This window comes from Puia sp. P3 (assembly GCF_050632245.1).
Taxonomy (GTDB): Bacteria; Bacteroidota; Bacteroidia; order Chitinophagales; family Chitinophagaceae; genus Puia.
Genome location: NZ_CP192583.1, coordinates 1,729,521 through 1,952,502 on the forward strand (window position 1 = coordinate 1,729,521; position 222,982 = coordinate 1,952,502).

252 protein-coding genes, 1 tRNA gene and 30 pseudogenes (1 of these 283 running past the window's edge) are annotated in these 222,982 nt (G+C 52.6%); 176 read left to right on the top strand and 107 right to left on the bottom strand.

The genetic code is table 11. The features are described from left to right. From ACQ86N_RS10415 to ACQ86N_RS10450, 8 genes are all read left to right on the top strand, one after another. A protein-coding gene (locus tag ACQ86N_RS10415; RefSeq protein ID WP_431215098.1) for a rhomboid family intramembrane serine protease crosses the window boundary here: on the top strand, positions 1–238 show its 3' portion. It extends 170 nt beyond the left edge of the window; only the last 238 of its 408 coding nucleotides appear in the window; its start codon lies off the left edge, out of view; it ends in the stop codon at positions 236–238. After that, positions 235–1,134 carry a helix-turn-helix transcriptional regulator gene (locus tag ACQ86N_RS10420; RefSeq protein ID WP_431215099.1) on the top strand — a complete coding sequence of 300 codons (900 nt, stop codon included), beginning with the start codon at positions 235–237 and terminating at the stop codon, positions 1,132–1,134. Before ACQ86N_RS10415 ends, ACQ86N_RS10420 begins: the two co-directional genes overlap by 4 nt. Positions 1,135–1,158: 24 nt before the next feature. Then, positions 1,159–1,461 (top strand): hypothetical protein, encoded by a 303-nt coding sequence (locus tag ACQ86N_RS10425; RefSeq protein ID WP_431215100.1) that lies wholly within the window; start codon positions 1,159–1,161, stop codon positions 1,459–1,461. Between the two features lie 258 nt (positions 1,462–1,719). Then, positions 1,720–2,775, top strand: coding sequence for a serine hydrolase domain-containing protein (locus ACQ86N_RS10430; protein ID WP_431217350.1), 1,056 nt, complete (start codon positions 1,720–1,722; stop codon positions 2,773–2,775). A 223-nt stretch (positions 2,776–2,998) separates the two neighbouring features. Next, positions 2,999–3,484 (top strand): Type 1 glutamine amidotransferase-like domain-containing protein, encoded by a 486-nt coding sequence (locus ACQ86N_RS10435; RefSeq protein WP_431217351.1) that lies wholly within the window; start codon positions 2,999–3,001, stop codon positions 3,482–3,484. Between the two features lie 198 nt (positions 3,485–3,682). Continuing rightward, positions 3,683–3,913: a hypothetical protein gene (locus tag ACQ86N_RS10440; RefSeq protein WP_431215101.1), complete on the top strand. Its 231-nt coding sequence runs from the start codon at positions 3,683–3,685 to the stop codon at positions 3,911–3,913. A gap of 61 nt (positions 3,914–3,974) precedes the next feature. Then, entirely contained in the window at positions 3,975–4,217 is a 243-nt protein-coding gene (locus ACQ86N_RS10445) for a short-chain dehydrogenase (protein ID WP_431215102.1), read from the top strand. A 7-nt stretch (positions 4,218–4,224) separates the two neighbouring features. Continuing rightward, complete coding sequence (locus ACQ86N_RS10450; RefSeq protein WP_431215103.1) at positions 4,225–4,473, top strand: RNA recognition motif domain-containing protein; 249 nt, start codon at positions 4,225–4,227, stop codon at positions 4,471–4,473. Positions 4,474–4,651: 178 nt separating this feature from the next. Here the strand turns inward: ACQ86N_RS10450 and ACQ86N_RS10455 are convergent, their stop codons facing one another. Further along, on the bottom strand, positions 4,652–4,801 hold the full coding sequence (locus ACQ86N_RS10455) for a hypothetical protein (protein ID WP_431215104.1): 150 nt from the start codon (positions 4,799–4,801) through the stop codon (positions 4,652–4,654). A gap of 375 nt (positions 4,802–5,176) precedes the next feature. On the opposite strand from ACQ86N_RS10455, the gene ACQ86N_RS10460 reads away from it, so the two are divergent. From ACQ86N_RS10460 to ACQ86N_RS10480, 5 genes and pseudogenes are all read left to right on the top strand, one after another. Next, a complete protein-coding gene (locus ACQ86N_RS10460) occupies positions 5,177–5,449 on the top strand; it encodes a hypothetical protein (protein WP_431215105.1) in 273 nt (90 codons plus the stop codon). 192 nt (positions 5,450–5,641) lie between these two features. Next, positions 5,642–5,818 (top strand): annotated as a pseudogene (locus ACQ86N_RS10465) (hypothetical protein); the annotation flags it as partial. 118 nt (positions 5,819–5,936) lie between these two features. Then, positions 5,937–6,212 carry a transglutaminase N-terminal domain-containing protein gene (locus ACQ86N_RS10470; RefSeq protein WP_431215106.1) on the top strand — a complete coding sequence of 92 codons (276 nt, stop codon included), beginning with the start codon at positions 5,937–5,939 and terminating at the stop codon, positions 6,210–6,212. Next, positions 6,193–8,646, top strand: a complete 2,454-nt coding sequence (locus tag ACQ86N_RS10475) for a transglutaminase family protein (RefSeq protein WP_431215107.1) — start codon at positions 6,193–6,195, stop codon at positions 8,644–8,646. The genes ACQ86N_RS10470 and ACQ86N_RS10475 overlap by 20 nt, the downstream gene beginning before the upstream one ends. Further along, positions 8,612–9,298, top strand: coding sequence for a transglutaminase family protein (locus ACQ86N_RS10480; RefSeq protein WP_431215108.1), 687 nt, complete (start codon positions 8,612–8,614; stop codon positions 9,296–9,298). The genes ACQ86N_RS10475 and ACQ86N_RS10480 overlap by 35 nt, the downstream gene beginning before the upstream one ends. Here the strand turns inward: ACQ86N_RS10480 and ACQ86N_RS10485 are convergent. From ACQ86N_RS10485 to ACQ86N_RS10500, 4 genes are read right to left on the bottom strand one after another with little or no spacing between them, the layout of a single operon-like run. Continuing rightward, a complete protein-coding gene (locus tag ACQ86N_RS10485) occupies positions 9,273–10,289 on the bottom strand; it encodes a zinc-binding metallopeptidase family protein (protein WP_431215109.1) in 1,017 nt (338 codons plus the stop codon). The genes ACQ86N_RS10480 and ACQ86N_RS10485 overlap by 26 nt on opposite strands. Positions 10,290–10,340: 51 nt before the next feature. Beyond that, positions 10,341–10,649: a transglutaminase-like domain-containing protein gene (locus tag ACQ86N_RS10490; protein WP_431217352.1), complete on the bottom strand. Its 309-nt coding sequence runs from the start codon at positions 10,647–10,649 to the stop codon at positions 10,341–10,343. Next, complete coding sequence (locus tag ACQ86N_RS10495; RefSeq protein WP_431215110.1) at positions 10,546–11,166, bottom strand: transglutaminase N-terminal domain-containing protein; 621 nt, start codon at positions 11,164–11,166, stop codon at positions 10,546–10,548. The genes ACQ86N_RS10490 and ACQ86N_RS10495 overlap by 104 nt, the downstream gene beginning before the upstream one ends. Continuing rightward, positions 11,123–12,316, bottom strand: a complete 1,194-nt coding sequence (locus ACQ86N_RS10500) for an alpha-E domain-containing protein (RefSeq protein WP_431215111.1) — start codon at positions 12,314–12,316, stop codon at positions 11,123–11,125. Before ACQ86N_RS10500 ends, ACQ86N_RS10495 begins: the two co-directional genes overlap by 44 nt. A 73-nt stretch (positions 12,317–12,389) precedes the next feature. On the opposite strand from ACQ86N_RS10500, the gene ACQ86N_RS10505 reads away from it, so the two are divergent. After that, positions 12,390–12,515: a hypothetical protein gene (locus ACQ86N_RS10505; RefSeq protein WP_431215112.1), complete on the top strand. Its 126-nt coding sequence runs from the start codon at positions 12,390–12,392 to the stop codon at positions 12,513–12,515. Here ACQ86N_RS10505 and ACQ86N_RS10510 read toward each other — a convergent pair. Both ACQ86N_RS10510 and ACQ86N_RS10515 read right to left on the bottom strand, forming a co-directional pair. Further along, positions 12,498–12,989 (bottom strand): annotated as a pseudogene (locus ACQ86N_RS10510) (circularly permuted type 2 ATP-grasp protein); the annotation flags it as partial. The gene ACQ86N_RS10505 and the pseudogene ACQ86N_RS10510 overlap by 18 nt on opposite strands. After that, entirely contained in the window at positions 12,977–13,609 is a 633-nt protein-coding gene (locus ACQ86N_RS10515; RefSeq protein ID WP_431215113.1) for a circularly permuted type 2 ATP-grasp protein, read from the bottom strand. The pseudogene ACQ86N_RS10510 and the gene ACQ86N_RS10515, both read right to left, overlap by 13 nt. Before the next feature lie 168 nt (positions 13,610–13,777). On the opposite strand from ACQ86N_RS10515, the gene ACQ86N_RS10520 reads away from it, so the two are divergent. Both ACQ86N_RS10520 and ACQ86N_RS10525 read left to right on the top strand, forming a co-directional pair. Beyond that, positions 13,778–16,222: a TonB-dependent receptor domain-containing protein gene (locus ACQ86N_RS10520; protein WP_431215114.1), complete on the top strand. Its 2,445-nt coding sequence runs from the start codon at positions 13,778–13,780 to the stop codon at positions 16,220–16,222. Between the two features lie 228 nt (positions 16,223–16,450). Beyond that, positions 16,451–16,771, top strand: a complete 321-nt coding sequence (locus tag ACQ86N_RS10525; RefSeq protein ID WP_431215115.1) for a carboxypeptidase-like regulatory domain-containing protein — start codon at positions 16,451–16,453, stop codon at positions 16,769–16,771. A 210-nt stretch (positions 16,772–16,981) separates the two neighbouring features. On the opposite strand, the pseudogene ACQ86N_RS10530 reads toward ACQ86N_RS10525, so the two are convergent. The 4 genes and pseudogenes from ACQ86N_RS10530 to ACQ86N_RS10545 form a co-directional block, all read right to left on the bottom strand. Beyond that, a pseudogene (locus ACQ86N_RS10530) lies at positions 16,982–18,921 on the bottom strand (GH36-type glycosyl hydrolase domain-containing protein). Continuing rightward, the gene (locus tag ACQ86N_RS10535) at positions 18,827–19,405 is read right to left on the bottom strand and encodes a hypothetical protein (protein WP_431215116.1); all 579 of its coding nucleotides are present in this window, start codon (positions 19,403–19,405) and stop codon (positions 18,827–18,829) included. The pseudogene ACQ86N_RS10530 and the gene ACQ86N_RS10535 overlap by 95 nt, the downstream one beginning before the upstream one ends. Next, entirely contained in the window at positions 19,338–24,377 is a 5,040-nt protein-coding gene (locus ACQ86N_RS10540; protein WP_431215117.1) for a glucoamylase family protein, read from the bottom strand. The genes ACQ86N_RS10535 and ACQ86N_RS10540 overlap by 68 nt, the downstream gene beginning before the upstream one ends. A gap of 156 nt (positions 24,378–24,533) precedes the next feature. Further along, entirely contained in the window at positions 24,534–25,601 is a 1,068-nt protein-coding gene (locus tag ACQ86N_RS10545; RefSeq protein ID WP_431215118.1) for a hypothetical protein, read from the bottom strand. Positions 25,602–25,979: 378 nt separating this feature from the next. On the opposite strand from ACQ86N_RS10545, the gene ACQ86N_RS10550 reads away from it, so the two are divergent. The 5 genes and pseudogenes from ACQ86N_RS10550 to ACQ86N_RS10570 all read left to right on the top strand — a co-directional run bounded on the left by ACQ86N_RS10550 (position 25,980) and on the right by ACQ86N_RS10570 (position 28,552). After that, a complete protein-coding gene (locus ACQ86N_RS10550) occupies positions 25,980–26,588 on the top strand; it encodes a hypothetical protein (protein WP_431215119.1) in 609 nt (202 codons plus the stop codon). A 32-nt stretch (positions 26,589–26,620) separates the two neighbouring features. After that, positions 26,621–26,827 (top strand): annotated as a pseudogene (locus ACQ86N_RS10555) (helix-turn-helix domain-containing protein); the annotation flags it as partial. A gap of 117 nt (positions 26,828–26,944) precedes the next feature. After that, positions 26,945–27,241, top strand: a complete 297-nt coding sequence (locus ACQ86N_RS10560; RefSeq protein WP_431217353.1) for a hypothetical protein — start codon at positions 26,945–26,947, stop codon at positions 27,239–27,241. Then, the gene (locus tag ACQ86N_RS10565) at positions 27,241–28,026 is read left to right on the top strand and encodes an alkene reductase (RefSeq protein ID WP_431217354.1); all 786 of its coding nucleotides are present in this window, start codon (positions 27,241–27,243) and stop codon (positions 28,024–28,026) included. Before ACQ86N_RS10560 ends, ACQ86N_RS10565 begins: the two co-directional genes overlap by 1 nt. Before the next feature lie 34 nt (positions 28,027–28,060). Next, entirely contained in the window at positions 28,061–28,552 is a 492-nt protein-coding gene (locus ACQ86N_RS10570) for a cupin domain-containing protein (RefSeq protein WP_431215120.1), read from the top strand. A gap of 69 nt (positions 28,553–28,621) precedes the next feature. Here the strand turns inward: ACQ86N_RS10570 and ACQ86N_RS10575 are convergent, their stop codons facing one another. The 4 genes and pseudogenes from ACQ86N_RS10575 to ACQ86N_RS10590 form a co-directional block, all read right to left on the bottom strand. Beyond that, positions 28,622–28,867, bottom strand: a complete 246-nt coding sequence (locus ACQ86N_RS10575; protein ID WP_431215121.1) for a hypothetical protein — start codon at positions 28,865–28,867, stop codon at positions 28,622–28,624. 597 nt (positions 28,868–29,464) lie between these two features. Continuing rightward, the gene (locus ACQ86N_RS10580; RefSeq protein ID WP_431215122.1) at positions 29,465–30,079 is read right to left on the bottom strand and encodes a hypothetical protein; all 615 of its coding nucleotides are present in this window, start codon (positions 30,077–30,079) and stop codon (positions 29,465–29,467) included. Next, a pseudogene (locus ACQ86N_RS10585) lies at positions 30,079–30,839 on the bottom strand (sterol desaturase family protein). The gene ACQ86N_RS10580 and the pseudogene ACQ86N_RS10585 overlap by 1 nt, the downstream one beginning before the upstream one ends. 327 nt (positions 30,840–31,166) lie before the next feature. Then, positions 31,167–31,394, bottom strand: coding sequence for a hypothetical protein (locus ACQ86N_RS10590; RefSeq protein WP_431215123.1), 228 nt, complete (start codon positions 31,392–31,394; stop codon positions 31,167–31,169). Between ACQ86N_RS10590 and ACQ86N_RS10595 the strand changes: the two genes are divergently transcribed. The 11 genes and pseudogenes from ACQ86N_RS10595 (at position 31,388) to ACQ86N_RS10645 (ending at position 38,720) form a co-directional block, all read left to right on the top strand. Next, a complete protein-coding gene (locus ACQ86N_RS10595) occupies positions 31,388–31,831 on the top strand; it encodes a Gfo/Idh/MocA family protein (protein WP_431215124.1) in 444 nt (147 codons plus the stop codon). The genes ACQ86N_RS10590 and ACQ86N_RS10595 overlap by 7 nt on opposite strands. Further along, entirely contained in the window at positions 31,789–32,253 is a 465-nt protein-coding gene (locus tag ACQ86N_RS10600) for a Gfo/Idh/MocA family oxidoreductase (protein WP_431215125.1), read from the top strand. Before ACQ86N_RS10595 ends, ACQ86N_RS10600 begins: the two co-directional genes overlap by 43 nt. Positions 32,254–32,738: 485 nt before the next feature. After that, positions 32,739–33,110 (top strand): hypothetical protein, encoded by a 372-nt coding sequence (locus tag ACQ86N_RS10605; protein WP_431215126.1) that lies wholly within the window; start codon positions 32,739–32,741, stop codon positions 33,108–33,110. Beyond that, complete coding sequence (locus ACQ86N_RS10610; RefSeq protein WP_431215127.1) at positions 33,094–33,420, top strand: phosphoribosyltransferase family protein; 327 nt, start codon at positions 33,094–33,096, stop codon at positions 33,418–33,420. Before ACQ86N_RS10605 ends, ACQ86N_RS10610 begins: the two co-directional genes overlap by 17 nt. Continuing rightward, a pseudogene (gene groL / locus ACQ86N_RS10615) lies at positions 33,398–35,019 on the top strand (chaperonin GroEL). Before ACQ86N_RS10610 ends, groL begins: the two are co-directional and overlap by 23 nt. Positions 35,020–35,046: 27 nt before the next feature. After that, positions 35,047–35,235 carry a hypothetical protein gene (locus ACQ86N_RS10620; RefSeq protein ID WP_431215128.1) on the top strand — a complete coding sequence of 63 codons (189 nt, stop codon included), beginning with the start codon at positions 35,047–35,049 and terminating at the stop codon, positions 35,233–35,235. Positions 35,236–35,425: 190 nt separating this feature from the next. After that, positions 35,426–36,106, top strand: a pseudogene (locus tag ACQ86N_RS10625) (erythromycin esterase family protein); the annotation flags it as partial. Positions 36,107–36,206: 100 nt separating this feature from the next. Beyond that, positions 36,207–36,584, top strand: coding sequence for an erythromycin esterase family protein (locus ACQ86N_RS10630; protein WP_431215129.1), 378 nt, complete (start codon positions 36,207–36,209; stop codon positions 36,582–36,584). Between the two features lie 38 nt (positions 36,585–36,622). Next, positions 36,623–36,829 carry a hypothetical protein gene (locus ACQ86N_RS10635; RefSeq protein ID WP_431215130.1) on the top strand — a complete coding sequence of 69 codons (207 nt, stop codon included), beginning with the start codon at positions 36,623–36,625 and terminating at the stop codon, positions 36,827–36,829. A gap of 122 nt (positions 36,830–36,951) precedes the next feature. Continuing rightward, positions 36,952–37,671, top strand: a complete 720-nt coding sequence (locus tag ACQ86N_RS10640) for a hypothetical protein (RefSeq protein ID WP_431215131.1) — start codon at positions 36,952–36,954, stop codon at positions 37,669–37,671. Between the two features lie 224 nt (positions 37,672–37,895). After that, positions 37,896–38,720 carry a phosphatidate cytidylyltransferase gene (locus ACQ86N_RS10645; RefSeq protein ID WP_431215132.1) on the top strand — a complete coding sequence of 275 codons (825 nt, stop codon included), beginning with the start codon at positions 37,896–37,898 and terminating at the stop codon, positions 38,718–38,720. Here ACQ86N_RS10645 and ACQ86N_RS10650 read toward each other — a convergent pair. Next, the gene (locus tag ACQ86N_RS10650; protein ID WP_431215133.1) at positions 38,706–39,128 is read right to left on the bottom strand and encodes a hypothetical protein; all 423 of its coding nucleotides are present in this window, start codon (positions 39,126–39,128) and stop codon (positions 38,706–38,708) included. The genes ACQ86N_RS10645 and ACQ86N_RS10650 overlap by 15 nt on opposite strands. Beyond that, positions 39,076–39,543, bottom strand: a complete 468-nt coding sequence (locus tag ACQ86N_RS10655) for a universal stress protein (protein ID WP_431215134.1) — start codon at positions 39,541–39,543, stop codon at positions 39,076–39,078. Before ACQ86N_RS10655 ends, ACQ86N_RS10650 begins: the two co-directional genes overlap by 53 nt. A 510-nt stretch (positions 39,544–40,053) precedes the next feature. Between ACQ86N_RS10655 and ACQ86N_RS10660 the strand changes: the two are divergent. Next, positions 40,054–40,391: pseudogene (locus ACQ86N_RS10660) on the top strand (universal stress protein). A gap of 164 nt (positions 40,392–40,555) precedes the next feature. After that, positions 40,556–40,816 carry a universal stress protein gene (locus ACQ86N_RS10665; RefSeq protein WP_431215135.1) on the top strand — a complete coding sequence of 87 codons (261 nt, stop codon included), beginning with the start codon at positions 40,556–40,558 and terminating at the stop codon, positions 40,814–40,816. A gap of 142 nt (positions 40,817–40,958) precedes the next feature. Here ACQ86N_RS10665 and ACQ86N_RS10670 read toward each other — a convergent pair whose 3' ends face one another. The 5 genes from ACQ86N_RS10670 to ACQ86N_RS10690 form a co-directional block, all read right to left on the bottom strand. Continuing rightward, the gene (locus tag ACQ86N_RS10670) at positions 40,959–41,360 is read right to left on the bottom strand and encodes an SDR family oxidoreductase (RefSeq protein ID WP_431215136.1); all 402 of its coding nucleotides are present in this window, start codon (positions 41,358–41,360) and stop codon (positions 40,959–40,961) included. Continuing rightward, positions 41,350–41,727, bottom strand: a complete 378-nt coding sequence (locus tag ACQ86N_RS10675) for an SDR family oxidoreductase (protein ID WP_431217355.1) — start codon at positions 41,725–41,727, stop codon at positions 41,350–41,352. The genes ACQ86N_RS10670 and ACQ86N_RS10675 overlap by 11 nt, the downstream gene beginning before the upstream one ends. Further along, a complete protein-coding gene (locus ACQ86N_RS10680; RefSeq protein ID WP_431215137.1) occupies positions 41,619–42,173 on the bottom strand; it encodes a nitroreductase family protein in 555 nt (184 codons plus the stop codon). The genes ACQ86N_RS10675 and ACQ86N_RS10680 overlap by 109 nt, the downstream gene beginning before the upstream one ends. Positions 42,174–42,189: 16 nt before the next feature. Continuing rightward, the gene (locus ACQ86N_RS10685; RefSeq protein ID WP_431215138.1) at positions 42,190–42,477 is read right to left on the bottom strand and encodes a nitroreductase family protein; all 288 of its coding nucleotides are present in this window, start codon (positions 42,475–42,477) and stop codon (positions 42,190–42,192) included. A 70-nt stretch (positions 42,478–42,547) separates the two neighbouring features. After that, positions 42,548–42,844 carry a hypothetical protein gene (locus tag ACQ86N_RS10690; RefSeq protein ID WP_431215139.1) on the bottom strand — a complete coding sequence of 99 codons (297 nt, stop codon included), beginning with the start codon at positions 42,842–42,844 and terminating at the stop codon, positions 42,548–42,550. A 151-nt stretch (positions 42,845–42,995) separates the two neighbouring features. Between ACQ86N_RS10690 and ACQ86N_RS10695 the strand changes: the two genes are divergently transcribed. Beyond that, on the top strand, positions 42,996–43,565 hold the full coding sequence (locus ACQ86N_RS10695) for a CDP-alcohol phosphatidyltransferase family protein (protein WP_431215140.1): 570 nt from the start codon (positions 42,996–42,998) through the stop codon (positions 43,563–43,565). Positions 43,566–44,107: 542 nt separating this feature from the next. On the opposite strand, the gene ACQ86N_RS10700 is transcribed toward ACQ86N_RS10695, so the two are convergent. Further along, positions 44,108–44,311 (bottom strand): hypothetical protein, encoded by a 204-nt coding sequence (locus ACQ86N_RS10700; protein WP_431215141.1) that lies wholly within the window; start codon positions 44,309–44,311, stop codon positions 44,108–44,110. A gap of 399 nt (positions 44,312–44,710) precedes the next feature. Here ACQ86N_RS10700 and ACQ86N_RS10705 point away from each other — a divergent pair, with 399 nt between their 5' ends. The 6 genes from ACQ86N_RS10705 to ACQ86N_RS10730 all read left to right on the top strand — a co-directional run bounded on the left by ACQ86N_RS10705 (position 44,711) and on the right by ACQ86N_RS10730 (position 48,511). Continuing rightward, the gene (locus ACQ86N_RS10705; RefSeq protein ID WP_431215142.1) at positions 44,711–44,923 is read left to right on the top strand and encodes a hypothetical protein; all 213 of its coding nucleotides are present in this window, start codon (positions 44,711–44,713) and stop codon (positions 44,921–44,923) included. Positions 44,924–45,118: 195 nt separating this feature from the next. Continuing rightward, positions 45,119–45,307, top strand: coding sequence for a PIN domain-containing protein (locus ACQ86N_RS10710; protein WP_431215143.1), 189 nt, complete (start codon positions 45,119–45,121; stop codon positions 45,305–45,307). 15 nt (positions 45,308–45,322) lie between these two features. After that, positions 45,323–45,778 (top strand): adenylate kinase family protein, encoded by a 456-nt coding sequence (locus ACQ86N_RS10715; RefSeq protein WP_431215144.1) that lies wholly within the window; start codon positions 45,323–45,325, stop codon positions 45,776–45,778. 1,088 nt (positions 45,779–46,866) lie between these two features. Continuing rightward, positions 46,867–47,319, top strand: coding sequence for a toprim domain-containing protein (locus ACQ86N_RS10720; RefSeq protein WP_431215145.1), 453 nt, complete (start codon positions 46,867–46,869; stop codon positions 47,317–47,319). A 208-nt stretch (positions 47,320–47,527) separates the two neighbouring features. Continuing rightward, a complete protein-coding gene (locus ACQ86N_RS10725) occupies positions 47,528–47,818 on the top strand; it encodes a plasmid mobilization protein (RefSeq protein WP_431215146.1) in 291 nt (96 codons plus the stop codon). A gap of 81 nt (positions 47,819–47,899) precedes the next feature. Continuing rightward, a complete protein-coding gene (locus ACQ86N_RS10730) occupies positions 47,900–48,511 on the top strand; it encodes a relaxase/mobilization nuclease domain-containing protein (protein WP_431215147.1) in 612 nt (203 codons plus the stop codon). Positions 48,512–48,736: 225 nt separating this feature from the next. Here ACQ86N_RS10730 and istB read toward each other — a convergent pair whose 3' ends face one another. From istB to ACQ86N_RS10745, 3 genes are all read right to left on the bottom strand, one after another. After that, positions 48,737–49,468 (bottom strand): IS21-like element helper ATPase IstB, encoded by a 732-nt coding sequence (gene istB / locus ACQ86N_RS10735; RefSeq protein ID WP_431213381.1) that lies wholly within the window; start codon positions 49,466–49,468, stop codon positions 48,737–48,739. A gap of 62 nt (positions 49,469–49,530) precedes the next feature. Beyond that, positions 49,531–50,535, bottom strand: a complete 1,005-nt coding sequence (locus tag ACQ86N_RS10740; protein WP_431215148.1) for a Mu transposase domain-containing protein — start codon at positions 50,533–50,535, stop codon at positions 49,531–49,533. Beyond that, the gene (locus tag ACQ86N_RS10745; protein WP_431215149.1) at positions 50,450–51,103 is read right to left on the bottom strand and encodes a hypothetical protein; all 654 of its coding nucleotides are present in this window, start codon (positions 51,101–51,103) and stop codon (positions 50,450–50,452) included. Before ACQ86N_RS10745 ends, ACQ86N_RS10740 begins: the two co-directional genes overlap by 86 nt. Before the next feature lie 435 nt (positions 51,104–51,538). On the opposite strand from ACQ86N_RS10745, the gene ACQ86N_RS10750 reads away from it, so the two are divergent. From ACQ86N_RS10750 to ACQ86N_RS10805, 12 genes are all read left to right on the top strand, one after another. Then, a complete protein-coding gene (locus ACQ86N_RS10750) occupies positions 51,539–52,063 on the top strand; it encodes a hypothetical protein (RefSeq protein WP_431215150.1) in 525 nt (174 codons plus the stop codon). Positions 52,064–52,220: 157 nt separating this feature from the next. Next, a complete protein-coding gene (locus ACQ86N_RS10755; RefSeq protein WP_431215151.1) occupies positions 52,221–52,523 on the top strand; it encodes a helix-turn-helix domain-containing protein in 303 nt (100 codons plus the stop codon). 3 nt (positions 52,524–52,526) lie between these two features. Then, the gene (locus ACQ86N_RS10760) at positions 52,527–53,765 is read left to right on the top strand and encodes a DEAD/DEAH box helicase (protein ID WP_431215152.1); all 1,239 of its coding nucleotides are present in this window, start codon (positions 52,527–52,529) and stop codon (positions 53,763–53,765) included. A 124-nt stretch (positions 53,766–53,889) separates the two neighbouring features. Then, positions 53,890–54,759: a helicase-related protein gene (locus ACQ86N_RS10765; RefSeq protein WP_431215153.1), complete on the top strand. Its 870-nt coding sequence runs from the start codon at positions 53,890–53,892 to the stop codon at positions 54,757–54,759. Continuing rightward, positions 54,692–55,954 carry a DUF3883 domain-containing protein gene (locus ACQ86N_RS10770; protein WP_431215154.1) on the top strand — a complete coding sequence of 421 codons (1,263 nt, stop codon included), beginning with the start codon at positions 54,692–54,694 and terminating at the stop codon, positions 55,952–55,954. The genes ACQ86N_RS10765 and ACQ86N_RS10770 overlap by 68 nt, the downstream gene beginning before the upstream one ends. Beyond that, on the top strand, positions 55,955–57,034 hold the full coding sequence (locus ACQ86N_RS10775) for a DUF262 domain-containing protein (RefSeq protein WP_431215155.1): 1,080 nt from the start codon (positions 55,955–55,957) through the stop codon (positions 57,032–57,034). It abuts the gene before it with no gap. A gap of 16 nt (positions 57,035–57,050) precedes the next feature. Continuing rightward, entirely contained in the window at positions 57,051–57,623 is a 573-nt protein-coding gene (locus tag ACQ86N_RS10780; protein WP_431215156.1) for a GmrSD restriction endonuclease domain-containing protein, read from the top strand. A 32-nt stretch (positions 57,624–57,655) separates the two neighbouring features. Then, on the top strand, positions 57,656–57,883 hold the full coding sequence (locus ACQ86N_RS10785; protein ID WP_431217356.1) for a DUF1156 domain-containing protein: 228 nt from the start codon (positions 57,656–57,658) through the stop codon (positions 57,881–57,883). 40 nt (positions 57,884–57,923) lie between these two features. After that, positions 57,924–59,129, top strand: coding sequence for a hypothetical protein (locus tag ACQ86N_RS10790; RefSeq protein ID WP_431215157.1), 1,206 nt, complete (start codon positions 57,924–57,926; stop codon positions 59,127–59,129). Between the two features lie 209 nt (positions 59,130–59,338). Further along, entirely contained in the window at positions 59,339–59,896 is a 558-nt protein-coding gene (locus ACQ86N_RS10795) for a hypothetical protein (protein ID WP_431215158.1), read from the top strand. A 236-nt stretch (positions 59,897–60,132) separates the two neighbouring features. After that, positions 60,133–60,681, top strand: coding sequence for a hypothetical protein (locus ACQ86N_RS10800; protein ID WP_431215159.1), 549 nt, complete (start codon positions 60,133–60,135; stop codon positions 60,679–60,681). Between the two features lie 216 nt (positions 60,682–60,897). Beyond that, positions 60,898–63,477 carry an ATP-binding protein gene (locus tag ACQ86N_RS10805; protein ID WP_431215160.1) on the top strand — a complete coding sequence of 860 codons (2,580 nt, stop codon included), beginning with the start codon at positions 60,898–60,900 and terminating at the stop codon, positions 63,475–63,477. Between the two features lie 191 nt (positions 63,478–63,668). Here ACQ86N_RS10805 and ACQ86N_RS10810 read toward each other — a convergent pair whose 3' ends face one another. The 5 genes from ACQ86N_RS10810 to ACQ86N_RS10830 form a co-directional block, all read right to left on the bottom strand. Continuing rightward, positions 63,669–64,706, bottom strand: a complete 1,038-nt coding sequence (locus ACQ86N_RS10810; protein ID WP_431215161.1) for a S8 family serine peptidase — start codon at positions 64,704–64,706, stop codon at positions 63,669–63,671. Further along, on the bottom strand, positions 64,648–65,370 hold the full coding sequence (locus ACQ86N_RS10815; protein WP_431215162.1) for a S8 family serine peptidase: 723 nt from the start codon (positions 65,368–65,370) through the stop codon (positions 64,648–64,650). The genes ACQ86N_RS10810 and ACQ86N_RS10815 overlap by 59 nt, the downstream gene beginning before the upstream one ends. A 193-nt stretch (positions 65,371–65,563) precedes the next feature. Then, positions 65,564–66,025, bottom strand: coding sequence for a hypothetical protein (locus ACQ86N_RS10820; RefSeq protein WP_431215163.1), 462 nt, complete (start codon positions 66,023–66,025; stop codon positions 65,564–65,566). Between the two features lie 12 nt (positions 66,026–66,037). Beyond that, positions 66,038–66,592 (bottom strand): AAA family ATPase, encoded by a 555-nt coding sequence (locus ACQ86N_RS10825; RefSeq protein WP_431215164.1) that lies wholly within the window; start codon positions 66,590–66,592, stop codon positions 66,038–66,040. 487 nt (positions 66,593–67,079) lie between these two features. Then, positions 67,080–67,478 carry an XRE family transcriptional regulator gene (locus ACQ86N_RS10830; RefSeq protein ID WP_431215165.1) on the bottom strand — a complete coding sequence of 133 codons (399 nt, stop codon included), beginning with the start codon at positions 67,476–67,478 and terminating at the stop codon, positions 67,080–67,082. A 129-nt stretch (positions 67,479–67,607) separates the two neighbouring features. Here ACQ86N_RS10830 and ACQ86N_RS10835 point away from each other — a divergent pair, with 129 nt between their 5' ends. Both ACQ86N_RS10835 and ACQ86N_RS10840 read left to right on the top strand, forming a co-directional pair. Then, entirely contained in the window at positions 67,608–68,075 is a 468-nt protein-coding gene (locus ACQ86N_RS10835; RefSeq protein WP_431215166.1) for a hypothetical protein, read from the top strand. Positions 68,076–68,603: 528 nt separating this feature from the next. Continuing rightward, on the top strand, positions 68,604–68,762 hold the full coding sequence (locus ACQ86N_RS10840; RefSeq protein WP_431215167.1) for a hypothetical protein: 159 nt from the start codon (positions 68,604–68,606) through the stop codon (positions 68,760–68,762). On the opposite strand, the gene ACQ86N_RS10845 is transcribed toward ACQ86N_RS10840, so the two are convergent. Both ACQ86N_RS10845 and ACQ86N_RS10850 read right to left on the bottom strand, forming a co-directional pair. Next, entirely contained in the window at positions 68,756–69,028 is a 273-nt protein-coding gene (locus ACQ86N_RS10845) for a hypothetical protein (protein ID WP_431215168.1), read from the bottom strand. The genes ACQ86N_RS10840 and ACQ86N_RS10845 overlap by 7 nt on opposite strands. A gap of 13 nt (positions 69,029–69,041) precedes the next feature. Then, a complete protein-coding gene (locus ACQ86N_RS10850; protein WP_431215169.1) occupies positions 69,042–69,479 on the bottom strand; it encodes a hypothetical protein in 438 nt (145 codons plus the stop codon). A 252-nt stretch (positions 69,480–69,731) separates the two neighbouring features. Between ACQ86N_RS10850 and ACQ86N_RS10855 the strand changes: the two genes are divergently transcribed. The 3 genes from ACQ86N_RS10855 to ACQ86N_RS10865 are packed head-to-tail and all read left to right on the top strand — an operon-like array spanning position 69,732 to position 71,431. After that, on the top strand, positions 69,732–69,923 hold the full coding sequence (locus ACQ86N_RS10855) for a hypothetical protein (RefSeq protein WP_431215170.1): 192 nt from the start codon (positions 69,732–69,734) through the stop codon (positions 69,921–69,923). A 9-nt stretch (positions 69,924–69,932) separates the two neighbouring features. Then, entirely contained in the window at positions 69,933–70,541 is a 609-nt protein-coding gene (locus tag ACQ86N_RS10860; RefSeq protein WP_431215171.1) for a recombinase family protein, read from the top strand. After that, complete coding sequence (locus ACQ86N_RS10865; protein ID WP_431215172.1) at positions 70,538–71,431, top strand: recombinase family protein; 894 nt, start codon at positions 70,538–70,540, stop codon at positions 71,429–71,431. The genes ACQ86N_RS10860 and ACQ86N_RS10865 overlap by 4 nt, the downstream gene beginning before the upstream one ends. A 14-nt stretch (positions 71,432–71,445) precedes the next feature. Here the strand turns inward: ACQ86N_RS10865 and ACQ86N_RS10870 are convergent. Beyond that, positions 71,446–71,532 (bottom strand) — tRNA-Ser (locus ACQ86N_RS10870). Positions 71,533–71,687: 155 nt separating this feature from the next. Here ACQ86N_RS10870 and ACQ86N_RS10875 point away from each other — a divergent pair. The 14 genes and pseudogenes from ACQ86N_RS10875 (at position 71,688) to ACQ86N_RS10940 (ending at position 83,015) form a co-directional block, all read left to right on the top strand. Further along, complete coding sequence (locus ACQ86N_RS10875; RefSeq protein ID WP_431215173.1) at positions 71,688–71,822, top strand: hypothetical protein; 135 nt, start codon at positions 71,688–71,690, stop codon at positions 71,820–71,822. Then, positions 71,806–72,435: pseudogene (locus tag ACQ86N_RS10880) on the top strand (sigma-54-dependent transcriptional regulator); the annotation flags it as partial. The gene ACQ86N_RS10875 and the pseudogene ACQ86N_RS10880, both read left to right, overlap by 17 nt. 187 nt (positions 72,436–72,622) lie before the next feature. Continuing rightward, positions 72,623–73,045: a helix-turn-helix domain-containing protein gene (locus tag ACQ86N_RS10885; protein WP_431215174.1), complete on the top strand. Its 423-nt coding sequence runs from the start codon at positions 72,623–72,625 to the stop codon at positions 73,043–73,045. 282 nt (positions 73,046–73,327) lie between these two features. Next, entirely contained in the window at positions 73,328–73,405 is a 78-nt protein-coding gene (gene kdpF / locus ACQ86N_RS10890; RefSeq protein WP_431217357.1) for a K(+)-transporting ATPase subunit F, read from the top strand. A 48-nt stretch (positions 73,406–73,453) separates the two neighbouring features. Next, a pseudogene (gene kdpA, locus ACQ86N_RS10895) lies at positions 73,454–75,121 on the top strand (potassium-transporting ATPase subunit KdpA). A gap of 22 nt (positions 75,122–75,143) precedes the next feature. Then, entirely contained in the window at positions 75,144–77,228 is a 2,085-nt protein-coding gene (gene kdpB, locus ACQ86N_RS10900; protein ID WP_431215175.1) for a potassium-transporting ATPase subunit KdpB, read from the top strand. Between the two features lie 115 nt (positions 77,229–77,343). Continuing rightward, positions 77,344–77,807, top strand: a pseudogene (kdpC, locus tag ACQ86N_RS10905) (potassium-transporting ATPase subunit KdpC). A gap of 102 nt (positions 77,808–77,909) precedes the next feature. After that, positions 77,910–78,697, top strand: a pseudogene (locus ACQ86N_RS10910) (hypothetical protein). 59 nt (positions 78,698–78,756) lie between these two features. Next, entirely contained in the window at positions 78,757–78,921 is a 165-nt protein-coding gene (locus ACQ86N_RS10915) for a hypothetical protein (RefSeq protein WP_431215176.1), read from the top strand. 16 nt (positions 78,922–78,937) lie between these two features. Beyond that, entirely contained in the window at positions 78,938–79,252 is a 315-nt protein-coding gene (locus ACQ86N_RS10920) for a hypothetical protein (protein ID WP_431215177.1), read from the top strand. Further along, a complete protein-coding gene (locus tag ACQ86N_RS10925; RefSeq protein WP_431215178.1) occupies positions 79,245–79,790 on the top strand; it encodes a HAMP domain-containing protein in 546 nt (181 codons plus the stop codon). The genes ACQ86N_RS10920 and ACQ86N_RS10925 overlap by 8 nt, the downstream gene beginning before the upstream one ends. Then, complete coding sequence (locus tag ACQ86N_RS10930; RefSeq protein ID WP_431215179.1) at positions 79,708–80,637, top strand: sensor histidine kinase; 930 nt, start codon at positions 79,708–79,710, stop codon at positions 80,635–80,637. Before ACQ86N_RS10925 ends, ACQ86N_RS10930 begins: the two co-directional genes overlap by 83 nt. Before the next feature lie 535 nt (positions 80,638–81,172). After that, complete coding sequence (locus tag ACQ86N_RS10935; RefSeq protein WP_431215180.1) at positions 81,173–81,829, top strand: response regulator; 657 nt, start codon at positions 81,173–81,175, stop codon at positions 81,827–81,829. Next, on the top strand, positions 81,801–83,015 hold the full coding sequence (locus ACQ86N_RS10940) for a PAS domain-containing sensor histidine kinase (RefSeq protein WP_431215181.1): 1,215 nt from the start codon (positions 81,801–81,803) through the stop codon (positions 83,013–83,015). Before ACQ86N_RS10935 ends, ACQ86N_RS10940 begins: the two co-directional genes overlap by 29 nt. Positions 83,016–83,600: 585 nt before the next feature. Here the strand turns inward: ACQ86N_RS10940 and ACQ86N_RS10945 are convergent. Further along, positions 83,601–83,807, bottom strand: a complete 207-nt coding sequence (locus ACQ86N_RS10945; protein WP_431215182.1) for a hypothetical protein — start codon at positions 83,805–83,807, stop codon at positions 83,601–83,603. A 33-nt stretch (positions 83,808–83,840) separates the two neighbouring features. Continuing rightward, the gene (locus ACQ86N_RS10950) at positions 83,841–84,542 is read right to left on the bottom strand and encodes a hypothetical protein (protein WP_431215183.1); all 702 of its coding nucleotides are present in this window, start codon (positions 84,540–84,542) and stop codon (positions 83,841–83,843) included. Positions 84,543–84,808: 266 nt separating this feature from the next. Here ACQ86N_RS10950 and ACQ86N_RS10955 point away from each other — a divergent pair, with 266 nt between their 5' ends. The 10 genes and pseudogenes from ACQ86N_RS10955 to ACQ86N_RS11000 all read left to right on the top strand — a co-directional run bounded on the left by ACQ86N_RS10955 (position 84,809) and on the right by ACQ86N_RS11000 (position 90,408). After that, positions 84,809–85,372 (top strand): LacI family DNA-binding transcriptional regulator, encoded by a 564-nt coding sequence (locus ACQ86N_RS10955; protein WP_431215184.1) that lies wholly within the window; start codon positions 84,809–84,811, stop codon positions 85,370–85,372. A 26-nt stretch (positions 85,373–85,398) separates the two neighbouring features. Continuing rightward, complete coding sequence (locus ACQ86N_RS10960; protein WP_431215185.1) at positions 85,399–85,551, top strand: hypothetical protein; 153 nt, start codon at positions 85,399–85,401, stop codon at positions 85,549–85,551. A gap of 713 nt (positions 85,552–86,264) precedes the next feature. After that, positions 86,265–86,372 (top strand): annotated as a pseudogene (locus ACQ86N_RS10965) (ATP-grasp domain-containing protein); the annotation flags it as partial. A 37-nt stretch (positions 86,373–86,409) separates the two neighbouring features. Continuing rightward, complete coding sequence (locus ACQ86N_RS10970; protein WP_431215186.1) at positions 86,410–86,805, top strand: ATP-grasp domain-containing protein; 396 nt, start codon at positions 86,410–86,412, stop codon at positions 86,803–86,805. A 37-nt stretch (positions 86,806–86,842) separates the two neighbouring features. Then, the gene (locus ACQ86N_RS10975) at positions 86,843–87,163 is read left to right on the top strand and encodes a hypothetical protein (protein ID WP_431215187.1); all 321 of its coding nucleotides are present in this window, start codon (positions 86,843–86,845) and stop codon (positions 87,161–87,163) included. Next, entirely contained in the window at positions 87,160–87,318 is a 159-nt protein-coding gene (locus ACQ86N_RS10980; RefSeq protein WP_431215188.1) for a hypothetical protein, read from the top strand. The genes ACQ86N_RS10975 and ACQ86N_RS10980 overlap by 4 nt, the downstream gene beginning before the upstream one ends. Continuing rightward, positions 87,315–87,485 carry a hypothetical protein gene (locus ACQ86N_RS10985; RefSeq protein WP_431215189.1) on the top strand — a complete coding sequence of 57 codons (171 nt, stop codon included), beginning with the start codon at positions 87,315–87,317 and terminating at the stop codon, positions 87,483–87,485. Before ACQ86N_RS10980 ends, ACQ86N_RS10985 begins: the two co-directional genes overlap by 4 nt. Before the next feature lie 4 nt (positions 87,486–87,489). Further along, entirely contained in the window at positions 87,490–87,771 is a 282-nt protein-coding gene (locus ACQ86N_RS10990; protein WP_431215190.1) for a hypothetical protein, read from the top strand. Positions 87,772–87,845: 74 nt separating this feature from the next. Next, positions 87,846–88,316: a purine-nucleoside phosphorylase gene (locus ACQ86N_RS10995; protein WP_431215191.1), complete on the top strand. Its 471-nt coding sequence runs from the start codon at positions 87,846–87,848 to the stop codon at positions 88,314–88,316. 259 nt (positions 88,317–88,575) lie between these two features. Next, the gene (locus tag ACQ86N_RS11000) at positions 88,576–90,408 is read left to right on the top strand and encodes a putative porin (protein ID WP_431215192.1); all 1,833 of its coding nucleotides are present in this window, start codon (positions 88,576–88,578) and stop codon (positions 90,406–90,408) included. A gap of 181 nt (positions 90,409–90,589) precedes the next feature. On the opposite strand, the gene ACQ86N_RS11005 is transcribed toward ACQ86N_RS11000, so the two are convergent. Both ACQ86N_RS11005 and ACQ86N_RS11010 read right to left on the bottom strand, forming a co-directional pair. Beyond that, the gene (locus ACQ86N_RS11005; RefSeq protein ID WP_431215193.1) at positions 90,590–91,465 is read right to left on the bottom strand and encodes a cation diffusion facilitator family transporter; all 876 of its coding nucleotides are present in this window, start codon (positions 91,463–91,465) and stop codon (positions 90,590–90,592) included. A 5-nt stretch (positions 91,466–91,470) separates the two neighbouring features. After that, entirely contained in the window at positions 91,471–91,785 is a 315-nt protein-coding gene (locus ACQ86N_RS11010; protein ID WP_431215194.1) for a cupin domain-containing protein, read from the bottom strand. A 186-nt stretch (positions 91,786–91,971) separates the two neighbouring features. On the opposite strand from ACQ86N_RS11010, the gene ACQ86N_RS11015 reads away from it, so the two are divergent. Continuing rightward, a complete protein-coding gene (locus tag ACQ86N_RS11015) occupies positions 91,972–92,544 on the top strand; it encodes a hypothetical protein (protein WP_431215195.1) in 573 nt (190 codons plus the stop codon). Here ACQ86N_RS11015 and ACQ86N_RS11020 read toward each other — a convergent pair. The 9 genes and pseudogenes from ACQ86N_RS11020 to ACQ86N_RS11060 form a co-directional block, all read right to left on the bottom strand. Beyond that, positions 92,538–93,062: an SDR family oxidoreductase gene (locus ACQ86N_RS11020; RefSeq protein ID WP_431215196.1), complete on the bottom strand. Its 525-nt coding sequence runs from the start codon at positions 93,060–93,062 to the stop codon at positions 92,538–92,540. The two genes, ACQ86N_RS11015 and ACQ86N_RS11020, sit on opposite strands and share 7 nt — an antisense overlap. After that, positions 93,058–93,255: pseudogene (locus ACQ86N_RS11025) on the bottom strand (SDR family NAD(P)-dependent oxidoreductase); the annotation flags it as partial. The pseudogene ACQ86N_RS11025 and the gene ACQ86N_RS11020, both read right to left, overlap by 5 nt. 94 nt (positions 93,256–93,349) lie before the next feature. Then, complete coding sequence (locus tag ACQ86N_RS11030) at positions 93,350–94,210, bottom strand: hypothetical protein (RefSeq protein WP_431215197.1); 861 nt, start codon at positions 94,208–94,210, stop codon at positions 93,350–93,352. 368 nt (positions 94,211–94,578) lie between these two features. Then, on the bottom strand, positions 94,579–95,427 hold the full coding sequence (locus ACQ86N_RS11035; protein ID WP_431215198.1) for a type 1 glutamine amidotransferase: 849 nt from the start codon (positions 95,425–95,427) through the stop codon (positions 94,579–94,581). An 86-nt stretch (positions 95,428–95,513) separates the two neighbouring features. Further along, positions 95,514–96,269: a LytR/AlgR family response regulator transcription factor gene (locus ACQ86N_RS11040; RefSeq protein WP_431215199.1), complete on the bottom strand. Its 756-nt coding sequence runs from the start codon at positions 96,267–96,269 to the stop codon at positions 95,514–95,516. Continuing rightward, a complete protein-coding gene (locus tag ACQ86N_RS11045) occupies positions 96,262–96,444 on the bottom strand; it encodes a hypothetical protein (RefSeq protein WP_431215200.1) in 183 nt (60 codons plus the stop codon). Before ACQ86N_RS11045 ends, ACQ86N_RS11040 begins: the two co-directional genes overlap by 8 nt. 124 nt (positions 96,445–96,568) lie before the next feature. Further along, the gene (locus tag ACQ86N_RS11050) at positions 96,569–97,525 is read right to left on the bottom strand and encodes a hypothetical protein (protein ID WP_431215201.1); all 957 of its coding nucleotides are present in this window, start codon (positions 97,523–97,525) and stop codon (positions 96,569–96,571) included. A 20-nt stretch (positions 97,526–97,545) separates the two neighbouring features. Then, complete coding sequence (locus ACQ86N_RS11055) at positions 97,546–97,911, bottom strand: hypothetical protein (protein WP_431215202.1); 366 nt, start codon at positions 97,909–97,911, stop codon at positions 97,546–97,548. Between the two features lie 53 nt (positions 97,912–97,964). Further along, a complete protein-coding gene (locus tag ACQ86N_RS11060; protein WP_431215203.1) occupies positions 97,965–98,945 on the bottom strand; it encodes a DUF4270 family protein in 981 nt (326 codons plus the stop codon). A 383-nt stretch (positions 98,946–99,328) separates the two neighbouring features. Between ACQ86N_RS11060 and ACQ86N_RS11065 the strand changes: the two genes are divergently transcribed. From ACQ86N_RS11065 to ACQ86N_RS11095, 7 genes are all read left to right on the top strand, one after another. Next, the gene (locus tag ACQ86N_RS11065; protein WP_431215204.1) at positions 99,329–100,468 is read left to right on the top strand and encodes a Kelch repeat-containing protein; all 1,140 of its coding nucleotides are present in this window, start codon (positions 99,329–99,331) and stop codon (positions 100,466–100,468) included. Next, complete coding sequence (locus ACQ86N_RS11070; protein ID WP_431215205.1) at positions 100,462–100,767, top strand: DUF4907 domain-containing protein; 306 nt, start codon at positions 100,462–100,464, stop codon at positions 100,765–100,767. Before ACQ86N_RS11065 ends, ACQ86N_RS11070 begins: the two co-directional genes overlap by 7 nt. Before the next feature lie 122 nt (positions 100,768–100,889). Further along, positions 100,890–101,279: a hypothetical protein gene (locus ACQ86N_RS11075; protein WP_431215206.1), complete on the top strand. Its 390-nt coding sequence runs from the start codon at positions 100,890–100,892 to the stop codon at positions 101,277–101,279. Beyond that, the gene (locus ACQ86N_RS11080) at positions 101,276–101,473 is read left to right on the top strand and encodes a hypothetical protein (RefSeq protein ID WP_431215207.1); all 198 of its coding nucleotides are present in this window, start codon (positions 101,276–101,278) and stop codon (positions 101,471–101,473) included. Before ACQ86N_RS11075 ends, ACQ86N_RS11080 begins: the two co-directional genes overlap by 4 nt. 22 nt (positions 101,474–101,495) lie before the next feature. Next, positions 101,496–101,789 (top strand): hypothetical protein, encoded by a 294-nt coding sequence (locus ACQ86N_RS11085; protein WP_431215208.1) that lies wholly within the window; start codon positions 101,496–101,498, stop codon positions 101,787–101,789. A 47-nt stretch (positions 101,790–101,836) separates the two neighbouring features. Next, positions 101,837–102,490, top strand: coding sequence for a hypothetical protein (locus ACQ86N_RS11090; protein WP_431215209.1), 654 nt, complete (start codon positions 101,837–101,839; stop codon positions 102,488–102,490). Then, positions 102,453–102,842, top strand: coding sequence for a hypothetical protein (locus ACQ86N_RS11095; RefSeq protein WP_431215210.1), 390 nt, complete (start codon positions 102,453–102,455; stop codon positions 102,840–102,842). The genes ACQ86N_RS11090 and ACQ86N_RS11095 overlap by 38 nt, the downstream gene beginning before the upstream one ends. 70 nt (positions 102,843–102,912) lie before the next feature. Here ACQ86N_RS11095 and ACQ86N_RS11100 read toward each other — a convergent pair whose 3' ends face one another. From ACQ86N_RS11100 to ACQ86N_RS11120, 5 genes are read right to left on the bottom strand one after another with little or no spacing between them, the layout of a single operon-like run. Then, complete coding sequence (locus ACQ86N_RS11100) at positions 102,913–103,425, bottom strand: glutamate-cysteine ligase family protein (protein WP_431217358.1); 513 nt, start codon at positions 103,423–103,425, stop codon at positions 102,913–102,915. Continuing rightward, positions 103,329–103,949 (bottom strand): YbdK family carboxylate-amine ligase, encoded by a 621-nt coding sequence (locus ACQ86N_RS11105; RefSeq protein ID WP_431215211.1) that lies wholly within the window; start codon positions 103,947–103,949, stop codon positions 103,329–103,331. The genes ACQ86N_RS11100 and ACQ86N_RS11105 overlap by 97 nt, the downstream gene beginning before the upstream one ends. A 51-nt stretch (positions 103,950–104,000) precedes the next feature. Continuing rightward, the gene (locus tag ACQ86N_RS11110) at positions 104,001–104,270 is read right to left on the bottom strand and encodes a hypothetical protein (protein ID WP_431215212.1); all 270 of its coding nucleotides are present in this window, start codon (positions 104,268–104,270) and stop codon (positions 104,001–104,003) included. Then, positions 104,258–104,956 (bottom strand): ATP-grasp domain-containing protein, encoded by a 699-nt coding sequence (locus ACQ86N_RS11115; RefSeq protein WP_431215213.1) that lies wholly within the window; start codon positions 104,954–104,956, stop codon positions 104,258–104,260. Before ACQ86N_RS11115 ends, ACQ86N_RS11110 begins: the two co-directional genes overlap by 13 nt. A gap of 40 nt (positions 104,957–104,996) precedes the next feature. Continuing rightward, positions 104,997–105,710 carry an esterase family protein gene (locus ACQ86N_RS11120; RefSeq protein WP_431215214.1) on the bottom strand — a complete coding sequence of 238 codons (714 nt, stop codon included), beginning with the start codon at positions 105,708–105,710 and terminating at the stop codon, positions 104,997–104,999. Positions 105,711–105,850: 140 nt separating this feature from the next. Between ACQ86N_RS11120 and ACQ86N_RS11125 the strand changes: the two genes are divergently transcribed. Beyond that, positions 105,851–106,471, top strand: a complete 621-nt coding sequence (locus tag ACQ86N_RS11125) for an alpha/beta hydrolase (protein ID WP_431215215.1) — start codon at positions 105,851–105,853, stop codon at positions 106,469–106,471. Between the two features lie 128 nt (positions 106,472–106,599). On the opposite strand, the gene ACQ86N_RS11130 is transcribed toward ACQ86N_RS11125, so the two are convergent. The 6 genes and pseudogenes from ACQ86N_RS11130 to ACQ86N_RS11155 all read right to left on the bottom strand — a co-directional run. After that, the gene (locus ACQ86N_RS11130) at positions 106,600–106,743 is read right to left on the bottom strand and encodes a hypothetical protein (protein ID WP_431215216.1); all 144 of its coding nucleotides are present in this window, start codon (positions 106,741–106,743) and stop codon (positions 106,600–106,602) included. A gap of 4 nt (positions 106,744–106,747) precedes the next feature. Continuing rightward, a complete protein-coding gene (locus ACQ86N_RS11135) occupies positions 106,748–107,488 on the bottom strand; it encodes a hypothetical protein (RefSeq protein ID WP_431215217.1) in 741 nt (246 codons plus the stop codon). A gap of 394 nt (positions 107,489–107,882) precedes the next feature. Continuing rightward, entirely contained in the window at positions 107,883–109,115 is a 1,233-nt protein-coding gene (locus ACQ86N_RS11140) for a hypothetical protein (RefSeq protein ID WP_431215218.1), read from the bottom strand. 157 nt (positions 109,116–109,272) lie between these two features. Next, positions 109,273–109,902 carry a carboxypeptidase regulatory-like domain-containing protein gene (locus ACQ86N_RS11145; protein WP_431215219.1) on the bottom strand — a complete coding sequence of 210 codons (630 nt, stop codon included), beginning with the start codon at positions 109,900–109,902 and terminating at the stop codon, positions 109,273–109,275. A gap of 204 nt (positions 109,903–110,106) precedes the next feature. Then, complete coding sequence (locus ACQ86N_RS11150; RefSeq protein WP_431215220.1) at positions 110,107–112,833, bottom strand: TonB-dependent receptor plug domain-containing protein; 2,727 nt, start codon at positions 112,831–112,833, stop codon at positions 110,107–110,109. Then, a pseudogene (locus tag ACQ86N_RS11155) lies at positions 112,808–113,242 on the bottom strand (carboxypeptidase-like regulatory domain-containing protein); the annotation flags it as partial. The gene ACQ86N_RS11150 and the pseudogene ACQ86N_RS11155, both read right to left, overlap by 26 nt. A 498-nt stretch (positions 113,243–113,740) precedes the next feature. Here ACQ86N_RS11155 and ribB point away from each other — a divergent pair. Then, positions 113,741–114,276 (top strand): annotated as a pseudogene (gene ribB / locus ACQ86N_RS11160) (3,4-dihydroxy-2-butanone-4-phosphate synthase); the annotation flags it as partial. Continuing rightward, positions 114,253–114,939 carry a GTP cyclohydrolase II gene (ribA, locus tag ACQ86N_RS11165; protein ID WP_431217359.1) on the top strand — a complete coding sequence of 229 codons (687 nt, stop codon included), beginning with the start codon at positions 114,253–114,255 and terminating at the stop codon, positions 114,937–114,939. The pseudogene ribB and the gene ribA, both read left to right, overlap by 24 nt. A gap of 1 nt (position 114,940) precedes the next feature. Here ribA and ACQ86N_RS11170 read toward each other — a convergent pair whose 3' ends face one another. The 5 genes from ACQ86N_RS11170 to ggt form a co-directional block, all read right to left on the bottom strand. Further along, positions 114,941–116,131 (bottom strand): translocation/assembly module TamB domain-containing protein, encoded by a 1,191-nt coding sequence (locus tag ACQ86N_RS11170; protein ID WP_431215221.1) that lies wholly within the window; start codon positions 116,129–116,131, stop codon positions 114,941–114,943. Further along, complete coding sequence (locus ACQ86N_RS11175; RefSeq protein ID WP_431215222.1) at positions 116,128–118,800, bottom strand: translocation/assembly module TamB domain-containing protein; 2,673 nt, start codon at positions 118,798–118,800, stop codon at positions 116,128–116,130. The genes ACQ86N_RS11170 and ACQ86N_RS11175 overlap by 4 nt, the downstream gene beginning before the upstream one ends. After that, complete coding sequence (locus ACQ86N_RS11180) at positions 118,703–119,638, bottom strand: hypothetical protein (protein WP_431215223.1); 936 nt, start codon at positions 119,636–119,638, stop codon at positions 118,703–118,705. The genes ACQ86N_RS11175 and ACQ86N_RS11180 overlap by 98 nt, the downstream gene beginning before the upstream one ends. 217 nt (positions 119,639–119,855) lie before the next feature. Further along, positions 119,856–120,299 (bottom strand): DUF1572 family protein, encoded by a 444-nt coding sequence (locus ACQ86N_RS11185; RefSeq protein ID WP_431215224.1) that lies wholly within the window; start codon positions 120,297–120,299, stop codon positions 119,856–119,858. A gap of 142 nt (positions 120,300–120,441) precedes the next feature. After that, complete coding sequence (gene ggt, locus ACQ86N_RS11190; protein WP_431215225.1) at positions 120,442–122,022, bottom strand: gamma-glutamyltransferase; 1,581 nt, start codon at positions 122,020–122,022, stop codon at positions 120,442–120,444. A 177-nt stretch (positions 122,023–122,199) separates the two neighbouring features. On the opposite strand from ggt, the gene ACQ86N_RS11195 reads away from it, so the two are divergent. From ACQ86N_RS11195 to ACQ86N_RS11250, 12 genes are all read left to right on the top strand, one after another. Beyond that, positions 122,200–124,365, top strand: a complete 2,166-nt coding sequence (locus ACQ86N_RS11195) for a M14 family metallopeptidase (protein ID WP_431215226.1) — start codon at positions 122,200–122,202, stop codon at positions 124,363–124,365. After that, a complete protein-coding gene (locus tag ACQ86N_RS11200; RefSeq protein WP_431215227.1) occupies positions 124,352–124,729 on the top strand; it encodes a hypothetical protein in 378 nt (125 codons plus the stop codon). The genes ACQ86N_RS11195 and ACQ86N_RS11200 overlap by 14 nt, the downstream gene beginning before the upstream one ends. 46 nt (positions 124,730–124,775) lie before the next feature. After that, the gene (locus tag ACQ86N_RS11205) at positions 124,776–125,027 is read left to right on the top strand and encodes a hypothetical protein (protein WP_431215228.1); all 252 of its coding nucleotides are present in this window, start codon (positions 124,776–124,778) and stop codon (positions 125,025–125,027) included. A gap of 32 nt (positions 125,028–125,059) precedes the next feature. After that, positions 125,060–125,644, top strand: coding sequence for a PIG-L family deacetylase (locus ACQ86N_RS11210; protein WP_431217360.1), 585 nt, complete (start codon positions 125,060–125,062; stop codon positions 125,642–125,644). Between the two features lie 23 nt (positions 125,645–125,667). Continuing rightward, positions 125,668–126,510, top strand: coding sequence for a hypothetical protein (locus ACQ86N_RS11215; RefSeq protein WP_431215229.1), 843 nt, complete (start codon positions 125,668–125,670; stop codon positions 126,508–126,510). Continuing rightward, a complete protein-coding gene (locus ACQ86N_RS11220; protein ID WP_431215230.1) occupies positions 126,507–126,671 on the top strand; it encodes a hypothetical protein in 165 nt (54 codons plus the stop codon). Before ACQ86N_RS11215 ends, ACQ86N_RS11220 begins: the two co-directional genes overlap by 4 nt. Further along, entirely contained in the window at positions 126,656–127,231 is a 576-nt protein-coding gene (locus ACQ86N_RS11225; RefSeq protein WP_431215231.1) for a hypothetical protein, read from the top strand. Before ACQ86N_RS11220 ends, ACQ86N_RS11225 begins: the two co-directional genes overlap by 16 nt. Further along, positions 127,231–127,383: a hypothetical protein gene (locus ACQ86N_RS11230; RefSeq protein WP_431215232.1), complete on the top strand. Its 153-nt coding sequence runs from the start codon at positions 127,231–127,233 to the stop codon at positions 127,381–127,383. The genes ACQ86N_RS11225 and ACQ86N_RS11230 overlap by 1 nt, the downstream gene beginning before the upstream one ends. A gap of 172 nt (positions 127,384–127,555) precedes the next feature. After that, entirely contained in the window at positions 127,556–127,816 is a 261-nt protein-coding gene (locus tag ACQ86N_RS11235; protein ID WP_431215233.1) for a hypothetical protein, read from the top strand. Then, positions 127,752–128,303 carry a sodium:solute symporter family transporter gene (locus ACQ86N_RS11240; protein ID WP_431215234.1) on the top strand — a complete coding sequence of 184 codons (552 nt, stop codon included), beginning with the start codon at positions 127,752–127,754 and terminating at the stop codon, positions 128,301–128,303. Before ACQ86N_RS11235 ends, ACQ86N_RS11240 begins: the two co-directional genes overlap by 65 nt. A 32-nt stretch (positions 128,304–128,335) precedes the next feature. Then, positions 128,336–128,896: a hypothetical protein gene (locus tag ACQ86N_RS11245; RefSeq protein ID WP_431215235.1), complete on the top strand. Its 561-nt coding sequence runs from the start codon at positions 128,336–128,338 to the stop codon at positions 128,894–128,896. A 12-nt stretch (positions 128,897–128,908) separates the two neighbouring features. Next, entirely contained in the window at positions 128,909–129,181 is a 273-nt protein-coding gene (locus tag ACQ86N_RS11250) for a hypothetical protein (RefSeq protein WP_431215236.1), read from the top strand. A 49-nt stretch (positions 129,182–129,230) separates the two neighbouring features. On the opposite strand, the gene ACQ86N_RS11255 is transcribed toward ACQ86N_RS11250, so the two are convergent. The 14 genes and pseudogenes from ACQ86N_RS11255 to ACQ86N_RS11320 form a co-directional block, all read right to left on the bottom strand. Continuing rightward, complete coding sequence (locus tag ACQ86N_RS11255) at positions 129,231–129,725, bottom strand: DUF2911 domain-containing protein (RefSeq protein ID WP_431217361.1); 495 nt, start codon at positions 129,723–129,725, stop codon at positions 129,231–129,233. After that, a complete protein-coding gene (locus tag ACQ86N_RS11260; RefSeq protein WP_431215237.1) occupies positions 129,655–129,924 on the bottom strand; it encodes a DUF2911 domain-containing protein in 270 nt (89 codons plus the stop codon). The genes ACQ86N_RS11255 and ACQ86N_RS11260 overlap by 71 nt, the downstream gene beginning before the upstream one ends. Continuing rightward, positions 129,902–130,069, bottom strand: coding sequence for a hypothetical protein (locus ACQ86N_RS11265; RefSeq protein WP_431215238.1), 168 nt, complete (start codon positions 130,067–130,069; stop codon positions 129,902–129,904). The genes ACQ86N_RS11260 and ACQ86N_RS11265 overlap by 23 nt, the downstream gene beginning before the upstream one ends. A 134-nt stretch (positions 130,070–130,203) precedes the next feature. Next, entirely contained in the window at positions 130,204–130,881 is a 678-nt protein-coding gene (locus ACQ86N_RS11270; protein ID WP_431215239.1) for a carboxypeptidase-like regulatory domain-containing protein, read from the bottom strand. A gap of 35 nt (positions 130,882–130,916) precedes the next feature. Continuing rightward, the gene (locus ACQ86N_RS11275) at positions 130,917–131,486 is read right to left on the bottom strand and encodes a hypothetical protein (RefSeq protein ID WP_431215240.1); all 570 of its coding nucleotides are present in this window, start codon (positions 131,484–131,486) and stop codon (positions 130,917–130,919) included. A gap of 8 nt (positions 131,487–131,494) precedes the next feature. Next, positions 131,495–132,076 carry an RNA polymerase sigma factor gene (locus tag ACQ86N_RS11280; protein ID WP_431215241.1) on the bottom strand — a complete coding sequence of 194 codons (582 nt, stop codon included), beginning with the start codon at positions 132,074–132,076 and terminating at the stop codon, positions 131,495–131,497. 25 nt (positions 132,077–132,101) lie between these two features. Continuing rightward, on the bottom strand, positions 132,102–132,350 hold the full coding sequence (locus ACQ86N_RS11285) for a tyrosine-type recombinase/integrase (RefSeq protein WP_431215242.1): 249 nt from the start codon (positions 132,348–132,350) through the stop codon (positions 132,102–132,104). A 73-nt stretch (positions 132,351–132,423) separates the two neighbouring features. After that, positions 132,424–132,870 (bottom strand): annotated as a pseudogene (locus ACQ86N_RS11290) (tyrosine-type recombinase/integrase); the annotation flags it as partial. A 4-nt stretch (positions 132,871–132,874) separates the two neighbouring features. After that, the gene (locus tag ACQ86N_RS11295; protein ID WP_431217362.1) at positions 132,875–133,030 is read right to left on the bottom strand and encodes a site-specific integrase; all 156 of its coding nucleotides are present in this window, start codon (positions 133,028–133,030) and stop codon (positions 132,875–132,877) included. Between the two features lie 66 nt (positions 133,031–133,096). Beyond that, positions 133,097–134,535 (bottom strand): annotated as a pseudogene (locus ACQ86N_RS11300) (SusD/RagB family nutrient-binding outer membrane lipoprotein). 19 nt (positions 134,536–134,554) lie between these two features. Continuing rightward, complete coding sequence (locus ACQ86N_RS11305) at positions 134,555–134,854, bottom strand: hypothetical protein (RefSeq protein WP_431215243.1); 300 nt, start codon at positions 134,852–134,854, stop codon at positions 134,555–134,557. Between the two features lie 288 nt (positions 134,855–135,142). Then, positions 135,143–135,532 carry a TonB-dependent receptor domain-containing protein gene (locus ACQ86N_RS11310; protein ID WP_431215244.1) on the bottom strand — a complete coding sequence of 130 codons (390 nt, stop codon included), beginning with the start codon at positions 135,530–135,532 and terminating at the stop codon, positions 135,143–135,145. 579 nt (positions 135,533–136,111) lie between these two features. Next, complete coding sequence (locus ACQ86N_RS11315; protein ID WP_431215245.1) at positions 136,112–137,479, bottom strand: TonB-dependent receptor plug domain-containing protein; 1,368 nt, start codon at positions 137,477–137,479, stop codon at positions 136,112–136,114. Next, the gene (locus ACQ86N_RS11320) at positions 137,367–137,750 is read right to left on the bottom strand and encodes a carboxypeptidase-like regulatory domain-containing protein (protein ID WP_431215246.1); all 384 of its coding nucleotides are present in this window, start codon (positions 137,748–137,750) and stop codon (positions 137,367–137,369) included. Before ACQ86N_RS11320 ends, ACQ86N_RS11315 begins: the two co-directional genes overlap by 113 nt. Positions 137,751–138,234: 484 nt before the next feature. On the opposite strand from ACQ86N_RS11320, the gene ACQ86N_RS11325 reads away from it, so the two are divergent. After that, a complete protein-coding gene (locus ACQ86N_RS11325) occupies positions 138,235–138,744 on the top strand; it encodes a YkgJ family cysteine cluster protein (protein WP_431215247.1) in 510 nt (169 codons plus the stop codon). On the opposite strand, the gene ACQ86N_RS11330 is transcribed toward ACQ86N_RS11325, so the two are convergent. After that, complete coding sequence (locus ACQ86N_RS11330; RefSeq protein WP_431215248.1) at positions 138,713–139,093, bottom strand: YraN family protein; 381 nt, start codon at positions 139,091–139,093, stop codon at positions 138,713–138,715. The two genes, ACQ86N_RS11325 and ACQ86N_RS11330, sit on opposite strands and share 32 nt — an antisense overlap. A 48-nt stretch (positions 139,094–139,141) precedes the next feature. Between ACQ86N_RS11330 and manA the strand changes: the two genes are divergently transcribed. Both manA and ACQ86N_RS11340 read left to right on the top strand, forming a co-directional pair. Then, entirely contained in the window at positions 139,142–139,804 is a 663-nt protein-coding gene (manA, locus tag ACQ86N_RS11335; RefSeq protein WP_431215249.1) for a mannose-6-phosphate isomerase, class I, read from the top strand. 224 nt (positions 139,805–140,028) lie between these two features. Beyond that, positions 140,029–140,364, top strand: coding sequence for a hypothetical protein (locus ACQ86N_RS11340; protein ID WP_431215250.1), 336 nt, complete (start codon positions 140,029–140,031; stop codon positions 140,362–140,364). A 4-nt stretch (positions 140,365–140,368) separates the two neighbouring features. On the opposite strand, the gene rnhA is transcribed toward ACQ86N_RS11340, so the two are convergent. Both rnhA and ACQ86N_RS11350 read right to left on the bottom strand, forming a co-directional pair. Beyond that, the gene (gene rnhA / locus ACQ86N_RS11345) at positions 140,369–140,839 is read right to left on the bottom strand and encodes a ribonuclease HI (protein ID WP_431217363.1); all 471 of its coding nucleotides are present in this window, start codon (positions 140,837–140,839) and stop codon (positions 140,369–140,371) included. Between the two features lie 143 nt (positions 140,840–140,982). Continuing rightward, positions 140,983–142,509: pseudogene (locus tag ACQ86N_RS11350) on the bottom strand (acyl-CoA carboxylase subunit beta). 87 nt (positions 142,510–142,596) lie between these two features. Between ACQ86N_RS11350 and ACQ86N_RS11355 the strand changes: the two are divergent. Beyond that, positions 142,597–143,679, top strand: a complete 1,083-nt coding sequence (locus tag ACQ86N_RS11355) for a DUF3810 domain-containing protein (RefSeq protein WP_431215251.1) — start codon at positions 142,597–142,599, stop codon at positions 143,677–143,679. Here the strand turns inward: ACQ86N_RS11355 and dcd are convergent. Next, positions 143,676–144,213 (bottom strand): annotated as a pseudogene (gene dcd / locus ACQ86N_RS11360) (dCTP deaminase). The gene ACQ86N_RS11355 and the pseudogene dcd sit on opposite strands and share 4 nt — an antisense overlap. Positions 144,214–144,257: 44 nt before the next feature. Between dcd and ACQ86N_RS11365 the strand changes: the two are divergent. Together ACQ86N_RS11365 and ACQ86N_RS11370 are read left to right on the top strand one after the other, a co-directional pair. Continuing rightward, complete coding sequence (locus ACQ86N_RS11365; RefSeq protein WP_431218070.1) at positions 144,258–144,773, top strand: 4'-phosphopantetheinyl transferase family protein; 516 nt, start codon at positions 144,258–144,260, stop codon at positions 144,771–144,773. Continuing rightward, positions 144,691–144,924 (top strand): 4'-phosphopantetheinyl transferase family protein, encoded by a 234-nt coding sequence (locus ACQ86N_RS11370; protein WP_431215252.1) that lies wholly within the window; start codon positions 144,691–144,693, stop codon positions 144,922–144,924. Before ACQ86N_RS11365 ends, ACQ86N_RS11370 begins: the two co-directional genes overlap by 83 nt. 45 nt (positions 144,925–144,969) lie before the next feature. Here the strand turns inward: ACQ86N_RS11370 and ACQ86N_RS11375 are convergent, their stop codons facing one another. Further along, positions 144,970–146,295 (bottom strand): DUF2130 domain-containing protein, encoded by a 1,326-nt coding sequence (locus ACQ86N_RS11375; RefSeq protein WP_431215253.1) that lies wholly within the window; start codon positions 146,293–146,295, stop codon positions 144,970–144,972. Between the two features lie 288 nt (positions 146,296–146,583). On the opposite strand from ACQ86N_RS11375, the pseudogene ACQ86N_RS11380 reads away from it, so the two are divergent. The 7 genes and pseudogenes from ACQ86N_RS11380 to ACQ86N_RS11410 form a co-directional block, all read left to right on the top strand. After that, positions 146,584–146,847, top strand: a pseudogene (locus ACQ86N_RS11380) (carboxypeptidase-like regulatory domain-containing protein); the annotation flags it as partial. A 260-nt stretch (positions 146,848–147,107) separates the two neighbouring features. Next, a complete protein-coding gene (locus ACQ86N_RS11385; RefSeq protein WP_431217364.1) occupies positions 147,108–147,263 on the top strand; it encodes a hypothetical protein in 156 nt (51 codons plus the stop codon). Further along, positions 147,212–148,906, top strand: coding sequence for a TonB-dependent receptor plug domain-containing protein (locus tag ACQ86N_RS11390; protein ID WP_431215254.1), 1,695 nt, complete (start codon positions 147,212–147,214; stop codon positions 148,904–148,906). Before ACQ86N_RS11385 ends, ACQ86N_RS11390 begins: the two co-directional genes overlap by 52 nt. Before the next feature lie 74 nt (positions 148,907–148,980). Then, positions 148,981–149,298 carry a DUF4249 family protein gene (locus ACQ86N_RS11395; RefSeq protein ID WP_431215255.1) on the top strand — a complete coding sequence of 106 codons (318 nt, stop codon included), beginning with the start codon at positions 148,981–148,983 and terminating at the stop codon, positions 149,296–149,298. Further along, on the top strand, positions 149,276–149,719 hold the full coding sequence (locus ACQ86N_RS11400) for a DUF4249 family protein (RefSeq protein WP_431215256.1): 444 nt from the start codon (positions 149,276–149,278) through the stop codon (positions 149,717–149,719). Before ACQ86N_RS11395 ends, ACQ86N_RS11400 begins: the two co-directional genes overlap by 23 nt. 235 nt (positions 149,720–149,954) lie before the next feature. Continuing rightward, positions 149,955–150,638, top strand: coding sequence for a carboxypeptidase regulatory-like domain-containing protein (locus ACQ86N_RS11405; RefSeq protein ID WP_431215257.1), 684 nt, complete (start codon positions 149,955–149,957; stop codon positions 150,636–150,638). A 329-nt stretch (positions 150,639–150,967) separates the two neighbouring features. After that, positions 150,968–152,370: pseudogene (locus ACQ86N_RS11410) on the top strand (outer membrane beta-barrel family protein). Between the two features lie 22 nt (positions 152,371–152,392). Here the strand turns inward: ACQ86N_RS11410 and ACQ86N_RS11415 are convergent. Then, entirely contained in the window at positions 152,393–153,256 is an 864-nt protein-coding gene (locus ACQ86N_RS11415; protein WP_431215258.1) for an AraC family transcriptional regulator, read from the bottom strand. A gap of 81 nt (positions 153,257–153,337) precedes the next feature. On the opposite strand from ACQ86N_RS11415, the gene ACQ86N_RS11420 reads away from it, so the two are divergent. Beyond that, positions 153,338–154,150, top strand: coding sequence for a M48 family metallopeptidase (locus tag ACQ86N_RS11420; RefSeq protein WP_431215259.1), 813 nt, complete (start codon positions 153,338–153,340; stop codon positions 154,148–154,150). 3 nt (positions 154,151–154,153) lie between these two features. Here ACQ86N_RS11420 and ACQ86N_RS11425 read toward each other — a convergent pair whose 3' ends face one another. From ACQ86N_RS11425 to ACQ86N_RS11440, 4 genes and pseudogenes are all read right to left on the bottom strand, one after another. Beyond that, on the bottom strand, positions 154,154–155,140 hold the full coding sequence (locus ACQ86N_RS11425; protein ID WP_431215260.1) for a cupin domain-containing protein: 987 nt from the start codon (positions 155,138–155,140) through the stop codon (positions 154,154–154,156). A gap of 206 nt (positions 155,141–155,346) precedes the next feature. Then, positions 155,347–155,484: pseudogene (locus ACQ86N_RS11430) on the bottom strand (alpha/beta hydrolase-fold protein); the annotation flags it as partial. Between the two features lie 153 nt (positions 155,485–155,637). After that, entirely contained in the window at positions 155,638–155,835 is a 198-nt protein-coding gene (locus tag ACQ86N_RS11435; RefSeq protein ID WP_431215261.1) for a hypothetical protein, read from the bottom strand. Between the two features lie 77 nt (positions 155,836–155,912). Next, positions 155,913–157,220: a Gfo/Idh/MocA family protein gene (locus tag ACQ86N_RS11440; RefSeq protein ID WP_431215262.1), complete on the bottom strand. Its 1,308-nt coding sequence runs from the start codon at positions 157,218–157,220 to the stop codon at positions 155,913–155,915. A gap of 341 nt (positions 157,221–157,561) precedes the next feature. Here ACQ86N_RS11440 and ACQ86N_RS11445 point away from each other — a divergent pair, with 341 nt between their 5' ends. The 8 genes from ACQ86N_RS11445 to ACQ86N_RS11480 all read left to right on the top strand — a co-directional run bounded on the left by ACQ86N_RS11445 (position 157,562) and on the right by ACQ86N_RS11480 (position 166,952). Beyond that, positions 157,562–158,326, top strand: coding sequence for a hypothetical protein (locus ACQ86N_RS11445; protein ID WP_431215263.1), 765 nt, complete (start codon positions 157,562–157,564; stop codon positions 158,324–158,326). A gap of 107 nt (positions 158,327–158,433) precedes the next feature. Beyond that, positions 158,434–159,219 (top strand): ABC transporter ATP-binding protein, encoded by a 786-nt coding sequence (locus ACQ86N_RS11450; protein WP_431215264.1) that lies wholly within the window; start codon positions 158,434–158,436, stop codon positions 159,217–159,219. Between the two features lie 24 nt (positions 159,220–159,243). After that, positions 159,244–160,011: a response regulator transcription factor gene (locus ACQ86N_RS11455; protein WP_431215265.1), complete on the top strand. Its 768-nt coding sequence runs from the start codon at positions 159,244–159,246 to the stop codon at positions 160,009–160,011. Beyond that, positions 159,968–160,450, top strand: coding sequence for a hypothetical protein (locus tag ACQ86N_RS11460; protein WP_431215266.1), 483 nt, complete (start codon positions 159,968–159,970; stop codon positions 160,448–160,450). Before ACQ86N_RS11455 ends, ACQ86N_RS11460 begins: the two co-directional genes overlap by 44 nt. Before the next feature lie 19 nt (positions 160,451–160,469). Next, the gene (locus ACQ86N_RS11465) at positions 160,470–161,123 is read left to right on the top strand and encodes a sensor histidine kinase (RefSeq protein ID WP_431215267.1); all 654 of its coding nucleotides are present in this window, start codon (positions 160,470–160,472) and stop codon (positions 161,121–161,123) included. 180 nt (positions 161,124–161,303) lie between these two features. Continuing rightward, on the top strand, positions 161,304–162,695 hold the full coding sequence (locus tag ACQ86N_RS11470) for a TolC family protein (RefSeq protein WP_431215268.1): 1,392 nt from the start codon (positions 161,304–161,306) through the stop codon (positions 162,693–162,695). An 8-nt stretch (positions 162,696–162,703) separates the two neighbouring features. Then, a complete protein-coding gene (locus ACQ86N_RS11475; RefSeq protein ID WP_431215269.1) occupies positions 162,704–165,979 on the top strand; it encodes an efflux RND transporter permease subunit in 3,276 nt (1,091 codons plus the stop codon). Further along, complete coding sequence (locus ACQ86N_RS11480) at positions 165,969–166,952, top strand: efflux RND transporter periplasmic adaptor subunit (protein WP_431215270.1); 984 nt, start codon at positions 165,969–165,971, stop codon at positions 166,950–166,952. Before ACQ86N_RS11475 ends, ACQ86N_RS11480 begins: the two co-directional genes overlap by 11 nt. Before the next feature lie 208 nt (positions 166,953–167,160). Here the strand turns inward: ACQ86N_RS11480 and ACQ86N_RS11485 are convergent, their stop codons facing one another. Continuing rightward, entirely contained in the window at positions 167,161–168,483 is a 1,323-nt protein-coding gene (locus tag ACQ86N_RS11485; RefSeq protein WP_431215271.1) for a glycosyl hydrolase family 8, read from the bottom strand. A gap of 348 nt (positions 168,484–168,831) precedes the next feature. On the opposite strand from ACQ86N_RS11485, the gene ACQ86N_RS11490 reads away from it, so the two are divergent. Then, entirely contained in the window at positions 168,832–169,800 is a 969-nt protein-coding gene (locus ACQ86N_RS11490; protein ID WP_431215272.1) for a Kelch repeat-containing protein, read from the top strand. A 19-nt stretch (positions 169,801–169,819) separates the two neighbouring features. Here ACQ86N_RS11490 and ACQ86N_RS11495 read toward each other — a convergent pair whose 3' ends face one another. The 7 genes from ACQ86N_RS11495 to ACQ86N_RS11525 all read right to left on the bottom strand — a co-directional run bounded on the left by ACQ86N_RS11495 (position 169,820) and on the right by ACQ86N_RS11525 (position 175,309). After that, positions 169,820–171,325: a T9SS type A sorting domain-containing protein gene (locus tag ACQ86N_RS11495; RefSeq protein ID WP_431215273.1), complete on the bottom strand. Its 1,506-nt coding sequence runs from the start codon at positions 171,323–171,325 to the stop codon at positions 169,820–169,822. 133 nt (positions 171,326–171,458) lie between these two features. After that, positions 171,459–172,190 carry a penicillin-binding transpeptidase domain-containing protein gene (locus ACQ86N_RS11500; RefSeq protein ID WP_431215274.1) on the bottom strand — a complete coding sequence of 244 codons (732 nt, stop codon included), beginning with the start codon at positions 172,188–172,190 and terminating at the stop codon, positions 171,459–171,461. Continuing rightward, a complete protein-coding gene (locus ACQ86N_RS11505; protein WP_431215275.1) occupies positions 172,081–172,515 on the bottom strand; it encodes a hypothetical protein in 435 nt (144 codons plus the stop codon). The genes ACQ86N_RS11500 and ACQ86N_RS11505 overlap by 110 nt, the downstream gene beginning before the upstream one ends. Positions 172,516–172,638: 123 nt before the next feature. Next, positions 172,639–172,809 carry a hypothetical protein gene (locus tag ACQ86N_RS11510; protein ID WP_431215276.1) on the bottom strand — a complete coding sequence of 57 codons (171 nt, stop codon included), beginning with the start codon at positions 172,807–172,809 and terminating at the stop codon, positions 172,639–172,641. Between the two features lie 46 nt (positions 172,810–172,855). Beyond that, positions 172,856–173,740 (bottom strand): transglycosylase domain-containing protein, encoded by an 885-nt coding sequence (locus tag ACQ86N_RS11515; RefSeq protein WP_431215277.1) that lies wholly within the window; start codon positions 173,738–173,740, stop codon positions 172,856–172,858. A gap of 67 nt (positions 173,741–173,807) precedes the next feature. Next, complete coding sequence (locus ACQ86N_RS11520; protein ID WP_431215278.1) at positions 173,808–174,527, bottom strand: LytR/AlgR family response regulator transcription factor; 720 nt, start codon at positions 174,525–174,527, stop codon at positions 173,808–173,810. After that, the gene (locus ACQ86N_RS11525; protein WP_431215279.1) at positions 174,524–175,309 is read right to left on the bottom strand and encodes a sensor histidine kinase; all 786 of its coding nucleotides are present in this window, start codon (positions 175,307–175,309) and stop codon (positions 174,524–174,526) included. The genes ACQ86N_RS11520 and ACQ86N_RS11525 overlap by 4 nt, the downstream gene beginning before the upstream one ends. Before the next feature lie 37 nt (positions 175,310–175,346). Between ACQ86N_RS11525 and ACQ86N_RS11530 the strand changes: the two genes are divergently transcribed. From ACQ86N_RS11530 to ACQ86N_RS11550, 5 genes are all read left to right on the top strand, one after another. Further along, on the top strand, positions 175,347–175,559 hold the full coding sequence (locus tag ACQ86N_RS11530; RefSeq protein WP_431215280.1) for a hypothetical protein: 213 nt from the start codon (positions 175,347–175,349) through the stop codon (positions 175,557–175,559). 153 nt (positions 175,560–175,712) lie between these two features. Next, a complete protein-coding gene (locus tag ACQ86N_RS11535) occupies positions 175,713–176,507 on the top strand; it encodes a hypothetical protein (protein WP_431215281.1) in 795 nt (264 codons plus the stop codon). Positions 176,508–176,861: 354 nt separating this feature from the next. After that, the gene (locus ACQ86N_RS11540) at positions 176,862–178,337 is read left to right on the top strand and encodes an ammonium transporter (protein ID WP_431215282.1); all 1,476 of its coding nucleotides are present in this window, start codon (positions 176,862–176,864) and stop codon (positions 178,335–178,337) included. Beyond that, the gene (locus ACQ86N_RS11545) at positions 178,312–178,794 is read left to right on the top strand and encodes a YdcF family protein (RefSeq protein ID WP_431215283.1); all 483 of its coding nucleotides are present in this window, start codon (positions 178,312–178,314) and stop codon (positions 178,792–178,794) included. Before ACQ86N_RS11540 ends, ACQ86N_RS11545 begins: the two co-directional genes overlap by 26 nt. A 10-nt stretch (positions 178,795–178,804) precedes the next feature. Continuing rightward, positions 178,805–178,963 (top strand): hypothetical protein, encoded by a 159-nt coding sequence (locus ACQ86N_RS11550; protein WP_431215284.1) that lies wholly within the window; start codon positions 178,805–178,807, stop codon positions 178,961–178,963. A gap of 35 nt (positions 178,964–178,998) precedes the next feature. Here ACQ86N_RS11550 and ACQ86N_RS11555 read toward each other — a convergent pair whose 3' ends face one another. Both ACQ86N_RS11555 and ACQ86N_RS11560 read right to left on the bottom strand, forming a co-directional pair. After that, positions 178,999–179,652, bottom strand: coding sequence for a hypothetical protein (locus tag ACQ86N_RS11555; protein ID WP_431217365.1), 654 nt, complete (start codon positions 179,650–179,652; stop codon positions 178,999–179,001). Between the two features lie 15 nt (positions 179,653–179,667). Beyond that, a pseudogene (locus ACQ86N_RS11560) lies at positions 179,668–181,064 on the bottom strand (phospholipase D-like domain-containing protein); the annotation flags it as partial. A gap of 20 nt (positions 181,065–181,084) precedes the next feature. Between ACQ86N_RS11560 and ACQ86N_RS11565 the strand changes: the two are divergent. The 9 genes and pseudogenes from ACQ86N_RS11565 to ACQ86N_RS11605 all read left to right on the top strand — a co-directional run bounded on the left by ACQ86N_RS11565 (position 181,085) and on the right by ACQ86N_RS11605 (position 187,689). Next, positions 181,085–181,840, top strand: coding sequence for a hypothetical protein (locus ACQ86N_RS11565; protein ID WP_431215285.1), 756 nt, complete (start codon positions 181,085–181,087; stop codon positions 181,838–181,840). After that, a pseudogene (locus ACQ86N_RS11570) lies at positions 181,815–182,024 on the top strand (AAA family ATPase); the annotation flags it as partial. The gene ACQ86N_RS11565 and the pseudogene ACQ86N_RS11570, both read left to right, overlap by 26 nt. 88 nt (positions 182,025–182,112) lie before the next feature. Continuing rightward, positions 182,113–182,946 (top strand): AAA family ATPase, encoded by an 834-nt coding sequence (locus ACQ86N_RS11575; protein ID WP_431217366.1) that lies wholly within the window; start codon positions 182,113–182,115, stop codon positions 182,944–182,946. Continuing rightward, the gene (locus ACQ86N_RS11580; RefSeq protein ID WP_431215286.1) at positions 182,919–183,662 is read left to right on the top strand and encodes a hypothetical protein; all 744 of its coding nucleotides are present in this window, start codon (positions 182,919–182,921) and stop codon (positions 183,660–183,662) included. Before ACQ86N_RS11575 ends, ACQ86N_RS11580 begins: the two co-directional genes overlap by 28 nt. Continuing rightward, positions 183,659–184,855, top strand: a complete 1,197-nt coding sequence (locus ACQ86N_RS11585; RefSeq protein WP_431215287.1) for a hypothetical protein — start codon at positions 183,659–183,661, stop codon at positions 184,853–184,855. The genes ACQ86N_RS11580 and ACQ86N_RS11585 overlap by 4 nt, the downstream gene beginning before the upstream one ends. A gap of 14 nt (positions 184,856–184,869) precedes the next feature. Beyond that, positions 184,870–185,442 carry a hypothetical protein gene (locus tag ACQ86N_RS11590; protein ID WP_431215288.1) on the top strand — a complete coding sequence of 191 codons (573 nt, stop codon included), beginning with the start codon at positions 184,870–184,872 and terminating at the stop codon, positions 185,440–185,442. Next, positions 185,385–186,032 (top strand): hypothetical protein, encoded by a 648-nt coding sequence (locus ACQ86N_RS11595; protein WP_431215289.1) that lies wholly within the window; start codon positions 185,385–185,387, stop codon positions 186,030–186,032. Before ACQ86N_RS11590 ends, ACQ86N_RS11595 begins: the two co-directional genes overlap by 58 nt. Continuing rightward, entirely contained in the window at positions 186,023–187,402 is a 1,380-nt protein-coding gene (locus ACQ86N_RS11600; RefSeq protein ID WP_431215290.1) for a hypothetical protein, read from the top strand. The genes ACQ86N_RS11595 and ACQ86N_RS11600 overlap by 10 nt, the downstream gene beginning before the upstream one ends. Beyond that, positions 187,360–187,689, top strand: a complete 330-nt coding sequence (locus ACQ86N_RS11605) for a hypothetical protein (protein WP_431215291.1) — start codon at positions 187,360–187,362, stop codon at positions 187,687–187,689. The genes ACQ86N_RS11600 and ACQ86N_RS11605 overlap by 43 nt, the downstream gene beginning before the upstream one ends. A gap of 2 nt (positions 187,690–187,691) precedes the next feature. Here the strand turns inward: ACQ86N_RS11605 and ACQ86N_RS11610 are convergent, their stop codons facing one another. From ACQ86N_RS11610 to ACQ86N_RS11620, 3 genes and pseudogenes are all read right to left on the bottom strand, one after another. Next, positions 187,692–188,090 carry a helix-turn-helix domain-containing protein gene (locus tag ACQ86N_RS11610; RefSeq protein WP_431217367.1) on the bottom strand — a complete coding sequence of 133 codons (399 nt, stop codon included), beginning with the start codon at positions 188,088–188,090 and terminating at the stop codon, positions 187,692–187,694. 51 nt (positions 188,091–188,141) lie between these two features. Next, positions 188,142–188,390: pseudogene (locus ACQ86N_RS11615) on the bottom strand (AraC family ligand binding domain-containing protein); the annotation flags it as partial. 54 nt (positions 188,391–188,444) lie between these two features. After that, positions 188,445–188,600: a hypothetical protein gene (locus ACQ86N_RS11620; RefSeq protein ID WP_431215292.1), complete on the bottom strand. Its 156-nt coding sequence runs from the start codon at positions 188,598–188,600 to the stop codon at positions 188,445–188,447. A gap of 115 nt (positions 188,601–188,715) precedes the next feature. On the opposite strand from ACQ86N_RS11620, the gene ACQ86N_RS11625 reads away from it, so the two are divergent. From ACQ86N_RS11625 to ACQ86N_RS11695, 15 genes and pseudogenes are all read left to right on the top strand, one after another. Continuing rightward, the gene (locus ACQ86N_RS11625) at positions 188,716–189,426 is read left to right on the top strand and encodes a glycoside hydrolase family 97 N-terminal domain-containing protein (RefSeq protein ID WP_431215293.1); all 711 of its coding nucleotides are present in this window, start codon (positions 188,716–188,718) and stop codon (positions 189,424–189,426) included. Continuing rightward, positions 189,423–190,688: pseudogene (locus ACQ86N_RS11630) on the top strand (glycoside hydrolase family 97 catalytic domain-containing protein); the annotation flags it as partial. The gene ACQ86N_RS11625 and the pseudogene ACQ86N_RS11630, both read left to right, overlap by 4 nt. Continuing rightward, complete coding sequence (locus tag ACQ86N_RS11635) at positions 190,688–192,496, top strand: SusC/RagA family TonB-linked outer membrane protein (protein ID WP_431217368.1); 1,809 nt, start codon at positions 190,688–190,690, stop codon at positions 192,494–192,496. The pseudogene ACQ86N_RS11630 and the gene ACQ86N_RS11635, both read left to right, overlap by 1 nt. Beyond that, entirely contained in the window at positions 192,471–192,926 is a 456-nt protein-coding gene (locus tag ACQ86N_RS11640; RefSeq protein WP_431215294.1) for a TonB-dependent receptor domain-containing protein, read from the top strand. Before ACQ86N_RS11635 ends, ACQ86N_RS11640 begins: the two co-directional genes overlap by 26 nt. Beyond that, positions 192,916–193,110 carry a hypothetical protein gene (locus ACQ86N_RS11645; protein WP_431215295.1) on the top strand — a complete coding sequence of 65 codons (195 nt, stop codon included), beginning with the start codon at positions 192,916–192,918 and terminating at the stop codon, positions 193,108–193,110. Before ACQ86N_RS11640 ends, ACQ86N_RS11645 begins: the two co-directional genes overlap by 11 nt. Before the next feature lie 144 nt (positions 193,111–193,254). Beyond that, complete coding sequence (locus ACQ86N_RS11650) at positions 193,255–193,755, top strand: hypothetical protein (RefSeq protein WP_431215296.1); 501 nt, start codon at positions 193,255–193,257, stop codon at positions 193,753–193,755. A 12-nt stretch (positions 193,756–193,767) separates the two neighbouring features. Then, complete coding sequence (locus ACQ86N_RS11655; protein WP_431215297.1) at positions 193,768–194,721, top strand: RagB/SusD family nutrient uptake outer membrane protein; 954 nt, start codon at positions 193,768–193,770, stop codon at positions 194,719–194,721. Then, positions 194,660–195,319 carry a RagB/SusD family nutrient uptake outer membrane protein gene (locus ACQ86N_RS11660; protein WP_431215298.1) on the top strand — a complete coding sequence of 220 codons (660 nt, stop codon included), beginning with the start codon at positions 194,660–194,662 and terminating at the stop codon, positions 195,317–195,319. Before ACQ86N_RS11655 ends, ACQ86N_RS11660 begins: the two co-directional genes overlap by 62 nt. A 92-nt stretch (positions 195,320–195,411) precedes the next feature. Next, positions 195,412–196,651 (top strand): annotated as a pseudogene (locus ACQ86N_RS11665) (DUF5107 domain-containing protein). Further along, positions 196,614–198,635 (top strand): tetratricopeptide repeat protein, encoded by a 2,022-nt coding sequence (locus ACQ86N_RS11670; RefSeq protein ID WP_431215299.1) that lies wholly within the window; start codon positions 196,614–196,616, stop codon positions 198,633–198,635. Before ACQ86N_RS11665 ends, ACQ86N_RS11670 begins: the two are co-directional and overlap by 38 nt. Continuing rightward, positions 198,629–199,645: an aldose epimerase family protein gene (locus ACQ86N_RS11675; RefSeq protein WP_431215300.1), complete on the top strand. Its 1,017-nt coding sequence runs from the start codon at positions 198,629–198,631 to the stop codon at positions 199,643–199,645. Before ACQ86N_RS11670 ends, ACQ86N_RS11675 begins: the two co-directional genes overlap by 7 nt. A gap of 157 nt (positions 199,646–199,802) precedes the next feature. Next, positions 199,803–200,360, top strand: coding sequence for an MFS transporter (locus tag ACQ86N_RS11680; protein WP_431215301.1), 558 nt, complete (start codon positions 199,803–199,805; stop codon positions 200,358–200,360). An 11-nt stretch (positions 200,361–200,371) separates the two neighbouring features. Beyond that, positions 200,372–200,989: an MFS transporter gene (locus ACQ86N_RS11685; RefSeq protein WP_431215302.1), complete on the top strand. Its 618-nt coding sequence runs from the start codon at positions 200,372–200,374 to the stop codon at positions 200,987–200,989. A 2-nt stretch (positions 200,990–200,991) separates the two neighbouring features. Beyond that, a pseudogene (locus tag ACQ86N_RS11690) lies at positions 200,992–201,414 on the top strand (GH92 family glycosyl hydrolase); the annotation flags it as partial. A gap of 40 nt (positions 201,415–201,454) precedes the next feature. Beyond that, positions 201,455–203,247: pseudogene (locus ACQ86N_RS11695) on the top strand (GH92 family glycosyl hydrolase). Between the two features lie 43 nt (positions 203,248–203,290). On the opposite strand, the gene ACQ86N_RS11700 reads toward ACQ86N_RS11695, so the two are convergent. From ACQ86N_RS11700 to ACQ86N_RS11715, 4 genes are read right to left on the bottom strand one after another with little or no spacing between them, the layout of a single operon-like run. Then, the gene (locus tag ACQ86N_RS11700; protein WP_431215303.1) at positions 203,291–203,662 is read right to left on the bottom strand and encodes a DsbA family protein; all 372 of its coding nucleotides are present in this window, start codon (positions 203,660–203,662) and stop codon (positions 203,291–203,293) included. Continuing rightward, positions 203,650–203,925 (bottom strand): hypothetical protein, encoded by a 276-nt coding sequence (locus ACQ86N_RS11705; RefSeq protein WP_431215304.1) that lies wholly within the window; start codon positions 203,923–203,925, stop codon positions 203,650–203,652. The genes ACQ86N_RS11700 and ACQ86N_RS11705 overlap by 13 nt, the downstream gene beginning before the upstream one ends. Positions 203,926–203,944: 19 nt before the next feature. Then, positions 203,945–204,229 carry a helix-turn-helix domain-containing protein gene (locus tag ACQ86N_RS11710; protein ID WP_431215305.1) on the bottom strand — a complete coding sequence of 95 codons (285 nt, stop codon included), beginning with the start codon at positions 204,227–204,229 and terminating at the stop codon, positions 203,945–203,947. Beyond that, positions 204,211–204,912 (bottom strand): AraC family ligand binding domain-containing protein, encoded by a 702-nt coding sequence (locus tag ACQ86N_RS11715; protein WP_431215306.1) that lies wholly within the window; start codon positions 204,910–204,912, stop codon positions 204,211–204,213. The genes ACQ86N_RS11710 and ACQ86N_RS11715 overlap by 19 nt, the downstream gene beginning before the upstream one ends. Positions 204,913–205,209: 297 nt before the next feature. On the opposite strand from ACQ86N_RS11715, the gene ACQ86N_RS11720 reads away from it, so the two are divergent. The 7 genes from ACQ86N_RS11720 (at position 205,210) to ACQ86N_RS11750 (ending at position 208,539) form a co-directional block, all read left to right on the top strand. Next, positions 205,210–205,896 carry an NUDIX hydrolase gene (locus ACQ86N_RS11720; protein ID WP_431215307.1) on the top strand — a complete coding sequence of 229 codons (687 nt, stop codon included), beginning with the start codon at positions 205,210–205,212 and terminating at the stop codon, positions 205,894–205,896. Positions 205,897–205,974: 78 nt separating this feature from the next. Beyond that, entirely contained in the window at positions 205,975–206,145 is a 171-nt protein-coding gene (locus tag ACQ86N_RS11725; RefSeq protein ID WP_431215308.1) for a hypothetical protein, read from the top strand. A 45-nt stretch (positions 206,146–206,190) separates the two neighbouring features. After that, positions 206,191–206,415 carry a hypothetical protein gene (locus tag ACQ86N_RS11730; RefSeq protein WP_431215309.1) on the top strand — a complete coding sequence of 75 codons (225 nt, stop codon included), beginning with the start codon at positions 206,191–206,193 and terminating at the stop codon, positions 206,413–206,415. Between the two features lie 13 nt (positions 206,416–206,428). After that, a complete protein-coding gene (locus ACQ86N_RS11735) occupies positions 206,429–206,659 on the top strand; it encodes an NADAR domain-containing protein (protein WP_431215310.1) in 231 nt (76 codons plus the stop codon). A gap of 52 nt (positions 206,660–206,711) precedes the next feature. Then, positions 206,712–206,957 (top strand): NADAR family protein, encoded by a 246-nt coding sequence (locus ACQ86N_RS11740; protein WP_431217369.1) that lies wholly within the window; start codon positions 206,712–206,714, stop codon positions 206,955–206,957. 1 nt (position 206,958) lies between these two features. Next, positions 206,959–207,684 (top strand): metallophosphoesterase family protein, encoded by a 726-nt coding sequence (locus ACQ86N_RS11745; protein ID WP_431215311.1) that lies wholly within the window; start codon positions 206,959–206,961, stop codon positions 207,682–207,684. A 15-nt stretch (positions 207,685–207,699) separates the two neighbouring features. Beyond that, entirely contained in the window at positions 207,700–208,539 is an 840-nt protein-coding gene (locus ACQ86N_RS11750) for a phosphoribosyltransferase family protein (protein WP_431215312.1), read from the top strand. A 98-nt stretch (positions 208,540–208,637) separates the two neighbouring features. Here the strand turns inward: ACQ86N_RS11750 and ACQ86N_RS11755 are convergent, their stop codons facing one another. The 3 genes from ACQ86N_RS11755 to ACQ86N_RS11765 all read right to left on the bottom strand — a co-directional run bounded on the left by ACQ86N_RS11755 (position 208,638) and on the right by ACQ86N_RS11765 (position 212,007). Continuing rightward, on the bottom strand, positions 208,638–210,419 hold the full coding sequence (locus ACQ86N_RS11755) for a TIM-barrel domain-containing protein (RefSeq protein ID WP_431215313.1): 1,782 nt from the start codon (positions 210,417–210,419) through the stop codon (positions 208,638–208,640). Further along, positions 210,365–210,889, bottom strand: coding sequence for a hypothetical protein (locus ACQ86N_RS11760; RefSeq protein WP_431215314.1), 525 nt, complete (start codon positions 210,887–210,889; stop codon positions 210,365–210,367). The genes ACQ86N_RS11755 and ACQ86N_RS11760 overlap by 55 nt, the downstream gene beginning before the upstream one ends. Before the next feature lie 131 nt (positions 210,890–211,020). Continuing rightward, complete coding sequence (locus ACQ86N_RS11765) at positions 211,021–212,007, bottom strand: aldo/keto reductase (RefSeq protein ID WP_431215315.1); 987 nt, start codon at positions 212,005–212,007, stop codon at positions 211,021–211,023. A gap of 85 nt (positions 212,008–212,092) precedes the next feature. Between ACQ86N_RS11765 and ACQ86N_RS11770 the strand changes: the two genes are divergently transcribed. The 12 genes from ACQ86N_RS11770 to ACQ86N_RS11825 all read left to right on the top strand — a co-directional run bounded on the left by ACQ86N_RS11770 (position 212,093) and on the right by ACQ86N_RS11825 (position 222,965). Further along, positions 212,093–212,317: a hypothetical protein gene (locus ACQ86N_RS11770; RefSeq protein ID WP_431215316.1), complete on the top strand. Its 225-nt coding sequence runs from the start codon at positions 212,093–212,095 to the stop codon at positions 212,315–212,317. A 285-nt stretch (positions 212,318–212,602) separates the two neighbouring features. Continuing rightward, a complete protein-coding gene (locus tag ACQ86N_RS11775) occupies positions 212,603–213,886 on the top strand; it encodes an IS4 family transposase (RefSeq protein WP_431217370.1) in 1,284 nt (427 codons plus the stop codon). A gap of 125 nt (positions 213,887–214,011) precedes the next feature. Then, positions 214,012–214,623, top strand: a complete 612-nt coding sequence (locus ACQ86N_RS11780) for an RNA polymerase sigma factor (RefSeq protein ID WP_431215317.1) — start codon at positions 214,012–214,014, stop codon at positions 214,621–214,623. Between the two features lie 65 nt (positions 214,624–214,688). Beyond that, the gene (locus ACQ86N_RS11785; protein ID WP_431215318.1) at positions 214,689–215,342 is read left to right on the top strand and encodes a hypothetical protein; all 654 of its coding nucleotides are present in this window, start codon (positions 214,689–214,691) and stop codon (positions 215,340–215,342) included. Continuing rightward, positions 215,312–215,911 (top strand): FecR family protein, encoded by a 600-nt coding sequence (locus ACQ86N_RS11790; protein WP_431215319.1) that lies wholly within the window; start codon positions 215,312–215,314, stop codon positions 215,909–215,911. Before ACQ86N_RS11785 ends, ACQ86N_RS11790 begins: the two co-directional genes overlap by 31 nt. A gap of 95 nt (positions 215,912–216,006) precedes the next feature. After that, the gene (locus tag ACQ86N_RS11795; RefSeq protein ID WP_431215320.1) at positions 216,007–217,419 is read left to right on the top strand and encodes a carboxypeptidase-like regulatory domain-containing protein; all 1,413 of its coding nucleotides are present in this window, start codon (positions 216,007–216,009) and stop codon (positions 217,417–217,419) included. Positions 217,420–217,514: 95 nt separating this feature from the next. Beyond that, a complete protein-coding gene (locus ACQ86N_RS11800) occupies positions 217,515–218,102 on the top strand; it encodes a hypothetical protein (protein WP_431215321.1) in 588 nt (195 codons plus the stop codon). Next, positions 218,099–218,269, top strand: coding sequence for a hypothetical protein (locus tag ACQ86N_RS11805; protein ID WP_431215322.1), 171 nt, complete (start codon positions 218,099–218,101; stop codon positions 218,267–218,269). The genes ACQ86N_RS11800 and ACQ86N_RS11805 overlap by 4 nt, the downstream gene beginning before the upstream one ends. Before the next feature lie 50 nt (positions 218,270–218,319). Continuing rightward, positions 218,320–219,375, top strand: a complete 1,056-nt coding sequence (locus ACQ86N_RS11810) for a hypothetical protein (RefSeq protein ID WP_431215323.1) — start codon at positions 218,320–218,322, stop codon at positions 219,373–219,375. 11 nt (positions 219,376–219,386) lie between these two features. Further along, positions 219,387–220,838, top strand: a complete 1,452-nt coding sequence (locus tag ACQ86N_RS11815; RefSeq protein WP_431215324.1) for a RagB/SusD family nutrient uptake outer membrane protein — start codon at positions 219,387–219,389, stop codon at positions 220,836–220,838. Between the two features lie 278 nt (positions 220,839–221,116). Continuing rightward, a complete protein-coding gene (locus ACQ86N_RS11820; RefSeq protein WP_431215325.1) occupies positions 221,117–221,704 on the top strand; it encodes a DUF4843 domain-containing protein in 588 nt (195 codons plus the stop codon). A gap of 13 nt (positions 221,705–221,717) precedes the next feature. After that, the gene (locus tag ACQ86N_RS11825) at positions 221,718–222,965 is read left to right on the top strand and encodes a PKD-like family lipoprotein (RefSeq protein WP_431215326.1); all 1,248 of its coding nucleotides are present in this window, start codon (positions 221,718–221,720) and stop codon (positions 222,963–222,965) included. The last annotated feature ends 17 nt before the right edge of the window (positions 222,966–222,982 follow it).

Sequence of the window (222,982 nt, forward strand, 5' to 3'; positions counted from 1 at the left end):
CTTTGGGCTTTATGGCGCATTCCTTGCGTTACTTTTGATGAAGGTCTTCCCTAAGGATTTCAGTAAGGTTTTTCTTGGGAGCACGTTGATTTTTGTCGGTTTTAATCTTGTGATGGGATTTACGGGAAGTATAGATAATGCAGCGCATCTCGGTGGGTTGGTGAGCGGGTTTGTGATTGGGTTGATTTTGTCTCCGGGATCGAAATTTCGTACGGAAAGTCCTAAATTTCCTCTATGAAACGTTCGCAGCGCGGCTTCTTTTATGGTGACACGACGGACCTGATCCGGTTGGACGGCGTGACCCTGACGGACACGGTGTATGGCCAGGGTAGGGTAGACTGGCATTTTCACGAGGACGATTATTTTACCTTTCTTCTGGAGGGCGGAGTGTGTGAAGGAAACCGCAAAGAAGTTTACGAATGCGTGGCCGGGGACCTTCTCTTCCATAACTGGCAGGATCGTCACTACAATATCGGATCGAAGCGATACACCCGCGGATTTCACGTCGAGTTAACCGATCATTGGTATGAGCGGCTGGGTATCCCCGCCAATCTGACGGAGGGCAGTATGCAGCTCGCTGATCCGTTGATCAAGAGTCAGATGTATTCCATTTTTAGGGAGGCCAAGCTTTCGGGACAAGGGGCGCAGCTGGGCGTGGATGCTGCGCTGGCACAGCTGTTCGGCATCCTGGGAAAAATGCGCGAGGCGCGGGGTGGGGCGCGGAAACCGGACTGGGTGGGCAGGATCAGGGAAATGTTTAGGGACGGGTCGGAGGATTGGTCGCTGGTGAGACTGGCAAATGAGGTGAATGTCCACCCGGCGCACCTTTCAAGGGAATTTTCCCGATATTTTCATACCGGTCTCGGGGATTATCTGCGGCTGGTGAAGGTGAATCGCGCCATGCGCTTGCTGTGCGACCCGGAGCGGTTGCTGACGGAGATTGCGTTTGAGTGCGGGTTTGCGGATCAAAGCCATTTTATCCGGTCGTTCCGGAATTATTACGGGGTGACGCCATTGGAATACAGGCGGTTGATGGGAGTTGGCGGCCCGCGCGCCCATTTTGGCGGGGTGGGCGGTGACGGCTCTGGCCTGGACGTTAAGAATATTCTATTTTTCTTCCCGGTGCGGGTATAAATTTGGGTCCTAACCTGTTATACTATGCGTTTCCTTCTATTCCTCGTTTTCGTACAACTATGGACCGTCCGGCTTTTTGCTCAGGCTCAGCCGCCCAAGGGACAGATCATTTTTTCCGATCGCGCTATTCCTTCGAATCAGCTGCGACCCAGGGATTATTTGCAGCATTATACCCTCACCAACAATAGCGACCTTTTTCTTACCGCCAATATGGGGCGCTCCCTGCTGGATGACCTTCACCGCGTTGCGCCGGGCCTGCCGAACGACAGCCTGTTCAAACGTAATTCCGCGGGCTATCAGTTCTCTCTTTTGTCGACCACCGCCTGATCTATAGAAGTGATTGCTGGACACCTGTCGAGACCGTGAGGGACCGGGCGACCATTCTTAAGCAACCACTGCTAGACTATCCGCATGAAGGTGCGAGCTGGAGTCAGTGGTTCTGGCTCCGGTTCGCGCGTAATGGCGGCGATTCCGTGCTGACAGAAGGCTCGCATCTGCTGCGGCTCGAGATCCGTTCCTCGGGTCCGGGTTGGGAGAGACACCCTGCATGGAGCTGTTCTTGCTTCCGGAGACCTGCGATTGCACGTGCAACGGAAGGTGGTAGTCGATGTGTCGAAGGTTCGACTGAGCGCGATCATGCCGTACGATGGGTTCGGGTTGTCGACGGAAGGGTACGATAGCGCAAGGATCAAAGAAATGAAAGGGCTGATCGATGCCGGGATTTTCAAGCATATCAGTAGCGTCGTGGTGATCAGGAACGGGAAGATCCTGATCGAGGAATATTTCAACGGTGAGACGCGCGAGACCCTGCATGACCCGAGGTCGGTCGGAAAATCCTTCGCTTCAACGATGATGGGGATGGCCATCCGGGACGGCTATGTGAAGAGCGAAGATCAGCCACTATCAGACTATTATGCTGTCAAAGACTACGCAAATTATTCACCGGAAAAGGAGAAGGTGGCCATCCGGGACCTGCTGACGATGTGCTCCGCGTTTGACGGGGATGATGACGACGGTAACTCGCCGGGGAATGAAGATATTATGTACGACAAGGATAATTGGGTGAAATGGACGCTCGATCTGCCATTGAGCGCGACGCGGCCAAGGGATCGCTGGCATTATTTTACGGCCGGGGCGATGCTGACCGGTGATATTCTGAATAGCCATGTTCGCGGCGGCCTCGAGGCTTACGCCGATCTAAAATTATTCAGCCCGCTGGGGATACGCGACTATCAATGGCAGTATACTCCCCAGCATGTGGCGAATACAGCCGGCGGCATCCGGCTGAAGGCGCTGGATTTTGCGAAGTATGGTCAGCTCTACAAGAATGGCGGGGTATGGCAGGGCCAGCAGGTGCTCCCCGCGGAATGGGTGCGGAAGACCTTTACCAAATATCACCCATTACCCTACGGACCCGATCAGTTCTATGGGTATTTTTTCTGGAACAAGGCATACCGCGTCAGCGGGAAAGACTATGAGACCTGGTATTGCACGGGCAATGGGGGCAATAAGATCTTCGTCTTCGCCGACCAGCCGTTGGTCATTGTGGTGACCGCGACGGCTTACGGGATGCCTTACGCGCACCCGCAGGTGGATAGGATGATGGCGGAATATGTTTTACCGGCGGTTGTGGGGAAATGATTTTTGAAATTTATAATGGCACAAGTAAGGCGAATTTTGGCTTGTGCAGGGAGAAAGTCGGTGGCATCTTTCGAATCTATTCGTGGGTGTTTTGGGGATTTTGTTGTCTATTGACTAGTTTTGTTGAAAATTGACAATGAGCAAGTTGTTGTCAACAACTGAACCCTAACAGTAATGGGTAATTACTCTGGAACTCACTGCGCTGCCCAGTATCGACAGAAAGATTTGGGTCGCGGCGGTAGAGGAAGCTGACGCGCTGTTGGTGTGGGGCGGCGACGTTCTGTACCTTTCGTACTGGATGCGGCAGTCCGGACTCGCGGATCTTTTGCAGTCGCTACAGCTGGTCTATGTGGGCGTGAGCGCCGGTAGCATGGCCGTATCCTCCGTCTTCGCAGAAACCTATCGCAACCCGCCCTGTGGCAGCCATAGTGCGCTCACATCGGAAGATATTGTATTCGATACGCCTCAGGGAGAGATCAGGCGGATAATTGCTACGGCGCAGGGAGCTGGGTTGGTTGACTTTGCTTTGATCCCGCATTATAATAACGAGAATTTTCCGGATGCTTCTGAGGTTAATGCAGAAAAATGGGCTGCCAGGCTGACTTCTGATGTGTATGCGATAGATGACCAGAGTGCGATTAAAGTAGTGGATGGTGCAATCGGGATTGTGTCTGAGGGACGCTGGAGGTTGTTTGACCGTCGCACGTGAATATGATCCAAGGGCTCTTTCTCTTGCACCTGAATACTGACCATGTCATTAACGATAAACATTTCAAACAAAAGTAATATTTGCTGGAACCAACATTAAGTGGTACCTTCCGCAAATTATCGGCTCCTTATAGTCTGATCTGCTTGTTTGCCCTATCGTCAGTTCGCACGTATAAGTTCCCTCATTAAATTTTGTTTTATGCAGATCTATATTGGTAATTTGAGCGAAATGACGACGGCTCATCAGCTTGCCTGCTTGTTCCTGCCATTCGGCGCCGTGCAACTTTCTCATATCGAATGCGACGGGAAGACGGGACGTTCACTTCGCTATGGTTATATTGAAATGGATACACTGAATGCAAAAAGTGCGATCAGGAAATTGAATAATATTCTTTTTATGAACACTTATGTGGATGTTGCAGCAGTGTGACATTGAATATATGTTCTGCAATTGAGCCCGGCGTTTTGCCCTTATAATAAAAAATCTCATTATGACCGTTGATCAAATCGAGCGTAGTATTGGTGCCCAATCGGATAACTTCTCCAGGATCGTTCTGAAAGCAAGAACCGTGGAAGGTATATTTATAAAAGCGCCTGACTTTGCAGAGTTGAAGAAAAAGAATTTTTGGCGTATCGTAACCGTAAACAAGATGGAGGAATATGGCCAATCAAAAGATTTAAATCTATCGCGGATTTTTAATGGTCAGGAATTTGTCAAGATCGCTTCCAAATAAGATGTTCATGAATATCAGAATTTTCAATATCAGTTTGAATACCACCGACACCGAATTAAGAAAACTGTTCTTTCAATACGGCAGTGTCGACTATGCGATTGTGAATAGAAATTCCCTGAATGGCCGGTCGCTAAGGAGCGGAGAAATCTGCATGCCGGTATCGGCGCAGGCCAGGCAAGCGATAGTTTCCCTTGACAAGACAGTCTTTGATGGAAAGATCATTTCTGTGAGCGAACTTCCAGCGGAGTTGTATTAAGGCTCACGGCATTTTATTTCTCTCTTATCAAAACAATACTTATTTCATTGCCCTTGCCGGCAGAAGTATGCCCAGCCCTGTCTCCCCAGGGGTGTAAGTTTTATCTACAATAGTCGTCCGTCTGATCCAAATAAAAATGCCCCCGCCAAAGGCGAGGGCACATGAATCGGTGCTACGCTCAGTTCAGCAGGTTATCGAGAGGTATGGCGTCCAAATAGGGCCCCAAAAAGTCGATGTTGTCAAACACCCAATACTCTTCGATGGCCTTATTCTCAGGATTGCAATACGCTTCCACATAATAACTGCCGAGCTGAAACAAAAATACCATAGATTCGAAGCTGCTTCTCTTGGCGAGAAGGACACCTCTGTGAAGGACAGTCGATTTTTTCTCTTGCTCATTCAATAAAATAAACTCAGAAAGTCTCATAGTTAACATTTTAAAAAGTGAACATTTTAAACTATTTACTAAAAACCTTATGCTGAAAAGAAATCGTCGCCGCTAAGGAGTGGTGATGGATGTAATGTAGCCCTATTAAATGAATATCGCTGCTTTATTTTGAAGTTCGTATCTTCAAGCTTCTTTAATTCCGTTTTGACTTTCTCAATATAAAAACTTCAACCATCACAGTTCTGAACATCTTTTGGTATCGGCACGTCCTGCTGTCGGAGAATATGAGCGGCGGAACTGATGTTAATTTAAATTATGACAAAATACACAGGTATCGAACTCTTGAAGAGAAATCTCGAACAGGTCGACGCAAAATTTATTAGCTTTTTTGAAAAGGAACAACCGCGGTGGCCTTCGGAACAGCGCGACTATTTACGAAATCATTATAAAAACCTCGATCAATTGTCGCCCGCTGCTATTTCATGGGATAAGCTGAAGATGGAAAGGCTGCCGGATGATATTTTGCAGGAGGCCCGCGCGGCATTTGCGGCATTCGAGCGAGGCGAAGAGTATCAGGCGCCGGAATGACCCGGCACACAAGTATTATTTGCCGGTGTCGGCATTTATTGATATATTACAGTAGCCTTCGGTGTTTTATTGTCTGATCTGCCAGTTTCCCTATCGTCAGCTCGCACATATAAGCTCCTCCATAAAAATTTTATCTTATGCAGATCTATATTGGCAATTTAAGCGAAATGACGACGAGCTCATCAACTTGCCCGTTTGTTCCTGCCTTTCGGCGCCGTGCAGCTTTCACATATTGAGCGGGACGAGAAGACCGGACGGTCTCTTTGCCGTGGATTTGTTGAAATGGACATGCTGCACGCGAAAAGCGCGATCAGAAAATTGAATCATATTCTTTTCATGAACGCTTACGTTGAGGTATTGGCAGTTTGATATAAAACATCTTCCGGTATAGTGGAGATTTGTTGTTGTTGAGAGAGTTCCGGTTTTCCTGATTTTTGACTATCTTCAGAAATGATTGCTTGCTATTCATTCAAAATAGCTCCGATCTATGTCTATACGGATAGCCATCAATCACAAGACCACCTACACCTACGACCGGCTTGTTGCCTTATCACCCCATGTGTTCCGCCTGCGGCCGGCAGTCCATTCCCGCACTCCGATCGAGGCGTATTCGTTCAAGGTTTCGCCAAAAGATCATTTCATCAACTGGCAGCAGGATCCCTTCGGGAATTTCCAGGCCAGAGTGGTATTTCCCGAAAAAGACCAGGGAACTCGACATCGAGGTAGCGGTCATCGCCGATCTGGTGGTCATCAATCCCTTTGATTTCTTCGTCGAGGACTATGCCGAAAAATATCCTTTCGCCTACAAAGAACACCTGGCAAACGAACTCGTTCCCTATATGGAGATGGAAGAGGGCGGACCGCTGCTCGACCAGTGGCTACACAAGGTCGACCGAACGCCAAAACCCATCATCGACTTCCTCGTCTATCTGAATCGACAACTAAACAAAGATATCGCCTACACCGTCCGCATGGAGGCTGGGGTCCAAACCTGTGAAGAGACATTGACCAGGGCGCTGGGTTCCTGCCGCGACTCCGCCTGGTTGCTGGTGCAAGTCCTGCGGCGGCTGGGGCTGGCTGCGAGATTTGTCTCAGGCTACCTCGTCCAGTTGACGGCCGATGTTAAATCACTGGATGGTCCGTCGGGAACGGAGAACGATTTTACGGATCTTCATGCCTGGACGGAAGTGTATCTTCCCGGCGCCGGCTGGGTAGGGATGGACCCCACGTCGGGCTTGTTTGCCGGGGAAGGCCATATCCCGCTGGCCTGCACCCCGCACTATGTCAGCGCCGCGCCCGTAGTAGGCGCCACCGAAGAATGCGAAACCCGCTTCTCCTTTTCCAATACCGTCACGCGCCTCCACGAAGACCCCCGCGTAACAAAACCCTATACCCCGGAACAATGGGCCACCATCGATGCCACCGGCTACAAGGTCGACGAAGATCTGCTGGCCGGCGATCTGCGGCTGACCATGGGCGGGGAACCCACCTTTGTGTCCATCGACGATATGGAGTCGCCGCAATGGAACACCGATGCCGACGGCAAAGAGAAACGACTCCTGGCCCATGACCTGCTCTTCCGGCTTCGCGAGCAATTCGGGCCGGCGGGGATGGTCCACTATGGACAAGGAAAATGGTATCCCGGTGAACCGCTCCCCCGCTGGCAATACGGCCTTTTCTGGAGGAAAGATCATGTCCCGCTGTGGAAGAACCACCGGCTGATCGCCCATGAAAGAACATGCCGGGGATATACTCAGGCGGATGCGGGCCGGTTCATCCAGGCCCTGGCCGATCACCTCGGCGTGAGCGAAGAAAATAGCAGTCCCGCATACGAAGACCCCTTTTACCTCTTATGGACGGAAGGGAAAATGCCCGTCAACATCGATCCTGCCCGGGTCAACTGGAAAGACCCGCTCGAACGCCGGACGCTCTACCGGCTGCTGGACACCAACCCGGGTGCTCCTGCGGGTTATACGCTGCCGCTGAAATGGGATTATGATCGCGGTAAATGGAAAAGCGCAAAATGGATCCTCCACCGGGAGGCGCTTTTTCTGGTGCCGGGCAACTCGCCCATCGGCTTGCGGCTGCCGTTGGATTCTCTTCCCCTTGTCGCCAAAGAGTACGCCGCGCAACGAGTCGAGCGTAGCCTTTTTGAAGAGCTGGCGCCGCTGGGGGATTACCGAACGGCTGTAAATGCCCGCTATGGCGGGCCGGCCGAGCCTTTCCAGCAAACGATCGGCCGGCAATCGACGATGCAATTCACGGAGACGATCATCACGGCCCTTTGCGCGGAAGTCCGGGACGGCATCCTATATATCTTCCTCCCGCCGATGGATTACCTCGAACATTATCTCGATGCCCTCGCATCGGTCGAGGCCACGTCGGAAAAACTGAATCTCCCGGTCCGCATCGAAGGGTATGAGCCACCAAGAGACTACCGCATCGAACGGCTCGTAGTCTCCCCCGACCCCGGTGTCATCGAGGTAAATATCCATCCTGCCAACAACTGGAAGGAGTTGACGCACAACATCGGCACCCTCTACGAGCAGGCTTTTTATCCCGTCTCGGCACCGAAAAATTCATGCTGGATGGCCGGCATACCGGGCACCGGCGGTGGCAACCATATCACCATCGGCGGCTCGAAGCCCGCGGACAGTCCGCTGCTGCGCAGACCCGATCTGCTGCGAAGTCTCATCACCTACTGGCAGCATCACCCGGGCCTCTCGTATCTTTTCTCCAGCGCCTTTATCGGCGCCACCAGCCAGGCGCCCCGGGTGGACGAGGGGCTGAGCGAGAAGCTGTACGAGATGGAGATCGCCTTCAGCCAGGTGCCCGAGTGCGACTTTATCCCGTTCTATCTCGTCGATCGCATCTTCCGGCATTTGCTGACGGATATCACCGGCAATACGCACCGAAGCGAGTTTTGTATCGATAAACTTTATTCGCCCGATACCGCTTCCGGGCGGCTGGGCATCCTCGAGTTCCGCGCATTCGACATGCCGCCGCATAAGGAGATGAGCCTGGTGCAGATGCTCCTCATCCGGGCGCTGATCGCCAAATTCTGGCGGAAGCCCTACAAACATGGTCTGGTGCGCTGGGGAACCAAACTTCACGATAAATTCCTGCTTCCGCAATTTGTCCGGGCGGACCTGCAGGAAGCTGGTGGCCGATTGCAACGAAGCCGGTTATCCTTTTGACATCGGCTGGTTCGATCCCTTCCTTGAGTTTCGTTTCCCCCGGTATGGCACTGTCAGCCTGCAGGGCATTACGATGGAGATCCGGATGGGGATCGAGCCCTGGAACGTGTTGGGGGAAGAGATGTCCGGCTCGGGAACAGCGCGATATGTGGACTCCTCATTAGAAAAGCTGCAGGTAAAGGTCAGCGGCTGGAATGGCGACCGCTACGTCTTGTTGTGCAATGGGCGCCGCGTCCCGCTGACAGCTACGGGTGTAAAAGAAGAATATGTTTGTGGGATCCGCTATCGGGCATGGCAGCCTTCTTCGGCACTTCATCCGACTATCGGGATCGATACACCGATAACTTTCGACATCGTGGATACCTGGAACGGCCGGGCCATCGGTGGCTGTACGTATTATGTGTCGCATCCCGGCGGCCGCAGCTATGACGCCTTTCCCGTGAACGCTTACGAGGCCGAGTCCAGAAGGAGTAATCGCTTCGACACCACCTCTTTTCAGCAGGACGTGCTCCGGCCTTCACCCGACCTGTCCGCGCTGCGGCGATATATTCAACAGGACCGGCTGCCCTTTCCCTGTGATCCCCCGCCGGAAGAGATCAATAAAGAATATCCGCATACGCTGGACCTCAGGCGTTTCCGAGGCCGTGGATAAACCGGAGTTTTTCTATCACCGGGCTGGAAAGAATAAATGGATAAAAATCGGGATGCCCCATGCTCCGGTTCATGCTGTTGACGGCAAAACAGAGCGGCAGCCACCGTCGGATCAGCCGGTTAAAGTCTTTCATCTTATAGGGATCTTTCGGGATGCTGGCGCTGATCCCCGCCGATTCGTCCAATTCCACTGGGTCGACGGAGATGCCGAAGGACCAGGCAGTTTCCAGCGTATCCATCATATGTAAATAGTGTGCCCAGGTTTCCGCCCAGTCTTCCCAGGGATGTGACGTCGCATAGGGGCTCACAAAGCGCTGGTCCCAATCGGCCGGCGCCCCATTCGAATAATAGGTGGCCAGAGCGGCGGAATAGTCCTTGCGTTCGTCGCCGAACAATTGGCGGTATTTGTCAATGACGGGCCTGTCCCTGATCAGCACATCCCAATAGAAATGGCCGATCTCATGGCGAAAATGCCCCAGCAGGGTCCGGTACCGTTCGCCGAGGTCTTGTTTGTTCCGCGTCCGCTGCGCCTCGTCGGCCTCGGCAATATTGATAGTAATGATCCCGTTGTCATGACCCGTCATGACGTGTTCGCCATTGGGGGAATCGGCCATAAAATCGAAGATGATGGATTCGGTTTTTCCGGGACAGGTTACCTCGAAAGGCAAATGTAACCGCAGCAGAGAATAGATTAGCCGGTGTTTGGCCACTTCCATATTCTTCCACCGGAGCCGGTTTGCATTGTCTTCCAGCGAAGGGATCACCCGGTTCAACGTGCAGGCAATACAAAAACCAGATTCTGAAGTGGCGGGAATCAGCCAGTTGCAGACCGCGTATTCCGCATTCCTGCAGTATTTGTACCCGGATTCCGGTTCGAGCGTAAGCATTGTCAACGCGGTGGGGTCGAAACCCACGGCATATCCGCAATTCAGGCAGATGCTATTCTCGAAATACAGGGGGTTATGACAGTTGTTGCAGGTGTATACTTTCATGATGAGGTTATGGAACCTGGGAGGAGCAACAATTGTACCACGGGGATTGCCTTACTCCACTCTTCTCATATCCACCGACACGGACAATCCGTGTGTCCCGCTGCTGAGGAGGATTCCCCGCATCGGTGCGATGTCCGCGTAGTCCCGGCCCCAGCCAATGGTGACATGCTGCTCCGCCGGCAGCAGATTGTTGGTAGGGTCGAAGTCCACCCAACCCAGATTGGGGATATAGACGCTGAACCAGGCATGCGAGGCGTCAACGCCGATGAGCTTTTCGACCCCGGGCGGCGGGAGCGTTTCGATGTAGCCGCTGACGTACCGAGCCGGCAGACCGGCCGATCGGCAACAGGCAATCGCCAGGTGCGCAAAATCCTGGCATACCCCTTGCGTTCGCGCATGACCATCGCCAGCGGCGTAGAGACGGTAGTGAAGCCGGGGTGAACCGGAAGTCCGTATAGATGCGGTGCATGAGATCACCCGCGGCCTCAAGCACGGGTCTCCCGGGCAGGAAGGATCCCCGCGCATAGGCGGCGATATCGTCGTTGGCGGCCGTCATCGGGGTTTCGAAGAGATAGCCACCGATATCGGCATCCTGTTCCAATGAAGGATCTCCCGCGGCCTCCATCCGCTGCTCGATTTCGGAAGACACTCTCACCGACAGTTTCGCATGCTCTTTTTCGATGGAGAAATAGATGACTTTGTTGCCGAAGAAGTCTTCGTATTCGTGGAAGGTATCGGGTTCGGGATGGATCTCTACTGCCACCGAAGTACAAGATTGCCGGTGAGTATTCCGCGGCACCAGCCGTAGCAGGTTGTAGCATACGCTCACCGGCTCATGATAGGTGTACGTCGTTTGATGGGAAATGAGGTACTTCATGTTTGAAATAGGTTTTTGAGATCACATCCGGGATCGTGGCCAGCAACAGACTCATGCGGGACAGGAAATCGTCAAGCAGATGATAGTTGTTCCCATCGGCGGTCAAAGTCGTGAGCTGATCCTTATCAGATGATTTCAGGAGGGCGTTGGCTTCTACGATGATCCGCTCGTATTCCGCCAGGGCATGACCCGTCCGGGCTTCGGGCAGATTTTTACGATGTGCATTTAGCCGGTCCACCTGATAGGTGAGGCTCCGGGGATTGTTGGGATCGAACAACAGGAAGTCCAGCACCAGCCGCAGATCGATCGGACGACGATATTTGTATCTGTAATTGACAAGACTCTCCTGACTCATCAGCACACTCTGTTGCAGATTGTAGTCGACGAGATCGCTGTTTCGGACCACCAGCGTGGTTTTCAGCATCGAAAGCAATAACAGGCTTTGCTCTATCTTTCGGCCGATGTCGAGTACGATCCATCCCTGTTCGCGGGAAATGCTCTCTCGGTTGAGGCCGATAAAGGCTACGATGAAGGTGATAAGATTATCCAGCGTATGGAGCATGCGGAGGTGGCCCTGATGTGAAAGGGGATGTCCTGGGCCAGCTTCCTCTTCCATGGTACGGAGGACTCGCCAGGTATCGGTCGACCAGTGTTCACGAACTTCGTGGATGACCCGCTGCAACTGCAGGAAATTAAACTTCAGGCTTCCGTTCCTTCTTTCATTCAGCAGTACCTCTTTCAGTTCCGTCCAGGGATTGGCGAATTTAGCCTGGCTTTGCGGCCCTGTAAATCCGGGATACGTGTAGGTATATTGGGTGAGGGCCACGAGCAGGCTTTTCTCCGTGTGTTGGTTGTTTTCGGTGTTCAGCTTGTTGCCTTCGGCGAGGAATTGCATGACGGTTCGCAGGAAGCGGGCGTTGCCCAGCACCCGTTCGGTATAACGGCCTACCCAGAACAGGTTTTCGGCGGCGTGGCTGGGTAGCATTTCCTCTTCCGTTTCTGCGATTCGGTCGGGGGGTACCTTCAGCGCAGTGAGGGTACGGTCCGGCTCCGGGGAGAGGATCCAGGTGTCCTTGCTGATGCCGCCGGATTGGTTGGAGATGATAAAACTCCCCGACTCCGAACCGGTGCGGCACAGCCCGCCGGCCATCGCCACATAGCCGTCTCCGCTGCTGACGAGAAAGCTGCGGAAAAGGACTTTCCGGGTCTCGATCTTTCCGCCGATGAGGGCGGGCGTCGAAGATATATCTACCTTCTCCTGGCCGACGAAGCTGGGCCGGGTTTGCGAGGATCCGCGCCTTCAGATCCTGCAACTGCGCGGCGGAGAGTGCGGCGCCGTCGATGGATGAGCTGCCTGCGGGATTGCGGGCGATCTTTTTTATGACGAGGGCGGGCAGGTGGTTCAGCACATACTGCATCTCTTTGGGCTGCCCGCACCACCAGGTGGCGATGGTTGGGATAAGGAGGTCTTCGGACAGAAGATAACGGGCCATTCGCTGTAGGAAGGGCATCATTCCCGGGTTCTCGAGCACGCCGCTGCCGATGGGGTTGGCGATGCTGACATGGCCGTCGCGGACGGCCTGCAGGAGTCCGGGGACGCCGAGGCGCGAGTCTTCTTTCAGTTCGAGGGGATCGCAATAGATATCGTCCACGCGGCGAAGGATAACGTCCACCCGTTCGAGGCCGCCCATCGTTTTCAACCAGACGTAGCTGTCCTTTACGATGAGGTCGTTGCCCTGTACGAGCGTGAAGCCGAGGTAGGAGGAAAGGTAGGCGTGTTCGAAATAGGTTTCGTTGCTGGAACCGGGGGTTAAAATGACGATCCGTGGAGCGGCTGGCTGCCTCGATTGGGTGGGCTGACGGGGGCGAGCCCGTTCAGGCCGTCCCGCAGGGCGTTGAAATACGGGGCCAGATGCCGCACTTTTTGGCCGTCGAAGAGTTCGGGTACGACACGCGTCATCGCCGTGCGGTTCTCGAGGGCGTAGCCGGACCCCGAGGGCGCCCGGGTACGGTCGTTCACTACCCATAGGCGGCCGTCGCGGCTTCGGGCAAGGTCGGCAGAGTACATCACGAGGTGCTGGCGGCCGGGGAGTCGGATGCCGCAGCACTGGCGGAGGAATCCGGGGTGGTTGTAAAGAAGCTCGAAGGGCAGTATTCCATTGCGGATCAGCCGCCGGTCGCCATAGATGTCTTCGAGGATGAGGTTTAGCAGGCGCGCCCGTTGCAGCAATCCTGCTTCCATGTAGGGCCATTCGTCCTTGCTGATCAGGAAAGGGATGATATCCAGTTGCCAGGGCCGGTTAAGGCCCGAGGGATCACCGTAAATATTATAAGTGACACCGTTCTCCCGTAGCAGCCGGGTGAGGTCTTCGTTGCGGCCGGCGATCTCTGCGCTGCCCAGCCGACCATAGGACTGAAAAAACTCCGCCCAGTGCGGAGGCATCCCGCCGCTCGCGGTCCCCCTATTCCCTCATGCAGTCCAGCCTGGTCAGCGAAATGGTCCATGAGGCTAAAAATAGGGATTTTGGGGAAGAAACCGTTATGAACGAATAGTCAAAAAACGCCAGTTTGTTCGGGCATCGTTATATATTTGTAAATATAACGAACAGGAATGAAAGCACTTGTTAGTAAACCAAACCTATTCTATTCGATTCTTCTGTTATTCTGCTTAGTGGAAAATGCAAATTCTCAGTCGCCAGGCAGTATTAAGGGCAGCGTTACCGACTATGGAAGAACGAGTTTGGCTCATGTGAATATTGTCCTTGATAAAACAAATTTCCACACGACCACAAACGACAAGGGTGAATACAGCATCGGTAACATCGCGCCCGGCAGCTACCGTATTGTTATTTCGCACATAGGCTATCAAACTATTGAACGGGATATTTATGTAAAACAAAATGAGACTGTCGAATATTCTTATGCGCTTCAGGTCAGCGCTTTTGAAATTCCATCGGTTGAGGTGTATGGAGAAGGCAGATTTACGAATATTGCCCGATTACCTGAAATCGTTGGAACAACTATTTATTCGGGTAAGAAGAATGAAGTGCTGCTTCCTGACAGCATGAATGCAGATCTTGCTCAGAATAAAGCCAGAGATGTGTTTGCCAGAGTACCGGGTATCACTTCCTGGGAGTTGGACGGTTCGGGTACCCAAACGAGTGTGGCTGCAAGAGGGTTAAGTCCTCACAGATCCTGGGAATTCAATGTGAATCAGAATGGCTACAATGTTAATAATGATTTATACGGTTATCCTGAAGCAATGTACAATCCTCCACTGGAGGCTGTGCAGGAGATCCAAATTATCAGGGGATCTGCCGCTCTTCAATATGGACCTCAGTTTGGCGGCATGCTTAATTATGTAATTAGAAAACCCGACACTGCTAAAGTATTGCAGTTTGAAACTCAGCAAACTTTCGCATCGTTCAATACGTTCAATTCATTCAATGCATTGGGAGGGAGAAAGGGAAAATTTACTTACTACGGGTACTTTAATTATCGCAGCAGCGACGGATGGCGTCCCAATTCCAACTATAATTTCCTGAATGGTTATGGAAGTTTGCATTATAATCCGACGGACAAAATGGATATTGCTGTCGAATATTCAAGGGAAAGCTATGTGCAGAAATTTGCTGGTGGGCTTACCGATTCAATGTTCGCCGCCAACCCGCGTCAGGCAACAAGAAGCAGGAATTATTTTAATCCCATAATTAATTTACTTTCCTTGAAATTGGATTATTCCATAAATTCCAGGACGCAGTTGAATGTTAAAGCGTATAGTTTGTTTGGACAAAGAAATATGGTGATCGCCAATCCCAATCTGGCGACAAACGCGGACACTATTATAAAGACATTGGGTTCCTACGCGCAGAGGCAGATCAACCGGGATTACTATCAGAGCTATACTGTTGATGTTCGGGTGATAAGAAAATACAACCTGTTCGGTAACGAAAGCGCATTGTCGGGCGGAGTGAAATATTCAAACATCTCAACAGACAGAAGACAAAGCGGAGTGGGAACCACGGGAACTGATTTTGATCTTACTATGACTGGTGATTACGGTATTAACCTTCTTTTTAGAACGGTTAACTATGCTGCATTTCTGGAAAATATTTTCAGGATTACCAATAGGCTGTCCGTCACCCCTGGTATCAGGTATGATTATCTTAATACAACGCAAAACGGAACCCTATACAGCGTTTATAACGATTTTCGTCCCGTTTCACTTTCAACTTCCAGAAATATTTTGCTTGGTGGAATAGGGGCGCAATACAAAATTGCCAGGAGTGCGGAATTTTATGCGAATTATTCCCAGGCCTATCGGCCGATCCTTTTTTCGAACCTTATAATCGGCTCAACCACGGCAGTGATAGACCCGAATTTGAAGGATGCAAAAGGGCACAATGCAGATATTGGAATAAGGGGAAAGATCGGGAATATATTGAACTTTGATGTGAGTGCCTTTGAATTATATTATAGGAACAGAATAGGAAATATAACACTATCAGATAATGCCGGGAATCCCTATTCGTATACAACCAATGCGGGAAATGCGCGAACCAGAGGAGTGGAGGCCTATTTGGAAATTCATTTGCTTAATCTCAAAGATGAGAACTTCAACTCCGACCTTTCGATATTTTCATCCTACGCCTATAACGATGCAAAGTATTTGAGCGGGACGTCCGGAAAAGTTAATCTGAGCGGGAGAACTCTGGAAGATGCTCCGAAATATGTTAGCCGATCCGGAATAAACGGCACGGTCAGGAATATATCTGCCACAGTTTATTATTCCTTTGTGGGCGGATTGTGGTCAGATGCCAACAATACGCCTGGCTCCGAAAAGAATCCAAGTGTGGGATATGTGCCGTCCTATAAGGTGATGGACTTCGCCATGAGCTATAAATTTCTTGACCATTGCAATATTAGAATTGGCATAAATAATTTGACTGATAATAGATACTTCACCCGAAGGACCGAAACGCTGGTTTATCTTGGTAAGGGTGTATTACCGGGTGATGGGAGGTCTGTCTATTTTACGTTGGGTGCGAAATTCTGATCAACGGCAGAAGATCTGGCTCTCTGAAATGCCAACTTTGCTGAACCCCCCGGGAGAAATAGGTATAGGTAGCGCAAAATGTGCATTAAAAACCCCACACCACTCCTGGTTAGTGCTGCAAAAAACATTTATACTGGCTGGTGGCATAGTTATTGAATTTCGTAAAAATAAGCGGCTGGCCAAACGCTCAATTAGTCAGCTTAATTCACTCACGTTTAAAATTTTTATATGAAAACGAATAAAATAACGGTCCTTGCATCAGGCTTAGCGATGGCATTTACTCTATTTGCTTTTACTACTTTTAAAAATGGCTCCATCAAGGGAACAGTGAGCCCGTCGGCCGCAGCAACTTCGGCGTACGTTGTTTCGGGAATGGACACGATGAGAACGAATATTCGAAACGGTGCTTTTGAAATTGGTGAAGTAAAACCCGGCACTTACAAACTTGTGATAGAAGCCGTCTCTCCATATAAGAATTTTGAAAAGGAAGGAGTAGTTGTCAATGAAAAGAAGGCTACTGATGTAGGAGAAATTACCTTGCAGCAATAATCCGTTTTTCAGACCGGGGCATCGTCGATTATTCACTACGTAACGACCGAACGGGGTTCATCAGTGCAGACCTTACCGACTGGAACCCCACCGTCAAGGCCGTAATGACAAGCGCAATCGCGGCTGCCAGAACAAATACGAACGGGTCAATGGCGATCCGATAGTAATATCCCGCCAGCCACTGATGAAGAAAATAATACGTTGTACCTACTACCAGGGTTCCTTGCGAATATGCATTTCCACCGAGTGAGTTTTTCCGTCATCGGTGAGTTTTATCGTATTCCCGGAGCCTTTCAGGCCGTCCACTTCCCATCCCGATGCAGAGTCGTCGGCTAACTGGAAAACAGTAATCCGATACTCGGATCTACCATAGCGATACGTCAGTTGGATCGAGGGCCAGCCCGTAGGAAAGCATGGCCGGAATGACAACGAATCCGACTGGCGGTCCATCCCGATCAAAGAATCCAGAATAAATTGATACATCCAGCCGGCGGAACCCGTATACCATGTCCAACCACCCATACCCTTATGTGACGAATTTGCGTATACATCAGCCGCCATCACATAGGGTTCTACCTTGTAGACGTTGATCGACTCCTCATCGTTTGCATGGTTGATGGGATGGATCAAATCCAGCAGTTCGCTTACTTTTTCCCGCTGGCCCAGTTTTGCAAATGCCATCAAGGTCCATATCGCCGCGTGTGTATACTGGCCACCATTCTCCCGGACTCCGGGTACATAGCCTTTGATATATCCGGGGTTCAGTTCCTTTGAATTGAAAGGAGGGTCAAGGAGCTGGATCAATTTCAGGTCTTTCCTGACGAGCTTTTCTTCGAGGGAAGCCATGGCCATGCCGGCCCTTTTATCGCCGGCCGCTCCGGATAGTACGGCCCAGCTTTGGGAAACGGCGTCGATGCGGCATTCTTTATTTTCCCGGGAGCCTAAAGGCGTACCGTCATCGAAATAAGCGCGCTTATACCATTCGCCGTCCCAGCCCGTCGATTCGATCCTGGCCTGCAGGCTGTCCGCTTCCGTTCTGCACATCTCGGCAAAGAGGTGATCTCCGTAGGAATCTGCCGTATCGGTAAACCGGCGCAGTACATCGTAGAGGAAAAAAGCGAGCCAGACGCTTTCGCCCATGCCTTTGCTGCCTACCTTGTCCATTCCGTCGTTCCAGTCGCCGGTACCAATGAGCGGCAGACCGTGTACACCAAAGCGCAGACCGTGTCTGATGGCTTTTACGCAGTGTTCAAAAAGCGTCCCGCCGATGTTGCCGCTCGCCGGCAGGTCATAGAGGGATTCTTCTTCCGGATGAAGGAGCCTGCTTTCCAGGTAGCCTACGCTGGTGTTAAGCACGGCCGTGTCGCCAGTGACCTTGATATAACGGGCTACCACATAAGGCAGCCAAAGCATATCATCGGAACAACGGGTTCTGACACCCCTCCCTTCGGGCGGATGCCACCAATGTTGTACATCGCCCTCCACGAATTGCCTGGATGCATGTAGGAGGATCTGTTCCCGGGCCAGATCGGGCTGGCGTAAAGCAGGGCCAGCACATCCTGCAACTGATCCCTGAACCCAAAAGCGCCGCCTGATTGATAAAATCCGCTCCGGCCGAATAGCCTGGCGGAAATGGTTTGATAAAGGAGCCAGCCATTGCCGTAAATATTCAGGGCGGCATCGGGAGTCGTGATCTGTGTTGATCCCAGGATATCCTTCCAGTATTCTTCAACCCGGACGAGCGAGAATTGGGCAGCGCGTGGGCCTGAAAGTTTCCTGATGAGCCCGGCCGCTTCGTCGGCATTCGGCGCGCTCCCAAGGACAAACACCAGGTCTTTTTCGGCACCTTCCGACAGATCGAATACTACCTGAAGGGCAGCGCAGGGGTCCATGCCTGCCCCTTTTCTGCCGGAAAGCCTTTTGCGGTACATCGCTTGCGGATCCTGCAGATTTCTATTCCTGCCGATAAATTCGAGGCGGTCCGTGGTGAACGCCACGGGGCCTGCTTCGTCGACCTTGAAAAAGTTAACCCGTTCTGCAAACGCCGTGTTGTATCTATTCATAAAAAGCAGCGCTCCGCTTTCGGTATCCTGTTCGGATACAATATGCATGGCCGTTCTGCTTGCGACGTCGCCAAGGATAATTTCCAGGTAGCCTGTGGCGGAGAGCTTGCGTCGACGGCCCGACTGATTTCTTATTTTTAACAGCATCCAGCTTAACGGGCAGGTTGCTGTCTACAAACACGAACATTTCTGTCGAAATGCCTTGTTCGTCATGTTGAAAGCTGCTATAGCCGAATCCGTGCGTAGCTATATAGGGGCTCGCACTGCCAACGGGGAAAGGCGTGGGAGACCAAAAATGCCCCGATTCTTCGTCCCGCAGATAGAATGCTTCTCCGCCGGCGTCCGTCACCGGATCGTTGCTCCATGGTGTAAGGCGATATTCATGTGCGTTAATGCACCAGGTGTAGGCGGAGCCGCTTTCCGATATTACGGTTCCCATATCCCGGTTGGCGATGACATTGACCCAGGGTGCGGGTGTCGTTCTGTTCTTTCCCGTAACTATCTTATATTCTTTGCCATCGGTGGTGAAACCGCCGGTACCATTGTAAAAAAGAAGGTCTTTCGGCAGCATGAGGTTGCCCAGGGGGCTCTTCTGCTTGCCGGGAGGTCGTCTGAACGAATTGCAAAGGCGTTTTTCCCAGGTAGATCTGGTTCACCTGTTCCGAAAGCGTTCCTTTATGATCATAGATGACGACTCTGGCGACACTTTCAAAAAGGATACGGTCTTCGGGAGAGATCTGGTCCGCAGACCGGACGAATATTTTGCCGGGTTTTTGGTAGAGCTGATTCCCGGCATCCGTATTGACAAGGCCCTGTATCTGGTCCTGCAGGAGGTGTCGGTACGATCCATGATCTTCGTTCCAGATCACGAGGTCTACGGACAGACCTTTCAGGCGCCAGTAGGCATGCGCCTGTATCATTTGCTGTGCGAGCACGAGGTTTTCCTGTTCCGTCATATGAAGCAATACGATCGGGAGGTCCCCGGACACGCTATGGCTCCAAAGGCCGGACTGCCCTCTGAAATTATTGATGATCATGGCTTCTTCACCACGAAATGCCGGGTTGGGATAGATCAGGGAGGACGCAAGCTCCTCGTAAAGCTGCGCATTGGCTTCCGTCGCATTGATCTGGCGCAGCAGGACCTGGTTATGGGTCCACGAGAGCTCGAAGGCCCGGCTTTTCAGATTCTCGTCGCGGTATTTGTTCATCAATGCCTCACAGGCTTCCCTCGTTTCACTGATCCCGTAGATAAGATCGATGGTTGCGGTATGATTTGGCTTTATCAGGATGCGATAGCGAATGGCCATGATCGGATCGAGCACGGCGCCTTGGCTGCCGGAGAGTTCCTCTATGTCCATGGCCTGTGGGTAGACCAGCGACCTGCCCCGTCCTATAAAGGGCAGCCGCGCGGTCTCATAGGACGTGGCCTCTATGACGGCCCCACGGACATTCATCAGGTGAAACATCCGGGGTGGCGTCTCCTCTTCGGAGCGCGGGCGGCGGGTACAGACAACCGCTGTAAGTTCAGGAAGGATCTCTGTTTCCACAAACAGGTTGCTGAAAGCGGGATGCGCCTCATCCGCGGCCTGGGTCGCCATGACCACTTCTGCATAGCTCGTTATCTCCAGCACTCTTGAAAATACAGATGTATTGGTGATTTTTACCCTCCTCATTTCCATATCATCCTCCGGCGAGACCACTATTTCCGTTTTAGTATCGATCCCGTGATCGACCCTGCGGAATTCAACATGCGACTGTGAAAATATTACCTCGTACTTTTTGGCGGTGTGCAACGTAGGTTCATAGGTATTCGACCAAAAATTGCCGGTGCTCACGTCCTTAATATAGCAAAAGATACCCCGGTCGTCCCTGGTAGGATCTTCTCTCCAGCGGGTAACCGCGAGGCCTTTCCAGCGGCTGTATCCGGCTCCGGAATTGGCGATCATGACCTGGTAGCGACCATTGCTCAGCAGCTGTATTTCCGGTATCCTTGTATGAGGAGTATTGATGATCCGGACTTGAGCGGCAGCCTGCGATGAATGCGATTCAGCCATGTCCTCCGTATGCGCATAGAACAAGGTGGTGCGCGGGATGCGTTCCTGTAAAAGCAGCAGGGTCGCCTGAAAACGGAGTTCAGATACAAACCTTTGCTGCATCGGCCGGTTCAACAAGACATAGGCCAGCGATAGCAGCCCCATTCCCTGGTGGTGGACCATATAAGATTGGATGATTGCCGAAGTCTTGCCCCTGGGCAGCCGGGAAGCAGTGTAGTCCACCGCCTCACGAAAACCGTATTCACCTTCCAGTCCTTTCTCCGATAAGATCTGCAGATTGGCTACGGCCTTTTCCGGCATAATCATCAATGCCAGCATGCAGGCATAAGGTGCAATAACGAGATTCTCTTCCAGTCCTCGGGTGAGCCCGAGTCCTGGAACGCCGAACGCCCGGTACTGATAGTTCAGACCGGCGTCTAAAAGATTGTAAGCGGATTCCGAGATGCCCCAGGGTTTGCCTTGCTGGCCCGCATACCCGATCTGCCGTCGGACCATCGCTTTATTGGTTTGTGCAAGCAGCGTATTTTCATACGTTGGCATCACCAGCTGGGGCATCAAATATTCAAACATCGATCCGCTCCAGGAAAGTAAGATAGGGTCTTCACCGGAGTCGGCGAGCAAACGCCCGAGTGCGAACCAGCTTTCCTGCAGGAGCTTTCCCTGGGCGATACCTACAAAAATTCCCAGCCTTGCTTCGGAGGCCAATAGATCGTAGAAGCCATTGTCTTTTCTCTGTTCATCGATATTGAAGCCGATCCGTAGAAGACCGGTAGACGGGTCCAGCAGGAAATCATATTCAATTTCGCTCAGCTGTTCGCAATGTTCCGCCAATTGCTCCAGGTGGTCGATCCCGGCTGCCGCCGTGCTTTCGGCCTCGAAAAGGGCGGTGCGCATCCGGGCGAGCCAACTCTTGTCTTCCGCAGTCGGGGCTTGTTCTTCATATTGCGTCAATGCGGCCAGGCATGTCTCCCGCATGGCCTCGAGCGATCGCAGTGTCGGTGTCTGTTCCGTGGGCGCCAGGCGCGCGAAACGTTCGGGGATGGGTAACAGGTCCATCCAGGGGATCAATTGCAGCAGCTGGCTTTGGTGATCGTTGACCTGGTGGGAGAACCTGCCGGCCCATCTCGATAGCCCGGTATCGCCCTCTTCTTCCGGAATGCGTAGTTGATCTACCAGGCCGCGCAGCTGGTCAAGCAGTTTTTTTATGGAGATCAGGGATAATTTTTCCTGCCGTTCTTGTTGCAACAGCGTATTTATTTGGCCAATGACCAGGACGAAACGTCCTTTTGACTCGGCAGAGACAATCGCGGCAGTCGTTCGGAAACCTTCCAGCACCTCCCTGGGGAATATGGGTTGTTCGGGCAGGCCCAACAGCCCCTGACGCAAAGTGAGAAGATGTCCGACAAGGTTCCCGCTGTCGACGGTCGACACATACCTTGGGAACAGGGTAGTCAGAGATTGTGTATCGTACCAGTTGCAAAAATGCCCTTTATAGCGCTCCAGCTTGTTCATGTTCCCGAGCGTGAGAGCGCATCGGTCCGCGAGCTCAGCACCCGAAATGTAGCCAAAATCGTATGCGGCAAGATTGGAAAGTAGCGCCAGCCCCATGTTGGTAGGTGAGGTCCGGTGAGCGATGACGGGTCCATCGTGTTCCTGGAAGTTGTCGGGTGGTAACCAATTGTCATCCGCTGTTACGAATTGTTCGAAATAAGCCCAGGTCTTACGGGCGGTCATGTGCAGGAACGACCATTCCTGCATGGACAATTCCGGAGGGGTATCCTTCTTGGGTTTACTCAGGCGCCACACCACGGCTGGTGAGAGAAGCCACAGTAAAAGGATGGGGGCGGCTACCAGCAGATGTTGCGGATCCGTCGGCAGTAATGCGCCACAGACAATGGCCAGGATCGGCGGTACCGGCATAAGGCGGTAGGTAGACGCCAAAGAGTTGCGGCGCTTTCCGGACTCGCTCGCAGAAGGCGTCCATTCCATTAGCCTCCGGCGGGAAAAATTCATTCGCCAGAGTGTTCGTAGAACCGCGTCTGCGTACCGGAGCGCTTCGAATGGAAGTATGCAGAGGCCGAACACGAACCGGATCAGCATAGTTTTCACATTTCCTGTGATTTCCTTTAGGTGAGATCTGACCGTCATATCCTCCGGCTGGTGCAAAAGTTGCCAGCCCGTTGCGAAGATGGGTTGAAGCAGGAAGATCGTATAGACTGCCACGGTCCAGAACCAGGGAGAAGGGAGAACGAACCACCCTGTCAAAAGAAGACACAATAGCGATATGGGAACAAGGCTTCGTCTCAGGTTGTCGACTATCTTCCACCTCGACAATGCGGAAAGCCTGTTCATGGCCACTTTTCCTGCTCCGGTAGTAATAAAGGGTAAGATCCAGCCAGCGATCTGCCAGTCCCCACGGATCCACCGGTGATGACGTCGAAGGTCCGATTCATACCGGGAGGGATTTTCTTCATACAGGAACACATCGCTTACCAAACCGGATCGTACATAACAGCCTTCCAGCAAATCGTGGCTAAGGATCCGGTTTTCCTGAAAAAGGTCCTTGAAGGTCAATTCAAAAATGTCAACGTCATAGATCCCCTTTCCGATAAAAGATCCTTCGTCAAAAAGATCCTGGTATACGTCAGAGGAGACGCGGGTATAGGGGTCGATGCCCGATTCGCTGCCCTGCATATTTAGATACAGGGAGGTCGTAGTTATGGGCATGGACGATTCCACTCTTGGCTGCAACACGCCGTATCCCGCCGTAACGCGCTTTTTCCGCGCATTGTATACGGGATGGTTCAGGGGATGTGCCATGGTCGCTACGAGCTTCCAGGCGGATTCTCTCGGGAGCTGGGTGTCGGAATCGAGGGTGATCACGTATTTGACATCATAAAGAATGCGATAGTCTCCCCTGATAAGTGAAAAATCATGTTGTCCCTTATGCCTCAGCAAGGCATTAAGCGCCGATATTTTTCCCCGTTTGCGTTCGTAGCCCATCCATTTTCTCTCCCCTGCATTCCAGACCCTCGAACGATGAAAAAGAAAGAATATATCGTTCTCCGTTCGCCGGTATTTGCGATTCAAAGCGTCGATCCCGTCGCTTGCCAGATCGGTCAACGACCGGTCTTCCTCGAGCCTTTCCACATTGGCATCCACGTGGTCGGTAAGCAACCCAAAATGCAGGTTATCCCCTTTGTTAGCGAGGAAGCGAATTTCCAGTGCCTCCAGCAGCGTTTCGATATATGCCGGACTGGTGAGCAGGGTCGGCACTACCACAAGGGTGCGATATTCGGGAGGAACTCCCTGTGAAAAATCCATACGCGGCAATAAGTGCGGCTTGACCAGCAACGTGGATATCCAGTTGACGAGGGCAATGGCCAGTTGCACGGATGCAGGGAGCGCCAGCAGGACGACCACCGGCAGCAGCCATCTGTTGGGAACGCCGTCACTGGCCGGAAGATAGTACAATGCAGCGCTGATCAACAAGGTTAGTACTGCAATGGAAGACAGGTAAAGAAAGAGCGGGATCCTTCTGAACGTCCGGAGCAATTTACGGAGTGCGCTATAGTGGGGCCTCGCTGCCAGTAAGGTCTCCTTTACTCCTTTGTCGATCAGGTAGTAACCTACGTGTTGCTCCCTTTAGCGGAGGGATTGGTGTCTTTGTGTTTTCCGGCGAGGGTAAGTACCTTTTTGTGCAACGTCCGTCTCGGGCAGGCTGGAGTCTTTTGCGATGGATTCCACAACGTGGCGGTACCGGTCCCGGGTAGCGAAATCCATGGACGAATATATGCCTGCGGGGTCTTTGACCAATAGCTGCTCTACGATGCTGAGTGTCTCGACAAACTCCCGCCAGTCCGTTCTTCCGATAAACCGCAAGGTTCCGATGCTGTTACGGACAGAGACCTGGTCGGCAGCCTGTTTTTGGTTTTCCTGTCGGACAATCGTATTGGTGTTGGTGCCCATGCCTTCCAATTGCTGCTCGAGCCAGCTAAGCGGCAAAGCCAGTGCGGGTCCTTTTCCTTGCAGGCTCCGGGTAAATTCGGCTACGAAAGGGCTGCTCAGGGGAGGTTTTGAGCGTACCATGTCTGCGATCGTCAGGATCAGATCTTCCGTCTCGCTTTTTATCGTGTCGATCATTTTGTCGGTCCAGTAATCGGCCAGGTTGTGATCGACCATATCCAGCGCTATCTTTCCGCAGACCCTTCGCAGGTTTTCGATAACGGCCAGTCGCAGCATGATGGGTATGGCCCACAGCTCACCGAGCGTTAGTACAGAGGTTGTCTGATAGGCGGCAACAAAACTGCCGAGGTTCTGGGCATCCACCCTGCCGTCGCTATGCGAAATGATCTCCAGCACGATATCGTAAACCCGGGGCATACCCGCGGAAGTGCCGGTGGCCAATGTGGGGAGTCCTTCGCTGTAGCCCTTGGGAAGATGTTTCCTGGCGAGAACTACCTGCTCCTCGATGAGGTAAAAATTGTCAAGTAGCCATTCTGCGCCGGGGGTGATGGCTTTCCCCGTTTGGATGTTCCCGACCAGCAGATCACGCACTTCCAGTAACATGTTTTCGTTGTCGGCCAGCCTTTTCAGCAAGTGAGCTGCAGGACGGTTGGTCTCCAACCGGTGCGATCCGGCAACTGTCGTGGCATGGCTGTTCAGTTGATCCGAGGCTGTACAGTCCGGAGCGAAAGGGCTCCTCATTGTCATAGGCCAGGGCTTTTCCGGCACCCTGGAAATAAACGCGTAAACGGGACAATATGTCAAAAACCGTACTGGCTGTGACTTTCATAATTGAAACTGGCTGAGTACTGCGATCCTTTCGAAATAATGGCCGGAATGACGCAAAACTGTGTAGGGAGAAAAGGGAGAGTCGGTGAATTTACGCCTTTTTGGCGACTATTGGTAATAAGAGTTACGTCGGACCATTCTTAAAAGATGAGCAAGTATTGTATCTTAGGCTTCATAATCGCGTCTCTTAATGACTTTCCGAATTTACCGTCCATCCTGGTTTTAATTTCGTAAAAAAGTTTTGGTGAAAGATTTAATATCCCCGTCTATAGGGATGGCCTCAAGATCCCCGGGACTATGGGCAAAGGGTTCATCAAGTTCAGAGATATAGAACCGGGCATCCGATTCGCCATGCACCACTACACCCTGAAACAAGACCTTCATTTGAAGCGAAAAGGCCCGGCGGAGAATTATGATCTGGTCTCGATCGTATTTAACAGTAATGAGATACCGCTGGAGATCACGCCCGACCGTAAGACCGCCATCCAATTCCTAAAAACCAACGGATCGTCGATCCAGATCGCCTCCAGCGCTTTTAGTACCGAAACGATCTTCCCAGCCAATATCGAAGTGCATTTTGGAGCTATAGGCCTGTCGCGTGAGGTACTTTGCGGCATGGTGGGACTTGAAAAAGTAAGCGGGCCTTTGGCGACGATACTGCGCGGAGATGAGTTGTTCTTTTATCACGAGAAAATGCATCCGGAAGTGCAGCGAACGCTCAGGCAGATATCGGAGACGGATGATAGGGACGAATTGAGCTCGTTGTATTATAAGATCAAAATTCGTGAGCTGATCTATCTGCTGTTCGCCAAACTACTGGAGAGGGGAGCGACAAACAAAGGCCGGTTAACAAGGCCGACCTCGATAAGCTGTCTGTCATTCGTACGACGATCCTGGCCGATCTAAGCCAGCCGCCGGAATTGCATGTCCTGGCGAGAATGGCGGGGATGAGCGAAACGAAAATGAAGCAATTGTTCAAACAGACTTACGGCGATACGATCTACAACTATTTTCAAAACGAGCGGATGAGGGAGGCCGGCTTTCTATTGAAACATGCCGGTTATTCTGTGTCGCAGGCCGGATATTACCTTGGTTTTTCGAACCTGAGTCATTTTTCCCGACTATTCGAAAAACACTACGGCATCACTCCAAAAAATATGCCTCCGCCGGATAGGACTAATTTTCCGTCGCCTTGTGCTATTTCTTTCCCGGGGCCTGATCTAGCTTTGTCCTGTCGGATAAAAAATTCCGACAGCAATAAAATGAACATCTTACTGACAGAATACAGAAAGGGGGGCCTTGTCTTAAAGAACCACATCGTTATGGCGCCCATGACCCGGAGCCGGGCCGTCAATAATCTTCCCAACGATTTGATGGCAACCTATTATGGACAACGTACCGGGGCGGGACTGATAGTCACGGAAGGCACTTCACCGATGCCCGGGGGTCTGGGTTATCCGCGTATCCTCGGCATTTACAACGAGGCGCAGATAGCCGGTTGGAAGAAGATAACCGACAGAGTAACACCGGGGAGGCAGCAAGATATTCCTGCAGCGTGATGCATACGGGCCGTATTGGACATGTAGACAATTTACCCGAAGGTTGGGACCTTGCAGGAGTCTCCGCCATCAAAGCAGCGGGGCAGATCTATACTGACACAGCAGGCTTGCAGGATCATTCCGAACCGGTGCCTTTGACCAGGGAAAGCATCAACAAGGTGATCGAAGGTTTCGTTGTCGCAAGCGAAAATGCCATGAAGGCTGGTTTTGATGGAGTGGAATTGCATGGCGCCAATGGCTATTTGCTGGAGCAGTTCTTGAATCCAAATATCAACGATCGGGCCGATGAATACGGCGGAAGCATCGCCAACCGCGCCAGGCTCACGCTCGAAATCGCAGCAAGAACGGCTGCGGCTATCGGCCCTGACAAGCTAGGTATCCGGTTTTCCCCATTTGCCAGTCTCGGGGATCTGAAATCCTATGATGCGGAAGAGGTGCATGCTACCTATGTCTACCTGGCCGGGGAATTAGATAAGATCGGGTTAACCTATATTCATATTGCCGCTAATCCCCTCATTCCGCAGAAGACCTTTGACGGCATCCGTGCGAATTTTTCAAGAACGATCATTCTGTGCAATGGAATAACTCCGGAAAATGCAGAGACCGTTCTTGCCAATCAGTTCGCGGATATCGTTGCATTCGGCAGGTCTTTTTTGGCGAACCCGGATCTCGTTGATCGGATCGGGAACCGGGCACCGCTCAACGCCCTGGACCCCACCACTCTCTATACTCCCGGAGAAAAGGGATACATCGATTATCCGGCCCTGCAGGCTTCGTTAGCCTGATAATCCTTTTTTATATTGCAAAAACTCATTTTTTATGATAGACAATATCAAAGCCATCCATGAGGACCAGGGGCAAACCCTATCTGTGGTCGGGGACAATTACCGGATCATTATTTCAGGGGAGCAGACCCAGGGCGCGTACGCCGTCATCGACATGCTCGTTCCGCCGGGCGGAGGCCCCGGTCCTCATTCTCACGCCAATATCCAGGAGTTATTTTATGTAGTCGATGGGGAGCTCGAGTTCAAAACTGAGGCGGGAAAATATACCGCCAAGAAAGGGGCGTTCATCAACATTCCCAAGGGCGGCGAGGCGCATTGTTTCAAGAATACCGGTAATGGCATGGCGCATTTGTTGTGTACGGTGATCCCTGCGGGGCTGGATGCGTTCTTTCAGGAGATCGGCAGGCCAACCAGTCCTGGAAAATTCTTAGCGCCACCGGTTTTGAATGTGGAAGAGGTGGCCAGGCTACAGGCTGCTGCGGACAGACATGGACAGAAAGTATATCCTCCCGATTATTTAGGTTGAACGGATGTCCGGCTATCATGAATCACTTGACAAAGATGCTATTTGCGCCTGCATTGAAGGTCCCATCGGTCAACGCGACGGAAGTCCCATTTTTCCAGTCATTTGAGACGCTCGTCGTGGTCCCATTCTGCCCGTATCAGCGTTATGTGCCGCACCATGGATAAGTACACCCTGACCGGCTTGCACCTCTGCCAGATCTATTACTTCCGGTCCGCCGAATTCATCGATCCCAATTGCTTTCATTATTGTTCTTTTTACAAAGGTCTGCATCAGCGGCGGCGTAGACTTAACCAAAATGCCCTTTGATTTAACCAAAGCGGCGAAATACTGGTTTTTTAAGCGCGTTTGCTGTCTATCGATCGGGCCGGCGACCCCGACTGGGCGGGCTGGGCCGATTGAGCATTTGCGGATGAGGCTGAAGCCAGGAGACTCAGGATCAAAAACACGATCGAAAATGAGATTTTTCTATTGACTGATCTTGTTGACATTTTTTTGAATCTTGCTTGTTTGGAATAATGGAATTGGTCTTCCGGATTATCTGTAGACAATGACAGGGCGCACTGGTCCTACGAACGTAACGACCGGGGGCCGTCTTATCACTACGACCGGAGGGCGGAAAGCGGGTCGCACTACAACAGCCGGACAAACGACTGGCCTTACTACCATAGGCGGCCGTACTATTACTGCCTGCCTTACCAGGGGATGGACGGGGACCGCGGTCCGGATAATTACCTGGGCATTGGTTCTCAATGTGACTACGCTGAGTAGTATCCCTATGACCAGTACGGAGAAAAGCATTTTTTTCATGACGAGTATTTTTATTGTTTTCGAATACAGATTTGACGATAGCCAAAGAACGAAATCTATTAAAAGGACATAAAACGGGCAGATAGCCTGCCGAAACGGGCATTTCTAGAATTTTACCGAAAGACCGCTGTTCAGGATATATCTTCCGTAACCTGCTTCGACGAACAGCCCCGCCCGCTGAGATAATCTGAACCTCACCCCAAGCGCGAGCTGGCGCGCCAGATCGGGCAGGTCAGGGGCTGTGACGGCTACCTTGTTGCCAGTAGGGTCTGTATACTCCTGTTGCCAGCTATTAATGCCAATGGCAGTCCTGATATAAGGGGCCGCCATAGCACTTATGGGAAAATATCTTACGAGGCTGATCATGAAGCTCCAGGCTTCCAGCCGCCCGATAAAGGCGGGATCGACGGAATAATAATCGTAATAAGACGCACTGACTGCGCCATGGGCCACCATCGCCCCGATACTCATCTTCCTGCTGAACTGATAATTCACGGAACCCGTAATGACCCCCGATTGTGAACGACTTCCCCTGCTCATCCCGTAAAAATCGGGGAGATATTTTCTGTCGAGATCGGGAAACCCATAACCTACAGAGACATTAACGCACGGTACGAATGGTTGCCCGTCCCTGCGTGGCCGGGACTGCGCGTCGGCGCATCCCGTAGTTAGCAGGGCGGATATAAGGGCGAGGAGAGGGATCATTTTTGTCTTATACATTATCCTTTTGAGTTTAATTTACCGGTGAAGAGATCTATAAAACCTTTGAATACGAGCCTAAACGGATTGTTACCAATGAAACCGGTGCTGATACCGTAATCGGATCTTTCAGTTTCCGGTTGATAAGTTTTGAACAGCCTGTCCCAGATCATTATGACACCACCAAAGTTCTTGTCGATATAGAGGGGGTTTTTCCCATGGTGTACGCGATGCGCAGATGGACTGTCGATAATTCCTTCCAGCCTGCCCCATTTTCCGATGGCCTCCGTATGCATAAAGAACTGATACAACAGGTTGAGCCCATAACTAAGGGCAATAAAGGAAGCAGGAAAACCTGTGACGGCCGGGGGATAAAGAAGAGAGGGCTGATCACTGCGCTCAGCCAGTTGAGACGATAGGAAGTGGTGAGATTTATATAGGGACTCGAATGGTGGATAAGATGAAAAGCCCAGAGAGGCTGCCAATTATGGGAAAGCCGGTGAAACCAATAGTAAGTGAAATCGGCCAGGACAAAACAGACTGCAAAGGTCCGGGCCGAAGCGGGCAGGTGTACCGGTGCGATTCGGGAAGCTCCCTGTAATATAAATAACTGGTAACCTGCAAACAGGTATTTGGATAGTTGAAAGCCTGCAAGGATAACGAGATTGGCAAGGGTATCTTTCAGACCATAGGCCTTCTTGTCCCGACGCCAGCTCCAGATGATCTCTGCCGTGATCAGCAAGGCCAGGGAAAATGATGATCGCGATGGTATGTTTTCCATTTCTCATGATAGTTTCTGTTTTAAAATAGTATCCTGTAAAAATGGAGTATCGCGGTAAGCGGCGCGGGCCAAAACCGGGTCAGACGGGCAAAGAGACCATTAAAGCGGACATGTGGTTACCGGCCGGTATTGAGCCGGGCCGCAGGTTCAGGACCAGGGGCTTTAATTCGTTAGACTCACCGAATGGAAGGACCATAACGCCTTGAGCGAACCATTGCCCGTTTTTTTCAACCGATTGAAAAGTTGGATATTTTTTACTAAATTCGGTAAAGCATTGTTGCTCCCATTTTTGTCTCAACCTCAAATTGCTGTCATATGAACACCATCTCAAGGAGGCGTGCCATTAAAACGATTGCTACCGGCAGTGGCATCCTCCTGCTTTTTCCAGGAAAGATCTTCTCCGCCCGGATAGGCTCCAAAGACAAACTGGGAGTAGCGCTTGTCGGCCTGGGCTACTATAGCACCGACCTGCTGGCGCCGGCCCTGCAACAAACCAGACACTGTTATCTCGCAGGCATTGTAACGGGTACCCCCGCCAAAGCTGAGGCGTGGCAAAAAAATACAATATTCCGGACAAGAACATTTACAACTATCAGAACTTCGACAGCATCGCGAATAACCCCGATATCGACGTGGTCTACGTAGTCTTACCGCCCTCCATGCATAAGGAGTACGTGATCAGGGCCGCTAATGCCGGCAAAGAAGTATGGTGCGAAAAACCCATGGCATTGACGGAGTCGGAATGCACAGCCATGATCGATGCCTGCAGGACCAACAAAAAGTCGCTTGCCATCGGATACCGCCTTCAGCATGAGCCGAATACCCAGGAATGGCGCGCGCTGGTAAAAGGACAAAATCTCGGCAAGGTAAAAAAGTCGACTGCGCGGCCGGCTACCGCGAAAACCGCACCGATCACTGGAAGCAAAAAAAGGAGATGGGTGGTGGAGTATTGTACGATATGGGCGTGTATGCTATCCAGGGAGCCAGATTAGGGGCCGGAATGGAGCCAACCTCCGTCCTTTCCGCTCAAACCTCCACAACGCGACCGGAGATCTATAAAAACGGCCTCGACGAAACAACCGTCGCCCAACTTGCATTTCCTGGCGGTGTGACCGCTGACATCAAAACAAGTTTTGGGGATTATATGAATTTTATTACGATCAGTTGTGATAAGGGAGACATAAAAATGCAGCCCTACTCCGAATACAATGGCCAGAATGGCGCCAGCCCACTGGGCATCATCCATCACCCCTACCAGGTTCCTTTCCAACAGGCCAAACAAATGGACGACGATGCCCTTTCCATTATAGAAAAGCGCCCCATGCTGGCGCCGGGTGAGGAAGGCCGGCGCGATATTCGCGTTGTCGAAGCAATCTATAAAAGCGCGTCGTCAAATCAGCCCGTGCAACTATAATTCCGATCAATTACCAGGCCTCGATGATATGAACTATGATGGTGTCGAACCTACCCGTCACTTTTTAGGGTGACGGGATCAACCCCAAATAGTATTGGCTTTAACTAAGATACTCTCATCGATTCTCCAGCCCGATGACGGAAGTCATACCGACCTATAATATATGTCACGGTTACTGAAATAAGACAATAATACCTTTAGCCAAAAACCAATGTCTGTTTATTATAGGGTACGATATGGGTTTGCTGACTGACCGGCTGCCCTTGTTACGGAACCGCTCAAATCCCTTGATCTGCTGAGCCATTATCAACTCGGCTACTATGGGGCCAGTACGGGCGCCGCTGCGGCCTTGAACGCGGCGGCCGGGCTCCCGGATGTCGTCAGGACCATCGTCTCCAGGGGAGACCGGCCCATCGCATACCTTCGCTGGTTTGTTCAACATTTGCACCCGTCATTGATTGTAAATCAATAAAAGTCTATGAAATATGTTTACCGACAGGATCGATGCCGGTTTTGCACTGGCTGAAAAATTGAAGAAATACGCCCGTATGGAGGGTGTTATCCTCGCTGTTCCCAGAGGCGGCATCCCGATAGGATATGTGGTCGCGAAAAGGACAGGCTTATCGCTCGACCTGCTGATGACCAAGAAAATAGGTCACCCGCAGAACAGGGAATATGCTATCGGGGCCGTTAGCCTGACGGACAGTTTTCTTCTGCCCCATATAGGCGTCTCATCGGCCTATATAAAGGCAGAGACGGAACAGATCCGGAAAAGACTCAAGGAAATGCGACTGAAATTCATGGGGACGGCTGAGCCACTTGCCGCTGAAAGACAAGACTGTGATCGTCGTCGATGACGGGGTAGCCACGGGCAATACGCTGTTGAGCACCATCAACATGATCCGCAAAGAAGGGCCGGCGCGGATCATCATTGCCGTGCCGGTCGCTTCCCGAAGCGCCGCCGAAAAATTGTCGTCGGTTGCCGATGAGTTTATTTCTGTGCTTATTCCCGATGAGTTCTATGGCGTTGGGGAATTCTATACCGATTTTCACCAGGTAACGGATGAGGAGGTGCTGTATTATCTCAATGAGCTCCGGGTGTCTCCTGCTCTTCCCAAAGAAGCAGGTATTAAAATTTTCGATTATGGCAAAACTAATCAACTATGATCTCGAAGCCAGGAAGAAATTGCGGGAAGGTGTAGATCACCTGGCCAAGGCCGTTGTCATCACGCTCGGCCCTCGGGGACGGAATGTAGTATTCGAAAAAATGGATGGTTCTCCCCAGATGTCCTGTGATGGGGTTACCGTGGCCAAGCAGATCGAGCTGGAGGACCCTGTCGAGGAGATGGGGGTAAAGATGCTGCGGGACGTGGCGGTACGTATCTCGGAGGCCGCAGGCGACGGAACGACGACTGCCACGCTGCTGGCCCGGTCGATGATCGATCTGGGCCTGAAGAGAGTGGAGGCTGGCATCAATCCGATGGAGATAAAGAAGGGTATCGACAAGGCAGTAAAAGCGGTGAGTGAAAAGCTGAAGACCCAGGCTATTCCCGTTGGCACCAACAGCGAGAAGATCGAACAGGTGGCGAGCATCTCGGCAGGTAACAACCCGGAGATCGGGAAGCTGATCGCGGAGGCGATGAAAAAAGCAGGAAGGGAGGGTGTAATCACCATCGAGGAAGCGAAAGGATTCGAGACCTATGTGGAAGTGGTGGAGGGCATGCAATTCGACCGGGGCTATATCTCGCCCTATTTTGTAACTGATGGCGACAAAATGACCGCCGTATACGAAAACCCTTATATCCTGCTCTACGATAAGAAGATCTCGGGGATGAAAGAGCTGCTGCCCCTGCTGGACAAAGTGTCCCAGTCGAACACCCCGCTGTTGATCGTCTCGGAAGATGTCGAAGGGGAGGCTTTGGCGGTGCTGGTGGTCAACAAATTGCGGGGTGTGCTGAAGATCGCAGCCGTGAAAGCTCCAGGTTACGGCGACCGGCGGAAGGAAATGCTGGAAGATATCGCCGTGCTCACGGGGGAACGGTCATCATGGAAGAGAAGGGAATTAAGCTGGAGAATGCCGACATTCCCCTGCTCGGCAGATGCGCAAAGTTGATCATTACGAAAGACAAGACGACGATCATCAGCGGCGCGGGAGATAAGGAGAAGATAAAGGCTGCCGTGGCACAGATCAGGGAACAGCTGAAGGATACCAAATCGGACTACGACAAGGAAAAGTTGCAGGAGCGGTTGGCGAAGCTCTCCGGTGGTGTGGCGGTAGTCTATGTCGGCGCCTCGTCGGAAATTGAGATGAACGTGAAAAAGGACATTGTGGATGACGCCCTGAATGCCACGCGGGCGGCCATGGAAGAAGGGATCGTTCCCGGCGGAGGGGTGGCCTACCTGCGATGCCTTCCAGACCTGGATAAGCTTACCGATATTACCGACGATGAAAAGGTAGGGGTGGACATTGTAAAGAAGGCATTGGAAGAACCGCTGAAGCAGATCGTCATCAATGCTGGATTGGAACCCGCCGAGATCGTCCAAAAAGTGAAATCGGGGGAAGGAGATTTTGGCTTTAATGCCAAAACGGAGCAATTCGAAAGATTGCTGGAAACAGGGATCATCGACCCGGTGAAGGTAAGCCGGCTGGCACTGGAATATGCCGCATCGGTCTCCGGCATGTTCATCACGACAGAATGCGTCATCGTCAAAAAGCCGGAAAAGAAAGAACCGGTAGTGATCGCCAATCCCGCTGAGATGTTGTAACGGCCATTCGGCCCCAAACACGTTACCATGAGCAAGAAAAAGAACCCCGTCAAGCCTTCGGAGATCCCGCTTCCCGGTCCAGAGCCGGAGGTGAAGCCGGATTCACCCGTGGAACCGCTTATCCCGGACCATGATCCGGAGATCAGCCCTGAAGTGGAACCGGAAGGGCCTCATCCGGGTCCGTCGGAGATACCCGCACCGGAAAAGGAAACCTGAAAAAGATAATATCATGAGACGATATTTTACCACCGAAGCGCCCTTCAATGAAGTCGAGGCTATCAGCGCCATCAGGCAGTGGAGCTATCCCTTGAAGAGTAAGGCCGACCTGACTCCGCTGCTCGACAGGATCGGAGATGCACGGATCGTCATGCTGGGGGAGGCCAGTCATGGGACGCACGAATATTATATGTGGAGGGCGCATATTTCCAAACGCCTGATCGAAGAAAAGGGATTCAATTTTATTGCGGTCGAGGGGGACTGGCCGGAATGTTACCGCTTGAACCGGTTTGTCAAGGGCTATGACCAGGAAAATAAGAGCGCGTTCAAGGTATTGCAAGGATTCAACCGGTGGCCAACGTGGATGTGGGCCAATTGGGAGATCGTAGCGCTCGCCGACTGGCTGCAACAACACAATGCCGGCCTGCCTGCGAATAAAAAGACCGGTTTCTACGGCCTGGACGTGTACAGCCTTTGGGAAAGCATGGAAAACATCATGCAATACCTGAAGAAGACGGATCCTGCCGCTCTGAAAGTAGCCGAAGAAGCGTTCCGCTGCTTCGAACCCTACCGGGACGAGGGCGGCGAGTATGCGCGGGCGGCGCAATTCGTGCCGGACCTTTGCCAGACGGAAGTCGTAGAGCTGCTGAAGAAAGTACAAGAGAGGCTCCCAACTTACAATACGGATCATGAGAATGTGTTCAGCGCCGAACAAAACGCCCTGGTCGCGGTCAACGCCGAAAAGTACTACAGGGCGATGATTGCGGGAGGGCCGCATAGCTGGAATATCCGGGACCGCCATATGGCCGATACGCTGGAACGCCTGCTGACCTTTCATGACGGAAATTCAAAGGCCATCATCTGGGCGCACAATACCCACGTAGGAGATGCCCGGGCCACAGACATGACGGACGAAGGCATGTATAATATCGGGGAAGCTGGCGCGGCTGCAACATCACGAAAAGGGAGTGGTGCTGGTTGGCTTTGGCTCCTACAAGGGTTCCGTCATAGCCGGCAGGGGATGGGGCGCCAGAATGCAGGACATGCAACTGCCCGAAGCGAAGAAGGGAAGCTGGGAATACTTGTTGCACGAGGCCGGCAAAGCCGACAAATTATTGATCATGGATGATCTCGCGGCCAATGACATGCTGATGGAGCATCATATCGGCCACCGGGCAGTGGGTGTAGTATACAATGCGGCGTATGAGCAGTATGGCAACTACGTGCCCTCGATCCTGCCGATCCGGTATGACGCTTTCATCTACCTGAATGAGACCAAAGCGTTACACCCGCTGCACCTGGAACCTCATGGCCGCGAAACACCTCAGACATATCCTTTTGGGGTATGAGGTACATGTTTACCCTGAATACTTAAACATAGAGACCCATGACATCGGATCAGATCGATAGATTGATAAAGGATGGTCAATTCGCCGACACGCGCGGCTTGCCGGAACTGATCGAGACGCATATTTCATGGGTGATCCTATCCGGTGACTATGCTTACAAGATCAAAAAGCCAGCTCATTATTCTTTTCTCGATTTCTCTACACTGGACAAACGAAAGTATTACTGCGAACGGAGGTCCTATTGAATAGAAGACTCACCGAAAATATTTACCTGGATGTCGTTCCGATTCAGGAAATAGGCGGGTTATATTCCGTCAGCCTTGCTGAAGCTTCAGCGCCGGGAACGACGATTGAATATGCGGTGAGGATGAAAAAGCTGGACAGGAACAGGCAGATGGATGTGTTGCTATTGCACAACAAGGTAACCGGCACCCATATTACACGCCTTGCCGAAAAGATAGCTGCTTTTCATAAAAGAACGGATATTATCTACAAGAAGGATTGTTGGGATCTTCACCTCAAATTCAATGACCTGGCTGCAGAGATACCGTATTTGCAGCAATTTGCCGGTGAGGCGGGGGAAGATAGGGCGGATATCATCAACCGGGCGATAGATTGTTCCAACTCCTTTATGGAACGCCAGCACCACCTGCTGATGGGAAGACTCGAAGCGGGGTATTTCAGAGACTGCCACGGCGATCTCCATTCCAGGAATATTTTCTTGCTGCCCTCGCCGCAACCCTTTGATTGCATTGAGTTCAATGATGAGTACCGGCAGATCGATGTACTGAATGAGGTCGCATTTCTATGCATGGACCTGGAGGCATTCGGAAGACCCGAATTATCCGGCATGTTTATCAGCGATTATAATCGCTTCTTTCCTGCTATTCGATCCCCGGAAGAACAACAGCTCTTCCTCTATTACAAGGCTTACCGGGCCAATATCCGGGCAAAGGTGAACGTACTCAGGGCGCGCGGTGCAGACGATGATCTTGGTAGAGATGCCTTGCTCACCGAAGCAGGCAAATATCTTCTGTTGATGGACGGTTATTTGAATGATCTCAATGCCGGATCACCCGCTTCCTGACTGGCACCCAGAATCACAATCAGGCTTGTAGTTGAAGCTCGTCATTTATTTGCGTCTCGGAAGGTCGTAGCTTTGTTTCAACATTATCCGGAGTTTATCGGTCAAGTAGGAAGATTTAAAAGACCGTAACACTACCAACGTCGATGGAAGGCAGGCTTTCGAGCCTGCCCTTTTTGTGATGTACATTTTGCCTGATACCCAGGTAGAAACTATGGGAATGAATCATGAATAATTTGACGCAACGGACAATTACGGGGGCTGCCCTGGCACTTATAATTACCTTTTTGCTAAGTTGGAAGGCTGGTGGCTTCATTTTATTGGTCCTGACGTTAAACCTACTCACCCTACTTGAGTTTTACCGCCTATTTCACGCCGCCGGCCTTCGTCCGATCAAAACTGGCGGCATCTTATTGTCCACCCTAATGATAATGACCTGTGCGCTGACGATCAGCAAATACATGGAGCCAAAAATTTTGCTGGTCAATATTCCAATCGCATTCGGAATCTTTATCGCCGAACTGTTCCGGCGGGAGCCGAATCCTTTCCACAATTTGGCTTTCACCTTCTTGGGCATTCTATGTATAACAGTACCCCTGTGCTTTTTTGTCATCATAGCTTATTTGCCGGTGGGTTCAGGGTTATATCATCCAAATGTAGCTCTTGGGTATTTTCTAATTCTTTGGGCCGACGATTCGGCTGCCTATTTCACGGGTAAAGCGTTCGGCGCCCATCCCTTATTTCAACGCGTCTCACCCCGAAAGACCTGGGAAGGAAGCATCGGGGGGGCTGCCTGCGCTCTGCTCGTCGCTTACCTTGTATCACTTTATTTTTCCGGACAACATATGATGGTCTGGATGGGTATGGCAATGACAATAGTTGTTACGGGTACCTTCGGCGATCTGATAAAGTCGCTTATGAAAAGAAGTCTTAATATCAAAGACTCCGGAACAATTTTGCCGGGTCATGGGGGAATGCTGGATCGTTTCGACTCGTTGTTGGGTTCAGCGCCGTTTGTTTTTTGCTATTTTGTTTTGTTAGACAAATTGTGAATCGGGCAATATTAGCAAGGGTATTGTTGCCTCAAAGATCATTTCCCGTGTATGGCTTCTCATGAACCATCGCTCCGGAAGCGAATGCGGGTGAGGGATCATCACTGCCATTTCGATTGCATGGGTCCGCGCGAATTGATTAAGGCTGCCCACCACATCGTCTCCCATTTCATATTCATATTTTATATCCCATTTCTTGTCCAAATCCTGCAAAGGGGACCGGTTATGGATGACCTCGATAAATTCCTTCGCTCCTTTTTTGACGACACGGAGTGCATAGAGCTTCGACCCAAAAATGGCCACCAATTCCCTGAGCGGGTCCAGGACATGGATATTCATGTCTGGCCGGATATCGTTACCCAGGAGAATGTTCATCGGCGGCAGATAACGAGCATCCTCCGGCACCACCAGAAGTGGAATAGGTGTTTTTTCTTGCCAGTGCGGTCACTGTACTTCCCAATAGCTGACGGACCGACTTTCCTTTGCCCTTCATACCTGCAATGATCATGTCCGCATATAATTCCGATGCGGCATCCAGGATAGCCGCTACAACAGGCCCTTTTACCGCGAGGGTTTCAACCGGCTGGACCCTGGTCTGCTGAAAAAGCTCCTGCTGTCGCCGAAGTCCTTGTTCGACAAAGTCTTTAACACCGGCGGCATCGATGAAGGTCATAGACATGGTATCCGTGACGGGCACGGGAATTTCTTCGTAAGCCGCGACGAGCGTGACGGTCGCTTCGAGCGCCAAAGCCAGTTTCAGACCGTATTCGACTGCCCGGTCGGATGCCGGGGAAAAATCGGTTGCAACAAGTAGGCGTTTCATGACTCTCAATTTTTGTGAACAAATATATCCGGTCGGCCGGGCATTCCGGATGACCCGGGTCAGGCGAGAAGGTACTATAAGAACTGTTGATTGCCGCTGACCTGGATCACCGATGTTAGTGATATTTTTCAGGTGACTCCCTAACCCCCGATCTTGTTTACCGATTGACAATAGTCTAATTTCCTATAAAAATTGGGTATGCCACACATAGCGACACCGGTAACGGGAGCCTTGTTTGGGACGTTTCTGCAGGACGTCAGGGATATCGAGAAGAGATACCCACGATGTTTTGGCAAAAAGTATTACCGGTACTCTTTTACGACAAATGAGGCTGATAAATTTGAGCTGGTGATAGAGCCGGATACTCTACCCAAAAGCGTCCAAAAAGAGATTAAATTATCTTTCGATTCACGCTTGAATGGGAGCGGAAAAAATTTCGCATGAAGACCTTTCTTTGTCGCGACGGATTTTTCGGATGCTTCGGGATCTGCCACCCGATACGGAGTAGAAATGGCTGACGAATTCAATGGCAGGGTAATCCTTTGCAATGCTTACCAACAAATTCCGGTCACTGTGGTTGATACAATAGTATTGCTAAAGCCGGAAGATACGAAGAAGGCCGCGCAGGAGCGGTTGGAAACAGAGGCCGATCGGGTGACCGGTGAAAAGGTCGTACCAATCGAGCTCCTTTCGAAAGAAGGCCCCGTAGTCGAGGCCATCCGGGAGCAGGCCACGAAATGAATGCCGACCTGATCATCATGGGCATGAAAGGAAGGGGTAAGGCCATGCGTCGGATGTTGGGTAGCACCGCAACGGCACTTGCTGAAAAACGACAATTCCCCTGCTGATCATACCGGAAGGAATATCCTATTCCAGACCGAGAGCTATCGCGCTGGCTAACGACATAACGCCGTACTCGGACAGCCATTTATTGGATACGCTTCATATCATAGCTGAGAAATCTCACCCCCAATTTTACGTTGTGAGAGTTATTCAGAGAAAATACGGGGAGGTGGTGGAAGTGCTCAACTTGTCTTCCGTGCTGGAGAGCATGGTAAAGACTCTGGATCCTGTTTACGAATACCCACTCGATAGAAATGTCGCCCATGCTATAACCGAATTTGTTTCAACCCACCATATCGATATGCTGGCTATGATCCCGCATCGGCACTCCTTATTTGATAAGCTGTTTCACCCCAGTGTTACAAAAGGAGTTATTCTTAAGACGAAGATTCCCCTGCTCATCTTGCCGGATATAAAACCAAAACATTAAGGCTGAACCCTGCTAACAATGTTAGCAGCCGGAATGCTCAGGAAAGGAATATCTCTCAGAGATTCTCCATTTCCATCGAACCTCGAATCAAAGGGCGTGAAAAAATCGCTGAAGAGGGAGGAGACTATTTTCTCTCTTTTGGCTAAAGTACTGGTTGGCATAAAGTCGTCTGGGCCTGTGCAAAGAGAAAGGAAAGGCAGCAGAAAATGCAGGGTATCTTAAGTAAGGGGCTCATATCGAATCGATATTGCTTTACATCGCAATCCAGCCACCGTCGACGGCCATAGCATGGCCTGTAACGAAGGACGCGGCATCCGAACACAGCCAGACCACCGCCTCCGCCAGCTTCGGAGGGCTCGCCAAAGCGGCCTACGGGCTCCATATTGGTAAATTGTTGTTCTACCGCCTTGTCTTTACCGGTGATGCGGTCGATCATGGCGGTTCTGATAACACCGGGGCATACCGCATTGATACGGACGCCCTGTTTGGCGTTCTCCAGGGCGGCGGTCTTTGTAAGACCCACGACGCCGTGTTTACTGGCCACGTACGCGGGCAGTCCGGCGAATCCTACCAGGCCCGCTACGGATGCGCAGTTGACGATGGCTCCCCTTTCCCTGTCGCAACATGTGGGGCAGTTCGTGCCGCATGCAGAGCCAGATGCCGGTGAGGTTAACGGCAAGGGTCCTTTCCCAGTTCTCGAGCGTGCAATCCTGTGTTGGCGCGGATATGCCTTCAATGCCGGCATTATTGAAGGCGAAGTCCAACCTGCCGAACGCAGAAAATGTCTTGTCTATCATCGCTGTTATATCGCCGGGTTTGGCGACATCACAGAGAACGAAGAGCCCTTTTGACCCTGCTGCTTCGATCTGATGAAGAGTGGTTTGCTCTTTATCCTCAATACAGTCAGCGATGACGACCCGTGCACCCCTTTTGCAAAAGCGATGGCCGTCGCCTGTCCGATACCGAAGCTCCCGCCTGTGACGAGTGCAACTTTATTGTCGAATATCTCTTTCCATATGATGTCATTAGTCGATGAATGATATGTTATCCTGGCGTCTTGGATGCGGTTCGGGAGCTTCATCTGAATAGCCGAGGATGATCGAAAGCTGTACCTGCTCCGAGGGGGAATCAGCATCCTGTCATATGCTGGGGTGTTCTCCACATATTTTCCAAAGCCGACGGGGCAACTGCTGAGACCCAGGGATTGGGCAGACAGCATGATGTTCTGTGCGCACATGCCGATATCGAGCGGGGCCCATTCGTTGTCCCGGGGAGCAGTGATGAATATGACGACGGGGGCGCCATGGAACACCGGGTCTTGAATGGCGTGAAGATCGATGCCGTGGGAAAGGTGCAAAAGCCCGGCGATCTCTTTAGCTCCTTTTGACGAGACCGGCTGCTCCGGAATGCAGGGTTTCCTTGAAGACCTTTGCTCCGATTTGCCGGGAGAACAATTGGACGGTTTCCCTGTCGGTCAGGATATAAAAGTGCCAGGGCTGCCGGTTCATGGCAGAGGGCGCCATACGGCCTGCATCCAGTACGCGCTCGATCAGGGCCCGCTCGACGGGATCGGTCTTGTATGTCCTGACGGCACGTCTTGCGAAAATGTTTCTTTCTACCTCGGTTTGACGTGTCAGTTGTGCTGTGGTAGTCGGTTCCATTTGGGATAATTTGAAGGGTTTAGTAATGGGCTACGAAGATGGGTAGACTGGTAAGAGTTGGCATCCAGGATCAGTATGTCCGCAAATTTGCTTTCGGCCACGAGTCAAAGGCCGGAACACCCGTATTTCGATAAATGTCGGCTTCTATGCCTGCCTCTTCTGCCAACTGCCGGAAAAGACCGGTGTTCCGATCCCTGGTTACTGCCCTCGCCTCGCCCATGTTGACAGTCACTTCTTCCTCGGAAACCAGGTTGTCCAGGAAGATGGCTGTTAGTTTAGGTCCGGTAAGCCTGGCCAGATAGCAGGCGAAGTCGACTGCATTTTCGTCCAGGTTTTGGCTGTCAATGGCCAGGAGAATCTTTTCCATAAAAATGTAGTTTGCTTAAAGGTCGCTTAGCCAATTTTTGCTGGAGATGATTCGGGTCAAGAGGTATACTGATTAATGTCAGAAATGTCGGGACATACGCCGAAATAAGCGCATGCACCGGGAATGCTTAAATTTGAGAAATGGGAGAACGATGGCGAAACGGGCTTACTACCTTGTCAACGGGATAACGGTCTACCGGATTATCGCGGTTTTCGCATTGATCATATTGATCGTGCAGCATCATTGGCATGTCTTTCGTTGGCTTTTACTGCTGAGTTTCCTGACCGATGCGTTAGACGGCTTTTTGGCACGGCGGTATGGAGTGATTAGTAAGGCGGGGGCCGTGCTGGATTCCATTGGCGACGATCTAACCGTCGCGGTAGCTACCATCGCCTTGCTCGTCTTTGACCCCACCTTTTTTCGGAAGCAGCTCGTCATTATCGTCATACTGGTCTCGCTCTATCTTATACAAACGGTGGCTGCGCTGATCAGGTATAGAAAATTGACCAGTTTTCACACCTGGCTTGCGAAGATTGCGGCTGTCTCGCAAGGAGTGTTTTTGGTTGGATTGTTTTTCACGGCGAATTTTCCGGCCTTGCTCTTTTACCTGGCTGCAGTCTGTACCGGTTTAGATCTTTTGGAGGAGACGGTGATGGTCTTTATGTTGCAGCACTGGGAAGCGGATGTCAAAGGTATCTTCTTCATTAGGAAGGGGAAATGATCTTCCCACCTGGCCGGTATTCAAAAGGGCCGCCTGAACGCCAGGAGGTTGATCCTGACAATGAGCTCTTCATCCGTCGGGTGATTTACGGCCGGCTTCTGCGCCGCCGGATTCCATCGGGCGGGCTGCACATACTTTTAGTCGAAAGCCCGACGCGATTATCTCCTTAAGGTTGGCGAGACCCCGGCGAACCTCGGAAGAGGTCTATCAAAAAGTCTCTCGAACTTGAGGCGATTACAATGAATTTTAAAAAATGCAGAGAAAAAAAGAAACGCTATAAATGAGAAATTTATAGCGTTTTAGTCGATTTTGTTAGACCAAATTGCGGAGAGGGAGGGTGTGGAACCATGTCCTCCACGCGCTTTATTTTCAATGATTTGACTCGGTTGTGGCTGATTGGGCATCTTGAATTCAATCGGAAAGAAATTTGTCGGCTGCTACCACGCAACTAGGGAGAGTCCTTGGATTTCATTGAAAAGGCCGTCATGGGTTACTAGGGTAAGGTCGTTCTGGATGGCGATTGCCGCAATCCAAATGTCGTTTCAGGAATACGGGTGAATTAGCTCGCATCCTTCCTCAAATGCCTTTTCAATTGCCTGGGCATCCTCCTTGCTCCACAGGCCTATGAAGTCATGGGCAGAAGGCCGGCCGGCGTCCTGGCGATTGGCTGCTTTTTTTACAATGCTTTCGATTTGAATTAGAACCGCCTCATTCTTGACTTTAATGAAATCCTCAATGAAGCGCATTTTTCTCGCGTCTGAATACATAAACTCCTTATTTTTTTTGGGCCCTTCCGAAGGAAGCAGAAGCAAATCGGTTTGCAGCTCGTCACTTATTTAAATACGATGAACGCTGTCTGAAATTTTTGACACCTTTGATTGAACTGAAGCTGCACAGCTGTCGACGTAATATAGGGCGGAAAGCATTGGAGTTCTTCAAGCCCATTTGAATGCAAACCGATGCAAATTACAGCGGTTAAGCGGGGACATCGGTTTGTCCATCTATTCCCGGCGTATTTGTAGCTACAAATTTAATAAAAAGCGCTCCTTTTTATCAAAAAAATGGTTATTTTTATATTTTGCGCGCCGGGCATGGCCGCTCGGAAGGAGTTGGACCAAATCATAAAAGTTGGATATTTTTGTATCATGACTACGGTAACTATTGACATATTAAATGAAAAAGCGCTGAGTCTTCTGCGAGACTTAGAGTTGCTCAAATTGATCCGCCTTCGCAAGCAAAAGGAGGAATCGAATGTGACTGGAATAAATTTGGTTGCCAAATACAAAGGAGCGATGACTCGCCAGCCGCTTGATGAAATCGATCAACAGTTAAAGGACCTGCGCAACGAATGGGAATAAAATATCTTTGGGACACCAATACTGCTATTTACTACCTTCAACGACAATTCCCCGCTTCCGCTGAACAATTTATGGATGGTATTCTCAAAGAATTCCAGCCGTGCATTTCCGCAATCACTGAAATCGAGCTAATGTGTTGGAAGACGGCCGACGAAAATGATTTGGCGGTCCTAAACAACTTTATTGCAGATTCGATTGTGTTCCGAACTGGATAAAGATACCAAGACGAAAACCGTTTCATTACGCAAAGGCCATAAAATTAAATTGCCAGACGCCATTATTGCGGCAACAGCCATTGTCAATGGACTTACTTTGTTGACAAGAAACGTGTCTGATTTTCAGGCTATCTCGGATTTGTCTTTTATTAATCCCTGGGATAAATAATGTTCCCCATCAAAAATGATGAAGATAATAATTGTTATGGGTCCGCCCTATTCAGGTAAAGGCACCCAATGTGAAATCATAAGCAAAGCTTTAGGTTTTGAGCACATATCAACTGGCGAACGCTGCCGTCAGGAGAAATTGAATAAAACAGAGATTGGTCAGATTATGGCAAGCTTTGAAGAAAAAGGAGATCTCGTTCCTGATGCGATTATGAAAAAACTTTTTGGTCAGATCATCGATGAAAACAAAAAGAATAAAGGGATTATTTTGGATGGTTACCCACGCACGAAAAAGCAAGTAGATGACCTGATTGAATTGACAAAAGCCAGAAATGAGAAAATTAGCCTGGTGATCAATATCGACGTACCGAAACATGAACTTTTAAAGAGAGCTGCTAAAAGGGCAGAGGTTTCCAATAGGGAGGACGATAAGGACGCTCGGAATTCATATGAAAAGAGTGCAGATTTTTGAAACATCAACCCGTCCGGCAATAGACTACATGAGGACAATACTACAAGTCATAGACGTGAGTGGGATAGGGCGTATTGATGAAATAACTCACAGAATAACTCAGAAAATCAATCTCTGAATTTCGGCGGCGCTTGTCTCCTTCTGTTATGAAAGGATATCAGTTGAATACATTTGGCTCTCGGATTCGGGAGAAAATCATCTACATAAAAAAACCTCACAGAATATTGACTGGCAATAACCTATGAGGCTCGGCGGAGAGGGAGGGATTACCTCCGCAACGCTCCGGTGATCCCGTGAGGGGGGCGTCAAACAAAATGATCAATGCCGGCACGATAGTGCCGGCATTTGTTTTCCCGGTCCGCTTTGGCGAGCAGGTAGAACTTCGTCGGGGCTGCTTCGCCACGCCCCTCCTCGTTCGTGAAGTTCGCTTCGCTCCTTCACACTCCCCGAAAAACAAATGCCCCCTGTCGGGGGCACTGATCGTTTTGTTTGCGGGCCTTACGATACAATTCTCGAATCACTTTCTTTTTGATTTAAAGCGACTTGCAAGCATAGCGGTTTGATTCCCAATTGCTTGTGGGTCGCTTTTCTATTGTATCACCCTCAAATATTTGGCACGTATGGAAAAGATGATGTGTGCGGACGCAAAGCAGCTCGATCTTGTGGACTATTTAGCCTCCCGGCCATCAACCGGCCAAGGTTAGAAACCGGGACTACTGGTATCTGTCTCCGTTACGGGAGGAAAACACCCTCCTTTAAAGTAAGCCGGACCTTGAATGTGTGGTACGATCATGGTACGGGTCAGGGCGGCGACCTGGTTGATTTCGGAACCCTTTACCATAAATGTACGGTCCGGGAACTGCTGGACCGGCTTTCCGAATACAAGCCCGGCAACTCCCTTTCTTTTCAACAGCCTTTCCTTTCCCAGCCTTTGGGGGCGGGTGAAAAGAAAGATTCCCCTGATACTAAGATCGTGATTTTGGACACCCGCCCCCTCGCGGATCGGGTCCTGGTAGACTACCTTGAAAAGCGAGGTATTCCCCCGGAAATTGCCCAACGGTCCTGCCGGGAGGTCGATTTCCGGCTCTATGGCAAACAGCAAACCGTTATCGGATTCCGCAACCGAGCCGGTGGATACGAAGCTGCGAAGCGAACACTTCAAAGGAAGCAGCGCCCCCAAAGACATATCCTTTATCGACAATTGCACCGGACAGATTGCCGTCTTTGAAGGCTTCTTTAATTACCTGTCATTCGCAACGATCAACAAGAATCAACAGGCTCCCCTGACAAATTGCCTTGTCCTTAATTCCCTGTCCTTCTTGGAAAGAAGCCGCCCCCTGATGGAGCAGTACTCCCATGTACACCTCATCTTGGATCGGGATACTGCCGGCAGGACCAACACTGCAAAGGTCCTGCAATGGGATCGGGACAAGTACATCGACAGGAGTGATTTCTACCAGGGCCGCAAGGACCTAAACGAATGGCTGATCCACCGGGATCATAGCCGAGAAGTCAGCCAGAAGATAGGAAGGCGGCTTTGAAGTTCGGGTAGCCAGCTATGTTTCGGTATAACCGAAACGCTGGCCCCCTCATGCTGGCGCATTCGGGGACCCCGTTTTTCTCATGCTGTCGCATTCAAAAAACAAGAGGAGGAAGATATGGAGGAGCAAAGAACAACCACCAAGAAGAAGGGAGGCCGCCCCAAAAAGGCCGTAAAGAAAGATCAAATCCTCGGCCGTCAAATGCAGCTTGTTTGAGCGCCGCGCTATCGAAGCCGGGGCCAAAAGTTCCCGGCTGACAGTATCCGAATATCTACGGGAAATGGCCCTGACCGGAAAAATTGACAGCAAGGAAAAAGCCCTGCCGAAAGAAGTTTTGGCCCTCACTGGAACCATCAATCACATGGCCGCGAACCTTAATCAGATCGCCAAAACACGCAACAGCGGGGAAGAACTAAACGCCCTGGAGCGGGCCACTTTAAAGGTGCAGTCCGAGGATTTAAAGGGTCTCGCCGTACAAATCAAAACCTACCTACAATGATCGGGCATGTCTCCCAAGGCGGTTCTTTTTCCCACTGTATCAGCTATTGCCTGGAAGATAAAAAAGAAGCTGACGGAAGAAATGAAACAGCAGCTTGCCCAGACGGACCATCTACAGCATAAGGACCGGGCGGAGGTCCTGGAATATAATCAATGCTTTGGCAACAAATATGAGCTGGCCGCCCAATTTGTAGATGTAATGAAACTAAGCAAGCGGGTAGAAAAACCTGTTTTACACCTTTCCCTACGGCTGGCTCCAGGCGAAACCCTTACCCGTGAACAATGGATAGAAATAGGCCGGGAGGCCGCCAAAGAGTTCGGCGTCGCGGATCATCAATATATCTGCGTCCTGCATAAAGACACCAAAGAACCGCATATCCATATCGCCGCCAACCGGGTCGGGTTCGACGGAAAGGTCGCCAGCGACAGCAATAGTTATAAAAGGATGGCCGCCCTCTGCCGGAGGTTGGAAAAACAGTACGGCCTCAAACAGGTACTTAGCCCCCGCGCCTTCCTTTCCCGCGAGGATCGGCTATTGCCCCGGCATGACAAACGGAAGGAACGGCTCCGGGAAAATATCCGGCAGACTTTAAACCAGGTAAGCCAGTTTTCCGAGTTCCAAAAGAAAATGGAGGACCTGGGCTACGAGTCATCAAAGGCCGGGGGATCTCCTTTATTGACGATAAGAAGGTAAAAATAAAAGGTAGTGAGGTCGGTTTTTCTTTAATGAGAATTGAAAAAATCTTGGCTCTCAAACAAGAGCTAACGCAAAGACAGAACGAGAGGTTATTGCGGCAGCACTTCGGCAACGGCACTACCTCAAAGGCCCCCGTCAACCGTACAACTGCAGATTCTGAAGTAAAGTGACCCGGTTGTTCTGAAGCAAAGTGTCCCACCGGTGGGTGCGTAGATGATAAAGTTAATTCGTTTTGTCTTTTCGTAGTGATTCTCCTTTCAAATCTATTTTATGGACCCTGGCTGACAATCTGTCCATGATAGCGTCGGCCAGGGTAGCGTCATTGAGGTAATCATACCATTTTTTGATCGGCAATTGGGAGGTAATGATCGTCGCTCCTTTACTGTACCGGTCTTCCAATATCTGTAAGAGGGCCAGTTTGGCGGGGTGATCAAGCTCTTGCAGACCAAAGTCGTCGAAGATCAATACCGGCATTCGGGCCAGCAAGTTTAATAGCTTGACGTAGGAGCCTTCCACTCGGGAGGTAGCCAGCGTTTCCAGAAAGCGGCTCATTGAGTAGTAGAGCGTTTTATAGCCCAGGATGCAGGCTTGTCGTCCCAGGGCGCAGGCCAGATAGCTCTTGCCGGAGCCGGTGGCGCCGGTAATCAGGACCGTTTCTCCATTGCGGATAAAAGCACCTTCGCAGAGCAGCAGCAACTGTTCCCTGGTTAGATTGCGTCCGACAGAACATTGGATCTGTTCCGGCAAGACGGCGTATCGCAGACGGGCCAGCCGCAGGAACAGCTGGGTCCGGTAATGTAGTTTCGATTGCAGTTCTGCTTCCGTCAGCATGGCCACCATTTCGTGGGCTTCCGGATGCAGGTGAACGGGTTGGCTGGTGATGGCTTCATAAGCCCTGGCCATGCCATGTAGTTTAAGCTCCTGGAGCTGATCTACCGTGTGTTGGGTGTTCATAAAAATTGATTAATTGATAAATAAATAAAGCTTGCTGATCCTGGCTGCATTGTATGTAACGGCTATCCGTAAGCATCACTTCCCCGAACATTTTCATGCTCCGGTATCTGGAAAAGATTGCCTTGAACAGTTGGCAGCTCTTCCTTATCCACGTTGTTATGCAAGATGGTGTGGATGATCCGGTAGGTATACGTACCAAAAGCAATAGCTCTTCTGCAGGCGGCTTCCAGCCGCTTGGGGCCATAGATCTTAGCCAGGCGCATAACGCCCAGGGAAGCTTGGAAGCATTGTTCGGTAAAGGTGCGTGATTGAAAAAGAGCTTCCAGGAAGGCGTGGGTATCCGGGCCGATGGTGGCTGCTTTTTTCAAAAAATCATCTTTGTTCCAGCCACGCTGCTCGTGTATTTTCTGATGGGCTTCCGGCATATGTTCTTTCAGGGTCGTCCATCCCCGTCGCTTAAAGCTCCTGCGATGTAGTGCCACTCGCTGGTGAAGATGATAAATTTCAACCGTATCGGTGTCGTAGATAACATCCAGCTGCTTGCCGATGTATTGATAGGGAACGCTATAGTGATGCCAGTCTTCTCCCAGAATGACGTGGTAGTCCTGGCATACTTTCGCCTGGACCTTGTGCTTCAACTCGTACAAGGTGGCAGGAAGTGCGGCCAGCAATGGCTTCTCCTGTGACTCGAACAATTGCCGACGGTTAAAGGTCTCTTGCCGGAAGGGTTCGTTATGATGCTGGTGAAGCTGCCCTTCAATAGCAGCATTGAGTTCAGCCAGGCTAAAGAACACCCTGTCCCGCAGCGGTGCATAGATCCGCTGGTAGACCAGTTTTACCTCATTCTCCACGTGTGGCTTATCTCTGGGCTTGCGAACGCGCGCAGCCAATAGCCCGATCCCATAGTACATGGCCCATTGTTGGATCATCTCGGTAAAAATGGGCTCATACCGGCAACTCCTTTTGACCACCTGCGCCAGGTTATCGAACTTGGCATACCGGGTGACGCCGCCGAACCATGCGACACATTTGTTCAGGCCTTTTGCCAGCCTGCGGTAAGGTGGCATCGGCCAACGCTATGGCATAACTATAACCACTGAATGGCAGCACGCAGATCAATACAGGAACAGCCTTCACTTCCCCGGTTTCCGGGTCCGTATAATGCATTTTGCCACCGGCAAAATCCAGCAGGGTCTTATCTGCCGGCTGGTGCTCAAAATGCATCGTAGCCTGTTTAATCCGCTGATGCTGCGCCAGCAGATGGCAAAACTGAGAATAAGAATAGCCCACGGGATAATCCTGCTGGTATTCCTTCCACAGCAACTGCCGGGTCACTCCCCTTCGCTTCAGCTCTTCGGCATAATACTGCATTCGGGATAGAAAATAGGCACACCGGCTGTTGATGTCCGGCGCTACCGGCGCCGCAGGCGGATACATGACCGCGCATAAAGACGGATCATCCAATGCCAGTAGCTCATCAAGCGGATAGGAAGAATGCCGGGCGATCTTCGCATATTTTCTCACTGTCCGCCGGGCAAGATGTAATTGCTTGGAAATGTTGTTCAGCGACACCTGCCGGTGCATCAACTGAAGAATGGCGCGTACCGTTTGCATCTCTTTAACTCGATTGGCCATAGCTCTGGATTTAAGTCCCAAAGCTCTGGAAGGTTAAAAATGTACGCACCCGGGTGGGTCACTTTGTGCCGGAATGTCAGCAGGATCGAGGCGCTAAGGTGGGTCACTTTCGATCAGAATTCCAAACTTTTTAGGATCGCAAAGCGGGTCCCAGGCCTCTACCGGGACACTTTGATCCAGAATCACCGGGTCACTTTAGACCAGAATATGCATACAACCGTCAATCATCTGCCCCGGTCGACAGAGAAAAGGGCTCCGGTATTCCAGACCGAAAATCAGATCGCCGCCCTCATTTCTACTCTTTTGCAACCGGTGCCACAAACAGGGGGCGGTGTTCCCTACGAGCTGACGGAGGAATATTTACGACGCAAGAGAAAACGCCCCAAGATTTCACATTAACTACTAAAATCAAAATTTATGGATACTACGAAACGGATGGAAGACCCGGATAAAAAGACCATTCAATTGGTTCTGGAAGAACATACCCAGGAGCAGGTGTACAACACCAAAGCGGTCAACGACCTGGTTGCCGCTGTCAATACCCTAACTGGAAAAGTCAAAGGATTGGAAGAAAAGCTGGACGAACCCAAGCCTATAAATGTTTCAGCCGATACCCGCCCGGTCCAGGAAATTGTCAAAAAAGGCGTCACCGATATGAAGTTCATCGTCGGGACCAAGCCGGTGCCGGTTGTAAAGAAATTTCAAATCTTGCTATTCCCGGAGCAGGATGCAAAGCTGTTCTATAAGATCGTTTTCGGGCGTTGGTTCCTTTTTTTGGTCCTGATGTTACTGATAACAAACCTCTACCAATTCTCCGTCCATTGGAGCGATAACCAAAAGGAAGTCCAGCGGGTGCAATTGAAAAATGACCGGATTATAAGAGCCTGGTTTTATCTCTACCATCATGCAGGGAAAACTGGAAAGGAAGTAATGGATACCGCTTTTAATAGAACCAATTAAACGTAAAAGTCGGCTACGTTCAATAGGGTTTCTATATCTCTCTAAGCATCGATTGGAATTTGTTTCTCAAAATTCACAAAATTTGCGGACTACGACCCCTCAACTCTTCACCTGTTTTGCTATATTTGTCAATATTTGACAAGTCAATATTAAAACGATGAAAAGTCAGTTTGGGGAGAGAATCCGAGAGCTCCGGGAAAAGCAAAATTTGTATTTGCGACAAGTTGCACCGTCATTAGATATGGACACGGCCCAACTGAGTAAAATAGAAAAGGGGCTTCGTCAATTAAAACGTGAACAGATACCGATCCTTGCCGAAATACTAAAAACCAATAGTGACGAATTAATGACACTTTGGTTAGCCGACCAGATCTATGCTGTTGTAAAAGACGAAAAGCTGGCAAACGAAGCAATGCAGGTTGCAGAGAAAAGCATTAATCTAAAAAAACGGAAGAATTAATTTATGCCGATAGAGACAGGACAAATAGTTAAGAACCTGATACCAGCAGAACCTGTAACGGTGAATCAGATTCAACCATTGGGATCAATGGTCTCCATAAAATTCACCGGTGTCAATACAAACCGCGCAAATACCAAAGTAATTTCGAAAGACGAATTTGACGCGCTTGAAATGCTCACCCAAGAAGGAACGTTCAACTTCAAAGGAGACCCAACGCGATTCGGTTTATTTGCTGAAGCAGAGCGCATCAATTCTGCCTACCAGTTCGACCCTTTGTTCGCAGTAAATTGCAGTATAGTTGATCCGTTGCCACATCAGGTAGAAGCCGTTTATAAGTTCTTATTGCCTTTGCCAAAAATCCGCTTTCTGTTAGCTGATGATACGGGTGCCGGTAAGACCATTATGACGGGATTGCTCATTAAAGAGTTAATGATGCGTGGCCTTGCCGACCGGATATTAATTGTAACTCCTGGCGGCCTTACAAAACAATGGCAAGAAGATGAAATGGGCGTAAAATTCAATATTCCTTTTACATTAGTTAACAGAAGCCTATTTTCATCAGACCCTAACGTATTTCATACAGCACAAAGGATTGTAACGTCTATTGACTTTATATCAAGAGAAGAGGTGTTAAATGTTGCCAGCAATTCTCATTGGGACCTCATAGTATTTGACGAATGCCACAAACTATCAGCTTATGACTATGGGAATAAGCAATATTTATCACTTAGGTACAAAGCTGCACAGGTTTTATCTCAGCAATGCGAGCACATATTGCTTTTAACGGCAACGCCGCATAGAGGTCGAACTGATACATTTAAGAAGTTATTACAGCTTTTAGATGAAGACATTTTTGCGACAGATGAAATTGCGTCAACGCGAATAAAAGAGCTTGAGCGTAATGGCATTAACAAGTTTTTTATTAGGAGGCTAAAAGAAGATATGAAAGACTGGCAAGGTAGCCCCCTCTTTAAAAAACCGTCATACCAAAACGGTAGCTTATCAGCTTACACAGGAGGAAAAGGAACTGTACGATGCCGTAACAAGGTATCTGACAAAGAAGAAGGAAGAAGCTTCGGAAACAAAGAATATCCATGTTTCCTGGCCTTGACGGTAATGCAACGTAGGTTAGTAAGCTCAATCTTTGCTATTAAGAATACATTAGAAAGAAGATGGAAGGCCCTACAAGGTATTGTAGACAGAAGTAAACAAAAATCCGAATCTTTGGAGCCAACGACATAAACTGGAAGGATTTGATGTTGACAATATCGAGGAATATGAAGAACTGGAAGATGATGAAAGGGATGCGCTGGAAAACATCTTATCCGACCCGCGAAAATTTAAACTATTCACTACTGCCAAGAGTTTGGCTGAAATACAACAGGAAGCCGGAGAGGTAAAGAAATTGTTTGAGATGGCTCAAACACTTTTTAACCGTAAGCAGGAGGAGAAGAAATTTCAGGAACTACAGGAATTACTTAAATCAAACGGCGTTTTAGAAAACGGCGAAAAATTGGTAATCTTTACCGAACATAAAGACACTTTACTTTACCTCGAAGAACGTCTTACTAAAAGTGGGGGCTATAAGGTGGCTACCATCCACGGAGGCAAACTGGTAGACGAACGAAGGGAAGCACAATGGGAATTTGCCAAACCCGATACTCAAATATTAATTGCTACAGATGCCGCTGGCGAGGGTATAAATTTGCAATTCTGCCGCCTGCTTATAAATTGGGATATTCCTTGGAACCCAAACCGATTAGAGCAACGGATGGGAAGAATCCACCGCTATGGCCAAAAGCAAGATGTTTTGGTATTCAACATGGTAGCAAGCAATACCAAAGAAGGTAAAGTGCTAGAAAGGCTTTTAACCAAGCTGGATATTATCCGCGAAGGTATGGGAGATGACCGTGTTTATGATGTAATACAGGATGTATTGGAAGGTGTGGGCTTGGATGATATTATTAATTCTGTATTTAATGGTAAAGAAACAAACTTAGACAGGTTTTTATCTCAGGATGACGCTACTTTAAAGCTCAGATTCACTGAGAAGATCAACCAGCAGAAAAATAAATTAGCGCATAGTACGGTTGACTACAGGGATGCAAGAACCCTAAAGGAAAACTCTGACGAGAAAAGGTTGCAACCTATATACATCCGTTTGTTTTTTGAAAAGGCATTTCAAAAACTTAGGCGGCCAATTTGCGGAGTTAAGGCAGTCTATTTTCCGCATTGATAAAATGCCTGAACCTGTTATTGCAGAACTAAAAGAAACCTACAAAATTCACTTCGATGCCATCAGGTCTATCCAATTCTGCTTCGATAAACAGATATTTCTCGATTACCAAAGCATTGGTGATTTGGGCAAGGTACATTACATCAACCCCGGCAACCCGGTTTTTGATAGCCTGGTTACTGTCGTTCGCAATTTGTATCGGGAAGACATGATTAAAGGAACTGTTCTTATTTCCCCGGATGATAAAGAAGATTACTTTGCCTTTTTTGTCAAGAGCCAGATAGTTGACAATAGAACAAGCAAAAACGACGATAGCATTACCGATGAAAAACTGGTGATGGTATATCAATCCAAAGATGGCGATTTTCATATTACATCACCTGCTAAGTTTATTGACTTGCATACCCCTACGGAGTTTACTAAGCCCATTGAGCCGCCAGCAATTGTTAGCACCAACGATGTGGTGCAATGGAGTTTTGAAAAAATAACAGTTCAGCAATTTGAAGACACTAAGGCTCACGTAAAAAAGGATTCGGCAGACCGCAAGGTATATTTAGAATCTGCCTTTACACAGGTGATAATGGACTTGCAAATCCAGGTCCAGGAACTACAAGGCAAAGTATTATTGGGCGACGGCAAAGTGCAGGAAAAGATTTTGAAAAAACAGGAGCGCATAACCGAACTGATAAATAAGAAACGGAGCCGACTGGAAAGTTTAGATCTCATGGCGCAGCTTAGTCCCAAAGCTCCAGAGGTATTAGGCTGTGCGTATGTAGTGCCACTAACCCAAGTAGAATACATAGGCCACTACGGAATGAGCCGTGACGATGAAGCCGAGGCTATAGCGATGGAGGAAGCGATGAACTATGAAATTAACGCAGGCTGGAAACCACAGGATATCAGTGCAAACAATGAAGGTTATGATATAAAAAGCATTAGCCCTGAAGAATTGAAACGATATATTGAAGTAAAAGGCCGCAGCGCAGGGGATGGCAGCATAATGCTTAGTGAAAATGAAATGAACCGGCTGGCGCAATTAGGCAATTCAGCCTGGCTGTACATCGTAATGAATTGTAAAAGCAGCCCAGAAGTGTACCGGATACAAAACCCCGCAAGAGCTCTAAAATTTGAATTAAAGGCAAAAGGGGTTCAATACTTTTTGCCAATGGCAGAATGGAGAAATAAAACTTGCTAAATGAATAATCAGAAAGAAACCATCCGAAAATTTGTTAACTATATAAATAATCCAGACCATTTAGGCGGGTTTTGGCTGCCTAACATCCAAAGACCATTTGTTTGGAGCGAAGACCAAATAGAACGATTGTACGATTCAATTCTTAGGGAGTATCCTATCGGTACATTGTTAATATGGAAAAACAAAAGCAAAATCAAACACCGCAAATTTATCGATAATTGGAAGGATGATTTGAGACTGCTTGACTTTTATGTGCCGACCAATGAAAACCCCAAAATGCTTGTACTTGATGGACAACAACGCATGCAAAGCTTGTATATAGGCTTAAAGGGAAGTTACAATGGTAATGAGCTATATTTCAATGTGGTAAGTGGTGACCTGAAAGCTCCGGATGACAGGAGGTACGAGTTTAAGTTCTCCGCTAATGCACCTCGATTTCCGTGGGTGAAATTCAGCTCTTTAGTTTTTCCGGATAAAAAGAACAAGGAGTTCAAACAAGAACTTATTCAGTTAGCTGGCCGTGATTTTACTGATAAAGAAGACGATAGAATTGACGAAAATATTGAGCTTGTCAGAAATGTCTTTTGCACACAAGACAATCTGCTTTACCAGGAAGTAGATAGTATAGACAGGCCAACCGCATATACAGAAGATGATATTGTAGAGATATTTATCAGGGCTAATTCAGGCGGCACAAAACTGGACAAGTCAGACCTGTTGTTTTCATTACTTGTATCTTCATGGGATGAAGCTAACGAAAGCATGACGCTTTTGCTGGATGAGTTAAATAATGATGGCTATGCCTTTGGGAGAGATTTTATTCTAAAAACATGCTTGACAATCTTTGATAAGGGAGCAAGCTATGAGGTAGCTAAATTTAGAGACGGAGATACTAAACAAAAAATAGAAGATAACTGGAGCGCTCTTACAAATGCGATAAAAGATGTAAAAGATTTTATTAAGGGAAGAACGTATATCCAAAGCGACAAAGCACTTTACGTCTTACCTGGCGCTTACACCGCTTATTTATTTCCGGTATCATTATCCAGACCAATGGAAACAGGCCAAAGGAATCAATGAGTACCTTGTACGCACTATGTTAGTAGGTGCATTTAGTGGCAATCCAGATAGTCTAATTGATAAGATAGTTAAGAAAATACAGGAAGAGAATGATTTTGTTATATCGAATATATATGGTGTAATTCGCGATGATGGCAGAAACTTGGAATTGAGTAAAGATGGTTTGTTAGCAATTTCATATGCAGATAGAAGGATACACCTGTTATTCAATTTATGGTACACTTTTAACTACACCCCCGCTTATATTCAAAATGAACCGCAGGTAGATCACGTTTTTCCTCAATCTATACTAAAAATTGTAAAGGATTACAATCCAGACTCAGGAAGAATGAGCCTAATGCGCTATAAACAACCGCTGCGAGATCAGTTAGCAAATATGATGTTGCTATCGAGGCAAGAAAACGGAGCCGGTGGCAAAGGCGCTACATCTGCCGAAGATTGGTTTGCGGATAAGGACCAGCAATACCTCGACCTGCATTTAATACCAAATGATCCTGAACTATGGAAACTTGAGAACTATGAAAGATTTATAGAAGAACGGAAGAAGTTAATAATTGCAAAGTTTGACTACCTGCTAATAAGATCATAATGCCCCATCCAAAGAAATTAATAGAAGTAGCAATGCCGATAAAAGAAATATCGGCTGAAAGTGTAAGAGATAAATCTATCCGGCATGGGCATATATCTACGCTGCATCTTTGGTGGGCAAGGCGGCCATTGCCCGTTTGCCGTGCCGTTGTATTTGCAAGCCTTGTACCTGACCCTTTAGATGAGAACTGTCCACAGGCTTTTCGTGATGCTGTTGAATTATTGTTAGGGAAAAGAAAACAACATAGGAGACCCTTATAGTCCATATAGGGACATTCCTTGGACATCCATATTTGATCCGATGGAGGATAATTTGCGGAATAGATTGCAAATGTTTATTGGCAAGTTTACAGAAGAGATGCAGCAGCACCTGTTACATCAAAAACCTAAACCGGGAGCTAATAACCTGTTGACCGATACCAGTCTCATAAAATGGGACTGTAAGAATAATGAAGCCATTATCAATAAAGCGCGAAAACTGATATGGGTGGCCCATAACTCTAATGGCGGTAAATCTGTGGAAATACTTCTCAAAGATTTCGACAAGGCATATAAAGCTATAACAGAGGCAGAGGAAAACCTTTACAGTATGGCTGACAGGCATATTGCTACTGAAACCGTAACGGCTAAGCAAGCTGCTCTGAATGCCACCATCGACGCATTCCTTGATAAAATGCCAAAAGTATTTGATCCTTTTGCGGGCGGCGGTGCAATACCACTTGAAGCTGCAAGGCTCGGTTGCCGGACTTTTGGTAACGATATTAACCCTGTAGCGCATATTATACAAAAAGGAAGCTTGGAATTTCCGCAGAAATACGGCAAGCCAATTATATATAGCAAAACCGAGTTTGAAAAGCTATATGGCAAAGAGGAACTGATAAAATGGTGTATAACAAATGGTAAACATGCAGATGCGAAAGACCTAAAGATAGAAATAGCCAACCGGTTATCATTTGATGTAGAGTTTTATGCAAAAAAGCTGTTGAGCGAAACGGAAAAAGAAATTGGCTATTTATATCCAACGGATAAAAAGGGCAATGAACCCATTGCTTATTATTGGGCGAGAGTTGGAACTTGTATAAATCCGAGTTGCAAAGCCGAAATACCTTTACTAAAGAGCTTTTATTTAGCTAATACCAAATCCAAACTTGTATATCTCAATCCAATAATAAAAGGGAAGTCCGTAACTTTTGAAATTAAAATAGGCAAAAGCCCAAATGAAAGTTGGCTGTACCGTGGTAATCTTCAATGTCCAGTATGCGGAAATACGACCGACGTCAATGCTTTAAAACAACAATTCTTAGACAAAAAAACTTCTGAAAGATTAATTGCGGTCATCGAAGAAGGAAAAAATTCAAAGGAATATCGACTACCTAAAAGTACAGAAATAGAGATTTTATCTAAGGTTCCAAAAATGTCGAAAGACCCAGCGAACCAATGCCTATTAAATACACTCAGGCCCTACCTGCCTGTACTTGGGGTTTTACTAAATGGAGTGATTTATTGACAGATAGGCAAAATTTACTGGTTAATTCGATTATCGGCAAGTTTTCCAAATTATCTAAATCGCTCAATTTTCAAGATAATTATGATACAGCTTTGAAATGTTATTTAGCAATTTTCATAGATAGAATAGCGGTAGCTAACACGTCTTTTGGAATATGGCATTCAGGACGAGAAACTTTAGAAAGAATAATGGGGAGGCAGGCTATATCGATGGTTTTCGACTATCCAGAATCCAATCCGTTTTGTAATTCCTCAGGCAGCGCATTAAACCAGTTGGAGTGGCTAACAAGATATGTAGAGTCAGAAGGAGAACAGCCATTTTCAACCGAGCTTAGAAATGCATCAAGTGGTGAAAAGTCGCAATTTCCTGAGAAATATCTTTCTTGTGTTGTCACTGACCCGCCTTATTATGATGCAATTGCCTACGCTGATTTGTCAGATTTCTTCTATGTATGGCTGAAACGTACTTTGGGTGAAGTTTTCCCATTGAATTTTGCCACACCTCAAACTCCCAAAACTCAAGAATGTACTGCATTAAAGCATCATCATGATGGAAATTTGGAATCAGCGAAATCTCATTTTGAAAACAAACTCCTCCAAATTTTTGATGCAATTGAGCATCAAACTTCTGATATTGTCAGTATCATGTTCGCGCATCAAAGTACAGAGGCATGGACTACTTTGTGCAATTCAATTTTAGGCGCGAGGATGAATATTACAGGAAGCTGGGCAACTGATACTGAGATGACCGGAGCACTTAAAAACTAATAAAGCATTTCTTTCAAGTTCTGTTACAGTATGTGCAAAGCCTGCCCAGCGAATTAATGCTGGAAATTTCAAAGAAGTCAAAAAGGCAATTGAAAAAAAGGTAGAATCTGAGGTGGAAAACCTGTACGCTCTTGGATTCCGTGGTGCTGATCTACTAACAGCCTGTTTTGGTCAGGCTGTTAGCGAGTTTGGTAAATATGAGAAGGTAGAAAAAGGCAGATGGCAGTGAGGTAACGGTGGCTGAACTATTAGAAATGGCCAAAGAGAGTGCTTTTAATGCATTGCTTAAGGGTTTTGAGGGCGACGACTTTACAAAATTTTATATTGGATGGTTACAACTAAATGGTTTTGCCGAAAGTGATCATGGAGAATTGAATACGTTAGTGAAAGTTGGTCTGTCTGTCGAAACAAGTCAGCTATTTAAGGAGCATATCTTAATACAAAACGGTAATAAACAAACTTTAGGAGGCTTCCAGGAACGCTTGGCTAAAAATAAAAACTTAGGAGAGCGTGCCAATAACTTACTTATAGACGAAGTACACCGGGCTATGGCCTTATATAAAGGCAGCAACCGAACTGCACTACTACAATATATTGAAAAGGTAGCGTCCCAGCCGGAAAATAGCTTCTGGCGGGTGCTCACGTCATTGTGCGAGGTACTTCCTGCTGGTAGCGAAGACCAAAAGCAAGCTCTGGGCCTGCTTACAAATAAAAGCAGTTTGATAAGAGAAAGTAAAGCGGCGCAAAGACCAGTAACGGAGCAAACAAATCTTTTCGGACAATAGACTTTAACACAACTGAAATATGCAACCTTGGTTTAAAAATGTAGGGCCACATAAAGATATTCAGGACGGACACTTAGATGAATCCATCTTTGCTGCTAACCTGGCAGAAGTAGCAGCCGGTACAGGCAGGGAAATCTACACAAGTCCTGAAATTTTTTTCAGAAAACCTATTTTACGGCAGGCTTAAAAAGCATTGCCAAACGAGTAGTACAAGGGTTGAATGGCGGTCAGGATGCAGATAACCGTGTTATCAGCTTACAGACAGGTTTTGGCGGTGGTAAAACCCACACACTGATTTCTCTTTTCCATTTGGCAAAATGGGGTAACAAGGCGATAAAAAGCGAACATACCAAAGACCTACTGGCCGCAACCGGGGAGCCCAAATTTGATACAGCGCATATAGCCGTCTTCACCAACACCACCAATGATCCGGTACAAGGCAGAAAAGTACATGGTTTTACCATTCGCACCCTTTGGGGGGAATTGGCATATCAGTTGGGCGGAGCAGCGGCTTATGAACTAATCAGGGCGAACGATGAAAAGCAGATTTCACCGAAGGGCTTATTTAAAAAGGTACTGGAGCAATGCAAACCCTGTCTGATACTCATAGATGAGTTGGCGGACTATTGCGTGAGCGCATCGGCAGTAAAAGTAGAAGCAAGCAATCTGAGCGATCAAACGGTTAGCTTCATACAGGAGCTTACAGAGGCGGTAACAGGCACGGATAATTGTGTGCTGATAGCCACACTACCGGCCAGCGCCCAGGAATTGGCAGCCTCCCCCATTTCTTCGCAAATACTTACTGCTTTAGAAAACCGCATAACCAGGGTTGGAGCAAATATGAAGCCGGTGGAGGACGATGAAATATTTGAAGTGGTAAGAAGAAGGCTTTTTGAGGATTTGGGAAGCGACGATGAAATAGAAAAGGTCATTTCGTCTTATGCCCACCTCTATCAGTCGTTGATGTCAGAGATTCCGTCTTATGCTTTAAAGACTGACTACAGGGAGAAACTAATGAAATCTTACCCGTTCCACCCGGAGTTAGTTGATATGTTCCGCCTGCGTTGGGCAAGCAACCCTTTCTTTCAAAGAACAAGAGGCGTATTGAGAATACTGGCGGCTATTGTGTCCGACCTCTGGAAAAGGCAAACATCCCTTACCGGAAGCCAATATCTAATCCATACTTCTGATGTAGTGTTATCCAATATAGAGGCACTGACCAGTCAGATCACTATTTTGAACGGAGCAAGTTGGGATTCAGTAATCGCTGCGGACGTTTCAGGTACGTCATCCAATGCGTTCAGAATAGACAACGATGTGAAGGCATTAGGTAAATACAACCTTACACAAGGCATAGCAGCGACCGTACTATTAGGCACATTTGGCAGCAAAGGACAAAACAAAGGTGTTGGCATTGATGAGATAAAGTTGTGCATGGTAAAGCCTGATGGCTTTAACCATAACGACATTAACGGAGCAATTGACAGAATGGAAGGCAATGCCCACTACCTGTATTATAGTAGCACAGGTATTAAGCGGTATTGGTTTGATACCATTCCTAACGTAAACATCCTGATAAACCAGGCAAAGGGTGACATTAAAAATCCCGACATTACTGCCGAAATACTAAGAAGGGTGACTGAGAAATCCCGCGGCGTCCAGTTGTTCAATACATTGGTAAATCCGTCTGAAGATATACCGGAACAAATGAGGCCGACACTGGTTATACTCAGCCCGAAATACCTGGCTAGTCCTATCGAAGTTAATGGAAATACAAAGCCCCTGATTGAAAAACTTGCGACTAAAAAAGGCAACAGCGAGCGAATTTATCGTAACACAATGCTGTTTCTGCTTTGTTCAGAAGTGGGCGTAGGGAAGCTGCAAGATGACATTAGGAACTACCTGGCCTGCAACAAGATCAGTTCAGAGTACAGCTCTCAATTAAACAATGAACAAAAAGCTGATATTAAGAGACGGATTGAAGAGGCAGGTAAGCAATCTGATACGTCATTGGTCTCAGCTTACTCGTTGGTAGCAAAATACTCCGTAAAGGGTGGCGTAGAAACACTGGTCATAAAGCAATTCAAAGACAGCCTCGACAACCAGATTAACAGCAATGTCATAAATGCTCTTAAAGAGGACGAATGGCTGCTGGAGTCGGTTGGACTAAGCACATTGAGAAATAATAACCTTCTGCCCACACCGGAGGAAGCTATTAAAGCAAAAGATGTTTTCGAGGCCTTCCTTCGTTTTGACGATAAACCAATGGTTACAGGCCCTGAAGCTGTTTCAAAAAGCATTCAGAAATACTGCACCAACGGGGAGTATTGCATAGCCACAGGCGACGGTAATACCTACACGAGATTCTTTTTCCAGGAGCCGGTTCCGTTTTTTGACGTAAACGACATTACCTATTGGTTAGTTGACAAAAACCTTAAACCGCAACCTCAGCAGCCCGGACAACCCGCAACTGGTGATACAGGGGAAGCTACTACACCGCTCTCACAGGTAAATGAACCGCCTGTTATGTCCGGTAATAATGGCTCCGAAGAAGCAGGTCCTGCCAAAAGATTTAAATCAATTACCGTATCCGGCAACGTACCTCTGGAGCGATACACTGAACTGTTCAACTACTTCATTACCCCATTTGCAATGAGTGGTAACAAAATAGAAATAGAAGTAAGCTTTAAAATTAAATCAAATACTGGCAGCCCCATTGACGAAAGCAAACAGCAGTATAAATCGTCAAAGGAGGCTGCAAAGCAATTGGGGTTAAGATTTGAGGAGGAGATTTGAAGGATGATATAGGTCTCAGTTAAAGCGATTCGATTTCTTGCTCAATTGCTTCAATTTGCGCCTCCGCCATCAACTGATAAATAGGTGTTTCAACACCTAAAATCTCAAATGAGATACACAAGGCGTATGGAATTTCATTTTCAAGATTTTTATCCCAGCCAGCATGTCCAATGACGGCTATATTGAAATTTTCAGAGAACTGATGAGGCCTTATAGTTGTCCAACTTTTCTGGACAAGTGGAACTGTTCCTATTTATACCGTTATCTGCCCAGGCCGGGTTTTCTCGTAAAACCCACCTAATTGCTCCGCCATCCTCACCACCCTGATCAAATTCTCCCTCTTGTTCCAAATATTCAATTGTCCGATTCCTAAAACTTTGAAACCGCTCATTGTACTTAGAGGAATGCCACTCCAGCCAAGAGCTTAAATATGAATGGGCACCCTTCCTTGTTTGTCGAGTTTTTGCCGTAAATGCCAATGTAACTTCAACCAGCAAACTAAAATTTCCCGCCTCACCTCTAAGCTCTGGCGGTATATTAATACTATATATATCAGCCTTTTTTGCGCTCAGATGGCCATTCTGAATAAACGTAATCCTTTTAGGATGGTTATTTAGGGCTCGGTCAATATTTGGGATACCATAACCATAATATCTAATATGGTCCATTGTCGGGTTGTCAATGCATTGCTCAGGAAGCCTGGCACTTTGAATAATTAAGGCTCGGTACATTTGGGCGGGTTCGGTTGGGTGTTCCGCTTGCAATCGAGATGCAATATAACTCACCTTTGGTGCGCTAAAGGAAGTCCCATAGTCCTTTCCTGTAGCCGAGGCTCCATGAAGGGTCGAATTGACTACATGAATGGAGGTTTGATCTATTGGCTTAATCTCAATGGCCGTTTTATTCCTGACTAAGTCGCCTCCATATTCTACAACGTCCGGCTTTATTGAGCCCCACATTCCTAGCCCTGTTCGAGAAAACGGAGCTATTCCATCTTTTCCACCGACGGAAACATAGTCCTCGTTTTCAAAATCTTCTTTGCCGACTGATCCTACTGTTATAGCAAACGAGCTAATCGCAGGACAGGCAATCCTGCTGCCTTCCTGATTGAGGTAATTCGGGTAGTCATTGCCTGCCGATAAATGATCATTGATGCCTAAGTTAGAAAGGTCAGCATTTTGCAGATATAGATTGCCCGCTGAAATGATAAAAATAATATCGTTTTTCATGAATTAGCTTGTCTAGAGATGCAGCCAATGGGGACATGTGAATTCCAACATAAGAACAGTCTTCCGCAACCGATAAATTATAAATCCTCGTTGGCAAATACTCAGATACAATCTGATTCATTAGAGAAGGAGATAATCGCCTATCGCTAATTTTATTTCTATTGTCTAAAATTCGGGCATTCTGAATAAAGCTATGCAATTGATACGTGCCCTCAGACGGTATTGCATTTGGGTAAAGAATCGCTCCCGCAACTTTTGTTCCGTGACCACTTCTTCTAACATGATCTGCAGTAGAGGCATCTCCTTCGACATAAGACCTTGAGTTAATGGAATCAATTGCGGGTGAAATGAACCGGTGATTTTCTTGAATACCGCTATCTATAACACAAACCTTTGCGGACGCTTCCAACGGAGCGACTATTGTCACTCCGTCTAACACACCCAAATTGCTAAGATCATTTTCTGCGATATAAGTTGGGCTAAATTGAGCTTGAAAGAGATATTGATATGTTAGCACCACATCTTTAAGCCCCCTTCCATTTATTGATACTTTAAAAAAAATGGCATCTACCCCGTTATCCCAAATATCTGTAAGTTCACCTTGATAGAAGTTTATATATGTTTCAATTTCACCCTCTCTGGCTCTCTGCCGTTCATCCCGCAACTCCCACAATTCGCGTTCATACTGTTGGTACTCTACTACTTTCTCGTTAAACTTTTCCTCGGAGTCAAAATCGTTTTTAGAGGGGGTAAACTTTTTTTATTAACTACTGAACATGATACCCCCAACTCGACTGAATAAGCTGTATTGTCGTCGATCTCTCCCCAAGATCTCGCAAGTTCTCCTTTCAGCAAACTTAGCCTCCAGTTGCTATCAGTTGCGAGGCTCCATATTTTTTCGCTGCCGTATTTTTGTAAGTGCCTTGCTCATTTATAAATTCATCAATATTTTCCTGAAATTTTTCAAGATTGTCCACGGACGCGCCAATTATAAATCCTGATTCTTCTTCTGATATGATCTCAATTCCCCAATTTACTAGCGAATCAGGCTTAAAAGTGTTTGCGTCTATCTGTAAAAAGACTGAAATGTCATTTTCGTTTGCTATTGCAATACCATTAGCCTTTTTCTGTTGAATTTCATTGTCGTGATTGGAAACTACGACTTGGGAGGCGCCTGATAGATATTGACCATGTTGCCCTCTATTGGCTCTATTACTAATAGTAGGTCCCTGATCGCCGCCACCACCTCCTCGACCACCGGTTGGCTTCGCAATGCCTTCTACTTTTACGGGTAATTTTAAGTGAGGAAAATCGGCCATGCTAATCGTTTATCATTTTAGGTATAGGGCGTTTTCCGACAATGATCTTTCAAAATGGCCTTGATGTAATACCTTTTCGTTGCCAATCACTGCGAACTTTGCCGCATCATTCGCAATTTTCACAACCAAGGCTGCACTGAACCCTACCATTTTATTAACTAGGGATTCCCAATTAATATCTCTTGAAGTCTCAATAGCGGACAATGTCAGTTTTAGAAGCCTTTTTATTTCTTCCTTACTGGGCTTAGGGATTTCTACAATATCATCAAATCTCCTAAACAAGGCTTTGTCAAGAATATTATCTAAGTTCGTTGTAGCTATAAAAAGACCTTGAGAGTTATATTCCTCAAGGAGAGTTAAAAGCATATTCACAATACGGTGCATTTCTCCAACGTCTTGTGAGCTGCCCCTAGTTTTTCCAATTATATCAAATTCATCGAACAACAACACACAAGCGTAATTCTTAATCCCATCGAATAGTTTCGCTAAATTGGCAGCAGTTTCCCCCAGATAGGAAGAAATGATAACGTCAAATTTTACTTTCAAAAAGGAAGGCCCAAATTCCACGCAATTCTTTCGGCACTCATACTCTTGCCACATCCGGGGCCACCATATAACAGAATCTTTTGCTTGTGCTTTAGGCCAAAATGAGACAATCGCTCTCTGGCAGCATATTCTTTTTCAATTCTGTTAATCTTTTCTTCGGTCTCCGGCGGCAAAACCATTTCATGACGTAACTCGTCTCTATCTATTGAAGTAGCTAATGGAAAATTGTGTCGCTTATCCGTCGGAATAGTTACGCCGGTAGGTAATAAACGCCGTAGCTCGCCTTTGAATTGTTGATTTGCCTGAATGTTACGATCAAGGATGGAATTTAATTTTTGTGCTAGTTTTAAATGTCCTTTCTTTTTTCATCCTCAACTATCAAGCTTGCTACTTTTACGACATCGTCGTTTTTATCTCCTTCAATGGATCGAAACAATCTCAATAATAAATCCTGGTTCATGTTTATTTGTTAAGTGGCATCTAGAAACGGATTTTGAAATCAGGGCTTTTAAAATTTATCGGTCCCCTTTATGGCTTCCTTTTTTAATAATTCGTTTTTTTCCCTTTCGCTAGTAAGTAGCCTTTCATACAATTCAACTACCTTATCCAATGGGTTAAACGTGCATTGGTAATTGAATCCACTATGGTCATAAAAGGTATTAAAGAAATGGTTCGCCGCTTCCTCACTAAAACTTCGGATAGCTTCGGGCGCTACTTTCAAGATTTTAGCTACTTGCTCCAATATGTTAGGCTCGATGGTCTCCTTCTGTTCCAATAGGGAAACCTTCTTTTGAGTCCAGTCTTCACCCAGACCGTAGGCTAGGGCCTCTTGCTTGATACCCAACATTTCCCTAAAACGTTTAATATTCCGGCCTTCGTGTACTTTCGGCATATCCGCATTTGTCATGATGCAAATTTAGTTTATTATTCCAAGGTAAGATAGTCAGAATTTCGGATAATATACGGGTAAAATATCCTCCTAGTCATTCAGAGATAGTAATTTAACGAATTGGTTATACTTTAATTGTGTCGTTACTTGCTCCTACAATTCGCTACGATCATGGAGCCAACCGAACAACAAGCAAGCCCAATACAAAATAACCCGCCATTCAACGAAGAAGCCTGGATCAAACTGATCTTCCTGCTCAGTGATACCCAGGACTGGTTGAATGAACTTGTAAACGGCGCCGTCATGCAGGTGCCCATGAAGAACAGGAAGCGCCTTTTGCGAAAGACCTATTACCTCAACGTTTCCGCTCTGGCCCATATTCTGCAACGGCATTATTTCAAAATCCCCCGCCACCCGGATGCGAGCAAATTTACCATCTCCGTACTGGAAATCCTGTCCTATCTACGGGACATATCCACCGAACCCGGCACTCCAGTTGCCGGTTCCCTGATTTTTCGGCGCACCGTGGACGTTCATAAGACCGTCGGCTTTGACCGGGATCAATTGCCCACCACCCATATTACTGTCCTAACCGATTCCGGGGTCGGATCATAACCGCGTTTCCAGGCATTCATTTCACCCTTCCAGCAGAAGATACCGCAACCTAAAAGTATTATTATATGAAACATGAACATGACTATCTCGATACCTCCATTTGGTATAAGGAAAAAATAACCGATCCTTACCAAATATTTGGCGAGTTCTTTTCCGCTGCCGACGTGGTTTCCCATAAAAGAACCGTCAAAGATGCCCTGAGTGCGGCCAGCCTCCGACCGAATCTATGACAAAAGAAATCCCGGCGACCTACTGTATAGCTTCGGGCAATTGGAATCCATTATTAATGCCGCTTATCTCCTGAATAAGGAGAAAAAGAAAAGCCCCCTTTCTATAGAAGTCAACAGCGTTTTTGACCCAAACCTTTTCCGTGGCTGGTTAGGGGGTGATCTCACCGATTGGGACTATTTCCCGCGCATGGTGTCCCTGAAAGAATATAAAAACCCGTACATCGTTTTCAAACGGTTTTTCAAATTCCAGGAGTTGGCGGATTGGAAAACGGATTTGCGAACTATTGCGGAATATGCCTTGGTTAAGACAAGCCTGTCCGAGGCGTGTATCGACATGGATACCCTTTCCATTTACTGTTTTCTCACCAAGTTGATCGAGGCGGTGCACCTGATAGACGTGAGGGAGGTTACCCATATAGGCGGTCATATCAAGAACCGGTATAAAAAAGGCTATTGATCCTTGGCCTCCCTTTTCAGCCGCACAAGCCATTTCTCCACGTCTGCCATGACTTCCGCCGTCTCTACGTCCGGATAGTATTTCTGTACATAAGCCCGAAAACCTTCCTTGGTTTTCGGGCTTTCCCATTCCATGACCGTCAGGCTTAACATCGGCCATTTCTTTGTTTGCTGCATAAACCCATAAAGAGGTAGATACGGAGGAGCGAAGTAAAAGGAGTTTTCGACCAGCTTTTTGTATAAGACCGGATTTAACGCCCTTTTCATATCCCGGACAACATCATACAGGATTCGGAATTTGCTGCCTTGCTGTACGGTAGTACGCTAGCGCGGGCATTCCTTCGTCCTGGAAGAAAACAAACAGGTATTCAATAAATCCTTCTTCCATCACATCGCACAAGTCTTTGCTGTAAAAGGCATATTCCTGCTTGAACAGATCCAAGGAGAAATCCGACTGGTTTTTGTCCACAATGTAGTCAATCAGTTCTTCCTCCTTTTTTACAATATCCTCCAATTTCGGCCCGTACATTTTACCGTCCATGAAGATCACGTACCGGGGCTTGGAAAAAAGCTCGAAGTAGTAGCTTTTAAAATAGATCGGCTTCCGGTCGAATGTCATTTGGACATAGAGGGGATAGGTCAATTTGCCATGAAAGAAGACTTGTTTAAGCCTGTCATTGAAATAGACCTTACGGCCAACCTTATATGCCTTATCCATTTTGATCTATTTTGGTTCATATAGATATACTTGTTAAAGAAACGTGCCACAAAACCGGTCAAAACAGCACATCGGGCACCAAATAAGCATAAATAAAGATAAACGGAGTTAAGTAATGCTAAATCTGTCACAATCTACAAAAAAGTTATGGTAATACTGAAATTAGCATAGCGTTTGTCGTAACTTAGAGGAACAAAGATATTATTATAGAAAAATATTCTGTGAGGCAATAAGACAGACAGGAGGTGTACGATGAGCAAGATGACAGCAGAAAGGGCGGCGAAGATACTAGCGGAAGACGGCGTATTTGTAACGATAGAAGAAGCGGCAATAGTAGTGGAATTTTTACGTACATTGGCTAAGGTCGCAGTAGCCCAATATCTCCGGGAAGAAGAAGAACCACTTAACACAACAGAGGGCGACAATACAACAACCACAATTTAAATATTTCTTATGCTGACTGTAGACTTATACATTCGCGTATCGACGGACGAGCAAGCTGACAGAGGATATTCGCAACGTGACCAGGAAGAACGGCTCCGAAAATACTGCGAGCATAACCAAATGACGATACGCCACGTCATTTATGAAGATCATTCTGCCAAGACCTTCGAGCGCCCGGAATGGAAAAAATTGTTGCTTGAACTCAGGCGGCGCAAAGGACAAATTGACTTTGTCCTATTCACCAAATGGGACCGTTTCAGCCGGAACGCCGGGGATGCTTATCACATGATCAATCTCCTGAAAAAGATTGGGGTGGAACCCCAGGCCATCGAGCAACCGTTGGATATGTCCGTCCCGGAAAACAAATTGATGCTGGCATTTTACCTCGCTGCCCCTGAAGTAGAGAACGACCGGCGGGCCTTAAATGTATTCAACGGGATGCGTCGGGCAAGAAAGGAAGGCCGCTGGATGGGTCCCGCTCCGATAGGATATAGCAACAAGTCGAAGGAAAACGGAGACAAATATATAGCCCTTAACGAGGCCGAAGCCGTTCACCTTCGATGGGCATTTAATGAACTTGCCAGGGGCAATTCAATACCGAGCAGGTCTGGAAAATGACGCTGGAAAGGGGGCTAAAATGCAGCAAGCACAATTTCTGGCTGGCGATCCGCAACCCGGTTTATTGCGGAAAAATCTTTGTCGCCAAGTTCAAGGACGAAGACGCCCGGCTAGTCCCCGGACAACATGAGCCGTTAGTATCGGAAGAACTATTTCAGCAGGTGCAGGACGTGCTGGATGGCCGGGGCAGGATTTACCGCCCGAAGGTGCAAACCCTTGACGAATTTCCTTTGCGCGGGTTCTTAATCTGCCCGAGATGCGGGAGGATTTTAACCGGCAGCCGCTCGAAAGGACGGAACAACTATTACTCCTATTATCATTGTATTCCCCAATGCGGCATCCGGTTTAAGACCCAGGCTGCGAATACGGAATTTGTCCGGGAACTTAGAAAGTACGTCCCTCGCCGGGCAATGGTCAATGTCTACGGGGAACTGATTATGGAAGAATTTAAGGATGCGACCTATATGTCCCGGCAGGAGCGCAACAAGGTCTTGAAGCAAATCGACGTGCTAAACGACAAGCTCAATAAGGCTCGGAGGAAAATGCTGTTTGAAGAAGTAGACCCGGCGGACTTCAAATTAATGAAAACGGATTGCGAAAGGGAGATCAACGCACTGGAACGCCAGGTAACGCAGCTTCCACACGATACAAAAACAATCGAAGGCATCACCAAAAAGGGGCTGAGCAATCTGATCCTATTGGATCAACTCTATGAGAATGGGACGGTTAGAGAGAAGCGCGAAATCGTGGGTTCAATATTTCCCGAAAACCTCACTTTTAACGGTGAATGTTATCGAACCACGCGACTAAACGAAGCGGTCCGCCAAATCTATCTGATAGAGAAAGAATTGCAGGAAAATAAAAAACGGCACAAGCAAAGGAAATTTTGACTTGTGCCGTAAGGCGGAGAGGGAGGGATTCGAACCCCCGGTACGGTTGCCCGCACAACGGTTTTCGAGACCGCCACAATCGACCGCTCTGCCACCTCTCCGGAGGGTTCGTGTCGAAGGGTGGCAAAGATATGGTTTTTTGGGAGAAATGGAGGGAATTTTGAGGACGAGGAGGGTGGGTCCGGGAAGGCGGGAGGAGGGATTTTGGAGAGATTGGTGGAAAACCAATAGTTTTGGCGTCTAATTCGATAGGAAAATGTCAACTGGGATTGTCCTGATCATCGACGACGAGGAGAAATTGCGTACCCTGCTGGCCCGGATCATCCGCACTGGAAGGATATACGGTGCTGGAAGCCGAGACGGTAAAGGCCGGGGTGAGGCTGCTGGATAAGGAAGATATAGACGTGGTACTCTGTGACGTAAAGCTGCCGGATGGGAATGGGATAGAGTTTGTAAGAGATCTGAGGAATAAATACGGGTCGGTAGAGACGATCCTTTTGACCGCTTATGGCAATATTGCCGACGGGGTCACGGCGATGAAGAACGGCGCCTTTGACTATATCACCAAGGGTGACGACAACGACAAGATCATCCCTCTGCTGGCGCGGGCCATGGAGAAGGTACAGCTGCAGAAAAGGGTTGCGCAGCTGGAACAGCAAGTGGGTAAACGTTATACTTTCGAGACCATCCTCGGTCACTCCTCCCTGATAGCCGAAGCGATTGCGCTGGCCCGAAAGGTGGCGCCTACCGACGCTACGGTCCTGCTGCTGGGGGAGACGGGGACCGGCAAAGAGGTCTTCGCCCAGGCCATTCACAACGGGAGCAAACGGACGTCGAAACCCTTTATCGCCCTCAACTGCAGCGCTTTTGGCAAGGAACTGCTCGAAAGCGAGCTGTTCGGGCACAAGGCCGGCTCCTTTACCAGCGCGACAAAAGACAAGAAGGGCCTGATCGAAGAGGCCAACCTCGGGACGCTGTTCCTCGACGAAATAGGAGAAATGCATATCGACCTCCAGGCCAAGCTGCTGCGCGTGCTGGAGACCAGCGAGTTCATCAAAGCTGGGGGATACGAAGCCAACAAAGGTCAACGTACGCATCATCGCCGCTACCAACCGGGACCTGCAACAGGACGTCGACGACGGACATTTCCGCGAGGACCTTTTTTACCGCCTCAACGTTTTTACGATCTTTTTGCCGTCACTGCGAGACAGGAAGAAGGACATCCCGCTGCTGGCGGAATTCTATCTCCGCATCTTCTCCGGAAAGGGGAATAAGAGAATTGAGGGGATCAGCAAGGATTTTCTCGACCGGCTGCAGCAGCACGAATGGAAAGGGAATATCCGCGAACTCAAGAATATCATCGAAAGGGCGGTCATTCTCTCCGACGGGCCGCAGCTGACGGTGGACAACCTGCCCTCGGAGTTTCAGACAGCGGGATTGAAGTCGACGGGACCGCTGTCCGCGTTTGATCTCGCCAGTGTCGAAAAATTACATATACAGCGCGTACTTAATCATACCAAGGGGAATAAGACCGAAGCCGCCCGGCTGCTCAATATCGGTCTTACGACGTTATACCGGAAAATAGAAGAATACAAGCTCAGCTACGAGGCGTAGGCCCCTGTGCCGGCAGGCCAGCACCATTTTGGCAAAACCTTTCCATTTTGGTAGGGTGTTTTCGCGTCTTATATTCCGGCCATTATTCCGCCCGCGCGCTATAATTCAAGCCTGTCCTGCATTTGAAGCCGCCGGCCGGGGACGGGCACGGGCCGGGCATCCCTTTTGACTTTCAAGAGAAAAATTTACTTCAATGCTGACAGTGATCTTATTACTGGCGGGGCTTATTGGTTTTGCCCTGTTCTATAAGGCTATCGACTTCTTTGATAAAATCTAATTATTATGACCCTGTTATTCATCATTTCCATCCTGGTTTTCATTTACCTCTGTTACGTACTGGTGAAACCGGAAAAATTCTAAGCCTAAAAACTGATTTTCATGAACACACAACTAATGGGCGTCGCAGCCATGTATCTTCTCACGGTGCTGCTGGCAATTCCGCTGGGTAAATACATCGGAAAGGTATATATGGATGAGAAGACCTGGGCTGACCGTCTTTTCAATCCGCTGGACCGGATCTTCTACCGCCTGGGGGATAAGACCCGACCGGGAAATGAACTGGAAGCAGCACCTGACGGCGCTGCTGACCATCAATCTGGTATGGTTCTTATTCTCGATGCTGGTCCTGATGAACATGAGCTGGCTGCCGCTGAACCCGGACGGCAATCCTTCCATGTCGGCTGACCTGGCCTTCAATACGACCGTCAGCTTTGTCAGCAATACGAATCTCCAGCACTATTCCGGAGAGACCGGGGTGTCCTACCTGGGACAGCTGGTGCTGATGCTGTTCCAGTTCATCAGCGCGGGGGCCGGTATGGCGGTCTGTGCCGTAGTGTTCCAGGCCATGAAAGAAAAGACCACCGAGAAGCTGGGTAATTTCTACGCATTCTTCGTCAGGTCCTGCACCCGTATCCTGCTACCGTTGTCGGTGGTAGTTGCGCTGCTGCTGCTGTTCAGCGGTACGCCAATGACCTTTAAAGGCAAGGATACTTATATATCCCTCCAGGGAGATACTGTTCACGTCAGCCGTGGACCGGTAGCCGCGATGGTGGCGATAAAGCAGCTGGGCACCAATGGGGGCGGCTTCTTTGGCGCCAACTCTGCGCAGCCGCTGGAGAATCCCAATTATTTCACCAATATGGTGGAGAACATCAGCATCATTCTTATTCCGATCGCCCTGGTCTTTGCGCTGGGGCACGTCCTTCGGCGCAGGCGATTTGCCTGGGTGGTGTTTGGCGTTATGACGGCGGGGTTCCTGTGCCTGCTCTTTCCCGCTTTGCACTATGAGGCGAAGGGCAACCCCGCGATCAGCAATATGGGGGTAGTCCAGCCATGGGGAAGCATGGAGGGGAAAGAGGTCCGGTTTGGTCCGGCAGCATCCGCCTACTGGGGGATCACGACCACCGTGACCTCCAACGGGTCGGTCAACGCCATGCACGACAGCCTGACGCCACTGACCGGCATGTTCGCTCTTTGGGGTATGATGGTCAACTCCTTTTATGGCGGCGTGGGAGTAGGCTTCCTGAACTTCTATATTTTCATAATCATAGCCGTTTTTATCAGCGGATTGATGGTGGGACGTACGCCCGAATTCCTGGGAAAAAGATCGAAGCAAAAGAGATGAAGATCGCTACGATCATCGCGTTGCTGCATACATTGCTGATCCTTTCCTTTACGGCGCTGTCGTCCTATCTCTATGCCCATGACCCGAAGGGCAATGCCGGCTGGCTGAACAACCCGGGATTCCATGGTTTCTCCGAAATGCTGTATGAGTATACCTCGTCTTCTGCCAACAACGGGTCGGGCTTCGAAGGACTCGGGGACGGCGTCCCCTTCTGGAATATCACCTGCGGTATTGTGATGCTGCTCTCCCGTTTCCTTCCGATCATCGGGCCGGTAGCTATCGCGGGGATACTCGCCAGGAAGAAATATGTCCCCGAGAGCGCCGGTACGCTGAAGACGGATACGGGAACCTTCGGGGTCATGACATTTGCCGTGATCATAATTGTAGCGGCACTGTCTTTCTTCCCGGCTTTGGCGCTGGGGCCGATAGCCGAGTTTTTCAGCATGAAGTAGCACATCTATAAAACCGATCAAAATGACTAATTATAATAACAGTAATAAATTATTCGACCCGAGGCTGGTCAGGGAGGCGCTCAAACAGTCCTTTGTCAAGCTGAATCCGACGATCCTGTTTCGCAACCCTGTGATGTTCACTGTAGAGATTGGGACGGTCATCATGTTGGGTGTCTGCATCTGGATCATGGCAGGCGAGAAGAGCCAGGGCGCCCTCGTCTATAATATTCTGATCTTTATCATTCTCCTGTTCACGCTTTTGTTCGCGAATTTTGCCGAAGCCATAGCCGAAGCCAGAGGAGAGGCCCAGGCCGACAGCCTGAGAAAGACGAGGGAGGACACACCGGCAAAGAAGGTCTTTGCGGTAGGAGAGATCTTCGTAGGGGAAGTAAAGGTCATTCCGTCCTCCCAGCTGAGAAAAGGTGACATATTTCTGGCTGAGGCGGGGGACATCATACCCATGGATGGCGAGATCATCGAGGGGCTGGCTACCATCGATGAAAGCGCGATCACCGGCGAATCCGCGCCCGTCATCAGGGAATCGGGGGGCGACAAGTCCTCGGTGACCGGCGGCACCAAGGTCCTCAGTGACCGGATCAAGGTAAAGGTCACCACCCAGCCAGGCGAAAGTTTTCTTGACAAAATGATCGCGCTGGTGGAAGGCGCCAGCAGGCAGAAGACGCCCAATGAGATCGCATTGACCATTCTGCTGGCCGGCTTTACCCTGATCTTCGTGATCGTTTGTGTTACGCTGAAGCCATTTGGTGACTATTCCAATACGCCTATTACTATAGCGGCTTTTATTTCATTGTTTGTGTGTCTCATTCCTACGACCATCGGCGGATTGCTGAGCGCGATCGGGATCGCCGGTATGGACAGAGCCCTTCGGGCGAACGTGATCACGAAGAGCGGCAAGGCGGTAGAGACGGCCGGAGACCTCGATACGCTGTTGCTCGACAAGACCGGCACCATTACTATCGGCAACCGCAAAGCGACGAATTTCTGGCCCGCGGAAGGGGTAGAGGAGGCGGATTTCATAGAAGCCTGTGTGCTGGCCTCGCTCGCAGACGAGACGCCCGAAGGCAAGTCGATCATCGAACTGGCCAGAGCCAACCCGCATACTTATGCGCTGAAGGACGCTCGGTTTGTGGCCTTTACGGCCGAGACCCGATGCAGCGGAATTGACCTCGGTGGACCCACGATAGTTGACGCCGGCGCCGGTAGCAACGGCTCTCAGCGTATCCGTAAAGGCGCCGCAGATGCGATCAAGAAGATCGTCAACCGTGAGGGACACATCTTTCCGGTATCGATGGAGAACAGGGTAAAAGAGATCGCCTCCAACGGAGGAACGCCGCTGGCCGTTAGCCGTAATGGACAGGCCCTGGGTGTCATCGAGCTGCAGGATATCATCAAGCCGGGGATACAAGAAAGGTTTCAGCGGTTGCGGAAGATGGGTGTAAAGACCGTAATGGTCACCGGAGACAACCCGCTGACGGCAAAGTATATTGCGGAGAAAGCCGGTGTCGATGACTATATTGCCGAGGCCAAGCCGGAGGATAAAATGAACTATATCCGCAAAGAGCAGCAGGGCGGTAAATTAGTGGCGATGATGGGAGATGGAACAAATGACGCTCCCGCGCTGGCGCAGGCCGACGTTGGTGTGGCCATGAACAGCGGTACGCAGGCGGCCAAAGAGGCCGGGAATATGGTGGACCTGGACAACGACCCTACGAAGCTGATCGAGATCGTCGAGATCGGGAAGCAGCTGCTGATGACGAGGGGAACGCTGACCACTTTCTCCATCGCCAATGACGTCGCCAAGTATTTCGCGATAGTGCCGGCGCTCTTCATCTCTTCTATTCCGGGTCTGAGGGCTTTGAATGTCATGCAGCTGCACACCCCCGAGAGCGCCATCCTCTCGGCTGTGATCTTCAATGCGATCATCATTCCGCTGCTGATCCCGCTTGCGCTGAGGGGCATAGCCTACAAGCCGATAGGAGCGAGCGCCCTGCTGAGAAGGAACCTGCTGATCTACGGGTTTGGGGGCGTGATCGTACCGTTCATCGGGATAAAACTGATCGACCTGGTGGTATCTGTCTGGTTTTAAACATTAACAATCGTCTAATCATGAAACAGCATATTTTACCCGCACTGAGGCTTACAGCAGTCTGCATCCTCTTTTTTGCGGAATATACACGTTAATTATACTGGCAGCCGCACAGCTGGCTCCCAATAAGGGCGAGGGGGAGACCCTGGCGATAAAAGGGAAAGTAGTTGGTTACGCACTGGAAGGGCAATCCTTTACCAGGGACGACTATTTCTGGAGCCGTCCTTCGGCCGTGAACTATAACGCGGCGGGCAGCGGCGGCAGCAACAAGGGGCCATCCAATCCCGACTATCTGAAGGATGTCCAGGCGCATATCGATAGCTTCCTGGTGCATAATCCGGGAGTGAAAAAGGAAGATATTCCGGCTGAGCTGGTGACGTATTCGGCTAGTGGACTTGACCCCGATATTTCCCCGCGGGAGCCAGAGTGCAGGTAAAAAGGGTGGCCAGGGCCAGGAATATGAGTGACGAAGAACTAAATCAATTGGTTGACCGTTGTACAGAGAGACCCCTGCTGGGGATGTTCGGACCTGCGAAGGTCAATGTGCTTCAACTAAACGTTGCTTTGGATGGCCGATAAAGACGAAAGCGTACAGCATTTTTTGGAGCTGATCCGCCAGTCGAGGCGGGGAAGTTCAAAATATACATCGGCATGAGCGCCGGGGTGGGGAAGACATTCCGTATGCTTCAGGAGGCACAGACCCTGCTGCGCAACGGGGTCGACGTGAAGATCGGCTATGTGGAAACGCATAACCGGAAGGAAACCGAGCTGCAGCTGCAGGGCCTGCCGGTACTGCCCCGGCGCAAGCTTTTTACAAGGGGAAGGAGCTGGACGAGCTGGACGTACAGGCCGTGATCAATCTCCACCCCGAGGTGGTGGTCATCGACGAGCTGGCGCATACGAATATCGAGGGCAGCAAGAACGAAAAACGGTGGCAGGACGTGATGGACATTCTGGATGCGGGGATCAACGTGATCAGCGCCATCAATATCCAGCACATCGAGAGCCTGAACGAAGAGATACGGAATATCACGGGTGTGGAAGTGGCCGAGAGGGTCCCGGACAGCGTGCTGAAGGAAGCGGACGAGGTCGTCAATATCGATCTGACGGCGGACGAGCTGGTGACGCGGCTGAAAGAAGGGAAGATCTACACCGCCGACAAGATCGCCCTCGCCCTGCAGAATTTCTTTCAGCCGGAGAAGATCCTCCAGCTGCGCGAGCTGGCCCTGAAAGAAGTGGCCAGCCAGGTGGAAAGGAAGATCGAGACCGAGCTGCCCAGAGGGACGCACCTGCGTACGGAACGGTTCCTCGGCCTGTATCAGCAGCAACCACGAGACGGCGAAGAAGGTGATCCGCAAGACGGCCCGTCTGGCGACCTATTATCATTCCCGGTGGTTCCTGCTCTATGTCCAGACGCCGAAGGAGGATGGGGACAAGATCGGGCTGGCGGCTCAACGGCATTTAATTAATAACTTTAAGCTGGCGACCGAGCTGGGGGCGGAGGTGATCAAGATAAAACAGCCGAATATTGCCAGAGGGATCATGGAAGCTGGCAGAGAAGCACGCCGTTACGACCATCTGTATCGGCAAGCCGCATCTGACCCTGTATAATGTGATCGTGAGCACGGCGGTATTCAATCAGCTGCTGCAGCGGCTGGCTGCATCGGACATAGACGTGGTTATATTATCATAAGATCTGGGCAAACTATATGAGCATTCGACTAAAAACGAAATTATCCATCGGTCTGGTCTTTTTATTTATCGTGATCGTGCTTTTCGGAGTGCTGGGGCTGTTCTATATCAACCGGCTCAGCAACGAAGGCCGGCTGGTATTGCAGAATAACCACGAGTCTCTGGTCTATTGCAACAAGATGCTACAGGCATTGGAGGACCTGCCGATCGATAAGAATGCGCTTGCCGTGTTCCGGGAGAACCTGGTGAAGCAGCAGAGGAACGTGACGGAAGTGGGCGAGAAGGAGGCGACGGAAGACCTGATGAGGAACTTCAACGAAGCTGGTGGCTGATCCGTCAGATGCCGGCAACTATTCGGATATCCGGCGAAGCATCAACAAGATCATAGACCTGAACGAAATGGCCATCGTCCGTAAGAATGGCATCGCCCAGCAGACGGCGGAAAACGCGAAGAATATCCTGACGGTGCTGTTCACTATTCTCACCCTGGTGTCCTTTACTTTTATCTTTAACCTGCCCGGGATCATTTCGGACCCGATCAGAAGCCTTTCGGAGGGTATTCAGGCCATTGCGGAGAAGAACTACAAGAAGCGGATCTATCTGAAACAGGAAGATGAGTTTGGCGACCTGGCGGGCGCCTTCAACACCATGGCGGAGAAACTGGACGAATACGAGAACAGCAACCTGGCGCAGATGCAGTTCGAGAAGAGCCGGATCGAGACCATCATCAACCAGATGAGGGATGGGATCGTCGGTCTGGATGAGAAGAAGAATATCCTCTTTCTCAATGCCGTGGCGGAAAAAGCTGCTCGGGTTGAAGGAAAAGGATATCACGGGGAAGTATGCCCCCGATGTCGCGCTGACCAATGACCTCATGCGGACCCTGCTGCAGGAAAGTCCCGAGAAGAAGGAGCTGAAGATATACGCCGATAGTAAAGAAAGCTATTTCAGCAAGGACGTGCTCGAGGTCACCAACAAAGAGACCATCATCGGGCAGGTGATCGTCCTGCGGAATATCACACCCTTCCACGAGCTCAACGAAGCCAAAACTAATTTTATCGCAACTGTCAGCCACGAGCTGAAGACCCCTATTTCTTCCATCAAGATGAGCGCCCGGCTGCTCACGGATAACAGGGTGGGCCCCCTGAATGCCGAACAGCATGAGCTGATCCGCAGCATAACGGATGATTCGGACCGGCTGCTGAAGATCACCGGGGAGCTGCTGAACATGTCGCAGGTCGAGACGGGGAATATCCAGCTCAAGCTGCAACCGGCCAGTCCCCTGACCATTGTCGATCAGGCCGTGCAGGCGGTACAGTTCCAGGCCCAGCAGAAACATATCCGGATACAGACGAGGGTAGCCGAAAACCTGCCATTTATCCAGGCCGACCTGGAAAAGACCTCGTGGGTGCTGATCAATTTCCTGACCAACGCCATCAAATATTCGCCGGAGGATTCTGGTATCGAGGTGACTGCATTCCGGGACAGCAATAATATCGAGTTTATCGTAAAGGACCAGGGGCGGGGTATCGACGAGAAGTACCTTCCCCGGATCTTCGACCGGTATTTCAAGGTCCCGGGGACCCATGACCGTAATGGGACGGGGCTGGGGCTGTCTATCTCCAAGGAATTCATAGAGGCGCAGGGCGGGCATATCTGGGTCAATAGCCGGGTGGGAGAGGGTAGCAGTTTTGGGTTTACTTTTGTTCTTGCGTAGGGTGCGGTAATGGGCGTCCGAGGATCGGGTCGGATAGGCATCAGCGTGAAAAAAGAATAACCCCAGGGGCCAGACCCTGAAAAAAGCCCTGCGGGCTGGCGGCGGCGGCATGATCCGAAACAGGGTCGAAGGCGGCAGTTCCGGCGACGAAAAGCACGAGCCGGCGAGCCATCCCAGGCCTGCGGCCGGATTGCAGGGAATCTAGTCTCATTCAAACGGCGCTTCCAAAGAAAATTATTGATAATGAATTATTTACAACACCATTTTTTAGAGGGGGTGAGCTAGGATTAGTACTAAACTATTTGTAAGGGTTTACCCTGAGGGTAACTTCTATTTCTTTAAAAATGACCACAGAAGATTTTTGTTGGTGAATAGAAAAAGAAGTACATTCATGGTCTAATAGGATAAGGTTTAATGGTTATGGTATTTGATTAGTGCATCCCCGCCTCAAGCGGGGATTTTTTTATCGGGATAAGGTGTTGATTAGTGCCTAAAATAGGAAACCAGATCGGAAAACTCCCAAATCAGATACCTGATGCAAAAAAGAACCGGTATTACCATCCTAACTGTCGAGGATAATTCCAGCGACTTATTCCTGCTCGAGCATATGCTAAGATCCTCGGGTCTGGACATCGCGCAGTTGTATTCGGCGGACCATATTCACGAGGCCTATACCTTGCTGGAAAGGCATACTATCCACGTAGTTTTACTAGATCTCACGCTGCCGGACAGTTTCGGCATTCACACGTTCATTTATCTGCGACCGGTGGTTCAGCGGATACCGGTGATCATTCTCACAGGGATGTCGGACACCAATATTGCCCTGGAGGCGATAAAGGAGGGGGCGCAGGACTATCTTGTTAAAGGCGAGTTAACGGAGGGGTTGCTGGCCAAGGCGATCCAGTATAGTATGGAGCGTAAACGTACGCTGGAAAATCTACGATTGAGCAATGAGCGTTTCAACACGGTGGTAAAGGCTACCAACGACGCGATCTGGGACTGGGATATCCTCACCAATAAGGTATTCATGGTCGGCGACAATTACAAGCAGCTGTTTGGCTATGATATCGTGGATGCGTACACTCCGGATGGATTTCTCGAGGAGATCATTCATCCGGAAGACAGGGACAGGGTAATGACCAGGCGGTGGAAGCTGATCAGGGATGGCGGGTCGGGCAAGCTGGGAGGATGAATACAGGTTGCGGCGCAGTGATGGCGAATATGCCTATGTCCATAACCGGGGGCATCTGATCTTTTCCGCGGACAGCCGGCCGGTGCGTATGATCGGTGCGATCCAGGATATAACGGAAAGAAAACGGTCTGAAGCGGCCATACGGGCGTCGGAGGAGAAGTACCGGCAGATCTTTTATAAGAACCCGTTTCCCACCTGGATCTTCGATCTGGATACGCTGCAGATCGTGGAGGTCAATGACGCGGCGCTGGAGAAGTACGGCTTCGACAAGTACGAATTTCATCAGCTAACGATGAGGGATATACACTCGCCGGGTGAGGCGGATATGCTCATGGAGGGCTTCCGCACTGTGTCCGATATGCAGTCCGCGCCCATCAAACTGTGGCATCATCACAAGAAGGGCGGGGACGTGATGGTGGTCGAGATCACGCCACACCTGATCGACTATTTCGGGAAGCTGTGTATGCAGGTCATCGTCAACGACGTAACCGAGCGTATCCGGCTGGAGAAAGAGCTGGCGCTGCAGCACAAGCTGAAGCAACAGCAGATAACGGAGGTGGTGCTGGGTGCGCAGGAGCGTGAGAGGTTCGAGCTGGGCCAGGAGCTGCACGACAATATCAACCAGATACTGGCGACTTCCAAGTTATATCTGGACGTGGCTATCGAGGAGCGGGAGCCGAGGTTCGAGCTGCTGGCCAAGAGCAGGAAGAATATTTCGATGGCGATCGAGGAGATCCGCAAGCTGTCGCACGAGCTGATAACGCCCAGTCTGAACGATCTGGGGCTTATTCAGTCGATAAAAGAGCTGATCCGGAGCATCCAGATGGTAGGGAAGATGAAGATCCGGCTGATGATTTCCGGGGTCGACGAGCAGTCGCTGCAGCCGGAGCAGAAGATCAATATATACCGGATCATCCAGGAGCAGCTGAATAATATTTTAAAGCACGCCCAGGCGAGTTCGGTCGAGCTGGAGTTGAATATGGTGAAGGAACAGGTCCGGCTGCGGGTGGCGGATGACGGGAAGGGATTCGATACGCGTATGCGGAGGAAGGGGGTGGGGCTTTCCAATATCATGAGCCGGGCCGAACTGTATAATGGGAGGGTGGAGATCGATTCGGCTCCGGGAAAAGGGTGCAGGCTGGAGGTTATATTGAACTCTAAGGTGTTGCCGGAACAGGCTCAGTAAAGAGCTGTCCGGAATGATATCGATTGCAAAGCAATGTTGTGAGGAGGAGGAATGGGGCTCCTGCCGAGGCAGGCGGACAAGGAAGGTGGAAGATGTTGGTGTTACAGGAGACGGCTATGGCTGTTGGTCCTGTGAGACACGCAGAACGGGTATTGTTTGGCCATAGCGTTTAATCGCAGGATCATTTCTTCGGAAGGGAGAGGCGCCATTGGGACCTCGTCTTCTTTGGCTTTTTTCGAGCGGGGATGTTCTGACGATTTTAGCGGTGGCTGGCAAGGTGGTCAGCTGCGAGCTGACGGAGGGGACAATTAATCCTGGACGACATTGGGCTTCATCTGATGAGGTGTTAGTGAATTAACAAAAATGGTTTATAACACATCTTCCATGCAAGCTAATCTTCGACGGGACAGATAAAATCGTAGTGAAATACTAGGTATGTGAAGGTACAGAAAAAAGCGTTTGAACTACAATCAAAACGTGCATTTTTTGTGAAAAATTCTTTTGTGTATTATGTACTCATTTTATGAAAAACGATTTAGTGAAGTGATAAGACGATTTAGTGAATGACGCGGGAGAGTAGGTTACTCAGCGGATTTTTTTGCAGGCGAAGGAAAGTGGTGTTACCGGTGAAATTTTGAACGCGTAGCGGTAGTCGGCGTAGGGCAGCTGATCTGACCGGTTCGGGGCATCGATACAGATGCGGGGCGGGGAGGATTGCGTGCGGACGGTGAGGAGAGTGCTGTCGGCGATGATCTTAAACCCCTGCCGTCGGGGCGGGTTATAGACAGCCACCGGTACTGTCGAAGGCGCTGGTCCCGGTAATCCCTAAGCGATAGCAGGATGGTACAGGAAGGTGTGGGTTGCTGGCCGTATGCTGACAGGGAGTCGAATCCGGCTGGTAGGCGCCAGTACATTCCGAAGAAGGGGGAGGGGTGGGCCCTGTTTGGAGGTATCCGTGGACAGCGACTGTTCGACCAGGATCTCACCCGCGGCGTTGACGGTATAGCTCAGGTGGAGGAGGCTGGACGTTTCGGGGAGGTGTATATTCCGTCCGGACGATGACGAGCTGGCTGCCGGTGCTGGTCGAGAACAGCTGCGGATGGGGGGACGGTTATGGAATCCGGCCAAAGCCGGGGTTTGCAGCCGGGTGTATCTTCTCATGAGCTGGCAGTCTCCGGAGGTGTAGGACTGCAGCCAGCCGGTCTGTTTGTCGAAGCGGACCGGAGGGGCGGGTGACTGGATGGTAAAGAGGCCGTTGGAGTCGGTATAGGTCAGGTCGCCACTGGGTTTGACGGGGAGTAGGCTGCCGGTCCAGGGGTGGAGGAGGAGATGGGTTTCCGGAGAGGAGGTCCGAAGGGGGCGGGAGCCGGGCTTATGGTAATAATAATGAAGGTCGAGGTAAAGCTCTTCGGGGGCATCGGGCGTGATCCGCGCAGGCAGGCGGATCAGGGCAGACTTTTGGGGGGGACGGGCAGGGCGGCGATTTTTCCTTTTTGCCGGACAAGGCCATTGGCCTTTAATTCCCAAACCAGGGTTATATTTGTGTAGTCGCGAAGGCCGGTATCGTTGACGACACGGATGGCGATGGATTGACCAGGGACGAAAGGCACCAGTACGGTGGGAAAGGGACTGGTTTTTGGGCTAGCGCCGTAGCACTCAAAAGAATAGCAAAATTGCTGATAGAGGCTTCTTCATGAGCAGTTTTGGGGGTGGTCCCTAATAATACTAAAAATTTACTGAGAGACACGGGCTAAAACGATTTAGTTCTTATCTTTATAGCCCAATCCACAGAAATGAAGAAAGTTTCCATCAGCGATATCGCTCGCAAAGCGGGTGTCTCTGTTTCCACAGTCAGCTTTGTAATGAATGACAAGGCGGTGAAAATGCGCATAAGCCGCGAGGTGATAGACAAGGTCGAGAACGTTGCCCGCGAGATGGGCTATCGTCCCAATCAGCTGGCGCGCGGCCTTCGCACCGGAAAGACCAAGACCATCGGTCTTATCGTGGAAAATATCTCCAACGCTTTTTTGCTACGCTGGCGAAGACCATCGAGGACGAAGCCAAAAAGTACGACTGCAGAGGTCGTTTACTGCAGTACCGACAACGACGAAGAAAAAGCGCGTGAACTGATCAATATGTTGTCCCAGCGGCAGGTGGACGGATATATCATCACTCCGACACTAAATCTCGCGGATGAGATCCGCAAACTGCAGGCGGAGAACAAGCCCGTCATACTGATCGACCGGTATTTCCCGCAGCACGACGAGATACCCGCGGTGCTCGTCAACAACTACGAGGGCGTGACCAGGGGGAACAGAATATTCTTATCAGCAAGGGCTACCGCAAGATCGCGCTGATAACGATCGAGACGGAGATGGCGCATATGAGGGACCGCGTGCGTGCCTACTGCGACGTGCTGAAGCAGCATGGAGTGAGCAGCGAAGGACATCAGGTGAAGATCATTCCCTACAACAGTTCGAAGGAAGGCGCCCTGCAGAAGTCGAGTCGCTCCTTGCGGGCGCGGGTCAATCTGTAGAATGCGGTTTTCTTTCTGACCAGATTATCTGGGTGTGCCGGGTATCAGAGGTTATTAAGAAGTTACACATTAAAGTTCCCGAACAACTGGCTGTACTTTTGTTTTGACGACAACGATATTTTCCCGGTTGTATACGCCCACGATCTCGGTCATTCGTCAGCCGATCGAAGAGATAGGTCAGAAAGCCATGGCGGCGCTGATCGACCGCCTGGAAGCATTCGGGAGAGGATGTGGTGCAGGAGAATGTGCCCGTGCAGCTGCACGCGGACCTGGTTCCCAGGGAATCGATCTAGGATGACGGGTTAATTAACGCACCCCGGCAATTCAACCTGTAGAAGGTAGTGCCACAAAAAACCGGAAGCGCTTGAGACCGCTCCTGGCGTAATGCCTGGTCATTACCGAAACCGTTAGCAACAAGGATTATCGATGTTTAAACCCAAACACTGCAAACTAATGCATTTATAACGTCCTGCAAAAAACTCTTCCGCAGGGGCGATGAAAACTATGAAAATGACCATAAGAGCTCCGGGAACACGAAGTTGGTGCGGAATCGGCGTTATTAAGGCAGGAAGGTTCTGACAAAAATAGCCGGACGTTGTCCCGGATTCCCCCCGGCAAACTCCCTTGCCGGACATATATTGAAAAAATAGACCGGGTACTTTTATTTTTAGCCGGTCTATTTTTTTGCCCTAAATTCGCACAAATTTCTTCCAATGAACTTGCATGAATATCAGGCTAAAGAACTACTGAAAAAGTACAATGTACCCGTACAGGAAGGCATCCCCGTAGACAATGCCGGGGCCGCTGAGGAAGCGTATAAGAATCTTAAGGTTCAGTTCGGCAATAACTTCGCAAGTGGTGAAGGCCCAGATACATGCAGGCGGCCGTGGAAAAGGAAAGATCGAGGGAACCGAGCAGAGAGGGGTCGCGGTTGGAAAGAGTGCGGAAGAGGTCAAACAGATCGCTTCCAATATTCTCGGCGGAACGCTGGTGACGATCCAGACCGGTCCCGCAGGGAAGAAGGTCAATAAGGTACTGATCGCACAGGACGTCTACTATCCGGGCGCCAATCCGGTGAAGGAATTTTATCTGTCCGTGCTGCTGGACCGTAGCAAGGGTCAGAATGTCATCATGTACAGCACGGAAGGCGGGATGGATATCGAAGAGGTCGCGCACAACACGCCCGACAGGATCTCCAAGGAGGTGGGTACATCCCGGCGGCGGTCTTTCAGCCTTTCCAGGCGCGCAAAATAGCCTTCAACCTGGGGCTGAGCGGTGAATCCTTCAAGAATTGCGTAAAGTTCCCGTTACCAATCTTTATAACGCCTATGTCGGGCTGGACTGCTCGATGCTGGAGATCAACCCGCTGTTCAAGACCAGCGACGAGAAGATCATCGCCGTCGACTGTAAGATGAATCTCGATGACAACTCCCTGATGCGTCATCCGGAACTGGAAGCCCTCCGTGACATCAGCGAGGAGGATCCGACCGAAGTCGAAGCCGGGAAGTACAATCTCAATTTCCGTAAAACTGGACGGCAACGTAGGCTGTATGGTCAATGGCGCCGGTCTGGCCATGGCTACGATGGACATGATCAAGCTCAGCGGCGGTGAGCCTGCCAACTTCCCTGGACGTAGGCGGTACGGCCAATGCCACGACGGTAGAAGCGGGTTTCCGCATCATCCTGAAGGACCCGAAAGTAAAAGCGATCCTGATCAATATCTTTGGCGGTATCGTTCGTTGCGACCGGGTAGCACAGGGTGTGTGATCGACGCCTATAATTCCATTGGCGATATCAAGGTGCCGATCATCGTTCGTCTGCAGGGCACGAATGCCGAAGAGGCCAAGCAGCTGATCACCCAGAGCGGGCTCAAGGTTCAGTCTGCCATTCTCCTCAGCGAGGCGGCAGCGCTGGTTAACAAAGCCGTTAGCTAATCATATGGGTAATACATCCATTTTACAGCAGATAGAAGAGGCGGTCCGTTCTATCAGGGCCGTTTATTCCGTCAGCCCCCGTATCGGCATTGTGCTGGGGAGTGGTCTGGGAAATCTGGCGCAGGAGATAGTAGCGGAGAAGGAGATAGCCTATACCGATATTCCGCATTTCCCGGTGTCGACGGTAGAAGGGCATCAGGGCAAGCTGATCTTCGGCACGCTGAACGGTCAGCCCGTGGCGGTGCTTTCGGGACGATTCCATTATTATGAAGGTTATAATTCCTGAGCAGGTCGTTTTCCCGATAAGGGTGTTGAAGTTTTTAGGGGTAGAGACGCTCCTGCTGTCGAATGCGGCGGGGGATGAATGCCCGTTTTCGCGTCGGCGACCTGATGATCATCCACGACCATATCAGCTTCTTTATAGTCAATCCTTTGCTGGGCAGGAACGAGAGCCGGCTGGGACCGCGTTTTCCGGACATGAGCGAACCGTATAGCAAGGCGCTGATCCAAAAGGCGAAGGCCATTGCGGGCAAGCTGGAGATCCAGCTGCACGAGGGCGTTTATGCCGGTGTGACGGGGCCGACATTCGAGACCCGTGCGGAGTACAAGCTCCTCCATTTAGCGGGGGGAGACGCGGTGGGTATGAGTACGGTTCAGGAGGTGATCGCGGCGAGACATATCGGTATGTCCGTGTTTGCTATCAGCGTGATCACGGACCTTGGTATCCGGGAGGAAGACAATATTATCACGCACGAAGAGGTGCTGGCGGCGGCAGCTGCCGCGGAGCCGAAATTAACAGCTCTTTTCAAGGGGCTGGTGTCGGAGTTGTAATTAAATGAGTAATTTAACCGGAATTTTTCAGTAGTGAAGAGACGCTCAATTATAACAGCGCTGCTATTCCTGTTGTTACTCGTACCGGGGGCCAGTATCCTCGCCCAGAATCCGCTAGGCCGTTTTGGCAATATGGGGGGTATGGGCGGGGGCGGCAAAGGCGATACGCTCCAGCACCGGAAGGCCGATACTATTACCATCAATTACCGTTATCTCGATTCGAGCCGGCTGCAGAAGCTGGATTCTTCTATTTTAGATTTTGGCAGGAGGGTGCCCCGCCCTTCGACCTGGATCAATCTGGGCAATATGGGTACGCCGGCGCGGAGCACTGGTCTTTTCGCCGAGGATGCAGTCGGGGTGGGACCCGGGATGGCACTCTTACGATATTTATGCCCTCAGGGTGGAGGATACCCGGTTCTTCAACACGACCAGGCCGTATACCGAGCTGGGGTATATGCTGGCGGCGAGGGGGGAACAGCTGGTGAGCGTGTCCCATACGCAAAACAGGGGGCCCAATTTCAATTTTTCGTTCGACTACCGTCTCATAAACGCACCCGGCATCTTCCAGAATCAGAATACCAATCATTCGAATATCCGGGTGGCCACCTGGTACCAGGCGAAGAACAAGCGGTATCAGAATTTCTTTGTAATGGTCAGCAATAAACTGGCGGCTTCTGAGAACGGGGGCATTCAGAATCCGGCCGACCTGGATTCCATTCAGTACGCTAATCAGGCGACGCTACCTGTAAAACTCGGCAACGGTATTCAGCAGGCTACGGGGAATATCTTCTCCGCGCCAATCACTACCGGCACGCGCTATTCGACGGCGACTTTTATGATGCGTCAGCAGTACGACCTGGGGCAGAAGGATTCCATCGTTACGGACACTTCGGTTATCCCGTTGTTCTATCCCCGTGTAAGGGCGGAGCACACCATCTCGTACAGTACCTATAAATACCGGTATTTCGACTTCAGCACCAATCCGACCTATATACTGGATTCCACGTATTACAAGCAGAACTATGGCGTGGGGCTGCTGTCGCCGACGACAGACAGCGTATATCTTCAGGATAAGTGGAGTGTGTTTTCCAACGATTTTTCTCTTTATCAGTTTCCGGACTCTAAGAATCCGCAGCAGTTCGTCAAGCTGGGCGCTACGCTGGAGTTGCTGACAGGGACCTTCGATTCCTCACTGACCAGCCAGACGACAAAAACCATTCATAAGACCAATACGCAGAACGTTTTTGCGCATGGGGAGTACCGGAACAAGACACGCAATCAGGTGTGGGATATCGAGGCGTATGGCAGGCTCTATCTCAACGGGCTTAACTCGGGGGACTACAATGCCTATATCTCACTGCGGAGGCTGATCACGCGGCAGGTCGGTTATTTTACCGCTGGTTTCGAGAATGCCAACCGGACGCCGGGGTTTGTATTCGACCGGTCGAGCGCTTTCTATCTGGACACGACGTACAAGAGTGGCATCAAAAAGGAGAATACGACGCATCTTTTTGCTTCGCTGGACCAGCCGCAGCATCACCTGAGTCTGTCGGCGTCCTATTATCTGATGACGAACTATGCCTTTTTCACCAACTATTCGCGGGTGGCTCAGGCTGATGTTTTTAACCTATTGCAGATCAGCGTGCGGAAGCAGTTCACGCTGTACAGGCACTGGAAATGGAGGACGCTGACCTATCTGCAGCAGACGGCGGGCAATTCGCCGGTGCACGTGCCGCTGCTGGTGTCGACGAACCAGGTGGGCTATGACGGCAGTCTGGGCTTTAGAAATCTCAACACCAGTTTTGGGGTGGAGCTGAGGTATGTTAGTCCTTATAAAGCGGATGGATATGCGCCGGTGGTGGGTCAGTTCTATACGCAGGATTCGACTATCAGGCAGAAGTTGCCGGACATCAATTTTTATCTGCATTTCCGGGTCCGCGGGTTTACGGCTTTTATAAGGGCCGAGAATATCAATGCGATGAAGTTCAGCCCGCACGGGTTCGGTTGGTATAATAATAATTTTGTGGCGCCCGGCTATCCCTCGCCGGGGCTTGTTATCCGGTTTGGTTTCTTCTGGGGATTTGTGAATTAGGTAGCCCGCCGCCGCGGGCAACGCGGCCGGCGGAGATGGATTCCGCCGCGGGAAGGATGGCTAGCAGTCCGGCTCGTCGCAGGGGGAGTTCTCCAGTTCAATTTCCAGCGTTGCGTGCTGGATGTTCTGGTGGAGGAGCTCGTGTTTGATGCTGTGTTTCAATTTTTCCACTTCATCCATTTTACAGTTGCGGTCGACAACGAGGTGCGCCGTCAGAGCGTTCTCGGTGGTACTGAGGGCCCAGATATGAATATGGTGGAAGTCTTTTACCCCGTTCATTTTTGCGATGATCTCCTTTATTTTCCGGACCTCGATGCCTTCGGGTACTGCGTCGAGGGAGAGCCGCAGGCTGTCGCGGAGCAACTGCCGAGCTGCTGAAGAGGATGACGATGGCTACGAGGAGGCTGAGTACGGAGTCTATCCAGTACAGGTGGGTATAGAAGATGATGATACCGCCGATGACGAGGGCGGCTGAGACGATGGCGTCCGACAGGAGGTGGAGGAAGGCGCTGCGGATATTGAGGTCCTTGTCTTTTCCTTTTAAGAACAACAGGGCGGTGACGGCGTTGATGGCGATGCCGATGGCTGCCACGATGCTGATCGTTTTTCCGGGCAGCGGTTCGGGGGACATGAGCCTGTGCAGTGCTTCATAGCCGATGGCGCCAAGGGAAAGCAGCAGAATGGCCGCGTTGAGCAGGGCCACGAGGATGGTCGTTTTCTTGTAGCCGTAGGTATATTTTTCTGTTGGTCTGACCTTTAGCAGGCGGATGGCGATGAGCGACATGGCCAGGCTGGCTACGTCTGCGAGGTTGTGTCCGGCGTCCGAAAGGAGGGACAGGGAATGGATATAGAGGCCGACGGATGCTTCGATGATGACGAACAGGAAGTTGAGCACGATGCCGATGACGAAGGCCTGGTTGACGTCTTTGAGGTCGACCGGGTGATGGTGGTGTCCCGGGCTGAAGCCGTGGTCGTGGCCTCCGCCGCCGCTGTGATCGTGGCTGTGACCGCCGCCGCTGTGGTCGTGGGAGTGATCGTGTGAATGCGTGTGTGCCATAGTGTTTACCGGTAGTCGTCCCGGGCTGGTGAGAAGCTGTCGATGATCTTGCAGTCCGTGATAGCGACCGCCGAATGCGGGACGTTGGAAGGGATGACGTGAACGGTGCCGGGCGTCATCAGGTATTTTTCGCCGCCGATGATCATTTCCAGCTGGCCTTCCATGATATAAGTGATCTGTTCGTGAACATGGTGGTGTTCGGGTGAGACGCCACCCTGTTTGATCTCCCAGAAAACGAGGGAGGAAGTTTCGCCGTGGACCATTCTGCCGTAGAAGCCCGGGAGGGTATTCTTTACAGGTATATCGTTGAGGTTCTGCATGCCTGTTTTTACCCGAAGGTAGACAGAAATGTGGATAAGTGGATAAGGTTAGGTGGCTCTGGGTGCAGGAAAGATTGTACTCTTGTTGCAAATCCTTTGAATGAAACCAATTATGCCCCTAATGGTGGCCGTAGTGGCCCCTTTTTTGCATTTTCGCAAGCGCCTTTGACGCACGAAGATTCCCTTGTGTTAAAAGAAGCTACCGATTCCGTTGCCCGGGTGGACTCGGTGTTGCGGAGCCGGGTGCGTGTGCTTTCCTTTGATGGTGCTATCGATGCGGTGTTGAAGGACCTCCCTTTTAATCTTAAAAATATTACCGGCGAGCTGGTGCTCGCGCAGGGTGAGTTCGAGAACTATGCGTCGATCGTCGAGCTGCCTGGGTCGGAGCAGTGTATCGTGACCCGCTGGCATTCGGCGGATGATACGACGGCGAGCTGGCAGGCGAAGATGGCGAGCGGCGATGATTTCGATCAGGCCGCCAAATCTTATCAGGAACTGTTCCGCAAGCTGCAGGGATGCCATCTCACCCTGGTCGATGGCAGTGTCATTTATCTGAAAGGTGACTGGGAGCCCGCCAAAGAGAGCGCTTCCTTCACGACCAGCACGCTGAAGCTGATGACCGGCGACTGGCGTTACAGGGACGTCAAGGTCGAGCTGGAGCTGGTCTATCAGCTGGCTGACTGGGCCGTTCATATCAATATCGTTACCAAGAAAAGAGACGACGAGGTCGGCGGCCGCGGACTGGTGGAGAATCAGTAAGGAGCTTTAACGGCGCCGCCGTCCACCTGAATTGTCGTGCCGGTGATATATCCCGCCAGCGGGCTGGCGAGAAAGGTCACGACGGCGGCCAGTTCTTCCGGCTTGCCGATGCGGCCGAGGGGAATGTCTTTGGCGCGCTGCGCGAGCAGTTCTTCGAGGCCGGGGCCGCCGGGCTGGACGGGCGGTATGGCATCTTTTACCCTGTCGGTCAGGATGAGGCCGGGAGCGACGTTGTTGACGGTAATATTATCCGGGGCCAGCTCGTTGGACAACATCTTGGCCATACCGACCACGCCCATGCGCATGCTGGTGGAGAGGACGGAGTTGGCCAGATAAGTTTTTACGGAAAGGCTGGTAATATTGATGATGCGGCCGCTGCCGGTGGCGCGCATATGCGGGATCACGAGTCGGCTCAGGCGGACGAAACTCATCAGGAGGAGGTCGAAGGCCGACTGCCAGGGCGGCTTCGTCGAAGGATTCGAATTTGCCGAAGGGAGGGCCGCCGGCGTTGTTGACAAGGATGTCGATTCGGCCCAGCTGGCTGGCGGCGGTACTGACGAAGGCTTCTGCCGCTTCGGGATTTTGGACGTCTACGGGGATGGCGAGCACTTTCGCGTCTTTTGCCAGTGCGCGGATCTCTGCCGCGGTATTGTCGAGTGTTTCCTTGTTGCGGGCGCCGATGACGATGTTTGCGCCTTCCTGGGCGAGCATCACGGCGCAGGCTTTACCGAGGCCTTTGCTGGCGGCGAGGACAAGGGCCGTTTTCCTTTCAGTTGAAGATCCATGGACTATTGAGCTTAGATTATTATCGTTCGAAGTAGGCGACGCTTCCACCGACCCATTCCTTGTCTTTGTTGTAGCTGACCCCGATCATTTTCCCTTTGCTGAGGCGGGCCAGATTGACGGCGAGTGTGGGGCGGCTGTCGCCGTCCTTCCAAAGGTACATCATCCGGATCTCAACTTTGGCCGGGATATCCGGGGTAGGGATGGCGTCGGCGTATTTGACTTTTTGCTGGAGGATCCAGTTCTCCGGGTCGGGGACGTCGAGGTCTCCGGGCTGAACGTCGATGATGACGCCGCGTCCTGAGAAGGAGAACAGGGGTTTCAGGACATAGTTCCCGAGGTCTGCCGGGGGCTGTTTGAGTTCGTTGAGAAAGAAGGTCGGCGGGACGAAAGGGTGACGGATAAAGGGAAGGGTGAACTTGCTGACGCGATAGAACCAGCTGGGGTGGGCTACCCATTCGACGTCGAGGTCCTGACGAATATCGACGTGCGGGCCGAGGGTGTTGCCGACGGCGTTGAGCTCGTCGAAGATCAGCCGGTTGTAGATGCGTTTGACGAGCGTTTTTTTGCCGGTGGAGGGATGCATGTAAAATAGCCGGCGGCCTTCCTGTATCAGTTCGGTCAGGCATACCAGTTGTATGCCGAGGTAGTCTCTTGTACAATAGAAGTCTACCCTTGTCTTTTGTTCGTTGGGCTTTATTTCGAGAAGAATGACGTTCTCCGGTGCGTGAGTGCCGAGGACGGTCTCTTTCAAAAGGGTGAGGTAGCTATCGTGGTCATAACCGCTGAGGAACTGGCTGTAGTTGTCGGGTACGGGGAAATGGCGGCGCAGGGTTTCGGGGTAGTATACCTGAAAGCCGTAGAGGCTGGCGAAGCCCTGCATTTCGATGAGTCTGGGAGTATAGCCCCGGCTTTCGTCCTCGCAGATACCGAAGTCGAAGACGAGGAAGTGCGGAGTGGTCGTTCTCGTTGGCGACGCGTTCGTTGGCGGGGATGGCGCGTTCGGTCCATTCCTTGAAGCGGGTGTCGAGGATGATGTCTACGATCGACTCGCACGCTTCTGTCGAGCTGTGATGCCAGTGCTTTGGGAACGAAGACGGGGGTTTCGGCGAGGCGGAAATCGATGGCGCCGGGATAGCGGCTGTCGAGGTCCGTCAGAAAATTGGCGTAGCGCTGTCTTGTAAAGGTTTCGTTAAACGCGGTCCGCAGTGCTGGTACCATGCAGGCTTGTTTTACCGTAAGGTACGGTGTTTAATCCAAAATGGGCTCGGGCCGCCGCAAAGTCGCTAGTGCGCTGTCGAGGAAATTGGGAATGATATGGCTGTATGTCCAGAGGATCTTGTCGGGGTCGTTGAGTTGTTCGATCATACTCTGCCATTTGGCTTCGCCGTGTTCGGCGATGACGGTGTGTTTACGGTCGTCCCGCTGCAGGTACATGCTCATGCCCGCGGCGTCGGCTTCGGGATGAAACTGCGTACCGACCATATAGGGGTTGAAGCGGGCGGCCATGATCGCTCTTTCGAGGGGGACGTGGGGTCTTTCTTTTTCGATGGCCAGAATGCGTCCGCCCATCTCTTCGAGTCGCTCGTAGTTGGGCTGGATGACACGGTAGCTGCGGCTATCCACGGCGAAGAACGGGTCCTGGAGGCCGGCGAATATAGGTTCGTCCTGGGCTCCTTCGAGCATATGTACGGGAAAGACGCCGAATGCCGTGGACTTCCGGTTCGTGACGTGGGCGATGTTATAGTGGCGGCATACCAGCTGGAAGGAGTGGCAGATAAAGAGCACCCGTTTGCGGGCGAGGGAGGGGGCGGTCGTGTTGAAGCGTTCAACTTCGCCGAGCCAGTCGAAATAGACGGCTTCCCACTCGGAGCCTTCGCTGTCGAGAGGGCTGCCGGGACCTCCGCTGGAGATATAGATATCGTAAGAAAGATCGGGGACCTTTTTTCCCAGGCGGACCTCAAACTCGTCGAGTTGGACGGACTGGTTGTGTTTTCTTCCGTATTCTGCTATTAGTTCACGGATACAGCGCATCCCCTGGTTGGCAACGCCTTCATAGAGGTCGAGGATCGCTATTCTTACTCTGTTCTGCGGTTCCATCCTTCAAAGGTACGCAATTTTTAGCTGGAGGCGCGCCGGTGGCCGATCCAGGGGGATGCGGTGACGATGACAGGGGGAAGGGATGGTTACGAGTTCCACTCGATGATCTGGTAAAAGTCGTCCTTGAAGCTATCGCCGATGGGGATGATCTTTTTGCCGATATAGATCTCGTTGCGGGCGATGGAGTCGATATGGGTGAGGCTGACGATAAAGGAGCGGTGCACGCGGATGAATTCTTCCGGCGGCAGCTTGAAGGAGAACGATTTCAGGTTGTTGAGCGTCAGTATGGGTTCGGCGCGGCCGCGGACGTGTATCTGGGTATAGTCCTTCATACCTTCGCAGAACAGGATATCCTCGAATTTCACCTTTATGATCTTGTATTCCGATTTTACGAAGACAAATCGGTTGTTGCGGTGGTGGATATAGATCGTCGTGGAAAGATAGTCCCGGATCTTGTTCATCGTGGAGAGGAAGCGTTCGAAGGAGAGGGGCCTGAGCAGGTAGCTGAAGACGTCTATCTCGGTCTCTTTTTCTTCCTGTTCCTGTTTGTCGGCGATACAGATGACGATGGGGTAGTAGCCGGCTTCCTTCAGGCGGACCATGACCTTATTGTCGAGCAGGCGGATATCCCAGAAGATGATGTCCGCGCGGTGCGAGGTGACGAGCTGAAAGACCTCGCCGGCGGATTCGCATTTGCCGGAGAAGGAAAGTTTGGGTGTTTTGGCAATATAGTCCTTTAAAAGGGCGGACTGCTTGGTGTTGTCTTCCACAACGATACAGTTCAGCATTCCCATCATCGGGAAGCCCTGCATCGGTTGGTGGAGATCGAACGTATTACTCAAATTTCTTTCCTTTTGTATACCAGATGGAACCGTAGTTGATGTTGAAGGTGACGTTGAAATAGTTTTCGCGGATCAGGTTGTTCTTTGTGGTGCCTTTTACTCCGTACTGGAAGGTGATGGAGTAGGCCAGCGGGGTCTTGAGGGAGTTGATCCCGAACCCGGCGGTGACGCCCATGTCTTTGATCTGCTCGCCGTTGATCTGCAGATAGGAGTTGCCGTAGTAAACGCCCGACTGGAAATAGCTGAGTTCGACGCGGTTGTTGTAGAGCGCTTTTTTCTTCGAGATCTCGAAGCCTAAGCTACCTCTTTCGCTGCTGGCGATGGCGTAGTCCTGGTCCTGGGTATACGTTCTTGCTCTTTACGGCATCCCAGTCCTGAAAGCGGTAGTCGGCCACCCAGGTAAAATGCTGGTTATGTGTCAGCGAGACGCCGACGCCGTAGCTGTTGGGCAGGGACAGATAGCGCTGCTGGATCTCGTTGTTCTGGAGGCTGACGGAGTCGTTGTCAAGGACGCTTTTATTGTAGGAGGCGAGGAGGTCGGCACGGGGAGAAAAGGTGCCGCCGATACCCCACTGCCAGTGTTTGCCGATATTGCCGTATGTCTGCAGACCGTAGGTCATGTACAGGTTCTGGAGGTTGACGTCATTGGTCGTAGAGACCTGTGTTGCTCCGCTGCCGGCCTGGATGATGTCTTTTTGGTTGAGCTGGCCGAAGATATAGCCTGCTTCCACGCCGATGGAGACGTGGTGGAAGAACTCGTAGGAATTGGCCCAGTAAACTTTGTTTACGCTGCCGTGTCCCGAATAGTAGTGGTTGGCTATTTCGGTACCGCTGCCCTGGATGTCATAGGGGACGTTGAACTCATAGTTCTGGGTACTGAAGGGGACGAGGCCGATACTGCCGCCCCAGTGTCTGGTGAGTTTGATACCCATGGCCAGGCGCCGGAAGGTGATGTCGCCGCTCTGGGTGCTGGCGATGTCGACGGGTGAGCCTTTATAGTCGATAAAGCTACCACGGATGCCGGTTTCCATGGTAAAATACTGGTTGGCCAGTTCGCTGAAAGACGCCGGGTTGTTATTGATCAGAAAACGGTTGGAGCGATAGGCGATGCCGGTATTGCCCAGACCCGTAGTCCGGTTGTAAAAGCCATCCTCTATGTCTCCGAGGCCCATCTGGGAATAGGGTGAAAAGTTACCCTGTGCCATTGCCCCAAGGGAGATCACAGTAAGCAGGTATATGAGGATCGAACGTTGCATCCGTATAAGTAATTAGTTGATTATTGGTGGGGGAAAAGAGAAATATAGTAAACGTTCAGGAGCACCCGCTGATTGACAGGGTAGGTCTGGTCTGCTATCACCAGTCTTCTGAAATCCGTTTCATTGGCCGGTGACGGTATGCTGAGTATCAGCCCCTGGTCGGAGGCGTTAGCCGCGTTGTTGGTGATCTGCGTCTTGACGAAAGCGGTGACGTCATAGGTATAGGTAGTGGTCAGCGGGGCGAAATAGTTGAGGGTAAGATTGCCCGTCTGAGCGCCGGACAGGCCGATGGCCGGTACCGGGATCCCGAGTTCGTTGTTCTGGTCGGTCGTATAGATACCCAGCGTCGGCGGAATGCGCCACTGGGTGGTGAAGCTGCCTGGCACGGGGCGAACGGTCAGGGTCGCGCGCAGGAGTCCGATATAGTCCGGTCGCTGCGCTATGGCGCGCAGATAGGGAAGCTGAGCTTCACGTTGAGGCCGGTCATGGTCTGCACATAGGCTGCGTTGCCGGTAAGTTTCGACACGGTAGCAGGTGGGGTCTGGACTCTGGCTGTGGGCAGCTGCAGCTTGTCCAGAGCCGTCCCAGGGCTGGATTTATCCGCGAACTGTCTGTACAGGTGATTGAATGCCAGACTCCTGTTGGTGATATTGAAATCGATATACTTCTGTGTGCTGATGACTCCGGCTTCGCGGTAGTAGATACGCATTATACAGCTATCCTTGAAGCCGTAGATGGCGCCTGTCTGGCCGCTATTGAGGACGGACTTCGACGAGAGGGCCAGCCCGTGAAACCAATTGAGCCATTTGGTGACGTTCTTGAGGGTATCGGACAGGCTGTACACCATATTATATAGCTGTTTCCCGAGATTGTCGTTGAGCCTGATCTTGACCGTATCACCCTGTCCCGCGCCCTGACTTATATAGGGGACGGTGTCGCGTTGTGTCGGATAGATGAAGATGGGGCCGGTCTGTCCGAGGGAGTCAGGGTCGAGCGGCAGAACCGTCTTGCTGTTGAAGCCGTTCTGGAAGGTCGCCAGCTGGTAGAGCGAGTCCACCTGGTTGACGACGTAGTTCTGGCTATAGGTCGTATCTCCGTAATAAGGGTTGTTCTTTTTGAAGAGAAGTAGACCGATGGAATCGTAGCGGTCGTTGATGGGGCTCAGTGCGGGGAGAGAGCCGGGAGGGGAGACCTGCCAGTAGGCGCGGGATGTTATGTTCCCGAGGTAGGGGTCGTTGTAGGAGCCTACCATGAGATAGCCCGTTCCGCTGGTCGAAGTAGAGTCGCTATAGACGGTCGATAGCAAAACTGTCGACGTATCCACAACAACAATATTGGCACCGTTGTTATCGTTGGTATAGGAATTCCCGAAGAGCAGGTTGGGCTGTTTTTGACAGCTTGTCCCTAAAAAAAGAACCACAGAAAGAAAAAAAGCAGTTTTTTGCCTGGGTATTTGAATAGTGTCATGCTGGATTTCTTATTGGTCTGAAGGCCAAGTCTTGACGGGCGCTTTCCGGCGTCTTTTTGGTATGGGCTGTTTTTATTAGATTCCGTGCAATATTAGGGGCCCTTCTTGTTACTATTTTGTTAGTATGTATCAAAAGTACTAAAAAAACGACTAACTGACTGTTTTTATATACCAATCCAAAATATCTCCGGATGTTGTAACTGTCTTTTTTTCAGCACTATTTCTTTTTTTGTATATGAAAACTGGCTGATTGTCTATTAAATATCCCCAAAAATACATTTTAACGAATTTCCTACCTGGACTTCGAATACTTTAGCGAAAAATTTCACTAAAACATGAAGCGGATCAACATTACTTTGTTCTCATTAATGTTAGTCGGTATCCTTTTCAGCTGTACCAAAGCTAGCTTAAACTATACACAAAACGGCAACTGGGTTGGGCGTGCGACCTTCCCGGGAGTACCCAGTGGCGCGGCCGCTTCCTTTGTCATCGACAATGCCGCCTACATCGGTACCGGCATCAATCCGCAAACTCCCAACACTCGTTTGACGACCATGTTCAGATACACTGCTGCCCCCATCTCTACCGCCAGCCCGACCGGCTATGACAGCGCGCTGGGTGCGTGGAAGCAGATCCAGGATTTTGCCGGTGCGCCCCGCAGCAATGCTGTTGGTTTCGCAGTGAACGGCAAGGGTTATATCGGCACGGGTATTGGAAACGATGGTTTTACTGTCTATTCCGATTTCTGGTCCTATGATCCCACAGCGGACGCGTGGACACAGGTCGACAGCATCCATGACAGCAAGAAGAGCTATCCCCGGAAGGACGCGGTTGCGTTCAGCTTTTCAAACACGGCTTATGTGCTGACTGGTACGGACCTCAACTACTATTTCAACGACGTATGGCAGTATGATCCGGGCGCCAACAAATGGAGCCAGAAGTCATTCATGCCCGGGTCTCAGCGTTCGGGCGCGGTCAGCTGGGTTTACAACAATAAGGGTTATCTGCTGACGGGCCGGACTCCCGGTTCCCGCTGGGCGGTCAACAATATGTGTTATGATTTCTGGGTTTTCGATCCGGCAAAGGCTGACAGTGTGGCCTGGACGAGGCTGAGGGATATCTCCAACACGAGCAGCAGCACATACGACGACGGTTATACGAATATCGTTCGTGAGTTGGGTGCGGGCTTTGTCATCACGGGTACTTCCAGCGGCGACAAGGGCTATCTGACTACCGGTGCGAACGGTACTTCCTACACCTATACCTGGGAGTATGATTTTGCTTCCGATCTGTGGACAGAGAAGACTCCTTTCGAAGGCGGCGCGCGTGTAGATGCGGTCGGCTTTACGATCAAGAACCGTGGATTTGTCGGTACCGGTCTGCCTTCGGCGACGGGCGGCGGCATTGGATTCCGAGGATCTGCTGGAGTTCTTCCCGAACCAGATCTACAACCAGTTCGACTAAGCAGGTGGTGAAGTTCTTTCGCAGGTGGGGGATCACCATTCTGTTGTTGCTGGGGATTGCGGCTGTAGTCGTTTACAATGTATATCGCCGCAACCAGTACAAAAAGGATCATGTCTACGTCGAACTGCGGGCCTTCCATACAGATAAAGGGTGGGGGTACGAGATCCTGCAGGACGGACGGATCTATATTCATCAGGATGTCGTTCCGGCCATCGCCTCCCGCGGCTGGGGATTCAGGACGAAAGAAGATGCGCTTGCGGTAGGAAAAAGATCTACGACAAGCTCCTCGCGCGGCAGATGCCGGCGATGAGCCCACAGGAAATAAAGGATATGGGCATAGTGCCCGCAGATTCGCTGCAGCACTGATTGCCGTTCAAATATTGCTAAGGAACGCCGGCTAATGCCGGCGTTTTTTTATGTATATTAGTATACATGAAACCTTATCTATTGACCCTCCTTTGCGGAATTGCCGTTGCCGGCATGGCACAATCCCGCTATGACCAGCACAAGGCCTTCGATCCCCTTTTTTATCCTTCCGGAAGTACAGTTTACCGCAGCGCCGGCGGAGCACCCGGGCCAAAGTACTGGGCCAACCGCGCGGACTACGTGATACGCGCCCTGCTCGATACGGTGCGGCAGTCCATCAGCGGTGATGTCCTGATTACCTATACCAATAACAGCCCGGACGAGCTGTCTTTTCTATGGCTGCAGCTGGACCAGAACATCTACCGGGCGGCTGCGCGGGGTGTGGCCGCGGGACCCGTCCAGGCGGGAAGGTGGTCGGACAAGAATTTTACCCAGGGGAGCAGATACGGTCGGTGACGGTATTGCTGAAAGGGCAGGAATTGCGGGCCGAATTTATGGTCACGGACACGCGGCTTCAGGTGTTCCTGCCATCGCCGGTGGCTGCTGCCGGAGGGGTTGTGCGGCTGCGCATCGGGTATAGTTTCGACATTCCGGAATACGGCACAGACCGGATGGGGCGTCAGCCTGGCGCGGGATGGGTGGATCTATGAGATAGCGCAGTGGTATCCGAGGATGGCTGTATACGACGACACGGGAGGCTGGGATGTACTTCCTTATCTTGGGGCGGGCGAGTTCTACCTTGACTATGGCAATATGGACTATACGATCACCGCGCCTGCGGGGCTGGTGATCGTCGGTTCCGGAGAACTGCGGAATCCTTCCGAGGTGCTGACACAGGTGCAGCTCGGGCGATTGGCCGAGGGCGAAGGAAAGCCCGAAGGCGTTATTCATCCGTACTGCAGAAGAAGTGAGGGAGGGCAGGGACCATGTTGGAAAGGCGCAGCTGGTCTGGCATTTTCGGTGTAACCAGACCCGTGATGTGGCCTGGGCGGCGTCGAAGGCTTTTATCTGGGATGCGGCGCGTATCGATCTGCCGGACGGAAAGCGGGCGCTGGCGCGAGTCCGTGTATCCGGCGGAGGCGGCGGGGCCGACGGCCTGGGGCAGGAGTACCGAGTTTGTGAGGAGCAGTATCGGGCTGTATTCGAAACAGTGGTATCCGTACACGTATCCGGTAGCCACGAATGTTGCGGGGACGGTAGGAGGCATGGAATATCCGGGGATCGTATTCTGTTCGTCCGGAGAGCGGGGAGCCGGTCTCTGGGACGTGACCAATCACGAATTTGGACACAACTGGTTTCCTATGATAGTAGGGTCCAACGAAAGGAAATATGCCTGGATGGACGAGGGGTTCAATACGTTCATCAACGATGTCGACACAAAGGAGTTCAACGGCGGTGAGTTCTATCACCGGGGAGATCGCTGGCAGGCGGCAAAATATCTGTTCGGCGACCGGAGCGAGGCGATCATGAACTGGCCGGACGTCATATCGGATGCCAATCTGGGTAATGCGGCCTACGAGAAGCCGGCGCTGGCGCTGCGGCTGCTGAGGAGTCATGTGCTGGGGAGAAGCGATTCGACTATGCGTTCCGCACCTATATCCGGCGATGGGCCTTTAAACACCCTACTCCATGGGATTTTTCCGGACGATGGAGAATGCGGCGGGTGAGGATCTCGGTTGGTTCTGGAGGGGCTGGATATTTTCCAACTGGAAGCTGGATCAGGGAGTAAAGGAGGTGCGGTATGTGCAGAATGACCCGGCTAAGGGTTCGATCATTACGCTGGAGAACCGGGAGGAGATGGTGATGCCGGTGGTACTCGCCATCGGTCAGGAGAACAGGGCATCGGATACGCTGGTGCTGCCTGCGGAGATATGGCAGCGCGGGGCTGTCAAACATATCGCGTTCAGGTCGGTTTCGAAGATCAGGTCGGTCGTTGTGGACCCGCGCCATGAGTTTCCCGACGTCGATTCTACCAATAATGTCTGGAGGGCGGATACGACGGCTATAAAGCCGTACTAGATACCGGCCAGGAACTGGCCGTGAATATAGTCCATGACTTTTACCAGGCTTCCGGTCTCTTCGTATACTTTCAGCTGGCGGTCTGCGCCGGTACCTGTTTCGAGAATTTTTTGGCAAAATGGGCGGCTTGTCTGCTGTTCAGCGGGTCGACGACGTCGTCAACGAAGTCGAGCAGCTCGTAGATGAGCGCGCGGGTGTTGACCTCTTCTTCCTTGCCGAAGTCGATGAGGTGTCCGTCGATGCCGTAGCGGCTGGCGCGCCATTTATTTTCGTTGATGAGGGCGCGGGAATACTGGATATAGTTCATGTTCCGGGTGCGGAGCTTGTAGATCTTTACGCAGATGGCCTGGAACAGGGCGGCTATACAGATGGTCTCGTCGACGGTCATGGGGACGTCGCAGATGCGGAACTCGACGGTATTGAAGAAGGGGTGTACGCGGAGGTCCCACCAGATCTTTTTAGCGTTGTCGATGCAGTTGGTTTTGACTAGCAGCTTGATGAAGCGGTCGTAGTCTTCGATGCTTTCGAAGTATTCGGGGATGCCCGTGCGGGGAATTTGTCGAATACTTTTGTCCGGTAGGATTTGTAGCCGGTCTGTCTGCCTTCCCAGAAGGGTGAATTGGTGCTGAGGGCATAGATATGGGGGAGGAAGTACCGGGTGGAGTTGGCGATATGGTTGGCCATCTCACGGCTTTCCATGCCGACGTGAACATGCAGGCCGAAGATCAGGTTGCTGCGCGCGGCCTCCTGGAGTTCGTTGACGATCTCGTTGTAGCGGATATGTTCCGTGATCAACTGGCTTTCCCAATGACTGAAGGGATGGGTGCCCGCGGCTCCTATGTGGAATCCCAGATCGCCGGCTATCTGGGCTATCGTCCTGCGAAGGGTAGATACGTCCTTGTGCGCTTCGCTGATGTCCCTGCATATATCGGTACCCACTTCTACGACGGCCTGGTGCATTTCGGCCTTGACCTTATCCCGGATCATTTTCTGCCCTTCCGTGACGATCTTCTGCTCGTGGCTTTTCAGCTCACGGGTCTCGGGGTCGATGACCATATATTCCTCTTCGATGCCAAGGGTGAATGTCGAATAGTTAATGTCTGCCATATCTGTTGATGATGACCGGGCTCCGGCCGGTCAGACGGATAAGGTACGAATTTATCGAATGGAGTGGACACTGTGCCGCAAATATTTTCCCCAGGTAAGGTTGTCCGCGTCGTCGTGCTGGACGAGGGCGCGCTCGATGGCGTAGTCGGCCGATGTCTCTACGACCCAGTTGAAGTTGTCGCCGCCGACGCTGGTCCTTTCTGCGTCGGGGGCGGGGTTGCAGAAGTCGATGGCATAAGGTGTACCATCGCGTATGGCCAGTTCGACGGTGTTGAAGTCATAGCCGAGCCATTCGTTGATCTTGATGACTATCTCTTCCATCTGTTGCAGTCTTTCGGGAGAGGGCTGGAAGTCGGCTGCGTAGCGGAGGTGGTGGGGGTTACGGGGTTCGTAGGACATGATACGGACATGGCGTCCTCCGATGCAGTAGCACCGGTAGTATTCGGTGAAGACGATCTCTTCCTGTAACAGCATGACCAGCTCGGCCCGTCTCGCGCGTGTTTCTGGTAAAAGTCTTCGGCGCTGTGGAGCTTGTAGACGTTGCGCCAGCCGCCGCCGGCAAATGGTTTCATATAGGCGGGGAAGCCGACATAGTGGAATATCGTCTCCCAGTCGAGGGGGAAGGCGAGATTGGAAAAGGACTGGTCCGAGGTTTCGGGAGGAAGTTCGCGGGAGGGCAGGATGACGGTCTTGGGTACGGGTACGCCGATCTTGGTCGACAGGCAGTTGTTGAAGAATTTCTCGTCGGCGCTCCACCAGAAGGGATTATTGATCACGGCTGTACCGCAGAGCGCGGCGTTCTTCAGGTAGGCGCGGTAGAAGGGTACGTCCTGGGAGATGCGGTCGATGATAACGGCATAGCCGGAGGGCTCTCCCTGAACGACCTTGTCGATGCGTACTGGTTCTGCCGTGACGCCGGCGATATTTCTTTTATTGACGGCTTCGATAAAGGCCATAGGAAAGCTGCGTTCTTTGCCGAAAAGGATGCCGATTTTTTTATTGCTCATGTGTGATGAATTTAGAAGATCAGGGGATATCCGTGCTCCGTCAGGGAAGGAGCGACAGATAGTGGGGAAACATCTCTTTCCACACGGGCCAGTCGTGGTCACGGTTCGGTCGGATATCGAGCCAGTGCTGTATGTTTTTGGCGTTGAGCAGGCGGCTCATCCATTCGTTCTGTCCGCGGCAGATATCCCTTTCGGCGGTGCCGAGCACGATCCCCATTTTCCAGAGGGCGGGGTCGGTTGCGTCGGGGATGAAGTCCACGGGATTGTTGAAATAGATATTGTCGTCGTAATAGCCATCGGTGAATGACCGGATGTCGAAGACGCCGCTCATCGAGAAGCAGTTACGGGTAACGGAGGGGTGGCGGAATGCGAAGTTTGCGGCGTGGTACCCGCCAAAGCTGCAGCCGGCGACGGTTATCTGCTGCCGGCCGGTGTCCTGCAGGGCGCGGGGGACGATCTCTTCGAGCAGCAGGCGGTCGTAGAGGGTGTGCATCCATACGCGTTCTCCCGGGGGGACGGATTTGTTGTACCAGCTGGAGGCGTCGATGCTGTCGGGGCAGTAGATCTTTACCTTTCCGTTGTCGAGGAACCAGGCAGCCGTTTCGATAAGGCCCTGGTCCTTGTTCTGGTAATAAGAGCCCCGGGAGGTAGGGAACAGGACGACCGGATGGCCGGAATGCCCGAATGTGAGCATTTCAAAATCTCGCCGGAGTGCAGGAGAATGCCATTTATGATATTCTTCGTGGAAAGACATTCCTCTAATTTAGTATTTTTGGCGCTATGTCGATAGATGCCGATACAAAGATTAAGCAAGAAATGTTAATACTCGAGTCCGTGAACCTGGGCCGGACCGTACAAGCAGATATATACCTGTCCGGTGGGATGTCTGGGGAAATGAGCTTGTTACTGATCAACGACGGACAGGACCTGGCCCGGATGGGTTTTGCGGGGATGCTGGAAGGTTTGAACACGGAGCCCCTGCTGTGCGTGGGGATCCATGCCGGCGAGCAGCGGATGATGGAGTATGGTGTGGCCGGTCGTCCGGACTATCTGGGCCGGGGGGCGAAGGCGGGTGACTATGCGCGTTTCGTCCTCGAAGAGCTGATTCCCGCGGTCAGGCAGCGCTATGGGGCGAAGTTCAGGGAGAAGGCTTTTGCGGGGTTTTCGCTTGGGGCGTTGTCGGCCCTCGATATCGTCTGGCACTATCCGAAGGAGTTTGCAAAGGCGGGGCTATTCTCCGGGAGCTTCTGGTGGAGAACGAAAGACAAGAGTGATCCGGGGTACAATGAAAATACAGACCGGATCATGCACGACGAGGTGAGGAAGGGCGGGTATTATCCCTGGTTGAAATTGTATTTCGAGTGCGGGACTGAGGACGAGTCGGAGGACAGGAATGGCAACGGCATCATCGATTCCATCGACGACACTCAGGACCTGATCAGAGAGATGGTTATTAAGGGTTTTGACAGGACCGAGGGACATCAAATATGTGGAGATCTCCGGTGGACACCATGACGTGGAGACCTGGACAAAGGCGATGCCGGAGTTCCTGTTATGGGGATGGGGGAAGTAAAATAAGAGAATAAGAAAAGCCCGCCGAATCCAATAATTTTTGGGGCGGGCTTTTGCTTGTAGGTTTGTTTTTAGTTGAACATATAACGTACGCCCAGCTGCATTTGCCAGCGGGAGGCGGAGGTATTGTCCTTATAGGAATTGGTGTAGGGGATCGCGTTCACACCATCCTGATAAGGCATAGAGAAGATGGGGGTTTTGCCATCGGCAGCCATCTTGTCAAATGTCAGCGGAGTGGTGGTGTTCGGCGTTTTGTAGACGCCCCAGTTGCGGTTCAGGAAGTTGCCTACGTTGAGCAGGTCCATCGTAAAGCGCAGGGTGTGGCGGGTCATGTTCTTTCCTTTGCCGGTAGTCAGATAAACGTCCTGGGTGATGTTCATGTCCAGACGTTTGAACCAGGGGTATACCACTTGCGTTACGCTGTGCGACTTCGCCGCGGTGGGTGCTGAGGTATTTGTCCTGGTTGATGAAGGCGTTCAGCTGTGCGCCGATCTGTTGCGGCGTACGGAGGTCGTTGACGCCATTGACTGCTTTCGCGGCTTCGAGCTGACCGTTCTTGACGTAGGTGTTGATATCGTCCGTGGTCGGGATATACATCAGGTCGTTGGAGGTGTTGCCGTCGTTGTTGAGGTCACCCGTGTATATATAAGAGTTGGTACCTGCTGGTGCGGCTTCGAAGATCAGACCGACAGACGTGCCGAGGTGCTTGGCGTAGTCGAGGCGGTAGGATGCGGAAGCGATCACGCGGTGGGGCAGGTAGTAGTTGGAATAACCGGGCGTGGCCTTGTTCGGGTCGGTGTAGACCGGCATGGAACCCCACATCGTGGCAGCGGTAGAGCCGCCGACCATGATGTCTTTGGATTTCGCGTAGTTGTAGGCGACGCTGACGGAGAGGTTGCGCCAGTTCTTCTGGATCTGCAGCAGGGCGTTATAGGAGAAACCTGCATTGGCGTTGGTCATATAGATGGCGTTGCCGATGCTGGGGTTGTTGACGCTGGTTGGGCTGCCGGCCAGGGGTAGATCTTGGTACCGGAGTAGCGTGTCCTTCCGTCTCCGGGGCCTGCGAGGCCGACGCCGCTGGAGGGCAGGTTGATATTCTGGAAGTATACGGCCCTGGTGTCCTTGTTATAGTTGAATTCGGCGGTGACGACCCAGTCATCAGGCAGCTTCTGGTCGATGCCGATGCTGGTCTTGAGGGTCTGTGGGAATTTGAAGTTGGGGTCGGCAACGTTGATGCTATACGAGCTGGCGAGGCCTGAAGAGGCGTTGGTCGGCCTGTATTTGTTGACGTCCTGGGAGAAAGTATACGGAGCGCCCTGGGCGGCGGAGGTGGCGCTGATCGAGCCGAAGAGGGCTACGCCGCTGTTGCTGGCCTGGTTGCTGATCCATACGAAGGGGGAGGACCGGCGAAGAGGCCGATACCGCCGCGAACCTGTGTCTTGTGGTCGCCGAATACGTCCCAGTTGAAGCCCACGCGGGGAGAGAAGACGGGCGAGGTTTTGGGAACCTGTGCCGTGTTGGCGTGGATATGGTCCCTGAACTGGCTGAGCGTGTCGACAACCGGATTGTACAGGAAGTTATTGGTAAAGGAGGCCATGTCAACGCGCAGGCCGTATACGAGGGTAAAGTTGGAAGTGATCCGAAACTTATCCTGTGCGAAGAAGCCGAGCTCCATGTCCTTCGGTCCGACGAGCGGGAAGGAGCCGTCCTTGGTGAGGGTATATGACAGTTGGTAGTTGATGGGGGCTTTGCCGGTATAAAAATCCGACAGGCTGGCGAAGCGATAGGTCCCTTCATAGCTGGGCGAAAAACCGTTCTGGTATTTTTTCCAGGAGTCCTGGGTACCAATGGTGATCTCGTGTTTGCCTTTGTACAGCGTGAAGATATCGGTCAGCTGGTAGACGTCGGTGTTGAGCTTGTTGCCATAGGTATACAGCTCGTAGCCGAATGACGTATAGGGCTGGCCGTTGCCGTCGAGAATGTCGACCATTGGAAAGGGGCTGTCGGATAGCGCATTCCTGTAGTCGCGGAGGGCGGTGTAGCCGATCTGCAGTTTGTTGGAGGCGCTGCTGCCAAAGCGGCTGTTGAGCTCGGCGAGGTAGATGTTGAAGTTATTGTGGATCGTATACCCGCTCTTGTAGAAGGGCAGTGCATACTGTCCTGCCGCGCGGCCGTAGCTGCTCTGGACCGAGCCGCTGTTGCTGGCGGGCTCGTCCTGAAAGGAGTTGAGGTAGTTGTACTTCAGCGTCAGTGTGTGCTGCCTGTTGATATTGATGTCGAGGCGGGCCGTGATCTTGTCGCTCTGCGTACGGTAGGTATAGCCCTGGTAGGGACCTGGGTCGTACTGGTAGTTGCTGATCAGATACTGGCGGAGGCGGTTAAGCGTGTCTGCGTTGGCGTTGGATACGGTGGTGCCGTTGGGGGCGTGGCTGCCGTCGCTTGCGATAAAGGTGGTGCCGGGGTCTTTTCTTCTTTCCTGTTCGGCGTTGACAAAGAAGAACACTTTATTCTCGATGATGGGGCCGGAAATAGAAGCGCCGCGGACATTATAGCTCAGGCTCTGGCGGGGGATGACATTGGTCTCCACCTTGTAGCCGAGCAGGCTCTCGTTGCGGAAGCCGGTGTAGACCGTCCCGCGGAACTGGTTGGTACCGCTGCGGGTTACCGTATTGATGCCGCCGCCGGCGAAGCCGCCGTTGCGAACGTCGAAGGGAGAGATGGCTACCTGGATCTGCTCGATGGCGTCAAGGCTGATGGGCTGCGCCTGTGCACGGCCGCCGAGTGTACCGGAGAGACCGAAGGAGTTGTTGAAGTTGGCGCCGTCGACCGTTACGTTGTTGTACTGGCTGCTCTGCCCGCCGAAAGCCAGGGCCTCCGTTGGAGGAGGAAGGGGTAAGACGGGTGAAGTCCTGCAGCGAGCGGCTGACCGTCGGCAGTCTTTCGATCTGGCTGCGGCTGATGATCTCCTGGCTGCCTGTGTGGCCGTTGTTGAATACTTTATCCTGGCGGCGAGCGGTGGCGACGACGACTTCCTGCAACTGCGCGGAGGCGTTGCTCATGGCGAAGTCGGCCTTGAACACCTGGCCGAGGGTGAGGAATATGTTGTCCTGTTTTTCTTCCTTAAAACCGACGAAGGAGACGGTTACCGTGTAGGGGCCGCCGATGCGAAGATTGGGAAGGTTAAAACGTCCGTCCTTACGGGAAGTGGTCGAATAGACCGTACCGGAAGGTGTGTGGATAGCCGTTACCGTGGCTCCGGCGAGACCGGTGTTACCGTCAGCGACCCGTCCTTCGATCTCGGAGGTCGTCTCCTGGGCGAAGGCCACAGCGCCGAATGTGATTAGGAAAATAAGAAATAGCAGTTGTTTTAACATGTTTGAGGTTTTTGCGGGTGCAAAGAAAGGAATTACGTTTGTTTTGGTACGTATGAAAATATTAAGTTATTATTAACATACACGCAGCGGCGTGGTCTTTTTTATCCACACGAAAACCCCATTTCTTAACGCGGCGCTATCATAAAAAATGCCCCCAAAAGTGTCTAACTTTTTGGGGGCACATCAATTGGGACGGCTTTTTTATCAGGCGATATATTTTAGAATGTATAACGGACGCCGAGCTGCATGTTCCAGCGGGAAAGGAAGTCGGAGTACTGCCAGGGCTTGTTGGTATACTGGTTCAGGCCGAAGGCCGGGTTGTAGTACCAGATGGGGGTAACGGTGCCGTTGGCATTCGTGTTGAAATGGTCGACGTTCAGCGGCTGCGCTTCCTGGTTGCTCAGGAAGTAAGAGCGGCCCCAGTCTTTGTTGAGCAGGTTGCTGAAGTTGAAGATAGTCGCCGTGATGGAGATCGTATGCTGTTTGTAGACTGCTACGCCTTCTTCCAGCTTTCAGGTCGAAGTGGTGTTCGAACGGAAGCCTGTCGCCATTCCTCGACGTGTTCTGGCCGATATGGCTGCGCAGGTAGCTGGTCGAATTTTCGTAGGTCTGGAAGGCTGCGAATTGCTGGGCTGCCGTGAAAGTCTGGTTGACGCCGTTGATCTTGAAGGTCTTGGTAGCGGCGAACTGGGAGGCATCCGTAGGCAGGTACATCAGGTCGGCACCGCCGCTGGTAGAAGCTTTGGCGGTGGTAGAACCGTCATCGCCGTTGAGGTCGCCGAAGAACACGTACGAGAAGGGCTGACCGGACTGGCCGATGTAGACGAGACCTACGTTGGTGTAGAAGCGGCCGTGGCCATACTTGAATTTCTTGCCGATATTGACGACTACGCGGGATCCTAGGTCGTAGTTGTTGCGGGCTTCGTCGAGGTTGTTGGTACCGTTGATGTTGTAGGCGAAACGGTACTGGGAAGCAGCAGTCGAAGAACCACCGTCATTGGCGCCGTAGGAGTGGCCAAGGCTATAGGCTGCGCTGGCGAACCAGCCGTTGCTGAACAGCTTGGACAGCATGAGAGAGATATTGTAGGAATATCCCAGCGTCGTGTTGGTTAGCGTATAGAGGTTCGAGTAAGCCGCGTTGACCTTGTTGCTGTTATACCAGGGGCGGGTCGTGTTGCCCAGGTTGATGGTAGTCGTCGAAGGCGCCAGGTTGATGTCCTTGTACAGGATGTCCTCGATGGTCTTGGTATAGATGCCTTCGAGCGTACCGATGATGCCCCAGGGCAGGCGCTGGTCGATGGCCAGGTTGCTTCTCAGCGTACGCACGTATTTGAAGTTGGGGTCGGTCAGGTTGATGGCCGGTCCTACGCCAGTAGCGGGGTGGAAGGGTGCGTTCGGATTGAAATGAACGTTGTTGCTGGCGATCTGAGCAGGGGTGAGCGTGCTGGAAATTGTGCCGATACCGGTATTGCTGTACTGGTTGGAGATCCATACGAAGGGAACGCGGCCCGTGAAGAGACCTACGCCGCCACGCACCTGTGTCTTCTTGTCGCCGAATACGTCCCAGTTGAATCCGACGCGCGGGGATATCAATACTTTGGTTGTCGGGATCTTGTTGGTCGCGACGCCGTTGGCGATGGCGATGGGCGAAGTATTGAAGGCGGAGTTATCCGTGGGTTTGGAAGAGAACACCGGGATGTCGGCGCGCACGCCCAGGGTAACGTTCAGGTTGTCCAGTACGCTATAGGCGTCCTGTGCATAGAAGCCGAGCTGGTAAGCGCTGACGTTAGCTACCGGCTTGGGGTTCTTGGGGTCTGTGGAATAAACCGTCTGATACTTGTTGGCGAAGCTGTCGATGCCCTGTACGTCGGCGTAGAATGCCTGGAGGTTGCTATAGGTATAGCTGCCGACCAGACCCTGCAGGAACACGTTCTTCGAGTTGTAGAACTGATTGTCCGTGCCGAAGGTGAAGGTATGCTTGCCTGCGTACAGGTTGACGTTGTCTGTGATCGTCAGGATGCGCTGGTCAAGGGAGTTGGCCTGCGAGCTGAACTCAGTACCAAAGGCATAGGTAGCGCCGTTGTCGGAGATGCTTACGGCGGGGAAGAGAGCTCCCGGAGTAGCGCGGGCGTCCTTGGTAGAGGTATAGGTAGCACGCAGCATGTTGGAAACCTTCGTGCTGATGCTGGAGTTCAGTTCCAGAACCGTGGAGTTGGTCCTCGAGTTGAAGTTGTATCCGTTGTTGTAGTAGCTCATGGAGTTGGCTCCGTCGCTGAAGATAAAGTTGTGTCCCTTTACCCAGCTGTTGCGGATGGTGAGCTTGTTCTTGTTGTCGATATTCCAGTCGACGCGGGCGAAGATGGCGTTCGATTTCTTTTCGTTATTGAAGCCATTGTATGCTCCGGGGTCGTAGGACCAGCCGGGGTGTTTGCTCGCGTCTTTCAGGAAGGCGCTCAGCTGATCCAGCGTTGTGAGGTCCTTGATCTGCGACCCGGAGGTGCCGGGCAGGTTGATCGGGGGCTGAGAGCGGCTTTCTCCTTCGTAGTTGACGAAGAAGAACAGCTTGTTCTTGATGATGGCGCCGCCAAGACGTGCTCCGTACTGATTGTCGTGGAAGGTACCGTATTTGGTGCGGGTGTCGGCGCTTTTTCCTACCAGGCCCTGGTTCTGGTTGAAACCGTAGATGGAGCCGTGGAATTCGTTGGTGCCCGAGCGGGTAACGGCGTTGACGCCACCACCGGTGAAGCCGCTGAGGGTAACGTCATAGGGGGCGAGAACGATCTGTACCTGCTCGATGGCGTCGAAGGGGATAGGGTTCAGGGAAGCCTGACCGCCGTTGGTGCCGCTGGATGCGAGGCCAAAGATATCCGTAGCGTTGGCGCCGTCGATGGTGAACTGATTGTATTTATTGCTGCTGCCGGCAAAGGACACTCCCAAAGCTGGAGCCGTCGGTACCGCTCTTTCTCGCGTTGGCGCGGGGGTCGAGGCGGGTGAAGTCGTCGATATTGCGGGTAATTGTAGGCAGCGTAGCCAGCTGTGTCTGGGAGACCTGTGTTGCCGGGCCCTGACGCTGGGGGTTGATGATCGGGTTCTTCCTGTAGCTGACCGTCACTTCACTCATTGTCTTTGAGTTGTCCTCGAGGACCGCGTCGAGCTTCAGGGGAGCGCCCAGTTCGAGAAAGAGGTTGTCATAGGTTCTTGCGTTAAAGCCTACGAAAGAGACGGTTACGGAATAAGGTCCGCCTACGCGCATATTCGGCATGTTGAACCGGCCGTCTGTGGTGGCGACGGCGGTGTAGGTCGTCCCGGAGGGAACGTGGACGGCCTTGATGGTCGCCCCGGTAAGGTTTTCTTTTTGTCACTTTTGACCGAGCCAAGAAGCCCTGAGGTCGTGACCTGGGCGTTGGCAGCCAACAGCGAGAATACGGATAGAACAATAAATAGGACTCGTCTTATCATATAAAGTGATTTTTGCGGGTGCGAAGAAAAGCAGGTTCTGCCTTTCGGGATGTCTTTTAAGGTTAACAAATTCTTAACTAATCGAATTTTAATGTGGCAGGCATTCAGAGGTTTTCGAGGAAAATTGGAGGGATCAGTGATGCTGTCGGTTGACAGGTGTTAAAGAAAAGCAAAAGTAGAAAAAGGCTGCTCGGTAAGAATAAATTTACATGAATGGCGGACGGAAATGGTCGAAAATACCCATTTTCCATGAGGAATGGTTGCTGTGGACCGGCGGGTAAGGGTCCGGGGCTGGCCTGTGGGGGTGTTGGCTGCGAGGCATCCTTTCATAACTTTCCGGCGTTTTTATTGTTAATTTTGCATCAGTTTAAATCAATCTATGCTATCCAGTATACCAAGTGCTATCGAAGATATAAAAGCGGGCAAACTGGTCATCGTTGTGGACGACGAAGACCGTGAGAATGAAGGAGATTTCATTACAGCCGCCCGGAATGTAACCCCTGAGATCATCAATTTTATGAGTAAGGAAGGAAGGGGTTGATCTGCGCCCCCCTTGTGGAGAGCCGGTGCGACGAGCTCGGTTTGGGGCTGATGGTCAATAACAATACGGCTATTCACGAGACCCCGTTCACCGTCAGCGTCGACCTGCTGGGACACGGCTGTACCACGGGCATTTCTGCCCATGACAGGGCCGCTACGGTCAGGGCTCTGATCGATCCGGCGACAAAGCCTGAGGACCTGGGTCGTCCGGGGCATATTTTTCCGTTGCGGGCCAAGACCGGCGGGGTTTTGCGCCGGGCCGGGCATACCGAGGCGACTATCGATCTGGCCCGTCTGGCTGGTCTGGAGCCGGCCGGGGTTCTGGTCGAGATCATGAACGAGGACGGTACGATGGCCCGTCTGCCCGAGCTGGTCGAGATCGCCAGGAAGTTCGATCTCAAGATCATATCTATCAAGGACCTCATCGAATACCGGCTGAAGACCGACTCGCTGATCGAGGAGATCGTGAGGGTCGATATGCCTACCCAATTTGGACATTTCAAACTTATCGCCTTCAGGGAAAAGAATACCAATAACGAACATCTGGCCCTTGTAAAAGGAGAGTGGAAACCGGGTGAGCCTGTATTAGTGAGGGTGCATTCGTCCTGTTTTACGGGTGATATACTCGGCTCTTACCGTTGCGACTGCGGGGAGCAACTGCACGAAGCCATGCGGCTGGTGGAAAAGGAAGGCCAGGGCGTTATATTATATATGAACCAGGAGGGCAGGGGCATCGGCCTGCTGAACAAGCTGAAGGCCTACAAGCTGCAGGAAGAGGGGATGGATACGGTGGAGGCGAATCTTCATTTGGGCTTTCCTATGGACAAGCGTGACTATGGAGTGGGCGCTCAGATACTGCGCTACCTGGGTATCACAAAGCTGAGGCTGATCAGCAACAATCCGCGTAAGAGGGCTGGTTTGCTGGGTTATGGTCTGGAGGTCGTAGATACGGTGCCGGTGGAAATTCATCCCAACCCCCACAATGAACGATATTTGACTACCAAGAGGGATAAGTTAGGGCATGAGATCCTGAAGTAATTTATTTTGACCCCGTAGTGTCCTGGGGTGGGGCCGGAATGGTAGCCGGCTTTTTCTTTTTCTTCTTTTTAAAGATCTCGTCGATGCGGTCGAAGTCGCGGCGGTAGGAGATGCTGGCGCCGGAGCTGTTTTGCGTATGGTTGCCGGTGGAGATATAATTATAGGAGTCGCGATAGAAGAACGTAAGGGCTACGCGTCCGTCGGGGGTGATCTTGTATTCTGCCGCGACGTCGGGGAGAAACTGGAAGGAGGAGGCCGCCGCCTGTTGTGCCGTCATGCCGAAGTCGAGCGCACTGCCCACGACGAGGGTCAGCTTTTCGTTCATAAAGCTTTTGGCGATGGAGAAATTAAAATTGGTACGGTCGTAGGCGAGGCGGCTCTGGTCCGCGACGCCCGTTGCGTCCGCCACGCCGCTGTAGAGGTTGGTGTTGAAATTCACCTGGATGCTGTTGTCTTTGAAAGCCCTGCGCAGGCGTGACTGCAGCAGCCTGGAGACGCCGGTGGAGACGGCGCCGGAGATGCTGTTCACTACTACGTTGGCGGTGGCTGTCGAGGGATCGAAGTTGTTTGCACTGCTGGACAGGGGGACGAATGTATTGAATACGACCAGCGTGGATACCTGTTTGTTGAGTTCGTTGGGGTCATTCTGGATCAGCTGCATGAGAGACTGTGCGGTCAGGTCGTCTTTCAGGGGGCTGTTCTGCGCCTGATCGATGTGGAAAGTAATCCTTGGAGACACCAGTTTGCCGGCGAGATTGGCCGTTACGAGAATGGTCACCCGCTGGCGGTTGAGGTTGGGGTTGCTGAAAAAGGAGCTGCCTCCATTGGCGACCCCAGTGTCGCTGAACCGGATGTTGTCGGCCTTGTAGACGGCTTCGATGCCGATGTCGGCGTCGTAGGGATTGCCGGTCCACTGGATATAGTTGCCAACTCCTTCGCTAAGGATAAAGGGTTTGTGGATAAAGGACTGGAAGGTAAAGTTGTAACTTCCCCTGTCGATCTCGTAGCGGCCGTTGAGCCGGAGGTCTTCCGAGGTTCCGACGGTCATGGTAAGGTTGCCGTGGCCGTTGGCCTTGATGATATCCCCGCTGATGGGGTCGAGGATCATATATACGTTGGCGTAATTGTTAGCGTACATGTCCAGGTTGACCAGCAGGTTGCTGCCCTTTTTGTCCGGGCCCAGGTTCTTCATTTCTTTACCATACACTTTCCAGACGATAAAGTCGGCCTCTCCGCTCTCCCGGCTGATGGAAGGGGAAGGTATATGTTGGAACTGTCCGTCGGCTCTCCCTTGATATTCATGACCATATTCTCTTCGGGTCCCTTCAGTGTCATTCTTGCCTTGCCGATGACGGTGCCGTAGAACTGACTGTTGTCCGTGGCTTTGGTATCGAGAAGGAGGAGCCGGTTGGTATTCATTTCGAAGTCAAAGCCGAGGTCGTCGAATGCATGGTGGAACAGCCGGCCGTGGAGGAGGTCGGCTGTGTGTCCGAGCCTGTCTTTTAGCTGAAAGGACCCGAAGTCGATGGTATCCTTTTTAAAATTGATTATTGCCGCCGGTATCTTATACGTGCACTGGGTATAGGCGACTTTGAGGGATGCGTCCTTTAAATTGACCGTTCCGAGGTAGAGGAGATGGGATCCCGGGCCGGTGATCCGCAGCTTGCCGCTGGCGTTGCCGGTGAGATTGGTAAAGATGCCGCCGAGGTATTTTTCAAGGATGTCGACCTTCATATCGGCGACGTCGGTGACAATGTCGATGGGCGGCCCAGCACTGCTGTCGTTCAGATTGATCAGGGCTTTTGCGTCGAGGTGATAGTTCTTGTTATCCGAATGGAGGGTGGCGTTGATCGCGCCGGTGGAGTTCTGATAGTCTCCGGACAGCTGCAGGCGGCCGATGGAGTCGTTGGCGAATCGAAACTGGTCTGCTTCGCCGTTGAAATTGACCGTAGGCTTGCCGAAGGGATTGGTCATGTCGATGCTGCCGGTCAGCAGGCCCTCCAGTCTTTCCGATTTGACGATATACGGAGTAAAGTCGCCGATATTGATCTTTTTTACGTCGACGTGTATATCGTTCCAGTTGCCTTCGCCGGAGGGATGAGTGGTCATCCTTATCTCCTGGTCGCCGCTATGGATCCTTAGTCCTTCCGCCGAGAGCACGTTATTGTTAAAGGCGAGCTCTCCGTCCCTGTCGATGTTCCAGGTCTTGCTGTTGATATCGAAGGTTGACGGGTCGAATGTGACGTGTACCCCTGTGGGCTGGGTCTGGACCCTTGCCGAGATATTGGCGGAGTTGAGTGTCTGGTTGGCACTGGTAGTCACCTGCAGGCTGGACAGGTCGTTGGCCGACCGGAGACGGATATGCGTTGATGGGAAGTGGAGGCTGTCGCTGAGCTGTACGTCCCCGATGCTGGTCTCTATGGACAGGCTGTCAAGATTGCCGCGCCCTTTCAGGGTGAGTTTGTCAAAGGCGATGTGTTTATAGCCAAAGGAAGGCAGATCGACGTTGAGGTCGAGCAGGTTGTCCCTGGTATCGATACGGCCGCTGATAGCGGAGTTGTTGAAGCCCTTCAGGTCTTTGTTGAACAGGTCGATATAGTCCTCGACCTTCTTAGTGGTGATGACAAAGCTGAAGTTCTGGTTGATGGGTACGGCTTTGGCGGGCTTGATATAACTGGGATAGTATTTGTTGAGAAAGGTCTGAAAGGATGCGGGCAGGTCTTTGATAGAGAACTCGCCGACGACGGCGCCGTCGAACTCATTGCTGACGACGGTGATGGTCTTGTTGTTGTCGATGATGCTGGATTCCAGGGTCAGGGAGTCAAAAGATACCCTCTGGCCGTTCTTGAAGACGGAGGCGTCGTAGATGCTGGCGTTGCCCAGGAAATTGTCGATGTCGTCGCCGGTAAAATTGCATTTGAATTTTCCGTTGAACTGTACGGACTGGTTGGTAAAATGCAGTTTGCTGAGGTCTGCCTTGGAAACTTCGGCGGTGAAGTCGAATTTTGGCTGCAGCTGGCTGAAGTCGATCAATCCGTTGAGGTGTACGCCCAAATTGGGGTCGCTGGTCGTGAGCTCTCCGTTGAATTTCCTTTTGGCCACGGCGCCGTTGACCTTTATTTGCTGATAAGTATAGTTGTTGAATTCGAGCGAGGAGATCGTTCCGTCGAGGGTAGCGTTGAGGGTTCCTGTCCTCAGACCTGCGCCGCCGATCTTACCCTGGAAGGCGATCCGGCCCAGGTTGTCGTTGTCGAGAAATGTGCCGAGCCGGAAGCTATCCGTCGAAAGCGTACCGGAGTAGAGGGACGGGCCATTTGCAGGGAACTGCATGTCGACATTGGTGGACAGGGCGCCGAGGTTGGTTTCGATGGTGCCTTTTGTGACGAAGTCGCGGATGGTCCCCGAAAATATTCCCCTGAACCGGAGCCAGCTGACCTGGTCGAGACGGGGCTGGTGGACGTCCTTTATCGCAGGGACGAGGGTGAGCATGTCCGCGTAGGTAGTCCGGAACTCGTTGGACGTAAATTCGATATGTGTGGTTTCGATGTGGGGTAGTCCTTTCAGGTGTATGTCGCCGTTGAGCAGGGTATTTTTGCCTGCCTCTACCACCACCTTTCTTCCCTGGAGATCGGAAACGGTACCCTGCAGGTCGCCGGTGATGCGTATGCGTTTGTCCCAATTCTTCAGATCGGGTGCGAAAAAGGCGATGTCGTCGCTGCTGATTTCCGAGTCGGTGAATCTTGCGTCCATTCTGATCTTTGTCTCAAAATCCGACATGTCGTCCAGGGTATTGAAACGCATGGCGAAGAAGTTGCGGAGGTGGCTGCGGTTGGTTTGCAGGTCGAGGTGCGCAAACTCCATGGCTTCCGGAAACCACTTTATGCGGGCGCTGAGTTTTTACGTCGAGGCCGCTGCGTTCTTTGGTGCTGAGCAGCAGCTGAGCGGTAATGGTATCGCGTCTGAGACGGAGGTTGGTGAAGCTGGTGTTGACGGCGGAAAAGAAGATATGGTCGCCGTCGAAGTATTGGTTGATGACGGTATCGGCCTTTTCTTCGTGGCGGAAGGACCCGTTCTTTATCGAGATGCTGCCGGCTGTAAAGTCCCAGTCGTCGGGGTTCAGCCGCAGGTGAAGGGGATCGTTGACGATGGCCGCGGTATCTATCGGGGGATGGGGTCTTCTTCCCTTGTAGTTGGACAGGATGAAGTCCGGTTTGGAGAAGCTGAGCGTGCGGATACGGGCTATCTTTTCGTGAAAACTGATGGTGTCGGCGTCGAGTGCCAGACCTTTCAGGCGCAGTTCCATGTCCTCTCCCCGCCAGCCGTCGCGTTTGAGAAAATGGATATTGGTCAGGTCCAGCTCTTTCAGGTCGAGCTGCAGTCCCGGAGTGGTATCTTTCAGGGCCGGATTTGTCGGCGGCGGCGACGAAAAATAGTCGACGAGGAACTGATAGTTCCAGATGGAGTCTGTACGCTGGAGCTTGATGGTGGCGTCTTCAAGGCCGATATATTTCAGCTGGGCTTTATCCTTGAAAAACCACCAGTCGGTGATGTTTACTTTTACTCTGCCCGCAAAGAGGAGGGTGTCCCTGTTCTTGTCTTCCACCAGGGTACTATCCATCATCATCTTGTTAAAAAGGGAGAAGTCGACGTGTTTGATCCGGATGGTGGTATGGAGGTCGTGGGAGAGGCGGTTGGTCACCTGTGAAACCAGCCATGTCTGGACCGGGGGCAGCTGGATGAGAACCCATCCCGTAATCAGTAACAGTAATAGAATTAATAATGTATTACGGAGTATTTTCCAGATCTTTCTCAGGGGCTAACCATTTCAGGTGGTAAAATTACGCTTTCAGGGGCGTTGTGCAAATTCGATACCAATAAAAGCTCAAAATTCGTAGACCCTAAGAATTGGGAAAAGTTTATCGTCTAATATGCTTGTCCTGCATGAATTGGTTAAAGGCTTCGGAAGCGCCCCTGGAAATGGAAAGACTTTGCCAGGCTTCGCCGCGTATCATCTTACCGATATACACGATCTGGCCGACGTGGTGGGGATAATGGGCCAACTGTCTGTTGATGGCATCGACGACCATGAGGGGTTCGTGGCGGATGGTGATGGTCTTCATGAGGTCTTCTTCCCTCAGGGAACGGAGGGTATCCAGGAGGCAGGTCCAGCCTTTCTCCCAAAGGGCGAGCAGGTCTTCTTTTCCGAGGCTGGGGTCGGTAAATTCCTGGTCGCGGTTGCGGCCCGGTTTTTCACCGTCTTCGGTGAGAAAATTGGTCCAGCGACTGGTCATATTGCCCGCCATATGGTTGATGATGACGGCGATGCTGTTGGAGGTCAGGCTGGATCCGGGGGATGCCACGGGGACGAAGTGAAAGTCTTTGTCAATCGAGCTGGGAGAAGGTGGCATCGCCGAGCGTCTTGTAGGTCATGAATCTTTTGATGACGGATTCGAGATAAGTCTGACCAAGGGTAGCGTTCATTAGGTTAAAATTTTTTGTCGTTTAATAGCCGTCGGCGGTGTCGTCGCCGCGGGAGTCGCCAACTGCCTGAAGCCGGTGGTCGGGGGTGACGCGGATCAGTTCGGTCCTGCCGATGGCTCCGCGCGGAGTGATGGTATACCCCATTGCCTTAAGGCTGTCCCGTGTTGCATTGGGAAAGCCGGATTCGACGTATAGTTCGTCGGGTAGCCATTGGTGGTGGAATTTGGGTTTGTTGACGGCTTCGTCGGGGCTGAGTCCAAAGTCGAGGACGTCGACGATGGTTTGAAAGACGGAAGTGGTTATGGTGGTCCCGCCCGGGGTTCCTACGACGAGGTAGACCTTTCCTTTGTCGAGAACGATGCTGGGGGTCATAGAGCTGAGCATGCGTTTGCCGGGGGCGATGGCATTGGCGTCGGTACCGAGCGCCCCGTACATATTGGGTACGCCCGGTTTGATGCTGAAGTCGTCCATTTCGTTGTTGAGGAAAAAGCCCGCGCCGCCTACGACTACGCCGCTACCGTAGCCGCCGTTGAGTGTTGTCGTGATGGAGACGGCGTTGCCGTCCTTGTCCATGACCTCGAAGTGGGTAGTCTCTTCGCTGGCCGGGGACAGCACACCCGCCTGGATGTCTTTGCTGTTGCCTGCTTTGTCCGGGGGGATATCGGCTATGCGTTTTTTGAGGTATGCCGCGCTGGTCAGGGTCGATACGGGGACGGCATAGAAATCCTTATCTCCGAGGAACTGGGCCCTGTCCGCATACGCGAGCCGTTCGACCTCGGTCATGAGGTGGACCGCCTTGACGGAAAGAAAACCATAGTCTTTGAGGGGAAAGTTCTCCGCCATTTTGAGCATCTGCTGCAGGACTACGCCACCGCTGCTGGGCAGGGGCATGGTAACTACCGTGTAGTTCCTGTAGGGGAAGATGGAGGGCGTACGTTCTTTTGCGGTATATGCCTTGAGGTCGGCTGCGGTAATAATTCCGTGGCCTCTTCGCATCTCTTCGAGGATCAGCTGCGCGGTGCGGCCCTCGTAGAAGCCTTTGGCGCCCTTGTCGCGGATGAGGCGGAGGGTGGCGGCGAGGTCTTTCTGGATCAGGATGTCGCCGGCCTTCCAGCCGGCGTCTCTTATGAAAACGGGGGTTACGGTGTTGTATTTTTTGAACCCGGACTGGCCGGCGTTGAGGCTGCGGGCTTCCGCCGCCGTGATGGCGAACCCGTCGTCGGCGAGGTCGATGGCGGGCTGGATGAGGCGGGCGAAGGGGAGCCGGGCGTATTTCAGTTCGGCGAAGACGCCGGCTACGGCGCCGGGGACGCCGGAGGCAAGGTGTCCGTTCTGGCTGAGGTCGGTGCGGGCATTGCCTGCGGAGTCCAGATACATATCGCGGGTGGCTGCGGCGGGGGCTTTTTCGCGGTAGTCGATGGCGATGTTGGCACCGGCCGGAAGTTTGCCGTTGGCTTTCCCGAGGTGAGCGACCATGAAACCGCCGCCGCCGATGTTGCCAGCGGCGGGGTATACGACGGCGAGGGCCGAGCTGGGTGGCGATCGCGGCGTCGAAGGCGTTTCCGCCCTGTTTGAGTATAGCCACGCCTGCGGCGCTGGCATGTGGGTTGGCGGATACAACTGCGCCGTTGGATACCGTAATTGTTTTGGATTGTGCCTGCAGAAGGCCTGGGATCAGGAAGGTTGCGATGGCGATAGCCGATAAGCGCATAAAGAGAGTATGAATTTCAACGTAAGTTACCATTTTTTTATTTTACCCGATTGCCTACATTCGACACTATGTTTAGCCACCGATATCTGGTCTTTCTGTTTTTGCTGATCGCCAATTCTAGTTTTTCCCAGAGCGCTGTGCCTTCGCCGCAGGCATTTCTCGGCTATCCGCTGGGAAAGCATTTCACGCCGCACCATAGGATCGTGGACTATTTTAAGGCGGTGGCGGATTCGAAGCCGGACCAGGTGAAGCTGGAGCAGTATGGGACGACTTATGAGGGCAGGCCGCTGCTGCTGGCGTATATCGCTTCGCCTGAGAATATGCGGCGGCTGGAGGAGATCCGTCTGAACAATCTCCGCCTGGCTGGAGTCCTTCACGACAAGGCGGGAGATGAGACCGCGCCGGTGATCGTATGGCTTAGTTATAACGTGCACGGGAATGAGCCGGCTTCTTCGGAGGCGGCGATGAAGACCCTTTATACACTGACGGGTGCGACGGATCAGCGGGTACAGACCTGGCTGAAGAATACGGTGATCGTCATCGATCCCTGTATCAATCCGGATGGCAGGGATCGCTATGTCAACTGGTACAATGACGTCGTCGGGGTGCAGCCGAATGCCGACCGGCAGGCCAGAGAACATCAGGAGCCCTGGCCGAGGGGCAGGAGCAATCACTATAATTTCGATCTCAACAGGGACTGGGCCTGGCAGACGCAGACGGAGACCCAGCAGAGGCTGAAGAAATACAATGCGTGGCTGCCCCAGGTGCACGTCGACTATCACGAGCAGGGCTATAACAATCCTTACTATTTCGCTCCGGCGGCCGAGCCGTATCACGACGTCATCACTCCGTGGCAGCGGGAGTTTCAGGTGATGATAGGAAAAAATAACGCGAAATATTTCGACTCGAATGGCTGGTTGTATTTTACCAAGCAGGAGTTCGACCTTTTCTATCCCAGCTATGGGGATACCTATCCCATTTATAATGGTGCGATCGGGATGACTTTCGAGCAGGGTGGCATTGGGGCCGGTCTGGCGGTGCAGACGGCCGATGGGGATACGCTTACGCTGGAAGACCGCCTGGAGCACCATTTCACCACGGGGATCTCGACGATAGAAGTCGCGTCGCAGCACGCGGCCAGGCTCGTAAAACAATTCCACCAGTACTTTGTTGATGCGGTAGCGCGTCCGGGCGGCGAGTATAAGGCGTATTTTCTGCGGAACGATTCTTTCGGTGACCGGCTCGAGCGGCTGAAGAATTTTCTGGACAGGAATCTGATCGAATGGTCACCGGTATCAGCGGGCAGTTTTACCGGGGTTGACTATGAGACCGGAAAGACAGCCGGATTCAGGGCCGCGCCGGGGGATATCGTCATCAATGCCGACCAGCCCAAGTCGAATCTGCTGCGGGTGTTGTTCGAGCGGCAGTCACATATCAGCGATTCCGTCACTTATGATATCACGGCGTGGTCCGTACCTTTTGTATATGGCGTGCAGGCGTATGGCCTGAATGCCTACGTCAAAGGGGATGATAAGGCGATAGCGGGGCCGGCGCGGGTAATGCCCGACCGGTCATACGGGTATGCGATCCGCTGGACGGGTATGCGGAGCGTCCGTTTTCTGACGGAGATGCTGCGGAAGGATATAAAAGTAAGATATGCGGAGCGACCCTTTCAGACGGGAGGCATCTCCTATGGCAGCGGGACGCTGCTGATAACGGCTACCGGCAACGGACAGCCGGATAGCTTGTGGTCCGTCGTAATGAACGCCAGCCACAGGGCCGGGGTGGTGCCGGAGCGCATAACTTCCGGTTTCGTGGAAAAGGGGGCCGACTTCGGCAGCGATCTTGTCCACCTGGTACATAAGCCCCGTATCGCCCTGCTGACCGGTGAGGAGGTCAGTTCGCTGGACGCCGGAGAAGTATGGCATCTTTTCGAGCAGGAGATCGACTATCCCGTCACGCTGATCAACGCCGATGAGATAGGGGGTACTACGTGGAAGAATTTTGACGTGCTGATCCTGCCGAACGGGTATTACAAGGCGCTGGAAGAAAAGAGCAATGAGGACCTTATCCGCAGCTGGGTCAGGGAAGGGGGAAGGCTGATCGCGATGGAGGGCGCCGTGGCCCAGTTGTCGAAACTGGATTGGGGGATCAGGCTGAAGGGGGAGGCCGACAAAAAAAGAAGAGGAGAAGGGAAAGAAGGACGAGGGCAATCAGTCGTTGCGCCGTTATGAGAACCGGCAAAGAGATGAGGTGACGAACAGCGTTCCCGGCTCTATATACAAGGTGGAGCTGGACAATTCGCATCCGCTGGCCTTTGGTTATCCCGACCACTACTATACGATCAAGCAGGACGATAACCTTTACGAATTCCTGAAGGATGGCGGATGGAATATCGGGGTTATCCGGAAGGACAACTATGTAAGCGGGTTTACCGGTGTGAAGGCCAAGGAGAAGCTGAAGGACGGGTTGCTTTTCGGCGTGCAGGAGATGGGCAGGGGGAAGACCATATATATGGCGGATGATCCTCTTTTCCGCAGTTTTTGGGAGAACGGGAAATTGTTGTTCTGTAACGGAGTATTTTTGGTGGGTCAGTAACTCTTTTTTGACCCGGTTAACGAATCACAGATTAAAAGAATATCGAATGTTTAAGGTTGTCGGAGCCGCCATGGCGGTATTTTTATTGGGAAATGTTGTGCTCGCGCAGGCTCCTGCGACGATCACTTCGGGAGATATCTACCTGCGCATGAAAAAGCTGAATGTGCTGGGGACAGTCCTGTATGTAGCGGCACATCCGGACGATGAGAATTCACGGCTGATCGCCTATATGGCGAAGGACAGGCTGTATCGCACCGCCTATATGGCGATGACGAGGGGGACGGCGGACAAAATCTGATAGGAGACGAGCAGGGTGTCGAGCTGGGACTGATCCGGACGCAGGAGATGATGGCGGCGAGGAGGATGGATGGCGCGGAACAGTTCTTTGCCCGGGCCTTTGATTTTGGGTTCACCAAGTCGACCGAGGAGGCGCTGACGACCTGGAATAAGGAAAAGATACTGAGCGATGTGGTTTGGGTCATCCGGAAGTTTCAGCCGGATGTCATTATCACGCGTTTTCCGGAGGACAGCCGGGCGGGGCACGGGCATCACTCGGCGTCGGCGGTGCTTGCACACGAGGCGTTCAGCGCTGCTGCCGATCCGTCGAAGTTTCCGGAACAGTTGAAGTATGGCGTGAAGCCCTGGCAGGCCAAAAGGATCCTGTGGAACGGTTTCAATTTCGGCGGTGTGGCTGCGGGCATGGAGGCGCTGGTAAAAATAGACGTGGGCGGTTACAATCCGATACTGGGCAAGAGCTATGGCGAGATCGCCGCGGAGAGTCGCACCAATCACAAGAGCCAGGGGGCGGCGCTTACCCCTGCCCGTGGTCAGTCGATGGAATATTTCAATCCGGTCGCCGGGGAGCCCGCGCATGACGACCCGATGGACGGTGTAGTTACTACCGGAGCAGGGTAGAGGGAGGTGAAAAGATCAGCCGAATGGTCGACCAGTTGGTGCAGGACTTTTCCCTGCTGCATCCGGAGAAGTCTGTGCCGGGACTGGTTGGGGTATATAAGGCTATCGGTCAGCTGAAGGACGGGTACTGGAAGACGCAGAAGCTGAAGGAAGTTCAGCAGTTGATAGAGGCCTGCAGCGGGCTTTGGCTCGAGGCCGTGGTGCGCGGCCCTTATGCTGTGCAGGGAGATTCGCTGTCGGTGGGGATCGTGGTCAACAACCGGCTGGGTTCGCCGATCGCCGTTCGCGGGGTGAGTGTGGACGGATTCGATACCGCCTGGCGGCAGCAGCTAGAAGGCGACAGGAATTATTCTTTTTTGCATAATATTTATGTATCGCCCAGGCATCCCGTTACGCAGCCTTACTGGCTGGCCGAGCCGATGTCGCCGGGCTCTTTCAATGTGAAGGACCAGCAGCTCATCGGCAATCCGCTGAGCGCGCCGGCCTATGAGGTTAAATTCAGGCTGGACGTCGGCGGCGAGGAGATGGTGTTCACGCGCCCGGTGCTCTACAAGTATACCGATGCCGTAAAGGGCGAGCTTTATCAGCCGCTGACAATACTGCCGCCTGCGACGGCGTCGTTCGACCCGGGTCTGGTCCTGTTCACGGACAAGGAGCATAAGTCTTTTTGGGTGGAGGCGACGGATCATACGGGGCGCGGGAAGCTGCCGGCGATGCAGCTGACCCCTCACGCCGGGCGTGGGGGTAAAGGCGAACGGGGGCTCTATTGCAGGCGGATTTTCGTGGCAGGCGCAGCCCCTCAGCGGTACCGCGGGGATAGAGACGGCGAATCTGCTGGTCGGCAGGGACACCGCCACTGGAGATGAAGACCATCGCATATGACCATATTCCGCGGATCGACTATTTCCGTCCGGCTGTCGAAAAATTTGTGATGGCGGACGTCAGGACGGCGGGGCATCGTATTGGCTATATCGAGGGCGCGGGAGACAAGGTACCCAGGCCCTTCAGCAGATGGGGTATGAAGTAGTGCCCCTGAAGGAAAGAGACGTGACGGCAGCCAACCTCAGGCAGTTCGACGCCGTTGTTACCGGTGTCCGGGCCTATGATGTCCATGGGTGGTTGTTGTCGAGACACGATATTCTGATGGACTATGTAAAGGAGGGCGGCAATCTGGTCGTCCAGTATAACAGGGACAACCTGGGCCGGATGAATACCAATATCGGACCGTATGGTTTTGCCGTGAGCAATATCCGGGTGACGGACGAGCGGGCGCAGGTGAATTTCCTGCAGCCGCAGCATCCGGTACTGAACTATCCGAACAAGATCACGGATAAGGATTTTGACGGGTGGATACAGGAGCGGGGTATCTATTTTGCAGGTCAGACCGATCCGGCCTATCAGGCGGTGCTGTCGATGAAGGACCACGGGGAGCAGGAGCAGAAGGGGAGTCTGGTAGTTGCGAACTATGGGAAGGGGACCTTTGTCTATACGGGCCTGGTCTTTTTCCGGGAGTTACCGGCCGGGGTGCCGGGCGCCTACCGGCTGATGGCGAATATCATTGCGTTGAATCAAAAAGAGGGGTTCTGATGCGCAGACGGATCGATATCGCTCTCGTCATAGCGATTATTACAGGACTGGTAGTGGGGCGATTTATAAAACGCGCGACCTTTGGACTGGTGGTCGGGCTTATCATAGGGTTGACGGTGGCCTGGCTGGCTACAAACAGGAATAAAAAATAAATCTATGGATGAAGAGCGGGTGCCCCTGTTCAAAAAATGGAGCTACTGGTATGCGCTGGTTATCGGCTTTCTGGCCGTGTGCGTTGCGCTCTTTTATCTGCTGACCAAACATTTTTCATGAGCCGTCCTGACTGGTTCGTATTAGCGCTGACGTTGCTTGTTATCATTGCCTATGGTCTGTATAAGGGCCGGGGGCACAAAGGATCTGGAAGGCTATTTCCTCTCGAACAGGACGGTTCCCTGGTATATGGTGCTGCTGGGCATCATGGGGACGCAGGCCAGTGCGGTCACTTTCCTCTCGGCTCCCGGGCAGGCGTATACGGACGGGATGCGGTTCGTGCAATACTATTTCAGGGCTGCCGCTGGCGATGGTTGTGCTATGTATCAGTTTTGTCCCCGTCTTTCACCGGCTGAAGGTGTTCACGGCGTATGAATACCTCGAGAAGCGGTTCGACGGCAAGACCAGGACACTAACCTCTTTTCTTTTTCTTTTACAGCGGGGCCTTTCCACGGGGATCAGTATTTCGGCCCCTTCCATCATCCTTTCTTCCCTGCTGGGCTGGAATATCGTCTGGACCAATATTTTTATGGGTGGTCTGCTGATCATCTATACGGTGACGGGCGGCGCAAAGGCGGTCGCCTATACGCAGCAACTGCAGATGATCATCATCTTTAGCGGGATGACCATTGCCGCCTATATCGTGGTACACAGGCTGCCCGCGGGGGTCGGGTTGAGCGAGATACTGCATATCGGAGGCCGCGCGGGCAAGCTGAATGTGATTACGACGGGATTCGAGAGCAGGGGAAAGGGATTCGACTGGAACGACCGCTACAATCTGCTCAGCGGAACGATCGGAGGGTTCTTTCTCGCCCTCTCGTATTTCGGGACGGACCAGTCCCAGGTGAGGGGAGGTATCTGACGGCGCGGTCGCTGACGGAGAGCCGGCTGGGGTTGTTGCTGAACGGCCTGGTCAAGGTGCCGATGCAATTCCTCATTCTGCTGTTGGGCGTGATGGTCTTTGCCTTTTATAAGTATAATCCCGAGCCGATCTTTTTTAATAAATCGCAGATCACGGTACTGGAGCATTCGAAGTATAAGGATTCGCTGGCGATCGTTACGGCGCAGTACGATGCGCTCGAGCAGCGGCGGCTGGGCGGCGATCCGGCAGGGGACGGGAAGGAAGTTTATAAGGCGACGGTCCGCCGCTGGCTGGATGATATCGGCGGGGATTCGAATGATACCAACTACATTTTCCTGCGGTTTGTCACCGACTATCTGCCGAAGGGAGCTTGTCGGGCTGCTCATTGCCGTGATATTCCTTGCGGCATGGGGTTCTATCTCGGCTACGCTGAACTCGCTGTCTTCGTGTACGATCATCGACTTTCACAAGCGCTTCTCGCGCGGGGTCTCTGCGGTCCAGAGAATACCGGCTTTCGCGGTTGTACACCTTTTTCTGGGGGGCGTTCTGTGTGGCGGTGGCGCAGCTGGCCTACAATCTGGGAAACAGCCTGATCGAGGCGGTGAATGTGCTGGAGTTCCCTGTTCTATGGAGTGATTCTGGGGATATTCCTGGTTGCGTTCTATCGCAAACGCATTGGCGGTCATGCGGTATTCGTCAGCGCCGTCATTGTCGAGATAGGTGTGGTCGTGCTGGGCGTGCTGATCCAGAAGAAGGTCGTTGGGCTGAGTTTTCTGTGGCTGAACGTGATCGGCGCGGCCGGGGTGGTCGTATTGAGCGAACTATTAAATCCTTTCTTATGCAAGCGTGTTCCTTCCTCCCCGCAGCGACCCGGATGAGAAATAAAAAACCCGGCGACCGCCGGGTTTCATTAATTGCAGAGACATATTATTGGAGAGAAGCGATGAGCTTTTCGTTGAGGGCGACGTGAGTCTGAATTGTTGGCCTGTTTGGCCAGTTCGATCCCTTTTTCGCGGTGGCGATGGCGTCCTGTTTCTTGCCCAGTTTCGCCTGGCAGCGGGCTTTCTGATAGGCAACGAAGAAGGCTGTAGGGTCCAGGGCCAGTGCTTTGTCAAACCACTCCAATGCTTTATTGAGATCCTTGCCATTTTCCAGGTAGTACATGGCAGCCGTATAATAGGGATGGTTGTCCTTGTTCATGGCGTTGTCTATCTGGGCCATGATCTTCGAGTCGATATCGGTAGTGATGGGCAGCATCACGATGGTGTTTTCCCAGATGAGCTGCAGGCTGCAGGAAGAGGACGTCACGTCTGCGAACAGGATGGTGAAGGTCTCGACCGAGAAGGGCAGGTCATGGGTTTTGGCCGTGACGCGGACGATGTCCTGGTCGGGCTTGTATGCCGCAGGGCTGGTGACGTCCAGCTCGGCGGGTGATAATGATGGTCCACTCGTCGGCGGCGGGGATGGTGAGCAGTCCGTATTTGCCGGCGGGTATTTTGGTTCCACCGATGGTGACCGGGTCGCCAAAGGTGAGTGTTGTTGCCTGATTGGCCCCGGTGCGCCATACTTTGCCGAAGGGGACGAGGTCGCCGAAGATCTTACGGCCTTTTACTCCCGGCACTGGAATAGGAGAGTTCGATGGAAGAGAGGCCAAAATCCTGTCGTACGAACTGGGGTGTGGAAGGCGCAGGCGTTTTAATGGATTGTGCCATGGAGGGCGTACAGAGATACCCTGCAAGGACAAAGGAAAGCAATAGCTTCTTCATGTAATGGTGGTTTTGAGGGCCGAAATTACGTCAAAATGTGACGCGTACTGCGGCGCGGGCGGGATGGTTCTTACTCACTTTCCACTGAGGACCTTCCGATATCAATCGGATCACGCCCGCGTCGTGTGCGGGGGTCAGCGAACGTTCGACCTTGAACGAAGAAAGCACGCCTTTTTGCTGACGTCGAAGGAGACGAGGACCGTTCCTCTTACGCCGGAGTCGGCGCCAAGGGTCTTTTTCCCTGCGGTCAGATAGTCGAGATAGGCTTGTCTTCCGCATACCGGCGCGACGGTTATCCATAAAGAGTCGATCTTTTCCTCGCCGGGTGAGGAGACGAAGGCTCTTGTCTCTCTGCGTTTGGCGCCATATCCGATGACTACGACTTCGTCGAGGGAGTTGGATTGTTGTTTGAGGTAGATAAGGTTGCCGTTCGCTGCACGGGGGTCGAGGGTGTTGAAGGCTAGTGATGAGGGCTCATAGCCGACCATACCGACGTTGACGCGAAGGATGGAGTCGTGGTTTTTGGCGGGATCGATCTTTATGCTGAAATAGCCCTGGTTGTCCGTGACGGCAGAGGCCCTGCCGGCTAGTTGCAGGGTCGCGCCGGGCAACGGTTTATTGTTAAAGTCGAGAACTTTGCCGGAGAAGGTTCTGGCGGGGAAGATGGCGACGGCGTGAAGGGTATCCCCGAAGGACCGGAATTCCTGGCTTCTTTTGTATGAGGGGGTGAAGGCCGATTGCGCGGGGACGGCTGACGGCGTCGGGGCGGCTTTTTTCTGATAGGGCCAGGCCGGGTGCAACGGCGGGGACATTGTATTGAATACTGTCGGCCTGTATTTTGTCCGCTTCAGATGGGAGCGCCGGTTTGGTGAGTTGTGAGGAGGTAAGGTCCTTTTGTTTTATGACGGGCGATTGTTTGAGGGTTTTGGCGGGTCTGGTTGTTTCGGCTTGTGGCGTTGCGGCGGGTTCGGCGGATTCTTTGGCGCCCCCGGCGTACGCGGTCGAGGGACCGGCTGAGTCGGCTTTCACAGGTGCGGCCGGTGGGGGTACCCACCTTTTGAGTCGCGACGGTTGGTTGTCCGGATCTGGTATTTATAAGGAAGTACCAGGCGCTGAAGCCCAGTCCGATGAAGAGGACTGCTGCAACGGAGATTCTCCTCCATGGTATGAGCAAGCGGATTTTGCCCGGTGTGAGGGGCTGGGTTTTGGCGGGACCGGTCGCGCGGGTGTTTAGCCTGGCGTGGAGTTCGCCGAGGTCGCCGGCGGCAGTTGGATGGGCCTCATAGCCTTCGATGGCGTCTGCCAGGAAGGGGTCTTCGAGGGCTGCTTTTTCCAGATCGAACATTTCGCGGGCAGACATCTCTCCATTCAGATAGCGCTGGATATCCGATCCAGAATAATGGGTGGTATTTTTCATTTGTCCGCTCATGCTGTGGCTTTCTCCTGTTGTTCGATACAGATCTTTAAATTTCTTCTGCCGTTCTGGATATGGCTTCTGACCTTATTCCATTGCAGGCCGGTGATCGTCGCTATTTCCTTATAACATAAATTTTTCAGGTAGAAGAGTTCGACGACTGTGCGCTGGTCGGCGGCCGGGGTCTCGATGCATTTGGACAGCCGGCCTAGTTGTGCTTCCTTCTCCATCCTGTCATTCAGATGCAAATCTTCCGCCGTTTGCATATGATCGGGGTCGAAGCTCCCGGTGCGGACCCGGTTGGAAGAACGTAACTTCATGAGACAGTGATTCTTAGCGAGGGTGTAGACCCAGCCTCTGAAATACGCTACCTCGTGTTTGGGTAGTTTTTGCGCCAGCTCTTCGAAAATATCCATTACGGCATCCTTCGCGGATTCGGATTCACCGAGGTATTTAAGGCAGACACCATACAGCAGGTCGAGATACCGCTGGTAGAGGGTTGTCAATATATTGAGGTCGGAGGAGGACTGGTAGGCGGAGACCAGCTCCTGATCGCCCCGATCGTCGGATGATATATTTGTTAAGAAAGACAACGAAATAAAGATAAGGAAATGTTGATTACCTGGTAGTGCCGGGTTTGAAAGCCGGGTGGTAGCGGTGCAGGGTCTCGCGGAGGAATTCGCGGTCGAGGTGGGTGTAGATCTCGGTGGTGGTGATGCTTTCGTGTCCCAGCATTTCCTGGACGGCCCGGAGGTCCGCTCCGCCTTCCACGAGATGGGTAGCAAACGAATGGCGGAAGGTATGCGGAGAGATGTTCTTGCCGATGCCGGCTTTTTGAACGAGGTCTTTTATCAGCAGAAATATCATGACCCGGGTGAGTTTGGCGCCGCGGCGGATTGAGGAAGAGGATGTCTTCGTTGCCTGGTTTTGGCGGGACGTGGACGCGGATATCGCGCTGATAGATCTGGATATATTTTATCGCGGAACTGCCGATGGGCACCAGTCTTTCCTTATCGCCTTTGCCGATGACGCGTATGAAACCCACGTCGAGATAGAGGCAGGAGAGGCGGAGGTTGACGACTTCGCTGACGCGGAGTCCGCAGCTATAAAGAGTTTCCGGGATGGCCTTGTTACGCCCGCCTTCGGGTTTGCTCAGGTCGATGTGGCCGATGATCGCCTCGATCTCGTCAAAGCTGAGGATATCGGGGAGGGCTCTTTTTAGCCGGGGAGATTCCAGGAGTGTGGTTGGGTCTGTCCTGACGATCTGTTCGATCGAGCAATACTTGTAGAAGGACCGGATGCCCGAAAGTATACGGGCCTGAGAGGTGGCGTTCAGCCCCAGTTCGGCTATCCAGTGGAGAAAGGACTGGAGGTCTTTGAGCCCGATGGCGTCAGGGGGCTTTCAGTGTACCTGCCGATTGCAGGTATTGTGTCAGTTTGTCGACGTCCCGCAGGTAAGCCTCAATGGAATTGTCCGACAGTGATCTTTCCAGCTGGAGCCAGGGCCTTATATCCTTTTTTATACGGGTCCCACATGGGCCGAAGATAACTAAAAAAAGAGCCGGCTTTTAATAAAGGCCGGCTCCTGAGTCAACATGAGGTAGGTATACGGATCAAAATTTATCCCAAAACAGTTTCGTTTCTACTTTATCGCCCCCGATATCGCTGGATGCTTTGGTGTAGTTGTCGTTGTTCACCTGCTGCTCCGCTGTTGGATAGGAGAAGCGGTTGGGGAATCCGGAGACAGCGGATACGGGCGCGCTGAGCTTCGGATAGTCGAGGCGGCGAAGTTCGGTCCATCCGTCATAGGGGCGGTTGTAGAGGGCGATCCATTTCTGGAAGCCGATCTTCTGGTGCCAGTCGCCGGTGGCGGTCGTATATGCTACGTCCGGACGAGCGAGGTAGGTGGCAGCGTCTGTAGCGGAACCGCCCCAGGCGAGGATGGATGCCGTGATGGCGTTGTTATAGTGGGCTTCTGCCGTTCCCGCTACGGTGTAGCCTCTTTCGATGGCTTCGGCGCGGAAGAACTCGATCTCGGCGTAGTCCATGAAGAAGTTGGGAGCGGTGGCGGCGGATACCTTCGAAGAAGGCTGGGAAGTTGCCGACAGGGTATTGTTCGAGCCGACGGTGCCGCCAACGAAGTCGCCGTTGTTGTTCTTGGCGAAGAAGCCGGCAGTGCGGGGTCGGACATGCTGAGCAGCGGTGTCATGAGGTCCGTAGCCGCGACATAGTCACCGCGCCCGCCGAGGACGATGTCCGAATACAACGGGTTGGTGTTGGGGGTGCTACCCAGGTAGGTCAGCGACACGTTGTCTGTAGCGGATGCGGGGGCCCCTGCGTCGGATGCTTCGACGGCTGCTTTTGCGGCAGAGGGATCGACGTCTGCGAGTAACATACCCATTTTAAGACGAAGGCCGTTGGCAAATTTGATCCATTTGGCCATGCTGGCTCCGCAGAGCATGTCTTCCGTGGAGGTGAAACCGGCTCCGGAGGCTGTGCTCATTTTGGAGATGTCGTCGCCGAGGCGTTTCATGAGATCGGCATAGACCGTTTTGGCGTCGTCGTATTTGGGCCGGGTCACGGTGAAGTCGAGGGCCTGAGAGTAAGGAATGTTGCCGAAAGTATTCACCAGGATGCCGTAGGTATATACCTGCATGACGTCGAGGATCGCCAATTGGTTGGTCTTGACGGCCGGAGCGATATTGGCGTCGGCCTTGACCAGCTGTGTTGCGTTGTTCATGTCCGAAAGCACGTCTTTGTACATACGGTTCCACCAGGCCTGGGGGATATTGCGGGTTGTGAAATTATAGCGGGCTTCGTCCTGGTAGGTGGTCATAGCCCAGTGTTTTACCGTGAAGCGCCAGACATTGATGTTCACGCTGGCGTTGGCCAGTCCGTCCGAGAGGTTGCGCGTGGCATTGGCAAACAGTGCGCCGGGAGGGGCCGAAATCGGCTTCTTTGTCTCGTCGTTGATGCTGTCGATATTTTTTGTACAGGATTGCAGCAGGAAGACAGCGAATGCGGCGATCAGTACTTTATTTTTTGAAAACATATCTCGAAATTTTTTTGTGTTAGAGTTTTACTTTCAGGTTGACGCCGAGCGAACGGGTTGTCGGATAGGCGCCACTCTGGTAGCCCTGTGAGTTGCCGGAAGAAAGGTTCTCTTCGGGATCGGCATAGGGCAGGTTCTTGTGGATCAGCCAGAGGTTGCGGCCTACGACCGAAAGCTCCATCCCCTTGATGAATGCGGCCTTGCCCCAGACGCTGGAAGGCAGGTTGTAGGAGAACACCACTTCGCGGAGCTTGATATAGCTGGCGTCATAGACAAACTGTGAATTCGGCTTGGTTGGCGAGTTGGCGGAAACGACCACGCGCTTGGTGTTGGGTTTTCCGTCTCCCGTTACGCCAGGCAGGATGACGCCGCCGCCATTGGCGAGGGTGTTGCGCTGGGGATTGCCCAGGTCATTGAGTCCGGCCGAATTGGGAAGAATACCGGTGGTGGAAGCATAATACAGGTCGAGCGAGAACAGGTCGCCCCCTGGCGCATGTCGACGAGGAAGCCGAGCGAGAATCTTTTATACCTGAAAGTATTGTAGATGCCGCCGATCCAGTCGGGGTTGGAATTGCCGAGAACGTTATTGGTCGTCGTGGTGACGCTGTCATAGCCTGTGGAGGCGATGAGGGGACGGCCGTTGAGCTTGACATTGGTCTTGCCCTGGATGGTGCCGAAAGGTTGACCGACCGTTGCGTTGATGGTAACGCCGCCCTGCGAAGCTGGTGAGCAGCAGGTTTTGCGTTCCTTCGAACAGCGACAGCACCTTGCTGCGGTTGCGCGTCCAGTTGACGTTCACGTTCCAGCTGAAATCATTCGTCTTGACGGGTGTGAAGTACAGCGTGGCTTCGATGCCTTTGTTCGACACGTTACCGGCGTTGACGTATTTGGAGGCGAAGCCGGAAGCTGTCGATACGTTGACGGCAAAGATCTGGTCTTTCGTAGTGGTCGTGTAGTAGGTCAGGTCAAATCCGATGCGGCTCTGCAGGAACGACATTTCAAGGCCGATCTCTTTGCTGTCCGTCCGTTCGTTCTTGAGTAAGGGATTGTTCTTGGTGTCAGGCAGGGAATAGAGCAGCGTGCTTCCGAAGGGCGCGTTGACGTCGTAGGCGTCCTTCAGGGCCAGCGGGGGGCGTCGCTACCGACAGTTGCGTAGTTGGCTCTCAGCTTACCGCTGGACAGCCACTGGAGATTCTGCAGGTGGTGCGCGAACTGCCAGCTGCCGCTGACGGAATAGTAGGAATACCTGTTATTGTTTTTGGGCAGGGTCGAAGAACGGTCACCGCGGTAGGATGCGTCGAGTGACAGAAAGCCCTGCCAGGTCAGCGTAGCGCCTCCGAAATAGCCGTCGACGGCCCTGGGCCTGTATATTTCGGTCGGTGCAGGAGCCGTACCCTTGGAGTTGGAGATAGCATAGAAATTGGGAACTACGAGTCCGCCGCTGGTAGTGGCGAAGATCGAACTTTCCTCTTCCTTGCGCTTGTTAAAACCGGCGAGACCCTTCAGGTTGAGGTCGGGACTGAGGTCTTTGTCGATGTTGGCGATGAGGTCATAGTTGGTCTCGTTCCAGTGTCTGTTAAATCGGGTGTAGAGCGGAGTCCCCTGGCTGCCAACGGCGATGCGCTCTTCTCCGGATCTCGTCGTAGTTGTCGACGGATATGCGACCGACGAAGTTGAGCCAGCTGGTAGCCTTATAGTTGAGGGCGACGTTGCCGAACGTACGATTGCGGCTGTCGTTCTCGTAGTTCTTATAGCGGGTCCAGTAGTAGTTGTTGGTATACTTGGAGACGAGGCCGGCTTGCGTGGAAGGGTCGGCCCAGTTCCAGGTGATGTTCTTATCCGTACGAAAGAAGGCTTCCTTCTGTTCCTGGATATCGACGTTGGTCTGATACCACTGGCGGAAGTTCTGGTTGAGGTTGAGGCCGCTGTAGCCCGTGCCGTATCTGCCGAGGCCGGTCATGCGGGAGTAGTTGACGGTAGCCGATGCCGTAAGGCCGCGGGCGACGTTATAGCTGGCGGCGAAGTTGAGTGTGTTCTTTGTCAGGTGGCTGTTGGGCAGGGTGCCTTTCTCGTCGTTGCGGGTAAAGCCCAGCTTGTAGCTTCCTTTGTCACCGGCGCCGTCGAGGCGAATGTTGGTGTTGTTGGAGACGGAGGTCTCATAGAAGGTCGAAGGATCGTTCTTGGCAGCTACCCATGGGCGTTTAGTATGAAAGTAGGGAGAGGTGGGGTCAAAAGCGTCCCAGTGGTAGACCAGGAGGTTCGGGTCGAACTTCGCGCCATAGGAAGCGTCTTCGGAGGTCGGGACAACATACTCTTTTGTACCGTTGCCGAGAACGTCGAAGAACCAGAAGCCGTCCTTCGTGTAGTTGGACGAATAACCCGCACCGTATTCATGCTGGTAGGTAGGGAAGGTCGACTTGTCGATCTTGCCTACGGTGAGACCCGCATTTACCGTAACGTTGGTTCCTCTGCGGCCTTGTTTGGTGGTTATCATGATAACCCCGTTGCTGGCGCGGGAGCCATAGAGTGCGCTGGATGCGGCGCCTTTCAGGACGTTGATCGATTCGATGTCGTCGGGGTTTATGTCTGCCGCGGCGTTGCCGTAGTCGTAGCCACCCGCGCCGCGCTGCTGCGTTGCGGTATTGGTATTCGCGTTGTTGAAGGGCACTCCGTCCACCACGAACAGGGCCTGGTTGTTTGATATGAAGGACTTGTTTCCACGGATGACGACGTTGGTCGAACCGCCCATGGCGTTGCCCTGACGGATCTCGAGGCCGGAGATCTTACCGGAAAGTGCGCTGACGGCGTTGCCGCTGCGGACGCGGCTGACGTCATCGCCGGTGATCTGCTGGGCGGCGTAGGGGAGGGTGTTCTTTGACCGTTTGATGCCGAGGGCTGTAACCACTACTTCTTCGATGGCTCCCTGGTTGCGGGAAAGGGTCATATTGATGGTGCTCTCGCTGCCGATCTTGTACTCTTTGGGAGAGTAGCCTGCGGCGGAGATGACGACCGTTTCGCCCGCGTTGACCCCTGGTCAGGAAGTTCCCGTTCTGGTCGGCGGAGACGCCTTGTCTGTGCCCTTTGATGAGGATGGACGCGAAGGGGATTGGTTCTCCCTTTTCGTCTGTGACCTTACCGGTGATGGACCGGGTTTGTGCGAGTACCGTCGATGCGCAAAAGACGAGCGCGAGGGACAGTGTCAGTAGTTTTCTCATTCGTGTGTCAGTTTTGATCGTGATTAAAGGTGTTTATATGATGTGTAACTGTGGTGCGGGTGTTTGGGTTTTGGCGCGGATGGCGGGTAGGGGCATGGGTTCAGCCGTTCATGTTTGCGGGTACGCAAAATGAGGCTGCCGCTCTGGGTTGATGTACGCAGAGTGCCTTGTGGCTTTCGCCGTCAGTAGTGGAACTATATGTTAGGAGGAATGTCCGGGTCGTAACGAATGGACGGAATGATGCCGTTGGGGGGGTGTGTTTTCTCATGTTGTTAGTCAGTTAGCAACGTAAATATAAAACCAAAACTAATACAACCCAACAAAAATGAATTCCGGAGTTAATTAATAGTTAACGACAGGTTAATTGCAGATTAGGAGGATTTAAGCGAGTTTCCTGGTTTTGAGGGCTTTAGTCGAAATTTTGGGTTGTTATGAGGGATTTGTCCATTTTCCCGTAGGTTTGTCTCTTTCAACCCAAAAACGCATGGTAACAGTCAATCTACGTAGTTTCAGGCAGGAAGTTCTCAGGAACAGGCGCAGGATGAGGAATTTTTTAACCCGCCTGGAGAAGAATGTCCCGAGGGGGATGAAGAAGATGCAGGAAGAGGCGGATAAGGCGTCCTGGGGCCGTACGGATTGTCTGGACTGTGCCAATTGCTGTAAGACCATGTCGCCCACTTATACGGCCGAAGATATCCGCCGGATATCGGCGCATCTGAATATGACGCCTGCGGCATTCCGCGAGAAATGGTTATACAAGGACAAGACGGGGGACTGGATGAATGTCAGGCAGCCCTGTCAGTTTCTCGATCTGAAGACGAATATGTGCGATATCTATGCCGTTCGTCCCAGGGACTGCGCCGGATTTCCGCATCACAACAAGAAGATGGGACAGGATTACATGCATATGTACCATCAGAACATCGAGTATTGCCCGGCCACGTATCGTCTGGTAGAGAATATCATGGAAAAGGCGGCCGTAGGAGGATTATAAGTAGACGTCTTCGATAAGGAAATATTCGGGGCCGTTCTTTCCGAGGGTGACTGCGAGGACGTCGTACTGAATTCTTTTGTGGCCGGGGTATCCGACGAGCCAGCCCTGCGGCGCCCTGCATGATATTATTCAGTTTTTTCCGGCTGACGCTTTCTTCGGGGTTGCCGAAGAGTGTCGAGTTTCGCGATTTTACTTCTATAAAATGCAGGACGGAGTTCCTGCTGGCGATGATGTCTATCTCATAGCGGCCGTAGCGCCAGTTACGGGTCAGTATTGCAAAACCTTTAGCAGTGAGCCATTCGGCGGCGAGGTCTTCTCCTGTTGTTCCGGTGAGGATATGCAGAGCCATTGTGCTTGTTTTTACTTATCTTGACGCGCTATTTACAATGATAATAACATGAAAAAGGACAATAAGGTTTTTCGGTTAAAGGGTAAGGTTCAGCACTACGCGTGGGGTGGATTCGATTATATTCCGGGGATATTGTCTGTATCCAATCCGGATAAGAAGCCTTTTGCCGAATACTGGATGGGGGCACACGAGAATGCGCCGTCACGCTTGGAGGTTGCGGAAGGGGAGGCGGTTGCTTTGGATAAGTATATCGGGCAGGACCCGGAAGAGAGGCTGGGTGAATATACTTTCAGCCGTTTTGGCCGACTGCCGTATCTGCTGAAGATATTGGACGTAAAGGATATGCTGTCGATCCAGGTGCATCCCACCAAGAAGAATGCGGAGATAGAGTTTGCAGCGGAGAATAAAAAAGGCGTGGCGCCGAATGCGCCCGACCGCAACTATAAGGACGATAACCATAAGCCCGAGTTGATGCTGGCGCTTAGTGAGTTCTGGCTTTTGCACGGCTTTAAGCCGCTGCTGCAGCTGCAAAAGCTGCTGGCGGAGGTCCGCGAACTGCGGTTCCTGATACCCATACTGACGGAGGGATCATACAAGGAGTTGTACAGGAAGGTGATGGAGATGCCTCAGGAGGAAGTGAATACCGTCCTGCAGCCACTGTTGGATCGGATCCTGCCGCTGTATGAGTCAGGCGAACTGGAAGAAGACTGAGGAGGATTTCTGGGCGGCGCGTGCGGCGCTGACCTATGATCAGCCGGGAAAGATCGACCGGGGTATCTTTTCGATCTACTTCTTTAATCTGTTGAATCTTCATCCGGGGAAGCGATCTTCCAGGATGCGGGTCTGCCGCATGCTTATCTGGAAGGCCAGAATGTCGAGATCATGGCCAACTCGGACAATGTTCTTCGCGGGGCCTGACGCCGAAGCACGTGGATGTGCCCGAGCTGTTGAAGCATGTCCGGTTCGAAGAGACGCAGCCGAGGATCATTACGGAAAGGACGACACCGGGGCATATTACAGTTTACAAAACGCCGGCGCCGGATTTCGAGTTGAGTAAGATCAGCCTGTTGCAGGGTGAGTCACTGACGATAAAGGCGCATTCTGTGGAGATCTTTATTGTGCTGGAAGGGAATGTCGGGGTTATTGAAGAAGGCGGGACGCCTTTTGGGAGGAAGAAAGGAGACGCGTTTCTGGCGTTCGATTCGGCGAAGTTTGAATTGAAGGCGCAGCAGGACGCTGTGATCTATAAGGCGGCGGTGCCGGTTGGGTAGGCAGTTACCTACCCATCTCTTTTTCGAAGAAAATATCCACGTCGAGGTTGCGGCCGTCGGCGGCGGCGGTGGCGAGTTCGTCGCAGCGGTTGTTGTAGGGATTGTCGGCGTGGCCTTTTACCCAGACGAAGCGAATGTTGCTCTTTTTGGCCAGTTCGTAATAGCGCATCCAGAGGTCTTTGTTCTTCTTGCCGCCCTTGAAGTTGGTGGCGACCCAGTTGTTGAGCCAGCCCTGTTCGACGGCTTTGACGACGTACTGGCTGTCGGAGTATACGGTGATTTTGAGGCCGTCCTTTTTCAGCGCCTCGAGGCCGGCAATAACGGCCATGAGTTCCATACGGTTATTGGTAGTGTGGCGGTATCCGTGGGAGAGTTCCTTGCGGTGGCTGCCCCAGAAAAGAATGGTGCCGTAGCCGCCTGGTCCGGGGTTGCCGCGGGCGGCGCCGTCTGTATACATCGTGAGTTCGTTGCTCATAGTTGGTTTGGTAGTGTTGTGAACCGTTGGGTTCACACCTGAAAGTACTCCTGTTTTAAATTCTTCGATCTTTGGATTTTGCGATGCTGCGTGGAGGCCCTCCGTAATGACCCTTCGGGTGTCTGCGGGGTCGATGATCGCGTCTACCCATAGACGTGCCGCGGCATAGTAGGGAGAGGTCTGGCGCTCATAGCGGCCCTTGATCTCGTCCAGTAGTCTTTTTCTTCGGCCGGGTCGATGTTCTCTCCCCTGGCTTTCAGGGCGCTCACCTGGATCTGCAGCAGGGTTTTGGCGGCCTGTTCGCCGCCCATGACGGCTATACGCGCCGTGGGCCAGGCGTATATGAAACGGGGATCGTAGGCCTTGCCGCACATGGCATAGTTGCCCGCGCCGTATGAATTGCCGATGATGATCGTGATCTTGGGAACGACCGAATTGGCGACGGCATTGACCATTTTGGCGCCATCCTTGATGATGCCGGCGTGTTCGCTGCGTGAACCAACCATAAAGCCGGTGACGTCCTGGAGGAAGACAAGGGGGATCTTCTTCTGGTTGCAGTTGAGGATGAAGCGGGCCGCCTTGTCCGCGCTGTCATTGTAGATGACGCCGCCCATCTGCATCTCTCCCTTTTTGCTTTTTACGACCTTGCGCTGGTTGGCGACGATGCCTACGGCCCAGCCCCCGATACGCGCATAGCCGCAGAGGATAGTCTTGCCATAGTCTTCCTTGTACTGCTCGAAACTGCCTCCATCCACGATATGTCCGATGATATCGGTCATGTCATAGGGTTTGGTGGGGTCTGCGGGCAGGATGCCGTACAACTCCTCTGCGGGTTGGGCCGGCGCTACGGGAGCGACGCGGTCAAATGGAGAAGGCCCGGATGCGCCCAGTTTGCTGACGATCTTCTTTATCTGGTCGAGGCATTCCTGCTCGGTGGCGAATCTGTAGTCGGCGATGCCGGAAAGCTCGGTATGGGTGACGGCGCCGCCGAGTGTTTCGGCGTCGATGTCTTCGCCGATGGCGGCTTTTACCAGATAGGGGCCTGCCAGAAATATGGAGCCGTTGCCTTCCACCATCAGCGTCTCGTCGCTCATGATCGGCAGATACGCGCCGCCTGCGACGCACGGGCCCATGACAGCGGCTATCTGAGTAATGCCCATTGCGCTCATGCGGGCGTTATTGCGGAAGATGCGGCCGAAATGTTCTTTGTCGGGGAAGATCTCGTCCTGCATAGGAAGGAATACTCCGGCGCTGTCCACCCAGGTAGACGACGGGCAGGCGGTTTTCCATCGCTATCTCCTGGAGACGAAGGTTCTTTTTCCTGTGATGGGAAACCAGGCTCCTGCTTTTACGGTCTGGTCGTTGGCGACGATCACACACTGGCGGCCGCTGACATACCCGAGCCCGCCCACGGTCCCTCCCGCGGGACAGCCACCCTGTTCTTCATACATCTCATAGCCGGCGAAAGCGCCCAGCTCGATAAAGGAAGAGCCTTCGTCGATGAGATACGAGATGCGTTCCCTCGGGGTCAGCTTGTTCTTTTCCCGTTGCTTTTCGATCGATTTTTTACCTCCTCCCAGCGCGATCTTGTCGAACCTGGTCCGCAGCTGGCTGAGGGCTTGTCGCATTGCGTCCTCGTTCTTGTTAAAATCCAGAGTGTTGGAATTCATAGCAGGCAATTTTTAAGCATTACTCCATCCGAATGTGGCTGCAATTTAACATGGATGCTGTAATTATTTCGAGTAAATTTAACGGCAATGGGGACAAGACGAAAGATACTATGGATCTGCCTGACAGTACTGGCGGTGATCATAAGAGTACTTTCCGGCAGGCCGGAAGCAGTCGAGAAATATTATTCCACCGGTCTTTACCCGATGTTGTCCGGTACACAGCGAGCATTGTTTGGCTGGTTGCCTCTGAGTGTGGGGGATGTCATCTACGCAGCCCTGTCGATCGCGCTCATCTTTGGACTGGTCAGGTTCATCAGGCGATTGGTCAAAAATGAAATGACGAGAGACGGGATGCTGGGCTCTTTGCGGAGACTGGTCTTTTTTTGTCTGCTGGTTTATGTACTGTTCAACGGGCTCTGGGGGCTCAACTATGACCGAAAGGGGATTGCGTCGCAGTTGCAGCTGAATGTCAAACCCTACACGACACCGGAGCTGGCCGAACTGGTGCAGCGGATCATCGTCCGGCTGAATGGGCTCGACAGCCTGGCCCACCTGCGCCGCGGCGAGTTATCGGCTTCGCGGGCGGTTTATACCGGGGCGATCGGCGCATACGCGGCGCTCGCCGACAGTGATTCCCGGTTCGGGTATCCTCATCCATCGGTCAAGACTTCCCTTTTTAGCTATATCGGTGCTTATATCGGCTTTAGCGGCTATTACAACCCGTTCACCGGTGAGGCGCAGGTCAATACGGTAACGCCGGCGTTCACCCAGCCGTATACTACCTGTCATGAGATGGGGCATCAGCTGGGATATGCAAAGGAGAACGAGGCAAATTTTGCGGGTTATCTTTCTGCCCGCTCATCCGCCGATCCTGTCTACAGGTATTCGGCTTATTTCGAGCTGTATCAGTATGCCGCAGGGGAGCTATATCGTCGCGATTCCAGCCTGGTAGCGGGTTTTCGGAAACAGCTGCGTCCGGGTATCCGTCAGGATTTCCGGGAATTGAAGGAGTACAACCGGAAATATGCCAACCCCCTGGAGGCGCATATCTGGTGGATTTACGGAGGATATTTGCGCGCCAACCGCCAGCCGCAGGGGATCGTGACGTACTCCGATGTTACGGCATGGCTGATCGCCTACGCGAAAAAAAATGGATGGGAAACCATTTAAAACTTATTCTTCCACATCATACTCTCGATCGGCCTGTTGGGCTGGCCGTTGTATTTGGCGTTCGATTTCTGGTTGTATTTTACCTCGATGGGGCCTTCCACAGGGAAATAGATCAGCTGTCCGACGGGCATGCCTTTGTAGATCTTTACCGGCTGCTTGACCGATATTTCAAGGGTCCAGTTGCCGCAAAAGCCGACGTCGCCCTTGCCGGCCGTAGCATGTATGTCGATGCCGAGCCTTCCCGTAGAAGACTTGCCTTCCAGAAAAGGAACGTGGGCGTGGGTCTCTGTATATTCATGGGTTACGCCGAGGTAGAAGACGTGGGGGTATAGTACAAAAACCATCTTCAGGAATCTCAAAATATTCGATCTCGTTGTGTTTTTTGGCGTCGAGGATATGTTCCCGGTAAGTAGCCAGCCATTTTCCCAGATGCACGTCATAGGAGTTGCTCCCCAGGCAGCCCCTGTCATAGGGTTCGATCTTGATCGTGCCCTTTTCTATTTCCTCCAGGATTCGAGTATCGGATAGGATCATTGTTGAAATTGGTTAAGTTTGTGAATTGCGAATATATTACAGAAATGCCTCTATTTTATCAACATAATATCAACCAGGATACCCGGCTTGCGATCTGGCATATAGAAGAGCCGGAGTCCTTTTTTCTGCAGAAGGTGCCCCTGAAAAAAGATGTCTCGCATCCATTCAAGCGCCGGCAGCATCTGGCGGGTCGGTATCTGCTGTCCTGGCTTTTTCCGGAATTTCCTGTGGAGGAGATAATGATCGCCGACACCCGTCAGCCGTTCTTAGCCAGCCAGCGATTCCATTTTTCCATCTCCCATTGTGGTAACTATGCGGCTGCCGTCGTAAGTCTGAGCAGCAGGGTCGGAGTGGATATCGAGCAGATATCGCCGCGTATCGAGCGGGTAGGGCATAAATTCCTCGATGACGAAGAAGCGCATTTCTTCAACGATGACTACGCCCGATTTTTAGAGCAAGTGGGGATTGCGGGGGCGGGTGTTTCAGGAGTTTCTTACGCTGATTTGGTCTGCCAAGGAAGCCATTTTCAAATGGTATGGAAAGGGGGAACTGGATTTTAAGAAGCATATGAAGCTGGAGGGGAGTATCAACCTGGATGGGGACTGGATCGGGCTGCCATTTGTCTTTGACAAGGAGAGACCGGTCCATCTCGGGGTTGCCGGGAGGATCTTTGAAGAGCAATCGCTCACGCTGGCGTGGGTATTGACGTGAACGCGGATGATCGGGGGCCTCTGGGGGTGAGCGGGGAGCCCCGGGCTAGTCGTTCAGCAGGTCGTCGCCGTCTTCGAGGAGGTCGACGTCGATGGCGTCCTTGCCGGCGATGCCTTCGATGGAGCCGCGGACGTGGGCTGCGTTGAGCAGGACTTTTTCCAGCTGTTTTTCGCGGGCTTTCCAGAGCCGTTCCATGGTGTCCCGTTCTTTTTGGATCGACTGTTTCATGGAGAGGAAGCCTTCCCGGATGGCTTTCCACTGTTCGCCGAACTCCGAACTGGTGAGGTAGTCGTACAGCAACTGCATCTTGTCGCCTTTATTCTCCTGGGACTTTGCGGCGTTGAAGGTTTTGACGATGCCGTCGCGCAGGACGCAGGCGAGGGCTTTTACTTCGGTAAAGGAGCAGATCCAGACGCCATTTTTTTCTCCGAACATATTCATGTCCTTTGGCATTGCCTGAGTGACGATGACTGCGGCTACGGCGCCCTGGCCGCGCATGTCGGCTTTCAGCTTGTCGATCCAGTCCTGGGAAAAGGTTTGGGTCCGCTTGCTTTCATAGATGATCCGGCCGCATTCCTGGCCGAAATTATTGCGTACGGTCTGGATGCAGTCGGCGCCTTTTACGCCTTTGCCGACCTCGCTGATCTCGTCGAAGGGGAAGGCGCTTCGCAATAGCTCTTCCAGGGCTAGCTCCTGGACCTCTCCCTGTAGCTGCATGGAGCCTTGTTCGGCTTTGCGGCGCATTTCTTCGATACGGCGTTCCATTTCCACGGCCAGCTGTTTTTGGTCTTCGATCTGTTTTTCCAGCTCTTTATGGCGGAGCTGGTGTTCGGTCTCGCGGGCCGCTATCTTTTGTTCTTCCAGCTCGCGGATCTCCCTGGAAAGTTTTATTCTCTCTTCCTGCAGGAGGCGCTGGACGTTGAGCTCGATCTCAGCCTCCTTATTGGCCAGTTCCTGCTGCTTTTTCAGAAATTCCAGCTCCCGCAGGCGGCCGGCCTTTAGTTTTTCTTCGTTGTCCCTGTTGGCGTCTTCGAGGAGGCGCAGCTTTTGTTCGAAGTCGCCCGTGATGGACTTGCGAAGGGATTGTTCGACCAAGGCCTGGACCTGGCGTTTCTCCTCCTCGAGGCGGCGCAGGAAGCCGGCTTCCTGGTTCTGGATGGCCTGCTGCGCTTCGGTCTGCTGGCGCTGGGACAGCTGGAGCAGCTCTTTTTCCCGGCGGGAAAATTCGTCCTGTTTTTTCAGGAATTCTTTTTCCTTGTTATTTATAAAAGACTGCATCTGTTCACGCAGCCCTTTTTTATATTCTTCCGTTACGGCTTCTTCCATAGGGAAGGAGTGGCCGCAGCTAGGACATTTGATCTCGGTTGCCATAACGGCAAATTTATCTTTTTTTGGGGTAACGGGGAGATGGACTTTTGGGTGGCCGGGGGCAGCTTTGGTGGAGTGGCCAAAGGGGGGCTTTGCATTTGGACGCTAAAAATGCCTGCTTTATATAATCATTTGACCGTTTGCTATAATTAACGCACGCCGTATGGTCCGTGATGATATTTTCGCGGCACATGAGGCCCTGGAGGGTCTCGTCCAAAGGACAATCATTAGCGCTTTGCCGGAGATGCGCTAATTTTTGGAAAAGCGTATCTCCGGCACATTTCTCTTTCCATGAATAAACTACTTGTTTTAGTCCTCATCCTTTTATCCGCACTATCTTCTTTTGCTCAGCGAAAAATTACTATTTCGGGTATCGTCAAATCCCGTTCGAAGGGGGAAACACTTATCGGCGCCACCGTCAGGGCAGACGGATCGGGAGGGAGTGCTACCAACGAATATGGATTTTATTCCATAAGCTTACCTGCAGGTAGCCACGAGCTGGAGTTCAGCGCCGTCGGCCTGCTCACAAAAAGCCTGACGGTTAGCCTTACCCGGGACACGAGTGTTAACATTTTCCTAAACGATGACAATAAGTCCCTCGACGAGGTGACGGTGACGGCCTCTTCGAAGAGACGCAGCCTCAGCAGCCCGCAGATGGGACTGGATCACGTCAGCACCAGCGAAATAAAAAATATCCCGGTGCTATTGGGGGAAAGGGACCCGATCAAGGTGATCACCCTGCTGCCCGGCATCAAGTCGGCGGGGAAGGGAATACCGGCTTTAATGTCCGCGGAGGCGCCGCCGACCAAAATCTTATCCTGCTGGATGAGGCGCCCGTCTACAATGCGTCCCACCTGCTGGGTTTCTTCTCCACCTTCAATTCGGACGCCATCAAGGACATCAACGTATACAAGGGGGAATGCCCGCCCAGTACGGGGGGCGTTTGTCGTCCGTACTCGATATCAAGATGAATGACGGGAATAACCAGGACTACAATGTCAGCGGCGGCGTGGGGTTGATCTCGGCCAAGCTGAACGTCGAAGGACCGATCCAAAAAGACCGTTCGTCCTTTCTGTTCTCTGCCAGAAGGACCTATGCCGATATGTTCCTGAAGCTGTCCAAAGATTCGACGATCAATAGCAATACCCTGTATTTTTATGACCTCAACGCCAAGCTCAACTATATACTGGGTGATAAGGACCGGCTTTATCTGTCGGGTTATTTCGGCCAGGACCGACTCGGGGTGGGCAAGCTTTTCGGTCTGGACTGGGGCAACGGGACAGGCACCCTGCGCTGGAACCATATTTTCAGCAACAAGCTATTCTCCAATACCTCTTTGATCTTCAGCAATTACAACTATAAGATCCATATCAACAGCGGGGGATACGACCTGAATATCTTCTCCCAGATCAGGGACTGGAATATAAAGGAAGAGCTGCAGTGGTATGCGGGAAGCAGGAATACTCTTCGCATGGGCGTCAACGCCATTTATCACGAGATCAGACCCGGCGAGGTGACCCCGAACTCCGCCAATTCGGGTATCAACGAGAGCATTTTGCAAAGAAGGCATTCGCTGGAGAATGCGGTCTATGTCAGCAATACCTGGAAGGCGACGGACAATCTGAATATTACCTATGGCGGACGTCTGACCGGATTTTCGATCCTCGGTAAGGGTGACTTCTACGATATCGATCCCGTCAGCGGCAAAGTGACGGACACCCTGCACTACAGCGACGGCCAGGTGGTCAGGACCTACCTGAATTTCGAGCCGCGGCTGGCCGCGGCGCTGCAATTAAATGCGACAACATCCATTAAGGCTTCGTATGTAAGGAATGTACAGAATCTGCACCTGCTCGCCAATTCCACGTCATCGAGTCCAACGGACAAATGGGTGGCCAGCACCAATATCATCAAGCCGGAGATCTCCGACCAGGTGTCGCTGGGCTATTACAAGAACCTGCCCGGGAATGTCTACGAACTGACGGTGGAGACCTACTATAAGACGATGCAGCATCAGGTGGACTACCGCGACGGCGCCAATGTTTTCAGCAATACCAATGCCATCGAGTCCGAGCTATTGTTCGGCAAGGGACGGGCTTATGGCATCGAATGGCTGCTGAGAAAAAGGGTGGGCAGGCTGACGGGTTGGGTAAGCTATACGCTGTCGAAGACGGAAAAGCTGATCGACGGTATCAACAATAACCGATGGTACAATGCCACCCAGGACAGGACGCATGATGTCGCCATCGTGGCGATGTACAAGTTGAACAAGAAATGGTCGCTGTCCGCCAACTGGGTCTATACTACGGGCAATGCCGTCACCTTTCCGGCGGGCAAGTATCGCAGCGGCGATCAGATACTGTTCTACTATACGGAGCGCAATGGCTATCGTTTGCCGGCCTATCACCGGCTGGACCTCGGCGCTACCTGTCAGCTGAAGCAGAAGAAGCGGTTCTCCTCTGAACTGGCATTTAGCGTTTATAATGCATATGCGCGGCAGAACGCCTATACGATCGAGTTCCAGCAGGATCCGGACGATGCGCAGAAGACGCAGGCTGTGCGGACGGCGTTGTTCGGGCTCATTCCTTCCATTTCCTATAACTTTAAATTTTAACCTATGTTACTGTTCAGAATAAAAACCTTTTTGTTGTCGTCGCGGTCCTGATCTTCGCCGGCTCGTGCCGAAAAGTGATCACGCTGGACCTTCACAGTGCACCTCCCAGGCTCGTGGTAGAGGCCGATGTTACGAACCAGGCGGGAGGCTGCCGGGTCCAGCTGAGCCGGACTATCGACTTCCAGAAGGACAACGACTTCCCTCCCGTCAGCGGGGCATCGGTCACCATTGCCGACAATGCGGGAAATGTTTCCGTTCTGCAGGAGGTATCGCCCGGCACCTATACTTCGGCCCTGCTTGGTATGACCGGCGTTAGCTACCAGCTCGAAGATAATCTCCGGTACGGACACGGTCACAGGAACTTCCACAATGCCTGTGGCCATCCCTTTTGACAGCCTGTTCGTCACCAATGACCAGATATTCGGCAACACCTGGGAACTGGCCAACGTGACCTATACCGATCCGTCAGACCCCGGTCACTATTACCAGTTCGTCCAGTGGATAAACGGCGTGAAGGTGACGCAGATCTATACGGCCGACAACGAGCTGACGGCGGGACGTCCGCAGGATATCAAGCTCTATCTCGATCCCAATACGAAGGATAAGAACAAGATCAAGAAAGGTGACGATATAACGGTAGAGATGCAGTGTTTGGATGAGGGAGCGCATCAGTACTGGTTCAGCGCGCAGCAGAGTGCGTCCGGCAACAGTCAGAATGCCGTACCGGCGAATCCGGTGAGCAATCTGCAGGGCAACGCCCTGGGCTATTTCAGCGCGCATACCTCCCAGACCCGGAGCATCGTCGCGCCGTAAGAAGATACTTGAGAGGTATTACCGCCGGTCCCATAGATTTGGGGCCGGCTTTCTTTTTGTGTAGATTTAATAAATATTTATGGCAGTTTCTGTTGCCGTCCCTGAGGCCCGGGAGGGGCCTCGTCCAAAAATATCCCACCCGTCCGACTACCTTGGTCACATCTCTGAGATTCCTCTTGTGTTTTTGCTTGCCCTGATTGCCGGAAGTCTTTTTTGGTAACCTAAAACGCCAATTATGTATCGCCGTCTAATTGCTTTTGGGGTCAGTCTGCTCCTGCTGTGCCGGTATGGGCATAGCCAGGCCCTGATCTCGGGACTGGTACTCGACAGGGCGAATAAGCCTTTGACGGGTGTCAATGTTTTGCTTCTCCGCTCTGCTGATTCTTCGCTGCAGAAGGGGATGGTCACCGATGAAAAGGGCGCATATACGTTCGTAAAGGTGCGGGCGGGCAGCTATCTTATTTCCTTTTCTGCAACGGGTTATGACAAGGTATATAGCCCCATGCTGTCTTTTTCGGGTGAAGAGAGAAAAGATATGGGAGTGCTGCAGTTGTCAGAGGCCCGAAAGGAGATGGCCGAGGTGACGGTCACGGCGAAAAAGCCGCTGTTCGAGCAAAAGATCGACCGGATGATCGTCAATGTGGAGGGGAATATCACGGCGGCCGGGAGTACGATACTGGATGTGCTGGAGCGGTCGCCGGGTGTGGTCGTAGACCGCCAGAATAATTCCATCTCCATGGCGGGTAAGAGTGGGGTCGTGGTTATGATCAACGGCAAGATCAACCGTATGCCCATCGATGCCGTTCTGCAAATGCTTGCGGGGATGAGCGCGGGGAACATAGAAAAATTAGAACTCATCACAACGCCGCCTGCCAATCTGGATGCAGAGGGAATGCGGGGTATATCAATATCGTACTGAAGGTGAGTGACCAGTATGGTACCAATGGGTCTTTTTCGCTGACGGCGGGTTATGGCAACCGGGACATGCCGCAGGCCAGCATCAATTTCAATCACCGGCAGGGGAAGGTCAATATCTATGGCGACTATAGTTTTTCCCGCGTTCATGCGGAGCAGGACTGGCTTTTTTATCATAGGGTCAGCAATAAAGGAGAGGTTACGGAAAATGAAACCCTTACCTATCGGAATACTGTACAGCGAAATCACAATGGGCGTCTTGGGATGGACTATCAGGTGGACAGGAAGACCGTCGTGGGTGTCCTCCTTTCGGGGTACAACAATAAATGGACGATGGATGCTAACAACGTCGGGTCCACTATAGTCAACGGGCGGAAGGATTCGGCACTGCAGGTCGACAATACCGAGAAAAATCAGTGGACCAACTATGGGGTAAATTTCAACGTCCAGCATAGCTTTTCCGAAAAGGAGAAGATCGCCTACAACTTCGACTATCTCCACTACAGGGACGATAATCCGGTCAGTTATATCAGCAATTATTTTGATGGTGAGCAGAAATTCCTGTATGCGCTGCAGACCAGGAGCTCTAAGGTCACGCCCCTCCGTTTTTGGATCAACGCCGTGGATTATTCGAGGCAGCTTGGAAAGATCGTCAATCTGGAGGTGGGTCTTAAAAGCACTATTTCCAATTTTAATAATGACGTTCGCATCGACCGGCTGGCAGGTAATGACTGGGTGCAGGACCGGGGGCTGTCGGCAAAATATCAGCTGAAGGAGGACATTGAAGCCGCGTATGCGTCTTTTGATATAAATGCCGACGCCCGAACGGAGATAAAGGCCGGACTGAGGTATGAATATACCAACTCGAACCTGGGTTCCGATTCACTGAAGAATATCGTGGACCGGCACTATGGGAATCTTTTCCCAAGCGTTTATGTCACGCGAAAATTCGGGGACGATCATAGTCTTGGCCTGGCATATAGCCGTCGGATCACGCGTCCTACTTTCAGAGACCTGGCGCCTTTCCTCATCTTTGTGGATCCCACTACTTTTTTTCCGGCAACCCGGCGCTGCAGCCTTCCCTGGCGGATGCGATGAAATTGGATTATGGGTATAAGAAATATATTCTCTCTCTTTCCTATACATATCAGAAAGCTCCGATCGCAAATTTCAGCCCGAAGATCGACTCGGTGAGCAATGTCGAGACCCTGCGCTCGGAGAATCTGGAGAATGACAAGACCGTTGCGGTGGTGCTGACCCTGCCATTCGATGTCAGGCCGTGGTGGACCATTACGTTCAATCTTACCGGTGTGTGGGAGCAGACCAACGCGATCTATAATGGAAGCCCTGTAAAGGTCGATAATAAGAATGTCAACGCGAACATGACCCAGACCTTCAGGCTGCCAAAGAACCTTTCTTTCGAGCTGTCGGGATTCTATCAATCCCGCACGATCTTCGGCATCTATGAGGCTAAGGGTTTTGGTTCCCTCGACATCGGGGTTCAGAAAAAAGTGGGGAAGAGCAGCTGGAGGTTGAACTACAGCAATATTCTCAATACTATGGTCTTCTGGCCGTCTATCGATCGTCCTGACCTGAATCTGGTGGTGCGGGATGAACTGAGGTTTGTGTTTCCGGCGGTTCGGTTGACGTATTCGCGGACCTTTGGGAATGATAAGCTGCGGTCGAGCCGGCAGCGGTCTACGGGGGCGGAGGATGAGAAGGGGAGGGTTGACTGAGGGGACCCAGGATTCACGCGGGTCAATTGAGGCCGTGTTCTCTCTGGTAGGTCTGGGGGCTTTTTCCGGTGAGGAGTTTGAAGTGTTTGTGGAAGCAGGTGAAATTGTTGAAGCCGCTTTCGTAGCAGAGTTGTTTGATGCTGATCCTGTTGTCGAGCAGGAGCTTGCAGGCGTGGCCGATGCGGATCTCGGTGACGAACTGGGTGTAGGTCTTGCCGGTGCGGGATTTGAAATAACGGCAAAAGGAATTGGGGACCAGACCCGCTACCGAGGCCACCTGATGAAGATAAATGGGGCGGGTGAAATGCCGGAAGGTATAGTCATAGATGGCGTTGATGCGATCGTTCTCAGACTCGGCAAAATCATGGCGGAAGCCGATGGAGGAGAGCAGTTGCAGGTGGCCGGAGCCGGCAAAGGCCGAAAGGCATTCTATGAGGGCAATGATACGGCTCACGCCATCCGCCGTACGTATTTTCTCTACGAGGTCCGATATTTGCTTTTCTTCTTTCGAGCTGACAAGTATGCCGCGTTTAGCCTTTTCGAGCAAACTGCGGATCTGTTTGGTCTCCGGAAGGTGGAGGAAGGCCTCTCCCCAAAAGTTTTCCGAAAAATGGATGACGGTGGAACGGACGGCCTGCCCGGAGTCAAAATGCACGTCGTCGTAGCGCCAGTAGTGGGGCAGGTTCGACCCGACGAGGATGATATCACCGGGCTGAAACCGTTTGATATGATCGCCCACGAACTGGGTACCGCTGCCTTCGTGGAAGAAGATCAGTTCCACTTCGGCGTGATAGTGCCAGCGGTTATTGATGAATGGGTCCCTGTCTTCTCTGACGCTGAAGGACTGCGCAGGGAGTTTTGGGACTTTTAGTAATTTTGCCTTCATGGTCCGGTCCAAAGGTACTCATAATTAGCCGAAGACCGGTCGAACGCTGATCAGACGCTTAGTTAACCTAAAAAACACATTGTGAACAAATTCGTTACGGCCGTTTTTCTTGCGGCATCCTTTTTCTCCGCCAGTTCGTGCTCACGCAATCCCATTACCGGACGCAGTCAGTTGTCCCTGGTCTCCGAGCAGCAGGTTCAGACTATGGCGCTCACCGAGTACAAGAGTTTCCTTACTTCGAACAAGGTGGCTCCGGCCAGCAGTTCAGACGCAGAGATGGTCAAACGGGTCGGAAACCGAATTGCGGGAGCTATCCAGAAGTATTATACCGATCACGGGAACCCCGACGCACTGAAGGGATATACCTGGGAGTTCAACCTTGTAGAGAGCAAAGAGGTCAATGCCTGGTGTATGCCAGGCGGGAAAGTGGTAGTCTATACCGGTTTGCTGCCTGTCACCCAAAATGAGACGGCGCTGGCGATCGTGCTCGGCCACGAGATCACGCACGCGGTTGCGGGGCACGGGCGCGAGAAGATGAGCAATCAGATGCTGGCACAGGGTATACAGATCGTGGGAGACGTCGCGCTTGGCAACAATCCTGCGACGGTAAACATCTTCAATCAGGTATATGCTCCAACCTCGCAGGTGGCTGTGCTGCTGCCTTATTCGCGGAAATTCGAATACGAGGCGGATCACTATGGATTGATCTTTGCGGCCATGGCCGGATACGATCCGCGTGAAGCCATTCCCTTCTGGCAGCGGATGGCCAATCTCGGCGGGCAGAAGCCTCCGGTGCTGCTGAGCGATCACCCGGCGGATGCCGACAGAATACAAAAGCTGCAGGAGCTGATGCCTGAGGCGCTCACGTATTACAAGGGAGCAGGAGGGAAGTAGGCGTCACTGCTGCCACTGCAGGGCAAAATATTCACAGCGTCCGTTGGTCCTGTTTTCGACGGCGTGGGGCGTGCCGGAGGTCAGAAAGATGATGTCTCCGGCTTTTGCCTTTTTATATGAGCCTTCGATGTACTCCTCCACCTTGCCCGACCGCATCAGAATGATCTCTTCGTTGCGATGTATATGCGGCGGATGGCTGACCTGTCCCTTGTTCAGCGTGGTGGCGTGCATGTCGATCCTTCTGAGCCAGGCCGCAGGCTGGTCGAAGATCTGGCGGCTTTCTCCTTTGTCCGTGGTTTTCATTTTCAATTCCGTCCAGTCGAGGACGGTCGGGGGACCCGCTTTCTCCGCCCGGTCTTGGTCGGGGGCTGCCCATGACCTGAAATGAAAGGCGTAGTATCCGGCGGTTTTTGCATCCGCGTTGGTCAGTGCGATGGCGTCTCCGGCGGAGAAGAGGGCGACGCCGCCCGGGCCAATGGTTTTTGTATCGTTGACTTTGAGTCTGCCGTTTCTGACGATGATGAGGACGTCGTCGCCGTCGGATTCCGCGGTGTCGGACTGGCCTTTTTTCAGTGTGAACTGGCGGACGTCCAGCCGGGCCAGATCACGGGTCGATCCGATGAGGCGGGCTCCCGTCTGAGCTACAAGCGTGTCCTGTCTTTTTAGTGTCAGCCGGCCGCCGTAGAATTCCGTGTTCAGTTGACCGTCTTTTTCGAAATGAAAGCGACCCAGCATGCCGCGCAGGTAAAAGTCCTGGTCGGAAGCAGGGTAGAGCGGCCAATGGTTTCTACCGAGAACGGCGGTCAGGCTTTGCCGTTCGGTAATAATATTGATCGAGTCCTTCCCGTCGGTGTAGAGGCCCGTGTAGTTGGAGAGGTCGGAGGACGGAAGGGTGTGCGGCGGCGGTGTGAATGTGAACTGGAGGCCCCTTGTGTATCCTTCCGCTTTTCCACCGGAGTGCCCCATGCCTTCGAGTACTCTGGACTCCATGCGCAAGCCCGGGTGGTGAGTGGGACTGAAGCCGGTCGACAAACTGCCGATAGCCGGCTGCACCGGGTTCGAGGCCGCCTTCCGCCATAAACAGCCGGACGGAGTCTGCAGGGGGCGTGTAATTCTTTTCGAAGCTACTGATCACGTCGCGGTCCCAGCCGATGGCGGGGCTGGTCAGGATATAGCGATTGAAAAGGGCTGTTTCGTTAAATAGCGTATACAGGGTGAAAAAGACCTCCGAGTGAACTGCCGATCAGTGCCCGGTCGGTTTGGGAAGCGCCGTATTTCTTCTCCACCGCGGGCATGAGCTCCTGTTTGATGAAGGCCGAGGAATTTGGCCGCGTGTCCCCACCGGGCCGAACCGTCGGGGCTGGAAGGAGTAAAGTCCCTCGCCCTCAGCTGGTCGTAGTCCGGCATGCTGCCGCCCCAGGTGATGCCGACTGTTATAGCGGAGGGGACGAATCCGTCATAGTACTGCTGGCCGTAGAGTGCGGAAACTAGCGGGAAATCCCACTTTGGCCGTCGAGGACATAGATGACAGGATAGGTTTTGTCGCGCGAATAGCCGCCGGGAAGGTTGATCCAGGCGATATAATCCTCTCCGGCGAGGGCGGAGTGGATCACGAGAGAGTCTGTCGGCGCTGCTGCCGTGGATAGATAGATTCCCAGAAAGAGGACGATAAGGCGAAATCGCATGATTGATGAATTAGGCTTTTACAATATAGGGCGCCCGCTGTGGCCGCGACAGCATGGCGTTAGCTTCCGGGTCGTTCTTAAATTTTTCTGCTGCCGGGTCCCAATATAGTTTTTCGTTTTAGTTTCATCGTGATGTGGTGGAGCAGGCAGGTACTGCAGGCCCGGTGTGCGATCTCCGCATTGGTGATAGGCGCTTTCCGGGTCGCGATGGATTCCAGCCAGTTGCCGTGGTGGTCGTCGCTTTTATAGAGGTGGATCTCGTTGGGTCCGATCTCCGAGCGGATGATGGCCGGGTCGCTGGCTTCCAGCGGCTTTACTCCGCTGGCGTCGGGCACCGGATCGCTGGCCGTTGCACGGTAGTCGCCGCGGGTAACGAAGATCCATCCCTTTGTCCCTTCAAATTTAACCCCGTTTGGCAGTTCGTTGCTGACGATCATCTTTACGCCGTTGGCATACAGCGCCTCCGTGCGGAAGATGCCGTGTACGTCCCAGAGACCGTGCGTGGGAAAATCGGCGTGTCCCCAAATTTCTATGGGACCGGTATATTCCGTGTTCATGCCCCAGTGCGCGGAGTCGATATGGTGCGCTCCCCACCCGGTGATCATACCTGCGCCGAACTGTTCGCAGCGCAGCCATCCCGGGCGGTCGAAGCCTGTCTGCGGATGGACGCGTTTTTCGGTATAGTAGACTTTTGGCGTGGAACCGAGCCAGGCGTCGTAGTTGAGGTTGGCTGGAACCGGCATCTCCTTCTCTTCATCACCGGAAGGGTCGCCGGGGAGACCGACGTAGACCGTAGTCAGGTCGCCGATGCGTCCGTTGCGCACCAGCTCGGCCGCATAACGGAACTGGGGGGACGAACGCTGCTGGCTGCCGATCTGGAAGATGCGTCCTGACTTTTTTACGGCCTCGGCCATGGTGCGGCCTTCCGATATGGTCAGCGAAGCAGGCTTCTGCAGATAGACGTCCTTGCCTGCCTGTACGGCGTGAATACACGCGAGGGCGTGCCAGTGGTCGGGGGTGCTGATGATTACCGCGTCAATGTCCTTATTGAGGAGCAGTTCCCGGTGGTCGCTATAGCCTTTTACTCCGTCCCAGGTCTTGCCCGTCTTCCTGGAATAGTATTCGTTGACCAGCTGTTTGCCGGCTTCCACGCGGTGCGTGTCGAGGTCACAAACGGCGATGACCTGGGCCTGTTCGTATTTCCATACGCCGGGCAGGTCATGGCCGCGGGAGATGCGTCCCGTCCCGATGGTGCCGATATTGATGCGGTTGCTGGGGGCGTATTTGCCGAAGACGCTGGCCGGGACGATGGCCGGAAACAGTGCTGTTGCAAGTCCTGCTTTTGCGGAGGAGCCGATGAACTGGCGGCGGGATAGCTTTTTCATATGATCGTGCTTAATTAATGACAGAAATTTTGGCGGGTTGGGTGAAGGAGAACCCGATTCCACCTGACTAAATGTACCGATATTTTTGAAAAATGTAACCGATTACATCGACTTCTTATATTTTTAGTGGAACCCTATACCTTTATAATTTGTTAAGTGAAAATATGGCGAGATCAAAGACTCCTGCGGCGGCTGAGCCCCTGACCTGGAAACAACGGCTCAACGCGCTGCGCAATCTGCCGCGCTTTTTTCGGCTTGTATGGCAGACAAGCCCGGGTATAATGCTGGCTAATATATTGTTACGCATTACGCGATCGGCAATACCTGTAATTATCCTTTATGTGGGCAAACTGATCATCGACGAGGTGATCCTGCTGGCTAAAACCGGCGGGAAGGGGGACCTCCATTATATCTGGGAGCTGGTGGCCCTTGAATTCGGCCTTGCGCTGATCTCGGATGGCCTGGCAAGGGCGGTGAGCCTTATGGACAGTCTGTTAGGTGATAAATTCTCCAATTTTACTTCGGTCCGGATCATGGCGCATGCCTCAAGGCTCGATCTGGACCAGTTCGAGGACTCTAGTTTTTATGACAAGCTGGAAAGGGCCAGGCAGCAGACCAACGGGCGGACGGTCCTTTTGTCCCAGGTGCTTGGGCAGGTACAGGACCTGATCAGCATGGGATTTTTGGCCGCCGGCCTGATGGCATTCAATCCATGGCTGATCCTTTTGCTGCTGGTGGCGGTGGTACCGGCTTTTTTGGGTGAGTCCTATTTCAACGACCGCAGCTATGCGCTGACCCGGTCGCAGACGACCGAAAGAAGGGAACTGGACTATCTCCGTTTTTTAGGCGCGAGTGACGAGACAGCCAAGGAGGTCAAGCTGTTCGGCCTTTCCGGATTTCTGATCGACCGGTTCAGTCTGCTCGCGGACAAGTTCTACCGGGACGGTCGGAAGCTGTCGATAAAGCGGTCGGCCTGGGGTACTTTTTTGCTCTGCTCGGCAGCGCGGGGTATTATTCTGCCTATGTCGTCATCATTTTCCGGGCCATTCACGGGAGTCTGTCCATCGGAGACCTGGCCTTTCTGGCGGGTTCGTTCAGACAGCTGAGGAGTCTGCTGGAGGGGATCCTCACCCGGTTCACCAGTGTCTCGCAGGGGGCGATCTATCTGCAGGACCTTTTCGAGTTCTTCGAGATCGAGCCGCGGATAAAGCCGGTGGCCCATCCGTTGCCTTTTCCACGGCCGGTCAGGGAGGGGTTTATATTCGAGAACGTCGGATTCAGGTATCTGCACTCTGAGCGCTGGGCGAACCGGCACCTGAATTTCACGCTGAAGGCGGGCGAGCGGCTGGCGCTGGTCGGAGAGAACGGGGCGGGCAAGACTACGCTGATCAAGCTGCTCACGCGGCTATACGATCCTACGGAAGGGCGGATACTTCTGGACGGGGTGGACCTGCGGGAATACGATCCGGATGATCTGCGCCGGAACATCGGCGTTATCTTCCAGGACTATCTGCGCTATCAGATGACCCTGGCCCAGAACATTGCCGTGGGGAATATCGGGCATAAGGAGGACCGGGCGCTGATCGAGACGGCGGCGCAGCAGAGTCTCGCGGATACCGTAGTGGAAAAGCTGCCGGGGCGCTATGACCAAAAGCTGGGGCGCTGGTTTGGGCAGGGAGTGGAGCTCTCGGGGGGCGAGTGGCAGAAGATAGCGCTTGCCAGGGCGTATATGCGTGATGCGCAGCTGCTGATACTGGACGAGCCCACGGCTGCGCTGGACGCGAGGGCCGAGTATGAGGTCTTTCAGCGGTTCTCCGAGCTGACGCATGGGCGGACTGCGGTGCTGATCTCGCATCGGTTCTCTACGGTGCGGATGGCCGACCGGATACTGGTGCTGGACAAGGGCCAAATGCTCGAGATCGGAAGTCACGAAGAGTTGCTGGCGCGCAACGGGCGGTATGCGGAGCTGTTTCATTTGCAGGCGAGGGGATACCGATAGACGAATAGCCCTTATTTTTGCGGTATGAAGGTCCTCATCATCGAAGACAACCAGGAGCTGACCCGGAATATCCGAGATTTTCTGGCGAGAGAGGGATATATCTGTGAATCCTGCGAGACCGTGCAGGAGGCGAAGGAAAAGCTCAGCCTTTTTAAGTATGACTGTATCCTGCTGGACATCGGGCTGCCGGACGGCAGCGGCATCGGCCTGCTGAACCTCATACGCGCCGACCATAAAGAGAGCAATGTGCTGATCATTTCTGCGAAGAATGCTCTGGACGACAAGATCATCGGGCTGGAGAAAGGCGCGGATGACTATATCACCAAACCCTTCCACCTGGCCGAACTTCACGCCCGTATCAGGGCCGTCTACCGGAGGAAGAATCTTGGGGGCGCCAGTATCGTGGAGTTCAACGAGATCAGCCTGAATACCGATACGTTCGAGGCCCGTATCAACGACGCGCTGCTGGATATGACGCCAAAGGAGTTCGACCTCCTGCTGTATTTCCTGGTCAACAAGAACAGGGTGCTGTCGCGGCAGGCGATAGCCGCGCATCTGTGGGGGGACTATACCGACAATCTGGCAAATTTCGATTTTGTCTATCAGCACGTAAAAAATCTGCGGAGGAAGATCAGCAATGCGGGGGGATGGACTATATCAGCACCGTATACGGGCTGGGGTATAAGTTTAATTCGCACAAACAGGAATGAGACTAACCACAAAATTTACGCTCTGGTATTTCGGCATCATGCTGATCGTGCTTCTCATCGGGGGTGCGATCGTCTACTATGAGATCCAGTGGAAGATCAGCAGGGTAGAGGTTGCGAGACACGAGCGGCTGAACGATATCATCGCGCAGCAGATAAAGGAGGGCGGCGACTATACGGGGCACCCCACCCGAAGAAGAGCTACGATCACGCGGATCCCGGCGGATTCGATGCCCCGCGGGATCAGTTCGTACTACACCAGGGGTGTCGGGTGGAATCCCGAGTTCCAGGGGCGCGAATACCGGCTGGTGGTCACTTCTTTCTACACCATCGGCAGCGTACACTACCGGGTATCGACCTATTCATTTATTCCTTCTTTTTACCAAGCTGCTGCCCGGCGTTGTCGATTCATTCAAATGGATACTCTTATTGTTGCTGGTGCTGGTAGTCATTTCGGGTGGGCTAATCTCGAAATATATTCTTGCGCCCTTCAAACGGACCCTGCGGGTCATTCAGTCCTTTGATCTCAAGCAAAAGCAGCCTATGCGTCTGCCGGGGACCAGCACTTCCGAGTTCAGGGAGCTCAACGGGTTTCTGCTGAAGATGACCGACAAGGTGCGGGAGGACTATCAATCGTTAAAGGAATTTACGGAGAATGCCTCACACGAGTTGCAGACGCCGACGGCGATCATCCGGGGCAAGCTGGACCTGCTCATGGAGTCGGATATCCATGACGAGCAGGCGGTGCTGATCGCAGAGATGCAGAATGCCCTGGAGCGGCTGAGCCGGATACACAGCTCGCTGACCCTGCTGACAAAGCTGGAGAATCAGGAGTATGAGGCGAAGGAGCCGGTCAATTTCAGCCGGCTGCTGCGGGAAGGGCTGGCGTCTTTCCAGGAGCTGATGCAGATGAAAGCGCTGCGGCTGGTGGCCGAAATAGAAGATAAAATTTATATACCGCTGCACGCTTCACTGGCGGATCTGCTGCTGACCAATCTGATCAGCAACGCCATCCGGCATAACGAAGGGACGGGTAACATCTTCGTCCGGCTTCGCCGCGAAGGGCTCGTCATCGCCAATTCCGGCCGGGAGCCGCTGGTGCCCACGGAGGAATTATTTGAACGGTTCAAAAAGGGAACCCCGGCAGCGACTCTATCGGTATCGGGCTGGCAATTGTTCGCCAGATCTGCGATATGAGCCATTTTGATATTATATACGAATACCGCAATGGTTTTCACATTTTGGCGATCTCCTTTCTACTCCGGCAGGATGCTTCAAAATTACTTCAAAATCTTTCGCTCCCTTTACACTGAATTACACGGGGCTCCCGACTCTCTCCGCTTGTCTTGCCGGACATTAAATTTTGATTAAAGAAGAATGAAAAAAATAGTGCAATTACTGCTCTTTAGCTTATTGACCGGTGGCGTCAGTGCACAGGTACTGACACTAAAACAGGCGGTTCAGACCGCGATGACCAATTATGGTAGTATCCGGGCCAGGGCCAACTATGTCAAAGCCTCCCAGGCGACCGTAAAGGCAACGAAGCGGGAATATCTTCCGGATATCAATTTTGCGGCGCAGCAGGACTATGGTACGATCAACAGCAATTTTGGTCCGCTGGCGGCTTATAAAATCCCCGGCGTATCGTCTTCGGGTCCGGTGCTTGGCACCCAGAACTGGAATGCGGCTTTTGGCGCGCTCTATCTGACGAATATCAACTGGGATTTTTTCCAGTTCGGCCGGGCGAAGGAAAAGACAAAAGTTGCGCAGACCGTGCTGGGCAGGGACCAGGCCGATCTGGATCAGGAGCGGTTTCAGCAAAGCGTGAAGGTCTCGGCTGCCTATCTCAACCTGCTGGCGGCCCAGGAGCTGGTCGTTTCCCAGCACAAGAACCTGGACAGGGCCGTCTCTTTTCAGACGGTGGTCACGGCCAGGGCCAAGTCGGGTCTCAACCCCGGAGTAGACTCCTCTCTGGCAAATGCCGAGGTCTCGAATGCGCGCATCGCGCTGACCAATGCCATCGAGTTTCAGCAGGAGCAGGCGAATCAGCTGGCGCAGCTGATGCAGGTGGCTGCTCCCGACAGCAATAATTTTTCCCTGGACAGTCTTTTTGTCTCGAAGTTACCCGGTGCGCTCGGCGCGGCTCCTGCGCAGCCTTTCGAGCAGCATCCGCTGCTGAAGTATTTCCGCGAGCGGATCAGCGTCAGCGACGAACAGGCAAAATATCTCAGAAAGTTCAACTATCCGACCTTTTCTCTTTTCGGGGTATTTCAGGACAGGGGCAGCGGATTCGGTTCGGGCTATGCGGCGAATCAGAGCGCCTATACGAGCGACTACCTGAAAGGTATCAGCTTTGGCGTGGCGAATTATGTTGTAGGGGTCGGTGTCACCTGGAATCTGACCACTCCGGTGCGGATACACGAGCAGGTGGCGGCCCAGAAATGGACTTCGGAGGGGCTGAAGGAAGAATACGGTCTGATCAACCAGCAGCTGAAAGCGCAGATGGTCCTGTCCGAGACGAGGATCAGGAACGCGGTAGACAATTTTCACGAGGCTCCGATACAGGTGAAGGCTGCCAGCGACGCCTATCTGCAGAAGACGACGCTGTATAAGAACGGTCTGGCGACGATCGTCGACGTCACGACGGCGGCACTCGTTCTCAACCAGGCGGAGACGCAGCGGGATATCGCCTTCAATAATGTATGGCAGGCCTTGTTGTTCAAGTCGGCCTCCAGCGGCGATTTTAACTTGTTCTATAACGAATTCTAAACAAGACAATGGGATTAATCAGAAACGCGCTTAGAAAACCTATTACTATCCTGGTGCTGGTAGCCGGCCTGCTGTTCTTTGGTATCGCCGCGGTCCGCTCGATCAAGATCGATATATTCCCGGACATGAACCTGCCGGTGATCTATATTTCCCATCCTTATGGCGGTTTCACTCCCGACCAGATGGAGACCTATTTCGGGAAACAGTATGTGAACCTGCTGTTATACGTCGGTGGCGTCAAAAGTATCGAGTCCCGCAATATCTATGGGTTGACCCTGCTCAAGCTGACCTTTTATGAAAATACGAACATGGCGCAGGCGGCTTCGGAGGTAGCCTCTTATACGATCCGGGCACAGGCCAGCTTCCCACCCGGGTCGCAGCCGCCCTTTATCCTGCGTTTTGACGCCTCGACGCTGCCGGTAGGTCAGCTGGTGCTAAGCAGCCCCAAAAGGACCAACAACGAGTTGCTCGATCTGGCCAATATATATGTACGGGCGCAGTTCAGTACCGTCCCGGGGCTTGTTTCTCCCGCCCCTTTCGGCGGAAACGTACGTACCGTCGTGATCAAGGCTGATCCGGAGCTGCTGCGCAGCCACAATCTCACGCCGGACCAGCTGGTGGAAGCGCTGCGGATCAATAACCAGGCTACTCCGTCGGGTGTCGTGCGTATCGGCGACTACAACTATTTTACGCCTACCAATACTACTATCAAAGAGATCAAAGATTTTGGCAATATCCCCATTTACGCCAACGGCGTCCAGAACCTCTACCTGAAGGATGTCGCGACCGTGGAGGACGGGGCGGACGTAACGGCGGGCTACGCGCTCATCAATGGGAAGCGGTCTATCTATCTTCCCGTCACCAAGTCGGCAGCGGCCTCTACCTGGGAGGTGGTGCAGGGGTTGAAAAAGGCGTTGCCGAGGTTCCAGTCCCAGCTGCCGGAGGACGTCAAGCTCAGCTATGTATTCGACCAGTCGGTGTATGTGATCAATGCGGTGAAGAACCTGCTTACGGAGGGCGCTATAGGAGCCATACTGACGGGGTTGATGGTGTTGCTGTTCCTTGGCGACCCACGGGGCGCGACGATCGTGATCCTGACCATACCCATCTGCGTTATCTCCGGTGTACTCTTCCTTAATTTATTCCATCAGACGATCAATATCATGACGCTGAGCGGCCTCTCGCTGGCTATCGGGATATTGGTGGACGAGTCGACCGTGACCATTGAAAATATTCACCAGCATCTGGCGATGGGCAAGCCGAAATCGCTCGCTATCTGGGATGCTTGTCGGGAGATAGCGTTCTCGAAGCTGCTGATCCTGATGTGTATCCTGGCGGTATTTGCGCCGGCCTTCACGATGAACGGCATACCAGGCTCGCTGTTCCTGCCGCTGGCCCTGGCTATCGGTTTCTCGATGATCACGTCCTATCTGATGGCGCAGACTTTTGTACCGGTCATGGCGAACTATCTCATGAAGGGGCATCATAAGAAGGGACAATATGCTTCGGACGAGGAAGAGTTCCGTGCTTCGGGACTTACGGCTGCCGACGAAAATGATGCGGCAGAAGAAAAACACAAATCGTTGACCCACGGCTCCGGTAAGGACGGGAAGCTGACGGGATTCGACAAATTCAGAAACCGGTTCATTCGATTTATCGACCGGATAATGCCCTGGCGTACGCCCGTCGCGATCGCCTATATCCTACTGGGTCTTGGCGGGGCTTATCTGCTGATCAACAGCATTGGCCGAGACGTATTGCCCAAGTCCAACACCGGCCAGTTCCGCGTGCGGCTGCGTGCCCCGGATGGTACGCGTATCGAAAGGACGGAAGAATATATGCTGAAGACCCTGCGGATGCTGGACACGCTGGTAGGACCTAATAATGTAGACATTACTTCGGCTGTGGTGGGCATGCACGCGGGTCAGTTCTCCACGAGCCCGATCTACCTGTTCATGGCTGGTCCGCAGGAGGCCGTATTGCAGGTGGGCCTGAAGGAAGACTTTAAAGTGAATATGGATGATCTGAAGGAGCGTTTTCGGAAAAAGCTCGCGGAGGATGTTCCTGAGTTCACGCCTTCTTTCGAGCCGATAGAGCTGACCGACAAGATCCTCAGCCAGGGCTCGCCGACGCCGATCGAGATAAGGGTGTCAGGTAAGAATAAGAAGTTGAATGAAGTTTACGCCCGGAAGGTCATAGACAAGCTAAAGGAGATACCTTATCTGCGGGACATCCAGATCGCGCAGTCTATCCGGTATCCGGCAATCGATATCGATATCGACAGGATCAGGGCGGCGCAGTTGGGCACGAATGCCGCTACGGTCGGCCGGTCGCTGATCGCGGCCACCTCTTCATCGCGTTTTACGGAGAAGAACGTCTGGCTCGACGAGCGGATCAACCAGTCCTATTCCGTACAGGTACAGGTACCCGAAAATAAGATGAGCAGCGTACATGAGATCGGTGAGGTCCCGGTGCAGCCCAATGCACCGCATCCGTTGCTGAACGAGGTGGCAACCCTGAAGGTCGATTCCGTCTATGGAGAGATCGATGATATCGGTGCCAATCCGCTGCTGTCGGTCACCGCGAGCCTTAATAAAATTGACCTTGGCAGGGCTTCGGTCGATGTGAAAAAGGCCCTTGCTTCGCTGGGCAAGCCGCCGCGGGGACTGAGCATCGAGATGAAGGGGCTTACCGAAGTATTGACAGATACGCTGGACAGCCTGCAGACCGGTCTGCTCACGGCGATCGTGGTCATCTTCCTCATGTTGGCGGCCAATTTCCAGTCCTTCAAGGTATCGCTCGTAACTTTGTGTACCGTACCCGCCGTTCTGCTGGGTTCGCTGGCCCTGCTGATGCTTACGGGGTCTACGCTCAACCTCCAGTCGTACATGGGTATGATCATGTCGGTGGGTGTGTCGATCTCGAACTCGGTGCTGCTGGTCACCAATGCCGAAGACCTGCGAAAACATTCCGGCGATGCGCTTGCCGCGGCGCGTGAGGCTGCCGCGGTTCGTCTGCGTCCCATTCTGATGACCAGCGTCGCGATGGTCGTGGGTATGATCCCCATGGCGTCGGGACTTGGCGAAGGTGGCGACCAGGCGGCACCCCTGGGGCGTGCCGTTATAGGCGGTCTGATTGCCTCCACTTTTGCCGCGTTGTTTTTGCTGCCGCTGATCTTTGCATGGGTACAGAGAAAGACCGGCACCGTTTCCGTCTCGATGGATCCTGCCGATAAAGAAAGTAAACATTATATACCGTCATTATATGAACAAAATGAGAAATAAATTAGTCTTAGCTGCGGCCGGTGTCTTACTGACTGCAGGCTTATTCAGCAGCTGTTCGTCCTCGGACGGCGAAGAGCGCAATCCGGGAAAGGCCGAGGCTGCCCATAGCGATAGTGCGGCTGCTGTGGCGACTTTTGCGCTGCAGAGGGGCCGGCTGTCCACCAATCTTTATACACCGGGAGAGCTGATCGCTTTTCAGCAGGTAGACCTTTATGCCAAGGTCAGTTCGTTTGTCAAAAAGCTATACGTCGACGTCGGTTCTGAAGTAAAGGAGGGGCAGCTGCTCGTGACCATGGAAGCGCCCGAACTGGCTTCGCAGCTGGCGAGCGCCCAGTCCCGCGTGAAATCGCAGGAAGCACTATATATTGCCAGCAAGGCCAATTATGACAGACTGGTGGAAACCAGCAAGACGCCGGGAACCATCTCTCAGAACGATATCGACCAGGCGGATGCGCGCCAGAAGTCCGACATGGCGCAGTGGGATGCGGCGAAAGCTGCCTACAGCGAGGTAGCCGAGACGCTGAAGTACCTGGAAGTGCGGGCTCCATTCAGCGGCATCATCAGCAGTAGAAACGTCAATCCGGGAGCTTATGTCGGTCCGTCTGGGAAGGGATCTGAGCTGCCGATGTTCACGCTGCAGGAGCAAAAGCATCTGAGGCTGGTCGTTAGTGTTCCCGAGGCGTATACGGGGTTTTTGTCGCAGAAGGACCAGGTCAGGTTCACCGTGAAGGCGTTGCCCAGTCAGGTGTTCACGGCGAAGGTCAATCGTCTGGCGGGTGCGCTGGACAGCCGGCTCCGGTCTGAACGTACAGAGATGGACGTATATAATGACAGCCGAAAGCTGTTGCCGGGAATGGTTGCGGAGGTCAGTCTTCCGATGCCGTCGCAGGACAGTACGTTCCTCGGTGCCTGTCACGGCGGTCGTCAATTCGACCGAAAGGGTCTTTGTGATCCGGGTAGACAGCGAACATAAGGCGGAGTGGCTGGACGTGAAAACGGGTCGCTCGGAAGGCGGTAAGATGGAAGTCTATGGGAATTTGAAACCGGGCGATCAGTTGGTGAAAGTAGCGAGCGAAGAGCGTCGAAATGGTTCCCCGATAAAATAAAAAGGCCCCGTTCGGGGCCTTTTTTATGGAGCCCAATAGTTACCTGAAAGTATGATCAGATTGATCATTTTAATGCTATTGTCGTAGTAGTCGAAGTCTTTTCGTTTGAACTGGACGATATAGTCCCAGAGTTTGTTCAGCCATTGCTGATTCTCCTGGCTGGCAAGTGGCTGCGACGGCGAAGGGGCAGATGAAGCAGAGGGCTTCAAAATAGCGGTGGGGGAGGTCTTCGCCGGACAAATTGTAACCCGCGGAGATATTGTTGGGTTTGCCCTGGGTGGTGGTGCGGATCCAGGGATTGAGGCGGGAAAGGAAGGCGGCGGCCTGCGGGTCGCCGGAGAGGAGGAAGTCGGTGGCGATGCGCCAGGGCACGCGGCAGGCGTTGAAGTTGTACAGGCCGTCATACTGCGACTCCAGATAGTGCGGCTGGGCGGGGATGGCAGAGATCTTTTCGACGGCGCTGGTGTCGGGCAGGTCTCCGTCGCCGCGGCTATCGCCGGACATGGCGGCGCCCTGTCCAACAGGCGGCTGGCCGCCGGTGCCCGTGATAAATACGTTGGGCGGGGGAGGAGTGATATGGATCGCTTTGATGAAGTCGGGAACCAGTCCGGCTTCGGGGCTATAGGTATCCTGGAGGTAACGGAAGACCTTATAGTTATTGGCGATGGCGGTATCCCAGAATGCATCGCCCGATGCTTTGCGGAAGGCCCGCAGGTGGTCGGGCATAAAGTCGGAGGAGCGCATGTCGAAATAGTCTTTGCTGCGTTTGCTCCAGCCGTTGCTTTCCATGACGATATAGGTATCGGGATTGACTTCCTGGTGGCGGATGGCGTTGATCATTTCCAGCGCTTCCTCGCGATAGGGAATCGTGGTATGTGTTCCCCACTGTGCGTCGGCGAGCAGGAGGGAGTAGGCGATGTCCATGTCGCCGTCGGTTGCGGTCCCGCCGTCGAGGCTTTGACAGTCTTTTGTTTGTGTCCAGGCCATGAGGTGTGCGCTGGTCGTCGCGGGGTGCGATTTATAGAAATTAAAGAGCGCGTCATAGGTGGCCTGGGCGCCGGGGTCGTAGCCGGCCATGAGGGCAACGACCATCATTCCATATCCCTGGCCTTCGGAGACGCAGATATTGGTGCCTCTGGTGCCTTCGAACCAGACATAGGCTTCGTTGGGGGCACAGCTATAGCGGATATAGTGTTGTTTCCATTGGCGGTAGAACGAGCGGACGCTGTCATCCATCGTCTCCTGGCTGATATGGTCGGGCAGAATGGTCCCGGGACGATAGGGGACGTGCTGGGGAAAAGGCCGGGATGGAGCGTTGTCGCCCGGCGGGTTTGCGGAAGCTGTTCTGCCGGACGAGTCCGGAATGTTAAAGGATGCGGTGGCAGACAATAGAGCCAAACACACCAAAGCTGTTTTTATTCTGCGCATTGTACCGTGGAAATTTTGAAACAAAGAGACAATTCCTGACAATACAAACACCCTGCCATTTCTTGCAGGATGTTTGCCAGCGGTTTGTTAACATTTCTTAAAGGAAAGTTTAACAAGTTGCCGTGCATCACTATTTAACGTCGGTTACTCTTAGATAAGTCTCCCATCGGATAGTATATTTTTTTGCCTTTTTCGGCGGTCTTTGCCGGCTGCATGGCGGCGGCATGTAAACTAACGTTTATGTATAAGTGAATTTAAAACCAACAATATGAAACTGACCCCGTTATTGTTAGCTACGCCCCTTATTCTTTCTTTTTCGTGCAACCGTACAGGTTTGCCGAACACCCGCTAGGCAACTGGGTGCAGGCTGCGGCGATCGGGAATGCTCCGCGGAGCAGTGCGGCCTGTTTTGTCATCGGCAATACGGCCTATGTGGGACTGGGCTATAACGAGTCGCTCACCCAGCCGGGCAGGCTAAGGGATTTCTGGGCATTCACCGTCGAGACGGGGTGGACGCAGGTGGAGGATTTTCCCGGTGAGCCGCGCAGCAATGCGGCTGCATTCGCGATCGGCAACAATGGTTATGTCGGTATTGGCTGGGACGGGTTCAGGGTCTTTCAGGACTTTTATTGTTATGACCCGGCGGCGCATCGGTGGACGCGCAAGGCCGATTTTCATGATCCCCGCTATGACGCGGTGGGCTTTGGGCTGCAGGGGAAGGGCTATATCGGAACGGGCTACAACGCCTATAGCCGCAACGATTTTTATGCATACGATCCCGCCGCGGATACCTGGACGCTGGCGCCGGGGACTTCGGGAAATTTCTCCAAGCGGCGTGGGGCGGTCGCGCTTGTATACAAAGACAAGGCCTATATCGTGACGGGGTCGAACAATGGGGCGATGGTGAGGGATATGTGGTCTTTCGATCCTTCGCAGGCGGCGCCCTGGCACGCGCTGGCCAATATTACGAATACGGATCCGGCGACATGGGACGACGACTATACGGATATACAGCGCGAACTGGGTACGGCATTCATCAACGGTGACAAGGCATTTCTGACGACCGGCAGCAATGGGACGATGCAGACGTCCACATGGAGCTATGATTTTGCCGGTGACCGGTGGAGCAGGCGTACGGCTTATCCCCGGTCGCCGCGCACGGGAGCTGTGTCTTTTACCCTCGGGGGTTTGAGTTTTGTGGGGTCCGGCTTCAGCGGCAGTAATGCGACCTTCGATGATTTTGACCAGTTTCAACCGAACACGCCGTTCAACGCAAATGATTTCTAGCGTGTGACTCGAATGATTTCTAGCGGACGAGGATGATCTGTTTGGCGAGCGTGGTCTGGAAATCCGACAGTCGTACAAGGTAGGCGCCAGCGGGCAGGGCTGTGAGGGCCATCTGCTGACGGCCTTCCAGCGCAGGCCAGTCCTTCTCCTGGAGGCGGCGACCATTCATGTCAAATACTTCCAGACGCGCCTGGCGGATCGTTTTCGACGTCTCGACAAAGACGCTGCTGTTCTCTATTATCGTCGGGTAGATGCGGGTCGGCGTGGTGCTGTGTCTGAGAAGGGTGGCGACGCCGGAGTAGTTGGTCCTGCCGTCGATGTCGACCATTTCAAGACGATAATAAACCATTCCGTTATAGGGGAAGACGTCGGTATAGGAATAGTCCTGTATCGTACTGGCGGGGACTGTGCGGATGTCCTGGTAGTTCTGTCCGTCCGTGCTTCGCTGAATGATATAGTGGTCGAAGTCTACGGCGTTGGTGGCTGCCCATTTCAGGAGGGTTTGGTCTTCCGTGGCTGCCGTAGCGGTCCATCTGGTAAGGGTCACCGGCAGAAGCGTAGAGGACATGGCGAAGGTCACGCGGTTAGCACCGCCATTCTCATAGTATTCGAGGACCATATTTTTGGTTCCGCTGAGTGTGGCCGTATAGGTAGACGTCGTATAGGCGTGGTCTGCCCAGTTGTTGATGACCCAGGTAGAGCCGCCGTCGAGGCTGAACCGGTAACCGTCGTCTCCTCCGACGGTGATGATATAATTCCCATAGGGCAGGTTTTGCTGCAGCATATAGCGGGCGCTGAACTGTTCGGTCGCTACATAGCAGCTATTCGTGTAGTAGTTGCCGTTACTCGTGCCAAAGCTCTCGTCGAATGTGGGGTTGTTGGTCGCACCTTCCGTAACGTCGCCTTTATAGGTATCGAAGTTGACGCCCTGGTAGAGGTGTCCCTGCCAGACGTTGTTGGAGCCATAGGCGGTCGGCGTTCCGCTGCCCGCGCAGTTGAAGACCAGGTTGAAACTGACCCGGTTGCCGCCGCCGTTCTCGTAGTATTCGAGGACGAGGTTGGTCGCGCCGCTGAGCGAGACGGTGATGCTGGTGGTGGCATACCCATGGTCGCCCCAATTGTTGATCGCCCGGGTGGACCCGCCGTCGAGGCTGAGGCGGTATCCGTCATCGCCGCCTACGGTGATGGTATAGCTCCCGTTGAGAGACTGGGTCAATTTGTAGCGCATGCTGAACTGTTCGGTGTAAACGCTGCAGCCGTTGGTAGGGTAGTTGACCTGGTCGCCGCCAAAGCTTTCGTCGAAATTGGGGCTGGAGGCGGAGCCTTCGTTGACATATCCCTGATAGTAGTTGAATGCTGAGCCTTTGTAGGCATAGCCGATCCAGACATTATTTGTTCCGTAGGCATTCTGGTTTCCCTGGGAGGTTGCGCAGGCCTGGGCCATTGTCCGATGGGTGGAGAGGGTCAGGAGGATAAAAATCGCGGCGACGTGTCGTTTTACAAAGGATACGAAAATAGGGTTCATTTGTTACAGTTTAATAGGCAGTCCTGCGTATTACCAGAGAAGTGCCAAACTGTAACCTGTTGATTGATAATGTGTTTCGGCCATTCGAGGAAGGGAATTCGTCTCTCAATGGGAAATCCGTCCAGATGTTGGATCAGTACTGACCGGACCGGGTCTTTGCGGTGGTATCGATGATGTACTGGCTGGCGTTGCCATTGCCCTGGTCGACGCCTTCGGCTCCGGGGGGAGGCGTTTTCTCGATGATCCCGTCGCCTCCGGCGTAGAGGCTGGAGGGAGGAATGCTGTCGGGTTTGGCGAAGCGGGCGTTGCGGTTGAGCCCGAGCGATTTATCGGCGAGGGCGCTCTGCATGAAGTATTCCCAGATAGGACGGGCGGCCTGTCCGCCGTCGCCGACGCCGGCGCCCATATGAATAAAGCGGTCGTCGCAGCCTACCCACACACCCGCGAGCAGTTGGGGGGTATATCCGATAAACCAGGCGTCGGAGTTGTCGTTGGTGGTGCCGGTCTTGCCACCCATTTCGGCGAGGCCGAGGCGTTCGCGCAGGCCTTTTGCGGTACCGAAGTCGACGGGTCCCTGCATCATCCGGGTCATGGTATAGGCGGTCACCTGGTTGAGTACCTCTTTTTGTTTCGAGGTAAAGTCGGCCAGGAGGTTGCCGTGTTTGTCTTCTATACGGGCGATATAGTAGGGTTCGACATTGAGCCCGCCGGAAGGGAACATGGTATAGCCGCTCATCATCTCGTAGAGTGACAGCTCACAGGCGCCGAGCGCGAGGGAGGGATAGGGCTGTACCGCGGTAGGTATATTGATCTGCTTCAGGAACTCGGCGAAGCGATCGGGGCCTTTGGGGCCGAATGATTTCATGATATACGCCGCCAGCTTCGTTGATCGACCATGTAAGACCGGTAGCCATAGTGCGGGTGCCGCTGACGTTGGGTCTTGCTTTTGCAGGTACGTAGGCGTTGTATTCCGGGAAGAACTGCTGGACGGCCTCGCATTCTGTCTCGGGTGTGAAGTTGAAGTCTTCGATGGCAAGGCTGTACAGAAAGGGTTTGATGGAGCTGCCGACCTGGCGTTTGGTCGAGAGGTTGACATGGTCGAACTTATAGGTCCTGAAGTCGATGCCGCCGACCCAGGCCTTTATTTCTCCGGTCAAGGGGTCCATGACCATAAAGCCCGTCTGGAGCATTTGCCGGTGGTATTTGATAGGAGTCCAGCGGCGTCATAACGGTATCTTTTTCGTGGGTCGGGGTCCAGGCGAAGACCTTCATCTTTACCGGCGAGTTAAAGCTGGCGCGGATAGCCGCTTCGGTCATCCCGGCGTCTTCGCTGGTGCGCCAGCGTTCGCTGCCGCGCATGGCGGCTTCCAGTATATTGGCGTGGTCCTGCCATACTTCGCCTTTTTGATGGCCGTACGGGAGTCCAGCTGGCGCTGGAGGACCGGCATCTGACGGGCAATGGCCTGGTCGGCGTACTGCTGCATGCGCGGATCGATGGTGGTATAGATCTTCAGGCCGTCCTGATAGAGGTTATAGAGGCTGGCCGGTGGCCGGGTTGGTATGCTCTTTACACCATTTCTTCAGGTCGCCGCGCAGGATATCGCGGAGATAGGGCGCTACGCCGTTGTTCTCGTCCAGCTTGCGGTAGTGGCGTATATCAATGGGCTTTGCCTTGAGGGCGGTGGCTTCCGCTTCGCTGATGAAATTATGGGACGCGAGGCGGTTGAGGACGACGTTGCGTCTTTCGGTCGCGGCCCTGGGGTTGGTACGCGGGTTGAACAGGCTGGGGTTGTTGACCATGCCTACCAGCACGGCGGCTTCGTCGACGCTGAGGTCGGCGGGTTCTTTCTGGAAGAAGGTGCGGGCTGCGCCGCGTATCCCGTATACGTTGTCGCTGAAGGAGACGTCGTTCAGGTAGAGTGCGAGGATCTCTTCCTTGGTGAAATTGCGTTCCAGCTGGATGGCGATGATCCATTCCTTCAGTTTCTGGATGACGCGGCCGATCTTATTGCGGGAACGCTCGCCGTTGAACATATTCAGCGCGAGCTGCTGGGTGATGGTGCTTCCGCCTCCGTCCCTGCCCAGTTTGATAACCGCCCGGAGCACGGCTTTGCCGTCGATGCCCGAGTGTTCGTAAAAATGTTCGTCCTCGGTGGAGACGAGGGCATGGACGACGTTGGGAGAAATATCTTTATAGTCGACGTGGACGCGGTTACCTCTTGCCGTATAGTATTTTCCCATCGAGCTGCCGTCGTCGGCGTAGACTTCCGAGGCGAGGGTGAGGGATGGATTTTCGAGTTCGTGCAAAGACGGCAGTTTGCCGAATACGCCCGTAGCGATGCAGGTGATCAGTGTGATAAGGCCGACCAGGCCGACAAAGAAGAGGGCCCAGAAAATACGGATGACTTTGCGCATGATGTAATATCGGTAAATACCCGAAAAAATTGCACAAAAGGGGGTTAAATTCCCTGGCCGTGGCCCGTTAAAATACCCGCTGTTTTATCCGGTTCATAAAGGCCTCGCGGAACTTCTCGCTGATGGGTATTTGTATGGTCCCGATGTGGACGTGATTGTCTTTTATCGCATCCAGCCTGGATAAATTGACAATATAGGAGTTGTGTATGCGGGCGAAGGAGGCGGACAGCTGGTCTTCGATGTCTTTTAGCCTCCGGTAGATGAGCAGGCGCTGGTCCGGGGTGACAATACGGGCGTATTCTTTTTCGCCTTCGATATAGAGGATGTCCTTTAACAACACCTTTTGGAGCACCCGGCCGGATTTGACGAAGAAATATTCTTCCTCTTTTAAGGGTGCAGGGGTAGGTTCGGCGGCGCTGGCCTTGGCGAAGAAGGCTTCGATCTTCTGCATGGCGGTGTAAAAGCGTTTCAGCGTGATCGGCTTCAGGAGGTAGTCGATTGTCGGGAAGGAGTAGCTTTCGGCGGCGTACTCCGAATAGGCGGTCGTAAAGACGATATGGGTCGACGACGGGAGGAGGGCTGCCATTTCCATACCGGTCAGCCGGGGCATGTTGATGTCGAGAAAGATGAGGTCAAGATCGACCTTACTCGTCTTGAGCCAGGCGAGGGCTTCCCGGGCATCATAGCATTTGGCTTTGATATCCCAGTTAGTATTTTGCTGAATTAACATTTCCAGCAGGCTTACTGCGTTGGGTTCGTCGTCGACGATGATGCAGCTTAGGGTCATACGAGCGGAATTTTTAGACGGGCCTTAAAACAGGTGTCTGTGCTGGTGACGTCCAGCTCAAAAAGGCTTCCGTACAGTAAATTTAGCCGTTTTTGAAGGTTTTTCAATCCGGACCCTTCCTTGCCGAAAAAAGGCGGGTTTTTGGGCAGGACGTTCTCTGTGAGGAAGAGCAGGTTTCCGTCCGAGGTCTGCAGTGACAGGCGGATATGGTTGCCTTCGGCGCCCCGGTCGATTCCGTGTTTGAAAATATTCTCAACGAAGGTCATGAGCAGCATAGGCGGGAGGAAGGGGTCGCCTTCGCAGTTCTTTTCGAACTCCACTCTTACGCCGTGGCGTATGCGAATCTCTTCGAGAGCGATATAGTTCTCGAGGAATTTGATCTCCGTCGACAGAGCGACCCTTTCCTTTGGGCTTTCGTCCACGAAATAGCGCATGATATCGGAAAGGCGGCCGATCAGGAGGGCTGTCCGGGGCGCCTCCCGGTAGGCCTCGTAATATATATTGTTGAGGGTATTGAAAAGGAAGTGAGGCTGTACCTGAGACTTGAGCAGGTTCAGTTCGGCCTGGCTTTTTTGTTCGAGCATCTGTTCGGCCTGACGCTTCAGCTTGAAATACGCGATTGCGATCCGGAATACGAAGCTGAGGAGGTAGATAACCAGGCCGGTGGCGATAAAATAGACGAAGGTCTCCGCGGTAAGGGATTCGGGTTTCCCCTTCATAAAGTAGTGGTTGTACAGCCAGATGGAGAGGATCGCGCGGCCGGTGCTGACCGCGACCAGCATGAGGATGGCTCCGGCTGTGTAGGCCAGTGACCCGGCCTTGCTCGTAGAGCCTTGGAAAAAGAAGGGTGATATTGCCGTAGATGATTATAGCATAAAAGAAACTGTTCATAGCGCTGTAGGTGAGCGCCTGAACAACTCCGTCCATGGGGAGATAGGAGAGGAAGTTCAGCAGGAACAGGGTACCCCATACGAGCAGCTGCAGCTGGACCGGGGTGGCGTTGCGAAAAGAAATGCGCATGCGCAAAATTAGGCGGTTTTTTGCCCGGAGAGACATCTTTTCAGCGATCGGGGGCCTGTTTCAATGGTTGGTGATTTGGGGGATGGCTAAATAAAAAGGCGCAGGGATTGAATGCATTTCTGGGGGTTGCGGAGAGGGGAGAGATTTGCCGCATAAATTCTTTTTATGCGTCTATTTTATCTGTTTCTGATCCTGATATTTTTGCTGCTTACGGGCAGGGTGATCGCGCAAAAGGCGGCGGATACCGTTCGTCCGGGCAAGGGAGCTCTGGTCGGCCGCTCGCTGCGGACGGGGCTAAGACAATATTTGTTATGCTATCAGGACCCGAAGAATGACCGGAAGCTGACCTTCTGGTACTGGCTGCGGGACGTCTCTATACAGAACCAGGGAGGAAGGGAAGTAGTAGTTATCACCCAGCACTGGTATGGCGGAGATAGCGGCAGTTACAGGCGGGTCTATTCTATCAATGACGCCGGGGATTTTGCGCCGTTGTATCACCGCGAGCTGGTGAAGGGTAGGCTGAACGCCTATGACTGGAAGGCGGATGGGATCTCGGGGGCCGACAGCGTGGAGGGCAATGCGCAGAAAGGTTTCCGCCTTGCGTTTGACCAGCCCAACTACAACTGGAATCTGGATATCGAGACATTCGAGCCTTTGCCGCTGGCTGAGGGCAGGGCATTTCTGATCAACTTCTATGATGCGGGGTACGGGACACCCAAATATGTGCGCTACAGCGTCGCGGGCAGCGAGCGGATCAGGCTGATCGACGGACAGGAGGAGGACTGCTGGGTATTATATACAGAGGACAGTGAAAAGGGCTATTCCGAGAGGTACTGGATCAGTAAGAAGGACCATGAGTTCCTGAAGGAAGAAGATCATTTCAATGGGATGACCCGGTATAAGATCAGGATGCCGGATACGATGCCCGATATCCGGAAGGGATTTGGCCCGCAGGGGTAGGGATAGAAGGCTCTTTTGCCTTCTCCAGGTGCCGTGCCAAAAAAAACGAGGATTTTTTAACCTTCCGATATTATATCGGGAGGTTATTTTTTTCAAAATAGATGGCTTTATATGACATAAATAATAGGAAAAATTCAATAGGGGCCTATTTTTTTGGGAAAATTACGAATAATTGTAAACGGGTTGTTAACGGCAGAATGCATAAAGGATTGTTTAATAATCATTTAACAATGTCATTTGGTCGTATTATAGTTATTTTAAATTTCAATGATTTATGGCTTACTTCAAATTTTCCATATCTTTATCGGAGAATTTTGGATATTAGTTTTTTATTAATATGAAATCCTGCAGATTATGAGCAAAATCACTCTTAAAAGGTTCTTACCCTTCTTCTTACTGGTGGCGGTAGCCATCGTGGCCGTCTTTATTCCCAGTTTGCCGACCAGTGTTGACGATGGTAAGTATAATCAGGCGGACATTACCTGGATACTGGTAGCTACGGCCCTGGTATTCCTGATGACTCCCGCCCTGGCCTTTTTTTACGGGGGCATGGTCAATCGCAAGAACGTTCTTTCGACGATGATGAAGAGCGTGGTCGCCGCCGGTGTGGTTGGCGTCCTGTGGATCGTGGTTGGCTACAGCCTTTGTTTTGGTGATTCGATCGGCGGGGTCATCGGCAATCCGATGACGCATCTCTTTTATAAAGGCGTGGCAACCGGTCCGGCATGGGGTCCGGCTCCGACCATTCCCAAGTCCCTGTTCTCCATGTTCCAGCTGATGTTTGCGATCATCACGCCGGGGCTGGTGGTAGGCGCCATTGCCGAGCGGATGCGTTTCTCGGCGTATGTGCTGTTCACGGTACTGTTCAGCCTGCTGGTCTATGCACCACTGGCGCACTGGAGCTGGCATCCGGACGGCTTTCTCGCCAAGATGGGCGCTCTCGACTTTGCCGGTGGTACGGTGGTTCATATCTCTGCCGGCTGCGCCGCTCTCGCGGGTGCGCTGGTGCTCAAACGCAGAAAAGTTCATATCGAGCGTCAGGAGACGCATCCCGCGAATATCCCTTATGTACTGATCGGTACGGGTCTGCTGTGGTTCGGCTGGTTCGGTTTCAACGCCGGCTCTGCCCTGAGCGCGGGTTCCCTGGCCGTCAGCGCTTTTTCCACTACGAATACGGCCGCTGCCGCTGCGGGTCTTTCCTGGATGTTCTTTGACGTAATGAGGGGCAAGAAGCCTTCCGTCGTCGGTTTCTGCGTCGGTGCCGTAGTCGGTCTGGTTGCCATTACCCCGGCTGCCGGCTATGTAGCGATACCCCAGAGCATCTTCATCGGTGTATTAGCCGCTATCATCTCGAATATGGCCGTTCATTTCAAGGCGACCAAAACGGTCCTTGACGATACCCTGGACGTTTTCCCCTGTCATGGTCTCGGCGGTATCGTAGGGATGCTGCTGACCGGTGTTTTCGCGACGGTGACGATCAACAAAGCTGGCGCCAATGGTCTGGCTTACGGTAACGCAAGCTTCTTCTTCACGCAGGTGAAGGCCATGCTGATCGCTGTCGGCTATAGCTTTGCAGTCTCCTACGGGATCTTCAAACTGATCAATTTCATCGTTCCGCTGCGCGTAAGCGAAGAAGAAGAGGAAGAAGGTCTCGACGCCAGCCAGCACGACGAAAAGTATACGCAGGGTACCCTCCTCGGTTGCTACGCCCAAAGGGCTGGAAGAGCACGAAGTAATGTAATTTTCATCCGATTTTATAGCGAGGCCGGTCGATTGACCGGCCTTTTTTTATATTTGCCCCACTATGATCACTCAGGAAGTACTTGTTGAAGCAAGAAAACTGTGGGACTATCACCATCTGTACCACAAGCCGGCCCCCTCGGACTGTATACTGGTACTCGGAAGCCATGACCTCCGGGTGGCCGATCGCGGGGCCGAACTATATCTGGAGGGCCTGGCGCCCATCCTGCTTTTTTCCGGGGGGCTGGGCTATCTGACGAAGGGGTTATGGACAGAGCCGGAGGCGGACCAGTTCGCCCGTATCGCGCTGGACAGGGGAGTGCCCTCGGAGGCGATCTTTATCGAGAACAGGTCTACCAATACCGGCGAGAATATCCAGTTCTCCCGCCGAGCTGCTGGAGGAGAAGGGATTGCACCCAGCCAGTTTTTTGCTGGTGCAGAAGCCGTATATGGAGCGGCGCAGCTTTGCGACGTTCAAAAAGCAGTGGCCCGACAAGGAGCTGCTGGTCACCTCTCCGCAGATCGCATTCGAGGACTATGCGAATGAAGAGATACCCATGGATCGGGTGATCAACAGCATGGTGGGCGATCTGCAGCGGATCCGGGTCTATCCGGAGAAGGGGTTCCAGATCCCGATGGAGATCCCTGACGAGGTATGGGCCGCGTTTGAGAAGCTGGTGGACTGGGGTTTTACCAATCATCTCGCGAAAGTATAGGCCCGGGATTTACCGGGTCGGCCCGACGCACGGATTTACTGATTCGCGCGAAGGCCGGAAAGATACTGGTAAATGGCCTCCTGGGAGTTGGGACCCGCGGCGGTTGAGCCGGGGAATTCCGGGTCGATGGCGACTTCTTCGGAGTGGCTGTCGATGGGTGTCGCGGCGGAGTTGTCTTCCAACTGCAGGCGGATGATGTTCCGGATCTCTTCTTTGAGGGCGGGTTCGCTGACGGGGAAGCAAACTTCGATACGACGGTAGATGTTGCGGTCCATCCAGTCGGCCGAACCGAGAAAAATCTCTTCGTCGCCGTTGTTGTGGAAGATGAATACTCGTCCGTGCTCGAGGTAACGGCCAACGATGCGGCGGATGGTGATGTTTTCGCTCATCCCGGCGACGCCGGGGATACAGCAGCAGATACTTCTTACGATCAACTGTATGCGGACGCCAGCCTGCGACGCCTCGTACAGCTTGCCGATGAGAACTTCCTCTTCCAGATTGTTCAGCTTTATCGTAATGGCCGCCGGCCGGCCCTCGCGGGCATTTTCAATTTCGCGGCCGATAAGTTCGATAAATCGGTCCAGGAGGTTGAACTGCGCGACAAGCAGGTGCCGGAATGCTATCTTCTCCGTCTTGCGCGGGTCTTTCCGTTTGCTGAGAAAGATGAAGAGCAGTTCGAGCTCGCGCATCAGGTCGTGCTGGCCGGTGAGGAGGATGTGGTCGGTATAGAAGCGGGCGGTATTTTCGTTGAGGTTGCCCGTGGCCAGCAGGCCTGCGTAATGGACCCTGCCGTCGATATTCTTTTTTACGAGTCCGATCTTGGCGTGCACCTTCAGCATCGGAATGCTGTAGATGATCTTTATCCCGGCATCCTTCATTTTACGGGCCCAGTGGAGGTTGTTGGCTTCGTCGAAGCGGGCTTTCAGTTCAACAAATACCGTCACTTTTTCCCGTTGCGGCAGGCGCTGATAAGTGCGTGGACAATTCTTGAATCCCTTGCTACGCGGTACATGGTCAGATAGATCTCTTCCACTGCCGGATCGATGGCGGCTTCATTGAAGAAGCGCAGCACGGGGTCGTAGCTTTCATATGGGGTATGCAGCAGCAGGTCTTTTTCCATGACGGCCTTCAGGAGGCTGGGGTGGCCGGCTTTTTGCCGGAGGGGCGGCCATGGGCTGTATGACAGCGAGCGGTCCCTTATAGGGAATCCCGAAAGGTCGCGCATATTGTGGTAGCGGCCGCCCGAGACAAGGGATGCCCTGTCCAGCCCAAGGCGATGGACCAGCGCCTCCATGGTTCGCAGGGGAATTCCGGGCTCGTGCAGAAAGCGCGTGGCCAGACCTGCGTCCCTTTTCGCCAGTTTCTTTTCTATTTTTTCGGCGATATCGCCTTCGTATTCGTCTTCGAGGTCCAGTTCTGCGTCGCGGGTGATCTTAACGCTATAGATGCCGCTGATCGTCGACTGCGGAAATGCGCAGGCCATGTTCTCCCGGACGATGTCGTCGATGAACAGGATATAGCGGGTATCACCCACCGTTGTATCATAGAGTCTCGGCAGGCTGTCCGATGGGATATTGACGATGACCAGACGTTCGCCTTCGTGGCTGTCGCCGAGGACGACGAGAAAATAGAGCCTGTCGTTCTCCGGGAAGAATCCCGAATTCCCGTGGGTGAGGTATACCGGCTGGATGAAAGCGAGTATCTGTGTGAAGAAATAGTTCTGTGTTGTCGTTCTTATCGATTCCGGGATGGCTTCAGCGTATACGAAACGGATTCCGTGGGTGGCAAGCTCCGGAATTATACGGGTCGTAAACAGGCGGCCATAGGACTCGAGCTGATTGTTCAGGCGGGATGAAATTTGTGTTATCAATTTTGTTCCCTCGGCGGAAACGTAGTTTTCCCTGGTCGATTTTATTTTTTGAAGGGCGGCGAGTGCGGGGATGCGTACCCGATAAAACTCGTCGAGGTTCGAGCTCCAGATCGAAAGGAAGTTGATCCTTTCCAGCAGGGGAGTCGCTTCCCGAGCGGCTTCTCCAAGCACACGGTAGTTGAAGGTTAGCCAGCTCATGTCCCTGCCGAAGAAAGAATAAGGAGAAGCCATATGGTGCAAAATACTGTTTTTTGAGAAGGCAGCAACAGCAGGATTTTGTATATTTGAAAGGACTTATGACCCTCTCCAGCGATAACCATTTCCTTCAAACCATCCGACACTTAAGGGAGCAGGAGGAGATGTTGGTCTACGACCGGCTGATCACTGCAACAAGATCCGAAGAAGAGGCAGTTGGAGATTTCCTGCGAAAAGAATATGAAATGGAGAGCGTCGGCTTTCCCGGCAATCCTCCGGCTTTCGCGCAGGCGGCGGCGGTCTGGGCGGCGAGGATAGTCTACGATGCTTCACAGCTGTTGTTGTTCAGGGATCAGAACGAAAAAGATCTGGAGCGGCTGCTGGCGGACTATCCGGCGCCGATCGATGCGGCGGCCGTCCTGTCTGCCGATCTTTGTTTGCGTTGTCTGCCCGACGTCATTGCAAAAACCAGGGAGATCAATCCGGACGATGTGCTGGTTTCCGTTCTCGAAGATCTTTTGAAGAAATGGCATTATTCGGGGGTTGGTTATTTCAGGGGTGGGATTGCCGGGGACGGTCCGGCCGCCGTATCCGGTGGGGCAGCGGTAGACGAGGTTTTTGACTGGGGTCCGGTGCTGGCCAACGACTGTCTGCGGAGGTTGTATACGGACAGGGTCATACGCGGGCGGGTAACAGCATTCGCGAACAGCCGCGCTCTCCGGTCGGACGTACGCGCGGCACTGGGTGATCACGCCGACTATTTTTGGAAAGAATTACGGGAATATGATGAATCCGATAGAGAAACTGAATAAGGTACTGCACTACGTCAAGCATGCTTTTGTGGGTAAGGACGAGGTCGTCGACCTGCTCGGGATCAGTCTGCTGGCGAAGGAAAACCTCTTTCTTCTGGGACCTCCGGGAACGGCCAAGAGCGCCATCGTGCGGCATTTGTCGTCCTGTCTGGAAGACGGGAAGAATTTTGAATACCTGCTGACACGGTTTACCGAGCCCAACGAGATCTTCGGTCCCTTTGATATCCGCAGGCTGAAAGAGGGTGAAGCTGGTGACGAATACGGAGGGCATGATGCCAGAGGCTTCCTTTGTGTTCTTCGACGAGATATTCAACGCCAACAGCGCTATTCTCAACAGTCTGCTGATGGCACTGAACGAGAAGATATTCCGGCGTGGGAAGGAAACCCGTCGTCTGCCGGCGCTGATGTTCGTGGGTGCGAGCAATATGTTGCCGGAAGATGAAGCGCTGCAGGCACTGCTGGACCGTTTTCTCATCCGCGTGAAATGCGAGTACGTCGATCCGGACAGGCTGCAGGAAGTGCTATTGGCGGGCTGGAGGATGGAGTCAGGCGGTCAGGACGAACGGCCATCCATATCCTCCGCGGAAGTCGCCGCCCTGCAGGCCGCCTGCCGCGGGATAGACTTGGCGCCGGTACGACCAACCTATATCGATATTGTCCACAGCCTCCGCAGTACGGGCATTAAAGTGTCGGATCGCCGGGCGGTAAAGCTGCAGAATATCATTGCAGCCAGCGCGCTGGTCTGTGGAAGGAATAAAGCCATCCTCTCCGACCTCTGGGTGCTGAAATACATCTGGGACACCGAAGAGCAGGTGGAAATACTAGCGGGTATCATCGACGCCGTCATCGAAAAAGACGACGCGGTCCCCGCACATCCCCAGGCGCTGTATAATAAGGTCCCCGACCCGGAGGAAGTGATGAAAGAGGTCAATTTTTTGGGCTCCAGATGGGCGCTGGACGGATTGTCTTTCGAAGAACAGAACGTGATCAAGGACAAACTCCGCTATGTGCAGACGCGGTGCAGCTGGATCAGGAACCAGGAACAGAAGCTGTACGTTCAACAGGAAATCGATAGCCTATGGCAGAAGATCCTTCTAACGATGTGAGCTATTTTTTGGAGATAGGCAGGCCGCATCTGGACTATCTCGGGCCGGTAAGGCACTGGAGTCAGCTGAGGACAGCCGCTGCGGAAGATGCGTATTGGGTCAGGGGGCTTACCGCAGAGCAGCTGGAATCGACAGAGATAAGGAGTATCCCGTTGAAAAAGATCTATTATATGCGCGACGACCAGTCGCAGCTGCTGTTCCCCATCGGGGCAGCGGTGCCCGTGAAACGACTGCCTTCCGGCTTGCTGTGGACGCCGCTGGAAAAGGCGATGCCGCTGGAATATCCTTCCTATAATCACAATTATTTCGGGCTTTCGGAGAAGCTGCCCGTGCGGCTGGCGGCGTCCTCCAATGAGGAGGATCCCGTTGCTATGCTGGTGTCGGCGCGACTGCTGGGGGGCTATATAAAGACGGCGCCGGCGGTGCGGCTCGAACCGCTCTCGTGGGTGATCGTAGACGATCAGGCCCTGTTGCTGGGCAACCCTTTGCTGCCGCTGCCGGGAAAAAGTTACTGGCGCCGCGGAAACCATCTTTTGCCGGCGGGGCTGGATCTGGAATGGCCGTTGCTTGCCGAAACGCTGGACAGGCAGATGAATCCCCAGGGGGATTGCTGGTTGGTCTGGGAGGAGCATGGCGGGTACCTGGAGGTTAAGAAAGAATCGTTCCGGCCATTGTCGATCAGTTCGTTCCGATTGAGTGAATCAGATATCCGATGAGTTATTTTTCGGCATACAGGAATTATTTCTGGGTCCTTGAAGAGGGTGGGGAAGTCATTGCTATTCCCGGAGGAAGTACGATTGCCTATAGCCGGTACGTGATACAGGTGCTGGAAGATCTGATGGATCAGGGATTACCGCCCCTGGGGGCGTTGCTGCTGGCGATACTTGGGACGAACCATTCGGTAGACCTGATAAGGGAATTGAAGAACCTCCTGTACAACGACCTGGATCGACTGGTAAAACATAACCCAGGCCAGTACGCGACGTTTAGAGATATAAGGGGGCCTGTTATTAAATTTTTGGGGATGCTGGATTCACTGCCTGTAGCGTATACGACGGGCAATCGCAGGATCCAACTTTTTCAACTATTGTTTGCGGATTGTCACGGTATCCTTTCAAGGGAGGCGTCGGCAAAAGCGGAGGAAATTATAGCGAAGGTGCAGATGGAAAGGGAGGATGATGGGCTCGGTAGCCTGTTTGAGACAAAGGAATTCAGCTATGAAGCGCTATATGATGATTTTTGCTGTATCGAATTATTGCATAAAAAATTTCCGTCAGGGGACGCCCTGATCGAGGCGATGGCGGGAATACCGGCGATCGATGAGCCGATCCTGGAGGAAGAAGAGAAGCCGGGGACGGCCGGAGATTTTGTGGAGGAGTTGACCGACAATCCGGCGACCTTTCCGTTGGGCGCGCTGATCAGGTCGTTGTGGTCGGGGATGAATATTCCTATCCATCATAGTCTGCCGGGCGCGCAGCCGTTGGGCGGTTTTTCGGACCTCTCGAATAAGGGGGATCTCGATAAATTATTGATCTCGGAATTTGCCAGCGACGACTGGTTGTTTTTGTCGCGGCTGGCCAACAATGAGGCGCTGTATTTACACCGTGAGATGCCGCCGGGAGTAGACCCGATGGAGCGAATTATCCTGGTGGACGTTTCGCTGAAGTCCTGGGGAACGCCCAAAATACTGGCCTATGCTATTTTGCTGGCCATCGCCAGACATCCCAGGACGGATATCCCCTGTACGGCCTACGCGATAGGGAATGGCTTTTATCCTGTGCATACCAGGACCGTGGAAGAAGTCATTGCAAGCATCCAGCTGGTGGACGGTGCGCTGCATCCCGCGGAGGGGCTGGCCAAATTCTTTGAGAGCGCGCAAGGCCCGAAAAGGTCGGAAGTTTTTTTATAACCTCTCCGGATACGATGCGGCATCCTGCGGTGCAAAAGGTCATCAGCGACAACTACTCCCGGTTCAAATACTGGGTGACGGCGGACCAGGAAGGCGAACTGCTGTTCTACCGCAACCAGCACAAGGGCAGGAGGCTGATCCAGCAACTCAGGCTGCCGTTGCAACAGCTATGGGAAACCCGAAAAAAGGGGAAGACGGAAGAATTGCCGGAAGATGTGCCGCCGGGCAGGATGCGGATACCTATCTTATTCCCGCCGCCCACGGCCCCGAAGAAATTCTTTGTCAGCAGTGAATTCGACCTCTTTGCCGTCACCAAGGAAAGAAATCTGCTGCGTCATCCCCGGAACGAAAAGTCCTCGGGAATGGGCTGGCGGCTGGTGATGGAGCAGGTTCCGCCTTCCGCCAGTCATTTTGCGATGGGTCCGGAAGAAGACGGAAGGCAGCTGTTCCTTTCCTTTAAGGTCCACAACCGTGAGCTGACGATCTGCCGGCTGGCTACGGGCGAGAGCAAATCCATTTATTTCAACGAATGGAAGCCTTCACACTTTCCGGATTTCTTTTTATGGATCAGGAGTTTCACTATATGAACGACGAATACTGCTGGAGTTTTTCATTTCAGCAGGAAATACTCGTAGAAAAGAGGAGTATAGGGACGGGCGATCCTTTCGTTGCCTGGTATGAGACATTGCAGCAGAACACGGAGACAGGAAAGTCCGGCATCTCCTTTACCTGGTCGGTACTGAAGAATATCCACCATATTTTTATCAACCAGCAGGGGAACCTGGTCTTCAATAAGCACGAGCTGGTGCTGAACAAACCGGGACATCTTCAGCTGCTGTCGGCCTCCCGCGAGTCCAGGGGTGTCGCGGCTTCCGCGCAGTTCGACCGCGAGCGGAATGAATTTGTCTTTCCGGGAGGAAGTACGATAAAAGTGCACCGGTCGGGAATGATCATTCTGCAGCAGGCGCCATCGGGCGAGTCCACAGACCGGTCCGGACCGGTCTTTATTCCCGCGGCGCTCGACGCGTCGCTTGCGGCGGCGACGGACCAGTATTTCTCGGGGAACATGTACTACTACCCCAAAATGCAGGGGGAACCCTTAATAAAGGTGAGCACCCCCACCTTTTACGAAGAAAATATCCGACCTTTCATTCAACACGTCCTGCAATGCAGCTGACCGTACAGCCATATCATAAAAATAGCTATCCGCGCGGAGGGATCCTCATCCGGGGTCAGCAGCTGACCGGCTGGCTCCGGCAGGTGCAGGGAATGGGTATATCGCCGGAGGAGGCATCCTTTTACCCTATCGCCGGGGAAATGGCAAATTCAGTCTGGGGTTGTCTGCTGGTGCCGGGCGATGAATTCGCATGGCCGGAGGACCCCGGCAGCAGCCCCTACTGTCAGTGTATCGGCGACAGGCTGTTCATTCCCGAGTGCAGCCGGCTGTACCCACAGCTATCAATACCCGAACTGGACCGGCTGCTGAAAGATCAGTTGCATTTTTACCACCCTGAGACGGGCTGGGTTCAATTGCCGGAGCCTATACAATGGCGCGATGTACTTGTGCGGCCGGCGAAGGGCGACCGAAATATCGTGACGCCTGCGGCGTCGGTGTATATGCCTTCGCGGGCGACGGCCTTTTATAAAAAGGCGCTGTCTCCCGAAGAAACGCTGGAGGGCCTGGCTGCCGAGTTTTCGCAGGTATCGGCCGACAACCGGCCGTTGTCATTTAGGGAAAAGGTTCGGCTTTGGCTGCTGCGGTTGGTGCTGGGCAGAGCGCGGGCCGGAAAGATGCAGTCAAAATGGATCGGCAGGCTGCAGGCCGATCTCGATGCGCTGGAAGAACGAAACAACAGGGAGGTAGACAAGCTGCTGAAGCTTTTCAAAAAGGATCCCATGGAGGCCCTGAAATACGCGATCCCTATCGACAACGACGGGGTGTCGCGGGGCGGGACGGCTGCGGCCTTTACATTGTCCCGCCTATGGACTAATTTTTCCTTGCCCGGCAATCTGCTGGAGGGCGTCGGGGGCGGTCGGGGATCGGCCACGCCGGGCTCCGTCAGACTGGGACATAGCCATCTGAACCTCCTGAACCAGGAATACCGGAATACGGCCCATATGCTGTTGCAGAACAGGGAATATCGTCAGGCGGCCTTTGTATACCTTCGGCTGCTGAAAGACTATTCTGCGGGCGCGGAAGCGCTGGAAAAAGGCGGATACCATTCCGAGGCGGCGTCCATCTATCTCAAATACCTGGATAATAAGGTCAGGGCGGCAGAGTGCTATGAGAAGGGGCAGCTGTATCTGGAGGCTATCGAATTGTATAAGGAACTGATACGATATGAAAAGGTGGGCGAACTCTACCTTGTCATCGATAAGAAAAAGAGGCTCGGCCCTGGTTCGAAAAGGTCGTCGACCAGCACCTTAGCCATCAGGACTATATCCGGGCAGCGGCTTGCCGGCGTGACAAGCTGGACGAGCGGGAGGCAGCGCAGTCGCTGCTATTGCAGGGATGGAGAAACGACAGGGAAGCCGTCAACTGCCTGAATCTTTATTTTGCTGCGATCGAAGACCCGCGTCAGCTGGACAGGGAGATCAGGAAGCTCTATGCGGATGAGACAGACATAAAGAATAAAGAGAAATACCTGCAGGTGATGAAGCAGCAGATCGGGCGGCCCGGCGTCGAACGGACGATCAGGGACATTGCCTACGAAATAGTGGCGGACCGGATAGGGGAAGATCCTTTTATCAGCAGCGAGCTGCAGGCATTTAATAAAAAAGACAAACGCCTTATAAAAGATATTCTCCTGTACCGTCAGCAGCAGCGGAAATAGCCTTATTTGCCTGTCTTGTTCCGTTTGCGGTATTCTACCGGTGAATGCCCCATCAGCTTGGTAAACATCCTCGAGAAATAATACTGGTCGTCGATGCCGAGGCTGGCCGCTGTCTCCTTTACCGTCATACCGGTGAACAGCAGGTACTGACAGGCCTTCTGGATCTTCAGGTGATTGAAGTACTCGATAGGCGAGTAGCCCGTTCGTTCGCGGAAGACGGCGGAGAAGTGCGAGACGGACAGTTTGGCGAAGCGCGCCAATTCCTGCAGGCTGATGACGGTGTGTGTCTTTTTTTGCATCAACTCGATGGTGTCGGCGATTAGATCTCCTTCCTTTCTCTTTTCCGAAGAGCTGAATTTTTCTTCATAGAGCAGTGAAGACAGAAAATGATAGAAGATCATGTTGACATAGCGCAGGTTGTCACTGCCATATCCTTTTTCGAGTCCGGAATAGATGTCTTCAAACAATTTGATCCTGTTCTCGCTGAAGGCGAGGTCGGGTTTGTAATTCCTCGTGTTCTGCAGAATCAGGTCGACGATATACGTGGCGAGGTCTCCCCTGAAATGTAACCAGTAGATAGTCCATGGATCGTTCTCGTTGGAAGCATACTTATGCGGAGTATTGGCCGGGATGACGATGAACTGGGAGGCGGAGAGCGTCGTTCTTTTTTGTCGATCCCGACCCAGCCACTTCCTTCCACGTTGTAGATAATGATGTGCTGGCTGACTCCGGCAGGACGGTCTACGTAGTGGAACTTAGCCACTGGGATAGTACCCGATGTCTGTGATGTAGATCTGTTTTGTCACCGGGTCGCGAGTCAGAAAATCCGTCGTGATTTTTTTGGGCAGGACGATCAGTCGCTGTCCTTCGAAGCCCTGCCGTTTGCGGTGTCTGTTCTTATTGGTTGACATTGGTCTTAAAACTGCAAATTAAGGAAACCAGAAAATAATCCATCTTTTTCAGAAGAAATACTATTCTTTCTTTTTGGGTGCATAGCGAAATTTGGATCGTAATAAAGCGATTGTGATGCCCAGACCAGCCGCCCGTTCCGGAATCTTCTTACTGATCTTTCTGTCTTCCATTGCCGTATCGGCTGAACAGATCGTTCGGCTTTCGTCTCCTGACGGGAAGGTCGAGATCCGGGTGACGCTAGGGGCTTCGATCCGATACAGCATCTGGTACCGCCAGCAGCAGGTGGTCGCGGCTTCGCCGATATCGCTGACGGTCGACCGCTCCGTTCTTGGGAGGGGTTCCGTGATAAAAAAGATCAGCAGGGACAGTGTCCGGTCCGTGATCACTCCGCTCTATGGCAAATTCGACCGGTTGAAAGACGACTACCGCGAACTGCGGATCGATTTCAGTCAGCCTTTTTCGCTGCTGGTGCGGGCATACGACGAGGGTATCGCCTGGCGCTGGGTCTTGTCTTTTCCTTCAACTGTAACGGTCAATACTGAAGAGGTCAGTTTCGCGCTGAAGCCGGCTTACAGTGCGTTGCTGTCGGTGACGCCAAAGCTGACCTCCTGGGAACTGCCCTATACGTCTTATTCATCCGTGAGTCAGGTACCCGATTCGAACAACGTCATCGTGCCGGCGCTGTTCACCGACCGTGGATTTCGCCTGGTAGTCGCGGAGTCCGATGTGCGGGACTATCCGGGAATGTTCCTGAAGAAGGGCGAAGGCGGCTTTCATGGTTTTTGGGCGGCTTATCCTAAAAGGGAGACGCCATACAGGGGGTGACTGGGGTATGTCCACCAGGGTCGACGAACGCGAGGACTACATCGCCCGTACGGCCGGCAGCCGGGTATTGCCGTGGAGGGTGGTCATCGTTTCCGATGACGACAGGAAACTGCTGACCAATCAACTGGTGTACAAGCTGGCGACTCCTTCGCTGATCCCCGATCCTTCGTGGATCAGGCCAGGTAAATGCGACTGGGAGTGGTGGCATGACGCCATTGTCGGCGACGCCGGCTTCCCCACCGGTATGGAGAACAGGAGCACGCGACTTTACAAAGAATATATCGACTTCGCCGCCGGTCATGGGCTGGAATATACGCTGATCGACGCGGGCTGGAGCAATTTCTATCATTTGGATACCCCGCAGCGGGTAGATATCCAGGAGCTGGTCGAATACGGAAAAAGGAAGAACGTGGGTATCCTGGTGTGGTGCAATGCCAGCTTCACTGATGGCTGAACTGGACCACTATATGGAGACGTTCGGGAAATGGGGACTGAAGGGGATCAAGGTCGATTTCTTTGACCGCGATGACCAGAAGATCATCCATCAACAGGAACAGATAGCTGCCTCGGCTGCCCGATGGCATCTGCTGGTCGACTTCCACGGATCGCCCAAACCAACCGGATTGCAGCGCACATGGCCCAATGTCATCAACTATGAAGCCGTCCGGGGTGAGGAGTGCAGCAAATGGGATACGACTTCGGGGCCGCCTTATCATCTTCAGATACCCTTTATACGTATGCTCTGCGGTGACCTGGACTATACGCCGGGGTCGATGCGCAACCGCAGCAGGGCTTCTTTTGTTCCCATTTCCAAAGGGTTACCCACCACGATGGGCACCCGCTGCCATGAGCTGGCCCTTTTTATCCTCTTCGACCAGTATCTCGCCGTGCTCAGCGATTCGCCGGAAGCCTACCGGAAGTACGCCGATATAATGGCTTTTCTGTCGGCACTGCCCGTGTCCTTCGACGATACGAAAGTGTTGTCCGCCAGGCTGGGAGAATGCGTGGTACTTGCCAAAAGACGCGGCAACAGCTGGTATGTCGGTGCGGCGACCGACTGGACGTCAAGGGACCTGAGCGTCGATCTTTCTTTTCTGGGGGATGGCGAGTTTCAGGCCGATCTGCTGAAGGATGGCGCCGACGCCGATACCAACGCCGAGTCCTACCGGCACGAGACGAGAGCTGTCAATCAACATACCATGCTGAAGCTGCACCTGGCTTCGGGTGGAGGGGCGGTGATAAAAATCTATAAAGCTTCCATATGACAAAAAGCCTATTCTTACTACTGCTTAGCGTGTGCACCCTTATCGTTCACGCGCAGGATCAGACACCCGGCGGCGGGCGCAGTCTGACCATTCGGGGAAGGGTCCGGGAGAAAAGTACCGGGCAGGCCATTCCCGGCGTGCAGGTCACGCAACAGTCGAATCCGAAAAATGTTGTCGTCGCGGGGGCGGCGGGGGACTTCACGATCACGGTACCGTCGGCAAACGCGGTGCTGCTTGTCCATGCCATGGGCTATGCGGACATGGAGGTGAATGTTGCGGGAAGGACCGCTCTGACCGTGGATCTCGAAGCCGGCGGAACGGGCAATCTGGACGAGATCATCGTAGTCGGCGCCGTGGTCAGGCGCCACGACCTGACGGGGTCAGTCGCCAGCATCGATGCGAAGACCATTTCGATCACCCCGACAACTGATATCAATACGGCCATACAGGGAAAGGTACCGGGCGTCTACGTCGTCAACGCCTCCCAGCCCGGCAGTGCGGCCTCGATCAAGATCCGCGGCAATAATTCGCTGAGCTACGGTACGAGCCCCATCTTCGTGGTGGACGGTGTGATCGTCGGCGACAACCTGAATGCGCTGAATCCCGACGATATAGCATCCATGGAGGTGCTGAAGGACGCGTCGGCCACGGCGTTGTACGGGTCGCGCGGCGCCAACGGCGTCGTGATCGTCAGCACAAAGAAGGGCCGTAAAAACACCGGCTCCGTCCACTATAACAGCTGGATCGGATGGTCGTCGTTCGAGCGGAAGATGAAGTTCATGAATGCACAGCAGATCTATGCGCTGAGGGCCGACGCTTTTGCGAACCAGTATATCGAGAACAATCCGGGCGCCGACCGTCAGGCCTATATCAACCGTATCACCAGCGATACTTCCAGTCTGGTGTTTGCACCCTATGAACATCAGACTTTCAAAAGCGGAAAAACCTATGACTGGCTGAATGCCGTGTCTCAGAATGGCCTGGCACAGAACCATACCCTGGATTTTTCCGGCGGCTCGGACAAGGGCACTTATTATCTTAGTCTCAACTATACCGACCAGAAGGGCCTGCTAAAAGGCTCGGACTACCGGCGGATGGGCGCCCGTATCAATATCGACCAGAACGTCAAGTCCTGGCTCAAGGTCAGGACCTATACGACCTTTACCCATAGCATCACAGATGTGGTCGATGGGACTGTGTTCCCGACGGCGGTCGCGGCTAACCCGCTGCTGCCGGTGGATACCGCCGGGTTGTATACGCTAAAATGGGCGGATATCTTTAACCAGGACCAGTACAATCCTTTGAGGAGCCTCTATATCAAAAACAATCAGTACCTGAACCGGCTGCTGACCAGCAACTTTATCAATGTCTCTCCGATAAAGGACCTGAATATCCGGACCTCCTTCTCCGCGGACATTTCCAATGAGCAGCAGTATTCCTATGTTCCCACCACTACAGGGCAGGACCTGCGCAACAGCAACCACGGAAATGCCATGCAGTACAAGACGGAGACCTACAATCTTCAGTGGGATAACTCGGCCTCCTATACAAAGGGCTTTGGCGATCACCGGCTGAATTTCCTCGTGGCTACCTCGCTGCAGCAGAACAGCTCGAACTACAACCAAATTACCGCGTATGGCTTTCCAAACGACGATTTCGGGTATATGTATCTGGGTGGGGTGATGTCGAGGGACAGGACGGTGCTGGGGTCCGACTTTGTCACGACGACGCTGATCTCCTATCTGGGCCGGGTGGAATGGGGCTGGAAGGACAAGTATTTTGCTACTGCTCACGATGAGGTATGACGGTTCGTCCAAATTTGGCCCCAACCACAGATGGGGCGCGTTTCCGTCGCTGGCTGTCGCGTGGGATATGGGCCGGGAGAGTTTCATGTCGAAGATCAGCGCCATCAGCCACTGGAAATGGCGGGTAGGCTATGGCGTTGCGGGCAACCAGAATATTCCCGACTATGCCACCGTATCGCTCTATCGTCCCGTTTACAGCAACGGATCGGTCTACTACAACAACGACGGAAGAAGGGGCAATCCGGACCTGCAGTGGGAAAGGCAGAAGCAGGTGAATGTCGGCGCCGATATCGGGCTGCTGAACGACCGGCTCAACCTGACCGCGGACTATTTTCATATTACGAACGACAACCTGCTGATCGATCAATCCCTGGCGCTGACCTCGGGCTTTACTGAACCAGGTATCCAATGTGGGCGCTATGACGAATAAGGGGCTGGAGTTTACACTGGAATATGCGATCATCAAACAAAAAGACCTGCAGTGGAATTTCCGGTTTATGATCTCCAGGGACGTCAACAAGGTTACCAAACTGAGCGGCAACGTACCGGCCATCTATAACAAGGGCGGATATACCGGTGGTCGAGATCCAGCGGACGAGGCAACTATATCGTAGGTCAGCCCGTCAACACCATCTATTCCTATAAATTCTCGAAGATCGCGCAGGTCAGCGATACCGCGAAACTATCGAGGATCAATTCTCGGCGGGCGTACGGTACATCCTGGCGATATAGTTCCCGTCGACAAGGATGGCAATGGCGTGATCAATGATGATGACCGGTATGTTGTGGGGAAGCTCGACCCGAATTTTTATGGCGGTTTCGGATCGGACATTACCTGGAAGGGTATCGGGCTGACCGTATTCTTCAACTATTCTTCGGGTCTGAAGCGCATCAGTTCGCTGTATGAGGGCGGGATCCAGTCGGACGGTATGGAAGCAGCGTCTGTCGATATGCTCAACCGCTGGACGCCGACGCATACGAATACGAATATTCCGAGGGCGGTATACGGCATACCCAGATTTGGGGTCGGGGATGTGGACCTGGGAGTTCAGAATGCTTCTTTTTTGAGGATGTCTGTGCTCTCTCTGTCCTATACGCTGCCACCATCGGTGAGGAAGAACGTATTTGACAATGCCCGTATCTATGTGACGGGTTCCAATCTGCTGCTGCTCACCAAAGACAAGGGATATGATCCTGAAACGGGAGATGGCTTCCCGAATACGAAATCGGTATCCGTTGGGCTGAACCTGTCACTTTAAACCAATCAATTTATGCAAATCCGAAATATCATTATATACGCAAGCCTTACGGCAGCCTTTACGCAGGTCTCCTGTAAGAAATTTCTCGACCAGCAGCCAAAGACGGCGCTTACGCAGGACCAGGCCTTTGCCAGGCTGGACAATATCAAGCCGTTGATCTCCGGTCTTTACACCAACTGGCGCAATGTGCGAAAGGACAGGGGAGGATTTATGTTCGAGCTGGGCAGCGACGAAGCCCAGCAGGGCGCTTATCAGGTGATGACCGATCCCGATCAGGCGGCGCTGGATCGCTATGACGGGTATATGGTCCCGCGGAATAACGCGCTGACGGGGCAGTGGCAGAACCGCTGGCCGATAGTCGTCGCGGCGGCGCAGGCGGTATTTGCATTGCAGAACAACAAGGAGGACGAGGCGACGCGGACCGAACTGCTGGGCGAGGCCAGCTTTATCCGGGCAGGTGTCAACTTCGAACTGACCCAGTACTGGGGCAAGATCCCGATCTCGGACCCTGCGCGGTTTGACCAGCTGGGCACCAGACGGCAGCCGCTGGATCAGGTCTATGCCTATATCATCAATGACCTGGAAACGGCGGCCAAATATCTACCCGAGACCCAGAGTGATAAGAGCCATGTCACGAAATACGCCGCACTGGCGCTGTTGGGAAAAGTATATATGAGCGCGCCCGCTGAGGCAAATGTTCGTAACTTCCAGAAGGCGGCCGATACGCTGAACCTGGTGATCCAGTCGGGGAAATATTCGCTGCTGACCAACTATGCCGATCTCTGGGACCCCGGGCACGCGAATTCCGCCGAGTCTATCTATGAATACCAGTTCAACAATACCTACCCTGACAACAACCAGACCCAGTGGCAGATGGGTTCGCGTGCGCTGGCAAATTTGGCGGGTGTTGGAGCCAACTGCTATTTCGGCGGATACGATCTCATGGTGCCGACGATGTACTGCTAGCAGCGACAAGTCGGCCGGCGGTCTTTGGGAGGCGGGAGACCTGCGTAAGGCGCAGAGCATCCGGTACGATTTCACATATAAGGGGATTACGCCGACCCTTTCGACGGGATTTGGGGGTGACGAGCTGGACCCGCACGTAAAGAAATATGAGGATCCCCGGACCGATGGCGTCATGAGCTTCTGGTACTCCGGCAAGAATATCTTTTACATTCGCTACGCGGACGTGCTGCTGATGTACGCGGAGTGTCTGAACGAATTGGGGAAGACTTCGGATGCCGTCCATCTTATGAACAGCACGATCCGGGCCAGGGCCTTCGGAGGCACCATACCTGCTGGGCTGAGCTGGGATCCTGGTATGAGCCCTGACGTCTTTCGGACCAATATCCTGGACGAGCGGATGCGGGAGCTTTGTTTTGAAGGCTGGAGGCGGAGTGACCTGATCCGCACGACCAGTTTTTTGAATCTGGTGAAGGCCAGAAATAAGTGGACCAAACAGAGCGGGACGATCCAGGCATTCAATCAGCTGTATCCCATTCCGCTGACGGAGATATTGCAGAATCCGGATATTCCGGCGACGGACCAGAACCCCGGTTATTAATTTAATAAATTCGATTTAGTATGAGAGTAAAAGCCTGGGCAGAGAAGATATCGATCCCAACATACCCTATCGGCAAGCCCGAGAAGAACCCAATGTTCCTTGAGAAACGGGTGTATCAGGGCAGCAGCGGCGTCGTCTATCCGCACCCGGTGGTCGAGGCGATCGCAGACGAGAAGACGGATCAGTTGTACAATGCCGTATTCATCGAAAACGACTATCTGAAGATCATGATCCTGCCCGAACTGGGGGGACGTATACAGCGGGCCTATGACAAAGTGCGGGGCCGGGATTTCATCTATTACAATCAGGTGATCAAGCCCGCTCTGGTTGGGCTTGCCGGCCCGTGGATATCCGGAGGCATCGAGTTCAACTGGCCGCAGCACCACCGTCCAAGCACCTATAGTCCTGTAGACTATACGATCGAGGAGCTTCCCGACGGAACTGCGACGGTTTGGGTGAACGAGATCGAGGCGATGTTCAGGACGAAGGGATGGCGGGCTTTACACTGTATCCCGACAAAGCCTATCTGGAGATAAAAGGAAGGGTGTTCAACAGAACGCCGTTTCCGCAGACCTTTCTCTGGTGGGCCAATCCGGCTGTAAAGGTCAATGACGCTTACCAGTCCATTTTTCCACCGGATGTATATGCTGTTTTCGATCATGGGAAGAGGGATGTGTCCGATTTTCCGATCGCGACGGGCACATACTATAAAGTCAACTACGCTCCGGGAACGGATATTTCGCGCTATTCCAATATTCCTGTCCCGACTTCGTATATGGCGATCCGATCGGGATATGATTTCATGGGTTGCTATGAACACGACACACAGGCGGGTATGCTGCACGTCGCGAATCATCATCTTTCCCCGGGAAGAAACAGTGGACCTGGGGCAACGGGGATTTTGGACAGGCCTGGGACAGGAACCTGACGGATGAGGACGGTCCCTATATCGAGCTGATGACCGGTGTCTTTACGGATAACCAGCCGGATTTTTCCTGGCTGCAGCCCAATGAAGAAAAGAGCTTCGAACAGTACTTTATGCCTTATACTTTGGTCGGACAGGTGAAGAATGCGACAAAGGAGGCGATGCTGAATCTGCAGTGGGAGGGAGATGTGGCGCAGGTTAAGGTATATACGACGGCGGTGTATAAGGACGCTGCGGTCCGGCTGTTGAATAAGGGGAGGGTTGTTCGGGAGTGGGTCGTGGAGATCTCCCCCGGCCAGGTATTTGAAGAAAGTTTTTCCGCTCCTGACGGAAAGGGCCGGACTGGTGACTGGGCGGTGGTGGTGACCGATGCCGCGGGTCTTGTGCTCGTGGCACTGGCAGGATAGCGATCCTTCTTCGGAGCGCCCGGCGATGCCGGCGCCGGCTACGGCCGCGCTGGCGCCTGCCGATATCGCGCATGTCGAAGACCTCTATCTGAACGGACTGCACCTGGAGCAGTACCGCCATGCGACCTATAATCCCATCGACTACTATACCGAGGGGCTGCGCAGGAGTCCGGAAGATATCCGCTGTAACAACGCCATGGGGCTGTTATTGCTGCGGCGGGGACAGTTCGGGCAGGCGGAGCCTTATTTCCGGCGGGCGGTGGCGTCCATTACCCGGCGGAACCCGAATCCTTATGACGGCGAGCCGTATTATCATCTGGGATGGTCATTGAAATTGCAGGGGCGTCTGCAGGAAGCCTATGATGCTTTTTATAAGGCGACCTGGAATGACGCCTGGCAGCACAGCGCGTTCCTGTCTCTGGCACGTATTGCGACTGCACAATCGCGTTATTCCGAGGCGCTGGCCCTGGTGGAGAGGTCGCTGGTGCGCAACTATCATAGTCCCGTGGCGCGCCACCTGAAGGCGGCGCTGCTGCGCAGGCTGGGGCGGCCCGCTGAAGCCTTTATCAGGGAGTCGCTGGGGATAGATCCGTTCAACTTTGGATGCCTGTTTGAATCGGGTACCGATACCTTTGTTGCGCTGATGCGCGGGTCGTTGAACAATTACCTCGAATTGTCGCTGGACTATGCGCAGGCAGGGTTGTACGAAGAGGCTGATAGAGTGTTGGGACAATGCCCTGCTGAATCTCCGCTGGTTAGCTATTACAGGGGATGGTTTGCGTCTCAGGCAGGGCATGGTCCTGCGGCGCTGGGCTTTTATAAGGTTGCCGCGGGGCAGGACCCGTCGTGGTGTTTTCCGAATAAGATCGAAGAGGTGCTGATATTGCAGGACGCGCAGAGGCTGAATCCTTCCGACGCGCGGGCCGGGTATTATCTGGGCAATTTATGGTATGACAAGCGTCAGTATTCGGATGCGATCAGGTGCTGGGAAGAAGCTGCAAAACTAGACGACCGGTTTCCGACGGTATTCCGAAATCTTGCGCTGGCCTATTACAACAAGCTGGGGAAGAAGGAAGACGCGGTTGGTTTTCTCGAAAAGGCATTTGCACTGGACCCGGGTGATGCGAGGGTGCTGATGGAATTGGACCAGCTGTATAAAATACTTGGCCGGCCATTTGAGCAGCGACTGGAGCTGCTGGAAAGGTATCCGCAGCTGGTAGAGCAGCGTGATGATCTTTATTTGGAGCGGGTCACGCTATACAATCAGCTAAAGGAGTATGAGATGGCGCGCAAGCTGCTTGCGCTGCGCAAGTTCCACCCGTGGGAAGGAGGAGAAGGAAAGGTGGTGGGCCAGTATTTGCTGTGTCACCACGAGCTGGCGAAGCTGGCGATATCGCAGGGCAGGCTGAGCAATGCGCTGGATCTGCTGATGGCCACGGAGACCTATCCGGAGAACCTGGGCGAAGGCAAGCTGTACGGCACGCAGGAGAACGACCGTTATTATCTGCTGGGGTTGGTATATGAGGGATTGGGGCAGCGGGAGAAGGCCGCGGAATGGTTTCGTGCGGCGACGGTGGGTATCAGCCAGCCCGCACAGGCGATCTACTACAACGATCCGCAGCCGGACAAGATCGTCTATCAGGCGCTGGCGTGGTTTCAGCTGGGAGAGGCGTCGACCGCGCGCCGGATCTTCGCGAGCTTTATACAATTCGGGGAGGCGCATATGGACGACGTTATTACTATCGACTATTTTGCCGTTTCTTTGCCGGATATGCTGGTTTTTGATCAGGACATCAACAGGCGCAACCGGATACACTGCAGCTATCTGATAGGACTGGGACATTTGGGTCTTGGCAACGGGGAGGGCGCAAAGCGTTATCTGGAGGAGGTACTTCGTCTCGACATGAATCATCAGGGCGCGGCCGTCTATTTGCAGATGGGGACATTCTTTCAACAGGCAATAAAACAGGAGCAGGCATGCTGAGGACGGAAATTTGTCAATATGTGCTCAGCAGGGGCGCTGTTCGCGTTGGAATTCTGGATATTGGGGCCACCGTGTCTTTTGTGGAAATGCCTGATCGCAACGGGCGGGTGAAGAATATCGTGGCGGGCTTCCGGCACGCAGAGGAGTACTGGCAGAACGATCATTATTTTGGGTGTATTGTCGGGAGGTATGCGAACCGGATAGGCAAGGGCCGTCTGATGCTGGACGGACATACGGTACAGTTATCGGTGAACAATGACGGCAATCACCTCCACGGGGGATTCGAAGGACTGCATCGAAAGCGCTGGCGGCTGCAATCGAGGATAGAGAGCGATGATGAGTCGGGCGTCGTGCTGGAGTACACGAGCCCGGATGGAGAAGAGGGCTATCCGGGTAATCTTCGGATACAGGTGGGCTATATGCTGGACGCAGCCGGGAGGTTTCATATGCAATACACGGCGGTCAGCGATGCCGCTACTCCGGTCAACCTCACGAATCATTCTTATTTTAATCTCTCGGGTTTCGAGAGACCTGTGATCGACGATCATTTGTTGCGGATATTCGCCAGCCGGTATACCGAGAAGAACGGTTCGAATCTACCTTCAGGGCAGTTGCTTCCGGTGAGCGGTACGGCGATGGATTTTACCGCCTTGCGGAGGATAGGTGATCGTTTCGGTCAGCTTCCGCAGGACGGGGGATATGATCATAATTATGTGCTGGATGGTTCGTTGGCGGGAACGATGGGCGTTGCCGCCGAACTATACGATCCCGGATCGGGGCGGCAGCTGCGGATACTGACGGACCAGCCGGGAATACAGGTCTATACGGCTAACTGGTGGGATGGCAGTGTCGTGGGGGCGCAGGGGGTGCCGTATTTGAAGCATGGTGCGGTTGCACTTGAGACCCAGGCGTTCCCGGATAGCCCCAATCAGTCGTCTTTTCCTGATACGATATTGAGGCCTGGTGAGGTCTATCGATCGACGACAGTTGTTGAGATGAATACCAAATGATTGCTATGTCAAAATATTCTTACAATAGTACCTATATTTTAGGTTTGTCTTTTATCTCCGCCCTGGGCGGATACCTTTTTGGATTTGATTTTGCCGTTATTTCGGGGGCGCTTCCTTTTTACGGGATCAGTTCGGTCTCGATACCTGGTGGGAGGGGATGGTCGCCGCGAGTCTTGCCGTGGGAGCGGCGTTGGGCTGTCTTATTGCGGGTAGTCTTTCGGACCGTTATGGACGCCGCAAGGGGCTGCTGCTGTCGGCGGCGGTATTCGGTCTGTCTTCCCTGGCGATGGCGTTTGCCCCGAACCGTGATTTTTTTATCGGGGCACGCTGTATGGCCGGCATTGGTGTGGGGATGGCGTCGATGCTTTCTCCCATGTATATCGCGGAAGTTTCACCGGCTCCTTTGCGGGGCAGAATGGTAGCCATTAACCAGCTGACGGTGGTGACGGGTATTCTGATCACCAATCTCGTCAACTATGGCCTGCGGAACAACGGAGCCGAGGCCCGGCGCTGGATGTTCGGACTGGGCTCGATCCCTTCGGCACTTTTCTTTATTGGAGCGCTCTGGCTGCCGGAGAGCCCGCGATGGTTAGTGAAGGCAGGGGATGTTCCCGGGGCCGCCCAGGTGTTGGGTAAGATTGGGGGCGTTGGTTTTGCTGCGGAGTCGCTGGCGAGTATTCAAAAATCGCTGGCGCCGGCGGCGGCGGGAGGCTGAACTATGCGGCGGTGTTTCAGCGGGCTGTACTGCCGGCCGTTCTGATCGGTATTGGTCTGGCGGTCTTTCAGCAGCTGTGCGGCATCAATGTCGTGTTTAATTATACCACCATTATCTTCAGCAGCATCGGGATACCCCGCGACGGACAGTTGCTGCAGACAGTTTTTATAGGCGGGGTGAATCTTGTTTTTACTCTGCTGGCAATGGTGCTGGTAGATCGTCTGGGGAGAAAGCCGCTGATGCTGCTCGGCGCGGGTGGACTTTGTGTCCTGTATATTGTCGTCGTTCGCATGCTTGGCAGCGGTTCGTCGTCGGTGTCGTTCTTTTTGCTGACGGCCATCGGCACCTATGCCCTGTCGCTGGCGCCGGTGACATGGGTGCTGATCTCGGAGATCTTTCCGAATAGGGTGCGGGGCGCGGCCACATCGATTGCGGTACTGAGCCTCTGGGTAGCTTATTTTGTACTGATCTTTACCTTTCCGATGCTGTATGAGAAGCTGAAGGATACCACATTTTATATCTATGCTTTTATCTGTGGCCTGGGATTTCTTTTTATCTTGCTGGGGGTAAAGGAGACCAAGGGCAAGACGCTGGAAGAGTTGGAGGAGGTGATGGCCCGGCATCACTAATTATGAACATCGTTTATTTATTGTTTGCACTGGCGCCTTTGGCGGCCATCGCCCAGGAACCTGTTGACTATGTCAATCCATTTATTGGCGCCAGTACGAGCGCCGCTGCGGGTAATAATAGCGCGGGCCTGGGAAAGACCTTTCCGGGCGCGTCCACTCCTTTTGGCATGACGCAGGTAAGTCCCAATACGATCACGGGCGGGGATAACGGTTCTGGGTATAGCTACGAGCATACCCATATCGAAGGCTTTGCGCTGACGCAGATGAGCGGCGTGGGCTGGTATGGGGACCTGGGCAATTTCCTCGTGACGCCGGCCGTCGGGCCCCTGCGGACGAGTTCTTCGGGTTACCGGCTGCCCTATGACAAGAAGAGTGAAACGGCGGCTGCCGGATATTATAGCGTCTTACTCGGCGATTCTTTACGGATCAGGGCCGAGCTGGACGGCTACGCCTCACTGCGGAATGATGCGGTTTACGTTTCCTGCCGGGTCCGGTCGCCGGATCCAGATCGATCTGGCGCGCAGGGTAGGAGGGACTGCTGTGGCAGAGTATGTACACGTCGCCAACGACTCGACGCTGGAGGGCTGGATGAAGTGTACACCGGAAGGCGGTGGATGGGGCGATGGAGCGGGAAAGGCTATTTACACCGTCTATTTCTGTTCGCGTTTCAGCAAGCCTTTTCGGCAATTTGGAGTCTGGAGCGCGGATATTCCTGACGGATGGGGACGCCGTCTTGGAGATGTTACGAGCCCGGGATATCAGGAGTTTGTAGCGCGCGCAGCGGTGTTACCAGGTGTTAGTGAGAGGGAAGGAAAGCATCTTGGTTTTTATACGGAGTTCGATACGGATCAGGATGAGCCCGTGGTTTTAAAGACCGGGATATCGTTTGTCAGCATCGGTGGGGCGAGGGGCAATCTCGACGCGGAGGTGAGGGGTTTTGATTTTGACGGAGCGCGCCTTCGCGCCCGTGCGGCCTGGAACATGGCTCTGTCGGCTGTCAGGGTCGAAGGTGGTTCTGCTGACGACAAGACCTGCTTTTATACGGCACTCTATCATACGCTGCTCGACCCCAGGACTTGTCAGGATGTCGACGGCGGCTATCCGGGCGGCGATGGCCGGCGGCATCAGGCGGCAGGATTTACGAAGCGAACGATCTTCAGCGGCTGGGATGTGTTTCGCAGTCAGATGCCCCTGCAGACCATTATCAACCCTGGGTTGGTGAATGACCTGATCAATTCGCTCGTGACGTTTGCCGAAGAGAACGGCACCGGCTATTTCGACCGGTGGGAGCTGCTGAATGCATATAGCGGTTGTATGGTCGGGAACCCGGCCATTTCTGTCGTTGCGGATGCCTATGTAAAAGGGATACGGGGATTTGATATCGGGCGTGCGCGGCAGGTCAGTATCCGGACCGCTGAGAAGTTTGGGAACGGTGACCGGGGTTTTTCTGTTGGAGAGAACAGTATCTCGAATACACTTGAGTATGCTTATTCGGACTGGTGTTTGTCACGTCTGTTGCTTCCGGGTTTGGAGGCCCGGAAATATTTCCTTCGCGGGCAGGCTTACAGGAAGGTGTTCGATTCGTCAAAAGGTTGGTTTCGGCCGCGTTCCGGAAATGGGGGCTGGCAGCCCTGGCCGGCAAAGGGGAGACTGGTGGAAGGATATGGAACAGTAGAGAGCAATCCTTATCAGCAGGGGTGGTTCGTGCCGCAGGATATTCCAGGAATGGTTTCGATGATGGGCGGGAGGAAGAAGGTGCTTGCCGATCTGGAAACTTTTTTTGACCGGACGCCGGAGAATATGCTGTGGAACGAATACTATAATCACGCAAATGAGCCGGTGCATCATGTCGCGTTTTTGTTCGATTATTTGGGTGCCCCTGGCTGACCCAGCGATGGTCGAGGGAGATTTGTCGCAGGGCCTATCACAACAGCGTGGAAGGGCTGGTAGGCAATGACGACGTGGGGCAGATGTCGGCGTGGTATGTGCTGGCGGCGTCGGGGCTATATCCTGTCTGTCCGGGAAGTACACGCTACGAGATAACGAGCCCGGTGTTTGACGAGGTGAAGGTTTCTGTGGGCGGGGGTAAGGTCTTTCGCGTTGTCGCCCGGGACAATTCTGCTTCGGCAGTTTATATTCAGCGTGCGAAGTTGAATGGAAAGCCTTTGGTCCGGTGCCATCTTGACTACCGGGAGATCATGGCTGGCGGGGTGCTGGAGTTGGAAATGGGCGAACGGCCGTCGGACTGGGGTAAATAAAAATTGCGACCCGGCATTTCGCCGGGCCGCTCTTAAAACACCCCTACCTGTTGTAATCGCCTGCCGATGTTGTTGATCCGAATGCCTGCCGGATGTATATGTGACTTTCTCTTTTATGGTTACGTATTTTACGACGCCTTTCTTTTTGGGAGTGCCTCATAGGCTGCTTCGATGCTGTCCGATAAATTGCGGACGGTGATTTTTGATTCGATTTTTTTCCGTTGACAAAGAATGCGGGGGCTTCTTTTACGCCCAGCCGGATGCCGGCGGCGAGGTCGTCCTGAACATAGCGGCCATACTTGCCGGTGACGAGGTCGTTCAGGAAATTCATGCCGCCGATGCCGAGGTCGTGTGCATAGAAGGCCAGGCTGGCCGTTCCGAGATTCTTTCTGTTGTGCAGGATCACGTCGTGCATCTGTTCGAATTTCCCCGCTGTGCCGCGGCTATGGCGGCTTCCGCAGCCTTGTGCGCTTTCTGGTGGATCCTTGTCTGCGGGAAATGACGATAGTTGAAATTGACGTCCGGGTAGCGCTGCAGGACCTCCCTGACGATAAGGTCATTGTGAAGTGCGGTCTCGCATTCGTAATCACCGTACTCCATAAGCGTGACGCGGGCCCTGGCAGGTCCGATAAAAATGGATGCCGGCGGGATGATGGTCTCTTCCTTTCTGATGATCATGGCTTGTGTTTTAGTGGGTTCAGTTGCAGCGTGTAAACCGCTCTTTCCGGAAATCAGAGAAGTTTTTGCCACATACGCTTTTAAAGAACTTGCTGAAATGCGCTATATCGTCGAAGCCCAGGTGATAGGCGATCTCCTTCATGCTGGTGCCGGCGGTGGCAGCCTGCCTCTTTGCTTCGAGGACGATGCGCTGGCGGATGTGGTAGCCTGCCGGATAGCCGGATACCTTTTTGACGACCTCATTGAGGTAGTTGGGAGTCACGGATAGTTCGCAGGCATAGTCTTTCACCAGTTTCCAGTACATATATTTTTTTCGATCAGAGAAATAAAGCTCTTCATCAGGCTCATGTTCCGGGTCTGGACGGATACCTGCAACGAGCTTTCGAACTGTCGGGCGAGATGGATGAGGAATATACTGATGTACCGTTTGATGATCTCTGACCGGAGCAGGTAGCCATTGTACAGCTCGCGGTACAGTCTCTTGCTGATCTCCTCTATCTCTTCGGCTACTTCGGGTGTGACGCGGATGCCGGGCGAATCGAGCAGGAGGTGAAACAGGCCCGACCTGTACAGCAGTTCGAAGTCGTCGCTGCCGCCGCCGAGCAGGGCTTCGGGGAATGAGATGATATACCCTTCCGCCTGTTCGATCTCCGGCTGGTGGAGTTGGCCGGGAACGATACAGTACAGGGTGTTGTTGCTGACCTTATACCGTTTGAGGTCGATGTTGAGGAAGCCTTCGCCCTGGCGAACCCAGACGATCTCGACGTGCTGGTGCCGGTGTGGCATGGCTCCGGCGTTGTGCCGGACGTATTGGTCCAGGGTCTGGATCTCGAATGGGAGACTGTGACCGCCAGAAGGGCCGACCGGTTCGCCGGTTGAGAGGAAGTCAGGTCTGGCGGGTTGCGCTGCAGTTGGTTGTAGTGACATAGTGATAATAATTTCGTGGTAGTACGCGATAGTATAGCCCAATTGTGTGCCACAGTGCATATTATTGATAATTAAGTTTTTGTGACTTTTTCAGGCCAACGGGATTACGATATATCGCTTTTTCACCGGATAATGATCGAAATATCGCTGCCGCGTTGGTTGTTGCCGTGGATTGCGGGTTTTTGGGTGTGGGTGTGGCGGCGGTTCACGGTATTTGGGTCGCCGTTTGTGGCGGCGGTTCACGGTATTTGGGGTCGCCGTTTGTGGCGGTGGTTCACGGTGTTTGGGGCGGGAGTCGCCGAAAATTTGCAAATGTGGAAAAATCGTCGTTGGTTTGCGTCATATTAACGCAAACAAATGAAACCCTTTCATTCCTATACGAACCCGGCACTGGCGATCGACCTGGTAGTGTTTGGATATAACGCCAGGGAGCTTTCTGTCCTGTTGCTCAAGAGGAACGAAGAACCTTTTAAAAGCGGGTGGACCCTACCGGGCGCATTTCTGCAGATGGACGAGCGGTTTTCGGACACCTGTTCGCGAATACTGAAGACCAAGCTGGGCATGGACAAGCTCTATCTCGAGCAACTGTATAGTTTTGACGAACCGGGTCGTGATCCTCGGGGACGGGCGGTATCGGTTGCCTATTTTGCGCTGGTCAATCCGCGGAAACTGCAGACAGTTGCGAGCACCATGGCGGGTGACGTGGAATGGGTCGACTGCCGGAAGATGCCGCAGCTGGGATTTGACCACAAACAGATCTTCAAGATGGCGCTGCAGCGTCTCCGTTCGAAAATACTGTATTTCCCTGTGGGTTTCGAGCTGCTGGACGAGCAATTTACGATGACTGAGTTGCACGAGCTGTACGAGTGTATCTTAGACACGAGCCTGGACAGACGCAATTTCCGCCGGAAAATACTGGACTCGGAATACATCCTGCCGACGGGCACGAAACGGGAAGGATTACAGAATCGTCACCCTGAGCTATATATTTTTAATAAAAAATTAAAACGGAATAATTTCCAACTCAATATTTCCTTATCATGACAACTTCGCCAATTTTACTGAAAGACGGTTACAAAGTAGGACACAAATTCCAGTACACGCAGGCAACGACCGGACCTCATGCAGGTGTATCGTAATCCTTCCACCGGCAAGCTGGCACTGAAAGATCAGTGTACCTGGGAGGAAGAGGGGCAGGGTGAGTTGAAGACGGTGTTCAGGGATGGACGGCTGGTGGTGGATTGGACGCTGGCGGAGATAAGGCAGCGGGTGAGGGAGAATTTAAATAGCTAAAGCAACAAAAAAAGCATTTGGACGACCATAGGCTAAGTGACAAAAATGAAGACGATTAAACTCTATAGGCCTGTTGGGCTGAGGGAGCTTGAGCTGATCCAGCATTCGGGGTGGAAGGGCTTTCCGCCCCGGTTGGAGTGGCAGCCCATTTTCTATCCGGTGCTTAATATTGTCGGTGAGATTAGAGTGGTTTCCGCATTTTTCGGAGAGGGCTTCGTAATGCCTGAGGACACGGAGATGAAGAATGACCTGATAAAATTTAGACTATGACATTTAATCGACAATGGCTGATCCAAAAATATCCCGACGCCGGGGTAATTCCCTTCCTTTTTTCCGGGGACATCAGCCTGCGGAAGACGGGGAAGTTAGCACCAGCTGTTTCAGCCAGTTTTGGGTGGCGCCTTTTAGGGTGGACGGCGTTGTATACCCGACGGCGGAGCACTGGATGATGGCCGGGAAGGCCAAGCTGTTCGGGGATGAGGTCGCGCTAAAGGTGATCCTCGGGGACGAGTAGTCCGGCCGCCGCAAAAAAGGAAGGCCGGCTGATAAAGAACTTTGTTTCGACAATCTGGGATAAACATAAATTTGATCTCGTAGTTGCAGGCAACTATCACAAATTCTCGCAGAACGAGCAGATAAGAGAATTTTTGCTGGCTTCAGGGGACAAGGTCCTCGTGGAGGCCAGCCCGAGGGATAGGATATGGGGGATCGGAATGGGAGGAGACAACCCGGCGGCGGGCATCCCGTCGAAGTGGAAGGGGGAAAATTTATTGGGATTTGCACTGATGGAGGTTCGGGAAAAATTAAAATAAAATGGCAAAAACTTACGCGATAGGGGATATCCATGGAGGACTGAAGGCGTTGAAACAATTGATCGAGCGGCTCGGGCTAAAATCGGACGACCGGCTGATTTTTTTGGGGGACTATGTGGATGGCTGGTCGGAGTCAAGGCAGGTGATCGAATATCTGATGGAGCTCGGGAAGACATACTCCTGTATTTTTATAAAGGGAAATCATGACGCATGGTGCGAAGAATGGTTGAAGGGGCAGGGGCCGAATGTGGAATGGCTTCTTCATGGCGGGCAGGCTTCGGTAGCGAGCTATGCGGGGATCAGCGACGAGGCGGCGGCGGAGCATTTGTCTTTTTTTGAACGCATGCCGCTGTATTACGAAGAAGACAGCAGACTGTTCGTACATGCCGGATTTTCCAGCATGCACGGTCCGGCAAGGGAGCATCATCCCAGTAATTTCTTTTGGGACCGGACGCTATGGGAAATGGCGATGTCCGTTGACAACCGGATCCCCAAAGACAGTTTCTTCTATCCCAAACGCCTTTTGAGATACAGGGAAATCTTTATCGGCCATACGCCGACTACCAACTACAATATCGAAGTCCCCATGCAGAAATGCAATGTCTGGAATGTAGACACGGGAGCCGCCTTTCTTGGGCGCATCACGGCCCTGGATATCGACAGCAAGAAATTCCACCAAAGTGAGGTCGTCCAGCTTCTTTATCCTGGCGAGATAGGCAGAAACTAACAGAAACATCTATCGATGAATACTCTTAACCTTATTTACCCCGACAAGTCCACTATATCGTATAAAGCCATGGTCTTCCCCGACGGACAGCCGCATATCAAGCTGGATATGCAAAGCGCTGCGGCCATCGACAAAAAAGCTCCCCTGCGCGTATTTACCCGTCTCAACAATCCCAACGACCTCCTGATGGCTCTGTTGGCAAAGAATACGCTGGACTATCAGGAATTCGAGCATATTGAACTGCATGTTTCCTATTTGCTGGCGGCAAGAATGGACCGGGTCATGCTGGACGGTGAGCCCTTTTCGCTGAAGGTGGTCGCTGCAATCCTGAACCAGGCTAATTTCAGGAAGGTAAAGATCTTCGACCCGCATTCAGAGGTTTCGACGGCACTGATCGACAGGTCCTATGTCGTCACGAATCATAATTTCGTTGCCGATGCACTCAGCGACTATGCCTGCACGCATTCCGGAGAAGCGCCCTGCCTGGTCTCACCCGATGGCGGTGCACTCAAGAAGATCCATAAACTGGCGCAGTACCTGGGCATCGAAAACGTGGTTGAGTGCATGAAGGAAAGAGACCTGAAAACCGGAGCGCTTACCAATTTCAAAGCGATGACCGGCGATCTTCGCGGCCAGACCTGTTTTATCGTGGACGATATCTGCGATGGCGGCGGCACGTTTGCAGGAACAGCCAAAGTGCTGCGCGAAAAAGGCGCCGCAAAAGTGAACCTGATCGTCAGCCACGGCATCTTCAGCCGCGGGCCGGTGATCGAATCTATCGACACGATCTACACCACGGATTCTTACAGAAGGGTCGAAGGTGTGAATTGTCTGGCGATAGAGAAATATATGTAATCACAATTTCACACTCACAGCCGCACCGTCATACTTCAGCGTCTTCGACGCATCCCCTGTCATTAGCCGGACCTGAAAGGTTCGGTGAACCGGAAGGTTCACGGAGCCGCGGGGGCTCCGGGGGAAAGGAAGAGCGTGCGGGTTTTGTCGTTCCAGGTCATATGTATCCAGGTGGCTTTGCCTTTTAGGTAGTCGAGGGTAGTGCCATCGTCTTCGTACAAAGTGAAGTCGCCGTCGGCGCCGGGGTAGACACGGAGGGACGTCGGTTCGGTGACGGCTTCGGCGGTGTATTGGCGCACGGGGTCGAAGGGGATGATGGCTCCTGCCCGGACATAGATGGGCATAGTGGTCAGGTCGACGGGACGCTGGACCGTGGCGCCGCCGGTGATGGGGGCATTGGCCCGGCCGGTGATCGGGCCGTCAGCGGTCGCGGAGTGACCAGCGGGCGAGTTGCCGGCCCACCAGTCGTACCATAGTCCATGGGGAAGGTAGACGTCACGGGTAGTGGCGCCTTTTTGGTAGACGGGGGCGATCAGCAGGTCGCGGCCCCAAAGGTATTCGTTGCCGGTGGCGCGGGCGGTTGTATCATCAGGATAATAAAGCCAGAAGGCTCGCATGAGGGGAAGGCCGGCCTGGCGGGCTTCCCAGGCCAGGGTGTAGGTATAGGGGAGCAGCTGGTAGCGCAGCTCGTCGTATTTTTTGATAACGGGTTCGATTTCGGGATTGTGCATTTCGGAGGGAAGGACGTTGCGGCGGACGGCCTCGCTGTCGGTGCCGGCCCTTGTCTCGAGGTCGCCGCGGTCGCCCATGTTCCAGCCCCAGGGCAGGATGGTGTTGGTCGTTCTGCCGTGTGTCCGGAAGGAAGGACAGAAAGCTCCAAACTGGAACCAGCGGGCAAAGAGTTCACCGGTCTTTTCCATGCTGGGGTAGAAGCCGCCGATGTCGGAGCCCCAGTAGGGGCCGAGGCTCAGCGAATGGTTGATACCGACGGCAATCTGCCCTTCGAGGGTTTTCCACGAAGACTCGGTGTCCCCCGACCAAACCCAGCCGCCCCATCTGGCGACGCCTAAGTAGCCGTTGCGGTGAAGGCTCCAGGGACGGAGATTGGGATACGTAGACAGAGGGCCCTCATAATACAGTCGATGACGCGTGACCCGCTCATATAAATTGAACCAGTCCCCTTCGTCGGGCCAAAATGCATCGGCGCCGGCTTTCATAACGGGAACGTGTAACTGCCAATAACTTTTCATGTGGGCTTCGTCGAGATAAGGAAGCTTGTCCCGGTCGAAGGGCACCATGTGCAGTACGACTCTGACGTGGCGGGCGTGGAAGTCGGAGAGAACCGCCGCCGGATCGCGGTGGAAGACGGCGGGGTTGAAGTCGAAGGACGGTTGTTTCGTATTCCATCCCTGCGGCGTAAAACCAGTCCCCAGATAAATGACGGCGTCGACCGGGATCTTCTTCGACCGAAAACTGTCTACGATACCCAGAATATAGTTCTCGTCTTTGATCGTTCGGTGAGACTGCATATAGCCCAGGGACCATTTAGGAGGAATGACTGCAGGCCCCGTCAGCAGGGACAGGTCTTTCATAAATGCGGCGGGCTGGTGTGCATCGAACACTATACAGTCATATAGCCCGGCAACGACCGACGCAGCGGGGGGCACGCCTTTCGCCATTGCCTGCTGCTGGTTGTGCTCGTTCTGCTGTATCGTATCATTTGCTGTCGGTTGCCAGGGCAGGTAGACTCCATGGTCGGCCGCGCGCAGGTCGACCTGGCCCCAGGGTGTGGCGACGAAAAGGGCCCAGCCGTCGGTGCCGATCATCAGCGCCACCGGGTTGCGGGAACCGTAGGAGTCGCCCTGCCAGCGGGGCTGCATGTCCTGCAGTCTCCCCGGCGGTCAAATTCAATCGGAGCGGTGCGCCAGGGTATGCCGGGTACGGCTTTATGTCCGCCTTCACCCATGCCCAGCACGGGCGCATCGTGAAGGGCGAAGGAGAGTGTATTGTCGGTGTTAAAGGTCAACTGCTGTACAGGTGCTCCGCTGAGCGTAGTTACCCTGACCGTAAGAGGGGAGGGACTTACTTCCACCATCATCGATCCGACCTGTTTTTTTACTGTTGTCTTCAACTCTGCGAGGACGATCTCAGGTGCGGGATATGTCCTTTCCACCAGCGCGGGACTGAAGGGCAGCGCCTCTTTGTAGCTCTGAGGCCTGAGCACGATGCGGATGCTGTGCTCGCCGGCTTGTCTGATCTCCAGCTGGGCAGGCTTGCCGGCCGTGGTGATCGGCTGAGCGGAAATTGTATTGACAGATAGCGCGGCTAGCAAAACGGATAGGTATCTCACATGTTAAAGTTGAGAACCGAATTTCAACGATTACGTGTAAATATGACGCATGTTTTTTAGCCGGTTCCGGTCAAATTTTAACCGGAATAGCCGGGAAAGGCCAGCCCGGGGGGAACGGCGCGACCGGAGGTCTACTCCTTTTCCAAGAATTTATAGTTGGCTTCGTTGTAACGGTCTCCGATGTTCGGGTACCTGGCTACGACGGCGTCTATCTCCTGCAGATCGGCGGGCGAGAGTTCGACGTCGACCGAGCCGGCATTGTCGATGAGGTACTTCCTCCGTTTCGTGCCGGGTATAGGGATGATAAAGTCGCCCTGGGCGAGGACCCAGGCGAGTGCCAGCTGGGCGGGGCTGCAACCTTTCGCGGCGGCGAGATCGGCGAAAGCGGCGGAAAGCTGTCTGTTGTTCTCGGCGTGTTCTCCCTGATAGCGGGGCAGGGCACGGCGGAAATCGTTTGCCCCCAGCTTGTCCATCTCGAGGGTATTGGTCATCAGTCCGCGGGACAACGGGCTGAAAGGAACAAAGGAAATTTTCAGTTCGCGACAGACGGGGAGTACGTCATTTTCCACGTCGCGTGTCAGGATAGAGTACTCGCTCTGAAGCGCGCTGATGGGGTGCACTGCGTGTGCCCGACGGAGTGTGGGGGCGGTAGCTTCCGACAAACCGAGATAGCGGACCTTGCCTTCTTTTACGAGATCGGCCATGGCGCCGACCATTTCTTCCACCGGCACGTTGGGGTCGATGCGGTGGGCGTAGTAGAGGTCGATCACGTCCGTATTCAGCCGGCGAAGGCTGGCCTCCACGGCCTGTTTCATATATGCGGGGGAACCGTCGAATGTCGAGAGTTTGCCGGACGGATCGGCGCGAAAACCAAACTTGGTCGCTATGAATATTTTTTTCCTGTTGGGCTGCAGGACTTTTGACACCAGCTCTTCGTTCTTCCCATTGGCATAGACGTCGGCGGTATCCCAGAAGTTAATACCCAGTTCGATGGCCTTTTCGAGTGTTGCGACCGACTCCGCGTCGTCGGGCTGGCCATAGGCGTGGTTCATGCTCATGCATCCCAAGCCGATTGCGGACAATTCTGTCGTAGTATTTCCCAGGGTTCTGTATCTCATCGTTTCTATTTTGTATCAAAGTTCAACAATATGCGCGAGACGGGGTGTCGAAATTCTGACTTATTTTTACCGGTAATTAGCAGTTATGGAAGACTATATAATCAATGTGGGAAAGGTCGAGGAATGGCAGATGATCAATGATATCACTTCCCTTAATGAGGTATTCGCACGCGCCAAACGTGTGCTGGTTGGCGGTGGGACGGTGGCGCTGGTGCGGGAGCAGCGGGACGGAAGCTCCTGGAAGGTTGATGAGTTTTCCAGCCTGGATGATTTGGAGACGTATAGAGAAAATGTATACAAGTATCTGTAAATAAAAGAGGCTAGCTCCGTAGAGTAGCCTCTTCCTGACCTTTGTCAGCAGATTATTTTTTGGAGTAACCCGGTTAAGCGAAATTAACCGAAGGTTTCCATGATTTATCTGTAGATAGCATGAATACCTTAATGTCGTTGACTTAAGCAAGAAAAGGTGTTTTCACGGTGGGGTGGGTATTGATAATGAAGTAATTTGTAATGAGTATATAAGAAGGGGCGGTGTGATCGCCGAAAACCAAAAAAAGATTACCGGATCAAAGTAACCAACAAACTAAACTACCATATCAATGACAGCGAAGCATTCAAAGGCCGTCACACGCACGGCCAGGAAGGGGCCTTCACCAGGAATCGTCTGCTTCCGTTTGGTCATTTGATAATCAGTATATTAAGAATGGGAAAGACGGGACTACAACGGGAGATGGACCGCTTCTTAAGCGAGACGGAGAACGAGCAGTTCAACATCCGCAGGATCACCAAGAGTGGGTTCAGCCGGTCGAGACGGAAGTTGGCGCCCGAAGCGTTCCTTGAGCTCAACGATATTATCTGGAAGGACTTCTATAAGGAAGTCGATTACTACGGTTATCATGGACAGAAGCTGTTGGCGGTCGATGGCACTTATCTGAACCTGCCGAACCATCCGAGCATCCACGAGGAGTTTGACAGAAGAGGCATGGGTAGGGGAAAGAACAAAGACCTGCCCAAGAGCATGTGCCTGCTGTCCGCGCTGTATGATCCGGTGAACTATCTGACGTTGGATGTGCAGACCGGTCCGACGGATGGCAACGAACAAGACCTGTTATTGAAGCATCTGCCAAAGGTGGAGCGGGGAGATATATTGCTGCTGGATCGCGGATATCCTGGCGCAGCGCTGTTTGCCGGCTTGCAATCCAGGGGCATTCACTTCATCGTCCGGATGAGGGAGCACTGGTTGCCGGTCAGGGAGTTTAGAGCCAGCCGCAAGCGGGATACGATAGTAACGTTGACCGTGCCGGATAAATACTATGATAGCTTTGCCGAACAGTTCCCCTCGATGAAAAGGGAAGTCAAATGCAGGCTGGTTAAGATAGCACTGGAGAATGGAGAGGAGGAAATATTGGGCACCTCGTTATTAGATACCGTAAAATACAAGCTGCCGGAACTCGGTGAACTGTATCAGATCCGCTGGGGTGCGGAGGAAGGTTACAAGATGTACAAGGCCCGGGTGCAGGTGGAAGCCTTCAGCGGCAAGACCGCTACCGCCGTTAAGCAGGATATTTATGCCAAGGTGATGATGATGACCTTATGTGCAGCACTGGCGTTCCCTATAGAGGAAAAAGTCATTGCAGAAAGCACTGCAGATAAACAGAAAGGCAAGATCAGGCACCGTAAAAAGATCAACCGCACCTTTGCTTATTGGTCGACCAAATGTATCCTCATCGGCATGTTCATTAAAAGGACCATCAGATTAGCACTTGCTGTCTTCGACAAACAGGTGGCCGCTAACACAGAAATCGTTCGACCTGGCAGGCATGAAAACCGAAAGCGACGACCGCCAAGACTGTATCATATGAATTACAAAGACGTGTGAAACCCTTAAGTCAATGACATTAATGAATACCTCCTTTTTTTAGTGAACAATAGGGTTGAAGGATAAAGTTACTGAAAAAAATTATAATTCATCGTACCTTTAACGCTTTGTAAAGAAATGTCTATTTGACCGGCCGCGTTCAATATACAGATCACGAACTTTTTCGTCTGATCGCAGGGGGTGATGAAGCTGCATTCGCAGAGATCTTTCGTCGATACGACCGGCGCATTTATCCTTTCGTGCTGAAGATGATAAAGACCGCCACGCAGGCAGAGGAGATCACCCACGAGATATTTATCAAGGTCTGGCGGCACCGGGACAGGTTAACAGAAATAGATCAGCCTGAGGCTTATATATTTACGATTGCCGCCCGGCATACGCTCGACCAGATAAAGAAGCGTCTCAACGAGAGCCGGATGTTACAGCGGCTGTCCGCCGTCGCGCCTCCCGCACACAACGATACGGAAGAACTAGTGCTGCTGAAAGACAAGGAAGCCCTTGTACAGCAGGCTGTTGACCAATTGCCGCCGCAACAGAAAATGGTCTATATGCTCAGCCGCCAACAGGGACTCAGCTACGATGAAATTGCACGACAAATGGGCATATCGGCGAATACTGTTCGTAATCACCTCGTTAAAGCCCTTCAGACCATGCGTGGCTGGCTGGACCAACAGGATCAGCTGCCCGCCATATTGCTGGCCTGCACTTATATATGGATCCATTCCGGAAAAAATTAAAAAAAATTCTCCCTTCACTAGTCTATCCATCTTTTTGAATCGTCTCATCTAATACAAGCCATCGAATGTCTGATCAGGAGCGACTTTATTACTTACTGGATAAATACATCGACTTGACGGCGAATGCCGGTGAGCTCGATGAGCTAAAATTATTGCTAAACGATCAGTCCCATGAAACGATCGCCCGGGACCGGCTGGTAGACCTGCTTAGACAAACTGAGCCCCTTCCGGAGCATAGTGAATCGCGCTGGCAGGGTATCCTGCAGGAGATAAGGGCAGTACCTATTGACGGACCGCTGTCTGTGACAGCGGATACAGCGGCTGAACGCCTGGTGGCCGCCGGCAGGAAGCCGCTGTCCCGTCGCTGGTGGAGTATCGCTGCTGCCCTGCTGGTTGGCGCGACGGCATTGTGGCTGCTCCGGCGTTCAGCTCATGAAGAAAAGCCGGTATCCAGCACGGCAAACACAGCGCATGACCGCGTTCCCGGTGGCAATGTCGCCCTTCTTACCTTATCCGATGGCTCTACCATCACCCTTGACAGCGCCAATAACGGTGTTCTCGCGCAGCAGGGCAATTCCAGCGTTACGAAACTTAAGAGTGGTCAGCTTGCCTATAAAACATTGGATGGAAAACCAGCTCTCCCGGTGTTCAATACCCTGACAACCCCCGCGGGGGACAGTACCGGCTGGTGTTGCCGGATGGCAGCGAGGTGTGGCTGAATGCGGCCTCGTCGATCACGTATCCTACCGTATTCAGCGGCAACGAGAGAGTAGTGCGGATCACAGGCGAAGCCTATTTCGAGATCGCCCAAAACGCTGCGATGCCCTTTAAAGTTATTGCAAATGCTCCAATAGGTGAACAGGATATCGAGGTGTTGGGTACGCATTTTAATGTGAAGGCATATCCTGACGAAAGCGCAATTACGACCACTCTTCTCGAGGGACGCGTTAAATTGCACAGCGGAACTGTATCGACATTGCTGAGCCCGGGTCAGCAGGGGACACAGCAGGCTGACGGGAATATCCGGATGGATCCGCACGCCGACGCCGAAGCGGCGATCGCGTGGAAGAACGGGCTTTTCCATTTCGAGCAAACCGATATCCGGGAAGTGATGCGGCAGCTCGCGCGGTGGTACAATGTGGATGTCGTTTTTGAAGGAAGGATCACCGACGAGAAGTTCGACGGGGAGATCACGCGCAACAGTAATTTAACGGAAGTACTAAAAATACTGCAACTCAGTAACGTTCACTTTAGGGTTGACAATAACAAAGTGACGGTCACACCGTAGTTGAGACCCCTACCGGCCGGACGGGACTCACCAATGCTGCTATAGAAAAGGACATTTTATTAATCAAAACTAACAATGATCAGGATCATATGGTTATGAGACTAGCTGCTCTATTATTAGCAATTACCTGCCTCCGGGTCTCCGCGACCGGACTGGCGCAAAAGGTCACCCTTCACGAACAGGGGGCCTCTCTCAAAAAAATATTTAAGGAGATCAAACAGCAGACCGGTTATGTCTTCTTCTACAAGGCCGGGCTGCTGGACAATTCACGTCCCGTCACCATCGAGGCAAAGGACGAAGAACTGCCGCAGGTGCTGGAGAAATGTTTCAGGGACCAGCCGCTAAGTTACAATATCGTCAACAGGACGATCGTGGTCAGCCCCCGGCAGGCGGCCTTCGTCCCGACGCCTGTCCCGCTGGCTCTGGACTCAGTGCCCGAAGTCGCCGTCAGCGGCAGGATCACGGACGCATCGGGTAAGCCGCTGGCAGGCGCAAGCATATCGGTCAGGGGAGGAAGCAGCCGCACGGGAACCTCCTCCGACAAGGACGGCCAGTTCAGGCTTGCCGTCAGCAGGGGAGCGACCCCGGTCATCAGCTATGTCGGCTATATGGCTCAGGAGATCAAAGTCAGGGCGGACATGAAGGATCTGGCCGTGCGCCTGTCAGAGGGTGTAAAAGAGTCCATGTCGAATATGGTGGTCACGGGTTACCAGATGATCAACAAGGAAAGCTTTACGGGAACTGCGATCACGGTCAGCGGCGAAGAATTGAAGAAGGTCAACCCGAACAATGTCCTGCAAAGTATGCAGGCCTTCGATCCTTCCTTCAATATCGCCACCAACAATCTGCAGGGTTCTAATCCCAATGTTCTGCCCAGCATCAATGTTCGCGGTTCCACGGCGCTACCCACGAGCAGCAGTGCCGTACTCTCCCGGACCGATCTTTCGAGCAATGTCAATCTGCCGACTTTTATCCTGGACGGTTATGAGGTTAGCCTCGAAAAAGTTTATGACCTCGACGTCAACCGGATCCAGTCGATTACTTTATTAAAGGACGCCGCCGCAACAGCCGTCTATGGCTCGCGCGCGGCCAATGGCGTCATGGTCATCACCACCAAGGCGCCAAAGGAAGGCAAGCTGTCTGTTTATTATAATTATGAGCTGACTCCTTCGGCACCGGACCTATCGGCCTATCATGTGCTCGACGCCAGCCAGAAACTTCAGTACGAAAGTCTGGCGGGCCTTTATACCGCAAGCAATAGCCTTCAGAACCAGGACCAGCTGGATCAGGATTATTATCAAAAGAAACTTGCCGTGATCAGCGGGGTCAATACGGACTGGCTGGCGCAGCCATTGCGGAACGCCTTTGGACAAAAGCATTCCATGTTCGTGGAGGGTGGCACGCCACAGGTCCGGTATGGCCTCGACCTGCAATACCAGACGGCTCCAGGTGTCATGAAGGGCTCGGGGGCGCGACCGCTATGGCCTGGCCGTCGATCTTTCGTATAGCCCGACCTCGAAATTCATCTTTAAGAATGTGCTATCCGTTCAGCAGGTTAGTTCCAGGGGAATCACCCTATGGCAATTTTGCCGATTATGTCCGGATGAACCCCTATTATCCCAAGACCGACAGCCTTGGACATATCGTTCAGAGTGTCGATACCTGGATCCAGGACAGGGGCTTGACTGGAAACAATCAATATCAGTATACCCAGGTCCTGAACCCGATGTTCGAGTCTACGCTTGGCAGCTTTAATAAATCCGCATACCTGGAATTCACCGATAATTTTGCGGCGGAGTGGAATATCGCCCGTGGTCTGCGGCTGCGCAGCGTGATCAGCTATGACCGGAAGAATTCCACGCAGGACTATTTTGTAAGCCCGCTGAGCAACCAGTTCTATTTCTATGCCCCGAATGCCGCCAATCAAAGAGGATATTATTACTACGGGACGAATGCCGAGAATACCTTCGACGGTAGCGTGACACTGAACTACAATCAGCAGATCGGACCCCAGTTCTTCAACGTCGCGCTGGGCGCCAATGCCCGCACCTATTCGACCGATTTCAAGTCTTTCGAGGCGATAGGATTTGCCAGCGACCAGTTCTCCAATATCGGTTTTGCCGCGAGTTACGATCCGGGTCATACGCCTAATGGCGGTTACTCTCAGCAGAGGCTGATCGGTAGTTTTTGAACGTCAACTATTCGTGGCTGAACAAATACCTGCTGGACCTTTCGGCACGCGCCGATGGCTCTTCGCTCTTCGGTGAGAACAACCGCGTGGCGCCCTCATGGGCGGCGGGTATCGGCTGGAATGTTCATAAAGAAGACTTTTTCGCAACACAGTCGTCAGCCAGCTAAGGCTTCGGGCCGGCACGGGTCTTACGGGGTCCGTCTCCTTCCCGCCCTATATGGCGCAAACGACCTACAACTATTATACGACCAGCTGGTATCCGACCGGAGTTGGCGCCGTCACCAACAACTATGGTAACGAGAACCTGAAATGGCAGCAGACCCACAACTATGACGCCGGTATCGACCTTGGCCTTTTTAAGGACCGGGTCATTATCTCGCCCCGCTATTATTATAAGCTGACGAAGGGTATGCTGGCAGACATCCAGCTACCGCCTTCCGCCGGTTTTTCTTCTTATACGGATAACCTTGGCGATATGGCCAATAAGGGATGGGAGCTGAATTTCAGGGTGACTGCTTATCACAACAGGGACTGGAACATCAATGTATTCGCTAACCTGGTACACAATACCAACGTTATCAAAAAGATCTCCAATTCCCTGACCTCTTACAATGACAAGGCCAACCAGGCGCAGCAGGGCGACTCGTCCCTGAGGACTACTCCTTTGCTGCACTACCAGGAAGGACAATCCGTTAACGAGATCTATGCTGTCCGTTCGCTGGGTATCGATCCGGAGAACGGGAAGGAGATCTTTGTAAAGAAGAACGGTACGCATACCTATACTTACGACGTCAACGATATTGCTCCGATAGCAGACCCGACGCCAAAAGTACAGGGATCGTTCGGCACGGCCCTGTCCTATAAAGGTTTTCAGTTCAATACCACCTTCATAACGACTATTGGTGGCAAGGACTATAACCAGACCCTGGTCGATCGCGTCGACGACGTCAATCCCCGTTATAATGTCGACAGCCGCGCTTTATCCGGCCGCTGGCAGCATCCGGGTGACCATGCGCAGTTCAAGAGCATCTCCGATCTTTCGGTGACCTATCCTACGAGCCGGTTCATACAGAACCTCAGCACGCTGGACCTGAGCTCGGTATACATCTCGTATGATTTCAGCAAGCGCGTCTATTCCCACCTGGCGATGAAGAATCTGCGGGTGGCGCTGACTGCGAACGAAGTCTATTTCTGGTCGACCGAGAAGATCGAGCGGGGTATTGACTATCCCTATGCCCGGAGCTTCACCTTTTCCATTCAAACAAGCTTTTAAACTGACTATTCATGAAGAGACTAATTATATACCTGTTGCCGGTGATGCTGCTGAGCAGTTCCTGCAAGAAATATCTTGACGTCAAACCACAATCCCAGGTGGCTGCCGATCAGCTGTTCAGCACTCCCCAGGGTTTTGAACAGGCCCTGGATGGTGTGTATACCCGCTGCAGCCAGACCGATCTTTATGGCAAGGAGATGACCATGGGTCTGCCCGACGTACTCGCCCAGGATTGGACTGTCGCGCCGAATGCCGACTACGTTCTGAACTATCTGCAGTCGATCCTGTATAATTACCAGGATCCCAACTTCATCAGCCGGAGAGACGCTATCTGGAGCGGTCTCTACAATGCGATCGCCAACGACAACCTCCTGCTGCAATATCTCGATTCCGGGAAAGTGGTGTCTGCTGCGGAATTCCCGTTGATAAAGGGCGAGGCCCTGGCGCTGAGGGGTTATATGCATTTCGATGCGCTCCGGCTGTTTGCTCCTTCCTATCTTACCGGCGCCAATGCTGCGGCTATCCCCTATGTTACGGCGTTTTCCAATAAGGTTACTCCCACGTCCACCGTCGCCGACGTCATCCGGCAGACCCTTAAGGATCTGAACGACGCCAAGGCGCTTCTGAGAACTGTCGATCCTATTCTCAACGCGTCCTATGCGGTGAGCTATTCCAGCGATACGAGCTCGGAGACGAAATCTCCGAATCTGTTCCTGCAACGCCGGAGGACCCGGCTAAACTATTATGCCGTGTGCGGAGAGCTGGCGAGGGTCTACCTGTATATGAATGATAAGACAAATGCGTTGAGCAATGCACTGGAGGTTATCAATTCGAGGAAATTCCCGTTTACCAGTCAGTCCGATTTTATCAACCCGGATCCCACGAAAAAGGACAGGCTGCTGTACAAAGAGCTGATCTTCTCCTGGGGGGCTGTTCCAACGCTGAAAGATGCCCTGACCCTGCAATTCGGCGAAAAAGAGAATTCCCTGCACATGACGAATGATATGGGCAACCTGATGTATGAGACAGCCGGGGTAGGAGCGAACGACCTCCGGTTCAAGCAATGGTTCACGCCCGACGTCAGCCTCTATTTTGCGAAATATAACCGGGATCCCAACAGCAACCTGGATTCGCTGGTTGTTCCGGCCCTCCGGTTAAGCGAAATGTACTATATAGCCGCCGAAACTACCTATGGCACCGATCCGGTAAAAGCCGTCAGCTACGTCGATACGGTACGTGCTGCGCGTAACGTCGATCCCTTACAGGTCAGCTCATCCGATGAATTCATGACGGCGCTGGTCAAAGAAGCGAGGAAAGAATTTGTTGGTGAAGGACAGATATTCTATATGTACAAACGCCTGAACAGGGGTATCGTCGGACCGACGGGTATCGTCAACGCGCCTGTCAACAAGGTTTTTGTATTGCCGCTGCCGATCAATGAGATCGAGTTTGGAGGCCGGTAATTGAATTTGATTAATGAACAAAAGAGATTTGAAATGAATACCATCAAAACCGTTCTGGGGGCTCTGTCTCTTATCGCGGTACTGGCCAGCTGTCATAAAGAGGCGCTGCCCCTGTATCAGCAGACACAGAACAATGTTTATTTTAACTTTATCAACGGGAACGACAGTGTGACCTATACTTTCGCCTACAACCCGGGTTTGCTCTCGGACACGATCTATCTGCCGATCAGGATATCCGGTAACCGGGCGCCGAAGGGGCTGTCTTTACAAAGCTGGCTGTGGTCGACAGCAGCACTACGGCCGTCGCCGGCCTGGACTATGCGGCGCTTCAGAGCTCCTATACCATTCCGCCGGACAGCGGTACGGCCTGGATGCCGATCGTGCTGCTTAACAATGACACAATGCTGACCCAGCACTCTGTTGCGCTAAATCTGCAGCTGGTGGCCACATCCGACCTCGGTGTACAAATGCCGGATATCATCAGAGCCAAAGTCACGATATCCAACAAGCTGGAAAAGCCGGACTGGTGGGATCGGTGGATGACCAATTACTCCGATGAGAAATTCGAATTATTTATCATCGCCACAAATGGAGTCACCCAGTTGGCCAATGATCCCGCTACCTATGGTCTGTTTGCTCCGCAGTCCCTCTATTATATCGGGCTGATGAACAACCTGATCAATGATCCGGTAGGCTGGATAGCCCAGAACCCCGGCCGCGGATACGTTCTGCAAGCCAAGGGGGACGGGACCTATTATTTTTATAATAGCGCGACCCCTTCCAACAGGATAACCGTAATCTTCGATCCTTCTGCCAACCGGTATTATTTTGTTCAGTCGATCGGAGGATATGTCACACCCAACTAAAAGCTTATCAATTATGCAACGTCTCTTTTTTTATATACTGTTCATGGCGGGCATTGGTCTGTCCGTGAGCTCCTGTAACAAGGACAATGGCAACTATACATATCATGTTCCACCGATGCCGGTGGTCAAGCTGGACACAGTTTACAGCGCCATTTTAGGTGATACGCTGGTCATTGACCCGAAAGCAACTATCTCCGATAAGTCACATGTGCTGGGTTTTGCGTGGGAGGTCCAGACAGGAATACTCACTCCGCCGATCGTCGCCACGGGCAATGTGCTGCATATGGTCTTTACGTTGCCGGCCGGCCGCTATAATGGCAAGCTGACGGTGACCGACAGCGCCAACGGAGAGAAATATTTTTATACGTTCATTGTTCAGGGGACTACCATCTATGGAAAGGGTACGCTGGTTTTGAGTCAGGAGAACGGTGTTTCGCAGCTGTCCTTTGTACTTCCCGACAGCAGCATGCAGCTGAAGATCTATAAGACGCTCAACGGTACGGATCTTCCGGCCAACGCACAGCAGCTGATCCCCATGTACAATATTTACCTTAATAACGGCGCTCTTTTCAACTATTGGATCATTTCCTCCCAGGGCGCCGACCCGGGGGTACAGATCGATCCAAACACGCTGCTGAAGATCAAGACGCTGAAAGAGAATTTCTTCACTACCCCTGCGAGCGTCATACCAGGCCAGCTCCTCAACAATCCGTCGACGGGCACACTGGAAGGCGTGCTCAACGGCCAGATCTATCTCGGCGCGTCGCAGACCGCTTATTTCTCGGATATCTATGGTCAGTTTGGTCTGCCTGCAACCGGAAACTACCAGCTGTTTCCTCAGGCCGTTTTCAATCCCATCTTCCCCTATTTCCTGGGTTATGAGAAAAATAAGAAACAGGTGGTTGCCTTTACCAATTTCGGGTCGCCGGCTTATATCGGAACCAACTATATCGATACGGTGTCGGCTCCGTCCTTTGATCCCACAAATGTCGGTCTGAACATGCTGGATTTCGAGCAGATCAATGCGGGCAACTGTTATATGTTCGGAAAGGCGGCGAATGACTCCGTTTATGAATATGAATTCGGAGCGGTCTTCCAGGGCATTATCCAGATCAACCCGATACACAAGCGTGCTTTTGCCCGTCAGGACCTGATAAAGGCGGATACGAAATGGGCCAGCTCGCCAAAGGAGATATTCTTTATTACCTCGGGTTCCACCATCTATGAGTACAACCCCTCAATCAGTCCTTTAAGGCGCTGACCACCGACTTCGGTGGC

Coding starts and splice junctions, on each gene's coding strand:
- ACQ86N_RS11475 (WP_431215269.1), top strand. CDS start 162,704: ATGGGATTAATCAGAAACGCGCTTAGAAAACCTATTACTATCCTGGTG.
- ACQ86N_RS11130 (WP_431215216.1), bottom strand. CDS start 106,743: ATGGCTGCCGATGGCAAAACCCCCATCTTCTCTATGCCTTATCAGGAT.
- ACQ86N_RS10730 (WP_431215147.1), top strand. CDS start 47,900: ATGAAACAGCAGCTTGCCCAGACGGACCATCTACAGCATAAGGACCGG.
- ACQ86N_RS11600 (WP_431215290.1), top strand. CDS start 186,023: ATGCAGCTGACCGTACAGCCATATCATAAAAATAGCTATCCGCGCGGA.
- ACQ86N_RS10565 (WP_431217354.1), top strand. CDS start 27,241: ATGCATACGGGCCGTATTGGACATGTAGACAATTTACCCGAAGGTTGG.
- ACQ86N_RS11240 (WP_431215234.1), top strand. CDS start 127,752: ATGGTTGTGCTATGTATCAGTTTTGTCCCCGTCTTTCACCGGCTGAAG.
- ACQ86N_RS11390 (WP_431215254.1), top strand. CDS start 147,212: ATGCCCGCCCAGTACGGGGGGCGTTTGTCGTCCGTACTCGATATCAAG.
- ACQ86N_RS10790 (WP_431215157.1), top strand. CDS start 57,924: ATGGAGGATAATTTGCGGAATAGATTGCAAATGTTTATTGGCAAGTTT.
- ACQ86N_RS11735 (WP_431215310.1), top strand. CDS start 206,429: ATGGCTGATCCAAAAATATCCCGACGCCGGGGTAATTCCCTTCCTTTT.
- ACQ86N_RS10545 (WP_431215118.1), bottom strand. CDS start 25,601: ATGACAATGAGGAGCCCTTTCGCTCCGGACTGTACAGCCTCGGATCAA.
- ACQ86N_RS10715 (WP_431215144.1), top strand. CDS start 45,323: ATGATGAAGATAATAATTGTTATGGGTCCGCCCTATTCAGGTAAAGGC.
- ACQ86N_RS11265 (WP_431215238.1), bottom strand. CDS start 130,069: ATGAAGAAGCTATTGCTTTCCTTTGTCCTTGCAGGGTATCTCTGTACG.
- ACQ86N_RS11455 (WP_431215265.1), top strand. CDS start 159,244: ATGAAGGTCCTCATCATCGAAGACAACCAGGAGCTGACCCGGAATATC.
- ACQ86N_RS11315 (WP_431215245.1), bottom strand. CDS start 137,479: ATGACCCTTTCCCGCAACCAGGGAGCCATCGAAGAAGTAGTGGTTACA.
- ACQ86N_RS10635 (WP_431215130.1), top strand. CDS start 36,623: ATGACATCGGATCAGATCGATAGATTGATAAAGGATGGTCAATTCGCC.
- ACQ86N_RS11715 (WP_431215306.1), bottom strand. CDS start 204,912: ATGCACTGTGGCACACAATTGGGCTATACTATCGCGTACTACCACGAA.
- ACQ86N_RS11670 (WP_431215299.1), top strand. CDS start 196,614: ATGCCGCGGGTCTTGTGCTCGTGGCACTGGCAGGATAGCGATCCTTCT.
- ACQ86N_RS11585 (WP_431215287.1), top strand. CDS start 183,659: ATGAGTTATTTTTCGGCATACAGGAATTATTTCTGGGTCCTTGAAGAG.
- ACQ86N_RS10720 (WP_431215145.1), top strand. CDS start 46,867: ATGGCAAACAGCAAACCGTTATCGGATTCCGCAACCGAGCCGGTGGAT.
- ACQ86N_RS11085 (WP_431215208.1), top strand. CDS start 101,496: ATGGCTGTATACGACGACACGGGAGGCTGGGATGTACTTCCTTATCTT.
- ACQ86N_RS10440 (WP_431215101.1), top strand. CDS start 3,683: ATGCAGATCTATATTGGTAATTTGAGCGAAATGACGACGGCTCATCAG.
- ACQ86N_RS11725 (WP_431215308.1), top strand. CDS start 205,975: ATGCAGGTGTATCGTAATCCTTCCACCGGCAAGCTGGCACTGAAAGAT.
- ACQ86N_RS11270 (WP_431215239.1), bottom strand. CDS start 130,881: ATGTCCCCGCCGTTGCACCCGGCCTGGCCCTATCAGAAAAAAGCCGCC.
- rnhA (WP_431217363.1), bottom strand. CDS start 140,839: ATGAGCAACGAACTCACGATGTATACAGACGGCGCCGCCCGCGGCAAC.
- ACQ86N_RS11375 (WP_431215253.1), bottom strand. CDS start 146,295: ATGGCAACCGAGATCAAATGTCCTAGCTGCGGCCACTCCTTCCCTATG.
- ACQ86N_RS11065 (WP_431215204.1), top strand. CDS start 99,329: ATGAAGCGGATCAACATTACTTTGTTCTCATTAATGTTAGTCGGTATC.
- ACQ86N_RS11400 (WP_431215256.1), top strand. CDS start 149,276: ATGCCTGTGGCCATCCCTTTTGACAGCCTGTTCGTCACCAATGACCAG.
- ACQ86N_RS11195 (WP_431215226.1), top strand. CDS start 122,200: ATGTTTAGCCACCGATATCTGGTCTTTCTGTTTTTGCTGATCGCCAAT.
- ACQ86N_RS11465 (WP_431215267.1), top strand. CDS start 160,470: ATGCGTCTGCCGGGGACCAGCACTTCCGAGTTCAGGGAGCTCAACGGG.
- ACQ86N_RS11405 (WP_431215257.1), top strand. CDS start 149,955: ATGTATCGCCGTCTAATTGCTTTTGGGGTCAGTCTGCTCCTGCTGTGC.
- ACQ86N_RS10755 (WP_431215151.1), top strand. CDS start 52,221: ATGAAAAGTCAGTTTGGGGAGAGAATCCGAGAGCTCCGGGAAAAGCAA.
- kdpB (WP_431215175.1), top strand. CDS start 75,144: ATGACTAATTATAATAACAGTAATAAATTATTCGACCCGAGGCTGGTC.
- ACQ86N_RS10955 (WP_431215184.1), top strand. CDS start 84,809: ATGAAGAAAGTTTCCATCAGCGATATCGCTCGCAAAGCGGGTGTCTCT.
- ACQ86N_RS10445 (WP_431215102.1), top strand. CDS start 3,975: ATGACCGTTGATCAAATCGAGCGTAGTATTGGTGCCCAATCGGATAAC.
- ACQ86N_RS11535 (WP_431215281.1), top strand. CDS start 175,713: ATGCGTCTATTTTATCTGTTTCTGATCCTGATATTTTTGCTGCTTACG.
- ACQ86N_RS11330 (WP_431215248.1), bottom strand. CDS start 139,093: ATGGCTCTGCATATCCTCACCGGAACAACAGGAGAAGACCTCGCCGCC.
- ACQ86N_RS11435 (WP_431215261.1), bottom strand. CDS start 155,835: ATGCGATTTCGCCTTATCGTCCTCTTTCTGGGAATCTATCTATCCACG.
- ACQ86N_RS11205 (WP_431215228.1), top strand. CDS start 124,776: ATGTTTAAGGTTGTCGGAGCCGCCATGGCGGTATTTTTATTGGGAAAT.
- ACQ86N_RS11710 (WP_431215305.1), bottom strand. CDS start 204,229: ATGTACTGGAAACTGGTGAAAGACTATGCCTGCGAACTATCCGTGACT.
- ACQ86N_RS11580 (WP_431215286.1), top strand. CDS start 182,919: ATGGCAGAAGATCCTTCTAACGATGTGAGCTATTTTTTGGAGATAGGC.
- ACQ86N_RS10875 (WP_431215173.1), top strand. CDS start 71,688: ATGTCAACTGGGATTGTCCTGATCATCGACGACGAGGAGAAATTGCGT.
- ACQ86N_RS11755 (WP_431215313.1), bottom strand. CDS start 210,419: ATGCAGCCCCGCTGGCAGGGCGACTCCTACGGTTCCCGCAACCCGGTG.
- ACQ86N_RS11115 (WP_431215213.1), bottom strand. CDS start 104,956: ATGAGCAATAAAAAAATCGGCATCCTTTTCGGCAAAGAACGCAGCTTT.
- ACQ86N_RS10930 (WP_431215179.1), top strand. CDS start 79,708: ATGCCGTGGCGGAAAAAGCTGCTCGGGTTGAAGGAAAAGGATATCACG.
- manA (WP_431215249.1), top strand. CDS start 139,142: ATGAAAAAGGACAATAAGGTTTTTCGGTTAAAGGGTAAGGTTCAGCAC.
- ACQ86N_RS11635 (WP_431217368.1), top strand. CDS start 190,688: ATGACAAAAAGCCTATTCTTACTACTGCTTAGCGTGTGCACCCTTATC.
- ACQ86N_RS10920 (WP_431215177.1), top strand. CDS start 78,938: ATGAGCATTCGACTAAAAACGAAATTATCCATCGGTCTGGTCTTTTTA.
- ACQ86N_RS10990 (WP_431215190.1), top strand. CDS start 87,490: ATGGGTAATACATCCATTTTACAGCAGATAGAAGAGGCGGTCCGTTCT.
- ACQ86N_RS11620 (WP_431215292.1), bottom strand. CDS start 188,600: ATGTCAACCAATAAGAACAGACACCGCAAACGGCAGGGCTTCGAAGGA.
- ACQ86N_RS11110 (WP_431215212.1), bottom strand. CDS start 104,270: ATGGAAGAGATAGTCATCAAGATCAACGAATGGCTCGGCTATGACTTC.
- ACQ86N_RS10485 (WP_431215109.1), bottom strand. CDS start 10,289: ATGAAAGTATACACCTGCAACAACTGTCATAACCCCCTGTATTTCGAG.
- ACQ86N_RS11500 (WP_431215274.1), bottom strand. CDS start 172,190: ATGAAATCATTCGGCCCCAAAGGCCCCGATCGCTTCGCCGAGTTCCTG.
- kdpF (WP_431217357.1), top strand. CDS start 73,328: ATGACCCTGTTATTCATCATTTCCATCCTGGTTTTCATTTACCTCTGT.
- ACQ86N_RS10775 (WP_431215155.1), top strand. CDS start 55,955: ATGAATAATCAGAAAGAAACCATCCGAAAATTTGTTAACTATATAAAT.
- ACQ86N_RS10645 (WP_431215132.1), top strand. CDS start 37,896: ATGAATAATTTGACGCAACGGACAATTACGGGGGCTGCCCTGGCACTT.
- ACQ86N_RS11810 (WP_431215323.1), top strand. CDS start 218,320: ATGGCGCAAACGACCTACAACTATTATACGACCAGCTGGTATCCGACC.
- ACQ86N_RS11745 (WP_431215311.1), top strand. CDS start 206,959: ATGGCAAAAACTTACGCGATAGGGGATATCCATGGAGGACTGAAGGCG.
- ribA (WP_431217359.1), top strand. CDS start 114,253: ATGGCCCGTCTGCCCGAGCTGGTCGAGATCGCCAGGAAGTTCGATCTC.
- ACQ86N_RS10655 (WP_431215134.1), bottom strand. CDS start 39,543: ATGAAACGCCTACTTGTTGCAACCGATTTTTCCCCGGCATCCGACCGG.
- ACQ86N_RS11525 (WP_431215279.1), bottom strand. CDS start 175,309: ATGCTGGTCGCGGTCAGCACCGGCCGCGCGATCCTCTCCATCTGGCTG.
- ACQ86N_RS11545 (WP_431215283.1), top strand. CDS start 178,312: ATGATCACTCAGGAAGTACTTGTTGAAGCAAGAAAACTGTGGGACTAT.
- ACQ86N_RS11795 (WP_431215320.1), top strand. CDS start 216,007: ATGAGACTAGCTGCTCTATTATTAGCAATTACCTGCCTCCGGGTCTCC.
- ACQ86N_RS11495 (WP_431215273.1), bottom strand. CDS start 171,325: ATGAACCCTATTTTCGTATCCTTTGTAAAACGACACGTCGCCGCGATT.
- ACQ86N_RS10850 (WP_431215169.1), bottom strand. CDS start 69,479: ATGGATAAGGCATATAAGGTTGGCCGTAAGGTCTATTTCAATGACAGG.
- ACQ86N_RS11825 (WP_431215326.1), top strand. CDS start 221,718: ATGCAACGTCTCTTTTTTTATATACTGTTCATGGCGGGCATTGGTCTG.
- ACQ86N_RS10830 (WP_431215165.1), bottom strand. CDS start 67,478: ATGACAAATGCGGATATGCCGAAAGTACACGAAGGCCGGAATATTAAA.
- ACQ86N_RS10795 (WP_431215158.1), top strand. CDS start 59,339: ATGGTTTTCGACTATCCAGAATCCAATCCGTTTTGTAATTCCTCAGGC.
- ACQ86N_RS11220 (WP_431215230.1), top strand. CDS start 126,507: ATGAAGACCATCGCATATGACCATATTCCGCGGATCGACTATTTCCGT.
- ACQ86N_RS10855 (WP_431215170.1), top strand. CDS start 69,732: ATGAGCAAGATGACAGCAGAAAGGGCGGCGAAGATACTAGCGGAAGAC.
- ACQ86N_RS11170 (WP_431215221.1), bottom strand. CDS start 116,131: ATGAAGAACCTGGGCCCGGACAAAAAGGGCAGCAACCTGCTGGTCAAC.
- ACQ86N_RS11365 (WP_431218070.1), top strand. CDS start 144,258: ATGCCTCTATTTTATCAACATAATATCAACCAGGATACCCGGCTTGCG.
- ACQ86N_RS11655 (WP_431215297.1), top strand. CDS start 193,768: ATGCAAATCCGAAATATCATTATATACGCAAGCCTTACGGCAGCCTTT.
- ACQ86N_RS10750 (WP_431215150.1), top strand. CDS start 51,539: ATGGAAGACCCGGATAAAAAGACCATTCAATTGGTTCTGGAAGAACAT.
- ACQ86N_RS10500 (WP_431215111.1), bottom strand. CDS start 12,316: ATGGCCGGCGGGCTGTGCCGCACCGGTTCGGAGTCGGGGAGTTTTATC.
- ACQ86N_RS11680 (WP_431215301.1), top strand. CDS start 199,803: ATGGTCGCCGCGAGTCTTGCCGTGGGAGCGGCGTTGGGCTGTCTTATT.
- ACQ86N_RS11505 (WP_431215275.1), bottom strand. CDS start 172,515: ATGCTCCAGACGGGCTTTATGGTCATGGACCCCTTGACCGGAGAAATA.
- ACQ86N_RS11230 (WP_431215232.1), top strand. CDS start 127,231: ATGCGCAGACGGATCGATATCGCTCTCGTCATAGCGATTATTACAGGA.
- ACQ86N_RS10570 (WP_431215120.1), top strand. CDS start 28,061: ATGATAGACAATATCAAAGCCATCCATGAGGACCAGGGGCAAACCCTA.
- ACQ86N_RS11480 (WP_431215270.1), top strand. CDS start 165,969: ATGAGAAATAAATTAGTCTTAGCTGCGGCCGGTGTCTTACTGACTGCA.
- ACQ86N_RS11175 (WP_431215222.1), bottom strand. CDS start 118,800: ATGGAGTTTGCGCACCTCGACCTGCAAACCAACCGCAGCCACCTCCGC.
- ACQ86N_RS11035 (WP_431215198.1), bottom strand. CDS start 95,427: ATGGAACCGCAGAACAGAGTAAGAATAGCGATCCTCGACCTCTATGAA.
- ACQ86N_RS11355 (WP_431215251.1), top strand. CDS start 142,597: ATGGGGACAAGACGAAAGATACTATGGATCTGCCTGACAGTACTGGCG.
- ACQ86N_RS11235 (WP_431215233.1), top strand. CDS start 127,556: ATGGTCTGTATAAGGGCCGGGGGCACAAAGGATCTGGAAGGCTATTTC.
- ACQ86N_RS10995 (WP_431215191.1), top strand. CDS start 87,846: ATGAATGCCCGTTTTCGCGTCGGCGACCTGATGATCATCCACGACCAT.
- ACQ86N_RS10700 (WP_431215141.1), bottom strand. CDS start 44,311: ATGCGCTTCATTGAGGATTTCATTAAAGTCAAGAATGAGGCGGTTCTA.
- ACQ86N_RS11765 (WP_431215315.1), bottom strand. CDS start 212,007: ATGAGATACAGAACCCTGGGAAATACTACGACAGAATTGTCCGCAATC.
- ACQ86N_RS11595 (WP_431215289.1), top strand. CDS start 185,385: ATGGAAGCCTTCACACTTTCCGGATTTCTTTTTATGGATCAGGAGTTT.
- ACQ86N_RS11470 (WP_431215268.1), top strand. CDS start 161,304: ATGAAAAAAATAGTGCAATTACTGCTCTTTAGCTTATTGACCGGTGGC.
- ACQ86N_RS11550 (WP_431215284.1), top strand. CDS start 178,805: ATGGATCGGGTGATCAACAGCATGGTGGGCGATCTGCAGCGGATCCGG.
- ACQ86N_RS10960 (WP_431215185.1), top strand. CDS start 85,399: ATGAGGGACCGCGTGCGTGCCTACTGCGACGTGCTGAAGCAGCATGGA.
- ACQ86N_RS11425 (WP_431215260.1), bottom strand. CDS start 155,140: ATGGAGTCCAGAGTACTCGAAGGCATGGGGCACTCCGGTGGAAAAGCG.
- ACQ86N_RS11145 (WP_431215219.1), bottom strand. CDS start 109,902: ATGTTAAAACAACTGCTATTTCTTATTTTCCTAATCACATTCGGCGCT.
- ACQ86N_RS11095 (WP_431215210.1), top strand. CDS start 102,453: ATGGGATTTTTCCGGACGATGGAGAATGCGGCGGGTGAGGATCTCGGT.
- ACQ86N_RS10505 (WP_431215112.1), top strand. CDS start 12,390: ATGAGGGCGGGCGTCGAAGATATATCTACCTTCTCCTGGCCGACGAAG.
- ACQ86N_RS11320 (WP_431215246.1), bottom strand. CDS start 137,750: ATGAGAAAACTACTGACACTGTCCCTCGCGCTCGTCTTTTGCGCATCG.
- ACQ86N_RS11215 (WP_431215229.1), top strand. CDS start 125,668: ATGGTCGACCAGTTGGTGCAGGACTTTTCCCTGCTGCATCCGGAGAAG.
- ACQ86N_RS11325 (WP_431215247.1), top strand. CDS start 138,235: ATGGTAACAGTCAATCTACGTAGTTTCAGGCAGGAAGTTCTCAGGAAC.
- ACQ86N_RS10425 (WP_431215100.1), top strand. CDS start 1,159: ATGCGTTTCCTTCTATTCCTCGTTTTCGTACAACTATGGACCGTCCGG.
- ACQ86N_RS11785 (WP_431215318.1), top strand. CDS start 214,689: ATGTCTGATCAGGAGCGACTTTATTACTTACTGGATAAATACATCGAC.
- ACQ86N_RS10695 (WP_431215140.1), top strand. CDS start 42,996: ATGGCGAAACGGGCTTACTACCTTGTCAACGGGATAACGGTCTACCGG.
- ACQ86N_RS10640 (WP_431215131.1), top strand. CDS start 36,952: ATGAAAAAGCTGGACAGGAACAGGCAGATGGATGTGTTGCTATTGCAC.
- ACQ86N_RS11135 (WP_431215217.1), bottom strand. CDS start 107,488: ATGACCAACGCCAATGCAGGTTTCTCCTATAACGCCCTGCTGCAGATC.
- ACQ86N_RS10560 (WP_431217353.1), top strand. CDS start 26,945: ATGAACATCTTACTGACAGAATACAGAAAGGGGGGCCTTGTCTTAAAG.
- ACQ86N_RS11800 (WP_431215321.1), top strand. CDS start 217,515: ATGAACCCCTATTATCCCAAGACCGACAGCCTTGGACATATCGTTCAG.
- ACQ86N_RS11700 (WP_431215303.1), bottom strand. CDS start 203,662: ATGCACGACGTGATCCTGCACAACAGAAAGAATCTCGGAACGGCCAGC.
- ACQ86N_RS10865 (WP_431215172.1), top strand. CDS start 70,538: ATGACGCTGGAAAGGGGGCTAAAATGCAGCAAGCACAATTTCTGGCTG.
- ACQ86N_RS10690 (WP_431215139.1), bottom strand. CDS start 42,844: ATGGAAAAGATTCTCCTGGCCATTGACAGCCAAAACCTGGACGAAAAT.
- ACQ86N_RS10580 (WP_431215122.1), bottom strand. CDS start 30,079: ATGTATAAGACAAAAATGATCCCTCTCCTCGCCCTTATATCCGCCCTG.
- ACQ86N_RS10520 (WP_431215114.1), top strand. CDS start 13,778: ATGAAAGCACTTGTTAGTAAACCAAACCTATTCTATTCGATTCTTCTG.
- ACQ86N_RS11030 (WP_431215197.1), bottom strand. CDS start 94,210: ATGCAGGGCTTCGCCAGCCTCTACGGCTTTCAGGTATACTACCCCGAA.
- ACQ86N_RS11440 (WP_431215262.1), bottom strand. CDS start 157,220: ATGAAAAAGCTATCCCGCCGCCAGTTCATCGGCTCCTCCGCAAAAGCA.
- ACQ86N_RS10760 (WP_431215152.1), top strand. CDS start 52,527: ATGCCGATAGAGACAGGACAAATAGTTAAGAACCTGATACCAGCAGAA.
- ACQ86N_RS10515 (WP_431215113.1), bottom strand. CDS start 13,609: ATGCCTCCGCACTGGGCGGAGTTTTTTCAGTCCTATGGTCGGCTGGGC.
- ACQ86N_RS10935 (WP_431215180.1), top strand. CDS start 81,173: ATGCAAAAAAGAACCGGTATTACCATCCTAACTGTCGAGGATAATTCC.
- ACQ86N_RS11510 (WP_431215276.1), bottom strand. CDS start 172,809: ATGCAGCAGTACGCCGACCAGGCCATTGCCCGTCAGATGCCGGTCCTC.
- ACQ86N_RS10685 (WP_431215138.1), bottom strand. CDS start 42,477: ATGGAACCGACTACCACAGCACAACTGACACGTCAAACCGAGGTAGAA.
- ACQ86N_RS11750 (WP_431215312.1), top strand. CDS start 207,700: ATGAATACTCTTAACCTTATTTACCCCGACAAGTCCACTATATCGTAT.
- ggt (WP_431215225.1), bottom strand. CDS start 122,022: ATGCCAGCGCCGCAGGCGTGGCTATACTCAAACAGGGCGGAAACGCCT.
- ACQ86N_RS11730 (WP_431215309.1), top strand. CDS start 206,191: ATGAAGACGATTAAACTCTATAGGCCTGTTGGGCTGAGGGAGCTTGAG.
- ACQ86N_RS11105 (WP_431215211.1), bottom strand. CDS start 103,949: ATGGCAGACATTAACTATTCGACATTCACCCTTGGCATCGAAGAGGAA.
- istB (WP_431213381.1), bottom strand. CDS start 49,468: ATGAACACCCAACACACGGTAGATCAGCTCCAGGAGCTTAAACTACAT.
- ACQ86N_RS10845 (WP_431215168.1), bottom strand. CDS start 69,028: ATGAAAAGGGCGTTAAATCCGGTCTTATACAAAAAGCTGGTCGAAAAC.
- ACQ86N_RS11415 (WP_431215258.1), bottom strand. CDS start 153,256: ATGAAGGCAAAATTACTAAAAGTCCCAAAACTCCCTGCGCAGTCCTTC.
- ACQ86N_RS11460 (WP_431215266.1), top strand. CDS start 159,968: ATGCTGATCGTGCTTCTCATCGGGGGTGCGATCGTCTACTATGAGATC.
- ACQ86N_RS11225 (WP_431215231.1), top strand. CDS start 126,656: ATGGGGTATGAAGTAGTGCCCCTGAAGGAAAGAGACGTGACGGCAGCC.
- ACQ86N_RS10535 (WP_431215116.1), bottom strand. CDS start 19,405: ATGCTGCCGAAAGACCTTCTTTTTTACAATGGTACCGGCGGTTTCACC.
- ACQ86N_RS11540 (WP_431215282.1), top strand. CDS start 176,862: ATGAGCAAAATCACTCTTAAAAGGTTCTTACCCTTCTTCTTACTGGTG.
- ACQ86N_RS10495 (WP_431215110.1), bottom strand. CDS start 11,166: ATGAAGTACCTCATTTCCCATCAAACGACGTACACCTATCATGAGCCG.
- ACQ86N_RS10420 (WP_431215099.1), top strand. CDS start 235: ATGAAACGTTCGCAGCGCGGCTTCTTTTATGGTGACACGACGGACCTG.
- ACQ86N_RS10455 (WP_431215104.1), bottom strand. CDS start 4,801: ATGGTATTTTTGTTTCAGCTCGGCAGTTATTATGTGGAAGCGTATTGC.
- ACQ86N_RS10740 (WP_431215148.1), bottom strand. CDS start 50,535: ATGCCACCTTACCGCAGGCTGGCAAAAGGCCTGAACAAATGTGTCGCA.
- ACQ86N_RS11125 (WP_431215215.1), top strand. CDS start 105,851: ATGAGCTTGTTACTGATCAACGACGGACAGGACCTGGCCCGGATGGGT.
- ACQ86N_RS10820 (WP_431215163.1), bottom strand. CDS start 66,025: ATGGCCGATTTTCCTCACTTAAAATTACCCGTAAAAGTAGAAGGCATT.
- ACQ86N_RS11610 (WP_431217367.1), bottom strand. CDS start 188,090: ATGATCTTCTATCATTTTCTGTCTTCACTGCTCTATGAAGAAAAATTC.
- ACQ86N_RS11705 (WP_431215304.1), bottom strand. CDS start 203,925: ATGATCATCAGAAAGGAAGAGACCATCATCCCGCCGGCATCCATTTTT.
- ACQ86N_RS10785 (WP_431217356.1), top strand. CDS start 57,656: ATGCCGATAAAAGAAATATCGGCTGAAAGTGTAAGAGATAAATCTATC.
- ACQ86N_RS11285 (WP_431215242.1), bottom strand. CDS start 132,350: ATGATATTTCTGCTGATAAAAGACCTCGTTCAAAAAGCCGGCATCGGC.
- ACQ86N_RS10470 (WP_431215106.1), top strand. CDS start 5,937: ATGTCTATACGGATAGCCATCAATCACAAGACCACCTACACCTACGAC.
- ACQ86N_RS10705 (WP_431215142.1), top strand. CDS start 44,711: ATGACTACGGTAACTATTGACATATTAAATGAAAAAGCGCTGAGTCTT.
- ACQ86N_RS11010 (WP_431215194.1), bottom strand. CDS start 91,785: ATGCAGAACCTCAACGATATACCTGTAAAGAATACCCTCCCGGGCTTC.
- ACQ86N_RS10810 (WP_431215161.1), bottom strand. CDS start 64,706: ATGAAAAACGATATTATTTTTATCATTTCAGCGGGCAATCTATATCTG.
- ACQ86N_RS11720 (WP_431215307.1), top strand. CDS start 205,210: ATGAAACCCTTTCATTCCTATACGAACCCGGCACTGGCGATCGACCTG.
- ACQ86N_RS11310 (WP_431215244.1), bottom strand. CDS start 135,532: ATGTCGTTCCTGCAGAGCCGCATCGGATTTGACCTGACCTACTACACG.
- ACQ86N_RS11645 (WP_431215295.1), top strand. CDS start 192,916: ATGACGAATAAGGGGCTGGAGTTTACACTGGAATATGCGATCATCAAA.
- ACQ86N_RS11815 (WP_431215324.1), top strand. CDS start 219,387: ATGAAGAGACTAATTATATACCTGTTGCCGGTGATGCTGCTGAGCAGT.
- ACQ86N_RS11275 (WP_431215240.1), bottom strand. CDS start 131,486: ATGAAAAATACCACCCATTATTCTGGATCGGATATCCAGCGCTATCTG.
- ACQ86N_RS10525 (WP_431215115.1), top strand. CDS start 16,451: ATGAAAACGAATAAAATAACGGTCCTTGCATCAGGCTTAGCGATGGCA.
- ACQ86N_RS11120 (WP_431215214.1), bottom strand. CDS start 105,710: ATGTCTTTCCACGAAGAATATCATAAATGGCATTCTCCTGCACTCCGG.
- ACQ86N_RS10460 (WP_431215105.1), top strand. CDS start 5,177: ATGACAAAATACACAGGTATCGAACTCTTGAAGAGAAATCTCGAACAG.
- ACQ86N_RS11520 (WP_431215278.1), bottom strand. CDS start 174,527: ATGACCCTAAGCTGCATCATCGTCGACGACGAACCCAACGCAGTAAGC.
- ACQ86N_RS11515 (WP_431215277.1), bottom strand. CDS start 173,740: ATGCGCAAAGTCATCCGTATTTTCTGGGCCCTCTTCTTTGTCGGCCTG.
- ACQ86N_RS11075 (WP_431215206.1), top strand. CDS start 100,890: ATGAAACCTTATCTATTGACCCTCCTTTGCGGAATTGCCGTTGCCGGC.
- ACQ86N_RS10605 (WP_431215126.1), top strand. CDS start 32,739: ATGTTTACCGACAGGATCGATGCCGGTTTTGCACTGGCTGAAAAATTG.
- ACQ86N_RS10780 (WP_431215156.1), top strand. CDS start 57,051: ATGTTAGTAGGTGCATTTAGTGGCAATCCAGATAGTCTAATTGATAAG.
- ACQ86N_RS10550 (WP_431215119.1), top strand. CDS start 25,980: ATGGGCAAAGGGTTCATCAAGTTCAGAGATATAGAACCGGGCATCCGA.
- ACQ86N_RS11250 (WP_431215236.1), top strand. CDS start 128,909: ATGTGCTGGAGTTCCCTGTTCTATGGAGTGATTCTGGGGATATTCCTG.
- ACQ86N_RS11590 (WP_431215288.1), top strand. CDS start 184,870: ATGCGGCATCCTGCGGTGCAAAAGGTCATCAGCGACAACTACTCCCGG.
- ACQ86N_RS11555 (WP_431217365.1), bottom strand. CDS start 179,652: ATGCGCGAGCTCGAACTGCTCTTCATCTTTCTCAGCAAACGGAAAGAC.
- ACQ86N_RS11675 (WP_431215300.1), top strand. CDS start 198,629: ATGCTGAGGACGGAAATTTGTCAATATGTGCTCAGCAGGGGCGCTGTT.
- ACQ86N_RS11050 (WP_431215201.1), bottom strand. CDS start 97,525: ATGCAACGTTCGATCCTCATATACCTGCTTACTGTGATCTCCCTTGGG.
- ACQ86N_RS11575 (WP_431217366.1), top strand. CDS start 182,113: ATGCCAGAGGCTTCCTTTGTGTTCTTCGACGAGATATTCAACGCCAAC.
- ACQ86N_RS10450 (WP_431215103.1), top strand. CDS start 4,225: ATGAATATCAGAATTTTCAATATCAGTTTGAATACCACCGACACCGAA.
- ACQ86N_RS11045 (WP_431215200.1), bottom strand. CDS start 96,444: ATGGGCGTCACCGCCGGGTTCGGGATCAACTCCCTCAAGACCCCGCTG.
- ACQ86N_RS11770 (WP_431215316.1), top strand. CDS start 212,093: ATGGAAGACTATATAATCAATGTGGGAAAGGTCGAGGAATGGCAGATG.
- ACQ86N_RS11625 (WP_431215293.1), top strand. CDS start 188,716: ATGCCCAGACCAGCCGCCCGTTCCGGAATCTTCTTACTGATCTTTCTG.
- ACQ86N_RS11005 (WP_431215193.1), bottom strand. CDS start 91,465: ATGGCACACACGCATTCACACGATCACTCCCACGACCACAGCGGCGGC.
- ACQ86N_RS11090 (WP_431215209.1), top strand. CDS start 101,837: ATGCGGCGCGTATCGATCTGCCGGACGGAAAGCGGGCGCTGGCGCGAG.
- ACQ86N_RS10745 (WP_431215149.1), bottom strand. CDS start 51,103: ATGGCCAATCGAGTTAAAGAGATGCAAACGGTACGCGCCATTCTTCAG.
- ACQ86N_RS10860 (WP_431215171.1), top strand. CDS start 69,933: ATGCTGACTGTAGACTTATACATTCGCGTATCGACGGACGAGCAAGCT.
- ACQ86N_RS10940 (WP_431215181.1), top strand. CDS start 81,801: ATGGCGGGTCGGGCAAGCTGGGAGGATGAATACAGGTTGCGGCGCAGT.
- ACQ86N_RS10620 (WP_431215128.1), top strand. CDS start 35,047: ATGAGCAAGAAAAAGAACCCCGTCAAGCCTTCGGAGATCCCGCTTCCC.